The following is a 230,686-nucleotide window of genomic DNA, read 5'->3' as shown; positions in this document are numbered from 1 at the left end:
GTTCGCCGCGCGGGCCCGCTCCGGGCGGACCAGGCCGGACCGGGCGAGCAGGGCCGCCCTGCTGCTCACCGCGGGCACCGCCGCCGGTGGCGGGCTGCTCGCGTTGCTCGCCGCGCCGCTGGGTCGGCTGCTGACCGGGGAGCCGGCCGGTTCGTGGCTGGTGCTCGGCTGGGTGGCCTACCTCGTGGTCTGGTCAGCCGGGCTGCCCTACGTCGCCTTGGCCGTCGCGGCCCGGCTGACCCGTGCGGTGTTCACCGCCAGGGCCGCCGACTCGCTGCTCGGGGTGGCGCTGGCCGCCGCGGCGCTCGCCCTCGGCGCGCCGCTGGCCGCGGTGCCGTGGCTGATGGCGGCCGGTGGGCTGTACTCGGTGTGGCGGCTGCGGGCCCATACGAGCCGGCCGACCGCCCCGCTAGCATCGACACAGCAGTTCCGGCAAGACCCCCGAGAGCCCACTGCCCCGCCAGAACCCTTCCGAAGGAGCCCATCGTGTCCCAGCCACCCGCCGCCGTAGCCGCACCCGCGCCCCGCGTGGTGGTACCGGCGGGCACCACGGCGGGCACGGCGGTGCGGGATGCGGGGCTGTCCGGCAAGGGGCCCGACGCGATCGTCGTGGTTCGCGACGCCGGGGGTGCGCTGCGTGACCTCGCCTGGGCGCCGGAGGCCGACACCGAGGTCGAGCCGGTCGCGGCGAACTCCGAGAACGGCAGGGCCGTCATCCGGCACTCCGCCGCGCACGTCCTCGCCCAGGCCGTGCAGGACCTGTTCCCCGCGGCCAAGCTCGGCATCGGCCCGCCGATCAAGGACGGCTTCTACTACGACTTCGCCGTCGACCGCGCCTTCACCCCGGAGGACCTGCAGGCGCTGGAGAAGCGGATGAAGCAGATCATCAAGGGCGCGCAGCGGTTCTCCCGCAGGGTGGTGGACTCGGTGGAGGCCGCCAGGGAGGAGCTGGCCGGCGAGCCGTTCAAGCTCGAGCTGGTCGACCTCAAGTCCGAGTCGGACACCGTGGACTCGGTGGACACCAGCGAGGTGATGGAGGTCGGCGGGGGCGAGCTGACCATCTACGACAACCTCGACCCGCGCACCGGCGAGCGGGTGTGGGCCGACCTGTGCCGCGGCCCGCACGTGCCGACCACCAAGCACATCCCCGCGTTCAAGCTGACCAGGGTCGCCGCGGCGTACTGGCGGGGCGACGAGAAGAACCCGCAGCTGCAGCGCGTCTACGGCACCGCGTGGGAGTCGCCCGAGGCGCAGGACGCCTACCTGGAGATGCTCGCCGAGGCCGAGCGCCGCGACCACCGGCGGATCGGCGCCGAGCTGGACCTGTTCTCCTTCCCCGAGGAGATCGGCTCGGGGCTGCCGGTGTTCCACCCGAAGGGCGGCATCATCCGGCGCGAGCTGGAGAACTACTCGCGCCGGCGGCACGAGGAGTCCGGCTACGAGTTCGTCTTCACCCCGCACATCACCAAGAGCGGGTTGTTCCTCACCTCAGGGCATCTGCCGTACTACGCGGACACGATGTTCCCGCCGATCCCGTTCGAGGGCGAGGACTACTACCTCAAGGCGATGAACTGCCCGATGCACCACCTGATCTTCCGGTCGCGCGGGCGGTCGTACCGGGAGCTGCCGTTGCGGCTGTTCGAGTTCGGCACGGTGTACCGGTACGAGAAGTCCGGTGTGGTGCACGGCCTGACCCGGGTGCGCGGGCTGACCATGGACGACTCGCACATCTACTGCACGAAGGAGCAGATGCCCGGCGAGCTGCGCTCGCTGCTGCGCTTCGTGCTGGACCTGCTGGCCGACTACGGCCTCTCCGACTTCTACCTGGAGCTGTCCACCCGCGGTGACTCGGACAAGTTCATCGGCTCGGCCGCCGAATGGGCGGAGGCCACCGAGACCCTGCGGCAGGCCGCCGAGGAGTCCGGTCTCGAGCTGGTCCCCGACCCTGGTGGCGCGGCGTACTACGGGCCGAAGATCTCCGTGCAGGCCCGCGACGCGATCGGCCGCACCTGGCAGATGTCCACCATCCAGCTGGACTTCAACCATCCGAAGCGGTTCGAGTTGGAGTACACGGCGCCGGACGGCTCCCGGCAGACCCCGGTGGTGATCCACCGCGCGCTGTTCGGCTCGATCGAGCGGTTCTTCGGTGTGCTCACCGAGCACTACGCCGGCGCGTTCCCCGCGTGGCTGTCGCCGGTGCAGGTGGTCGGCATCCCGATCGCCGACGAGCACGTCGAGCACTTGCGCGGGGTGGAGAAGGCGTTGCGCGCCAAGGGGATCCGGGCCGAGGTGGACACCGGCGACGACCGGATGCAGAAGAAGATCCGCACGCACACCACGGAGAAGGTGCCGTTCCTGCTGCTCGCCGGCGGCAAGGACGTCGAGGCCGGCGCGGTGTCGTTCCGGTTCCGGGACGGCAGCCAGGTCAACGGGGTGCCGGTGGCGACCGCGGTGGAGGCGATCGCCGAGTGGATCGTCCGCAGGGAGAACGCCTCGCCCACCGCCGACGCGGTGGAGGCCCTGGTTGGCCGCTGAGCACGGGCCGGAGCTGGTCGGCCAGGACGGGGTCGGGTTCCCGGACGCGCTGCAGCGGCTGTGGACCCCGCACCGGCTCGCCTACATCCAGGGGGAGAACAAGCCGGAGGGCGACCAGCCGCAGGGCTGCCCGTTCTGCCGGCTGGTCGACATGGACGACGCCGAGGCGCTGATCCTCGCTCGCGGGGGCACGGTGTACGCGGTGCTCAATCTCTACCCGTACAACCCGGGTCACCTGATGGTGGTGCCGTACCGGCACGTCGCCGACTACACCGAGCTGACCCGGGACGAGTTGGTGGAGCTGGCCGAGTTCACCCAGACGGCGATGCGGGTGATTCGATCGGTGTCGGCCGCCCACGGGTTCAACATCGGTATGAACCAGGGTGTGATCGCCGGCGCCGGCATCGCCGCCCACCTGCACCAGCACGTGGTGCCGAGGTGGGGCGGCGACGCCAACTTCATGCCGGTGGTCGGCCACACCAAGGTGCTGCCGCAACTGCTGGGTCAGACCCGCTCGCTGCTCGCGGAGGCCTGGCCGGGGCGGTGACCGGGCGGTCCGGGGTCAGGACCGCAGGGACGCCTCGATGTTCAGCTCGATCCTGATCTTGTCGCTGACCACGGCGGTCGGGATGCTGGCGCCGACGCCGAAGTCCGAGCGGCTGATCTCGGTGCTGGCCGACACGCCGAGCACCTTGCTGCCCTCGGTCATGCCGTCGCCGAAGCCGCCGAGCTCGGTGGTGAGGGTGACCGGCCTGGTCACGCCGCGCACGGTCAGCTCGCCGTCGATCAGGTAGTCCTCGCCGTCAACACGGATGCCGGTGGAGCGGAAGGTCAGCGTCGGGAACCGCTCGACGTCGAGGAAGTCGGCGCTGCGCACGTGCCCGTCACGCTGCTCGTTGTTGGTGTCGATGCCCGCGGCCTGGATGGTGGCGATCACCGTGGAGTCGGTGATGCTCTCGGCGGTGGTGATCTCGCCGGAGAACTCGCCGAAGCTCCCGCGGACCTTCGAGACGCCGAGGTGGCGGACCGTGAAGCTCACGTCCGAGTGCACGGGGTCGATGTCCCACGTACCGGCCAGGTAACCGGGGATCTGGGTGGTTGCTGTGGTCATGTCGTTCTCCTGGGGTCTGGTGTTCCGGTCATCTCGGGGAGCCGTCTGATTGAGCTCTCAATCAGAACGTAGCCGAACATGGTTGAGCGCTCAACCACGGGTAGGATGGACCACATGGCGGGAACGCGATGGCTCTCCGAGCACGAGCAACGGGTGTGGCGCACCTTCAACGCCGCGACCGGCATGCTCCTCGCGCACCTGGAGGGCCAGCTCCAGCGTGACTCCGGGATGCCGCTGACCTACTACGAAGTGCTGGTCGTGCTGTCCGAGGCACCCGACCGAACACTGCGGATGAGCGAGCTGGCCGAGAGGTGCCACTCGTCACGCAGCCGGCTCTCCCACGCCGTCGCCCGGATGGAGGCCAACGGCTGGGTGCGCCGGCGCTCCTGTCCGACGGACAAGCGCGGGTCGTTCGCTGAGCTCACCCCGCAGGGGATGACCGCGCTCGCCGAGGCCGCGCCGGGGCACGTCGAGGCCGTGCGGTCGAGCCTGTTCGACGTGCTGACACCGGAGCAGGTGAGCGCACTCGGCGAGATCAGCGCGGTGATCCGGAACGGGCTGGAGCCGCAGTGCGCGAAGGCGCGCGAGGCCGCCGAGCGCGACGAGGGCGACGCCACCCGGTTCTAACCTGCGCGTCGGCGCCGGGACGGCGGGGCGGGCTCGATAGGCTCTCCTCGCCCATCCGCCCACGTAGCAGGTGCACCGGACGAATCTGATGCTCAACATCTTCGCGCGCCCCTCCGTCTCCCGCGTGACCGATCCGATCGGGACGGCGCTGGTGCGTGCCGGGCTCACCCCGAACGGGATGACGGTGCTCGGCACCGCCGGTGCGATGGCCTGCGCGCTGGTGTTCTTCCCGGCCGGGTGGCTGCTCACCGGCACGTTCACCGTGTGGGGCTTCGCGATGCTGGACCTGCTCGACGGGGCGATGGCCAGGGCCCGCGGTCACGGAACCCGGTTCGGCGCGGTGCTGGACTCGACGTGCGACCGGCTCGCCGACGGCGCGCTGTTCGCCGCCATCGCGTGGTGGGCGTTCGCGGTCGCCGGCAACGGCAGGGCGGCCGCCGCGGCGCTGGTCTGCCTGGTGCTCGCCCAGGTCATCTCCTACATCAAGGCGCGCGCCGAGGCGTCCGGGTTGAGCGCCGACGGCGGTCTGGTGGAGCGGGCCGAACGGCTGATCATCGCGCTGGTCGGCACCGGGCTGCAGGGGTTCGGCGTGCCGCACGCGGTGGAGGTGTCGCTGTGGCTGCTCGCGGTGTTGTCGGCGGTCACGCTGGCGCAGCGGGTGCTGGCGCTGGCCAGGTCGGCAAGGGAGGCCGGGCCGTGAGCGGGATGGGTCAGCGGTTCACCGCGCTCGGCTACGCCGCCGGCTGGCGGCTGGCCCGGATCCTGCCGGCCGGGCTCGCCGACGGCGTGTTCGCACTGGGCGCCGACATGCTGGCGCGGCGGGAGGGCGCCGCTGTGCGGCAACTGCGGCGCAACCTCGCCAGGGTGGTGCCACAGGCCGGCCGGACCGAGCTGGACGAGCTGACCCGCCGCGCGCTGCGGTCCTACGCCCGGTACTGGCAGGAGATGTTCCGGCTGCCGGCGATGGACCGGCAGGCCGTGGTGCGGGGCGTCGACCAGGGCATCACCGGGGTCGAGAACCTCAACGCCGCGCTGGCCGAGGGCAACGGCGCGGTGCTCGCGCTGCCGCACTCCGGGAACTGGGACGCCGCAGGGGTGTGGCTGGTGAACCATCTGGGAACCTTCACCACGGTGGTGGAACGGCTGCGACCGGAGTCGCTCTACCAGCGGTTCGTGGCGTTCCGGGAGTCGCTCGGCTTCGAGATCCTGCCCGCCGACGGCGGCGCCGTCGCGTTCCGCACGCTGATCCGACGGTTGCGCGAGAACAAGGTGGTGTGCCTGGTGAGCGACCGCGATTTGACGGCGTCCGGGCTGCCGGTCACGTTCTTCGGCGAGGAGACCAGGATGCCGGCGGGTCCGGCGCGGCTGGCGGCGAGCACCGGTGCCGCGCTGCTCCCGGTGGGCAGCTGGTTCACCGACGACGGTTGGGGCATTCGGATCCACCCGAGGATCAGGGTGAACGCGAGGGAGGAGGTGCGGGCGGCGACGCAGGCGCTGGCCGACGTCCTCGCCGGTGACATCGCCACGCACCCCGCGGATTGGCACATGGTGCAGAAGTTCTGGCTGTCCGACCTGCCGAGCGAGCAGCGCGCCCTGTTGCGGGGAACGGGGTAGCCGTGCCGGGTGGGGGGATCAGGGTCGGGATCGTCTGCCCGTACTCGTTCGACGTGCCGGGCGGGGTGCAGGGGCACGTGGTCGACCTGGCGAAGGCGCTGCTCGCCCGGGGGCACGAGGTGTCCGTGCTGGCCCCCGCCGACGACGACGTCGCGCTGCCCGCGTTCGTGCACCCGGCGGGGCGTGCGCTGGCGATCCCGTACAACGGATCGGTGGCCCGGCTGCAGTTCGGGCCGGTGTCCTACGCGCGGGTGCGGCGGTGGCTGCGGGACAACGACTTCGACGTGCTCCACCTGCACGAGCCGGTGGCGCCGAGCCTGTCGCTGCTCGCGCTGAAGATCGCCGAGGGGCCGATCGTCGCGACGTTCCACACCTCGACGCCCCGGTCGCGGACGCTGTCGGCGTTCCAACCGGTGTTGCGGCCGCTGCTGGAGAAGGTCACCGCGCGGATCGCGGTGTCCGCGCTGGCCCGGCGGGTGCAGGTGGAGCATCTCGGCGGTGACGCGGTGGAGATCCCGAACGGGGTGGACGTGCCGTTCTTCGCGCGGGCCACCCCGTTGCCCGGGTATCCCCGGGAGGGCGGCACGGTCGGGTTCGTCGGCCGGTTCACCGAGCCGCGCAAGGGGATGGCCGTGCTGCTCGACGCGTTGCGCCGGATGCTGCCCGACTGGCCGGGCCTGCGGCTGCTCGTGGTCGGTCGGGGTGAGGGTGACGCCCTGCTGCGCCAGGCGGGGCCGGAGTTGGCGCGGCGGATCGACCTGCTCGGGCAGGTGGACGACGAGACCAAGGCCAGTGCGTTGCGGAGCGTGGACGTGTACTGCGCGCCGAATACCGGCGGGGAGAGCTTCGGGATGATCCTGACCGAGGCGATGGCCGCGGGGACACCGGTGGTGGCCAGCGGGCTCGACTCGTTCCGTCGGGTGCTCGACGACGGCAGGGCCGGGGTGCTGACGCCGACCGGTGACGCGGCCGCGCTGGCCGGCGCGCTGGCCGACCTGCTGGCCGACGACGCCCGGAGGGCGCGGCTGGCCGAGGCGGGTCGGGAGCGGGTGGCGATCTACGACTGGGCTACCGTGGCCAGCCAGGTGGTGCGGGTGTACGAGGCGGCGATCGCCGCGGATCCGCGGCGGGTGAGCGCGGTGCCCGCCGAGCGGGAGGGCGCCGAGCGGTGAACACGCTGCTGGTGGTGCTGGCGCTGGTCGCGGCGCTCGTGGTGCTCGGTGGCCTGTGGTTGGTGGCGACGGCGAACCGGTTGGACCGGTTGCACGTGCGGACCGATGCCGGGTGGGCGGCGCTGGACGCCGCGCTGGCCCGCAGGGCGGTGGTGGCCAGGACCATCGCGGGCGGGGTGTCCGGGGCGTCGCTCGACGGGGCGCTGGTGGAGCGGCTGCGGGTGGCGGCCGAGCGGGCGGAGGCGGCGCCGAGGGCGGAGCGGGAGCTGGCCGAGAACGAGCTCACCCGGCTGCTCGCCGAGGTGGATCGTTCCGCGTTGCCACCCGTGTTGGCCGCGGAGCTGACGGACGCCGAGCACAGGGTGGTCATCGCCCGGCGGGTGCACAACGACGCCGTGCGCGACACGCTGGAACTGCGTGGCCGGCGGCACGTGCGGTACTTCAAGCTGGCCGGTACGGCGGGACGACCGGAGTACTTCGAGATCGCCGAACCCGAGTTGACCCCGGGCAGCCCGCCGTAGCGCGACTGGCCCCGCTCTCCGTTGCCGTGTCCGCGCGTCATGCGCGCCTGTCCGCGCCGCACGACGCGGGCACGCGTACACGGAGCGCGGACACGCGTACACGGAGCGCGGACACGTGTACACAGGCCGCGGACACGGGGTCAGGTGGCGGCGGTCATCCCCTGGGGCTGGGGGTCGTAGCGGGCGTGCCGGCGGGTGAAGCTGGCCGTGCCGGAGGTCATCGACCGGAGGTCGCTGGCGTAGCGGAGCAGCTCGGCGGCCGGGACCTCGGCGCGGATCACGGTGCAGCCGCCGGCGTCGGCCTCGGTGCCGAGCACCCGGCCGCGGCGGGCGGAGAGGTCGCCGAGGACCGTGCCGAGGTGCTCGTCGGGGAGCCGGACGGTGACCTCGTCGAGCGGTTCCAGCAGGATGATCCGGCCGTTGGCGGCGGCGTCCTTCAGTGCCAGCGAACCGGCGGTCTGGAAGGCCGCGTCGGAGGAGTCGACGCTGTGCGCCTTGCCGTCGACCAACGTCACCCGGACGTCCACCACCGGGTTGCCGTCGAGCAGACCGCGGGTGAGCTGTGCCCGTACCCCCTTCTCCACGCTCGGGATGAACTGGTGCGGGATGGCGCCGCCGACGATCCGGTCGACGAACTCGAAGCCGGCGCCGCGGGGGAGCGGCTCGACCTCGATGTCGCACACGGCGTACTGCCCGTGGCCGCCGGACTGCTTGACGTGCCGGCCGTGCCCGCGGGCCGGTCCGGCGAAGGTCTCCCGGAGCGGGATGCGCACCGGCTCGGTGTCCACCTCGGTGCCGCCGGCGCGGAGCCGGGACAACACGACGTCGGCGTGAGCCTCGCCCATGCACCACAGCACGAGCTGCTTGGTCTCCGGGTTGCGTTCCAGCCGCAGCGTCGGGTCACCGGCGACCAGCCGGGAGAGGTTGCGGGACAGGTTGTCCTCGTCGCTGCGGGTCTTGGCCACGACCGCCACCGGCAGCAGCGGCTCGGGCATGGTCCACGGCTTCATCAGCAGTGGCTCGTCCGGAAGGGACACCGTGTCGCCGGTCTCCGCGGAGCCGACCTTCGTGAGCGCGCAGAGGTCGCCCGCCACGCAGTACGGCACCTCGCGCAGGGTCGCGCCGAGCGGCGAGTACAGGTGGGCGACGCGTTCGTCGGTGTCGTGGTCCTCGTGGCCGCGCTCGGCGAGGCCGTGCCCGGACACGTGCACCGACCGCTCCGGCCGCAGCGTCCCGGAGAACACCCGGACCAGCGAGACCCGCCCGACGTAGGAGTCGACCGCGGTTCGCACGACCTCCGCGGCGAGCGGGCCGTTCGGGTCGGCCCGCAGTGGCTCGTGCGGGGTGCCGTCGGGCGCGGTGACGTCCGGGAGGGGATGTTCGAGCGGGGAGGGGAAGGCGCGGGCGATGCCGTCGAGGATCTCGGCGAGGCCGACGCCGGTGGCGGCGCAGGCGGGGATGACCGGGTGGAACGACCCGCGGGCGACGGCGGTCTCCAGGTCGGTGATGAGCGTCTCCTCGGCGATGTCCTCCCCGGCGAGGTAGCGGTCCATGAGGGTCTCGTCCTCGCTCTCGGCGATGACGCCCTCGATGAGCGCGTTGCGGGCGTCGGTGAGCCGGTCGAGGTCGGTGGGGTCGGGCTCGGTGATCCGCGGCGGGTGGCCGTCCGAGTAGTCGTAGAAGCGTTGGGTGATCAGGCCGATCAGGCCGGTGCGGCCGCCACCGGCGGGCAGGTACAACGGCAGCACGCCGGCGCCGAACGCCTCCTGACACGCCGCGATCTCGGCCTCCGGGTCGGCGCGCTGGTGGTCGAGCCGGGCCACGACCACCGCCCGCGGCATCCCGACCGCCGCGCACTCCTCCCACAACGAGACCGTCGCCGCGTCGACTCCTTCCGCGGAGCAGACGACGAACAGCGCGGCGTCGGCGGCCCGCAACCCGGCCCGCAGCTCACCGACGAAGTCGGCGTACCCGGGGGTGTCGATCAGGTTGATCTTGATGTCGCCGTGCATCAGCGGCGCGACCGAGAGCCCGACGGAGCGCTGCTGGCGCACCGCGGCGGGGTCGTGGTCGCAGACGGTGGTGCCGTCGGTCACCGAGCCGGCCCTGCTCACCGTGCCGCTGGCCGCGAGCAGCGCCTCGGTCAGCGTCGTCTTGCCCGACCCCGAGGGGCCGACCAGGACGACGTTGCGGACTTTCGCCGGGTCGTCCACAGCGACCGCGGCCCCGGCATCACCGTTCTTCCCGTGTTTCTCGGCCATGGTGGATCTCCTCGCGAGGTCGACGTCGTGTGTCCTCGATCACACACCTGATCGCGCCGCACGGCAAGGCCACGGACGGCCGATTACCGGGGCGACCGGTGCGTCCGACCACCGGAAAGTGGACTGCTGAGATACCCGTCTACTGGCCTGGGAGAGCGGTCCACGTCGCACGTATCCTGGGGTGGACAACGTTGGTTTCTCCTGTTGAAAGGCTCCCGCAGTGTCTGACGTCCAGTCTCCGAACCCCGCCGCGTCGCAGACCGGCACCGCGCGCGTCAAGCGCGGGATGGCCGAGATGCTCAAGGGCGGTGTGATCATGGACGTGGTCACCCCCGAGCAGGCCAAGATCGCCGAGGACGCCGGCGCGGTCGCCGTGATGGCGCTCGAGCGCGTGCCCGCCGACATCCGTGCGCAGGGCGGCGTGGCCAGGATGAGCGACCCGGACCTGATCGAGGGCATCATCTCCACGGTGTCCATCCCGGTGATGGCGAAGGCGCGGATCGGGCACTTCGTCGAGGCGCAGGTGCTGCAGTCGCTCGGAGTGGACTACGTCGACGAGTCCGAGGTGCTCACCCCGGCCGACTACGCCAACCACATCGACAAGTGGGCGTTCACCGTGCCGTTCGTGTGCGGTGCGACCAACCTCGGTGAGGCGCTGCGGCGGATCAACGAGGGCGCGGCGATGATCCGGTCGAAGGGTGAGGCCGGCACCGGCGACGTCTCCAACGCGACCACGCACATGCGCAGGATCCGGGCGGAGATCCGCCGGCTGACGTCGCTGCCGGAGGACGAGCTCTACGTCGCGGCGAAGGAGCTGCAGGCGCCGTACGAGCTGGTCAAGGAGGTGGCCGAGCGTGGGAGGCTGCCGGTGGTGCTGTTCACCGCGGGCGGAATCGCCACGCCGGCCGACGCCGCCATGATGATGCAGCTCGGCGCCGAGGGCGTGTTCGTCGGCTCCGGCATCTTCAAGTCGGGCGACCCGGCGAAGCGGGCCGAGGCCATCGTGAAGGCCACCACGTTCTACGACGACCCGGACGTGATCGCGAAGGTGTCCCGCGGCCTCGGGGAGGCCATGGTCGGCATCAACGTCGACGACGTGCCCGAGCCGCACCGCCTCGCCGAGCGCGGCTGGTAGTCCGCAGGCTGGTCCAGGTGATCCGCACGGTCGCCCGGACCAGCCGGGTGGTGATCAGGAAGCGGCGAAGAGCTCGATCTTCGCGTGATGCCCGTTCGAATGGGCCAGCTTGGCGTCAGTGGTGACAAGGGGAGCGTCGAGGCGTTCGGCAAGGGCGACGTAGGCGGCGTCGTAAGCGGTCACCGCATGTCGAAGCGTCCAGATCCGGTCCACCAGGCTTCGGTGAGGGACCCGGGTGATGGGGGCCTGCGGAAGCGAACGGACGATGTGGGTTGCCTGTTCGGCCGTGTTCGGGGCGAGTCGCGTGGTCTTTCGCAGAAAGTGAACGATCTCGAGGTCGATGCGCTCGGGTGCCACCAGGGACGACGTGTGCAGTCGGTGCCGCAACGCAGGTTCGGGGGAACCCAATAGCTCGATGTAGGCGGAGGCGTCAACGACGACTCGTGGCACTGTCACCGATCGACCTCGCGTGGGTTCTCCGCGTCGCGGACCTCTCGGATTGTCGCGACGATCGACTCCCTGGTGATGTCGGGAATGCGGAACTCCTCGATGCTGGCCAGCCACTCGTCCAAGGTCGGCCCGGTCTCGGCGCGCCTGGCTTCCTCGCGTTCCACGTAGGACAGCAGGGAAAACGATCCGGCTCCGTCAGGTGGATCCGGCCGATGCTCGTGGGTGTGTGCGTGCTCGGACATTGCCCCAGGTTAGCGGGAGGGGCCGACGATTCCCGGGATCTCAGGTGTGCTCGGACAGCAGCACCGCGAGGGTGTTCGGCTCCAGTGCCTGGAAGACGTGCGCCACGTCGCCCGGATAGGCGACATAGTCACCGGGGGCCAGCTCCGTCGGCTCGTCGGCCAGCCCGACCAGTGCCCGCCCGGTGCTGAGCACCACGTGCTCCACCACGCCCGGCATGTGCGGCGCCGACTCCCGCGCCGCGCCGGGCTGCACCGAGATCAGGTACAGGTCCCGCCGCGCCTGCGGCGGGCACGCCGACAGCAACGTCGCCACGTAGTCGGCGCGCTCGGAGTGGATGGCCGGTCCCTCGCCGGCCCGGATCACCTGCACCGCGGGTCGCGGCGGGTCCACCAGCCGGGAGAACGGCACGTCCAGCGCCACGCCGAGCGCCCACAACGTCTCCACGCTCGGGTTCCCGACTCCGGCCTCCAGCTGCGACAGCGTCGACTTGGCGACCCCGGCCCGCCGGGCCACCTCCGCCAGTGACAGCCCGGCCCTGCGCCGCTCGCGGCGCAGGGACGCCGCGATCACGTCGAGCGGAGCGCCGTTCCTCCTGCTGTCCTCGCCCGTCATTCGTTCGCTCCACAAGTCGCTTCGTTCGGCTTGACGAACGCCATGGTGGTTGTTCAGTATAGAAGGCGATGCGTTCGATATGGCAGACCCTGGACCGTACCCTCGCCCGTGACATCGGCCTGGTGTGCCTCGCCGACACCATCGTGGGCGTCTCCTTCGGTGCCATCGCGGTGAGCTCCGGCCTCCCGATCTGGCTGCCCATGCTGCTGTCGGTCGTGGTGTTCGCCGGCGCCGCCCAGTTCATGTTCGTCGGCATCATCGCCTCGGGCGGCAACCCGATCGCCGCGGTCCTCGCCGGACTGCTGGTCAACGCCCGCCACGTGCCGTTCGGCTTCGCGGTCGGCGACGTCCTCGGCCGCCGGTGGGCGAGCCGGATCGTCGGCAGCCACCTGATGATCGACGAGACGGTCGCCTTCGCGCTGGCCCAGGAGGAGGTCGCGCGGCGCAGGGCGGCCTACTGGGTGTGCGGCGCCGGGCTCTTCGTGTGCTGGAACGTCGGCGTCGCGATCGGTGGCGTCGGCGGTGCCGCGATCAGCGACCCCGCGGTGTTCGGCCTCGACGCCGCGTTCCCCGCGGTGCTGCTGGCCCTGGTGTTGCCGTCGCTGCGGGACCGGGCCGTCCGGCGGGCCACCCTGGTGGGCGTGGCGATTGCGCTGGCCACCGCCCCGTTCCTGCCCGCCGGCCTGCCGGTGCTGCTCGCGCTGGCCGGCGTGCTGGCCGGCCTCGGCCCCACGAAACCCAGCGAGCCCACCGAGCCCACCGAGCCGACCACGCCGGGCCGCGACGACACCGGTCCCGGCCGGGAACGGGAGGCGGCGTGCTGAGCGCGGACATGACGGTGACCCTGGTCGTCGCGACGCTGGTGCTCGGTGCCGGGACGTTCGCGTTCCGGTTCGCCGGCCCGCTGCTGCGCGCCCGGTTCGCGCTCTCGCCGAAGGCGGAGCGGCTGATGGCCACCTCCGCGGTGGTGTTGTTGGCCGCGCTCGTGGGCACGGCCGCGCTGATGGAGGGCGCCGAGCTCGCCGGGATCGCCCGCCCGGCCGGTGTCGCCGTCGGTGGGGTGCTCGCCTGGCGGAAGGCCCCGTTCGTCGTGGTGGTGCTGGCCGCCGCCGCGACCGCCGCCGGGCTGCGCCTGCTGGGCGTGCCCTGACACCGCTTCAGGCCAGCACGTCGGGTGTGGGCGGCACCTCCTCCTTGCGCACGTGCTCGAACAGCAGGTTCGTGTGCAGTTGCGCGACCTCCGGCCGGCTGGTGAACGCGTCCAGCACCAGTCGCTGCAGGTGCGCGGCGTCGGCCACCGCCACGTGCACCAGGAAGTCCTCCGGCCCGGCCACGTGCGACACCGAGATCGTCTCCGGCAGCCGCAGCACCGCCGCCATGAACGGGCGCACGACGGCCCGGGTGTGCGGCCGCACCCGCACCGCGATCACCGCCTGCAGCGGCCGGCCCAGTTGGCCGAGGTCAACCTCCGCGCGGTAGCCGGTGATCACCCCGCGCTCCCGCAGCGCCCGGTGCCGGACCAGGCACGTCGACGGGGCGACGTTCACCAGCGCGGCGAGGTCCTTGTTCGGCAGCCGAGCGTCCTTCTGCAACGCGGCCACGATGTCCGCGTCCACCGCATCCAGCACCGTACTCTCCTAGTTTGTCGAAGAGAATTCTGTGTACGACCAATTCTCCCGTGGTTCCTGCAGTATCTCCTCGTTCCGTCGAAGCGAGGAGGTCTTCATGTCGGGTGGCATGCCGGGTGGGTTGCGCACGCGGGCGGTGCACGGCGGCCGGCAGGACCTCGGCCGGCTCGGGGTGCACGCCCCACCGATCGACCTGTCCACCACCTACCCCGTCCCCGACCAGGACCTGGGCGGCCGGGCGCTGGGCGAGTGGGCCGACGGCGCCGAGTCGGCGGCCTCCCCGGTGTACGCGCGGCTGCACAACCCGACGGTGGCCAGGTTCGAGCGCGCGCTGGCCGAGCTGGAGGGCACCGACTCGGCCGTCGCCTTCGCCAGCGGGATGGCCGCGGTGACCGCGGTGGTGCAGGCCGCCTGCCTCACCACCGGCCGGCCGCACGTCGTGGCCGTCCGCCCGCTCTACGGCGGCACCGACCACCTGCTCGGCACCGGCCTGCTCGGCACGACGACCAGCTACGTCGCCCCGGACGAGGTCGCCGCGGCGCTGCGCCCGGACACCGGTCTGGTGGTGCTCGAGACGCCGGCCAACCCGAGCCTGGACCTGGTGGACATCGCGGCGGTGGTCGACCAGGCCGGCGACGTGCCGGTGCTGGTGGACAACACGTTCGCCACTCCGGTGCTGCAGAACCCGGCCGCGCACGGCGCCGCCTACGTGCTGCACTCGGGCACGAAGTACCTCGGTGGGCACGGCGACGTGCTCGGCGGCGTGGTCGCCTGCGCCGCCGACCGCGCCGGCCCGCTGCGCCAACTGCGGATCCTCACCGGTGCCGTGCTGCACCCGCTCGGTGGTTACCTGCTGCACCGCGGGCTGGCCACGTTGCCGCTGCGGGTTGAGGCGGCCCAGCGCAGCGCCACCGAGCTGGCCGGGCGGTTGGCCGAGCACTCGGGGGTGCGCCACGTGCGCTACCCGGGGCTGGCCGCCGGTGACGAGGCCGTCCTGGGCCGGCAGCTGCGCGGCCCCGGCGCGATGCTGGCCTTCGAGCCGGCCGGTGACCCGCACGTGGTGGTGGCCAAGCTCGGCCTCGTCACGCCCGCGGTGAGCCTCGGCTCGGTGGACACCCTCATCGAGCATCCCGCCGCGCTCACCCACCGCCTCGTCGGTGACGCCGACCTGGCCGCCTGCGGGGTGCCGCCGCGGCTGCTGCGACTGTCGATCGGCCTCGAGGACGTCGAGGACCTGTGGGACGACCTGGACCAGGCGCTGCGGGTGGCCGCCCACGGCTGACCCGTGCCGCACCGGCCGCGCGCCGGCACCGGCCGCCCGCCGGTACCCTTGACCAGGGGAGATCGGGCGAACGGAAGGAGGCCGAGTGGCGAACGCGCGGCCGGTGATCGGCGTGCTGGCGTTGCAGGGCGACGTCCGCGAGCACGCGGTGATGCTGGAGCGGGCCGGGGCGAGGGCGGTGCCCGTCCGCCGCCCCGCCGAGCTGTCCGCGGTGGATGGTCTGGTGCTGCCGGGTGGGGAGTCCACCACGATGTCCCGGCTGCTCGAGACGTTCGAGCTGCTCGACCCCCTGCGCGCGCGGATCGCCGAGGGCATGCCCGCGTTCGGCTCGTGCGCGGGGATGATCCTGCTCGCCAGGCAGGCCCTGGACGGCCGGCCCGACCAGCGGCAGCTCGACGGGTTGGACATCGTCGTGCGGCGCAACGCCTTCGGCCGCCAGGTCGACTCCTTCGAGGAGGACCTCGACTTCGCCGGTGTCGAGGGCGGCCCGCTGCACGCCGTGTTCATTCGCGCACCATGGGTGGAGAAGGCCGGCGACGGTGTCGAGGTGCTGGCCAGGACACCGGGCACGCCGGAGGCGGGAGCGGTGGGGGCTAGGATCGTCGCGGTCCGGCAGGGCCCGGTGCTTGCCACCGCGTTCCATCCGGAGCTGACCGGCGACGAGCGCGTGCACCGGCTGTTCGTGCGCCTCGTTCGCGAGGCCTAGCACCCGGGGGCACCCGATCGAGATGGAGGAGAGATGAGCGGCCACTCCAAGTGGGCCACCACGAAGCACAAGAAGGCCGCCCTCGACGCCAAGCGTGGCAAGCTGTTCGCGAGACTGATCAAGAACATCGAGGTCGCCGCGCGCACCGGCGGGGGCGACCCGGACGGCAACCCCACGCTCTTCGACGCCATCCAGAAGGCGAAGAAGAACTCGGTGCCCGCCGACAACATCGAGCGCGCGCGCAAGCGCGGCGCCGGTGAGGAGGCCGGTGGCGCGGACTGGCAGACGATCATGTACGAGGGCTACGGCCCGAACGGCGTCGCGGTGCTCATCGAGTGCCTCACCGACAACAGGAACCGCGCCGCCAGCGAGGTGCGCACCGCGCTGACCCGCAACGGTGGCTCGCTGGCCGACCCCGGCTCGGTGGCGTACCTGTTCAACCGTAAGGGCGTCGTGATCATGCCGAGGAACGGCCTGAGCGAGGACGACGTGCTGGCGGCGGTGCTGGACGCCGGCGCGGAGGAGGTCAACGACCTCGGGGAGAGCTTCGGGATCGTCAGCGAGGCCGGTGACCTCGTCGCCGTCCGGTCGGCGTTGCAGGAGGCCGGGTACGACTACGAGTCGGCCGACGCCGGCTTCGTGCCGTCGGTGAGCGTGCCGCTGGACGCCGAGGGCGCCAAGAAGGTGTTCAAGCTGATCGACGCGCTCGAGGACTGCGACGACGTGCAGAACGTCTACGCGAACTTCGACGTTTCCGACGAGGTCCTCACCGAGGTGGGGGCGTAGAGGTTCGCGTGGCGCGGCGGTGTCCGATTCCACGTTTCCGACGAGGTCCTCACCGAGGTCGGGTCACCGCTCGGCGCGGGAGACCGGCGTCCCGGCGAGGATTCCGGCGCGGGAGCCTGGGCGAGCGCGGCCGGGTACGGCACAATGTCCGCCGTGACGATGGACTCCCTGGACACCCTCGATGCCCGAGAAGACGAGCTCCGCGAGTGGATCATCAGCCAGGGTGAGCAACGCGGGAACGCCGTCATCACCGTGCCGCCGGACGAGCACGGCGCCGGCTACAGCTTCACCGCGTGCGCATGGGCACTGCACGAGGTGCCGGAGGCGGTGGTGATCGGGCTGCCCGAGGAGATCGCGCCGGTGCTCCTCGACGCCTACGTCGACCGCGCCGCGGCCGGGGAGCGGTTCGTGTTCGGCCGGCTCTACCACGACTTCTTCGAGGGCGTTCCGGTGACCTTCGAGCGGGTTGCCGAGGGGCACTACCCCGAGTTCTTCGGCAGCGCGTTCCTGGTGTACCCGGACGGCGACTTCCCGGCGGTGCAGATCATCGTGCCCACCCCTGAGGGGCTGTGGCCGTGGGAGGAGCGCGCGCCGGAGGGCTTCGCCACCTGGCAGCCCGTCCTCACCGTGAGCGGCGCCCCGGAGAGCTGGACCCCCGGCGTCGACGGACCCTGACCGTCCACATCGGACTTCAGTGGTGAACGGTTCGGCCGCTGTTCGCCTCCCCGTCGGCCGCTGGTCGGGTCGCGCACACCGGTGCCGGGGACGCTCGGCGCCGAGCACGGCACGGCCCGACCGGGAGGACGCATGGCGGAGGAGAAGGCCGGGATCACCCGGCGCGGGATGCTCGGCGCGGTCGGCGCGGCGGGAATGGCGGGGCTGCTCGGCACCGGCACCGGCACCGCGTCCGCCGGGCACCGGGACGCCCTCATCGGCAGGGCCGGTGGGGACACGCTGCACGTGGTCTCGTTTAACATCCGCTACGACGCCGGCGCCGCACCCGGCACGCCGGACTCCTGGACCGACCGGCGGCCGGTGCTGGCGCGGTTCCTGGAGATCGAGCAGCCGACCGCGCTCGGCGTGCAGGAGGCGCTGTACCACCAGGTCAAGGAGGTGGCCGCCGACCTGCCCCGGTACTACGACTGGATCGGGCTCGGCCGGGAGGGCGGCGGCCGCGGCGAGTTCATGGCGGTCTACTACGACACCCGCCGGCTGGAGCCGCGGGACTTCGACCACTTCTGGCTGTCCGACACCCCGGCGCTGATCGGATCGACGTCGTGGGGCAACACGGTGGTCCGGATGGTCACCTGGGTGCGATTCCGCGACCGCCGCACCTCGCGCGAGTTCGTGCACCTCAACACGCACTTCGACCACCGCTCGGAGAACTCCCGCCAGCGCAGCGCGGAGCTCGTGCTGGACCGCGTCCGCGGGGTCGAGGAGGGCCTGTCCGTGCTGGTCACCGGTGACTTCAACACGCCGGCGGGCGACTCCGAGTCCTACCGCGTCCTGGTCACCGACGGCGGGCTGGTCGACACCTGGACCGCGGCGGCCCGGCGGCTCACCCCCGCGTGGGGCACCTTCCCGAACTACCGCGACCCGGTGCTCGACGGCCCGCGGATCGACTGGGTGCTCGGCGACGACCGGGTGGAGGTGCTGCGGGCGGCGATCAACCCGTTCCGGGTGGACGGGCGCTACCCTTCCGACCACGTGCCGGTCCAGGCGCTGGTCCGGCTCCACTGAGCCGAGTCGACCAGAGTCGACCAGAGTCGACCTGGCCGGCCGCGCCGACCCGCGCGGCGCGTCCTGACCGGAGCCGCCGCCCCGCACCGGTAGTCTGCGACCTCGAACTGATGTTCGGCGGAAGGTGGGCAGGTGCGAGTGCTCGGCGTGGACCCCGGGCTGACCCGGTGCGGCCTCGGCGTGGTCGACGGCGGCACCGGCCGCGCGGTGAGCTGTGTCGCGGTGGACGTGGTCCGGACCCCGGCCGACGCGGACCTCGCCACCCGGCTGCTGCGGGTGGCCGACGCGGTCGAGGACTGGCTGGAGCGCTACCGCCCGCAGGCGGTCGCCGTGGAGCGGGTGTTCAGCCAGCACAACGTGCGCACGGTGATGGGCACCGCACAGGCGGGCGGGGTGGTGGCGCTGAGCGCGGCCCGCCGCGGCCTCCCGGTCGGATTCCACACGCCGAGCGAGGTCAAGGCGGCGGTGACCGGCTCGGGTCGGGCCGACAAGGCCCAGGTCGCCGGCATGGTCACCCGCCTGCTGACGCTGGCCGAGGCGCCGCGGCCGGCCGACGCGGCCGACGCGCTCGCACTGGCCATCTGCCACCTGTGGCGCGAGCCGATGCGGGCGCGGGTGGCCGAGGCGGAGGCCCGCGCCGCCGAGCTGGCCCGCCGGCACCGGGCCCGGCTGGCCGCGGCGGCCCGGGCGGCCGGCCCTGCCGAGCGGGAGGGACAATCGCCGGCGCGAACGGTGCGGTCGGCGCGATCGGCGGGGGTACGGCGATGATCTCCTCGGTACGGGGCGAGGTGCTCTCGGTCGGCCTCGACCACGTCGTGGTCGAGGTCGGCGGCGTGGGGCTGGCGGTGCAGGCCACTCCGGCCACCCTCGCCACCCTGCGCCGCGGCGAGCAGGCCCGGCTGCACACCGCGCTGGTGGTGCGGGAGGACTCACTGACCCTGTTCGGCTTCGCCGACCCCGAGTCTCGGGAGCTGTTCGGCCTGCTGCAGACCGTGTCCGGGATCGGCCCACGGCTGGCGCTGGCCGCGCTCGCCGTGCTCGACCCGGACACGCTGCGCACCGCGCTGGCCGAGGGCAACATCACCGTGCTCACCCAGGTCCCGGGAATCGGCCGTAAGGGCGCCGAGCGGCTCACCCTGGAGCTGCGGGACAAGGTCGTCGCCGCCGCCGGTGACGGCGGCCCGGCACCCGGCGGGGCGCCGGCCGGCTCGGCCGTGCGCGGCGAGGTGGTCGAGGCGCTGACCGGCCTCGGCTTCGCCGCCAAGCAGGCCGAGCAGGCGGTGGACAAGGTGCTCGCCGCGGACGGGGCCGGCGACACCGCGGGCGTGCTGCGCGCCGCGCTGGCCACCCTCGGTCGCAAGCGGTGACCCCCGGCGGGCACCATGCGGGGCGGAAGGACCGTGAACGGACGATCGTGAATGGGCGGACGTTCGTGAATGGGCGGACGTTCGTGAATGGGCACTGTGCCGATGGATGACGGAGACGGGGGCGACACCGTGACCGACCTCGACCCGACCGACGAGGCGCTGTCCGCCCTGCCGCAGGTCGGGGAGCGCGAGGTGGAGACCACGTTGCGCCCGCGCCGGCTGGCGGACTTCGTCGGCCAGCCGCGGGTGCGCGAGCAGTTGGAGCTGGTGCTGGCCAGCGCCCGTAAGCGCGGCGTCCCGCCCGACCACGTGCTGCTGTCCGGCCCGCCCGGGCTCGGCAAGACCAGCCTGGCGATGATCATCGCCGCCGAGCTGGACGCCGCCATCCGGATCACCTCGGGACCCGCCCTGGAACGCGCGGGCGACCTCGCCGCGATGCTGTCCAACCTGGTCGAGGGCGACGTGCTGTTCATCGACGAGATCCACCGCATCGCCCGCCCCGCCGAGGAGCTGCTGTACCTGGCGATGGAGGACTTCCGGGTGGACGTCGTGGTCGGCAAGGGGCCCGGCGCCACCAGCATTCCGCTGGAGATCGCGCCGTTCACCCTGGTCGGCGCCACCACCCGGTCCGGGGCGCTGACCGGGCCGCTGCGTGACCGGTTCGGCTTCACCGGGCACATGGAGTTCTACGCCCCGGACGAGCTCGAACAGGTCGTCCGCCGTTCCGCGGCCATCCTTGGCATCGAGGTGCACCCGGACGGCGCGGCCGAGGTCGCCCGGCGCTCCCGAGGCACCCCCCGGATCGCCAACCGGCTGCTGCGCCGGGTCCGGGACTACGCCGAGGTGCGCGCCGACGGCGTCGTCACCCTGGACGTCACCAGGGCCGCGCTGGAGGTCTACGACGTCGACGAGCTGGGCCTGGACCGGCTGGACCGGGCGGTGCTCGGGGCGCTGGTGCGGTCGTTCAACGGCGGCCCGGTCGGGGTGTCCACGCTGGCCGTCGCGGTGGGGGAGGAGCCGGCCACCGTGGAGGAGGTGTGTGAGCCCTACCTCGTCCGCGCGGGTATGCTCGCCCGCACCCCGCGGGGTCGGGTGGCGACGGTGGCCGCGTGGGAGCATCTCGGGATGCGCCCGCCCGCCGGCTCCGCGGTCGACTTCGGCGTGGTCGAGCTCGGCCGCTTCGACCAGTCGGAGCCGACGCTGTTCGACTGAGGTTGTTCGACCGGGGTTGTTCGACCGGGGTTGCGCGGAATCGGCACCGGTGGGAACCGCGGCGGACCGGGTGCGCGCGACTCCGATCGGCCGGCCCGGCGACCTCCGGTGCGGTGGTGCCGGTGGCACCTGGCACACTCGACAAGAGCACATCCCCACAAACCGGACGTCGCCGAGGCGTGCGGCGCCCGCCGAATGGAGAGTCATGGAAGGCCTTTTCCTGCCGCTGTTGCTGATGCTGATCGTCGCGATCCCGCTCATCATGGGCAGTCGCAAGCAGAAGAGGATGGCGCAGCAGCAGCAGGAGCTGCAGAGCAGCTTGACCGAGGGCGACCGGGTGATGACCACCTCCGGCCTCTACGCCACCGTCGCCGACGCCAGCGACGAGACCACCATCGATCTCGAGATCGCCGACGGCGTGGTCACCACGTGGCTGCGTCAGGCGGTGCGCGAGAAGATCGTGCTGGACGAGGACGGCGGCGACACCGACGGCGCCGAGGCCACTGACGAGGTGGAGACCGCCCCCGCGGACACCACCCCGGACACCGCCGAGAAGGTTGAGGCCGAGGTGGCCCCGCCGTTGGAGCACAAGAAGAAGTGAGTCCAGCCGGCGTGGCGGGCCGGCGTCGGCGCCGGGCCAACACTCGCCACACGCGGCAGTCGGTAGGGTCGCCCGGCGCCGACGCGCGCCATCGCGGGAGCACTCGTGTGGCGGGCGGCCCGCGCACCGGTGGCACCTGACCTACCCCAGCGGCGCGCCGGTGAACCGGCACGGCCCGAGCCGGACCGGTCCGTGTTCCCCCGGTCGCGCTCCGCCGTTAGTAGGGCGGTGGGTAGATTAGTGTCTCGGTGTTGCGGGCGTTCGCGGTGACACCGCAGGCCGGGCTCCCGCGCGGCCGCCCCTACCAGCCGAAGACCAGTTCGAGGAGAACGACCGACCGTGGCACCTCCGGCCGGGCAGATCCGCCCGGGACGCTATCTCGCCTTCTTCGCGCTCATCGTCGCCGTGCTGTACTCGCTGGTGTTCCTCACCGGCGACGGCAAGCCGACCCCGAAGCTGGGCATCGACCTCCAGGGCGGCACCCGGGTCATCCTGACCGCGCGCACCCCCGACGGCGGTGAGCCGTCCCGGGAGGCGCTGGAGCGCGCCCGGCAGATCATCGACACCCGGGTCAACGGCATCGGTGTCAGCGGCGCCGAGGTGGTGCTCGACGGCAACAACGTCGTCATCACCGTGCCCGGCGAGGAGGGCGAGCAGGCCAAGAACCTGGGCCGTACCGCCAAGCTCTACTTCCGCAAGGTGATCAACGCGGTGCCCGCCGGTCCTGCGACCGCCCCGGGCCAGCAGCCCCCCGCGGAGGGCCAGCAGCCGCCCGAGGGGCAGCCCGGCGCGGAGCAGCAGCCCGACGCCGGCCAGCAGCAGGGCGACCAACAACAGCAGGGCGCCGACCAGCGGAGTGAGCAGCCCGCCGGTGGCGGTGGCGCACCGGCCGCGGCGCCGGCGCAGAACCCGCCGGACGGCGGTGACGGTGATGGGGTGGTCGACGACCAGACCGCCCAGGAGATCCAGCAGGCCAAGGAGCTACGGCAGAACCCGGCACTGGTGCCGGAGAACCCGGGCGACCCCGCGCAGGCGGCCGCGGCGCAGCAGGCCCAGCAGCAGGCGCTGGTGGCGCTGGACTGCGGCCAGGAGGACCCGCTGCGCGGCAACGACGACCCGAACCTGCCGCTGGTCACCTGCGCCGAGGACGGCACCGAGAAGTTCGTCCTCGGGCCGAGCTTCCTGCCCGGTGAGCAGATCTCCGACGCGACCGCCACCCCCGCCACCGACCAGCCCGGCTGGTCGGTGAACCTGGAGTTCAAGTCCGAGGGCACCCAGAAGTGGGCGGAGTTCACCTCGGCCAATGTCGGTCAGCGGGCCGCGTTCGTGCTGGACACCCAGGTGGTGTCGGCGCCGACCATCCAGGTCGCGATCCTCGACGGCAAGACCCGGATCACCGGGAACTTCAGCCAGACCGAGGCCAAGCAGCTCGCCGACGTGCTCAAGTACGGCTCGTTGCCGCTGTCGTTCGTGTCCTCCGACGCCAAGACGGTGTCCGCGACGCTGGGGCTGTCCTCGCTGCAGGCGGGCCTGATCGCCGGCGGCATCGGCATCGCGCTGGTGTTCGTGTACTGCCTGTTCTACTACCGGATCCTGGGCGTGCTCACCGTGCTGTCGCTGTTCCTGTCGGCGACGGTGGTCTACGCGGTGCTGGTGCTGCTCGGCCGGTGGATCGGGTTCACCCTCGACCTGGCCGGGGTGGCCGGGTTCATCATCGCCATCGGCGTCACCGCCGACTCGTTCGTGGTGTACTTCGAACGGCTCAAGGACGAGATGCGCGAGGGTCGCACGTTCCGGTCCGCGGTGTCCCGCGGCTGGATCCGCGCCCGGCGCACCATCCTCGCCTCGGACGCGGTGCTCTTCCTCGCGTCGGCCGTGCTGTACACGCTGGCGGTCGGCGAGGTCAAGGGCTTCGCGTTCACCCTCGGCATGTCCACCGTGCTGGATTTGAGCGTGGTGTTCCTGGTGACCCACCCACTGGTGGCGTTGATCGCGAGGTCGAAGAGATTGTCCAGCCCGAAGCTCTCCGGACTGGGCGCGGTGCAGCGGCTGGGGGCCAGCCGCCGAGCCGCCGGCCGGGTCCCCGGCGCGGTTGCGAAGGAGGCATGAGGTGGCCGAGGACCGGCAGGACCCGACGCGGGACGGGGGCGACACGGCGGAGCCGACGCCGGCCGAGCCCGGCACCGGGAAGGTGAAGAAGGACAGCGTCTTCCACCGGCTCTACGTCGGCACCGGCGCGTTCGACATCGTCGGCGCCCGCAAGCGCTGGTACGTGGTGTTCGCGGTGCTGATCGCCGTGTGCATCGGCTCGATCGGGATCAAGGGGTTCAACCTCGGGATCGAGTTCGTCGGCGGCACGCAGATCCAGATGCCCGCGCAGGGCGCCAACGGGGAGATCACCCCGGACGAGGCCAAGGAGGTCTTCCGCGACGCGCTGGGCGAGCCGGCCACGGAGGCGCAGCGGGTCGGCGTCGGCGAGGCGGCGACCGTGCAGATCCGCTCGCAGACGCTGGACGTCGCCGAGGTCGGCCGGGTGAAGCAGGCCCTGTTCGACCAGCTGAAGCCGATCGGCGTCACCGGTGCGCCGTCCATCGACGCGATCAGCGACAGCGCGGTGAGCTCGACGTGGGGCGGTGAGATCTCCGAGAAGGCGTTGATCGCGCTGGCCGTGTTCCTCGTGCTGGTGACGATCTTCCTCGCGCTCTACTTCGAACGGCAGATGGCGATCGCCGCGCTGGTCGCGCTGTTGCACGACATCGTGGTCACCGCCGGTGTGTACTCGCTGGTCGGCTTCGAGGTCACCCCGGCGACCGTGATCGGTCTGCTGACCATCCTCGGGTTCTCGCTCTACGACACCGTGGTGGTGTTCGACAAGGTCAAGGAGAACACCCGCGGCCTGCTCGGACTGACCCGGCGCACCTATGGCGAGGCGGCGAACCTCGCGCTCAACCAGACCCTGATGCGGTCCATCAACACGTCGGTCATCGCGCTGCTGCCGGTGCTCGGCCTGATGGTGGTGGGCTACGTCCTGCTCGGCTCCGGCACGCTGCAGGACCTGGCGCTGGTGCAGCTCACCGGCATGCTCGCCGGCGTGCTGTCGTCGGTGCTGCTGGCCACCCCGCTGCTGGTCGACCTGAAGATGCGGGACCCGCGGTTCCAGCAGCAGGCCGAACGGGTGCGGGCCCGGCGGGAGAACGTGGCGCGCAAGGCCGCCGCCGAGCGCGAGGGCGACGAGCTGGACACCACCGACGACGCGGCGCTGGAGACGGAGCTGCGCAGGGAGAAGGCGTACGCCGCCGCGGCGAGCGTGCCCGCCCGCCACCCGAAGACGGCGCCGTCGAAGGCGGCACAGCGCCGGGGCCGGCCGGCCGGCAAGCGCGGCAAGCGCGGATGACCGGCGGCTCCTCCGCCGGGCTCGGCAGGCTCGACACGGCGCTCGACCTGATCGCCGAGGTGCCGGACTTCCCCGAGCCGGGGGTGCTGTTCCGCGACCTGACCCCGGTGTTCGGCGACGCCGCGGCGTTCGCCGCGGTGGTCGACGCGCTCGCCGGCACGCTCGACCCGACGACGGAGCTGCTCGCCGCGATCGAGGCCAGGGGCTTCCTGCTGGCCGCGGCGGTCGGCTACGCCCGCGGGCTCGGGGTGACCCTGATCCGCAAGCCCGGCAAGCTGCCGTCGGTGGACGGCCGGATCGACTACGCCCTCGAGTACGGCACCGCCACGCTGGAGCTGCCGGCCGGTACGGTGCCGGCCGGCAGCCGGGTCGCGGTGATCGACGACGTGCTGGCCACCGGTGGCACGGCCGCCGCCACCTGCGCGTTGCTGGGCGAGGTCGGCGCCGAGGTCACCGGCGTGTCCGTGGTGCTGGAGCTGGCCGGGTTGGGCGGGCGGGAGCGGCTGCCCGCGGTCCGGGTACACGCGCTGCGGGTGCGCTGACCGCTCGTGCGGCGCCGCGCCGCGCCGCCGGGACGCCCGGGGTTACGCTGGGGTCAACGGAACGCGATCGACGGGCGCGGTCCGTGAGCGCGATCAGCGGGAGGTGCGGGTGAGCCAAGAGCTCCACTCCGGTGTGCCGGCCCAACCCGGCTACCCGGCGCGGGCCGCCCAGCCCGGCGCGGCCACCCGGGCACCGTCGGCGACCCGGCGGGTGCGGGCGCGGCTCGCGCGGCGGATCACCGCGCAGCGGGCCGCCTCGGTCAAGCAGGTGTTGGAGCCGCTGGCCGCGGTGCACCGGGAGCTGCACCCGAACGCCGACCTGGCGCTGCTGCAACGGGCCTACGACGTGGCCGAGGAGCTGCACCGCGACCAGCGGCGCAAGTCCGGCGACCCGTACATCACCCACCCGCTGGCCGTGGCGACCATCCTGGCCGAGCTGGGCATGGACACCATCACCCTGGTGGCCGCCCTGCTGCACGACACCGTCGAGGACACCGGCTACTCGCTGGAGAAGCTCAAGGCCGACTTCGGCGACAAGGTGGGCGAGCTGGTCGACGGGGTCACCAAGCTGGACAAGGTCAAGCTCGGGACCGCCGCCGAGGCGGAGACCATCCGCAAGATGGTGATCGCGATGGCCCGCGACCCGCGGGTCCTGGTGATCAAGCTGGCGGACCGGCTGCACAACATGCGCACCATGCGGTTCCTGCCGCCGGAGAAGCAGGCCCGCAAGGCCAAGGAGACCCTCGAGGTGCTGGCCCCGCTGGCGCACCGGCTCGGCATGGCCACGGTCAAGTGGGAGCTGGAGGATCTGGCGTTCGCGATCCTGCAGCCGAAGAAGTACGACGAGATCGTCCGGTTGGTCGCCGACCGGGCCCCGTCCCGGGACATCTACCTGCGCGGGGTGATCGGCGAGCTGACCAAGCACCTCGGCGCGTCCCGGATCACCGCGAAGGTCGAGGGCCGGCCGAAGCACTACTACTCGATCCACCAGAAGATGATCGTCCGCGGCCGCGACCTCGACGACATCCACGACCTGGTCGGCGTCCGGATCCTGGTGGAGGACGTCCGGGACTGCTACGCGGCGATGGGCGTGGTGCACGCGCTGTGGCAGCCGATGCCGGGCCGGTTCAAGGACTACATCGCCCAACCCCGCTACGGCGTCTATCAGTCGCTGCACACGACGGTGATCGGCCCCGACGGCAAGCCGTTGGAGGTGCAGATCCGCACGCACGAGATGCACCGCACCGCCGAGTACGGCATCGCCGCGCACTGGCGGTACAAGGAAAGCCGAGGCACGCACGGTAACAATCCTGCCAACGCGGTGGACATCGACGAGATGGCGTGGATGCGGCAGCTGCTGGACTGGCAGCGGGAGGCCGCCGACCCCGGCGAGTTCCTCGAGTCGCTGCGCTACGACCTGGCCACCCGGGAGATCTTCGTCTTCACCCCCAAGGGAGACGTGATCACGCTGCCGGTCGGGTCCACTCCCGTGGACTTCGCCTACGCGGTGCACACCGAGGTCGGGCACCGGTGCATCGGCGCGCGGGTGAACGGCCGGCTGGTCGCGCTGGAGCGCAAGCTGGACAATGGCGAGGTCGTCGAGATCTTCACCTCGAAGGCCGAGGGTGCCGGGCCCTCCCGGGACTGGCTGGCCTTCGCCGCCTCGCCCAAGGCGCGGGCCAAGATCCGCCAGTGGTTCGCCAAGGAGCGCCGCGACGAGGCGATCGAGGCCGGCAAGGAGTTGATCACCAAGGAGGTCCGCAAGGTCGGGCTGCCGCTGCAGCGCCTGGTGTCGGCCGACTCGATGGGCGCGGTGGCCGCCGAGCTGCGCTACTCCGACATCAGCTCGCTCTACGCCGCCGTCGGCGAGGGCCACACCAGTGCCAAGCACGTCGTGCAGCGGCTGGTCGCGCTGCTCGGGGGCGTCGAGGAGGCCGAGGAGGAGCTGGCCGAGCGGTCCACCCCGTCCACCGTCACCCGGCGGCGCGGCTCGGGCGACGTCGGCGTGGTGGTCAAGGGCGCCAGCGACGTGTGGGCGAAGCTGGCCCGCTGCTGCACCCCGGTGCCTGGTGACGACATCCTCGGCTTCGTCACCCGCGGTGGCGGGGTGAGCGTGCACCGCACCGACTGCACCAACGCCGACGATCTGCGGGCCCAGCCGGAGCGCCTGGTCGAGGTGGAGTGGGCGCCGTCGGAGTCGTCGGTGTTCCTGGTGGCGATTCAGGTGGAGGCGCTCGACCGGCACCGCCTGCTGTCCGACATCACCAAGGTGCTCGCCGACGAGAAGGTGAACATCCTGTCCGCCTCGGTCACCACGTCGCGCGACCGGGTCGCGGTGAGCCGCTTCTCGTTCGAGATGGGCGACCCGAAGCACCTCGGCCACGTGCTGAAGGTGGTGCGCAACGTCGAGGGCGTCTACGACGTGTACCGCGTCACATCCGCTTCCTGACGCGAACGCCGTAGGGTGGGGGCCCATGACCGAAGGGCTCGAGTTCGTCCGGGACGGCGAGGTGGGCCGGCTGACGCTGTGCCGGCCGGCAAAGATGAACGCCGTCAGCTCCGCGATGTGGTCCGCTATTCCGGACGTCGTCGCCGAGGTCGAGCGGGACCGGGACCTGAAGGTGCTGGTGGTCACCGGCGCGGGGGAGCACTTCTCCGCCGGGGCGGACATCGGCGAGTTCCGCGCGCTGCGCTCGTCCGCCAACGGTGCGGCCGCCTACGACCGCGCCGTGGAGGCCGCCGTGCGGGCGCTCGCCGGCTTGCGCAAGCCGAGCGTCGCCGTGGTGCGCGGCAACTGCATCGGCGGTGGCTGCCAGCTCGCGGTCGCCTGCGACCTCCGGCTCGCCGCCACCGACGCCCGCTTCGGCATCACCCCGGCCAAGCTGGGCATCGTCTACGACTTCGAGTCCACCCGCCGGTTGGTGGCGCTGGTCGGGCCGGCGCACGCCCGGTACCTGCTGCTGTCCGCGCGGCTGCTGGACGCCCGCCGCGCTCGGGAGATCGGTCTGGTCAACGACGTGTTCCCGGTCGAGGACCTGCCCGGCGAGGCCGAGGACCTCGTTCGGACGCTGTGCGCGCGCTCGCAGGCGGCGGTGCGCGGGATGAACCGGATCGTGGAGAAGGTTCTGGCCGGTGCCCGGGCCGCCGACGACGAGGTGGCCGAGATCCGGCTGGCCGCGGTGCACGGCGAGGACTACGCCGAGGGCGTCGCCGCGTTCCTGGAGCGCCGCCCACCCCGCTTCACCCACCGCTGAGCGTCAGATCTCGTCCCAGGGGGTGGTGTCGTAGGCCTCGGTGAGCAGTGTGGTGAGCGCGGGGTCGAGGGTGAGCTCCGCGCCGTCGATCGCGGCGACCGGGACGGCCGGTGAGGCCGAGTTGCACAGGAACGCCGCACGCGGCACGCGGGCCTCGGCCAGCGGGACCGGTCGGGTCACGGTCGGCACCCCCACCCGGGCCAGGCCGCGACGCAGCAGCCGCTGGGTGATGCCGTCCAGCATCGGCGCGTCCGGGAACACCACCGTGCCACCGTCGACGAGTACGACGTTCGAGATCGACGCCTCGGCCACGTGCCCGTCGGCGGTGACGAACAGCGCGTCGTCGAACCCGGCGAGCCGGGCGGCGCGGGCGTGGTGGAACAGCCCGAACGTGCCGACGTGCTTGACCTCCGGCAGCTCGCGGGCGTAGCGCACCGAGCGCAGCCGCACCGGGGTGGTCGCCGGCTCGCTCGGCGGGCGCAGCGTCACCAGCACGTCGGGGGCGAGCGGGGCGGTCAGCCCGGTGCGGGGCAACTCCAGCGAGAAGACGTGCACCCGGGCGGAGACGTCGCCCGCGCCGGCCACCGCGTGTCGGAGGTGGTCCCGCACCCGGCCGGTGTCGAGGGCGTGCCCGAACAGCGTGCGGGTGGCGGCGGCCAGCCGGCGCAGGTGCGCCTCGAGCCCACGGACCCGTTCACCGCGCACCTGCATCGCGGTGAAGTGGCCGTAGTTGACCGTGGCCAGCACCGCCAGCTCCGCCGCGGTGGCCGGCCGGCCGTTGAGCTCGGCGGGGAACCCGGCCACCGCGGCCGACGGCTCAGCCGACGGTGACACCGGTGAACCGCAGGGGCGTCTTCGGCTTGCCGGTGCCATCGGGTCCCATCTGGGCCGGGTCGATGCCGTCCCGGGCCACCCGGTCGAGCACCTCCAGCCCGGGGTCGCCGATGTTGCCGAAGACCGTGTAGTCCGGGGACAGCTGGGCTTCGCCGTAGACCATGAAGAATTGACCGCCACCGCTGTTCGGCGCCTGCTTCTTCGCCATCGCCAGGAGGCCGCGCCCGTAGGTCAGCTCGGGGAAGTTCTCGTCGGGGACCGTGTATCCGGGACCGCCGGAGCCATCGCCCTTCGGGTCGCCGCACTGCAGCATCTGCAACCCCTCGGTGCCGAGCCGGTGGCACTCGCTGTCGGTGTAGTAACCCTGCTCGGCCAGGCTGAGGAAGCTGTGCACGGTGCACGGCGCCAGCGCGCGGTCGAGGGTCAGCGGGATGTCGCCGGCGGTGCTGTGCAGGGTGACGTCCACGGTGCCGATGGAGGGCACCTCGCCGCCCTGTGGCGGGCGCACCTCCTTGGCCGCCGGCTCCTCGGTCGGGTACTCGCAGCTCACCGGGTTGGCCAGCGGCTCGGGTCGCACCGGCATCGGCGCCCGCTCGGTGGGAATGTCGATCGGCGGCGTCTCGCTCGTGGTCGGGTCCTGCGCGGCGGCGTCGTCCCCGCCCCGGGTGGCCAGCACGATGATCAACCCGGCGGCCACCACCACGGCGCCGACGGTGACGCCGACCCCGACGATCCGCCGCCGCCGCGCCCGCTCGGCCCGGCGGGCGAGCTGCCGTTCGAGCTTGCGCTTGGCGGCTTCCCGGCGCTGTTGGTTGGTCGCCACGTGCCCCTCCCGAAATCCACTCGACACTTCGACTCACCCGCTCGGCCCGGGTGGCGGCAGTCTATGGCCCCAGTCTGTGAGAGCCCCGTACAGGGGCCGATAGGGTGGGGAGAAACTTCGGTCCCGCCCCGAAAATCGAGGAGGACGCCGTGCTCGTCGTCGGGTGTCCGACCGGCGCGTTCCTGGCCGACCATCGTCCGCCCAGGCGGTGTGGGACCCGTGCCGGCACGGGCGCCGCGTCCGGCGCTGGTGCGGCATGAGCGAGCACGACAGCGGGCCGGCCGAGCCGGAGCGCCTCCCGCTGCACAACGACGATCCCGTCGCCCGGCGCCGCCGCGGCTGCTCAGGGCTGATCGGCGTGGTGGTCTTCGCCGCCGCCTCGGGCGGCATCGCCGGGCTGCTCGGCGGTCGGGTCGCCGGGCTGGTCGCGGCGGCCGTCGTCGGGCTGCCGCTGCTGTACGTGGTGCTGTTCAACCTGCGCCGGCGGGTGTGGCTGGAGGGCAGGACCGTCGTGGTGCGCACCTGGCGGACCCGCCGGATCGACCTCGTCACCGCCGGCCGGATCGACCTGCTGATCACCGACGTGCGTGGCACCCGCACGGTCGCGCTGCTGCTCGACGCGGGGCAGCGCGGCAGGGCGGTCAAGATCGACCTGGCGATCTACGCCGGCACCGGTGGCCGGGAGCTGGGCATCCTCGCGCTGCGCCGGCTCGCCGACGCGCTGGCGAACAACGTCGAGGCCAACGGGATGGTGTTCGCCGAGCTGCTCATCGCGCAGCTGCGGTCGGAGGCCCGTGGCGACGCCGCCGCCGACCGGCCGTTGTACCGGCTGGCCGCGGCGGCCCCGTCCGGCCGGCTCGCCCAGCGGTTCACCCTGGAGGCGGTCAGCCGGTTCGTGGCGACGCTGGACTGAGCGCGCCGTCGGGTTCCTCGCGGGTGGCAACGAGCGCGGCCAGCAGCGTCGTGATCGGCACGGCGGCGATGATCCCGATGCTCCCGGCGAGCGTCCGCACGATCTCCTGCGCGATGTCCTGCGAGGTCAGCACGGTGGACAGGCCGACGCCGGACAGCGTGGCCAGCAGCAGCACCGGCAGTGCGGCGCCGGCGTAGGCCATGACCAGCGTGTTGACCGCCGAGCCGACGTGGTCGCGGCCGATCCGCAGCGCCGCGCCGTACAGCTCGCGCCACCGCAGCGCCGGGTTGGCCCTGCGCAGCTCCCACACGGCGCTGGCCTGGGTGACGGTGACGTCGTCGAGCACGCCGAGCGCGCCGATGACCACGCCGGCGAGCAGCAGCCCGCGGGAGTCGACGCCGTGGCCGAGGGCGGCGATCAGCGTGGCGGTGTCCTCGTCGAGTCCGGTGAGCGCCGCGGTGGCGGAGAAGAGCGCGGAGATACCGCCGATGAGCGTGAGGCTGACCATGGTGCCGAGGACGGCGACCGAGGTGCGCGCGGACAGCCCGTGCGTCGAGTACAGCGCGACGAACATGATCACGCCGGCGCCCGCGATGGCGACCAGCAGCGGGTTCTCGCCGGCCAGGATCGCCGGGAAGACGAAGAGCACCAGCACCACGAAACTCAGCCCGAGCGCGACGAGCGCCATCAGCCCGCGCCACCGGCCGAGCGCGAGCACCGCCGCCGCGAACAGCACGGCCAGCGCGGCGAGCGGGAGGCCGCGCTGGAAGTCGTTGAGCTGGTAGGAGTCCGGGTTGGCGGGGTCGGCGCCGAAGTAGGACAGGACGACCTCGTCGCCCACGGTGAACCGCGGGGTGCTCGGCTCGACCGGGACGATCTTGCGGAGGGTGGTGCCGGGGGCGGCGCCGTCGGTCAGCCGGACTTCGACGTGCCGGCACGCCTCGTCGGTGCCCGGTGCCGGCTCGCCGACCCGCACCCCGCCAGGGGACAGGCACGGCCCGGCGGTGACGCCGGTGACCACGCCGTGCACCGGGGTGCCCGACGGGGTGGCCGAGGTGGGCTCGGGAGCGCCCCAGGGGTACAGCACGACCACCCCGACGACCATCGCCGCCGCGAACGGCGCCAGCAGGGCGGCGAGCAACCGCCGCACCCGCCGGGACGCGGGCGGAACCGGCCCGTGCCCGTGTCCGGTGGCCGCCTCGGTCGGCCGGGGTGGCTCGGGTGGCTCGGGGGCGCTCGGTGGTTCAGGAGCACTGGGTGGTTCGGCGCGGCGGCGCCGGGTCCCACCACCGGCCGGGGGCGGCACGGCGGGCCGGGCCCGCTCCGCCGGACCCGACCGGTGGGCTGCCCGCTCGGCCGGGTCGGTCACCCGGGGTGGCTGGCCAGAGGGTCGGCGCCGCGGCGCGCGGGGCGGCGGGGTTGGAGGCGAGTCCCGCGGGGGCGCCGGCCGACGCGCCGACTCGGCGGGCACGCGCCGGATCGGGCCGGTGTCGTCGTCGGCGATGTCGCGGGGCACCGCGACATCTTCGCCAGGGCGGGCCCCGGCGACCAGCGCGGGGTGACCAGGCCCTCCCGATGCCGGCCGAGCAGGGCCCGACGGCCATCTCTTTATGGCGTAAGTTATTCTGCTCTTCGTGACTTCTGATGGCGCAAAGAGAGGCGTCCGCACGCCCAAGGTGACCCTGCACGACGGAAGCGTCCTCGAGCTGCACGTGCACGGCCACGGACCCACGCTGCTCCTCCCGGTGAACCCGCATCCGGTGACCGGCACCCAGGCCGAGTCCATGCGGGCGGTCGGCGCCGATCCGGAGCTGGGACCCGCACTGGTCGACGGCCTGCGCGACACCGTCCGGGTGGTCGCGTTCGACTACGAGGGCCATGTCATGGCCGCTCCCAAGCCGGACACCCTGACGCCCGCCGCCGTGGCCGCCGACCTGCTCGCGGTGGCCGACGCGGCGGGCGCGGACCGGTTCACGTACTACGGCTACTCGTGGCTGGCGATGGTCGGCCTGCAGCTGGCCCTGCGCACCGACCGGCTCGACGCGCTGGCGATGGGTGGCTTCCCACCGCTGGACGGGCCGTACGAGGCGATGCTGCGGGTCACCACCGCCACCCACGAGCTCGCGACGTCCGGGGGACGGCCGGCGGGATCGGCCGCGCCGGAACCTGCCCAGCCGGAGCCCGCTGAGTCGACCGGCGCCGGGGGAGCCGAGGGGTTCGACTGGGACGCGGCCGAGGTGACGCTGTCGGCGGCGCAGACCCGGCAGTTCGTCACGCTGTACCGCGCGCTCCAAGGCTTCGACGATCGGTCCGCCCAGGGCCGGATCCGCTGCCCCCGGCTCTGCTTCGTCGGCTCGGTCGACGAGATCCCGTACGGCCCGCGGTGGGGTGAGGTGACGGTGGACATCACCGGTCCCGTCGTGCGCCACCGTGCCGAGCTCGCCGACCTCGGCTGGGACGTGCGGGTGCTCGACGGGCTGGACCACGTCCGGGCCATGCGGGCCGAGCACGTCCTTCCGGTCCTGCGGCCCTGGCTGACCGCGGTGTCGGGCCGCCGCGCCGGCGCCTGACCTGCCCTTCTGCTCACCAGGCGCGGTTGTCCACAGGCCCGTCGGAACGCGGTTGACACCTGTTCGAACGTGTGTTCGACTGGCGGTGTGCGATGGGACAGGCAACGTGTGGAGAGGGCCCGGATGGAGGGCCCCGGTGTCGAGGGCGCCGGGCAGACGGGTGACCCCGTCGAGGGCGAGGGCGAGCAGGCGCCGCTCGCCCTGCCCGGCCTGGTCCGCACCGTGCGGTCGCCCGAGTTCGCCGGGGTGACCTTCCACGAGGTGCGGGCGAAGTCGGTGCTCAACAAGGTGCCCGAGACGGCGCGGGTTCCCTTCCGGTGGACGGTCAACCCGTACCGAGGCTGCTCCCACGCCTGCGCCTACTGCCTGGCCGGGGACACGCCGATCCTCATGGCGGACGGGTCGTACCGCGCGCTGGCCGAGCTCACGGTCGGCGACGAGATCTACGGCACGGTCGGGCGAGGGGTGCAGCGGCGGCTGGTCCGCACCCGGGTGCTCGCCCACTGGGCCACCGTCAAGCCGGCGTACCGGGTGACCCTGGCCGACGGGACCCGGCTGGTGGCCAGCGCCGACCACCGGTTCCTCACCGACCGCGGCTGGAAGCACGTCATCGGCACCCGGTTCGGCGCCTCCCAGCGGCCCCACCTGACCACCCGCAACCGCATGGTCGGCACCGGTGCGTTCGCCGTGCCGCCGCCGGACAACGCCGAGTACCGGGCCGGGTACCTGTGCGCGGTGATCCGGGACGACGCCGGGCTCGGCGCGCACCGGTTCCGGCTCGGCGTCACCGACCCGCACGCCCTCGCCAGGGCCCGGCACTACCTGGCCGCGTTCGGGATCCCGGCGGACGAGTCGGTGTACCCGCCCGGCCTGGACGGCCCGCCGCCGGCCCCCGGCGCCTCGGCGGGCTTCGCGGCCGTCGCCGAGATGTTCGGGCTGCCGGACGAGCCGTCGGCGGACTGGCACCGCGGGTTCCTCGCCGGGGCCTTCGACGCCGACGGCCAGCGGGCGCACGGGTTGCTGCGGCTCGGCGGCGACGAGCCCGGCATGGTCGCGCTGCTGCGGGCCGCGCTGGGCCGGTTCGGCTTCCGGCACAGCGTCAGCGGTGGTGCCAGTGGTGGTACGGGAGCCGGTGCCGACACGGGGTCGTGGACGCTGACCGTGTTCGGCGGCCTCGACGAGCACCTGCGGTTCTTCCACTCGGTCGGCCCGGCCGCCGCCGCGAAGCGGGTGCTCGACGGCGCGCCGGTCAGCCCCGGCCGCGGTCTCGGTGTGACCTCGGTCGAGCCGGTGGGGCTGGAGCTGCCGCTGTTCGACATCACCACCGGCACCGGCGACTTCATCGCCAACGGCGTGGTCAGCCACAACTGCTTCGCCCGCGACACGCACACCTACCTCGACTTCGACGCGGGCCGCGACTTCGACACCCAGGTCGTGGTCAAGGTGAACGCCCCGGAGGTGCTGGCCGCGCAACTGCGTCGACCGAGCTGGCCCCGGGAGCACGTCGCGATGGGCACCAACACCGACCCCTACCAGCGGGCGGAGGGCCGGTACCGGTTGATGCCCGGCATCATCTCCGCGCTGGGCCGCTCGGGCACTCCGTTCTCGATCCTCACCAAGGGGACCGTGCTGGGCCGGGACCTGTCGCTGCTGCGCGCGGTGAGCGCGGACGTGCCGGTCGGGCTCGGGGTGTCGCTGGCCCTGCTGGACCGGGACCTGCAGCGCGGCCTGGAGCCGGGCACGCCGAGCCCGCGGGCGCGGCTGGAGCTGGTGCGCCGGATCCGTGACGCCGGGCTGCCGTGCGGGGTGTTCGTCGCTCCGGTGCTGCCGGAGCTCACCGACTCGACGGAGGCGCTCGACGCGCTGCTCGGCGAGATCGCCGCGGCCGGCGCCACCGGCGTCACCGTGCTGCCGCTGCACCTGCGGCCGGGCGCGCGGGAGTGGTTCGGCCGGTGGCTGGCCCGGCGGCATCCCGAGCTGGTGCCGCGGTACCGGCGGCTGTACGCGCGGGGAAGCTACCTCCCGGCCGAGTACCGTCGACGGCTGGCCGACCGGGTAGCCCCGCTGGTGCGCCGCCACGGGCTCGACCGGCACGCGCCGGGGGAGGCCCGCGACACGGTGTCCGGCCAGGCCCGCGACGGCGCGGGGGAGCGGAGGGAATGGCCGCGCGGTGCCGTCCCCGAGCCGGGCCGGGACCGCGGCGGGGACCAGCTGTCGTTGCTCGGTGACGCCGGGAAACCTGGTGGCGGTGCCCCATGGCCGGTTCGTTAGCCTTGACCGTCGGCATGGCCGCGGCCGGCGGTCGGCCGCGATCGCCCCCTGTGCCCTGCCGTGGCCCCGAGTACCCGAACGAGGAGAGCGACCCCAGTGCTTCGCACCCACGACGCCGGCACGCTGCGTGCCGAGCACGCTGGCCAGACCGTCACCCTCGCCGGATGGGTGGCGCGGCGGCGCGATCACGGCGGGGTCATCTTCATCGATCTTCGGGACGCCAGCGGGGTCGCGCAGGTGGTGTTCCGCGAGGGCGAGATGGCCGAGCGCGCCCACCACCTGCGCGGCGAGTTCTGCGTCCGGGTCACCGGGGAGGTCGCGGTGCGCCCGGGGGGCAACGAGAACCCGGAGCTGCCCACCGGCGCGATCGAGGTGCTCGCCACCGGGCTCGAGGTGCTCGCCGAGTCCGCGGCGTTGCCCTTCCCGATCGACGACCGGGTCGACGTCGGCGAGGAGGTCCGGCTCAAGTACCGCTACCTGGACCTGCGCCGCAGCGGCCCGGCCGCCGCCATGCGGCTGCGCAGCGAGGTCAACCGGGTGGCCCGGCAGGTGCTGCACGAGCAGGGCTTCGTGGAGGTGGAGACGCCGACCATGACCCGCTCCACGCCGGAGGGTGCGCGGGACTTCCTGGTCCCGGCCCGGCTGCGGCCGGGATGCTGGTACGCGCTGCCGCAGTCGCCGCAGCTGTTCAAGCAGCTACTGATGGTCGGCGGGCTGGAGCGGTACTTCCAGATCGCCCGCTGCTACCGGGACGAGGACTTCCGGGCCGACCGGCAGCCGGAGTTCACTCAGCTGGACATCGAGATGAGCTTCGTCGACCAGGACGACGTCATCGCGCTGGGCGAGGACGTGGTGTCCGCGTTGTGGCGGCTGGTCGGCCACGAGATCACCCGGCCGATCCGGCGGATCAGCTACGCCGAGGCGATGGCCCGGTACGGCACCGACAAGCCGGACCTGCGGTTCGACCTGGAGATCACCGAGCTCACCGAGTTCTTCGCCGACACCCCGTTCCGGGTGTTCCAGGCGCCCTACGTCGGCGCGGTCGTGATGGCCGGTGGCGCCGACCAGCCCCGCCGGCAGCTTGACGCGTGGCAGGACTGGGCCAAGCAGCGCGGCGCCAAGGGCCTGGCGTACGTGCTGGTCAACGCCGACGGCAGCCTCGGCGGCCCGGTCGCGAAGAACCTCGCCGAGCACGAGCGGGCCGGCCTCGCCGAGGCGGTGGGCGCGAAGCCGGGCGACTGCGTGTTCTTCGCCGCCGACAAGCCGGCGGCGGCCCGCGCGCTGCTCGGCGCCGCGCGGTTGGAGATCGGCCACCGGCTCGGGCTCATCGACGAGGGCGCCTGGTCGTTCGTCTGGGTGGTGGACTTCCCGATGTTCGAGCCCGCGGACGAGACCGACGACGTCGCGGTGGGCTCTGGCACGTGGACGGCGCTGCACCACGCGTTCACCTCGCCCACCCCGGAGTGGATCGACAAGTTCGAGACCGACCCGGCCAATGCCCTGGCCTACGCCTACGACCTGGTCTGCAACGGCAACGAGATCGGCGGCGGCTCCATCCGTATCCACCGGGCCGACGTGCAGCGGCGGGTGTTCGAGGTGATGGGTCTGTCCGCGGAGGAGGCCCAGGAGAAGTTCGGCTTCCTGCTCGACGCCTTCCAGTTCGGCCCGCCGCCGCACGGCGGCATCGCGTTCGGCTGGGACCGCATCGTCATGTTGCTGGCCGGCGCGGACTCGTTGCGCGACGTGATCGCGTTCCCGAAGACCGGCGGCGGGTACGACCCGCTCACCGGGGCACCCGCACCGATCACGGCCGAGCAGCGCCGGGAGGCCGGCGTCGACGCCAAGCCGGCGCCCCGCGGTTCGTGACCCCGCCCGCCTGATCACCGCCCGCACAGGCGACCGGCTCCTCCGGTCACCCGGACGGCGGCCAACGAGTCTCCCGCATCACACGTCCTTGTTCGCGGATGCCGGATTTCCCGGTATCACGGACATCTCCGAGCAAACGTCACCGAGATCGCGGTGTGCCGCGTGCTCGCCGACTAGTAGGGTCTGTACCGATGTCAGTGGAAACCTCCTCTGCCGACGATTCGACCGTCGGAGCGGGAGCAGAGCTACTCCGGATCGAGGCCGCGCTGGCCGCCGCGGAGGCGGTGCTGGCGCACCGGTTCGGCAGCGCGATCACCCTGGTCGACCCGGAGGACCTCGCCGGCAGCGGGCCGGCCACGGTCGTCCGGGCCAGGGTCGCCTCGTCGCCGTTCGACCTGCCGCGGACGCTGGTGATCAAGCACTACCCGGGCTCGCCGATCTCCGGTGACCGAGACCCGTTCGCCCGGGAGGCGGTCAGCTACCAGCTGTTCACCGCGCTGCCCGCCGAGGAACGGATGTGCCCCGAGTTGCTGGCGCACGGCGGCGACCGCCGGGTACTGGTGATCGATGACCTGGGGCGGGCGCCGACACTGCGCGACAAGCTCTACGCCGGCGACGCCAGGGCGGCCGAGACCGCGCTGCTGTCGTGGTCGCGGTCGCTGGGCAACCTGCACGCCAGCACCGCGGGCCGGGAGGCTGACTTCAACGCCCTGCTCCGCCGGCTCGGCGGCCGGCCCGGCCCGGACAGTGCGCCGTGGCTCGCGGTGAGCACCGAGGTGCCGGCCATGCTGGAGACCACGCTCGGCGTGCCGACGTCCGCCCCGGTCCGGGCCGCCGCGGAACGGGCCGCCGAGCACGCCCGGTCGGCGTGCTACCGGGCGTTCAGCCCGGTGGATCTGTGGCCGGACAACAACCTGGTCACCCCGGACGGGGTCCGGTTCCTCGACTTCGAGCGCGGCCGGGTGCGCAACGCGCTGGTGGACGCCGCGCACCTGCGGGTGCCGTTCGTGTCCAGCCCCGACGCGCTGGCCCTGCCGCCGGGGATGAGCGAGGCGATGATCGCCGCGTGGCGGGCCGAGGTGTCCGGCATCTGGCCGGCGCTGGCCGACGACGAGGCCCTCACCGGGTACCTGCTGGACACCCAGCTGCTGCTGGTCTGGACCGCGACGTGGGACCTGCTGCCCAAGGTGCCCGCCGACGCGGCGGCCGGCCCGACCAGCCGCCCGGCCGCGCTGGTCGACTGGTGGCGCGGCCTGGCCCGGCACGCGGCCCAGTCCGGTGCCGGCGCGCTGGTTGAGCACGCCGAGCGAGTCGCGGCGGCGTTGGACGCCCGGTTCGGCCCTGGCCTGGAGCTCGCGCTCTACCCGGCGTTCCGCTGACGGCCGGTTCGGTCTCGAGTCCGGTACGGGCCCGGCGGAGCTGGCCGCACCGGTCGGTGGAGGGCCGTGCCGCGGAGTCCGCCGTGCCCGGGCCCGGCGATGCTCCGCCATCCTTCGCTGCCGAGCACCGACGCCGGAGCACCAACGCCGGAGCACCAACGCCGGAGCACCGAGGGTTCGCCGAGCCGTCCGCGCTCCGTAACTGGCGGCTCATCGCCGGTGAGTCCGGGTCCGCCAGGGTCGAGCCGTGACCGTGGTACACGACGACGTCACCCCGTTCCTCGACCCCCCGACCGACCCCCCGACCGACCCTCCGACCACGCTCCGCCGGGCCCGCCGGCTGGCGGTGCTCGGCGACTCCACCGCCGTCGGGCTCGGCGACCCGTTGCCCGGTGGCGGCTGGCGCGGCGTGGGCCCCCTGGTGGCCGGCGCCATCGGAGTCCCCCCGGCGGGCTACCTGAACTGCGCCTTCACCGGGGCCCGGATGCGCTGCGTACGTGAGACCCAGCTGCCCGCCGCGCTGGCCCACCGGCCGGACGTGGCGCTGGTGGTCGCCGGGATGAACGACACGCTGCGCTCGGACTTCGACCCCGCCGCCGTCGCCGCCGACCTGGACGAGGTGGTCACCCGGCTGCTCACCGCCGGCGCGGTGGTGGTGCCGGTGCGCTACCACGACCACGGCAGGGTGTTCCGCCTGCCCGGCCCGCTGCACCGGGCGCTGCGCGCGCGGATCGACGCGCTCAACGGTGCCGTCGACGCGGTGGCGGCGCGCCGGGGTGTGCCGTGCCTGGACGTGGTCGCGGTGCCCGGCGCCTACGACCTGGGCGCGTGGAGCGTCGACCGGTTGCACCCGTCCGAGTTGGGGCACCGGCTGCTGGCGCGGGGGTTCACCGGGCTGCTGGCGGAGGCCGGGTTCGCGGTACCGGCGCCGGTCGGGCTGGAGCTGTCCGGCGGGGCGCCCGGCGGTGCGCTCGACCACGTGGCGTGGCTGGTGGCCAAGGGCGTCCCGTGGCTGTGGCGGCGCGGCCGTGACCTGGTGCCCTACGCGGCGGGGATCCTGCTCCGCTCCGCGCTGGACGTGGGGGCCACCCGGCCGCGGCCCCGGCGCGTGCCCTCCGTGGAGAACGCCTCGGGCGCGATGCCGGGCGAGGGCGGATCGCCGACGACGCCGACGACGCCGACGACGCTGACGACGCTGACGACGCTGACGACGCCGACGACGTAGCCCACCGGCTCGACCAGACTCGGGGCTGGGAGGCTCACAGTGGACGCGGTGGCGACGGCGGCTGCGCGCGGCCGGACGGTGGACCGGACGGCTCCATGGGGCGCCCGCGGCGGGCGCCCCGGCGGCGGCAGCACACCGTGGATGCCGGAGCGCGCGCGGCCGCTGAGCAGGTGGACGGCTGGGAGCGGCATCGCCTGTTGGCGGGAGACGGCGCCCGCTGGTGGCGCTGTGTCGGTCCACCGCCCGTGTGTCGCCCAACCAGCCGGTGAGGCCGTCGGGTGCGGCCACGGCCTGTCGAACGCGGGTCCACGTCGCCGTGACCCCTCGTGGGAGAGCCCCCGTGCGGCGCGATCCGCGGTACCAGAACGCTGCGCCAGAGCCGCCGTGCGGCCGCGGCGTTCCATACCCCAGAAGAGGGATCGTGGGCACGAGGCACCCGTTGGCGCGGCGTGGACCCCCGCAGTTGTCCACAGCTTCCCGAAACGCCCTTCCCGTGCGCCGACCAGCGGTAAGATGGATCCGGGGCCCGGCCCCCAAGGGCAAGGGTGGGGGGCGCGCTGGGGCCGCGGCACGAATTCGGCTACGCGGATGAGTCGGGCTCGGGCTGTCGTAGATGGGTCGGGCGAGGTGGTCCGCCCCCTCCGGGTTCCTCGGGAGCGGTACGGGCCCGCGCTCACCGGGTGCGCACGGCTCCCCACGCGCCCCAGTCTTCCGCGACGTGGTCTCGGGCTCCACGGGACTCCGCAGGACGGAGCCGGCCCGCTGTCGCCCGGGTGTCACCGGGTGCGGCTACCGTCGACGGTGTGGCGCAAGACGAGCTGTTCACGGTGAACTCGGACCTGACCCGGCCGCCCGAACCACCGGCGGGGCCCGGTCCCGGTCCCCGGGAACCCTCTCGGGTGGACCCGCACGCGCCGCTGGCCGTGCGGATGCGCCCCCGCTCCCTGGACGAGGTCGTCGGCCAGCGGCACCTGCTCGGCCCCGGCGCGCCGCTGCGCCGGCTGGTCGAGGGCGCCGCGCCGGCGTCGGTGCTGCTCTACGGACCGCCCGGCACCGGCAAGACCACCTTGGCCAACCTGGTCTCCACCGCCACCGGCCGCCGGTTCGTCGCACTGTCCGCGCTGTCGGCCGGGGTGAAGGAGGTGCGCGGCGTCATCGAGGAGGCCCGCCGCCGCCGCGCCTACCAGGCCGAGGACACGGTCCTGTTCATCGACGAGGTGCACCGCTTCTCCAGAACCCAGCAGGACGCCCTGCTCGGCGCGGTGGAGGACCGCACGGTCCTGCTCGTCGCCGCCACCACGGAGAACCCGTCGTTCTCCGTGGTGTCCCCGCTGTTGTCCCGGTCGCTGGTGCTGCAGCTGCACCCGCTCACCGACGACGACGTCCGTGGCCTCGTTCGTCGCGCCGCCGCCGACGAGCGCGGCCTCGCCGGCCGGTTCATTCTGGCCGAGGACGCCGAGGACCACGTGGTGCGGCTGGCCGGCGGCGACGCCCGCCGCGCGCTCACCGCGCTGGAGGCCGCCGCCGACGCCGCCGCGGCGAAGGGCGGCGACACCATCGACCTCACCACCGTAGAGTCCACAGTGGACAAGGCGGCGGTGCGCTACGACCGCGACGGCGACCAGCACTACGACGTCATCAGCGCGTTCATCAAGTCGATCCGCGGCTCCGATGTCGACGCCGCGCTGCACTACCTCGCCAGGATGATCGAGGCGGGGGAGGACCCGCGGTTCCTCGCCCGCCGGCTGGTCGTGCACGCCAGCGAGGACATCGGCATGGCCGACCCCACCGCGCTGCAGGCGGCGGTCACGGCCGCGCACGCCGTGCAGTTCATCGGCATGCCCGAGGGCCGGCTCGCGCTGGCCCAGGCCACCGTCCACCTGGCCACCGCCCCCAAGTCGAACGCGGTCATCGCCGGCATCGACGCGGCGCTGGCCGACGTGCGCGCCGGCCGTATCGGCACCGTGCCACCGCACCTGCGGGACGGCCACTACGCCGGCGCGGCCCGGCTGGGCAACGCACAGGGCTACCGGTACCCGCACGACGTGCCGGAGGGCGTGCTCGCCCAGCAGTACCCGCCGGACGAGCTCGTCGGCCGCGACTACTACCACCCCACGCAGCGGGGCGCCGAGCGCACCCTCGCCGAGCGGGTGCCGCGGCTGCGCCGCACCCTGCGCGACGGGTGACGGTGGGCCGCCCGTCCGTGGCCGGCGGCACGCGGTAGCCTGACCGGCGATTCGACCAACGTCACCGTCGTCGAACTCTCGAGGAGGGCACGTGTCGGCAGGGCAGATCGCCGCGCTGATCGCCGCAGGCGCGTTCGTGCTGCTGGTGCTGTTGCTGGCGATCCCGCTGATCAAGCTCGGCCGGACGCTGGACGAGGCGACCATCGCCATCCGCAGGGCGCACGAGAACACCGACCCGCTGCTGCACGGCGCCAACGACACCATCACGCACGTCAACACCCAGCTGCAGCGGGTGGACGGCATCACCGCCAACGCGCAGGCGGTCACCGGCAACGTCTCCGCGCTCTCCTCGGTGTTCACCGCCACCCTCGGCGGCCCGCTGGTGAAGACCGCGGCCCTGTCCTACGGGATCACCAAGGCCATCCGCGCCCGGCGCAGGGCCAGGACGATCGAGGCCGGCCGGCACGCCCGGCGGAAGGGGGCGCGGCGATGAGGCGCCTGTTCTGGCTCGGCGTCGGTGTCGCCGCCGGGGTCACCCTGTCGCGCAAGGCCGGCCAGGCCGCTCGTCAGGCGACGCCGGCGGGGTTAGCCTCGAACCTGGGCGACGCCGTCCGCGAGCTCGCGGGCGCCGTCGGAGCCTTCGGCGCGGACATCCGCGCCGGGATGTCCGAACGAGAGCGGGAGCTGAACGAGATGGTGGAGCAGCGCGCCGGGCTGCCGGCCCGGCCCGGCGCCGGCAGGCACGCGGCGCCGGCGCCCCGTGCCCGGCGAGCTAGCCGGGCGGAGGGCTGACGCGCGCCGCCACCGCCGGCCGGCTCGCGGGTCCCCTCCGCCGCCGCAGCCACCCCTCGACCCCGGCTCGTCGCCGCGCGCCGAGCCGCAGAGCCGCAAGGACATTGCAGTGGAGACACACGAGATCGCCAGCCGGTTCCTCACGCACTTCGAGCGGAACGGGCACACGAAGGTGCCCAGCGCCTCGCTCATCCTCGAGGACCCGAACCTGCTGTTCGTCAACGCGGGCATGGTGCAGTTCAAGCCCTACTTCCTGGGTGAGGTGCCGCCGCCGTACCCGCGGGCGACCAGCGTGCAGAAGTGCGTTCGCACCGGCGACATCGACGAGGTCGGCAAGACCACCCGGCACAACACGTTCTTCCAGATGGCCGGCAACTTCTCGTTCGGCGACTACTTCAAGGAGGGCGCGATCGAGCTCGCCTGGGAGCTCATCACCTCCTCCCAGGACGAGGGCGGCTACGGCTTCGACCCGGACCGGTTGTGGGCCACCGTCTACGAGGACGACGCCGAGGCGGCGGCGCTGTGGCGGAAGGTCACCGGCATTCCGTCCGAGCGGATCCAGTACCGCGGCGCCGAGGACAACTACTGGGACATGGGCGTGCCCGGCCCCGGAGGGCCGTGCTCGGAGATCTACTACGACCGCGGCCCGGAGTACGGCCGCGAGGGCGGCCCCGCGGTGGACGAGGACCGCTACCTGGAGATCTGGAACCTCGTGTTCATGCAGGACGTGCGGGGCGAGGGCAGTCCCAAGCAGGGCCACCCGGTGCTCGGTGAGCTGCCGAAGAAGAACATCGACACCGGGATGGGCATCGAGCGGGTCGCCTACCTGCTGCAGGGCGTGGAGAACGTCTACGAGACCGATCTCGTCCGCCCGGTGATCGCGAAGGCCGAGGAGTTCTCCGGCCGCCGGTACGGCGCCGACCACGCCGACGACGTCCGCTTCCGGGTCATCGCCGACCACGCTCGGTCCGGCGTCATGTTGATCGGGGACGGCGTCACCCCCGGCAACGAGGCCCGCGGCTACGTGCTCCGTCGCCTGCTCCGCCGCATCGTTCGCTCGGTGCGGCTGCTCGGCGTGCACGAGCCCGTGCTGCCCGAGTTCGCCGCCGTGGTGCGTGACGCGATGGGCCCGTCCTACCCGGAGCTGGTCCGCGACTTCGATCGGATCGCCGAGGTCATGCGGATCGAGGAGGAGGCGTTCCTGGCCACCCTCACCGCGGGCTCGCGGATCTTCGACCTCGCCGCGGCCGAGACCAGGCGCTCCGGCGGCGAGATCCTCGCCGGGGACAAGGCGTTCCAGCTGCACGACACCTACGGGTTCCCGATCGACCTGACCCTGGAGATGGCCGCCGAGCAGGGCCTCGCGGTGGACGAGGAGGGCTTCCGCACCCTCATGGCCGAGCAGCGGCGGCGGGCCAAGGCCGACGCGGCGACTCGCAAGAGCGGCCACGGCGACCTCTCGGTGTACCGCCGGCTGCTCGACGAGCACGGCGAGACCCGCTTCCTCGGCTACACCGACCTGCAGGCCACCGCGAAGGTCGTCGGGATGCTGGTGGACGGCCGGCCGGTGCGCAGCGTCGCCGAGGGCGGCACCGCCGAGGTGATCCTCGACCGGACCCCGTTTTACGCCGAGGGCGGTGGGCAGATCGCCGACACCGGGGTGCTGGTCGGCTCCGGCGTGGAGCTGAAGGTGCTGGACGTGCAGCGGGCCGTGCCCGGGCTGTTCGTGCACCGGGTCGAGGTGGTCGCCGGCGAGCTCGGCCTGGACACCGAGGTGACCGGCGCGGTCGACGGCGAGCGGCGCGCCTCGATCGCCCGCTCGCACTCGGCCACCCACCTCGTGCACGCGGCCGTGCGCGGCGCCTACGGCAACCGCGCGGCGCAGGCCGGCTCGCTGAACTCGCCGGGCCGGATGCGGTTCGACTTCACCGCACCCGGTGGGGTGGGCACGGACGTGCTCACCGAGGTCGAGGAGGAGGTCAACGACTACCTGCGCACCGACGTGCCGGTGCAGGCCTACGTCACCAGCAAGGACAAGGCGCTGGAGCTGGGCGCGGTCGCGCTGTTCGGTGAGAAGTACGGCAACGAGGTGCGGGTGGTCGACATGGGCGACTACTCGCGGGAGCTGTGCGGTGGCACCCACGTCGAGCGGATCGGCCAGCTCGGCCTGGTGAAGCTGGTCAACGACGCCTCCATCGGCTCCGGGGTGCACCGCGTCGAGGCGCTGGTCGGCGACGACGCGCTGCGCCACGTGCGCAAGGAGCACCTGCTGGTGTCCCAGCTGGCCGGCACCCTGAAGGTGCCCGCCGACCAGGTGCCGGCCCGGATCGAGGAGCTGATCACCCGGCTGCGCAACGCGGAGAAGGAGATCGAGCAGCTGCGGGTCCGGCAGGTGCTCGGCTCGGCCGGCACGCTCGCCGGCAAGGCGACCGACGTCGCGGGCGTCGCGCTGGTCGCCGAGCGGGTCGCCGACGGCGTGGACGCCGGCGCGCTGCGGGCGCTGGCCGGCGAGGTGCGCAACCGGCTCGGGTCGCGGCCGGGGGTCGTCGCGTTGTTCACCACCGGCGAGGGCAAGGTCAGCTTCGTCGTCGCCACCACGGCCGCCGCGCGGGACAGGGGCTTCGCCGCGGGCAAGCTGGTGCCCGCCTTCGCCGAGGCCGTCGGCGGCCGTGGCGGCGGCAAGCCGGACATGGCGCAGGGCGGCGGCGGCGAGCCGGCCGGGGTCGACCGGGCGATCACGCTGCTGCGGGACGCGGTGGCGCGCGGGTGAGCTCGCCGCGCCCCGATCGGCCGGGTGTGACGGACCCCGGCCCGGGCCGCCGGCTCGGCGTGGACGTCGGGTCGGTCCGGGTCGGGGTGGCGCTGAGTGATCCCGCACCGTTCCTCGCCAGCCCGCTCGTTACCCTGTCCCGTGATGCGGACACCGACACCGACGTCGACCAGCTCGCCCGTCTCGTCGCCGAGCACGAGGTGGTGGAGGTGATCGTGGGGCTGCCGAGGACACTGGCCGACCGGCACGGCGCGGCCGCCGAGATCGCGGTGGACTACGCCGACCGGCTCGCCAGGCGGATCGCGCCGGTGCCCGTCCGGCTGGCCGACGAGCGGCTCAGCACGGTCAGCGCGGCGCGGATGCTGTCCCAGCGCGGCGTGAAGGGTCGCCGGCAGCGGGCCGTCGTGGACCAGGCCGCGGCGGTGGAGATCCTGCAGGGTTGGCTCGACGCTCGCGGTACGGCGGGGGAGGGCGCATGAACGGCCGGCACGGTGGTCCGCGACACGGTGGTCCCGACGGCTCCGACGGCCCGGGTGGGCGTCGCCGCCGGCCGGGCCCGCCGCAGCGGCCGGTGCCCGCGCCGGAGCAGCCGCCCGGCCCCGCTCCCGCGCGGCCACCGCGGCGACCGATGCCGGGCGCGGGGCCGGGCGGCTACCAGCGTCAGCAGGGCGACCTCCTGGGCGGCCCCGGTCAGCCGCCCGCGCCGCGGCCCATGCCCCGCCGGCCCCGGCCCCCGGTGGGCCCGCCACCGGACGAGCGGCCGACCGAGGTGTTGCACCTCGACCACGACCGGTTCGCCGAGCCGCGGCACCCGGACGCGCCCGACGACTACGTCGACGAGCACGAGGGCGACCTCTTCGACGACGACGAGGACCGTCCCGGCGACCGCGACGAGCTCGACGACCTCGCCGATCTCGACGACGAGGACGTCGCGGAGGAGCGGCCGCGGCGCCGGGGCCGGCGGGTGCTCGGCTGGGTCGCCGCGGTCGGGGTGATCGTGCTGCTGGCCGGCGCGGCGTGGTTCGGCGCGCGGGAGCTGCTGGGCTTCGGTTACGCGGACTACGAGGGCGCGGGCGAGCGCGACGTGTTGGTGCGGGTCGAGGAAGGTGACACCACCAACGCCATCGCGGAGAAGCTGCGCGCGGCCGACGTCGTGGCGAGCGCGAAGGCGTTCGTCGAGGCCAGCGAGGACGACAGCAGGGTGCGGGCCATCCAGCCCGGCTACTACATGCTCAAGACGAGGATGTCCGGCGCGAACGCGGCGGACCGCATGGTGACCCCGGGGTCCCGGGTCGGCCGGCTGGAGATCCGCGGCGGCACCCAGCTCGACGACATCACCCAACCGGACGGCAGCGTCACCCCCGGCGTGCTGAGCCTCATCTCGACCGCGTCGTGCGCCGACCTCAACGGCACCAGCACGTGTGTGCCGCCGGAGGAGCTGCGCGCGGCCGCGGAGAGCGCCGACCTCACCGCGCTCGGCGTACCCGAGTGGGCCGCCCAGCCGGCGGCGGAGGCGGAGGGCGCCCGCGCCATCGAGGGGCTGGTCGTGCCGGGCGTGTACGACGTGCGGCCCGGCTCCACCGCGCCGGAGCTGCTGACCGGTGTGCTGACCGAATCGGCGCAGCGGCTGCGGGCCACCGGGCTGCCGGACCGGGCCGAGGGGACCGGGAAGACGCCCTACGAGATCCTGGTCATCGCGTCGATCATCGAGCGGGAGGCGGTCAAGCAGGACTTCGCCAAGGTGTCCAGGGTGATCCACAACCGGCTCGCCGAGGGCATGCGGCTCGAGATGGACTCCACCATCAACTACGCGCTCGACCGGCCGACCGTGCGGACCAGCGCGGAGGACCGGGCGCGGGCCGGGGCGTACAACACCTACCAGAACACCGGCCTGCCACCGACGCCGATCGCCGCGCCGAGCAAGGAGGCCGTGACCGCGGCGCTGGATCCGGCGGAGGGTGAGTGGCTGTTCTTCGTGAAGTGCGAGAAGAACGGCCTGTCCTGCTTCGCGGTGACCAACGAGGAGCACAACCAGAACCGGCGGGAAGCGCAGGCCCGGGGTGCCTACTGACCCGAGTGGCACGGGGGGCTGCCGGGCCGCCGTGCTCGGCAAGCCGGTCGCGCACTCGCTGTCCCCGGTGCTGCACGAGGCGGCCTACCGGGCGCTGGGGATGTCCGGTTGGACCTACGAGCGAATCGAGGTGGACGAGGCCGGGCTGCCCGAGCTGGTCGCGGGGCTCGGCCCGGAGTGGGTCGGGTTGTCGGTGACCATGCCGGGCAAGCGGGCGGCCCTGGACCTCGCCACCAGTGCCACGGCGCGGGCGGCGGCGGTCGGCGCGGCCAACACCCTGGTCCGCGCGGACGGCGGGTGGCTGGCGGACTGCACCGACGTCGACGGGGTCACCGGGGCGCTGCGCGCGGCCGGGAGCCTCACCGGCGGCGCGGGCACCGGTGTGGTGCTCGGGGCGGGTGGCACGGCCGCGGCCGTGGTGGTGGCCTTCGCCGAGCTGGGCCTGACCGGGGCGCGGCTGGTGGTGCGCGAGCCGGCCAGGGCGGAGCGGACCGCGGCGGCCGCCCGGAGGGCCGGGCTGGCCGTCACCGTGTCCCGCTGGTCCGATGTGGACTTCACCGAGCTGGCCGCGGCACCGGTGGTGGTGAGCACGGTGCCGGCCGGGGCGCTGGGCCCGCACGTCGACCACCTCGCCGGGGCGCGGTGCCTGCTCGACGTGGTGTACCACCCGTGGCCCACCCCACTGGCCGAGGCCGTCGACGCCCGCGGCGGCCGGCTGGCCACCGGGCTGGACATGCTGCTGCACCAGGCGTTCGGCCAGGTGGAGCTGTTCACCGGCCGGCCGGCCCCCCGGGAGGCCATGCGCGACGCGCTCCGTGCCGCCACCGGCGACATCCTCCCGCTCCCCCTGACCTGACACCCGCCCACCGGCGTGTTCGCCACCCACGTTGCCGTGTTCGCTACCCACGTCGCCGTGTTGGCCGCCCACGTCGCCGTGTTGGCCGCCCACGTCGCTGTGTTTGCCGGTCACGGCGTCGACCTGGCGCCGGGCGGCTCCGGCGCCGTTGCCGCCGTCCGGTGATCAGGGTTACGTTGGTCGACTGCCGTCCGGAAGGAGCCGACCGCATGCCCAAGCCGCACCGGGCCGACTACACCGACGCCGACCTCGAGGCCATCTGGGTCGACGGGCCGCCACCGCTGAACTCCACCGTCACCCTTGCCGACTACGACCCGGAGTGGCCCCGGCGGTACGAGCGGGAGGCCGCGCGCCTGCGCCGCGCGCTGGGCGACCGGGTGGTGCTGCTGGAGCACGTCGGCTCCACCTCGGTGCCCGGCCTGTGCGCCAAGCCGATCGTCGACATCCTGCTGGTGGTGCCCGACTCCGCCGACGAGGACGGCTACGTCCCCGCGCTGGAACGGGCCGGGTACCGGTTGGTGATCCGGGAGCCGGACTGGGAGCGGCACCGGGCCTTCAAGGGCCAGGACACCGACGTGAACGTGCACGTGTACTCACCGGACAGCGGGGAGATCGCCCGACTGCTGACCTTCCGCGACCACCTGCGCCGCCACCCGGCCGACCGGGACCTGTACGCCAGGACGAAGCGTGAGCTGGCCGCGGGCACCTGGAAGTACATCCAGCACTACGCCGACGCCAAGACCGGGGTGATCGACGAGATCATGGCTCGCGCCCGCACCGCGCCGAGCCGGGGCGGCTAGCGTGGCGGCATGAAGATCGCCATCCTGGACGACTACCAGAACGTCGCGCTGCGCTTCGCCGACTGGTCGGTGCTCGACGCCGAGATCACGGTGTTCACCGAGCACGTCGCCGACCGCGACGAGCTGGTCCGGCGGCTGGCCGGTCACGAGGTGGTGGTGGCCATGCGGGAGCGCACCCCGTTCCCGGCGGAGCTGCTGGCCCGGTTGCCCGACCTGCGACTGCTGGTGAGCACCGGGCACCGCAACGCGGCGATCGACCTGGCCGCGGCGGCCCGGCACGGCGTCGTCGTGTGCGGCACCGGCTACCTGCCCGAGCCGACCGCCGAGCACACCTGGGCGCTGATCCTGGCGGCCGCCCGCAACCTGACCGTGGAGGAGCGCGCGATGCGCGAGGGCGGTTGGCAGCGCACGGTCGGCATGGGGCTGCACGGCCGCACGCTCGGCCTGCTCGGGTTGGGCCGGCTCGGGTCCAGGGTCGCGACGATCGGGCAGGCCTTCGGCATGAGCACGGTCGCCTGGAGCCAGCACCTCACCGCCGACCGCGCCGCCGAGCACGGCGTCACCGCGGTGTCCAGGGAGGAGCTCTTCGCCCGGTCCGACGTGCTCTCGGTGCACCTGGTCCTCAGCGAGCGCACCCGTGGTCTGGTCGGGGCGGCGGAGCTGGCCGCGATGAAACCCGGCGCGGTACTGGTGAACACCTCCCGCGGGCCGGTCGTGGACGAGCCGGCGCTGGTGGACGCGCTGCGCCGGGGCGCGATCCGCTGCGCGGCGCTCGACGTCTACGACGCCGAGCCGCTGCCGGCCGACCACCCGCTGCGCACCCTGCCGAACACCGTGCTCACCCCGCACGTCGGCTACGTCACCGACACCGAGTACGAGGTGTTCTACCGGGACGCGGTGGCAGACATCGCGGCCTACCGGGCCGGTGCCCCGGTCCGAGTGCTGGTTCAGCCCTGACCGCGCAGCTCGGCGAGCACGGCGTCGGTGAACGGCGGCCACGCCTCGGTCGCCCACGGCCCGAAGTCGCGGTCGGCGAGCACGACGCAGGCCGCGCTCGCGTCGGGGTCCACCCAGAGGAACGTCCCTGACTGTCCGAAGTGTCCGAACGTGCGCGGTGAGCTGGTCGCACCGGTCCAATGTGGACTCTTGTGGTCGCGGATCTCGAAGCCGAGCCCCCAGTCGTTGGGCTTCTGGTGGCCGAAGCCGGGCAGCACGCCGGCGCGGTCGGGGAAGGCGACGGTGGTGGCCTCCGCGACGGTGCGCGGGTCGAGCAGGGTGGGTCGCTGCAGCTCGGCGGCGAACCGGACGAGGTCGTCCACCGTGGAGTGCGCCCCGGCGGCGGGGGAGCCGGTGAGCGCGGTGCCCCGCATGCCGAGCGGCCCGAGCAGCGCCTCGGCCTGGTAGTCGGCGAACGGGATGCCCGAGTGCTTCTCCAACTCGGCGGTGAGCTGCTCGAAGCCGGCGTTCGAGTACAGCCGGCGGGTACCCGGCTCGGCCAGCACCTTCGGCGCGTCGAAGCCGAGCCCCGAGGTGTGCGCGAGCAGGTGCCGGATCGTGGCGCCCTCGGGCCACACGGGTGTGTCGAGCTCGACCACGCCCTCCTCGACGGCGATCAGCGCGGTGTAGGCGGTGAGCAGCTTCGTGACCGACGCCAGCGGGTAGCGGCGCCCGGTGTCGCCGTGCGCCGCGCGCACCGTGCCGTCGGCGGCGATCACCGCCGTCGCCGCGTTGGTCACCGGCCACTGGTCGATCAACCGCACACTGTCCATGCCGCCACCCTAGGCGCTGCGTTGGGGCACGCATGGAGGGGCCGGGTGACCCTGTCGGCTCGCGTCACCAGGACAGGGCCACCCGGCCACCGGGGGAACTACTCGTCGAGGTCGGTGCCGACCAGCTCGGCCACCGTGTCGACGGCCGCCTGCGCGCCGTCACCCTCGGCGCTGATCAGCACCTCGTCGCCGTGGCCCGCGCCCAGCGTCATCAGGTTGAGCACGCTGCCCGCGGCCACCGGCGTCCCGCCGTCCTTGGCGATGTGCACGGTGACCGGCTGGGCGGCGGCCGCCCTGGCGACCAGCGCCGCGGGCCTGGCGTGCAAACCGACCTTGCTGGCCACCGTCACGCGTCGCTCCGGCATGGACTGTCCTTTCGTGTCGTTCATGGGGCTAGGACTTGGTGGAATCGCCGTCGGACACCGAGCCCGCCTCGGTGGCGGTGCCGGCCGCGGAGGACCTGCCGGTCTTCGGGTCGCGAGGGGTCTCCGCGGCGATGATCTCCTCCTCGTCCTCGCGGCCGGGGGTGCGCAGGTTCCACTTGACGATCACCCAGCGGAACACGAAGTAGTAGATCACCGCGTAGACCAGGCCGATCGGGATCAGCAACCACGCCTTGCTGGCGGCCGGTGCTCCCGCGTTGAGCGCGAAGTCGATGGCGCCGGCGGAGAAGGCGAACCCGAGATGGATGTCCAGCGCGTTGACGATCGCCAGGGACAGGCCGGTGAGCACCGCGTGGATGATGTAGAGCGGGAACGCGACGAACATGAACGCGAACTCGATCGGCTCGGTGATGCCGGTGAGGAACGAGGTCAGCGCCGCCGAGACCATGATGCCGCCGACCACCTTCTTCTGGCTGGGCCGGGCGGTCTGCCAGATCGCCAGCGCCGCGGCCGGCAGGGCGAACATGAAGATCGGGAAGAAGCCGGCCATGAAGACCCCGGCGGTCGGGTCCTTCTCGTTGAAGAACTTGTTGATGTCACCGCCGTCGAGGATGAACCACAGCGGCACGTTGAGCAGCTGGTGCAGGCCGACCGGGATGAGCAGGCGGTTGAGCACGCCGTAGATGCCGCCGCCGACCACCGCGGAGCCGGTCACCGCCTCGCCGACGTTCTGCAGGCCGGCGTCGAACACCGGGAAGATCAGACCGAAGAGCACGCCGAGGAAGACCATCACGAACGCGGTGATGATCGGCACGAACCGGCGGCCGCCGAAGAAGGCGAGGTAGGGCGGCAGCTTGACCCGGTGGTAGCGCTGCCAGAGCACCGCGGTGACCAGGCCGACGAGGATGCCGCCGAACACGCTGTACGGCCACATGATCGGCCGGAAGACCCAGCCTTCCTTGAAGCCCTCCATCTCGTCGACCGGGGCGAAGACCTGCACCACCTTGTTGAACACGACCCAGCCGACCACCGCGGCGACACCCGTGGAGCCGTCTCCCTTGCGGGCGAAGCCGACCGCGATGCCGACCGCGAACAGCAGCGGCAGGTAGTCGAACAGGCCACCGCCCGCCGCGCCCACGACCTCGGCGACGCGGTTCCACCCGAGCCCGTCCTTGCCGAGCAGGTCGTCCTGGCCGAGCCGGGCCAGCAGGCCGGCCGCGGGCAGGGTGGCGATGGGCAGCATCAGGCTGCGGCCGAAGCGTTGCAGGCCGGCCAACCCCTTCCGCTGCCCCTTCGCCCCCTGGGCTGTCGTGGCGGTCATCGGGTACCTCCATGTCTGGCGAGATGGCCGAAATCCGGGGAGTTCCGGTCCAACTGCATGGTCACCTGGTAGTGATCACCCCGGTACCAGGACGTCATGTCCTCCACGGGCGCTCCCCGCACCCGGGAGACCCTGCGGAAGACGAGCAGCGGGCCGCCGGTGCGGATGCCGAGCAGCCGTGCGGTCTCACGGTCGGCCGACTCCGCCCAGACGGTCTGCCGGGCGTCGTCGAACCGGATGCCGTACCTGGTGGCGAGCTGGGTGTAGAGCGACGCGGTGAGGTCGAGGTCGAACAGCCCCGGCACGCGGCCGGCGTGGTACCACCCGCGCTCCACGGCGAGCGGCACGCCGTCGGCGCGGCGCAGCCGGCGCAGCCGGTACGCCCGCTCGCCCTCGGCAAGGCCCAGCGCCGTGCGGTTCGGGGTCGGTGGGACCTCGGTGGTCGTGCCCAACACCTCGGTGGTCGGGACCAGTCCGCGGCGGCGCATGTCGTCGGTGAACGACATCAGGTACAGCTGCAGCTCCATCCGCCGGTTGGCGGTGAAGGTGCCCTTGCCGCGCACTCGGGTCAGCAGCCCCTCCTCGACGAGTTTGCCGATCGCCGAGCGCACGGTGAGCCGGGAGACGCCGTAACGTTCGGCCAGCTCGCGTTCGGACGGGATCGCCGCGCCGGGCGGGAGCTCACTCTCGACCGTGCGGCGCAGGATCTCCCGCAGCTGGGCGTGTTTCGGTGTCGGCCCCTCGACCACCCGGTCGGCCGCGCCGGGACTCGTGGTCATGCCCGGCACCTCCGTTCCCGGGCCAGGAGGCCCGCTCGACAGCATGTCCCCGGCATTGGTACGTTCCGGTCTAGACCATTCGCTGATGGGGCAGGATGCTCCGCCGTGCGAGGGCTGTCAACCACCGTTACGGGTTCGTGTTCCGGGGTGGCGGGCATACCGGCGCACGGCGTAGTAATGCGTGCGCCGAAGGCGAGACGAGGACGAGGAGGCCGCGATGGCGGACGACAGGGCGGAACGGATTCTGGCGGCGTTGGGCGGCGCGGACAACGTCATCGAGATCGAGGGCTGCATCACCCGGCTGCGGTGCGAGTTGGAGGACGGCTCGGTCGTCGACGAGGCGGAGCTGAAGAAGGCCGGGGCGCACGGGGTGATGAAGGCGGGATCGGTCGTCCAGGTCGTCGTCGGGCCCGAGGCCGACACCATCGCCAGCGACATCCAGGACCTGCTGTGAGTGGTACGACTCCGGCGAGCGCCGGCGAGGAGGGCTCGTGACGGAACTGGTCGTGCGCAGCCCAGTGACCGGTGAGACCGTGCCGATGGCCGAGGTGCCCGACCCCGTGTTCGCCGAGGCGATGGTGGGGCCCGGCATCGCGGTGCGGCCCACCGGCGGTGCCGCGGACGCGGTCGCCCCGGTGGACGGCACGGTGGCCACCCTGCACCCGCACGCGTTCGTGATCGCCACCGAGGACGGCCGCGCCGTGCTGGTGCACCTCGGCATCGATACGGTGAAGCAGAAGGGCGAGGGCTTCACGCTGCACGTGGTGAAGGGCGAGTCGGTGCGGGCCGGGCAGCCGGTGGTCGGCTGGGACCCGGACGCGGTGGCGGCCGCCGGCTACTCGCCGATGGTGCCGGTGGTCGCACTGGACGCGAGCCCCGACGTCGTCACCGGCGCGCGGACCGGTGCCGAGGTCACGCCGGCGGAGCCGCTGTTCACCTGGAGCTCGTGACGCCCGACTGATGCTTCCGTCCTGGTGGGACGGAAGCATCAGCCGCGCCCTGGATGGCGGCCGGTCAGCCCGCCACCACGTCGCCGTTGTCCACCCTGGCCGCCACGGGCGGCAGCGGCTCGGTGGAGGGTCCCTGACGCACCGCCCCGCCGTGGGCGTCGAACACGGGGCCGTGACACGGGCACCGCAGCGCACTCCTGTCCGGCCGGACCTTGCAGCCCTGCTGCGTGCGGATGGCGCTGAACGCCGCCGCCATGGTCTCGGTCCGCCGCGACACGATGATCTCCTGGTCGTCCAGGGTGGTGATCGCGGCGGTCTCGCCGATCGGGATGTCAGCCAACGCGGTGAGCCGCTGCCCGCGGTGTCGAAGGCCGCGCGCGCCCGGTACACGGAGGCGCTCCGCCACGAGGTCTGGCACCTCGGCGTGGTGGTCTGCCTCGTCGAACCGGGCGCCGTCGCCACCAACGTGCTCGACGCGGCGACCGCCACGGGCGGCGCCATCGCCGACTACGACCGTCCCCGCGAGGCCGCTCGGCGGACCCTGCTCCGCGGCTTTCGCCGCGCAGCCGACCCGGCGGAGATCGCCACGCTCATCGCCGACATCGCCGACATCGCCGACATCGTCGGCACCAGCGGGCAGCGGCACCGGTACGGCGCGGGCCGTGACGGGCGCTGACTGCCCTACCTCGGGACCCTCCTGTCGCAGCGACTGTTCGACCATCTCCCGCGCCGTAGCTTGCGCCTGCCCACGTCCGGGAAGCCGGCCGACCCGCGCTGGTGACGTGAAGCCATGTGTTGTCGCCGGCTGTTCCTCGCCCCGTCATTCGCGCCGGTCGTGTCGCCCCTCTCGCCGGGTGCGGCGACGGCGGGTGACGGCGGCCGCCGTCACCCGTCCGCGTGGTCCTGCCCGCCGGACCGCACCGGCGGCTCCGTTCGCCCCGGCCGTTCCTTGCCGGTTCCCGCGTCCCGCTCCCACTCTGGATCCCGTGAGCTGGCACCTGGACATCGCGTTCGCGGTCCTCGCGTTCGCCGCGGCCGGGCTCGGCGTGGGCCGGGCCGGGCGGTGGGCGCTGCGTCGCTCCCGGGTGCCGATCGTCCTGCCCGTGGGCTGGTGCGAGCTGACCACGGCCGTGCTGTGGTCGGCAGTCGCCCTGCGCTGGCTCACCGGCGGCTGGCCCGCGTGGTGGCTTCCGGTGCCCCTCGCGGTCACCGGACTCGCCGTGCCGCTGGCGCTGGCCGACGCCCGGCACCTGCGGTTACCGGATGTGCTGACCCTGCCGGCGTACCCGGTGCTCGGCGCGGCGGTGGCCGTCGCGGCGCTCGCGGCGCCCGCACCGGGCCTCGCCGGCAGGGCGGCGCTGGCGGCGATCGTGTTCGGCGGGCTGCACGCGCTGGTCCACGTGGTCGTACCGGACGCGCTCGGCGCCGGCGACGTGAAGCTCGCCGGCAGCCTCGGTGCCGCGCTCGGCGCCAGCGGTTGGGCGGCGCTGCTGCTGGCGGCCTGCCTGGCCGCGGTGGTCAGCGTGGTGCTGGTGGCCGCGGCCACGCTGCGGCACGTCGTCGGTCGGCGGGACGGTCCTGGTGGGCGACGTGGCGTGCCCCACGGCGTGGGGCTGCTCGCCGGCGCGGTCCTGGCCGTGGTGTTCCCCGGAACGGAACTGGAGGTGGACATGGGTAGCTGACAGATGGCGGGCGACCACGTGACAGGATCGACGGCGTGTTGCGCTGGATAACCGCTGGTGAGTCGCACGGCCCGGCACTCGCCGCCGTGCTGGAGGGCATGGTGGCCGGGGTCGAGGTCACCACCGCCGACCTGGGCGAGCAGCTCGCCCGCAGGCGGCTCGGGTTCGGCCGCAGCCCGCGGATGGGCTTCGAGACCGACCGGGTGGAGTTCGTCGGCGGTGTGCGGCACGGCCGCACCCAGGGCGGACCCATCGCGGTGCAGATCGAGAACGCCGAGTGGCCCAAGTGGGAGAAGGTCATGGCGGCCGACCCGGTCGACCCCGCCGAGCTGGCCGGCCTCGCCCGCAACGAGCCGCTCACCCGGCCTCGGCCCGGGCACGCCGACCTCCCGGGCATGCAGAAGTACGGCTTCGCCGAGGCGCGTCCAGTGCTGGAGCGGGCCAGCGCGCGGGAGACCGCCGCCCGCACCGCGCTCGGCACGGTGGCGAGGGTGTTCCTGCGGCAGCTGCTGGGCGCCGAGGTGATCAGCCACGTGGTGTCGATCGGTGGCGCGAGGGCACCGGAGGGGCCCCTGCCGGGGCCCGAGGACCTCGCGGCGATCGACGAGAGTCCGGTCCGTGCGTTCGGCGCCGAGGCGACCGAGGCGATGGTCGCCGAGGTGGACACGGTGCGGAAAGCGGGCGACACCGTCGGCGGCGTCATCGAGGTCCTCACCTACGGCCTGCCCCCTGGGCTCGGCTCGCACGTGCACTGGGACCGGCGGTTGGACGCCCGGCTGGCGGGCGCGCTGATGGGTGTCCAGGCGATGAAGGGCGTCGAGGTCGGCGACGGCTTCACCACCGCCCGCCGGTGGGGCAGCCAGGCGCACGACGAGATCGACCCCGGCTCCGGGCCGAAGGGCGTCACCCGGCGGTCCAACCGGGCCGGTGGCCTCGAGGGCGGCATCACCAACGGTGAGCCACTGCGGGTGCGGGTGGCGATGAAGCCGATCTCCACGGTGCCGCGGGCGCTGTCCACGGTGGACGTGGCCACCGGTGAGCCGGCCGTCGCGATCCACCAGCGCTCGGACGTGTGCGCGGTGCCGCGGGCCGGCGTGGTGCTCGAGTCGGTGGTGGCGCTGGTGCTCGCCGACGCCGCGCTGGAGAAGTTCGGCGGCGACTCGCTCACCGAGACCCGCCGCAACGCCGAGGGGTACCTGCGGGAACTCGAGGAGCGGTGGTGAGCCCGCGCGCGGTCGTCGTCGGCCCTCCCGGGTCCGGCAAGTCCACCGTCGGGCGGCTGCTGGCCGAGCGGCTCGGCGTGGGGTTCCGGGACACCGACGACGACGTCGTCGCCCGTGCCGGGCGGTCGATCTCCGACATCTTCACCACGGATGGTGAGCCGGTGTTCCGCCGGCTGGAGGAGGAGGCGGTCGCCGCGGCGCTGGCCGAGCACGACGGCGTGCTGGCCCTCGGCGGCGGCGCGGTGCTGTCCTCGGCGACCAGGGTGCGGCTGCGCGGGCACGCCGTGGTGTTCCTCAACGTCGGGATGGCCGAGGGGATCCGGCGCACCGGGCTGTCCACGGCCCGGCCGCTGCTGGCCGGGGTGAACCCCAGGGCCACCTACAAGGCGCTGCTCGACGCGCGGCTCCCGCTGTACCGCGAGGTCGCCACCATGGAGGTGGACACCGACCAGGCCGGCCCCGATGAGGTCGCGGCGACCGTGGCGCGCCGGTTGCCGGCCGAGTCCGGCACGGACGAGGTCACCCCGGACAGGTCCACGGTGAACGACGCATCGGTGAACGACACATCGGTGAACGACACATCGGTGAACGACTCGGCGCCGAACGACCCGATCACGAAGGAGCCGTTCCCGGAGGGAGGAGCACGATGAGCGATCCGGTACGCATCGCCGTCGCCACCGACCGTCCCTACGACGTGGTCGTCGGCCGCGGTCTGCTGGGCGAGCTCACCGACGCCGTGCGGGACGCCTCCAAGGTCGCGGTGATCCACCCGCCCACGCTCACCACCACCGCGGAGGCCACCCGCGCCGCGCTCGCGGAGGCCGGGCTGGACGCCCACCGCGTGGAGATCCCGGACGCCGAGGACGGCAAGGCGCTGTCCGTCGCCGGGTTCTGCTGGGAGGTGCTGGGCCGGATCGGGCTCGACCGGCGCGGTGTCGTCGTGGCGCTCGGTGGTGGCGCGGTGACCGACCTCGCCGGCTTCGTGGCGGGCACCTGGATGCGCGGCGTGCGCCTGGTCAACGTGCCGACCACGCTGCTGGGCATGGTCGACGCCGCCGTCGGGGGCAAGACCGGCATCAACACCGAGGCGGGCAAGAACCTGGTCGGCGTCTTCCACGAGCCGTCCGCCGTGATCGCCGACCTGGCCACCCTGGAGACCCTCCCACCCAACGAGCTGGTCGCCGGCATGGCCGAGGTGGTGAAGGCCGGGTTCATCGCCGACCCGCGCATCCTGGAGCTGATCGAGCACGACCCGGCGGCCGCGGTGGACACCCAGGGTGACGTGCTCGGCGAGCTCGTTCGGCGCTCGATCCAGGTCAAGGCCGACGTGGTGGCCGCCGACCTGCGCGAGTCGGGGCTGCGGGAGATCCTCAACTACGGGCACACCCTCGGCCACGCCGTGGAGCGCCGCGAACGGTACCGCTGGCGGCACGGCGCCGCGGTGAGCGTCGGCCTGGTGTTCGCCGCCGAGCTGGCCCGGCTCGCCGGCCGGCTCGACGACGCCACGGCCGACCGGCACGCCGCCGTACTGCGTTCGCTGGGCCTGCCCACGACCTACGACGCCGACGCGCTGCCCCAGTTGCTGGAGGGGATGCGCAGCGACAAGAAGAACCGCGCCGGGATGCTGCGGTTCGTGGTGCTCGACGGTCTCGCGAAGCCGGGCCGGTTGGAGGGCCCCGACCCGGCGCTGCTCGCCGCCGCCTACTCGGCCGTCGCCGCCGAGTCGGCGGATGGCGGCGGAGTCCTGCTGTGATGCCGAACGGCCGGTGACCACGGCGACGACACGGAAGGACGGTGCGGTGAGCGCACGCAAGGTGTTGGTCCTGAACGGGCCGAACCTGGGCCGGTTGGGTCGGCGCGAGCCCGACGTGTACGGCTCGACGACGCACGACGACCTGGTCGCGCTGTGCGAGCGCGCCGGCGCCGAGCTGGGGATCAGCGTGGAGGTGCGGCAGACCGACCACGAGGGCGAGCTGGTGGGCTGGCTGCACGAGGCCGCCGACGGTGGGCTTCCGGTGGTGCTCAACGCCGGCGCGTGGACGCACTACTCGATCGCCGTGCGCGACGCGGCGGCCCAGCTCACCACGCCCATGATCGAGTTGCACATCTCGAACGTGCACCGACGCGAGGAGTTCCGGCACCGCAGCGTGCTGTCCGACATCGCCACCGGCCTCATCGTCGGTTTCGGCGTCGACGGCTACCCGCTCGCGCTGCGCTGGCTGGCCCGCAACGCGTGGTGAGCCGCGCGCGATGAGCGACGTCCCCGTCCTGCGCACCCCACGGCTGGTGCTGCGCGGCCTCAGCCCGGCCGACCGCGAGGCGGTGGTGGAGGTGTTCGCCGACCCGGCGACGAGCACCTATCTCGGTGCGGACCTCAGCGACGCCGAGCGGGCGCGGCGCATGGTGGAGCGGCGGATCGCTGCCGACACGCCGCCCGGCACGGGGCACTGGGTGATCGAGTGGGCCGGGGCGGTCGTGGGCCTGGCGCACCTGCGGCCGAGTGCCGAGTTGCCCGGTGGGTTGCCGGAGATCGGTTGGTATCTCGACCGCCGGCACGGCGGCAGTGGCCTGGCCACGGAGGCGGCCGCGGCGCTGCTGGACCATGGACTGCGCACGCTCGGGTTGCCCGCGGTGTGGGCGCTGGTCCACGAGGACAACGCGGCGAGCCTGGCGCTGGCCCGCCGGCTCGGTTTCCTCGACGTGGGCGGCGGCTGGCACTACGGCGGGCCGCACCGGGTGCACGTGGCGGTGGCACTTCCGGCGGCCGGAGCCGGCTCGCCGGAGCCGCCCCGGCCGGCTCGGCTCGAGGCCACGACATGGGCAACGCCGACGCCGCCATCGCTGGCACGGACAGCTGGTGCGGCGGGGTCGGGGTCGCCGGATGTGGTGGACTCGTCCGCCGCGGTGGAGGCGGAGGAGCCGCTGGCTGGGGTGAGCAGGTTGGAGGGGCGTGGGGCCGCGACGTGGGCACCGCGGACGCCGCCGTTGGCGGTATGGGCAGCTGGTGCGAAGGGGCCGGGGTCGCCGGATGCCGTGGACTCGTCTGCCGGGGCGAGGGAGGCGGCGGAGGAGCCCGCCGGGGTGAGCAGGTTGGAGCGGCGTGGGGCCGCGACGTGGGCACCGCGGACGCGGCCATCGTCGGCGCGGGCACCAGGGGCTGTGGAGCCGGGGTCGTCGGCTGGGATGGGTTCGTCCGCCGCGGGTGGGGCGGAGGAGTCGCTGGCCGGGGTGAGCGGGTCGGGGGAGTGTGGGGCCGCGACGCGGCGCCCCCCGACGCCATCGCCGCCGCGGGGGTCGGGGACCGCGGTGCCGAGGTCGCAGGGTACGTCCGGCTCGGTCGTGGCGAGGGAGGCAGCGGAGGAGTCCGCTGGGGTGGATCAGGCGGCGGAGGAGCCCGGCGGGGTGGATCGGCCGGGTGAGCAGAGCGCCGGGGCCGGGGAGGCGCCGGCACCCCTGGCGGGGCACCCGGCGATCGCCGGGCCGCCCGGGCCGGCCGGGGTGCACCACGTCGAGCTGTGGGTGCCGGACCTGGACCGCGCCGTGGCGAGCTTCGGCTGGTTGCTCGGCCGGCTCGGCTGGGTGGAGTACCAGCGGTGGCGGCACGGGGTGAGCTGGCGCGCCGGGACCAGCTACGTGGTGCTGGAGCAGTCGCCGGCGCTGACCGGGCACCGGCACGACCGCACCCTGCCCGGGTTGAATCACCTCGCCGTACACGGCCCGAGCCGCGCCGCCGTGGCCGCCCTCCACGCGGCGGCACCCGACCACGGGTGGCGGCCGCTGTTCGCCGACGCCTTCCCGCACGCCGGCGGGCCCGACCACTACGCCGCGTTCCTCGAGAACGCGGACGGTTTCGAGGTGGAAGTCGTCGCACCGCCATCCGAGTGACACACCCTCGGATCCGGGACGGCACCGGCGGCAGGCGTGCCGGTGGTCACGGCGACCCTCACGCCACCAATCCACCTGATCGGGTGAGCCCTTTCGTAGACTGGAGCGCGGCCCTGGCTGCCCAGGGTGTCCGGGGGAGGCGAACGGAGGTCCTGGGTCAGCATGCGAAGCGGTGGCCGGCTGGGCGCGTCCGCGCTGGCACTGGTGGCGAGCGCCGCGCTCGTCGCCGGGTGCACGGCCAGCACCGCGGAGCCGCACGCGGAGGGCGCCAACCCTGGTGCCATCGGCGGACGGACGGCCGCCCCCGCGCCGGAGCCACCGCCCCCGACATCGCTCGCGGTGGACAACGGCCGCGAGTCCCCCGGCCTGGTCGCCGCCGGCGGCGCCGACGCCGTCTACAACTACGGCCCCGCGCTCATGGTCGAGGGGAGCCGCGTCCGGATGTGGTGGTGCAGCCAGTACGGCAGCGCCCCACCCGCCGGCGACGACATCCTCCACGCCGAGGCGGCCACCCCGGCCGGCCCGTTCACCGGCCCCGGTGGCGCCCCGCCGGTCGCGGTGCTCTCCGGCGCCCCCGGCGAGTTCGACGGCGTCCACACCTGCGACCCGTCCGTGCTGCGCGTCGGCGGCACCTACTACCTGTACTACACCGGCGCCGCCGGCGACCACGCGCACGGCAACGCCATCGGGCTCGCCACCAGCACCGACGGCGTGCACTGGGACCGCGCCGGCGCCATCCTGCACCCGGCGCACGACGTCGCCAGGGACAACGTCTACGGCGCCGGCCAGCCGGCCGCGGTCCACCTCGACGGCTGGTTCTACCTCATGTTCACCGACACCACCGGCGCCGCGGCCGGCTGGAACGGCGCCGGCCAGTTCGTGTTGCGCTCCCCGGACCCGACGTTCCGCACCGGCGTGCAGGCGCTGGGCGCGGATGGCTTCACCCCGGCGCCGAGCACCTCCGCCCCGCGGACGAGCTCCCTCGTCGACGCGTTCAGCGCGGACCTGATGTGGGTGGACGCGCTGGACGCGTTCGCCATCGCCCACGAGACCGACGAGGGCACCACGATCACCTTCTGGGACCGCGACTTCGCCCGCAATCCCTACCACCCGGTGCTGATCCCCGGCCCCTGGCAGGAGGGACCCGGCCTGCTCCGCCAACCCGACGGGCACGCCCCCGTCTCGCCCGCCGACCCGTGCGGCCGGGTGCCGCTGGACGTGGTGCGGGCGACCGTCCTCGGCGCAGCCGGCGCACCCACCGACCTCCGGCACTTCGGTATCGACCTGCACGGCGTCGACGCCTGCGGCGAGCCGGAGCGCGCGCTCGCGGTGCTGGACGGCGTCGCCATGCCCTCACCGGTGCGGACCATGGACCTCGTCACCGGTGGCACGGTGGTGCGGGTGGAGCGCCGCTCCGTGGCCGCCGAGCTCGCCGACGTCGTGCTCGACCGCAGGCTGCCGGTGCTCGACGGGATCCCGGTGACCGCCCGGCTGGCGCCCGCCGCGCCCGCGGTGCGGGCCGACGGCGTGGGCACCGGGCTGCTGCTCGACGACAACCGGCTGTGGCCGGTCGCCTCGGCGCGGGCGGTGGAGCTCAACGGCTCCCCGATCGCGCCGGTCACCCGGCAGCAGTGGATCGGCTACCCGGCCGGCGTCGTCCTGGACGGCCGCTGAGCCGTGCCGTCCGCGTCCCGGTCCCCGTCACCGGCGGACTCGGTGTCCGCGTCGCCGGCGAGCTTGCCGCCGACGGCGAGACCCAGCCCGGCCGGGATCAGGACGAGCAGCGCGGTGAACGCCGCGCCGCCGGTGAGCGCGGGCCCGAGCGCGGCCAACCCGGTCTGGTCGACCAGGACCGCCTTGCCCACCACGGTGAGCAGCCCGGACAGCGGCCCGGCCACCAGCGCGCCGACGAACCACGCCCGCCCGCGGTCGGGGACACCGAGCCAGGCGTCGAGCGCGCTCCACAGCGCGGCGGCGCCCACCAGCACGGCGATCAGGATCACCGTCAGCACGGTGAGGTCGCCGGGCCGGAACGCCTCGATCTTGGCGAGCGCGACCGCGGCCGCGGCGTGCAGCACCGCCATGCCGAGCGCGCGAGTCAACCAGGAGGGCATCGCCCCACTGTAGATCCCCGGTACCCGTCCCGGGACCCCACTCACCCGCGGCCGGCTGGGATACTGCGCCCATGCCCGAGATCCATGCCGGCAGGAGGGCCGCGCTGCGCGCGCTGCTCACCGAGGCCGAACCGCCGTTAGACGCGCTGCTCGTCACCGACCTGGTGAACATCCGCTATCTCACCGGGTTCACCGGCTCGAACGCGGCGCTGCTGGTGCACGCCGGGGGAGAGGCGGACACGGTGTTCTGCACCGACGGCCGCTACCGCACCCAGGCCGCGGCCGAGGTGCCGGACCTGGAGCGGGTGATCACCCGGCCGAGCGCGCTGGAGCTGGCCGGCCGCGCCGCCGGGCGCCGGGAGACGTACCTGCGCACGGGCTTCGAGAGCCAGCACGTCACGGTCGAGGCACACGACCAGCTCGCCGAGCGGGCGGAGGGCGTGGAGCTGGTCCGCGCTCCGGGCCTGGTGGAGCGACTCCGCGCGGTCAAGGACGACACCGAGGTGGCGGCGCTGCGCCGGGCGTGCGCGGCGGCCGACCGGGCACTGGCCGAGCTGGTCGAGCGGGGCGGGCTGCGGCCGGGGCGCACCGAGCGGGAGGTGGCCAGGGACCTGGAGTCCCGCATGCTCGATCACGGCTCTACCGGCCCGTCGTTCGACACCATCGTGGCCGCCGGCGCGCACTCGGCGATCCCGCACCACCGGCCCACCGACGCCGTGCTGGCCAGCGGCGACTTCGTGAAGTTGGACTTCGGCGCCGTCGTCGACGGGTACCACTCCGACATGACCCGGATGGTCGTCCTCGGCGAGCCGGCGGCGTGGCAGCGCGAGCTGTACGACCTCGTGCTGCGGGCGCAGGCGGAGGGCAGCGCCGCCGTCCGGCCCAGCGCCGACGTGACCGCGGTGGACCGCGCCGCGCGCGAGGTGATCGAGCGGGCCGGGCACGGCGAGGAGTTCGGCCACGGCCTCGGGCACGGCGTCGGCCTGCAGGTGCACGAGGCGCCGAGCCTGGCCGCCACCGGCGCCGGTACACTGTCCGCCGGTATGGCGGTCACCGTGGAACCCGGCGTGTACCTCGCCGGTCGCGGTGGCGTCCGCATCGAGGACACGCTCGTCGTGCGGGACGGCAGTCCCGAGGTCCTCACCCTGAGCCCCAAGGAACTCGTGGTCGTCTGAGCCCGGCCGCCAACGACGACGCCGACGACCGCGAGACAACGACGTACAGGAGAGCACTCACCCGTGGCCACCACCAACGACCTGAAGAACGGCATGGTCCTCAACCTCGACGGCCAGCTCTGGTCGGTCGTCAACTTCCAGCACGTCAAGCCGGGCAAGGGTGGCGCGTTCGTGCGCACCACGCTGAAGCACGTGCTGTCCGGCAAGGTCGTGGACAAGACGTTCAACGCGGGCACCAAGGTCGACACCGCGACGGTGGACCGCCGGCAGATGACCTACCTGTACAACGACGGCTCCGACTACGTGTTCATGGACGCCGACACCTACGACCAGATCACCGTGCCGAAGGAGACCGTCGGCGACGCGGCCAAGTACCTGTTGGAGAACACCGAGGTCCAGGTCGCGATGCACGAGGGCAACCCGCTGTACGTCGAGCTGCCGGCGTCGGTCGAGCTGGTCGTCCAGCACACCGACCCCGGGTTGCAGGGCGACCGATCCACCGGCGGCACCAAGCCGGCCACGCTGGAGACCGGGGCGGAGATCCAGGTGCCGCTGTTCCTCAGCAGCGGCGAGAAGGTCAAGGTCGACACCCGCGACGGCCGCTACCTGGGCCGTGTGTCCAGCTGAGCGGCGAGGTGAGACCACAGGTGAGCGCCGAGCGCAGGCCGAGGGCGGGAGGGCGGCACGCCTCCCGCAAGCGGGCCGTGGAGATCCTCTACGAGGCGGCGCAGCGCTCGGCCGACCCGGTGGAGCTGCTCGGTGAGCGGGTCGGCTCGACCGACGTGGAGCCGATCAGCGACTACACGATCTCGCTGGTCGAGGGGGTGTGGGCGCGCCGGGAGCGGATCGACGAGCTGCTCGCCGAGCACGCGCACGGGTGGACGCTGGAGCGGATGCCGCCGGTGGACCTGGCGGTGCTGCGGGTCGGCGTGTACGAGCTGCTGTGGGGCACCGACGTGCCCGATCCGGTGGCGATCGACGAGGCGGTTGGCATCGCCAAGGAGCTGTCCACGGAGGACTCGCCGCGGTTCGTCAACGGCGTGCTCGGCCGCATCGGCAACATCGCCGACCGGCTGCGCGCGGTGCTCTGACCTGGGATTTTCCAGGTCGGGCACCGCCCGCGGCCGGCGGCTCAGTCCTCCTTCGAAGGGCGCGCCTCGGGCGGCAGCACCCCCCAGTCGATCAGCTGCTCGGTGAGCTCACCGGGCGTCATGTCGTAGATGATCGCCAGCGACCGCAGGTCCTCGGTGCGGATGGACAGCACCTTGCCGTTGTAGTCACCACGCTGGCTCTGGATGGTCGCCGCGTAGCGGGCGAGCGGGCCCACCTTCTCCGCGGGCAGCTGCTGCAACCGTTCCAGGTTGATCACGATCTTGGTGGCGGGCTCGGCGCCGGACGGCACCCTGCCCTCGGGCAGCAGCTCGACCACCGGGACACCGTAGAAGTCGGCCAACTCGGCCAGCTTCTGGACGGTGACCGCCCGGTCGCCGCGTTCGTACGAGCCGACGACCACGGCCTTCCAGCGCCCGCCGGACTTCTGCTCGACCCCGTGGAGGGACAGGCCCTGCTGCTGGCGGATCCCGCGGAGCTTGGCCCCGAGCGCCTTGGCGTAATCGCCCATCTGGTGGTTCTCCGTTTCCTCGCCCCGCTCGATCGGGCTGACCGCGGGGACCTCAAATTGAATACTGAGAGTAATGGTTACGCGTTGTCGTCACCAGGTCAAGCCGATGTGGGTGGGACGCGGGTGACACCGAGGGGACACCACCCGATGGGCTTAGCCCCCCGACCTGCTACTGTCTGGGCGATTTGCACATCCACCAGGCAATCGACGTCCTTTAAGGACCCGTCCAGTGAGGCGGGGAAGGAGGTCCTCCCGTGGCGCCACGTCCACGTGGCGCGACGGACCCGGCCGCTGAGCGTGAGCTGCTCTCGGCTGGCGACGTCGCGCGCACCATCGCTCGAATGGCCCATCAGGTCATCGAGAAGACAGCGTTGGGTGCCGGAACCATGGCCCCACCCGTGTTGCTGGGCATACCCACCCGGGGAACGCCGCTCGCGGCCCGGCTGGCCGCCCGAATCATCGAGTTCTCCGGGGTCGAGGTCCCGGCCGGCGCGCTCGACGTGACGCTCTACCGCGACGACCTGCGCCGCAAGCCCACCCGCCCGCTGGAGGAGACCCAGCTGCCCGAGTCCGGCGTCGACGACCGGATCGTGGTCCTGGTGGACGACGTGCTCTACTCCGGGCGGACCATCCGGGCGGCCCTGGACGCGCTGCGCGACCACGGCCGGCCACGGGCCGTGCAGCTGGCCGTCCTGGTCGACCGCGGCCACCGGGAGTTGCCGATCCGCGCCGACTACGTGGGCAAGAACGTGCCCACCTCGCGTGCCGAGGAGGTCGCCGTCCTGCTGTCCGAGGTGGACGGCCGCGACGCGGTCCTGCTCCGCCCCGGAAGGGAGGCGTGATGCGGCACCTGCTCGCCACCGAGGGGCTCGACGCCGAAGCCGCCACCGCCGTGCTGGACACCGCCGACGAGCTCAAGCGCACCCTGCTCGGCCGGGAGGTGCGCAAGCTGCCCACGCTGCGCGGCCGCACCGTGGTGACGATGTTCTACGAGAACTCCACCAGGACCCGCGTCTCGTTCGAGATCGCCGGCAAGTGGATGAGCGCCGATGTGATCAATGTCTCGGCCGGCGGGTCGTCGGTCGGCAAGGGCGAGTCGCTGCGGGACACGGCGCTGACCCTCGCCGCGGCCGGCGCCGACTGCGTGGTCGTGCGGCACCCGGCCTCCGGCGCCGCGCAGCGGCTGGCCGGGTGGCTGGCCGACGCCGGCACGTCGGTGGTCAACGCCGGGGACGGCATGCACGAGCACCCGACGCAGGCGCTGCTGGACGCGGCCACGCTGCGCGAGCGGCTCGGCTCGCTCGCCGGGCGGCGGGTGGCGATCGTCGGCGACGTGCTGCACAGCAGGGTCGCCCGGTCCAACGTGCACCTGCTCATCACCCTCGGCGCGGAGGTGGTGCTGGTCGCGCCGCCGACGCTGCTGCCGCCCGGGGTGGCGGCCCTTCCCGGCGGCGCGTCCGCCGGCGCCAGCGGCAGCCTCACGGTGTCCCACGACCTGGACGCCGAGCTGCCCGCGGTGGACGCGGTGATGATGCTGCGGGTGCAGGCCGAGCGCATGCACGGCGGCTACTTCCCCTCGGCCCGGGAGTACGCGATCGCCTACGGCCTGAACGAGCGGCGGCTGCGGCTGCTGCCCGACCACGCGGTGGTGCTGCACCCGGGGCCGATGCTGCGCGGCATGGAGATCGCCTCGACGGTCGCGGACTCGCCGCGGTCGGCCATCACCGAGCAGGTCCGCAACGGGGTGCACGTCCGCATGGCGGTGCTCTACCACCTGCTGGCGGGAGAAGGGGAGACGGCGTGAGGGAGCTGCTGATCAGGGGTGCCCGGTTGTACGGCGAGGGCGACCCGGTGGACGTGCTGGTCGCCGACGGCGTGATCGTCGAGGTGGGCGCGCCCGGCGAGAACGCCGCCCCGGAGAGCACCGAGGTGCTCGACGCGGCGGGGCAGGTGCTGCTGCCCGGGTTCGTCGACCTGCACACCCACCTGCGCGAGCCCGGCCGGGAGGACACCGAGACCATCGAGTCCGGCTCCGCCGCCGCCGCGCTCGGCGGGTACACCGCGGTGCTCGCGATGGCCAACACCGACCCGGTGGCCGACAACGCCGTGGTGGTCGAGCACGTGTGGCGCCGGGGCCGCGAGGTGGGCCTGGTCGACGTGCACCCGGTGGGCGCGGTCACCGTCGGCCTCGCCGGCGAGCGACTCGCCGAGCTGGGCACGATGGCTGCGTCGGCGGCCGGGGTGCGGGTGTTCTCCGACGACGGCCACTGTGTGGCCGACCCGCTGGTGATGCGCCGCGCGCTGGAGTACTCGACCGCGCTGGACGCGGTGATCGCGCAGCACGCCGAGGAGCCGCGACTCACCGTCGGCGCGCAGGCCCACGAGGGGGAGCGGGCCGCCCGGCTGGGCTACGCCGGATGGCCGGCGTCGGCCGAGGAGTCGATCGTGGCCAGGGACTGCCTGCTGGCCCGGCACGCCGGTGCCCGGCTGCACGTCTGCCACGTCTCCACCGCGGGCACGGTCGACGTGCTGCGCTGGGCCAAGGAGCGCGGCGTGCGGGTCTCCGCCGAGGTCACCCCGCACCACCTGCTGCTCACCGACGAGCGACTGGCCACCTATGACCCGGTGAACAAGGTCAACCCGCCGCTGCGCACCGAGGCCGACGCGGAGACGCTGCGCGCGGCGCTGGCCGGGGGCGTGCTCGACTGCGTGGCCACCGACCACGCCCCGCACGCCGACCAGGACAAGGACTGCGAGTGGGCGGCGGCCCGGCCGGGCATGCTCGGCCTGCAGACCGCGTTGTCCGTAGTGGTGGAGACCATGGTGCGGCCGGGGCTGCTGGACTGGCGGGGCGTGGCCAGGGTGATGAGCGAGCGCCCGGCGGAGATCGCCGGGCTGGCCGACCAGGGCCGCCCTCTGGTGCCGGGCGAGCCGGCGAACCTGGTGCTGGTCGACCCGGACGCCGAGTGGACGGTGCGCGGTGCGGAGCTGGCCAGCATCGCCGACAACACCCCGTACGAGGGCATGCGGCTGCCGGGCGTGGTGGCCGCGACGGTGCTGCGCGGGCGGGTCACCGCGCGCGAGGGGAAGATCCGGTGATGGACAGGCTCGCGTTGACGGCGCTCGTCGTGGCGGTCTTCGGGCTGTGCCTGTGGGGGATGTGGCGCGGCTGGCGGCGCCAGTCCCGCGCGCAGAGCGTGCGGTTCCCGCCGTTCCCACCGGTGCCGGCCGAGCCCGGCCCGGTGGAGTTGGAGCTGGCCGGCGTGTACGCCAGCAGCACGGTCGCCGGGCACTGGCAGGAGCGGATCGTCACCCGCGGCGCCGGCGTGCGCAGCGCGGCGACGCTGCGCTGTCACCGGGACGGGATCGCGGTCGCCCGGATCGGGGCACCGAGCTTCTGGATTCCGCGCGAGTCCCTCGTGGACGTCCGCACGGCGAAGGGAATCGCCGGCAAGGTGCTCGGCACCGCCGGGCTGCTGGTGCTCACCTGGCGACCGGGTGGGCCGGATCCGGGTGAGGTCGTGGTGGACACCGGGTTCCGCGGTGACGACGTCGATGAGTATCCACAGTGGATCGACAAGTTGAAGGGAGGTGCCCGGGCATGACGGGCGAGACGGGTACCCGGGCGCCGGCGGCGCTGGTACTGGAGGACGGAAGGGTGTTCCGCGGCGCGGCCTACGGCGCGCGCGGGCGGACGCTCGGCGAGGTGGTGTTCTGCACCGGCATGACCGGCTACCAGGAGACTCTGACCGACCCGTCGTACCACCGGCAGATCGTGGTGCAGACGGCGCCGCAGATCGGCAACACCGGGTGGAACGACGAGGACGACGAGTCGGCGCGGATCTGGGTGTCCGGGTACGTGGTGCGCGACCCGGCGCGGGTGCCGTCCAACTGGCGGGCGAAGCGGTCGCTGGACGAGGCGCTCGCCGAGCAGGGCGTGGTGGGCATCGCCGAGGTGGACACCCGCACGCTCACCCGGCACATCCGCGAGCACGGCGCGATGCGCGCCGGGGTGTTCTCCGGTGACGCGGTCGGCAGCGCGGACGACATGCTGCGCCAGGTGCTGGCCAGTCCGCCGATGAAGGGCGCGGACCTGGCCGGGGAGGTGACCACCCCCGAGCCGTACGTGGTGTCGGCCCAGGGGCGGCGGCGGTTCCGGGTCGCGGCGCTGGACCTCGGGATCAAGTCGAACACCCCGCGGGAGATGAGCCGGCGCGGGATCGAGGTGCACGTGCTGCCCGCCGGCAGCGGTCTCGACGACGTGCTCGCCGTCGAACCGGACGGCGTGTTCCTGTCCAACGGGCCGGGTGACCCGGAGACCCAGGAGCACGCGATCGCGCTGACCCGCGAGGTGTTGGGCCGCGAGCTGCCGCTGTTCGGCATCTGCTTCGGCAACCAGATCCTCGGCAGGGCGCTGGGCCTGGGCACCTACAAGATGCGCTACGGCCACCGGGGCATCAACATCCCGGTGCTCGACGTGGCGACCGGCCGGGTGGCCATCACCGCGCAGAACCACGGCTTCGCGCTGGAGGGTGAGCCCGGCCAGGAGTTCGACTCGCCGTTCGGCAGGGCGCGGATCAGCCACTACTGCCCGAACGACGACACGGTCGAGGGGTTGCGCTGCGCGGACGTCCCGGCGTTCTCGGTGCAGTACCACCCCGAGGCGGCGGCCGGCCCGCACGACGCGGCCTCCCTGTTCGACGAGTTCGTGACACTGATGGAGACCAGGTATGCCGAAGCGCGCTGACATCGAGCACGTGCTCGTCATCGGCTCCGGCCCGATCGTGATCGGGCAGGCCGCCGAGTTCGACTACTCGGGCACCCAGGCGTGCCGGGTGCTGCGGTCCGAGGGGCTGCGGGTGAGCCTGGTCAACTCCAACCCGGCGACGATCATGACCGACCCGGAGTTCGCCGACTCGACCTACGTCGAGCCGGTCACCCCGGACTTCGTGGAGAAGGTGCTGGCCACCGAGAAGGCGCTGGGCCGGCCGGTCGACTCGCTCCTGGCCACCCTGGGCGGGCAGACGGCGCTCAACGCGGCCGTCGCCCTGCACGAGCGCGGGGTGCTGGAGAAGTACGGCGTGGAGCTGATCGGCGCCGACATCGACGCGATCCAGCGCGGCGAGGACCGGCAGAAGTTCAAGGACATCGTCCGCTCGATCGGCGCCGAGGTGCCGCGCAGCGCCGTCTGCCACTCGATGGACGAGGTGCGCGCGACGGTGGCCGAGCTCGGGCTCCCGGTGGTGATCCGCCCGTCGTTCACCATGGGCGGGCTGGGCTCCGGCATGGCGCACACCCCCGAGGAGCTCGAGCGGATGGCCGCGTTCGGGTTGGAGGAGAGCCCGGTCACCGAAGTGCTCATCGAGGAGAGCGTGCTCGGCTGGAAGGAGTACGAACTCGAGCTGATGCGCGACCGGCACGACAACGTCGTGGTGGTCTGCTCCATCGAGAACCTCGACCCGATGGGCGTGCACACCGGCGACTCGGTCACCATGGCACCGGCGATGACCCTGACCGACCGCGAGTACCAGCACATGCGCGACGTCGGCATCGCCGTGCTGCGCGAGGTCGGCGTGGACACCGGCGGCTGCAACATCCAGTTCGCGATCAACCCACGGGACGGCCGGATGGTCGTGATCGAGATGAACCCGCGGGTGTCCCGCTCGTCGGCGCTGGCGTCGAAGGCCACCGGCTTCCCGATCGCCAAGATCGCCGCGAAGCTCGCCATCGGCTACACGCTCGACGAGATCAGCAACGACATCACCGGGGAGACGCCGGCGTCGTTCGAGCCGACGCTGGACTACGTCGTGGTCAAGGTGCCGCGGTTCGCCTTCGAGAAGTTCCCCGGCGCCGACCCTGAGCTGACCACCACAATGAAGAGCGTTGGCGAGGCCATGGCGCTCGGCCGCAGCTTCCCCGAGGCGCTGGGCAAGGCGCTGCGCTCGATCGAGACCAAGGCGGTCGGCTTCTGGACCCGCCCCGACCCGGAGGGCGCCACCCTGGAGTCGACGCTGGGGGAGCTGCGCACCCCGACCGAGGGCCGGATCTACGCCGTGGAGCGGGCGCTGCGGCTGGGCGCGAGCGTGGCCCAGGTGCACGAGGCCAGCGGCATCGACCCGTGGTTCCTCGACCAGATCGCGCTGATCGGCGAGGTCGGCGCCGAGGTGCGGGACGCCCCGGTGCTGGACGAGCCGCTGCTGCGCAGGGCCAAGCGCACCGGGCTGTCCGACCGGCAGATCGCCGCGCTGCGGCCCGAGCTGGCCGGCGAGGACGGCGTGCGGGCGCTGCGGCACCGGCTCGGGGTGCGGCCGGTGTTCAAGACCGTCGACACCTGCGCCGCCGAGTTCGCCGCGCGCACCCCGTACCACTACTCGGCCTACGAGACCGACCCGGCCGCCGAGTCGGAGGTCGTGCCGCAGCGGGACCGGCCGAAGGTGCTCATCCTCGGTTCGGGGCCGAACCGGATCGGGCAGGGCATCGAGTTCGACTACTCGTGTGTGCACGCGGCGCTGGCGCTGCGCGAGGCCGGGTTCGAGGCGGTCATGGTCAATTGCAACCCGGAGACCGTCTCCACCGACTACGACACCTCCGACCGGCTGTACTTCGAGCCGCTCACCTTCGAGGACGTGCTCGAGGTGGTGCACGCCGAGCAGGCGTCCGGCACCGTCGCCGGGGTGATCGTGCAGCTCGGCGGGCAGACCCCACTGGGGCTGGCGCAGCGGCTCGCCGACGCCGGCGTACCGATCGTCGGCACCGCCCCGGAGGCCATCCACCTGGCCGAGGACCGCGGCGCGTTCGGCGAGGTGCTGGTCGGGGCCGGGCTGCCGGCACCGCGCTACGGCATGGCGACCTCGTTCGAGGGCGCCAAGCGGATCGCCGACGAGATCGGCTACCCGGTGCTGGTGCGGCCCTCGTACGTGCTCGGCGGGCGCGGCATGGAGATCGTCTACGACGAGGACCACCTCGCCGGTTACATCCAGCGGGCCACCGAGGTCACCCCCGAGCACCCGGTCCTGGTGGACCGGTTCCTCGACGACGCCATCGAGATCGACGTCGACGCGCTCTACGACGGCGAGGAGCTCTACCTCGGCGGGGTCATGGAGCACATCGAGGAGGCCGGCATCCACTCCGGCGACTCCTCGTGCGCGCTGCCGCCGATCACCCTGGGCCGCACCGACCTGGAGGCCGTGCGCCGGTCCACCGAGGCGATCGCCCGCGGGGTGGGCGTGCGCGGGCTGCTCAACGTGCAGTACGCGCTCAAGGACGACGTGCTGTACGTGCTGGAGGCCAACCCCAGGGCCTCGCGCACGGTGCCGTTCGTCTCCAAGGCCACGGCGGTGCCGCTGGCCAAGGCCGCCGCGCTGGTCATGACCGGTTCGTCGATCGAGGACCTGCGGGCCTCCGGCGTGCTGCCCGCCGAGGGCGACGGCGGCGACCTGCCGGCCGACGCCCCGGTGGCGGTCAAGGAGGCCGTGCTGCCGTTCCACCGGTTCCGCACCCCGGAGGGGCACGGGGTGGACTCGCTGCTCGGGCCGGAGATGAAGTCCACCGGCGAGGTGATGGGCGTGGACGTCTCGTTCGGCAAGGCGTTCGCCAAGTCGCAGGCAGGCGCCTACGGGTCGCTGCCCACCACGGGGCGGGTGTTCGTCTCGGTGGCCAACCGGGACAAGCGCGCGCTGGTGTTCCCGGTGAAGCGGCTGGCCGACCTCGGGTTCGAGGTGCTGGCCACCTCCGGCACGGCGGAGGTGCTGCGCCGCAACGGCATCCCGTGCACGGTGGTGCGCAAGCACAGCGAGCCGGCCAGCGAGGGCACCGTGGGTGCGTCCGGGCCGAACATCGTCGAGGTGATCCTCGCCGGCGAGGTGGACATGGTGATCAACACGCCGTACGGCAACAGCGGGCCGCGGGTGGACGGCTACGAGATCCGCACGGCGGCGGTGTCCCGGGACATCCCGTGCATCACCACGGTGCAGGGCGCGGCCGCCGCGGTGCACGGCATCGAGGCGCTCATCCGCGGCGACATCGGGGTCCGCTCGCTGCAGGAGCTCCAGGCCGCGCTGCGGGCCTCGCCGTGACCGGCGGGGCCCCGGACGGGCCCGGCACGCCGGTGGCCGGGGCCGGTGCGCCGGGCCGGGGCGGGTCGTTCGGCCGGCGGCTGGCCGCGGCGGTGGCCGCGCGCGGGCCGCTGTGCGCCGGGATCGACCCGCATCCCGCGCTGCTGGAGGCGTGGGGGCTGCCGGTGGACGCTGGCGGCCTGGAGCGCTTCGCGCTCGCCGCGACCGAGGTGCTGGCCGCCGAGGCCGCGGTGGTCAAGCCGCAGTCGGCGTTCTTCGAGGCGCACGGCGCGGCCGGGATCGCCGTGCTCGAGCGGGTGCTGGCGCACGCCCGGCAGGCCGGCGCGCTCGTGCTGCTCGACGTCAAGCGGGGCGACATCGGTTCCACGATGGCCGCCTACACCGCCGCCTACCTCGCCGACGGCGCACCGCTGGCGGCCGACGCGGTCACCCTCTCGCCCTACCTCGGCGTCGAGGCGCTGGCCCCGGCGCTGGACGCGGCCGAGCGGGAAGGGCGCGGGGTGTTCCTGCTGGCCAGGACGTCGAACCCGGAGGCGGACCGGGTGCAGCGCGCGCGGCTGCCCGACGGCCGGACGCTGGCCAGGTCGGTGGTCGACGCGGCGGCCCGCCGCAACGCCGGCGCCACCCCGCTGGGCGGCGTGGGCGTGGTCGTCGGAGCGACGATCGCCGCGGCGGAGGTCGCCGGGCCGGATGGTCTGGACCTCGGGGCGCTCAACGGCCCGGTGCTGGCGCCCGGCTTCGGCGCGCAGGGAGCCACGGTGAGCGACCTTCGTCGGGTGTTCGGCCCGGTGCTGCCGGCCGTGCTGCCCGCCTCCTCGCGGGACATCCTGCGGCACGGCCCGGACCCCGCCGCGCTGGCCGCCGCGGTCCGGCGGACCCGGGACGCGCTGGCGGAGCTGGTCACCGGCTGACGCCGGTGAGGCCCGCTCCGCCACGAAGGCCCTTCGCTCGCGTTGAGTGCCATCAGACCCCACGGTTGCGTCCAGTGCTACCAAGGGGGCCATGGAGGCGTGGATCCGGGGTGTCCAGCCGCGTCGGGGGTCGCTGAGCGCACCGAATGCTTTTACCACGTTGCCGTTCACCGATTTCTTGTGGTCGCCGCGCACACCGGGGATGCCGATCTGAGCTAACGTATGCCGCGTCCCCTATCGCGGTCGTGGGGCCAGGCGACCAGCGAGCGTCGCCGCGTTCGGCGCCAGCGGAAGTCGCCCGGTGCGGCCACCCCCGCATTGTGGGCGGTGGTCGCGGGTCGGTACGGTCGCGACACCCACCAGAATTTGAGTTATTAACCGGAGGAAAACGTGGCACTTCCCCAGCTCACCGAGGAACAGCGTGCTGCGGCGCTGGAGAAGGCCGCTGCCGCCCGCCGCGCCCGCGCGGAGCTCAAGGAGCGGCTCAAGCGGGGCGGCACCACCTTGGCCGATGTGCTGAAGCAGGCCGACGAGGACGAGGTTCTCGGCAAGATGAAGGTGTCTGCCCTGCTCGAGGCGCTGCCTGGGGTCGGCAAGGTGCGGGCGCAGCAGACCATGGAACGGCTGGAGATCGCCGCCAGCCGGCGGCTGCGGGGTCTGGGCGACCGGCAGCGCAAGGCGCTGCTGGCCGAGTTCAGCGGTCAGTGAGCAACGGGGTACCCGACGCCCCATCCCGAGCCGGCGGGGCAGCCGGCCGCACGTCCGATGGTGAGCCGGTGCCGGGAGTGCCTTCCCGGCACCGGCTCACCGTCGTGTCGGGCCCCTCCGGGGTGGGCAAGTCGAGCGTGGTGAGCGAGCTGCGTCGACTGGACCCGAACATCTACTTCAGCGTGTCGGTGACCACCCGCCCGCCGCGGCCCGGCGAGGTGGACGGCGTGCACTACCGCTTCGTGGACCGGGAGACCTTCGACCGCATGGTGGACCGCGGCGAGCTGCTCGAGCACGCCGAGTTCGCCGGCAACTGCTACGGCACCCCCCGCGCGCCGGTGGAGGAGGCGCTGCGGTCCGGCCGGCCGGCGGTGCTGGAGATCGAGCTGCAGGGCGCCCGGCAGGTGCGCGCGGCGATGCCCGACGCGCGGCTGGTGATGCTGCTGCCGCCGTCCTGGGAGGAGCTGGTGGGCCGGCTGACCGGGCGGGGCACCGAGGCGAGCGAGGCGGTGCGGGCGCGGCTGGCCGAGGCGGAGCGCGAGCTGGCCGCGGCCGGCGAGTTCGACGCCACCGTAGTCAACGCCGACGTGCGGGCCGCCGCGCGCGAGTTGCTAACCTTGATGGCGACCTGACGAAACGTCTCACCACCGCCGACCCCCGTGGTCGGCGAGAACGCATCGGAGCACGAGTGACCGCGATTACGCTGAGCGCACACGGCGAGAAGCTGGAAGGCATCACCAACCCGCCGATCGACGACCTGCTCGAGAAGGTCAGCTCGAAGTACGCCCTGGTGATCTACGCGGCCAAGCGTGCCCGGCAGATCAACGACTACTACGCGCAGCTCGGTGAGGGCCTGCTGGAGTACGTGGGACCGCTGGTCGAGCCGGGCCCGCGGGAGAAGCCGCTGTCGATCGCGTTGCGGGAGATCCACGCCGGCCTGCTCGAGCACACCGAGGGCGAGTGATCGGGGCCGAGTCCCGCGAGCGGCCGCGCGTCGTCCTCGGCGTCGGGGGCGGCATCGCCGCCTACAAGGCGTGTGAGGTGTTGCGCGGCCTGACCGAGTCCGGTCACGACGTCCGCGTCGTGCCCACCGAGGCCGCGCTGAACTTCGTCGGCGCCGCCACCTTCGAGGCGCTGTCCGGCCATCCCGTGCACACCGGGGTGTTCACCGAGGTTCCGCGCGTGCAGCACGTCCGGGTCGGCCAGGAGGCCGACCTGGTGCTGGTCGTGCCGGCCACCGCGGACCTGCTGGCCAAGGCCGCGCACGGGCTGGCCGACGACCTGCTCACCAACACCCTGCTCACCGCCCGGTGCCCGGTCGCGTTCTTCCCGGCGATGCACACCGAGATGTGGGAGCACCCGGCCACCCGGGACAACGTGGCGCTGCTGCGCTCCCGCGGGATCGTGGTGACCGAGCCGGACTCCGGCCGGTTGACCGGCGTCGACACCGGCAGGGGGCGGCTGGCCGATCCCAGGGAGATCGTCGACCTCGCCCGGCTGCTGCTGGCCGACCCGACCGCGCTGCGCCGTGACCTGGAGGGCGTGCGGGTGGTGGTGTCGGCCGGCGGGACCCGCGAGCCGCTGGACCCGGTGCGCTATCTCGGCAACCGGTCGTCCGGCAAGCAGGGGTACGCGCTGGCCAGGGTGGCCGCGCAGCGCGGCGCGGAGGTCACCCTGGTGGCCGCGCACACGGTGGCGCTGCCCGCGCCGGCGGGGGCCGAGGTGGTGTCCGTGTCCACCGCCGAGCAGCTGCGCACCGCCGTGCACGCCGCCGCCGAGCGGGCTGACGTGGTGGTGATGGCCGCGGCGGTGGCCGACTTCCGGCCCGCCAGCAGGGCCGAACACAAGATCAAGAAGCGGGACGGGGAGCCGGACCCCACCATCGTGCTGGCCCGCAACCCGGACGTCCTCGCCGAGCTGGTCGAGCGGCGGCGTGGCGCACAGCTGGTCGTCGGATTCGCCGCGGAGACCGGCGACGACCGCGGCGACGTGCTCGACCACGCCAGGGCCAAGCTGAAGCGCAAGGGCTGCGACCTGCTCGTGGTCAACGCCGTCGGCGAGGGGCGGGCGTTCGAGGTCGAGGACAACGCGGGCTGGCTGCTGTCGGCCACCGGGGCGGAGCGGCCCATCCCGCTGGGCTCGAAGGCGCAGCTGGCGTCCGCCATGTGGGATTCGGTTGCCGACCTGCTGGCCGGCCGCTGAGCCTGCTCGGCGGGGAGTTGGCCGCGACTGGACCGTGCCTCCAGCCTGGGCCAGTACGCTGTCCGGTAGAGCTTTCAGCGGAAGGACTGCAGGATCACCGCGGCCGTGCCCGGCCGCGGTCGACAGAGGGATGTGACGAGCGTTGACCGCGTCGAATCGCAGGCTGTTCACGTCGGAGTCGGTGACCGAGGGGCACCCGGACAAGATCTGCGACGCGATCAGTGACTCGATCCTGGACGCGCTGCTGGCCAAGGACCCGCGCAGCCGGGTGGCGGTGGAGACGTTGATCACCACCGGCCAGGTGCACGTGGCCGGCGAGGTGACCACGGAGGCCTACGCCGACATCCCGACCATCGTCCGGGACGTGATCCTGCGGATCGGCTACGACTCGTCGGCCAAGGGCTTCGACGGCAACTCGTGCGGGGTGAACGTCGCGATCGGGTCGCAGTCGCCGGACATCGCCCAGGGCGTGGACACCGCGTACGAGTCGCGGCTCGAGAACGCTCTCGACGAGATCGACCGGCAGGGCGCCGGCGACCAGGGGTTGATGTTCGGCTACGCGTGCTCGGACACCCCGGAGCTGATGCCGCTGCCGATCGCGCTGGCGCACCGGCTGTCCCAGCGGCTCACCGCGGTGCGCAAGGAGGGCGTGCTGCCCTACCTGCGGCCGGACGGCAAGACGCAGGTGACCATCGAGTACGCCGGTGAGCAGGCGGTGCGGCTGGACACGGTGGTGGTGTCCACCCAGCACGCCGACGGCATCGACCTGGACAGCATGCTCGGCGTCGACGTGCGCGAGCACGTGGTGGCGCCGGTGCTGGGCGACATCGAGCTGGACGACTCGGACGTGCGGCTGCTGGTGAACCCCACCGGCCGGTTCGTCATCGGCGGCCCGATGGGCGACGCCGGGCTGACCGGCCGCAAGATCATCGTCGACACCTACGGCGGCATGGCCCGGCACGGCGGCGGTGCGTTCTCCGGGAAGGACCCGTCGAAGGTGGACCGCTCGGCGGCCTACGCGATGCGCTGGGTGGCGAAGAACGTCGTCGCCGCGGGGCTGGCGACCCGGGTCGAGGTGCAGGTGGCCTACGCCATCGGCAAGGCGTCGCCGGTCGGGCTGTTCGTGGAGACCTTCGGCACCGAGACGGTGGACCCGGTGAAGATCCAGGCCGCCATCACCGAGGTGTTCGACCTGCGGCCCGCGGCGATCATCCGCGACCTGGACCTGCTCCGCCCGATCTACGGGCAGACCGCCGCCTACGGCCACTTCGGCCGGCCCGAGCTGGACCTGCCGTGGGAGCGCACCGACCGGGTGGACGCGCTGCGCGCCGCGGTCGGCGCCTGAGTCGCTCGGGAGAGCGCCCGGCGTGTCCCGTCCCGAACCGACCCCGCTGTGGGAGCTGCCGGCCGACCGGTCCGGCACGGTACGGCGCTCGGGTGGTGCGAAGGCCGACGGCGGGCCGGCCAGGCCGGAGAAGCCGGCGCGGTCCGGGGCGCGCCGGTCGCGTGCCGCCGACCGGCGGGGGCAGCGGCGACCGGCGGAGGTGGACCCGGTCGCCCGCGTGGTGGTGGACGTGCCGCTGGCGCACCTGGACCGCACCTTCGACTACCAGGTGCCGGTCGAGCTGGCGGACGCGGCCGTGCCCGGCTGCCGGGTGCGGGTGCGCTTCGCCGGCCAGCTCGTCGACGGGTTCCTGCTGGAGCGGGCGGCGACCACCGAGCACGAGGGCCGGCTGGCGTTCCTGGAGCGGGTGACGTCGAGCGAGCCCGTGCTCGGCCCGACGCTGGCTCGGCTGGCCCGCGCGGTCGCCGACCGCTATGGCGGCACGCTCATCGACGTGCTGCGGCTGGCGATCCCGCCGCGGCACGCGAAGGTGGAGGGCGAGCCGACCCGGGAGCCGGCCCCGCCGCCGGCCGCGCCCGATCGGGCCGGCTGGGCGCGCTACCCGCGCGGGCCGGCGTTGCTCGACGCGCTCGCCGCCGGCCGGGCCGCGCACGCCGTGTGGCAGGCGCTGCCGGGGGAGGACTGGCCGGCCCGGCTGGCCGACCTGGCCACGACGGTCGCCGCCGCCGGCCGCGGGGCCGTGCTCGTGGTGCCCGATCGCCGCGACCTCGCCCGGTTGCACGCGGCGTGTGCCGAGCGGGTCGGCGCCGAGGGTGTGGTGGCGCTGGCCGCGGAGCTCGGGCCAGCCGAGCGGTACCGGCGGTGGCTGGCGGTGCGCCGCGGCGCGGTGCGGGTCGTGGTGGGCACGCGGGCGGCGATGTTCGCCCCGGTGGCCGACCCCGCGCTGTACGTGGTGTGGGACGACGGCGACGACCTGCACGTCGATCCGCACATGCCCTACCCGCAGGTGCGGGACGTCCTGGCGCTGCGCGCGCACACCGACCGCGCGGCGCTGGTGGTGGCCGGGTTCGCCAGGACCGCCGAGGGGCAGTCGCTGCTGGACTCGGGGTGGGCGCACCCGGTGGTCGCGGCGCGGGCCGAGGTGCGGGCCGCCGCGCCGAGGGTGACGCCGTTCGGCGAGGACTTCGACGTGGCCAGGGACGAGGCCGCGCGGGCGGCGCGGTTGCCGGCGGTGGCCTTCGAGGCGGCCCGCGGAGCGCTGTCCGGCGGTGCCCCGGTGCTGGTGCAGGTGCCGCGGCGCGGGTACGTGCCCGGGTTGGCCTGTGGGCGGTGCCGGGCACCGGCCCGCTGCCGGCACTGCGCGGGCCCGCTGGCGTTGCCCGGCACCGGGTCGGACGGCGCGACCCGGCCGCCGAGCTGCCGGTGGTGCGGGGTGCCGGACGCGACGGTCCGCTGCGCGGCCTGCGGGTCCGGCCGGTTGCGCGCGGTGGTGGTCGGGGCTCGGCGGACGGCCGAGGAGCTGGGCCGGGCGTTCCCCGGGGTGCCGGTGCGCACCTCGGGTGCGCGGGAGGTGCTGGCCGCGGTGTCCGGGGAGCCGGCGCTGGTGGTGTGCACGCCGGGCGCCGAGCCGGTGGCCGAGGGCGGGTACGGCGCGGCGTTGCTGCTCGACGGGTGGGCGTTGCTCGGCCGGCAGGACCTGCGGGCGGCGGAGGAGACGCTGCGCCGGTGGATGGCGGCCGCGGCGCTGGTCCGGCCCGCCGCGGCCGGTGGCAGGGTCGTGGTCGGCGCGGACGCGGCGCTGGCCCCCGTACAGGCGTTGATCCGGTGGGATCCGGCGTGGCACGCGGAGCTGGAGTTGGCGGAGCGGGCGGAGTTGGGGTTCCCGCCGGCGGTGCGGATGGCCAGCGTGGAGGGCGCTCCGGAGGCGGTGGCCGCGGTGCTGGCCGAGGTGGTGTTGCCGGAGTCGGCGGAGGTGCTCGGGCCGGTGCCGGTGGGGGAGGTGGACGCCGAGGGCGACGCCGAGCGGGAGCGGGTGTTGGTGCGGGTGCCGCGCGGCGACGGCAGGGCGCTGGCGGCGGCGCTGCACGCGGTGAGCGCGCTGCGCAGCGCCCGGAAGGACCCCGACCCGGTGCGCATCCAGCTCGACCCACTCGAGCTGGTCTGACCCCGGCCGCTCCTCCCCGCCGACCGGTGTCAGCTGGGCCGAGGTGAGTCGCGGGTGAGAATCTCGCGGGTGACGGCGGAGCCCACCCGCCCCGGGGGCCGGTCCTGGTCGCAGCGTATCGGGTGAGGCGGCCCGCGACGGGTGTCGCGGAAATCTGTGGATGCCGTTCGGGTGATGTGGACAACCGGCCGAGGCGGTCGGCGTAGCGGCGACACCCGACTGAGGACGCTCCGCCGGTGCGGCCGCGTGGCCGGCCGAGGGGCCCCTGGCAGCGCGGCCCTGCCGATGCCAGGGCCCGGCAGCGCGGCTTTGGCGACGCCGCTGGCTGGAGCTTCCGATGCCCCTGCCGATGCCCCCTGTGCCGATGCCCTCTGCCGATCCCCTACCGATGCGGCCCTCGCGGACGCGGCCCCTCCACCGCTCCCGCCCAACCCAGCCGCCCAACCCAGCCGACGAACCCAGCCGACGAACATGGCCGACGAACATGGCCGACGAACATGGCCGGCCGCCGCGGCCCTCGTGACGCGGGCGTGGCGACACGGCCAGCCCACTCGGCCAGCCCACTCGGCCGGCCGGCTCGCCGGCGAGCGTCGCCGGCGAGGCGTGGCTGGCCGTCTCGGCCGTGCGAGTGTGTCGGCCGGCGTGGTCCATGCCGGCGTGGTCCCTGCCGGCGTGGCTTCGGCGGCGCGGCTTCGGCCGTGCGGATGGGCGGTGCTACGACGCCCGTGCCGGTGTTCGCTGCCGATGGCGCTGCCGATGCGACCCTCGCGAGGCGGTCGTGGCGACACGGTCGGCCACCGCGGCCGGGCACCGTGGCCAGCATCCCCGGCCACCATCCCCGGCGAACGTGGCCGGCTGGCGCGGCCGTGCGAGTGTGGCCGGCGGCGCGCCTCTGCGAACGTGGCCGGCCGGCGCGGCCCGTGCCGACGTGCCTTCGGCATCGCGGCCCTGGCGAGACGACCTCGCCACCGCGACCTCGCCACCGCGGGCCCGCGGTGGCGAACCCGGTGCCGTCGGCCGCCACGGTGGCTCGCCCGACGGGCTTGTTGCCCGGGGCGGCACCGGTCAGACTTCTCGGCATGTCCCCGCTGCCTCCCCTCCCGCGTTCCCGCCGCCCGCGCCTGCCGCGCCGCGCCGTGCTGGCGCTGCTCGCCGCGGTCCTGCTCGTCCCGGCCACGGCGACCCCGGCCACGGCGACCCCGGCCACGGCGCCGACCAAGCCGAAGTCCCCGGTCGCCACCGGCTACCTCGGCGCGGTCGCCAGCGTCGACGCCGACGCCTCCGCCATCGGGCTCGCCGTGCTGCGCCAGGGCGGCAACGCCGTGGACGCGGCGGTCGCCACCGCCGCGGCGCTGGGCGTCACCGACCCGTTCTCCGCCGGCATCGGCGGGGGCGGGTTCCTCGTGTTCCACGAGGCGGCCACCGGCCGGGTGCACACCCTGGACGGCAGGGAGACCGCGCCGGCGTCGGCCGACGCGAACCTGTTCGTCGAGGACGGGGCACCGATCCCGTTCGCCGAGGCGGTCACCAGCGGCCTGTCCGTCGGGGTTCCGGGCACCTCGGCGACCTGGCGGGACGCGTTGCGCCGGTGGGGCACCCGGTCGCTGCCGGCGCTGCTGCGACCGGCGGAGCACCTCGCCCGCCGCGGCTTCGCGGTGGACTCCACCTTCCACGAGCAGGTGGCCCGCAACGCCGACCGGTTCCGCGACTTCCCGGCCACCCGCGAGTTGTTCCTCCCCGGCGGCGCCCCGCCGGCCGTCGGGTCGCGGTTCCGCAACCCCGACCTCGCTGACACCTACGCCACGCTGGCCACGACCGGCACCGCCGCGCTGTACCACGGCGAGCTGGCCGCCGACATCGCCCACACCGTGCGGCGGCCGCCGGTGGACCCCAACGCCACCCGTACCGTCCGGCCCGGCGGGATGACCGAGGCCGACCTCGCCGGATACCGGACGGTCGAGCGGGAGCCCACGCACACCCGGTACCGGGGGCTGGACGTGTACGGCATGCCGGCGCCCTCGTCCGGCGGGATCACCGTGGGAGAGGCGCTGAACATCCTGGAGACGGTCGACCTGGGCCGCCTTGACCGCACCGACTACCTGCACTACTTCCTCGAGTCCACCCGGTTGGCCTTCGCCGACCGCAACCGGTGGATCGGCGACCCCGCGTTCGTGGACGTGCCGGCCCGCGAGCTGCTCAACCAGGAGTTCGCCGACACCCGGGCGTGTCTGATCGACCCCGCCCGCGCGCTGGAGAGCCCGGTGCCGCCGGCCGATCCGCGCGACCCGAAGCCGTGCGCCCAGGCCGCGACCGCGGCGCCGACCCCGTACGAGGGCGAGCACACCACGCACCTGACCACCGCCGACCGGTGGGGCAACGTCGTGGCCTACACGCTCACCATCGAGCAGGAGGGCGGCAGCGGCATGGTGGTGCCGGGCCGGGGCTTCCTGCTCAACAACGAGCTGACCGACTTCTCGTTCACCCCGGTGACCCCGGGGGTGCCCGACCCGAACCTGCCGGCCGCCGGCAAGCGGCCGCGCTCGTCGATGGCGCCGACCATCGTGCTGCGCCACGGCCGACCGCTGCTCGCGCTCGGGTCCCCGGGCGGCGCGTCGATCATCACCACCGTGACGCAGGTGCTCACCGGCCGGCTCGACCGCGACCTCCCGCTGGCCGACGCGATCGCCGCCCCGCGGGCCTCGCAGCGCAACAGCGCCAGGACGCAGGTCGAGGAGGCGTTCCTGGCCCAGCCGGAGACGGCGCGGCTGGTCGCCAGGGGGCACCGGTTCGCCGAGCGGCCGAGCGAGATCGGTGCGGTCACCGGCGTCGAACGGCTCCCCGACGGCCGCTGGCTGGCCGCGACGGAACCCGAGCGCCGCGGCGGCGGGTCCGCCAGGGTCGTGCTCCCGGTACGCCTGCCCTGGGACCGGTGACGGCGCCGGAACCGCCGCGCGGGCAGGCGGGAGCGGACACGATGTGGGCAGGGAAGGAGGCGAGATCATGGCGGTGCCCGCGCTCGAACGCCCGTTTGACCCACTCGTGGACCTCGACGGGCTGTGGACGCTCGACCTGGCCCGGCGTTACCTGCCGATCGACGGCATGCCTCCCGCACGGTACGAGGCCGAGGACGGGAGACTGATCATGAGCCCTCGGGAAGGCAGCGCGAACAGTTGGGCTGCGGCCATGCTGCCGCACCAGCTCATGCCCGCCGCACGCGCCGCGGGGCACGCCGCGTACACCGCCCTGAACGTGCGCACTGGCATCATCGCTCCGGGTGGCCCGCCGGCGCCGCTACCGTTGGGTGGATGACGACACCGGAGATCGCCGTTCTCGCCGTTCCCTACGACTCGGGTCACTCCGGGGAGCGGATGGGCGCGGGGCCGGGCCACCTGCTCGACCACGGCCTGCTCGACCGTGCCGGGCCCGGCGCCCGCGCCGAGACCGTGCGCCCGGCGGACGGGTTCGCCGGCGAGATCGCGTCCGCGTTCCGCGTGCAGGCCGCCCTGGCCGAACGGGTCCGGGCGGTTCGCGCGGGCGGGCGCGCCCCACTGGTGCTCGCCGGCAACTGCAACACCACGGTGGGTGTGGTGGCGGGGCTGCGTGACCCGGACGTGGACCACCTCGGTGTGGTGTGGTTCGACGCGCACGGCGACTTCAACACCCCGGAGACCAGCACCAGCGGCTTCCTCGACGGCATGGGCCTGGCCGTGCTCACCGGCGACTGTTGGCGTCCGATGGCCGCGTCCGTGCCCGGCTTCCGGCCGCTGCCCGAACGGCACGTCGTGCTCGCCGGCATCCGCGACGTCGACGCGGCCGAGCGGGACCGCATCGAGCGCAGCGCGCTGCACGTCCTGCCGCCCGACCGGGTGAACCGGGCCGGAATGGCCGCCGCGCTGACCGGGCTGCCCGCCACGGTCCGCCGGATCCACCTGCACCTCGACCTCGACGTGCACGACCGGGACACGGTCGGCCGGGCCAACCCGTTCGCCGTGCCGGGCGGCCCGGACGCCGCCGGGGTGCGCGACGCGGTGGCCGCGGTCGCGGCCGCCCACCCGGTCGTCAGCGCCACGATCTCCGCCTACGACCCGGCCGCGGATCCGGCGGACCGGCTACGGTCCGTCGCGCTCGATCTGGCCGAGCAGGTCGCCGCGCTGCTCCACCCGCCGGCCCCCGCGTAGCCGGCCCGGTGGGCAGGGGCGTGCGGACCTTGGCGGCGATGGGACACCACCCGGGGAAGGCACGCCAGGGCCGGACGCCCCGCCGATCCGGTGCCACCGTGGGTGTGCGTGACGGCGCAGGCGGGAAAGGTCCGCCGGCTAGACTGGCCGGCGATGTCCACTTCTCCGAGCTCCACCCGCCGCGGGGTGCGGTGATGCGGCTGGTGTTCGCCGGCACCCCCGAGCCGGCCCTTCCCTCCCTGCGCGCCCTGCTGGCGTCGGACCGGCACGAGGTGGTCGCGGTGGTGACCCGCCCGGACGCGCCCGCCGGCCGCGGTCGTCGACTGGTCCGCTCCCCGGTCGGCGCGCTCGCCGACGAGCACGGCATCGAGGTGCTGACCCCACCGCGCGCGGGCGACCCCGCGTTCCTCGACCGGCTGCGCGCGCTGGCCCCGGACGCCTGCCCGGTGGTGGCCTACGGCGCGCTGCTGCCGCGGTCCGCGCTGGACATCCCCCGGCACGGCTGGGTCAACCTGCACTTCTCGCTGCTGCCGGCGTGGCGCGGCGCCGCCCCGGTGCAGGCCGCGATCCGCGCCGGCGACGAGCTCACCGGCGCCTCCACCTTCCGCATCGTCCACGAGCTGGACGCCGGGCCGGTGTACGGCGTGGTCACCGAGAAGATCACCGGTAATGACACCGCCGGCGTCCTGCTGGACCGGCTGGCCCACTCCGGCGCCGCGCTGCTGGTGTCCACGATGGACGGTATCGAGGACGGCACGCTGCGCGCCGTTCCGCAGCCGGCCGAGGGGGTGAGCTACGCGCCGAAGGTGACCGTGGACGACGCCCGGGTCCGGTTCGACGTGCCCGCGGTCGCCGTGGACCGGCACGTGCGGGCGATGACCCAGGACCCCGGTGCGTGGGCGGAGTTCCGCGGCAGCCGGCTCAAGCTGGGCCCGGTGTTCCTGGTCGACCCCGCGGACGCACCGTCGCTGGCCCCGGGGGAGCTGCTGGTCGAGCGCCGGCGGGTGCTGGCCGGCACGGCGAGCACCCCGGTGGGCCTCGGCGAGGTGCAGGCGCAGGGCAAGAAGCGGATGGCCGCGACCGACTGGGCCCGCGGCATTCGGATCGAGCAGGGGGAGCGGCTGGCATGAACCGGGAACGACGCGACCGGCCACGGAACCGGCCGGCTCCCCGGCGCGAGTACGCCGGGCGCCGGGAGCACGCCCCGCGCCGCCCCGTGCCCACCGACCCCGCGCGCCGCGCCGCGCTGGACGTGCTGCACGCCATTCGCGAGCGGGACGCCTACGCCAACCTCGTGCTGCCCGAACTGCTGCGGGAGCGGCGGATCACCGGCCGGGACGCGGCACTGGCCACCGAGCTCACCTACGGCGCCGCCCGCGCCCAGGGTCTGCTCGACGCGATCATCGCCGCCTGCCTGGACCGGCCACTGGACAAAGTGGACGGCGCGGTGCTGGACGGTCTCCGGTTGGGCGCGTACCAGCTGCTGCGCACCCGGATCCCCGAGCACGCCGCGGTCACCTCGACGGTCGACCTGGTCCGCGCGGACGCCGGCTCGCACGTCGCTGGCTTCGTCAACGCCGTGCTGCGCTCGGTCTCGGCCAAGGACGAGGAGACCTGGCTGGCCGAGCTCGCCCCCGACCCGACCGAGGACCCGATCGGCAGCCTCGCGCTACGCACCGCCCACCCGCGGTGGATCGCCCGCGCGTTCGCCGAGGCGCTGGGCGACACCGGCGCGGAGCTGGCGGCCGCGTTGCGGGCCGACGACGAGCGCCCCGCGGTGCACCTGGTCGCCCGACCCGGTGAGATCAGCGCGGAGGAGCTGGCCGCGATCACCGGCGGTGAGGTCGCGCCCTATTCGCCCTACGGCGTGCACCTGCCGCCCAGTGGCGGCGACCTCGCCGACTCCGAGCCGATCAGGGAACGGCTCGCGGCGGTGCAGGACGAGGGCAGCCAGCTCTGTGCCCTCGCCGCGCTGGCCGCCCCGGCCGAGGGGCCCGACCACCGCTGGCTGGACCTGTGCGCCGGCCCCGGTGGCAAGGCGGCGTTGTGGGGTGCGCTGGCCGCGTCGACCGGCGCCACCGTCGACGCCGTGGAGAAGGCACCGCACCGGGCGCGGCTGGTCGAGCGGGCCATCGAGGGGCTGCCGGTCACCGTGCACGTCGCCGACGGCCGCGAGTCCGGACTGCCCGGCGGGTACGACCGGGTGCTGGTGGACGCGCCGTGCACCGGGCTCGGTGCGTTGCGTCGGCGGCCGGAGGCACGGTGGCGGCGCCGCCCCTCCGACGTCGCCGAGCTGACCCGGCTGCAGAGCGAGCTGCTCGCCGCGGCGTTCGCGCTGCTGCGCCCGGGCGGCGTGCTGGCCTACGTCGTGTGCTCGCCGCACCTGGCCGAGACCGAGGGGGTCGTCGCCGCCGCGGCCCGCCGGGCGCGGGCGGCCACGCTCGACGCCCGCGAGCTCTTCCCCGGCGTCCCCCAGCTGGGCGACGGACCGTACGTGCAACTGTGGCCGCACCGGCACGGCACCGACGCGATGTTCTGCGCGGTGCTGCGCGCGCCGGAGTAGCGGGCGCCGATGACCCGGCTGCTGGGACTGGTCGCCAGCTCGTGCGGTGGCGTCGAGACGCGCTTGTGCGCCGAGCTGGCCGGGCCCGCCGCCCGGCGCGGCTGGCGGCTCGCCGTCACGCTCACCCCCACGGCGGCGCGGTGGCTGGCCGCCACCGGCGAGCTGGACCGACTGCGCGGGCTGACCGACCTCGAGGTCCGCAGCACGTCCCGGCTGCCCGGCCAGCCCCGGCCGCATCCGGATCCCGACGTGTTCCTGTTCGCCCCGGCCACCGCCGGCTCGGTGGCGAAGCTCGCCCTCGGCCTCGCCGACAACCAGGCGCTCACGGTGCTGGGCGACGCGCTCGGTGAGCCGGGGGTGCGCATGGTGGTCGGGTACCAGGTGCGGGACGCTCGCGACCGCCACCCGGCCTGGTCGAACCACCTCGCCGTGCTGGCCGGCGCGGGGGTGCGCACCCACCGGCTGGCGCTGGATCGGCCCTGGACCGAGGTGCTCGACCTGCTGCCCGGTCCGGGCGCGTGAACGCGGCGGCCGGCCGCGGGCAACACCGGACGTGAGGATCAGCACCGAAGAAGTGCCGGCCGGCGACTCCGGATCCGACGCCGACGGCCGGCCCGACCTGACGGGGCCGCATCCCGGCGGGGTGTTCGGCCGGCTGTTCGGCCGGCACGCCCGGCCGCTGCACCGGTACCTGGCTCGGCGAATCGGCGACGTGGCCGACGACCTGGTGACCGAGACGTTCCTGGTGGCGTTGCAGACCCGGGAGCGGTACGACCCGGCCCGCGGCACCGCCCGGTCCTGGCTGTACGGGATCGCGACCAACCTGCTCCGCCGTCACGTGCGGCAGGAGGTGCGCGGCCTGCGCGCCGCGACCCGCGCCGCCGGCGGGACCGAGACCGGGACGACCACGGCAGCCGGGTCGCCGACCGGGTCGACGCGCAGGCCAGAGCCCGCCGGCTGGCCGGCGCGCTCGCCGACCTCGACGCCGGGGACCGCGACGCCCTGCTGCTGACCAGCTGGGCCGGCCTGGACTCGACCGAGGTGGCCGAGGCGCTCGGCATCCCGGTCGGCACCGTCCGCTCCCGGCTGCACCGTGTCCGGCGCCGGCTGCGTGGCCACGCCGTCGAGCAGCCGGCGGCCTCCGATGTCCCAGCGCAGGAGGACCAGTCATGACCGACCACACCATCCGTCGGATCTGGAGCGAGGCCGAGCTCGACGAGGCTCTGGCCGAGCTGGGCGCCGGCGCGCGCACCGACGAGGACGCGCTGGCCAGGGCCCGCGCCACCCTGCTGGCCGCCGCCGAGCGCACCGGCGCCGCACCGGCCCGCACCGCGCCCGACGAGGAACAGGGGATCACCATGACCGAACCAGCCGGCACCGAGGAGCCCGCCGCGGCCGAGCCGGCCGGTCGGCGGGACGCGGCTCGGCGCCGCTGGCGCTGGGTGGGTGCCGCCGCGGCCGTAGCGGTGGTGGCCGCCGGAGTCCTGGTCGCCCAGACCGTCTCGTTCGGCGGGCGCCCACCGGCGTCCGCGGAGGCGGCCGAGGCCCTGGACCGGGCGGCGGTCAGCACGATCGGCGCGGTGGACGATCCGGTCGGCCCCGGCCAGTACCGCTACGTCGGCACCCGGGCGTGGTGGAGCGCCATGACGGAGAAGGACGGGCGGACGTTCGTCCGGCTCACGGAGAACCTGCTGGAGACCTGGGCCCCGGCGAAGGAGACCGACGAGTGGCTGCTGCGCCGGGACGTGACCGGCGAGCGGCGGTGGGTGGTCGGCACCGAGCAGGAGGCCGTGGCCGCCGGGGTGGACACCACGGGTGGCTGGCCCGAGGGCGAGTGGCGCGCGCCGTGCGGTGGCTTCTTCGCCGAGCAGGGCGAGGATCCGTGCGCCCGGCCGGGCGGGTGGCAGAACCCCACCGCCGAGTGGCAGGCGAGCCTGCCGAAGGACCCGCAGGCGCTGTACGAGCGGCTGGCCGCGGACGCCCCGGACAACGACCGGGGGGACGTCGAGCTGCTGGTCTACGCCGCCGACGCGCTGCGCAGCGGGCTGCTCACCAAGGACGTCCGGGCCGCGCTGTACCAGGCGCTGGCAAAGGTTCCGGGCCTGGAGGTGACCGACCGGCAGGCCAACCTGGACGGCCGGATCGGCACGGCACTCGGCATGGACGACGGCACCTCGCGGGAGGAGATCATCATCGACCCGGAGACCGGTCGGTTCATCGGGGAGCGCGAGGTCCTGGTCGAGGACAGCGGCGCGATCCCGGCCGGCACCACGATGAGCTTCACCGCGGTGACCACGGCGGTGGTCGACGAGAGGGGAGTCAGGCCCGCGAGCTGACGGCCACGCCGACGAGGGGTCCGCACGCGTCGGGGCGTGCGGACCCCTCGTACACTCGCCCGCGTGTCCTCCCGACCGATGATCGCCCCGAGCATCCTGTCCGCCGACTTCGCCCGACTCGGCGCGGAGATCGAGGCTGTCGCCGGCAACGACCTCGACCCTCGCGCCCGCGCCGACTGGGTGCACGTCGACGTCATGGACGCACACTTCGTGCCGAACCTGACGATCGGCCTCCCGGTGGTGCGGTCCCTGCTGGAGGTCACCGACGTGCCGCTGGACTGCCACCTCATGATCGAGGACCCGGAGCGCTGGGCCCCCGGCTACGCCGAGGCCGGCGCGTACAACGTCACCGTGCACGCCGAGGCCGCGAAGGACCCGGTGCGGATCGCCAAGGACCTGCACGCCGCCGGGGCGAGGGCCGGGCTGTCGATCAAGCCCGGCACCCCGCTCGACGACGTGGTGGACGTGCTGCGGCACTACGACACGCTGCTGGTGATGTCGGTCGAGCCCGGCTTCGGCGGCCAGGAGTTCGTCCCCGAGGCGCTGGACAAGGTGCGCACCGCGCGCCGACTGGTGGACACCGGGCACCTGGACGTGCTGGTGGAGATCGACGGCGGGATCAACGACGAGACCATCGAGCGGGCCGCCGAGGCCGGGGTGGACTGCTTCGTCGCCGGATCGGCCGTCTACGGCGCCGACGACCCGGCGCGGGCGGTGGCGGCGTTGCGGGCGCGGGCCGCGCGGGCGGGCGCGGCACACTGACGATCATGGAGGACGGGTCGCGCGACGAGCGGGCGATGCGCGCCGCGATCGAGCTGAGTACCGCGGTGCGCGGCACCACCAGCCCGAACCCGCCGGTGGGCGCCGTGGTGCTCGACCCGGCCGGGCGGCTCGTCGGGCAGGGCGCGACCCAGCCGCCGGGCGGCCCACACGCCGAGGTCGTCGCGCTCCGGCAGGCGGGGGAGCGGGCCCGCGGCGGCACCGTGTACGTCACCCTCGAGCCGTGCGACCACCACGGCCGCACCCCACCCTGCACGCGGGCGCTGCGCGACGCGGGCGTCGCGGCCGTGCGCTACGCCGTCGCCGACCCCAACCCGGCGGCCGCCGGTGGCGCCGCCACGCTGCGCGCCGCCGGGGTCGACGTCCGGGCCGGCCTGCTCGCCGGCGAGGTGGCGGCCGGGCCGCTGCGCGCGTGGCTGCACTTCGCCCGCACCGGCCGGCCGCACGTCACCTGGAAGTACGCCGCGACCCTCGACGGCAGGAGCGCCGCCGCCGACGGCACCAGCCGGTGGCTCTCCGGCGCCGAGTCCCGCGCCGAGGTGCACCGGCTGCGTGGCATGGTCGACGCCGTGGTCGCCGGCATCGGCACCGTGCTGGCCGACGACCCGCGGCTGACCGCGCGCACCCCGGACGGTGCGCTCGCCGCGCGCCAACCGTTACGCGTGGTGGTGGGTTTCGGAGAAGTCCCGGCCGGCGCGCGGGTGTTGGATGGAGCGGCGGAGACCCTGCGGGTACGGTCCCACGATCCGCACGCCGTGCTCACCACGCTGGCCGAGCGGGGCGTGGTGGACGTGCTGCTGGAGGGCGGTCCGCGGGTGGCGGGCGCGTTCGCCGCGGCGGGCCGGATCGACCGGATCCTCGCCTACGTGGCGCCGCTGCTCCTCGGCGCGGGTCCGGCGGCGCTGGGCGAGGCGGGCGTGTCGACCGTCACCGAGGCACACCGCTGGACGGTGGAAGGGGTCACCATGAGGGGAGGCGACGTGCGGATCTCGGCCGTACCGGCGCCGCGACCGGGAGGCGAGTGAGGGTGTTCACCGGCATTGTCGAGGAGATCGGTGAGATCACCGCGGTCGAGCAGGTGCCCAACGCGGCCAGGATGACCATCCGCGGTCCGGTGGTGACCACCGACGCCCGGCACGGCGACTCGATCTGCGTGAGCGGCGTGTGCCTGACCGTGGTCGACGTCTCCGGCAGCGACTTCAGCGTCGACGTGGTGCACGAGACGATGACCCGGTCCAGCCTGGCGAAGCTGCGCGTCGGCGACCTGGTGAACCTGGAGCGGGCCACTCCGGTCGGCGGCCGGTTCGGCGGGCACGTCGTGCAGGGGCACGTCGACGGCACCGGGGTGTTCCTCTCCCGCGACCCGCAGGGCCTGACCCGGTTCGCGCTGCCGCCCGCGCTGGCCCGCTACGTGGTCGAGAAGGGTTCCATCGCGGTCGACGGGGTGTCGCTCACCGTGGCGGGGGTGACGGAGGAGGAGTTCGCCGTCGCGCTCATCCCGACCACGATGGAGCTGACCACGCTGGGCCGCCGCGATCCGGGTGACCTGGTGAACCTCGAGGTGGACGTGCTGGCGAAGTACGTCGAGAAGCTGGCCGCGCCGCACCTGGGGGCGGCCGCGGGGGACAATGGAGCCGGCAAGGAGGTCGGGCGTGAATGAGGTGCGGGAGGCCGGCGTGGCCGTGGTGAAGGACGTGGCCGCGGAGATCGACCGGGCCGTGGCGGACATCAGGGCCGGGCGCCCGGTGATCGTGGTGGACGACGAGGACCGGGAGAACGAGGGCGACCTGATCTTCGCGGCGGAGAAGGCCACCCCGGAGCTGCTGGCGTTCATGGTCCGCTACACGTCCGGCTACGTGTGCGTGCCGTTGACCGAGCAGGACTGCCAGCGGCTGGACCTGCCGCCGATGTACCACACCAACCAGGACGCCCGGGGTACCGCGTACACGGTGACCGTGGACGCGGCCGAGGGCGTCAGCACCGGTATCTCCGCCGCCGACCGGGCGCACACCATCCGGCTGCTGGCCGACCCGGGCTCGCGGCCGCACGACTTCCGCCGGCCGGGGCACGTCGTCCCGCTGCGCGCCAAGGAGGGCGGCGTGCTGCGCCGGCCCGGCCACACCGAGGCCGCGGTGGACCTGGCCCGGCTCGCCGGCCTGCGCCCGGCCGGGGTGCTCTGCGAGATCGTGTCGCAGAAGGACGAGGGCGACATGGCCCGCCGTGACGAGCTGGAGGTGTTCGCCGCCGAGCACGACCTGGCGCTGATCACCATCGCCGACCTGATCGCCTACCGGCGGCGCACGGAAAAGCAGGTCGAGCGGGTCGCCGAGGCGCGGATCCCGCTGGCCGCCGGCACGTTTCGCGCGATCGGCTACGACAGCCTGCTCGACGGGATCGAGCACATCGCGTTCGTCTACGGCGAGATCGGTGACGGCGAGGACATCCTCGTGCGGGTGCACTCGGAGTGCCTCACCGGCGACGTGTTCGGCTCGCTGCGCTGCGACTGTGGACCGCAGCTGGACGCCGCGCTGCGTGCCGCGGTCGCCGAGGGGCGCGGCATCGTGCTCTACGTCCGCGGCCACGAGGGGCGCGGCATCGGGCTGCTGCACAAGCTGCAGGCGTACCAGCTGCAGGACGCCGGCGCGGACACGGTGGACGCGAACCTGGCGCTCGGGGTGCCGGCCGACGCGCGCGACTACGGCACGGGCGCGCAGATCCTGTCCGATCTGGGGGTGCGCTCGATGCGGCTGCTCACCAACAACCCGGCCAAGCGGGTCGGCCTGGAGGGCTACGGCCTGCGGGTCACCGGCCGGGTGCCGCTGTCGATCTCGCCGAACCCGGAGAACCTGCGGTACCTGCGCACCAAGCGGGACCGGATGGGCCACGAGCTGTCCCAGCTCGAACACTTCGACGAGGTCGGCGCCGGCGCGTTCTTCACCGCTGAGCCGGGTACGGACCCGGTGCTCACCCCGGAGGCGACGCCGGCGGCAGAGCGGGATGGCGAGGAGACGGCATGAGCGGTGAGGGGCGGCCGGAGATCGAGGTCGACCTGTCCGAGTGCGCGGGCCTGCGGCTGGCCGTGGTGGCCACCCGCTGGCACCCGCGGATCAGCGGCAGTCTGCTGGAGAGCGCGCTGCGGGCGGCGCGCGAGGCGAAGCTCGCCGAGCGGCCGACGGTGGTGCGGGTGGCCGGCGCGATCGAGCTGCCGGTGGTGGCGCAGTCGCTGGCCCGCACGCACGATGCGGTGGTGGCGCTGGGCGTGGTGATCCGCGGCGGCACCCCGCATTTCGAGTACGTCTGCGACGCGGTGACGGCGGGGCTGACCCGGGTGGCGCTGGACGAGGGCACGCCGGTGGGCAACGGGGTGCTCACCTGCGACTCCGAGGAGCAGGCGCTGGACCGTGCCGGTCTGCCGGACTCGCGGGAGGACAAGGGCTACGAGGCCGCGGTGGCCGCGCTGGACACCGCGCACGTGCTGCGCGGCCTGCGGCAGCCGTGGACCGAGCGGGGCTTCGTGTGACGGTGGCCCCCGACGAGCAGGTGGTGCTGCGCCCGCGGCGGGTGGTGTGGCTGGCGTCGGTGTTGGCGGTGGTGCTGGTGACGGTGTTCGTCGTGGTGGCGCTGCTGTTGCGGCACTCGGACACCGGGGTGATCTTCCAGGTCAGCGACCAGGTGGCGATGATCGGCATCGGGGTGCTGATGGGCGCGGCGTCGATGCTGCTGGCGATGCCGCGGGCCCGGGCCGACGCCGACGGGATCGAGGTGCGCAACGTCCTGACCACGCGCCGGTTCCGCTGGTCGGAGGTGCTCGCGGTGACCTTCCCGGACGGGGCCGCGTTCGCCCGACTGGAGCTGCCCGACGACGAGTACCACCCGGTGCTGGCCGTGCAGGCGGTGGACCGGGAGCGGGCGGTGGCGGCGGTGCGCGCCCTGCGCCGGCTGCACCGCCGCGCGCACGGCGGCTGAGCGCGTTCCCGCTACCCGTGCAGGTCGACGACCACCGGGGCGTGGTCGGACGGCGCCTTGCCCTTGCGGGCCTCGCGGTCGACGTAGGCGTCCCGTACGGCGTCGGTGAACCTCTGGTTGGCGTAGACGAGGTCGATCCGCATGCCGTTGTTCTTCGGGAAGGCGAGCTGCCGGTAGTCCCAGTAGGTGAAGGGGCGGTCGTACTTGAGCGGCCGGGGCACGACGTCGGTGAGCCCGGCGTCGCGCAGCACGGCGAGGGCCTTGCGCTCGGCGTCGGTGACGTGGGTGGAGTTGGTGAACAGCGAGATGTCCCAGACGTCGTCGTCGGTAGGAGCGATGTTGAAGTCCCCGAGCAGCGCGAACGGCCGGTTGGGGTCGGCCTCGGCGAGCACGGTGGCGTGCAGTGCTTCCAGCCAGCGCAGCTTGTACGCGTAGTGCGGGTGGCCGGGCTCCCGCCCGTTGGGGACGTACACCGACCACACCCGGACACCGGCGCAGGTCGCCCCGACCGCCCGTGGCTCCACGACGCCCTCGTAGGCCGGCTGGTCGACGAGGCCGCGGGTCACGTCGTCGAGGCCGACCCGGGACAGCACGGCGACCCCGCTCCACCGGCCGCTGCCGTGGCAGGCGACGGCGTAGCCCAGCTCGCCGACCTGGTCACGGGGGAAGGCGTCGTCGGCGCACTTGAGCTCCTGCAGGCACAGCACGTCCGGTTGGGCGGAGGAGAGCCAGGCGAGCAGCCGGGGCAGGCGGGCGCTGATGGAGTTGACGTTCCAGGTCGCGATCCGCATACCCCGACAATCCCACACACCACCACGTATAACGATCTATACGCCACCGCTGTGTTCGCCGCCCATGTCGCCGTGTTCGCCGTTCCCGTCGCCGTGTTCGCCGCCCGCGTCGCGACGTTGGCTGTGGAGGTCGGGGCGTTGGCGGTTCGCGTCGCCGCGTTGGCCGTCGGTGTTCCAGGTCGAGCCGGGCTGGGTCGTTCAGCGTCGCCGCGGGGTGTCGCCCAGCTCGCGGGTCTTCGTCAGCAGGAGGTCCCAACCGGCGGGGACGGCGACGACGTGGGGTTCGCTGTCGCGGTCGGCGGTGACGTGGACCAGCCAGCGGCCGGTGTCGAGGTCGACGAAGGTCAGCGGGTGCGTGGTGGTGCGGCGGTGGTCGAGGCCGCCGCGGCGGCCGGCGCTCACCTGGCCGGCGGCGTGGCGGGGCCGGGCCAGCAGGTCGAGGACGCGTCCCGCGTCGCCGCGGGGCAGCGGGCCGTCGGGGTCGGCGTCCCGGATGTCGCGCAGCGGCGCGGACAGGGACGTGCCGCGTGCCTGGGGCCAGTCGGGCAGCTCGGCGAGCAGGGTCTCGGCCAGTGCGTCGGGGCGGGTGGGGTGGAGCAGGACGTTGCCCGAGGCCGGTACCAGGCAGGCGAGCACGGCGTCCCGGTGGTCGGCGGCGACGTGCAGCCGGTAGCGCAGGTCCGGCTGGTCGACGTAGGCGAAGAGTTCGGTGGCCGCGGCGCAGAGCAGCCGCACGGTGCCGGTGAAGTCCTCGCTGGGGTGGTCGCCGTCCCGGAGGCCGTGCTGGTCCAGGGCGTCGAGGACGTGCCGCCAGCGGGCGGCGGCGGTGCCGTCGTCGCGCCAGGTCGGGGTGGGCGCGAGGGTGGGTGGCAGGGCCAGCTCGAGGCGTTCCGCCGTCGCGGCGAGGCAGTCCCGCGGGAGGAGGACGTCCTTTCGCAGGAGTGTGCCGCTATCTCTCACTTATCTCTCACTGTCGGGGCGGTGCTCGCCGATCACCGGTGGAGTGGTGCGGTCGGCCGGGCCGAAGAGCGCGTCGGGGTCGGGTTCCTGGAGGTAGTCCGGCCGCTGGTGCTCGGTGTCCTCGCCGCCACGGCCACGCCCGGCGGCGCCGGCCATGGGGGCCATGCCGGCGCCGGGCCGGCCGGTCGCCGGGGCGGCGGCCGCCGCCGGGCCGCCGCGGGCGACACCGCCCTGGCCGGGCGGCGCGGATCCCACTCCCTTGCCCTGCCCGAGGTTCGGCCCGCCGCCGGGGTTGTTGCCCGGGGCGCCGCCGGTGGTCCCGCCCGCCACGCGGGGGCCGGCCGTGCCGGGGTTCCAGCCGGCCCTGCCGCCGCCGCTGCCCGGGACGCCGGGCGCCGGCCCGCCGGAACGACCCGGCAGCAGGCCGGGGGTGCCGAGGTCGCCGGCACCGTGCCGGGTGCGGGGCAGGTCGGTGGTGGGTGTGTGGCCGGTGCCGGTTCGGGTGTCGCCCGGGGTGCGGGACGGGGTGGTGCCGGTCGAGGCGGTGTGGGTCGAGGCGGCGGGCGCGAGGCCCGGCGGTACGGGCTGGGATCCAGGTCCGGGTTGTGGTGCCGGTCCCGGTTGGCCGACGGTGGGGCTCGGCGCCGCCGTGTGCACGGGGCCGCCGGTGTGGCCGGCGACGCGGGTGCTGTCGCCGACGCCACCGCCGACGGCCGGGGGTGCGGTGGTGTGGACGCCGCCGCCGGTGCCGGGGGTGCGGACGTCGATGTCGCCGCCGCCAGGCGGTAGCCCGAGTTGGCCGTAGTCGGTGGGCCACCGGGCGGAGTTGTGGGTGCTCTGCCCGTGGTAGAGGTGGTAGTTGTCGACGACCTGCTGCGCCCTGGCGTTCCAGGCCTCGATCTCCTCGTCCCGGCTGGTGAGGAACGGCAGGTTGTCGCTGAGGAAGGTCTCGCCCGGCGGCGGCCCGGGGCCGTCGCCGATCTTGTTCTTCAGGTCGGTGAACGAGCTGCCCTGGCCGGTGAGGAGGTTCTGGGCCTCGGCGAGGTGCCCCGCGGAGACGTCGGAGGCCTGGACCAGCGGTCCGGCGCCGGCGTGGGCCTGCCCGGCCGCGGGGCCCTCCCAGTGGCTCTCCATGGCGGCCCGCAGGCGCTGGACCTTCTGGGCGACCCTCTCGTGCTCGCCGGCCATCTCCCGCGCGAGGTCGGCGGTGCCGTACAGGCTCTCCGGCCCGGCCCCCGACTTCACCCGTCTGACGATCTCCAGCGCGTCCATCTCACCCATCACGCGCCCCCCTCCATCGTCGTGATCGCCATCTCGGCTGCCTTCTTCACCACCGGGCAAGGGTCACCGTAGTGCGGGGAGTCCCGTTCGAACCCGGAGAACACCTTGAGCAGCACGTCATCCCGGACCCCCACGCTCAGTCCACACGCGCCGTACGAGCGCCGGTCAACCTGATCGGCGAACACACCCGGATAGCCGTTGACGTCCACCGGTTCGAAGTACGGCATCGGAAGCTCGGCATGTGACTGGTACGTGCCGGAGAGCCCGCCGCCGCCGACTGTGATGAAGCTGATCGTGAACAATCCTCCGCCGGGTTGGTCCCACTCACACCGGGGACCAATCTTGTCGGCGGTGTCGGCCTCTGGCGAGCTCAGTCCTGCCAGATCGCTGGCCTGTTGCGGCGTGAGCATCGCACACGGGTCCGCGAGAAATTTCGTGACGTCGACCGGGTCGTTGACCTTCGGCGCACCATGAGACGGAAGCTGCGTACCACGCTCGGAGCTCGGGACCGCGGAGGAATCAGGAGTGGGCACTGCCGACCCCGATTCCGAGCATCCTGCCGTCAGAGCGGCAGCGACCAATGCTGCCGCTAGCGTGGCTCGTGCGCGCATCATGTGTCCGGTCCGTGTCGCCCGACCGCGTCTGCCGCGGCGCTGTCCTGGCCTTCGACCTTGGTGATGGCCTTCTTGAGGGCCTCGACGTATGCGGTGGCGTACTGGTACTGCTGGTTCACGCTCTCCGTGTACAGCCGTGCATGTCGGCGAACGGCCTGGATTTGCAGGTTACTGGCGTCCTCGTCTGCCGGCGGTCGGGCTTCCGCAAGACGTGCGGAGTTGCCAACGAGTCGTTGGAGATCGTCGCGGGCTTCCTCCCACTGGGGGAGGAGGGCGCGCATCTCGTCGGTGCTCATCCGGAAGCCGCCGCTGGCGGCGCTGGTGCGGGCGGCCATGTCGGCCATGTCCTGGGCCAGGAAGGGTAGCCCCGCGGGCCCGAACACGCCGGACCTGGCGACCTTCTCGAAGGCACTCTCCGGAGCGGTGTAGCCGGGGGGCGGGTCGGCCGGTGGCTGGCCCTGACTGGTTCGCACGTCGCCGGTGGTGGGCAACGGCAGTGGTGGCGATCCGGGTGGCGGGGCGCTCGGCGGCGCCGTGACCTCGTCCGGTGTCAGTCCGTATTGCTCGGACACGACGTATTACCCCCTGTAGCGAGCTGGTTGCGCACCTTGCAAGCTATCAGACGACCACGGAAGTGGGAGCGGTTCCTGGTCCACTCGGGGGAACATTTCGACCGACAACGATCGGGTCGGTGGGCCGCCGGAAGAATACGGCCCACCGACCCTCCCGAGACACCGCTACGGCACGCGGATCTCGTACAGCCCGCGGCCGAACGTCGCGGCCACCATCCGGTGGTTGCGGCCGTCGTACTCGATGTCGTCCACCGGCACCATCGGCATGCCGCGGCCGAGCCGGTGCCACCGGCCCGGCACCACCGCGTGCCCGACGAACACCCCCTGGTCCGTCGCCACGTAGAGGATGCCGCCCAGCCCGAGCACCACATCGTTCACCGGCGCGTTCGGCAGATTGCCGGACAGGTCCCGCCACGTCCCGCCACCGTCCCGGGTGCGCAGCACGTGCGGCAGCTTCGACCCCGACCGGTATCCGGACAGCGTCACGTACGCCGTGCCCGGGTCGTGCTCGGCCACGGCGATCCGAGTCACCCACGGCTGGTTCTCCAGCACCTTCCGCCAGGTTTGCCCGAGGTCGCGGGTCACCCACACCCGCCCGTCGTCGGTGCCGACCCAGATCGTCTTCGGGTCCGCCTTCGCCGCGGCCACCGTGGTGATCGTGCCGTACGGGTAGGCGTCCTGGCCGGGCCCACCGGTGAGGTCGGGGCTGATCGGCGTCCACGTCACGCCGCCGTCGGTGGAGCGGTTCAGCCGGTTGCCGCCGTAGTAGAGCACCGACGGGTCGTTCGGGTCGAACTGCACCGGCGTGAACCAGTTCCTCCGGTCGGCGGTCGTCGCCGGCGTGAAGAACGTCATCGTGTCGCCACCGTCGGTCGACCGGAAACAGTTCCCGTACTGGTAGCAGGCGAACACGTTGTCCTTGTTCCGCGGATTGATCAGGTTCTCCTCGCCGTCACCGCCGAGGTATTCGTTGAACCGCGGCCCGCCCCACGACCGCAACGACCCGTTGTCCTGCGTTCCACCGGAGATCCGCGACGGGTCCTGCGGTGTGATCGCCGCGCTGTAGAACTGGGTGTACGGCTCGTGCTCCGCCTTCACCCAACCGCCGTGCCCGTCGGCGTCGGAGCGGTACACGCCGCCGTCGTTGCCCAGGTACACCCGCGCCGGGTGACGCGGGTCCCACACCATCGCGTGCTGGTCCACGTGGATGCTGGTGGAGTCCGCGGTCCAGGTCTGCCCGCCGTCCTTCGACGTCATCAGCGGCACCCCGGCCACGTGCACCTGCCGGGAGTCGTCCGGGTCGACCCAGATCTTGCCGAACCACCACCCGAACGACGACTGCGAGCTCACCAGCTCCGGCGGCGCGGGCAGCCGGGTCCAGCTGTCGCCGGCGTCGCCGGAGGTGTAGAAGCCGGCGAACGGGCCGGCCGTGGAGTTCACGATCGCGTAGAGCCGCCCCGGCTCGGAGGCCGAGACGCCGATGCCGATCCGCCCGACGTCGGGCCCGGCCTCGGGCAGCCCGCCGCCCAGCCGCTGCCAGGTGACACCACCGTCGGTGGACCGGAACACGCCCGACCCGACGCCGCCGTAGGTCCGCTTCTCCGGCGTGCGCCGGTGATCCCACAGCACGGCGTACACCCGCCGCGGGTCGGCCGGGTCGAACCGCACGTCCGCGGCACCGGTGAACTCGGTGGCCACGTCCAACGTGCGCTGCCACGTCGCGCCGCCGTCGGTCGACCGGTACACGCCGCGGTCGCCGCCGGGGGAGTACAGCGAGCCGGTCGCGGCCACCAGCAGGTGCCGGTCGTTCCGCGGGTCCACCTCGACGGCACCGATGGCGCCGGAGTCGCGCAGCCCCAGGTTGGTCCAGGTGCGCCCGCGGTCGGTGGACCGGTACACCCCGGTGCCCTCGTAGGTGATGCTGCCGCCGCCCGGGTTGGCCTCGCCGGTGCCGACGTAGATCGTGCCGTCCGGGGCGGTGGTCACCGCGCCCATGGCCTGCGTGCCGTCCTCCGGCCACGCCGGCGCGAAGGTCCTGGCCGCGTCGGTGGACACCCACAGCCCGCCGCTGGCCGCGGCCGCGTAGACGGTGTCCGGCCGGGTCGGGTCGAGCGCGAGGTCGACGATCCGGCCGCCGATGTTGGTCGGCCCGGCGAGCGTCCACCGGCCACCGACGCTGGGGATCCGCTTCGCCTCCTCGGCCGCCTGGGCGTGGGCGTGCCGGGGCAACGTCTGCCCTGGCAGGGTCTTCTGCAGGAAGCGGTGCTCGGCCGGGGCCGAGGGGCCGCGGACCGGTCGGTACTCGCCCGGCTGGCCGGTTCCGGGTGGGTCGGCCAGCGCGGTACCCGAGGTGGCGAGCAGCCCGGTCGCGATGCCCAGGATGAGGGCGGCGGACAGGCGGCGGCGTCGGCGCATGGGAACTCCCAGGGGTGAGGTCGGAGAGCCTGGCGCGGACGCTATTGCCAACCGGCCACGCCCGGTACCCGCCTTTCGGAGCAGTTCGTCCGATAAAGCCCCGCGCCGGGCTGTCGGAGCCGGGCCATAGGCTGGATGCGTGGCTGACCCGTCGACCTACCGCCCGTCACCCGGCAGCATCCCGGACGCCCCCGGGGTGTACAAGTTCCGCGATGCCACCGGCCGGGTCGTCTACGTCGGCAAGGCCAAGAGCCTGCGCGGCCGGCTGAACTCCTACTTCGCCGACCTCGCCGGCCTGCACCCGCGCACCCGGCAGATGGTCACCACGGCGGCGAGCGTCGAGTGGACGGTGGTGAACACCGAGGTCGAGGCGCTGCAGCTGGAGTACAACTGGATCAAGGAGTTCGACCCGCGGTTCAACGTCCGCTACCGCGACGACAAGTCCTACCCGGTCCTCGCGGTGACCCTGCCGGAGGAGTTCCCGCGGCTGCACGTCTACCGCGGGCCGCGCAAGCGGGGGGTGCGGTACTTCGGCCCGTACGCGCACGCCTGGGCCATCCGGGAGACGCTGGACCTGCTGCTCCGGGTCTTCCCGGCGCGCACCTGCTCCAACGGGGTGTTCCGCCGACACGGCCAGATCGGCCGGCCGTGCCTGCTCGGCTACATCGACAAGTGCTCGGCGCCGTGCGTCGGCCGGGTCAGCGCCGAGGAGCACCGGGCGATCGTGGAGGACTTCTGTGACTTCCTCGCCGGCCGCACCGACCTGATGATGCGCCGGCTGGAGAGGGAGATGGCCGAGGCCGCGGAAGCCCTGGAGTTCGAGCGGGCGGCCCGGCTACGCGACGACCTTGGCGCGCTGCGCAGGGCGATGGAGAAGCAGGCGGTGGTGCTCGGTGATGGCACCGACGCCGACGTGGTCGCCTTCGCGCACGACGAGCTGGAGGCCGCGGTGCAGGTGTTCCACGTCCGCGGCGGCCGGGTGCGCGGGCAGCGCGGCTGGGTGGTGGACAAGGCCGAGGAGATGGGCGTCGCCGACCTGGTGGGGCAGTTCCTCGCCCAGTTCTACGGCGAGCAGGCCGACCTCGCCGAGGCGGGCGCGGACAGCGGCCCGGCCGTGCCGCGCGAGGTACTGGTGCCGGAGCTGCCGCCGGACGCGGACGCGGTCACCGAGTGGCTGTCCGGCCTGCGCGGCGGCAAGGTGCGGCTGCGGGTGCCGCAGCGCGGCGACAAGCGGGCGCTGGCCGAGACGGTGGAGCGCAACGCCAGGGAGGCGTTCGCCCAGCACAAGCTGCGCAGGGCCAGCGACCTGACCGCCCGCTCCGCGGCGCTGGCCGAGCTGCAGGACTACCTTGGCCTAGACTCGGCGCCACTGCGGATCGAGTGCGTGGACATCAGCCACATCGCCGGCACCGACGTGGTGGCGTCGCTGGTGGTGTTCGAGGACGGGGTGCCGCGCAAGTCGGAGTACCGCCGATTCGCGTTGCGGGAGGCCGCGGAGGAGGGCGACGTCGCCGCGATCGCCGAGGTCGTGCGCCGCCGCTTCCACCGCTACCTCAAGGAGACCGCCGGCACGGAGCCGACCAACGGCGACAGCCCCGGCAACGGGAATGGCGGCGACAACGGCGGTGACGTGGACGGGGGTTCGCGCCCCGGCATCGACCCGGCCACCGGGCGCCCGCGCAAGTTCGCCTACCCGCCGAACCTGCTGGTGGTCGACGGCGCCGGCCCGCAGGCCACCGCCGCCGCGGACGTGCTCGCCGAGCTGGGCGTCACCGACGTGGCCGTGGTGGGTCTGGCGAAGCGGCTGGAGGAGGTGTGGCTGCCGGCCGACCCCGACCCGGTCATCCTGCCGCGCACCTCGGACGCGCTGTACCTTCTGCAGCGGGTGCGCGACGAGGCGCACCGCTTCGCCGTCCGGTACCACCGGGAGAAGCGGTCCAAGCGGCTACAGGTGTCCGCTTTGGACGGCGTCCCCGGTCTCGGCCAGTCCCGCCGGACGGCGTTGATCAAGCATTTCGGATCGGTGCGGAAGCTCAGGCAGGCCAGTGTGGACGAGATCTCCGCGGTGCCGGGGGTGGGTCGACGCACCGCGGAGGCCGTGTACACGGCGCTGGCCGGGCGGTCCGGTGAGGAAGGGGAGTCGGGCGCGTGAGTGAGAGCGCGACGGGTGAGCAGGACGCCGGGCGGGGCACCGGGATGGAGGTGGCCGTCGTCACCGGGCTGTCCGGTGCCGGGCGGAGCACCGCCGCGAAGTGCCTGGAGGACCTCGGCTGGTTCGTGGTGGACAACCTGCCGCCCGAGCTGATCGCGACGATGGTGGAGCTCGGGGCGCAGGCCCGCGGGGCGATCACCAAGGTCGCCGTGGTGATGGACGTGCGGTCCCGGGCGTTCACCGACGACCTCGCGTCGGTGATCAAGGACCTCGACGCGCGCGGCTACAAGCCGAGGGTGCTGTTCCTGGAGGCCACCGACGCGGTGCTGGTGCGCCGGTTCGAGCAGGTCCGCCGCGGCCACCCAATGCAGGGTGACGGCCGACTGCACGACGGCATCACCGCCGAGCGCAAGCTGCTGACCCCGCTGCGCGAGGAGGCCGACATGGTGCTGGACACCTCCGCGCTGTCGGTGCACCAGTTGCGCGCCAAGATCGAGGACGCCTTCGGCACCGAGGCCAGCACCCAGACCAGGGTCACCGTGCTGTCGTTCGGCTACAAGTACGGCCTGCCGATGGACGCCGACCTGGTGATGGACGTGCGGTTTCTGCCGAACCCGTTCTGGATCCCGGAGCTGCGCGACCACACCGGGCTGGACGGCGACGTGCGCAACTACGTGCTCACCCAGGAGGGCGCGGAGGAGTTCCTCGAGCGCTACCACGAGCTGCTGCGCCTGGTCGGCGCCGGCTACCGGCGGGAGGGCAAGCGGTACCTGACGCTGGCGGTGGGCTGCACCGGCGGCAAGCACCGCAGCGTCGCGCTGTCCGAGGAGCTCGCCCGCCGACTGTCCAATGAGGACGGCATGGCCGTCAAGGTGGTGCACCGGGACCTGGGTCGGGAGTGACGGGACGGGTGCGAGCCGTCGCGCTGGGCGGCGGCCACGGATTGCACGCGACGCTCACCGCGTTGCGCCGGATCACCCCGGACGTGACCGCGGTGGTCACGGTCGCCGACGACGGCGGCTCGTCCGGCCGGTTGCGCCGCGAGCTGGGGCTGCTGCCGCCGGGTGACCTGCGGCAGGCGCTGGCCGCGCTGGCCGCCGCCGAGGACGGCGGCACGCTGTGGTCGGAGGTGTTCCAGCACCGGTTCGGCGGCACCGGCGCGCTCGCCGGGCACGCGGTGGGCAACCTGCTGCTGGCCGGGCTGTTCGAGGTGCTCGGCGACCCGGTGGCCGCGCTGGACGAGGCCCGCCGGCTGGTCGGGGTGTCCGGGCGGGTGCTGCCGATGTGCCCCGAGCCGCTGGAGATCGAGGCCGAGGTCACCGGGCTGGAGCAGGGCGCGGTGAGCCACATCCGCGGGCAGGTCGCGGTGGCCAGCACGCCGGGCCAGGTGCAGCGGATCACCCTGCACAACCCGCTGCGGCCGGGCGTGCCGCCGGTGGCGTGCCGGGAGGCGGTGGAGGCCGTGCTCTCGGCCGACGTGGTGTTCCTCGGTCCGGGGTCGTGGTTCACCAGCGTGCTGCCGCACCTGCTGGTGCCCGAGCTGCAGGACGCACTGGTCCGTACGAGGGCCACCCGGGTGGTGATCCTGAACCTGATCCCCCAGCCAGGTGAGACGGCGGGCTTCTCACCCGAACGGCATCTGGACGTACTCTTCGAGCACGCTCCCCGGCTCCGGGTCGACGCGGTGATCGCCGATCGGAACTCCGTTCCGACCCCGGCGCGGCTGCATCACGCGGCCGAGGAGCTCGGGGGTCGTGCGCATCTGGGGGACGTCTGCGCGGCGGGGGCCGTGGGGCGGCATGATCCGGATGCGCTGGCGAGCTGCGTGCGAGAGGCTCTCGGTCTGCACCGAGAGCGGTAGGGAGGGGTTAGCCATGGCGATGACGGCCGCCGTGAAGGACGAACTGAGCCGGCTGGAGATCACCAAGCTCGGACCGCGCCGCTCGGAGGTGGCGGCCATGCTCCGGTTCGCGGGGGGCCTGCACATCGTGGGCGGACGGGTCGTCGTGGAGGCCGAGCTGGACACCGGGTCGGTGGCCCGCCGGCTGCGCAAGGAGATCCACGAGCTCTACGGGCACCACTCGGACGTGCACGTGATCACGTCCAGCAGCGGATTCCGGAAGGGCACGCGGTATGTCGTGCGGGTGGTCAAGGACGGCGAGGGGTTGGCGCGGCAGACCGGGCTGATCGACCAGCGTGGGCGACCGGTGCGGGGGTTGCCGGCGGCGGTGGTGTCCGGCGGGATCGCCGACGCCGAGGCGGCGTGGCGCGGAGCCTTCCTGGCGCACGGGTCACTGACCGAGCCCGGCCGGTCGTCGTCGCTGGAGGTGACCTGCCCGGGGCCGGAGGCGGCGCTGGCGCTGGTCGGCGCGGCCCGCCGGTTGGGCATCCAGGCGAAGTCGCGGGAGGTGCGCGGCGCGGACAGGGTGGTGGTCCGCGACGGCGACGCGATCGGCGCGCTGCTCACCCGGCTGGGGGCGCACACGAGCGTGTTGCAGTGGGAGGAGCGCCGGATGCGCCGCGAGGTGCGTGCGACGGCGAACCGGCTGGCGAACTTCGACGACGCGAACCTGCGTCGCTCGGCGCGGGCGGCGGTGGCGGCGGCCGCGCGGGTGGAGCGGGCGATGCAGATCCTCGGCGACACGGCGCCGGACCACCTGCTGGCCGCGGGAAAGCTGCGGCTGTCCAACCGGCAGGCGTCGCTGGAGGAGCTGGGCCAGCTCGCCGACCCGCCGATGACCAAGGACGCGGTGGCCGGCCGGATCCGCCGGCTGCTCGCCATGGCCGACAAGCGGGCCCGCGACCTGGGCGTCCCGGACACCGAGTCGGCCGTCACCGCCGAGATGCTCGAGGAGACCGTCTAGCCCGGATTCGTGCTCGAACGCTCACCCGTGGTGCGGATGCGGTGGTCGGGCATCGGAAACGTCGGTGCCCGCTACCGCTGTGTCGTGCCTTCGGGTTTCCCTCGCCGAGTCGCTAGGGGTTCCGCCTGTAACGCAGCACCGTGTGGGTGGAGAAGTCCTCGTCCTCCTCGTCCTCCTCGGCACGGGAGGTCGCACCGCTGGTGCCCTCCTTCTCGGCCGGCGGTGCGTCGGTGTCCCTCCGGCACCCGGACTCGAGGACGTCCTGGTAACCCAGGTTCACCACGGCGTCCTTCGGGGTGATCCGACCGGCGGCGAGCTCGGCGGCCAGCTCGCGCCGGTCCTTGTCCCCCGAGTCGAGTGCGGTCTCGATGGCCTCCTCGAGGAACGTCCGTGCCCGCTGGCGCAGCTGCTCGACCCCGCTCGCGTCGGCGTTCCCGTGCTCGCTCATGTCATCACCTACTTCGCGTGCACCGGGTGCACGTACCGCTTGAGGCTCTCCATGTCACACGGCGGTTCGTCGCCGAGATGCGCGGTGGTGCGCTCCTTGGTCAGTTCCTGGAACGCCGACATCCGGTCAGTGATCATGTCCCAGGTGTCCCTGATCAGTTTCACCACCTCGGCGGCCTTCCCCGACGCGACCAGGTTCGCGAGCTTGGCCACCCCGATCCCGACGACGGTGTCGAGCAGCGCGTTGACCAGGCTGTTCACCGTGTCGTAGGTCTCGACCAACGCCCGGGTGACGTCGCGGTAGAACGGCACCAGGTAGTTGTCGTAGTACTCGTCGCCCTCCGCGTGGGTGGCCTCCTCGACGCGGGCGAAGTAGCCCTGCGCGGTGTCCGCCGCCACACCGTGCCAGTACCACTCCATCCGCCGGCGCAGCCCGACGTTGGAGCCCATCGTCCGGGTCGCCGCGCCGGTGGCCTCCCAGACGCACGTCGCCTCGTACCAGGCGTGCCAGTCCCCGCCGAGGTAGCGGACGATGACGGCGAGCGGATCGACGCCGCAGATCTCCTCCAGGAGCTCGCGGACCCATACGGTCAGGCCAAGGTGGTCCATGAGCCAGCGGGCGTCGCCCACGAGTTGGTCCTGGCGCAGGTCGTAGTACTCCTCCACGCTGGGGGCCGTGCGTTCGTACTTGCGGACCACGTCGGCGGGGTCCCGGTTGTCCTCGAACTTCCGGTACACCTCGAGCGGCTTGTCCTTCCTGATCTCGCCCCCGCCGCCGGTCGGGTAGTCGCGCTCGTGATCGCCGGCGAGGTGCCGATCGAACTCCGCCGCCACCTCCTCGTCCGTCGTCTCGTAGTACGTGGCGGCGCGGTCCAGGTTCTCGGCGCTGTCCTCGGCCACCTGGACCATCGTGCCGAGGCGCTCGTTCGCCCGCATCAGGTGCATGAGGTGGACCTTGGCCAGCTCCCGGTACACCACGTAGACGTCGAAGGTGCCGCGCGGCACGAACGCGACACCGACCTCCGGCCCGCCGTTCGTGATGTACTTCTTCAGGTCCGTCGCGTGACCCGCGTAACGCTTCAGCAGCTGCGCGTACGCGCGCAGGGCGTGCTCGTCGACGTCGAAACCGCTCATCTCTCCTCCGCGATCGTGCCGTCGGAGTGCCGATGCTCGTCGCTTCCCCGCCGGGTCACCAGGTCTTTCGAGCAGCGTCGAACGACGCGCGCCCGCCGGTGGACCGCACCGGGTCGCGGAAAGCTCAGTCGACGATGGCGGCGTAGGCGAGGACCTTGGTGATCCGTGCCCGCACCAGGTATTCGCCGGGCACGGCGTTGCGCCGGCCGTACTCCTCGGCGCGCTCGGCGCCCATGTAGCGCCCGGCGATCGCGGTGGCCCAGCGGAGCATCTCGTCGAGGTCCTCGGACAGCCGCGCCTCCGCGGTGAGCTGCACGAAGGAGTACGGCGGCCGCGGGTCGTCCACGCACAGCGACAGCCGGGGGGCGCGGCGCAGCGCCCTCCCCTTGACCGAGTCCCGGCCGGTGTTGAACACCAAATCGTCACCATCGAGCAGGAACCACACCGGCGTCACGTGCGGTGTCCCGTCGACGCGGGTCACCCCGAGCTTCCCGGTCCGCGTCCCCGCCGAGACGAACTCGCGCCACTCCTCCCCGGTCATCGATCGCACAGGGCCGACCGTACCCGGGCGCCCCGCGGCCGCAACGGCTACCGTTGCTCGCTGTGCACGACGACGACCAGACGCCCGTCCCCGTGGACCGGGTCCCGATCGATGACGGCCTCACCCGCCGGCTGAAGGCGCTCGCCTGCACCGCGCCGCTGCACGAGCTCGACGCCCGCAAGGGCAAGCTGGACTGGGCCGACGCCACCGTCTACCAGATGGCCGAGATCGCCCTGCACACGATCGACCAGGTCACCATCGCGATGGACTTCGACACCGGCGCCGACCACCAGCAGGTGATCAACCGGCTGCTGCCGTTCGTCGCCGCGCAGGCTCCGCACCGCGGCGCCGCCGAGCACACCCGCGTCGCCCGCTGGGTGCTGGACAACCTGATCAACGTCGGCACCACCGACCGCGGCTTCCGCCGGGTGTACGGCAGCGTCGACGACTCCGGCGCCTACCGCCGCCGCGCGTTCGACTTCAAGCTGCTGGTCGAGCTGGCCGCCCCGGACGGCGGGGTGTACCTGCGGGCCACCGACGAGGCGATCAACGTCCTGGTCGGCGCGCTGGACACCGACGTGGAGTCGGCGCAGGTCGCCGCCGAGGTGAAGCTGGAGAACCTGATCAACAGGGGCCGGCTGGCCGACGCCAAGCTCGCCGCCGAGCAGGCCCGCTACCGCACCGTGCAGTACGGCGAGACGTTGCGCGCCAAGCTCGACGCCACCCGCCGGGACGTGCGCACCGTGGACTGGGAGCGGGAGGTGCCGGAGCTGATCGACGCCGCGCTGGCGCACATCGAGTCCCGGTTCCGCGCGGAGACGGCCATCCTGCGCAACATCACCGCCGCCCGCGACGAGGCCGAGGACCCCGACCGCAAGCGCCGCGCCGCCGAGCTGGTCGACATCGTCGCCGACTGCGTGCGCCGGCACACCCAGCTGCAGGCCCGGTTGCAGCGCGCCGGCGCGGTGTTCCGCGCCGAGCAGGACCGGCAGCAGTTCTCCGGCCCGCCGCAGCGTGCCGCGATCGACCTGTTCGGCCAGCTGCTCAACCCGACGCTGGGGTTGCCGGTGGCCGACGCGGTCCGCCCGGTGGAGTCGTACTTCCGGGCCGCCGCCGGGTTGTCGGTGTCGCCGGTGCCGCTGCTGCCGGCGCTGGTGTCGGTGCTGCTCCGGCCGGCGCCGGAGCGGGAGCACCTGGTCGGCGAGGTCCCCGAGCCGGAGCTGGTGCCGGCCGAGGACACCGACCGCTACACCGACGAGCAGTGGCGCCGCGCCGACGAGCTGCTCGACCTGCCCGAGGTGCCGCGCCGGCTGTCCGGCCTGCTCGCCGAGGCCCGCGCGCTCGATCCGGGGCTGCCCCGCCTGGTCGCGCTGCGGGCGCTGCACGCCTACGGTGCCGAGGTCGGTGCGGCGGTGCGCCAGGGTGACCGACAGGTGCTGCTGGCCGTCGACGACGGCACACGGCTGACCGACCCGGAGTTCGGCGGCGCCGACCTGCTGCTGACCTCGGCGCGGATCACCAGGGACGACTCGGCGGACGACAGGGAAGGGGCCGCATGAACACCCTGGACGTGGAGTCGGCGGCGCGGCTGGTGTCGTTCGGGATGCGGCCGAAGCTGCTGCCGTCGCGCGACGTGGTGTACGCCGAGCTGGTCCGCCGCTACCAGGAGGACAGCGCGTTCAAGCAGCTCACCCACGCGGTCGCCGCCGGGTTGGGCCTCATGGTGCTCGACGTTGGGCCCGCCGCCGGCGCGGTGCTCGCCGCGACCGACGAGTCGGTGTTCGAGATCCGGATGGACGGCTACGCCCGGCAGGCCAAGATCCGCGAGCGCCGGGAGACGGAGAAGGTGCTGCACGGCGTGATCCATCTGGCCACGGCCGCGCTGGCGTACCCGCGGCCGGACGACCTGGCCAACGACACCTACGTCGGCAGGGTCAGCGTGGAGCAGGTGGACGGCATGGTCCGGGAGGCGTGCCGGGTGCTGGACGAGCGCGCGGCCGCGGCCGAGGCGAACAACGACCCGCTGGCCTCCTCGCCGGAGCTGGAGCAGGCGTGGCGGGTGTATGCCCGCCGCCCGGCGGCCGCGGCCACCAAGGACGGGCGGCTGGCCGCCGACACCACCCGCGGCATGGTCGCCCGCGCCCTGCGGTTCCTCACCGACCAGGGCTTCCTGGTGGCGGTCAGCGACGAGCAGGGTGGCGTCTACCGGACCACGCCGCGCTACCAGGTGCAGGTGCGGGAGTTGGCCGCCGACGCGGCGTTCGACGACCTGCTCGCGCTCGGCGTGGTGTCGGTGGCCGACGGCACCGGGAGCCTGCGCGACGCCCGGCCGGAGACGCTGTAACGGGGGGAGAGGGGCGAGGATGTACGAGCTTTCGCGGGTGCGCCTGCACAGCGTCGGCCCGGCCGGCGCGCGGTACCAGGACGTGCTACTGGACTTCAGCGGCGTGGGCGAGGTGGTCGCCGCGCCGCGGCAGGACGCGCTGTTCGCCGCGGGGGTGCACGCCGCGCAGGGCCTGCCCCGCCGGCCGTCGCCGGCCAGCGTGCTGTTCCTGGAGAACGGCGGCGGCAAGTCGGTGCTGATCAAGCTGATCTTCTCGGTGATGTTGCCCGGTCGCCGGCAGGTGGTCGGCACCACCAACACCCGGGTGCTGGAGAAGTTCGTCGGTGCCAAGGACATCGCGCACGTGGTGCTCGAGTGGCAGCACACCCGCACGGGGGAGCGGGTGGTCACCGGCAAGGTGTCCGAGTGGCGCGGCCACGTCGTCTCCCCCGACCCGCAGAACCTCGTCGACTCCTGGTACTGTTTCCGGCCCAGCGCCGCGCTGCACCTGGAGTCGTTGCCGCTGACCGAGGACGGCCGGCTGCTGACCATGTCGGCATTCCACGAGCGGCTAGACGCCGCGCACGCCGCGGAGCCGGAGCTGGAGCTGTTCCGCACCCGCCGGCACCACGAGTGGACCGAGCGGCTGGACCTGCTCGGCCTGGACACCGAGCTGTTCCGCTACCAGCGGGCGATGAACGCCGGCGAGGGCGAGGCGGCCGACGCGTTCTCGTTCACCACCGACGGCGCGTTCGTCGAGTTCCTGCTCCGCGCGGTGCTGTCCGAGGACGAGCCGAAGGAGCTCGCCGAGGTCGTCGCCACCTACGCCGACAACCTGGCCCGGCGCGGCGACCTGGTGTGCGAGCGGGACTTCGTCGCCGGCGCGCTGGACCTGCTGCGGCCGCTGGCCCAGGAGGAGTCGCTGGCCGCGGCGTCCCGCAAGCTGGCCGCCACCGCCCGCGGCGACCTGGAGGTCTTCGCCGGCGAGGTGGCGGCTCGTGACGCGCTGGAGCACGAGCGGCTGGACGGGCTGGCAGCCCACCTCGGCGAGGTCGAGGAGGCGGAGAAGCTCGCCGAGGGCGATCACCGGCGGCGCGCGGCCGTGCTGGCCGAGCTGCGCCGGCTCGCCGCCGGGATGCGGCTGGAGGAGGCGACCGCGAACCGGGAGCGGGTCGACGCCGAGCTGGCCGCGGCCCGCCGCGAGGCGCGGGCGTGGCGGGAGACCGGCACCGTGCTGGCCCAGCTCAACGCCCGCCGGCACGCCGAGGACCTGCGCGAGCTGGTCGGCGGCCGGGAGCAGAAGGCGAAGCCGGCGCTGGCCGCCCGCAACGCCGCCGCGGCGGCGCTCGCCCGCGGCCTGCTGGCGCTGGCGGAGCAGGCACGGGAGCGGGCGGACGCGGCCGAGCGGCGGGTGGCCGAGCTGGGGGAGCGGGCGCTGCTGGCGCAGCGGGAGCGGGACGAGGCGACCTCGGAGGCGGCGAATCGGCGGGCCGAGGCGCACGGGCTGCGCGAGCGGATCGGCGAGGTCCGCGCCGAGGTGGCCACCGCGGTGCGCGCGGGGCTGCTCGCCGAGGGTGGTGACGTCGCGGACGTCGCCGAGGCGGCGCACCGGGCTCGGGCGGAGGCGGAGTCCGCGGCCGCCGAGCTCGACCGCCGCGAGGCCGACCTGGAGCGACTCGGCGAGGAGGCCTCCGCCGCGCGGGCCGAGCTGGGGCAGGCCGAGTCGGCCGCCGCGGCGGCTCGGGATCGGCAGGAGCGGGCCGAGGAGGAGCTGGCCACTGCGCGCCGCCGCACCGACGCGCTCGCCGCCGAGCCGCGGCTGCAGGAGCTGATGGGCGGAGCCGACGTCGCGCCGGAGACCGACGCGCCCGTGCTGCTGGACCGGCTGCGCGAGGCCAGGGCGGTGGCCGAGCGCGAGCAGACCGCGTTGCGGATGGCCGCCGCCGTCGACGAGCGGGCACTCACCGCGCTGGGTTCCGGTGGGCTGCTGCCGCCGCCGGAGGAGGTGCAGGAGGCGCTGGACGCCCTGGAGGAGGCCGGGATCACCGCGTGGTCGGGGTGGCGGTTCCTGTCCACGCTGCCCGCGGCACGCCGGGAACGCCTGCTGGACCGGGTGCCGCACCTGGTGTCCGGGGTGCTGCTCAACGACCCGGCGCACGCGGGCCGGGCCCGCGAGGTGCTCGCCGAGCGCCGCCTGCTGCCGCGGGCGATCGTGCCGGTGGGCGACACGGACGTGGTCGACCGGCTTGACGACCTGCCGGGCGCGGCGGGGGTGGCGTTCCTCGTTCCGCCCAACCCGGCGATGTACGACGAGGAGGCGGCCGACGCCGAGCGCGGGGAGATCGGCTGGCGGCAGGAGGAGCGGCAGCGCCGGTTGAGCCGGCTCGCCGAGGCGATCGCCGCGGACGGGGCGCTGTCCTGGAAGATCGAGGCGTGGCGGGCCGACCACCCGCCGGGCAGCGTCGCCGTGCTGGCGGAGCGGGCGCAGGCGGCGCGGTCCGAGCGGGAGCGGGCCGACGAGGCTTACGAGGCCGCGCGGCGGGAGGCCGAGCGGGCGGCCGAGGCCCGCGCGGCGCTGCGGGACCGGCTCCGGGAGCTGCGCTCGGCGGCGCGCGCCGGCGGGGAGACGGCCCGCGGGCTCGACGCGCTCGCCGCCTCCGCCAGCAAGGTTCCGCAGTGGACGGACACTGTGGAGCGTTCGGAGGAGGCCGCGGCGCGGGCCGAGGAGCGCGCCGAGGAGGCCGGGGCGCGGGCGGCCCGGCTGCGCGGGCAGGCGGCCGAGGAGCAGCGCACCGCCGACGGGCACCGGCGCACCGCGGCCTCGGCGCGGTCCGACCTCGCCGACGTGCCCGGCGCGAGCGAGGTGTCGCCTGCCGATCCGGTGCCGGCCGAGCCGATCGACGCGTTGCGGGCCGCTTACACCTCCGCCGCCGAGGCCTACGCCAAGGTCGCGGTCGGCGGGGACCTGCGGGCCGAGCTGGCGCAGGCGGAGCGGGCCGAGTCGGCCGCGCTGGCCGAGGTGCAGCAGCTGGACGAGGAGGTGCGGCGGCGGGCCACGGAGCTGCTGGACACCCCGGACGGCTCGGATGCCTCCGCCCGCGCCGACGCCCTCGCCAGGGCGGGGCGGCTGGTGGCCGCGCTGGAGCGGGAGCAGGCCGAGGCGATCGGCGCGGTGGCCACTCGGAAGGCGGAGCTGGAGCAGCTGCCCCGGCCGGCGGGCCCGCTGGACCGGGTCGATCGGCCGCGCGATCTGGCGCACGCCGAGGAGCTGATCGAGGCGGCGGCTGAGGAGACGTCGGTGGCGGCGCGGCAGTGGGAGGAGCTGCAGCGGCGGCGGGCCGAGGCGCGGCACACGCTGGACGCGGCCGGCGCCGCGGCCGAGGGGTTCGGGTTGCTGGCCGGGACGCTGGCGCCGTTCGTGCCGCGCGAGCACGAGCGGGTGTTCGACGGCGACCTGGACGCCGCGCGCGCCCGGTACGAGACGCTGCGGTCGGCGCTGGACACGGCGGACGCGGCGGTCGGCGCGGCCGAGCAGCGGGTGCGGGCCGCCGCGGACGCGCTGGCCCAGTACGCCACGGATTCCCGGTTCGAGCGGTTGAGCACGCCGGTGCGGCAGCAGATCGTCGGTGTGCGCCGGGACGCGCTGCCCACGCACGCGGCGGAGTGGGCCGACGCGCTGCGGCCGCGGCTGCGGACGCTCACCGACGACCTGGAGCAGATCGACCGGCACCGGTCGGGGATCGTCACCCGGTTGCACGGCATGGTGGAGGGGGCGCTGCGCACGGTGAAGTCGGCGCAGCGGGTGTCCCGGCTGCCGGAGGGGTTGGGGGACTGGTCGGGGCAGGAGTTCCTGCGGATCCGGTTCGCCGAGCCCGAGGAGTCGGTGCTGGTCGAGCGGCTCGGCGAGGTGGTGGACGAGGCGGCGGTGGGCCGGACCGCCGACGGCCGCGAGGTGAAGCGGGACGGCATGTCGTTGCTGCTGCGCGGAGTGCAGGTCGCGGTGCCGAAGGGGTTCCGGGTGGACATGCTGAAGCCGGACTCGGTGCTGCGCACCGAGCGGCAGCGGGTGTCGGAGATCCGGGACGTGTTCTCCGGCGGGCAGCAGCTCACCGCGGCGATCATCCTGTACTGCACGATGGCGGCGCTGCGGGCGAACAACCGGGGGCGGCTGCGGGACCGGCACTCCGGGGTGCTGTTCTTGGACAACCCGATCGGCCGGGCGTCGGCGGGGTATCTGCTGGAGCTGCAGCGCGCGGTGGCTCGCGCGCTGGGCGTACAGCTGATCTACACGACGGGCCTGTTCGACGCCGGGGCACTGTCGGAGTTCCCGCTGATCATCCGCCTCCGCAACGACGCCGACCTGCGCGCCGGCCGCAAGTACCTGTCCGTCGACGCCACGATCCGCAACGCCGTCGGCGACCTCGGCGATCCTGACGGGGTGGCCCGGCTGTCCGCGACCCGCCTCTTCGCCCGCCCGGAGACCACAGAGGACGGTGACGAGGGCTCCGGCGAGAACACCGCCGCGAGCTGAGCCCGGGCGCGGGAGCAACCGCTGGGCACGTTCCGCCGTCCCCCTGCTGGGACCGAGCGGAAGGACTGGCATGGGACGTGTGCGGGACCGGATCGCGGTGCCCGGTGGTACGCCGTGCTGGTCGTGGCGGCGGCGCTGGCCGCGTTGGGCGGCGCGCGAGCGGCGCGGGCTGCGGCGGTGTCGAGATCGAGGGTGGCGCCGAGCCCGCACCGTGTCCCGACGGGATTGGCTACGCGGTGCCGGCGCTGGTCGGCGGGGAGGTGGCGGCGATCGCCGTGGTCGCCGCCGGGTTGGCCGTCCTGGTGCGCCGGGGCGGTCCCGGCCTCGCCGGCCGGGTCGCCGGACACCTGCTGCTGGCGACCTTCGCCGGCACCGTCCTCGTCGCCGCGGCCGCGCTGGCGCTGGCACCGCCGCTCACCGTGGCCGACGCGGTGAGCCTGGTGCTGCTCGGCGCCGCCGGCACCCCGCTGCTCGCCCGTCGCCTGCGTCCGCGTGCGGTGCCGCTCGTGCTGACCGGGCTCGTCGTCGCGGCGACGGTCACCATCGTCGTGGGCTGGTCGGACCTGCTGCTGCCGTCCCGCTCCTGGTCGCGTTGCTGGCCGGATGGGTGCTCGCGCTGTGCCTGACCTGCCGTGCCCGGCGCGTCACGCCGCCATAGCGTCAGCCCTCGGGGGACGCGGCGTCGCCGGTGAGGTAGGCGTGCAGCTCGCCGGCCGCGGCGAGCATGGCGGCGCTGCGTCGGGTGATCTCGTTCCGCCGCCGGTCGAGCGCGGCGCGCAGCGCGTCGGTGCTGCCGGCTCGGCGGAGGTCGGCCAGCACGGGTTCGATCTGCGCCAGGTGGTACCGCGCCTGTCGGAGCAGCTGGACGACCCGCGCGTCCCGCACGTCCTCCGGCCGGTAGCGGCGGTACCCGGTGCCGTGCTCCCGCGGCGGGGCCAGTAGCCCGGCGGCCTCCCACAGCCGCAGCGCGGACGGCCGCATCCCGAGCAGCGCCGCGGCCTCACCCACCCGCAGCCCCGTCCCCGGCGCCTCCGCCGTGCCTGTCGGGGACCTCGGCGGATCCGGGTCGTCCGCTCGTGCCTTCAAGTTCGGCGGCGTTGCGGCCTGCGCGGTCACGGCCGCGAGGGCCTCGGCGGTGGCGGCGAGCGCCCGCCGCTGCTCGTGCAGCGCGGCGTGCGCGGCGTCGACCAGCCCCAGTGCCTCGGCCCGGTCCCCGGCGTGCACCGCCCGCATGATCTCCCGCGCCGTGGTCCACCCGTAGCTTCGGGCGAGCGCGCGGTAGGTCAGCAGCGCGCGCCGGTGCCGTTCGGTGAACCGCCGGTACCCGGCCGCGGTCCGCTCCGCCGACGGCAGCACCCCGGCGTCGAGGTCGTTGCGCACCTGCTGGGTGGAGATCCCCGCCGCACGGGCCAAATCCACCGGCCGAAGGCTCACCCGTCCCACCCTGGGTTACGCCGCGGTTTGAGGCTTTCGAGACAGAAATTCCAGGAAAACACCGCTGCCCTCCACGAAAGTCTCAACTTGGCAGTTCAACGATACAGTTGAAGGTATGGAACTTGGCAACAACCTGGTCATCGAGACCCGTGGGCTGCGGATGCGGTACGGCTCGACCGAGGTGCTGCGCGGGGTCGACCTGCGCCTGCAGCGCGGCGAGGTGCTGGCCCTGCTCGGCCCGAACGGGGCGGGCAAGACCACCACCGTGGAGATCCTGGAGGGCTTCCGCACCCGCTCGGCGGGTGGCGTGCGTGTCCTGGGCGTCGACCCGGAGCGCGGCGACGACGCGTGGCGGGCCCGGCTCGGGATCGTGCTGCAGTCCTGGCGCGACCACGGCGGCTGGCGGGTCCGCGAGCTGCTCGGCCATCTCGGCCGCTTCTACACGCCCTATGTGGACAGTCCCTACCGGGCGGACGAGCTGCTCACCCTCGTCGGCCTGGCCGAGCACGCGAACGCCCGGATCGCGACCCTCTCCGGAGGGCAGCGGCGCCGGCTGGACGTCGCGATCGCCCTCGTCGGCCGACCCGAGCTGCTGTTCCTGGACGAGCCGACGGTCGGCTTCGACCCGCACGCCCGCCAGGAGTTCCACGAGCTGGTCCACCAACTGTCCGATGTAGAGGAGACAACGATCCTGCTCACCACCCACGACCTCGACGAGGCGGAGAAGCTCGCCGACCGCATCGTGATCCTCGCCGGCGGCACGGTGGTGGCCGACGGCACCCCGGCCGACCTCGCTCGCCGGGTCGCCGCCGAGGCGGAGGTCCGGTTCACTCGCGACGGCGAGCGGCGCGTGCACACCTGCGCCGACCCCACCGGCTTCGTCCGCCAGCTGTTCGCCCGCCGGGACGACGGGGTCACCGACCTGGAGATCCGCCGGCCGAGTCTGCCGGAGGTGTACCTGGCCCTGGTCCGCGAGTTCGAGTCCGGCCGACCGGCCGAGGCTCCGCGCGAGCTGCTGGAGGTGTCCGGATGACAACCACGAGCAACCCGGTGAACGCCGCCGTCCGCGCCGGTCTGCAGCGCGGCTGGATCGAGTTCCGCACCATCGCGACCAGCGCGGCCGACCTGCTCGGCTGGCTGTGGATGCCGATCGTCGCGCTGGTGGTGATGTACACGCTGCGCGGCACGACGGTGCCGGGCACGACGTTCTCCCTCGGGGCGCAGGCCGTCCCCGGCATCCTCGCCATGACCGTCGTGTTCACCGGGATGATGGGCCTGGCGATGGCGCTGACCAGCGAGCGGGAGGACGGCACGCTGTTGCGCGCGAAGGCGACACCGCACGGCGTGCTCGGCTACCTCACCGGCAAGGTGGTCGGCCAGGCCACGCTGACCGTCGCCGCGCTGCTCGTCGTGCTGGTCCCGTCGGCGTTCCTGTTCGACGGCCTCCGGCTGGGCGCGGTGGGGGCGTGGCTGACCCTGGTGTGGGTGCTGGCGCTCGGGTTGGTGGCGACCCTGCCGATCGGCGCGGTGCTCGGGTCGCTGGCGCCCCGCCCGCAGAGCCTCGGCTTCGTGATGCTGCTGATCACCGGCCTGGTGATGGCCTCCGGGGTGTTCTACCCGGTCACCGCGTTCCCCGCGTGGTTGCAGTGGATCGCGCAGGTCTTCCCGCTCTACTGGCTCGGCCTCGGGATGCGTTCGGCGTTGCTGCCCGACGCGCTGGCCGTCGCGGAGATCGGCGAGTCCTGGCGGCACCTGGAGACCGCCGCCGTGCTCGGCGCGTGGGCCGTGCTGGGGTTCGTGGTGGCGCCGATGGTGCTGGGCCGGATGGCGCGGCGCGCCACCGGATCGACCGTGCGGGAGCCCGCCACATGACCTCGGTGTGACGCGGGCGCGGCGCTCAGTCCTTGCGGCCGTTGACGGCGAGCCCGGTGCCGAGGCCGATCATGGTGAGTCCGCCCGCGCCGCCGATGAGCTCCAGCCGGCGGGGAGAGCGGGCGAACCAGGCCCGCGCGGTGCCGGCGGCGTAGGCCCAGGCGCTGTCCAGCAGCAGCGCGGTGATCGGCAACAGCGTGCCCAGCAGCAGGATCTGCGCCGGCACCGCGCCCGCGGCGGAGTTGACGAACTGGGGGAGCACGGCGGCGAGGAACACGATCGACTTCGGGTTGGCGAATCCCACCACGACGCCGTCGCGGACCAGCCGAAGCGGACCGCCATGCGCCGGGCCCACCCTGACCGCCAGCGCGTCGCTCAGCGCGCGGCGGTGCCGGATCGCCTGCACACCCAGGTACACCAGGTACGCGGCGCCGGCGAGCTTCACCACGGTGAACACCGTCGCCGAGGTCTGCACCAGCGTGCCGAGCCCGAACGCGACCGCCACCACCTGCAGGTACACCCCGACCGCGTTGCCGACGACGGTCAGCAACGCGCCGCGCCGGCCCACGGTGAGCGCGCGGCTGATGGTGAACAGCACGCTGGGGCCGGGGATCACCACCATGACGACCGTCAGCACGGCGAACGCGATGAGCTGCTCCGGAGCGACCATGGGCCGACCCTAGCCCCGGGTACCGACACCGAGCAGCCGGTTTTTCGGCCCGCGCCGCCGCACCGAGTGGGGCCGTCAGCCGGAGCGACCGCTCCGGACCCGGTGGGCGCGGCGGCGGGCCGCCGCCCCGCCGACCACGGCGGCCCCGGTGAGTGGGCAGTCACCGCAGGGCCGGCCGTTCGGAACTCGGTAGTACAGGCAACAGCTGCGCCGGGTCACCGGACCGTCCCAGCGGCCGTCGAGGGTGCCGCGCAGCGGGGGCGCGGCGAGTAGGGCGGTGACCAGCGTGCCCACCCGTGGGTCGGGCCGCGACCGGGTCACCGCCCTGGCCGCCAGCACGAGCCCGGCCGCCGCGTTGCCCCACAGCAGCCCGGTGGCCACCCGGGTCACCGCGCGCAGGGCGTCGTGCAGCGGGCGGAGCTGCTCGTCGACGACGGTGTGGGTGAGCAACGCGGCCAGCTCGGTCGGATCGGCGACGTCCCATCCGCCAGGGGAGGGCAGGGCCAGCGTGACAGCCGTGCTGGTGAACCCGCACCGCAGCGGGCCGAGGTCCGCCGCCAGCTCCCCGGTTGCCCAGGTGCCGAGCGCCAGCGACCACAGCCTCTCGGCGAGCTCGTAGTGCAGCTGCGCGGCCGCGACGCGGGGTTCGTCGACCCGTAACGCCGCGGCGGCCCCGTCGACCACCGCGCGGAGGCCGCTGTGGTCCCCGCGCAGGTCGCGCAAGCTGGTGCCCTCGCCCGGCTCGGTGGTCGCCACGAAGTAGTCGCCGAAGGTCGCCGCCGCGGTGACCGCCGCGCGGACCCGGTCCGGGTCGGCGCGGCGGGCCGAGGGGGCCGGGTCCGCCGTTCGGCTTGGCCGCGGGGGAGGGGGACAGGGTGAACCCACGGTGCGGGCTCCTCTCTCGGGGAAATCCGCCCCGGTCGGAGGACGCGATGGGGGGAATGTCCTGACTCCCGGATCGTCGCTCGTCCCGGCCTTCCCAGCGCGCTCGCCGGTGGCCGTCGTGGGATCCGCTCCCCGGTCACAGTGGCGGGACCGTGCCGGACTCGCACCGGCTTCCTCCCCGTCATCGCCTGGTCACGGCGGAGTATGGCGCAGCCGGGCCCGCACGGCCAGCAGCCCCACCGCGAGGAACGTCGCCCAGAACACGTGGTGGGCCAGGTAGATGCCGGTCACCCCGAGGTGCAGCACACGGCAGAGCAGCCAACCCAGCGGCAGGAAGACGACGTATTCGCCGATCAGGCTGGCCCGCAGGGGAGTTCGCGTGTCCCGGTGCGCGCGCAGCACCGCGTTGGTGGTCGCGGTCCCCGCCATCCAGAGGACCTGGGCCCAGAACAGCCACACCACGCGCTCGGCCTCCGCGGCCACCCGGGCATCGTCGACGGCCAGCCGCAGGGCGGCCGGGGTCACCAGGGGCAGCAACGCGGCGCAGGTGACCGCCACGGTGCCCACGCTGCCCGCCGTGACGAGCACGACCCGCCGAGTGCCGTGGGGGTCGCCGGCGCCGATACGCTCGCCCAGCAGTGTGGTGCCGGCCGCGGCCAGGCCGGAGATCAGCATCCAGACCGCCAGCTCGGCCACGTCGAGGGCGCGCACCGTGGCGAGCGCGACCGCGCCGCTGGGCGCCAGCAGGACCGTCACCACGACGATCGAGCCGGTGCCGGTCGCCCCGAGCAGGGCTTCCGGCCAGCCCAGCGACCACGCCTCCCGGTGCCTGCGCGCGGGGCGGCGGAGGACTCCCCGCAGGGTCGGCACCGGGACGCCGGTGCGGCCGATCCGCCGCGACCACACCAGGAACACCACGGCGGGCACGACCGACCCGAGCAGGGTGCCCGCCGCGACGCCCAGCGGACCGGCGCCGAGCCGCAGGAACAGGATCGACGCGGCCACGTCGACAGCGGCGGAGGCGGTGGTGCTCACCAACACCACCGCCGACCGCGAGATCCCGGTGGCGAAGCCGCGCAGGACGACCCCCACCGCGAGGGCGGGCAGCCCCGACACCACGATCCGCAGGTACGCCGCCGACAGCGGGACGTCGACGGCCGGGCCGGCGATCGCGGTGATCAGTGGTTCGGCACCGAGGGCCAGCGCGCCGGCGAGCGGGACACCCACCCAGAGCGCGATCGCGACCGTGCGCTCCGCACCGTGGGCCGCTCCGGCGGGGTCGGCCGCCCCCTGGCGCCGCGCGGCGATCACCTGCGCGGGGATGCCGAAGCCGGACAGCAGCGCGACGGCGACGGTGTGCACGCCGACGGCGACGGCGCCGATGGCGACCGCGTCCGCGCCGAGGCGGCCCAGCAGCACGGTGTCGTTGCCGGCGATGGCGACGGTGACCATGCCGCTCAGGGCCAATGGCCACGCGAGCCGGAGCAACGCGGGCACCAGCCGCGCGGTGCCCGTCGCCGCGTCGCCGCTCGCGTCGCTCTCCGTCGTGGCCACGCCGGTTACCGCCCTTCCCGCGCGCGGTGGTCGGCGGCCTGGGCGCGCAGTGCCCGCCGGGTCTCGTCCGCGCCCTCCCGCACGATGTGCCGGCCGGCCGGGGGCAGGTCGCCGGCGAGCAACCGGCCCGCGGCGGCGAGGATCGCCGCGGTGGGCCGGCACGCCGGGTACAGCGCCGTGGTCAACGTCAACAGCTCCTCCTCCGGACGGTGCTCGGCCCACAACCGTGCGACCGCGTCCACCCACGTGTGCTCCGCGTACTCGGCCAGGACCGCGTACTGCCCGGGCCGCCAGAACCCGGTCAGGATGGCGTCCCGGACGGCCAGGGACAGTTCCGTCCCGTCGGCGACACCCTCCACCGCGGCGGCGAACGCCGCGGCCTTCACCGCCGGGTCGGGAAGGCTCGCCCAGGCCAGCCACGCCTTGCGCCGCCCGAGGTCGCCGGGATCGCGGCGGCGTTGCGCGGCGATGGCGACCTGGTCGACGGCGCCGAGCGTGGCGAGCCGGATCACGAGGTGCCATCGCAGGTCGGGGTCGACGGCTAGGCCGTCCACGGTGATCGTGCCGGTGAACAGCCCGTGGGCGAACGCCGGGTCGTCCTCGACGGCGACCAGGTAGCGGACCCAGCCGCGTTGCTCGGTGCCGCCCGGATCGGCGCGGTCGAGCGCCGTGCGGGCCGCCGCGGCCAGGGCAACTCGCAGCTCCGCCTCCCGGTCGGGGGCGCTGTACTGCTCGATTGCGTGCCGGGCATGGTCGAGCAGTTCGCGGCGGAGACCGATGTCGGGCTCCGGCACCGCGTGCCGGGCCACCAGGCGTACCCAGTCGCCGGTGGCCAGCTCCGCGTCGCGGGTCAGCTCCCACAGTGCCGTCCAGCAGAGCGTGCGGGCCAGCGCGGACGGGAGCTCGCCCAGCCGCTCGGTCAGCATCGTCAGGGAGTAGGCGTCGAAGGCCAGCCGGGCGTAGCCGAGGTCGTCGTCGTTGGGCAGCAGCAGGCCGGCGGGACGACCGACCAGCTCGGGCACGGGGGTGCGCGGTCCCCGCAGGTCGACCTCCCGCCGCCAGGTGCGGTTCAGCGCGCCGGCGGTCGCGGTGTAGTGACCGAGGGCGATCCGCTGCCGGCGGGGCCGGGCGCCGGGGTGGGCCGGGAGCTGGTGCACGACGACCTCGGTGTAGCGCCCGTCGGGCCCGATCGTGGCGTCGGTGCGCAGGGTCGGCGCTCCGGTGGTGTCCAGCCACTCGTCGGCCCACTGGTCCAGGTCGCGGCCGGAGGCGTCGGCCAGCGCCCGGAGGAAGTCGGCGCGGTCGACCGTGCCGAAGGCGTGCTCGCGGAGCAGTCGGCGAACGCCGTCGGCGAAGGCGGTGGGGCCGACCCAGTGCGCGAGCTGCTTGAGCAGCGCGGCGCCCTTGGCGTAGGTGATGTCGTCGAACCGGGTCAGCAGGCCAGCGGTGCTCCCGACCCGGGCGAGGACGGGGTGGGCGGTCCGGCCCTGGTCCTCGGCGTAGGCCCGGGCCTTGTAGCGGTGGGCGAAGTCCACCCACGCGCGCTCCCCGAACTCGGGGTGCGCGGCCAGGCCCAGGGTGGCGGCGTGTGTCGCGACGGCCTCGTTCAGCCAGAGGTCGTCCCACCAGCGCATCGTGGTGAGATTGCCGAACCACATGTGCGCCATCTCGTGGAGCAGCACCGCGGCCCGGTCGATCCGCTGCGGTTCGGTGGGGGTCGACCGGAACAGGTACCGCTCGCCGAGCAGGACGCAGCCGACGTTCTCCATGCCGCCCATCGGGAACTCGGGCACGAAGACCTGGTGGTAGGTGGGGAAGGGGTAGGGCCGACCGAACAGCTCGCGGTAGAAGTCCAACCCCCACCGGGTGAGCCGGAAGACCTCGCCGGCGTCCAGGAGACCGGCGATCGAGCGCCGGCAGGACAGGCCGAGCGGGACGTCGCCGTGCCGCTCGTGGACCTGATGGAGGGGACCGGCCACGACGGCGCTGGTGTAGGTCGGGATCGGGGGTGTCGGCGCGAGCCGCCACCCGGTGCCGAACCGGTGGGCGGGCCCGTTGCCGACGACCACCCAGTCCGGTGGCGCGAGCACGGTGACCGCGATCCGGGCCTTGAGGTCGGGCTGGTCGAAGCACGGGTAGATGCGGTGCGCGGCGAACGGCTGGCATTGCGAGAACACGTAGGTGGCACCGTCGGCCGGGTCGCGAAACCGGGACAGGCCCAGCCCGGTCCGGGAATAGGAGCACCGCGCCCGCACCACGAGCTCGTTGCGGGAGCGCAGGTCGGGCAGGGGAAGGCGGTGCCGTCCGGTCGTGGGCAGCGGACGGCCGTTGAGGGTGGCCTTCTCGACGGCCGCCGCGGTGAGGTCGAGGAAGGTGCTCGCGCCGGACCGGGCGGCGAACCGGATCGTGGTGTGGCTGGTGAAGGTGGCCGCGTCGGCGCGCAGGTCCAGCTCGACGTGGTAGCTGGGGTCGCGAACGACGGTGGCGCGCTCCGCGGCCTCGGCCCGCGTCAGTGCCGCGCGGTCGGTCGGGCCACCGCTCACCGAGGGGTTCCCGAGTGACCGGGCGGGGTGGTGAGCGCCCTCGTCGGACGCCCACCACCCCTGTGAGCGGGGAGCCGCGTTCCGCTCACGACCATCGGGCACACCGGCGTTCCGCCTGGCCGCTCACAGCGCCGCCTGTGCCGCCTCGATGAGCTCGACATCGCGGGTGAGCAGCACCAGGACGTCCACTCTGGACTCCTTCCAGGCGACGAGGCGGTCGATGATGCGGTCGAGCGGGCCGAGCAGCGCGTACTGGTCGACGAGCTCGTCGGGTACCTCGGCGGCCGCTTCCTTCCTTCTGCCTTCGGTGAACAGCGCGCGGACCCGGTGTGCCGCCGCCTCCCAACCCATCTCACAGGCCTGTTCGAAGTGCACGTTGCGGACGCCGACCCCACGCGGGCCGAGGTAGGAGGCGAGCACGGCGCGGACCTCCGCGCGCGCGGCGTCCAGGTCGTCGTCCCGGATCACGTCGATGACTTTGGCGATGGTGACGTCCGACCGTCGCCGTCCGGCCCGGGCGATGCCCTCCTCCAGTGGCGCGAGGCAGACCTTCTCGTGCTCCGGGATGTACAGGCCGCCGACCAGCCAGCCGTCCGCGATCTCCCCGGTGAGCGCGACGTTACGCGGACCGGTGGTACCCAGGTAGATCGGGATCTCGGTGCGGGGCGGCGGGTAGAGGGCCTTGAGTGGGCGGGACACGCCGCGGGCGTGCGGCCCCCGGTAGGGGATCTGGTAGTAGCGCCCTTCGAACTCCAGCGGCCCTTCCCGGGCGATCGCCTTGCGCAGCACGGTGACGTACTCGCGCAGAACATCCGTGGGGTGGTGGAACGGCAGCCCGTGCCATCCCTCGATCAGCCACGGTTGGGACAGCCCCAGTCCGAGCAGCGTGCGTTGACCGGACAGCGCGTCCAAAGTGGTCGCCGTCATCGAGGTGAGGGCGGGGGTGCGCGGGGCGACCTGCAGCACACCGGTGCCGAGTTTGATCCGCTCGGTCTTCGCGGCGAGGTAGCCGAGGATCGTGACCCCGTCGGGGCCGAACTCCTCCAGGCTCCACACCGAGTCGTACCCGACCCGGTCCGCCGCCTGCACCGCGGGCAGCACCTCCGACATCGGCTCACCGCTGTATCCCAGCGCCAAACCCAAGCGCATTCCGGCTCCATTCTTCCCTTCGGTGTCCGCCCGGTTCAGGCGAACGGCAGCGGATGACGGACCAGGTCGTCCTCGGTCAGTGGTCCGGGCACCCAGCCGTGGGTGACCGGTTCGGTGTACAGGCGCGTGCCCCCGAGCAGGGGGAACGCGGCCGGCGCGAGCTGGTACAGGCCGCCGACGACGACCCTGACCACGCGGAGCCCCGCTGCCGCCACGTCGGGGGTGGTGAGGTTGACCGATACGGCGGGCAACCCCGTGGCGGCGAGGGCCCGCAGGTAGGCGTCCCGAGGGTCGCCGTCCACCGGGGCGAGGTCGACCTCGCCGACCGGGTTCCGCAGTCGGCGCAGCGGCGCGTCCCGCATTCGCGGGTCCAGGTACAGCTGGACGTTGGGGTCGAGGTGGGTGAGATCCCGCCAGTCCGACCGGTAGTCGTCGCGGTAGTGTCGGTCGGCCCGCCACGGTCGGTACGGCCTGGCGCGGAGGCGGCCCGCGCTGACCGCGGCCCAGAACTCGCTGTCCGGGGCGGCCAGCTCGCGGCTGACCGTGTAGGTGACCAGCGCCTCGCAGAGTGCCTTCTCCGCGGCGGCCACGGGGGTGGGCCGGCAGGCGGTTCCGAAGGCGACCACGCCGCGTTCGTGGTCCTCCAGGAACACCCCGATCACGGGCACATCGAACGGGCAGGGGATGGCCAGGAAGGTCGGGTCCAGTCCAGCCGCGACGGTGTCGGCGCGCAGCAGCGCGAGCCGCGGGTCGTGGTCCGCTCGTAGCGCGCGTGCCGGCGCCCCGCTGTACCACCAGAGTGTCACGGCGTCGCGTTCGAGCAACTCCTCCAGTGCGGCGCGTTCGGCGGCGGCGACCGAGGGGCCCGCGGCGATCCCGGCGAAAGCCTGGGTGGAGATGGCGGGGTGCTCGCCGGGCCGGGTGCCCGGTCCGTTGAGGTAGGTCAGTGCCGCCGGCACCAGGATGGGGCCGCCGCCGTGCAGGTCGCGCCCGGTGGCCCAGGCCGTCTCGAGCTCCCGGCCGAACGGGACGAAGGGGAAACCGGGCGTCGCGTACTGGGTGGCCGAGTACAACGCGAGCCCGGTGGGATCGAGGACGTCCCGCCCGGTGGCGGCCAGGTCGGCCGCGGAGCCGATGACCAGGTCGGCTGGGACGGCGTTGCCGCAGTAGCGTTCGACCGCCTCACCGAGGGCGGCCGCGCGGGCGCGTTCGGGGTCGCCCCAGGCGGCGCCGCCGGTGACCGCGTCCGCGGTCCACGGGGCGAACTCGCGGGTGTTCGCGAGCTCGGCGGTGTAGCTGACGAAGGCGGCCGGTACGTCGGCCGGCTGTTCCCGGCGCAGCCGGGTGACCACCCCGAACCGCGGGTCGACCAGGCTCGACACCGGGACGGGAGAGCCGGGACGCCCGGTATCGACAGGCAGCGGCAACACCGGATGGCGGACCACCTCGCCCGGACCGACGGTCAGTTCACGGCCCGCGCCCGGGACGGGGTTTCCGGCGAGGTGGGCGAGCACGTCGGCGACGAGCAGGCCGGCGGCCACGGCGACCTGGCCGGGACCCGGCCAGGGTGGCGCCGGGAGGTTCGTGCCGGTGTCCAGGTGTGCCCACAGCTCACGCAGTTCCTCGGGCACCGGGCTGGCGGCCAGCCGGCGGGCGCGCACGTCGCGGTAGCGGACCCCGTCCCCGGGTACCACCATCGGCCCCACCCGGAGCCGGCCGCCGTCGAGATGGCAGCGGTGCCAGGCGATCCCGGCGGTGGCGCAGTGCTCGTCCACGTCCTGCCAGTGCCGGTCGGGCAGCCAGCCCGCGCAGGAGATCATGACGTCGACGCCCTCGGAGAGGTCGAGCGGGGCGCCGGGAGGCGTCGCTCGTCGCACGAGCTCGACGTGGGGTTCGAGGAGGGTTCGCACCAGGTCCGCGACCGGATTGTCCGGGCGGTCGCCCGCGGCGGGCACCGATTCGACGCACACCGTGTAGCGAGTCAGGTCGGCGGTGGCGGCAATGGTGGGGGCGGTGGGGGCGGTGGCAACGGTTGTGGTGGTGGCGGGGTCTGGCTCGCCCCGTGCTCCGCGTTCGACGAGCCCGGCCAGAAACCGCCGTACCTCGCCCGGAGTCGGCGGCTCGCCCGCAGCCGCCGGCTGGTGCGGAACCATCAGCGGCTCACCCCGAGCGGAAGTGGCGCCACCCAGCACGGCCTGCGCGTGGCGCAGCACGTGATCGCTAGCCCGCAGGTGGAGGAAACGGCCGTCCGGAAGGAGACAGCGCCACTGTCCGTCCGAACCGCGGTAGAGGAGGTAACCCGATACCGGGTACGCGGCTGGACCGACGTCCCGGCCGGTCTGGTCGGCTGTCCCTGCCTTCACCATGGTCCCCCGTGGTTCGCGAAGAGGCGGTCCGTGAGGAGCGATCCGCAACGCCGTGACTCGTCGCGGCGCCCGTTGCGCGGGTCGTTCTCCTTGCGCTGGCCGCTGCCGTCGGGCCTGCCGGGTGGTCGGCCGGGCCCACGGTGGACCCGGCCGACCACCCGGGTGGGTGTTACTCGGCCTGCTCGTCGGCCTCGGTGTCCGGGGTGTCGAGCCAGCCGAAGGAGTCCTCCACGGCGGGGGTGTGTGCCCGGAGCCGTCGCGGAGCGGTCTCGTCGATTTCCTCGTATTCGTAGCCGTGATGTGCCATGACTTCCTATCCCCTTCGGATTGGCGAATAGTGGCTGCGGCTCCAACTCCACCGTATTCCCGTGCTCGTGTCCGGGTCAAGGCGTCGGGGGAATTTTCTTCACCACCCGTGTTATTGGCGCGCGAATGCCCTCGGATCGCCATCGGTTGTTGAGCCGGCCGCACTCGGGTGTTGTCCGCGCTGGGATCCGGCCAGCTCGTTCGCGCTGGCGACCACGTTCCTGGTGTTCGCCCCATCTGCTTTTCCGGCCGCGTTTGCTCTGCGGCTCGTGTCTTCCGGACGTCGTTGTTAACGTTCCGAACGAGGCGAACAGTTCTGTCCGTTTTGTGTGCGAAGGGTTCGCTGGAGGGTCCGAACAGCGGGCGGCTATGGATTCACCCCGGGTTCCTGTCCGGCGCCGAAGGCCCAACCCTCGACCGAGCCTGGGGCGGGGTCGTAGTTCCCCGCGCCGAGTTGACTGTAGGACCACGACCCGCCCGGCTGGGCGTGCCAGTACGACCAGTAGGCGGTCACTGGCGCGCCGTTGCAGGGATCGGGAAGCTCGTCGATCCGGCAAATGAAACCGGGATACCCCGGGACGAAGTCGTACGTGAACCCGGCTCCGGTCAACGCCTCGAGCCCACTGGCCGGATCGCCCGGCGCGCAGCGGGTCTCGATACCTCCACCCAGCTCGGCGAAGTCGACGACGACGGTGACCCCACTGGTCCCGGTGCAGGCACCGGCGGTGGTCGTGGCCGCGGCCGCGGGGCCGGTGATCACGGCCGTCGTGACGGCGGCGGCGGTGGCGGCGACGGCGGCGAACCGGCGCGCAGCGGACATGGTCCCTCCTTGGTGGAACGATGGACGTGGAACGGGTGCCGGCGCCTCAGCTCCCCATCGCGCCGGCATTCGGTGTGACGCCAGTTCGGCACAGCGTGGCCGCCAGTGCCGGTCCCGCCTGGTACGAGGCGTAGGGGTTGTCGGTCGGGAACTCGTCGGTGTGGCGGAAGGCGCCGGACGGGTTCTGGAACGCGAGCAGCCTGGTTACCACGTGGTTGCCGTTCTGCGCCCAGGCCGCGAGATCCTGGCCGAGGACGCGGAGCGCGACGACGACGAGTGCGGTCGAGTTCGTGTCGCTGGCCGTGCCGTATTCCGTGGAGAAGGTGAAGCCGCCGTCCCCGGCCGCCTGCTGGGTGCGCAGGTAGGCCAGGGCACGCCGCACCGTGTCCGGGTGCGCCCCGCCGACGGCCCTGAGCGCGACCAGGGCCACCGCCGTGGTGTTGGTGTCGCTGTTCCGCGCCGGGACGTAGTGGCTCCACCCGCCGTCGGCCCGCTGCCGGGCGCGCAGCGCGTCGGCCGCGGCCGACGGCACCGGTCGGCCGGCGGCGCGCAACGCGATCATGGCGTAGGAATGGGCGGTGAGGTTGACGCCGAACAGGCCGGTTGCCGGCTCGTAGCCGGATTCGACGGCACGGACGAAGTCGATGCCGTTCGGCGCCGTCGTCGAGTGGCCCGAGACGATCAGCGCCAGCAGGAACCTCGCCGCGACGCCGGTGTCGAGATCGTCGGTCCGCGAGTAGATGTAGTCGATGGGTGAGTTGCCGTTGGTGGTCACCGTCGACGGGTCGACGCCGGCGGCGGCGAGGCTGTACACCGCGTCCGCGGTCGAGCCCGGGCCGATGCCGGGGAACGAGCCGTCGGGCGCCTGTTGGGTGCGGATGTAGTCGGCCAGCCGGTCGAGCGCGGACCGCGGCGTGCACGGTCCGCCCGACGAAGCGGTGTGCGTTCCGTGGGTAGTCGACGGTGGCACGGCCGTCGCGGCCGGTGCCCCGATCAGCATGGTGAGGAGTCCCAGCGCAAGAATCCCCAGAGCTCGGCCGAAGCCGTGCCGTGCACGGGTGCGAGTCATGGCCCATCCCCCAGTGTCGGGCTCAGAATGCTGTCCCGGAGCGAGGCCGGTGCCGGCGTCCGCTCACGGGCTCGGTTTCGACGCTAGCAGCGTGGCGGGAAATCGGGAGAGTTGAGCGGGAAGAGCACCCGAATGGTCTACGACGCAACGACTTGTCCACAATCGTCCTATATGGACACGGCGCCTCTCCCGTGCGAATCGGTACCGATTGCCTAGCCGGCTTCGGCCGATCGCGGGTGCGCGGCGCGCCCGAACGGGGGGTGGCTGTCCGGTACGAATGTCAGACCCGGGTGGTACCAAGGCGTCATGACCCGCCAGATCCGCCGCGTTCCCGTCGCCGAGCGCAGGGCCCGGCTCGCCCGTCGCCACCGGCTCGTGCCCGGTGCCCGTGCCGAGCGGCCCGAGGACGTGGCCGAGAGCCTCGTGGCGCTGCACGCCACCGACCCGGCCACCGTCCACCTCTCCGCGGCGGCCCGCCTGCGCGACCCCGCCGTCGCCGCCGTCGAGCGCGCCCTCTACACCGACCGCACGCTCGTGCGCATGATCGGCATGCGCCGCACCATGTTCGTGGTCCCCACACCGGTCGCTCCGGTCGTCCAGGCCGCCTGCGCCGGCGACATCGCCAGGGCGCAGCGCCGCCAGCTCGCCCGCGACCTCACCGCCCAGGGCCATCCGGAGCCCGTCCCCGACGCCGACCGCTGGTTGGCCGAGGTCCTCGACGAGACCGCCGCGGCACTGGAGCGGCGCGGCTCGGCCATGCCGAAGGACCTCACCGAGGACGTGCCCCGGCTGCGCCAGCAGCTGCACATGGCCAGGGGCAAGCCCTACGCCGCCATCGGCTACGTCACCACCCGCGTGCTCAACGTGCTCTCCATGGAGGGCCGCATCGTGCGCGGCCGCCCGCGCGGCACCTGGCTGTCCAGCCAGTACGAGTGGCACGCGACCGGCGCGTGGCTGCGCGGGGGCCTGCCCGCGCTCGACCCGCACGCCGCGCGGGTCGAGTTGGCCCGTCGCTGGCTGGCGGCGTTCGGCCCCGCCCCGGTCGAGGACCTCCGCTGGTGGACCGGCTGGACCGTGGCGACGACGAAGAAGGCGCTCGCCGACCTCGGCCCCGTCGAGGTCGACCTCGACGGCATCCCCGGTCTCGTCCTCGCCGACGACCTCGACCCGGTGCCCGAGCCGGACCCGTGGGTCGCGCTGCTGCCGTCCCTCGACCCGACGCCGATGGGCTGGGCCGGGCGCGACTGGTTCCTCGGCCCGCACCGGGCCGCGTTGTTCGACCGCAACGGCAACGTCGGCCCCACAGTGTGGTGCGACGGCCGGATCGTCGGCGGCTGGGCGCAGCGCCCGGACGGCGAGATCGCGGTCCGGTTACTGGAGGACGTCGGCGCCGAGGCGGAGGCCGCGGTGGCCGCCGAGGCGGACCGGTGGCGCCGGTGGTTCGGCGACGTCCGGGTGGTGCCGCGGTTCCCCTCACCGCTGCAGCGCGAGCTGGTTTCTTAATCGATTCCCCTGGCCAGGCGGGTGGTCGACGTCTCGCCTCGGGTCACTCCGGAAGCAGCAGGTGAGCACGCTAGGGTTTGCGGTGAACACGGCCGCGCGACGACCGCCGGAGCATCGACCGAGCGCCAGCGAGGGAGGAGCGGAGGCGGGAGGAGGGTGGCCAGGAAGGAACGGCCGCGCGACGACCGCCGAGCATCGACCGAGCGCAGGCGGGAGGAGCGCGGCCACGAGGTAGTCAGCCCGACGAAGTGGTGCCCGGCGCCGCCGGGTCGAGCCCGAATGAGGAGAGCAGAGCAGTGACGGTTCGCGTAGGCGTCAACGGCTTCGGCCGCATCGGTCGCAACTTCTTCCGTGCCGTGCAGGCGGCGGGCCACGACATCGAGGTGGTGGCCTTCAACGACCTGGGCGATGTCGCGACGATGGCGCAGCTGCTCAAGTACGACAGCGTCCTGGGCCGCTACCCCGACGAGATCAGCGTCAGCGACGAGGGCATCGTCGTCGGCGGCACGACCATCAAGGCGCTCGCCGAGCGTGACCCGGCCAACCTGCCGTGGGGCGACCTCGGCGTGGACGTGGTCGTCGAGTCCACCGGCTTCTTCACCAACGCCGACGCCGCCAAGGCGCACATCGCCGGCGGCGCCAAGAAGGTCATCATCTCCGCCCCCGCCAAGGGCGAGGACCTGACCGTGGTGCTGGGCGTCAACGACAAGCTCTACGACGGCTCGCAGACGATCATCTCCAATGCCTCCTGCACCACCAACTGTCTGGCCCCGCTGGCCAAGGTGCTGCACGACGAGTTCGGCATCGAGAAGGGCCTGATGACCACCGTCCACGCCTACACGCAGGACCAGAACCTGCAGGACGGCCCGCACAAGGACCCGCGCCGCGCCCGCGCCGCCGCGCTGAACGTGGTGCCCACCTCCACCGGCGCGGCGAAGGCCATCGGCCTGGTGCTGCCGGAGCTCAACGGCAAGCTCGACGGCTACTCGCTGCGCGTCCCGGTCCCCACCGGCTCGATCACCGACCTCACCGTCAACCTGGCCAAGAAGGCGACCGTCGAGGAGATCAACGCCGCCTACCAGGCCGCGGCGGAGGGCCCGCTCAAGGGCATCCTGCGCTACAGCGACGCCCCGATCGTCTCCAGCGACATCGTCAACGACCCGGCCTCCTGCATCTACGACGCGCCGCTGACGAAGGTCATCGACGACCAGGTCAAGGTGTTCGGTTGGTACGACAACGAGTGGGGCTACTCCAACCGCCTCGCCGACCTGGTCACGCTCGTCGGCTCGAAGCTGTCCTGAGGTCGCGCCGGTGAAGACACTCGACGACCTGCTCGTCGAGGGCGTGGAAGGTCGGTGCGTGCTGGTGCGCGCCGACCTCAACGTTCCCCTCGACGACGACACCATCACCGACGACGGCCGGGTCCGTGCCGCCGTCCCGACCCTGCGGCGCCTGGTCGAGGCCGGCGCCAGGGTGCTCGTGGCCGCGCACCTCGGCCGGCCGAAGGGCACGCCGGACCCGAAGTACTCGCTGGCCCCGGTGGCCGGCCGGCTCGGTGAGCTGCTCGAGACCCGGGTCACCCTCGCCGGGGACGTCACCGGCCCCTCCGCCCGGCAGTCCGCGGACGCGCTCACCGACGGGGCGGTGGTGCTGCTGGAGAACGTCCGGTTCGACCCGCGGGAGACCAGCAAGGACGCCGGCGAGCGGGCCGCGCTGGCCGCGGAGCTGGCGGGTCTGGTCGGCGGTGCGGGTGCCGCTGGCGCCGGCGGGCGCGGTGGCGGCGCCTTCGTCTCCGACGGCTTCGGGGTGGTGCACCGCAAGCAGGCCTCGGTCTACGACGTGGCCAGGGTGCTGCCCGCCTACGCCGGTGGCCTGGTGCTGGCCGAGGTCGAGGTCCTCAACCGGCTCACCGGCGACCCGCGCCGCCCCTATGCCGTGGTGCTCGGCGGCTCGAAGGTCTCCGACAAGCTGGCGGTGATCGAGGCGCTGCTGCCGAAGGTGGACCGGCTGCTGGTCGGCGGTGGGATGTGCTTCACGTTCCTCGCCGCCCAGGGCCACTCGGTGGGGAAGTCGCTGCTGGAGTCGGACATGGTCGACACCTGCAAGCGGCTGCTGGCCGAGGCCGGCGACAAGATCCAGCTGCCCACCGACGTGGTGGTGGCCGATGCCTTCGCCGCCGACGCCGCCACCCGCACGGTGCCCGTCGACGCGATTCCGGACGGCTGGATGGGCCTGGACGTCGGCCCCGACACGGTGCGCGCGTTCGCCGACACCCTCGCCGGCGCGGCCACCACGTTCTGGAACGGCCCGATGGGCGTGTTCGAGCTGGCCCCGTTCGCCGCGGGCACCCGCGGGGTGGCCAGGGCGATCGCCGACTCGGACGCGTTCAGCGTGGTCGGTGGCGGCGACTCGGCCGCGGCGGTGCGGCTGCTCGGCCTGCCGGAGGAGGGCTTCTCGCACATCTCCACCGGTGGCGGCGCGTCGCTGGAGTACCTGGAGGGCAAGGAGCTGCCCGGAGTGGCCGTGCTGGACGAGGGGAGCGAGTAGATGGCGCGCAAGCCGCTGATCGCCGGCAACTGGAAGATGAACCTCAACCACCTCGAGGCCATCGCCCTGGTGCAGAAGATCGCGTTCGCCCTGCCGGAGAAGTACTTCGCGAAGGTTGATGTCGCCGTACTCCCACCGTTTACGGACATCCGTAGCGTGCAGACCCTGGTCGACGGCGACAAGCTGCTGCTCACCTACGGCGCGCAGGACCTCTCGCCGCACGACTCGGGCGCCTACACCGGCGATGTCTCCGGCGCGATGCTGGCCAAGCTGGGCTGCACGTACGTCACCGTGGGGCACTCCGAGCGGCGGCAGTACCACGGCGAGGCCGACGAGCTGGTGAACAAGAAGGTGCGTGCGGCGCTCAAGCACGGGCTGCGGCCGATCCTCTGCGTGGGGGAGCCGCTGGAGGTCCGGGAGGCCGGTGGACACCTGGAGCACACCACGGCGCAGCTCGTCGCCGGGCTCAAGGGGTTGAAGGCGGAGCAGGTGCGCGACGTGGTGGTGGCGTACGAGCCGGTGTGGGCCATCGGCACCGGGCGGGTGGCCACCCCGGCCGACGCGGAGGAGGTGTGCGCCGCGCTGCGGAAGACCCTGGCCGACAAGTACGGGGGCGAGGTCGCGGAAGGCGCCCTCGTGCTCTACGGCGGGTCGGTGAAATCCGGTAACATCGCCGACCTGGTGGCGTGCGACAACGTTGACGGTGCCCTCGTCGGTGGGGCCAGCCTGGACGCCGACGAGTTCACCAAGCTGTGCGCGCTCGCCGCCGGCGGGCCGCTGCCCTGATCGAGGGAGCTACCCGGTAGTCTGAGACCTCAGGCCGCCGCACTGACGAGGGTGAGATGAAGCTGTTCCTGCAGATCCTGTTGATCGCCTCCAGCGTGCTGCTGATCGGCGCGGTGCTGCTGCACCGTGGCCGGGGCGGTGGCCTGTCGTCCCTGTTCGGTGGCGGCATGCAGTCGAGCCTCGCGGGCTCGAGTGTCGCCGAGAAGAACCTCGACCGGATCACGCTGTTGCTCGGCGCGATCTGGTTGATCAGCATCGTGGGCCTCGGCCTGCTGCTGAAGGTTTGACAGAACAGGCGTGCCTGCTTGGGGGGTGCGCCACCGATTCCTGATGTGAGGATTCATGGTTGGCGGAAACGCGATTCGGGGCACCAGGATCGGTGCCGGTCCCTCCGGCGAGTCCGAGCGCGGGGAGACCGCGCCGCGCCGCCGGGTGTCGTACTGGTGCGCCAACGGGCACGAGTCTCGCCCGTCCTTCGCCATGGAGGCCGAGGTACCGGAGGAGTGGGACTGCCCGCGGTGTGGGTTGCCGGCCGGGCAGGACCAAGACAACCCGCCGGCGGCGCCACGCACCGAGCCGTACAAGACGCACCTGGCGTACGTGAAGGAGCGGCGCAGCGACGCCGACGGGGAGGCCATCCTCCGCGACGCGCTGGAGCGGCTGCGCCAGCGCCGGCAGCAGGTCTGAGCCAGCCACACATGCCATGAAGGCCACCTTCATTGCGCTCAACGCCATGAAGGTGGCCTTCATGGTGTTAGCCCTGGGGTGCGGGGAGGTCGCGGCAGGTGGTGAGGAACGCGTGCCAGGCCCGCGGGGTGAGGCGCAGGTGGCCGGCGGCCGGGTTCTTGGAGTCGCGCACACCCACCTCGCTGGCGAAGGCCACCTCGACGCAGTCTTCATCAGGTGAGCTGTAGGTGCTTTTCCGCCAAGTTTCTCCGGGCGTGCGCATGCTCCTCCTTAGTCGGGCTGGTCGTACTCGCTTGCCAGGCGGGCAAGGAACTCCCGTGATTGTCGCTCATCCAGAGCATCCTGCGCCAGCCGTCCAAGAAGAGCCCTGCTGGTGGCGATGTCCTCCCGGTTCTCTACGAACAGCCCAGCCACGAGCGTGTCTGTGTAAAGCAGTGAGCCGTGCGCGGCGAAGCTCATCAGGGTGAGCTGGCTGACGCACAAGGCGCCTGAACTGGCGGTGGATGGGACCACCCGGATAGTTATGTTTGCCCGCTCCGCGACGAAGCCCAGATGGAGCAGTTGCTCGTTCATCACGCGGTTGCTGCCCATCTTCGAGCGCAGGGCCCCCTCGCAGAGGTAGAACGTGAACTTTGGTGGGTTCCACCGGTAGAGGAGGCTTTGCCGCTCCAGTCGAACCTGCACCCGGGCAGCTATTTGGGCTTCGTCGCGATTGCCCAGCACCTGCATGCTCGTCCGGGCGTAGTCCTCCGTTTGGAGTAGTCCGGGGACGAGGACCGGTGAGGCGGTGGTGATGGTGCGGGCGGTGTTCTCGTGCAGGACCAGGGTCCGTAGCGAGTCCCGGCGCACCAGGTAGCCCTTCTCGGTCTCCCGACCCAGGTACAGCACCTCGGCGATCTCGTTGCTCGACTGACGGCAGTGGGCGAGGTGGATGGTGATGTCCACCTCGGAGTAGGTCGCCAGCCCGGACTCCATACGGGAGATCTTGGTGACGGAGAAGCCGGTGCGGTCGGACAGTTGCGCCAGGGTCAGGTCCGCGACGACCCGGCGCTTGCGAAGTTGATCGCCCACCTCGCGGCGGCGGGCATCGGAGATCCTGTCTGCCATGCTGGAGAACGTAGCGGCACCTAGCCGAAAATCCAGACAGGAACGCACCCCTTACACCCCAAAGAAGCATGACCTGCGCGCCCGGAAAGTTACCCGCAGGTCGTCATTCCGAGTGAGTAGAACTACGCATTGATTACGTGCGTAATCCTCTTCACCCTCCTGGGTAAGGCCGCCGGAACAATGCCGATTCCGTTGAATCCGTTGCCCCCGTGGCATAGCGTCAGCACGAGACCACACGTTCGGGGGAGAGGGTGACGATGAGGTGGCACGCCTGGGCCGGAGGGGTGGCAGCGGTGGCTGGGGAACCGCGGACGGCAAAGCGCTGAAGTGGATCGGCCTGGTCTTCTCAGCCGTGCTGCTGGCCGGGGTGACGGTGGTCAGCATCGGCGTGCGCCGTGGGCGTGGCGATGCCGAGTGCACGCTGCGACGGCGGCGGGGATGCGCCCGCGTTCCGTGACGACGCCGTCGCCGCGGCGGTGGTGATCATCATCCTGGTCGCCGGCCTGACCGAGATTCTCGTGACGCTCGTCGGTGGCGGGATCGCCGTGCGGAAAGGGCGCACCCTCTCGGGTTGGGTGCTCGTCCCCTGGCTGCTCGCGTTCTTCATGGTCGTCGTCGCGCTCGCCGCGACGTCGACCTGATGTCGGTGCTGATCGTGGTGGCGCCGCGCTCGCGGCCGCGTCGGCACGGCACTGCTCAGAGATTGGTTGGCCGACCTGCCTGACGCACACGGCCGCCCGGACGCCGTCGACTCGCTGCCCGGCGCGGTGGCATTGTCCGGCGAGTAAGGGTGGCACGGTGAGCGAAACATTCGTCCCGCAACAGCGGCACCTGTCGCACCGGGAAGGCCACCGTGATCGCGCTCGACGCGGTCGCGGTGGCCTTCGAGGCAGGCGCAGGGAGTCAGCTCCGCACGGGGTAGCGGGCGCGGACCTGGAAGCCGCCGTCGGGGGTGGGGTTCGTCTCGAAGGTGCCGCCGAGCAGGCGGGCCCGCTCGGCCAGCCCGGTCAGCCCGTGCCCGCCGGAGGGCAACCGCGCCTCCGGCACCGTCGCCGTCGGGTCGGCGGGCGCGTTGCGCACCTCCACCCGCAGCCCGTCGCCGTCCCCGCGGACGTACACCTCCGCCTGCGCGCCTGGCGCGTGCTTGTGCACGTTCGTCAGGCACTCCTGCACCGTCCGGTACGCCGCCGCCGACACCTTCGGGCACAGCTCCTCCGGCACGCCCTCCACGATGAGCCGCACCGGCACCTCGAGGTTGCGCACCAACTCGGGCAGCTTCTCGATCCCCGGTCGCGGCCCGTCGTCCACCGCGCCCGAGCGCAGCACGCCCACCAGCGCCCGCAACTCCTCCAGCGTGTGCTTGCTCAGCTCGCGGATGGTCTGCGCGGTCCGCTGCGCCTCGCCCGCGGTGTTCGTCACCGACAACGCCCCCGCCTGCATCGCAATCAGCGTGATCTGGTGCGACACCACGTCATGCATCTCCCGCGCCAGCCGAGCCCGCTCCTCGGCCCGCACCGCCTGCTCGTGCAGTTGCCGCTCCCGGTCCCGGCTCGCCGCCAGCTCCGCCAGCCGCTTCGACAGCTCCGTCCGCGCCCCGATGAGCAGCCCGATCGCCACCGGCATTCCCGCGACGATCACCCCGTAGATCCCGCGGAACACGTGCTCCCGCCAGGTCAGCGCGAAGAACTCCGCCGGGGGCCACGGGACGAACCTGCCCACCCACACCAACCCGGCGCCGACCCACACCTGCCAGTGATGCTGCTTGCGTGTCGCCAGGAACCCCAGCGCGATCATCGCGGCCAGCTGGGACCACCCCACGAGGAACCCGGGCACGGTGGCCAGCAGCACGGCGAACGGGAACCACCGGCGTGCCACCAGGGCCAGGCAGGCGATCGCGGACAGCACGAACGAGTACGGCTCGGCCTGCTCGGGGATCACGAGCCAGAAGTCGAGCAGCGCGAGGGTGATCGCGGCGACGTCGACGGCGAGTGAGCGCAGCGCGGGCCGGCGTGTCCAGGCGAACCGATCGGCGACGCGGACGGGTGGCCGTGCCCGGTCGGCGGCTCCCGCGCCGGAGCCGCCGACCGAAAACCCGGGGAAGGACAACCCCTCAGTGGTCATGGCTTGGACCTCTCGTCTTGTGGACTTGGTGAAGAGAGGTGCGTGGGACCGGATCGGGACGCGCAGCAACGAACAAATGTGCGTCCGTTAAGAATGCGATTATTCCCCGACCGGCGAGGATTTAGTTGCAATTTCTACGACCCGCCAGCCCGGCAGGAGCCGTACCACGAGTCCGCGCCGGTATACCGGCACATCGGTACAACGAGGCAACACCGCGACGGGGTACGCACACCGGACATCGACCGGCCGCGACATGACGGCCGATCGAAAAAGTCGGGGTCAGGCCAGTGGCGGCTGGTACACCCGCTGGAGCTTGCCGGCGGCGGCCCGGTCCAGCAGCCACAGCGTACGCCGCTGACCGCGCGCACCGGCCACCGGAAGCTGAACCTCACCCGCGCCGGCGAGGGCGAGCGCCACCGCATCAGCCTTGCCCTCGCCGGACGCCGCCAGCCACACCTCCGCGGCCTGGCGGATCGCCGGCAGGGTCAGCGAGATCCGGGTGGGCGGCGGCTTGGGGGAGTGCCGCACCGCCACCACGGAGCGCTCCGTCTCGTACACGGACGGCGACTCCGGGAAGATCGACGCGGTGTGCCCTTCGCCACCCAGCCCGAGCAGCAAGATGTCGAACGTGGGCACGTCGCCGTGGTCCTCCGGCCGCGCGTGGGCCGCGAGCACCGCCGCGTAGGCCGCCGCCGCGGCATCCGGGTCGGCACCGAACTCGCCGTCCGACGGCGCCATCGCGTGCACCCGGTCCGGGTCCACCGGCACGTGGTCCAGCAGCGCCTCCCGCGCCTGCTTCTCGTTGCGCTCCGGGTCACCGCCCGGAACGAACCGCTCGTCGCCCCAGTAGACGTCCAGCCGCCGCCAGTCGATCGCGTCCCGGGCCGGCGAGTCGCGCAGCTGCTCCAGCATCGCGATCCCGGTGCCGCCGCCGGTGAGCACCAGCGACGCCGACCCCTTGGCCGCCTGGAGATCGACCAGCCGGGTCACCAGCCGGGCCGCGGCGGCCGCGGCGAGCAGCCGCGGGGTGGCGTAGACGACGACCTCGGTGCGACTCATCCCCGGTCCTTCCCCGCCGACGCCGTGGCGCCCTTCCGACCTTCCCGGGCCCGGCCGGCCTGGCCACTCCCGGACCGGCCCCCGGAGCGGCTCCGCCCGGCGAGCTTGCCGAGCCCGCACAACGCCGCCTCGTACACCTCGTCCGGGTCGAGCCGGCGCAGCTCCTCGATGAGGCAGTCCTTGGTGTCCCGGCGCTGCAGCGCGATCCGCCGGGTTGGCTGCCCGGGCTGGGTGAGCCGGCCGATCCGCCCGTCCGGCCGAGTCAGCTCGATCGGTCCGGACCGCCGCTCCAGCGTCACCGACAGGATGCCCTGCGCGCTGGTGGTCTTGACCCGTTTCACCGGCACCGACAGGTACGCGGCCAGCCAGCCGGCCAGCAACTCGGTGGACGGCGAGTCGGCCTCACCGACCACCGACGCCGCCGTCACCTTCTCGTACGGCGGCAGGTCCAGCGCCGACACCAGTTGCGCCCGCCAGTTCGTCAATCGCGTCCACGCCAGGTCGCTGTCGCCGGGGGAGTAGTTCTTCCCGCGGGTGGTCAGTGCCCGGATGGGGTTGCGCTCGGCGGCCGAGTCGGTGATCCGGCGCTGCGCCAGGTGGCCGAGCGGGTCGTCCGCCGGCGCCTTCGGCCCGGCGGCCGGCCACCACGTCACGATCGGCGCGTCCGGCAGCAGCAGCGGCACCACGGCGCTCTGCCCCTGCGCGGCCAGCGGCCCGTACAGCCGCAGCACGATGACCTCGCTCGCGCCGGCGTCCCCGCCGACCCGGATCTGTCCGTCGATCCGCGGCGCGGCGGTGCGCACCCCCCTGGCCACCACGATCACTCGCGACGGGTGCTCCCGGCTGGCCTCGTTGGCCGCCTCGACGGCGTTCTCGAGGTGCTCGTCGTCGTCGGCCACGATCACCAGGGTGAGCACGCGGCCCAGCGCGACGGCGCCGCCGCGCTCGCGCAGCTCGACCAGCTTCTGGTTGACCTGCGACGCGGTGGTGGATGGCAGGTCGATGATCACCGGGTCCTCCAGGGTGCGTGCGGGGTCACGGCCGCCTCCAGTGCCGGCCGGTGCGGGCCACCAGCCGCTCCGCCGACGGCGGCCCCCACGAGCCCGGCTCGTACGGCTCGGGCGGGGCGCCGTTGGCCGCCCAGTGCGCCAGCACCGGGTCGAGGATCCGCCAGGACAGCTCCACCTCGTCGTTGCCGGGGAACAGCGACGGCTCGCCGAGCAGCACGTCCAGGATCAGCCGCTCGTACGCCTCGGGTGAGGACTCGGTGAACGCGTGGCCGTAGCCGAAGTCCATGGTGACGTCGCGGACCTCCATCGTCGTGCCCGGCACCTTCGACCCGAACCGCAGCGTCACGCCCTCGTCCGGCTGCACCCGGATGACCAGCGCGTTCTGCCCCAGCTCCTCGGTCGCGGTGGAGTCGAACGGCAGGTGCGGTGCCCGCTTGAACACCACCGCCACCTCGGTGACCCGCCGGCCCAGCCGCTTGCCGGTGCGCACGTAGAACGGCACCCCGGCCCACCGCCGGTTCTGCACCTCCAGCGTCACCGCCGCGTAGGTCTCCGTGGTGGAGTCCTTCGGGAACCCCGGCTCCTGCAGCAGCCCGGGCACCTTCGTGCCGCCCTGCCAGCCGCCGGTGTACTGCCCGCGCGCGGTGGTCTCGTCGAACGGCCCGATCGCCCTGGTGGCGGCGAGCACCTTGACCTTCTCCGCGCGCAGCGCGTTCGGCTCGAACGACAGCGGCTCCTCCATCGCGGTCAGCGCGAGCAGCTGCAACAGGTGGTTCTGGATCACGTCACGCGCCGCGCCGATGCCCTCGTAGTAGCCGGCCCTGCCACCGAGGCCGATGTCCTCGGCCATGGTGATCTGCACGTGGTCGACGATGTTGGCGTTCCAGATCGGCTCGAACAGCTGGTTGGCGAACCGCAACGCCAGGATGTTCTGCACCGTCTCCTTGCCGAGGTAGTGGTCGATGCGGAACACCGACTCCTCGGGGAAGACGTCGTTGACCACCGCGTTGAGTTCCTTGGCGCTGGCCAGGTCGTGCCCGAACGGCTTCTCGATCACCACTCGGCGCCAGGTGTCGCCGTCGGACTCGGCCAGCCCGCACCGGGCGAGCTGCTTGGTCACCACGGGGAACGCCCACGGCGGGATGGACAGATAGAACGCGGTGTTGCCGCCGGTGCCACGCTCGGTGTCCAGGTCCCGCACGGTCTGGGCGAGCCGGTCGAACGCGTCGTCGTCGTCGAACGTGCCCTGCACGAACCGGATCCCCTCGGCGAGCCGGTTCCACACCGACTCCCGGAACGGGGTGCGGGCGTGCTTGGCGACGGCGTCGTGCACCACCTCGCCGAAGTCCTGGTCGGCCCAGTCCCGCCGGGCGAACCCGACCAGGGAGAAGCCGGCCGGCAGCAGCCCGCGGTGGGCCAGGTCGTAGATCGCCGGCATCAGCTTCTTGCGCGACAGGTCACCGGTGACTCCGAAGATCACCAGGCTGGACGGCCCGGCGATTCTCGGCAGCCGCTTGTCCCGGGGATCTCGCAGGGGATTGGTCCACGCACGGCTCATACCCGCAGATCCTGCACCGCGCGGATGATCTCGGCCAACCCGGCGGCCCGGTCGGTCAGGTGCAGCCGCAGCACCGGCCGGCCGTGCTCGCGCAGCACGTCGCCGTCGCCGAGCGCCTGGGCCAGCTGCAGCGTGCCGAGCGTGTACGGGCGGCCCGGCACCTCGAGGTCGCGCTCGTGCGCGCCGGTGACCTGCAGGAAGATCCCGTTCTGGTGGCCGCCCTTGTGGTACTGGCCCGTGGAGTGCAGGAACCGCGGGCCCCAGCCGAACGTGGTCTGCACGCCGGTGACCCTGGCCAGCTCGCTGCGCAGCAGCGCCGCCGAGGCGTCGTCGAGCCGGTCCAGGTAGGCCTGCACCGCGACGTACCCGCGCTCGGGCACGGTGTCCAGGAAGTCGCGCAGGACCTCGGTCAGCCCGCCGTCACCGGTCGCGCCCGCGCTGGCGTGGATCTCCACCGGACCGTCCACAGTGGACGGCGGGCTGCCGGAGCCGAGCTGGTCGGGGTCGTCCAGCAGCGAGCGGGCCGCCCGCTTGGCGGCCTCGACGTCCGGCTGGTCGAACGGGTTGATCCCGAGCAGCCGGCCGACCACCGCGGTCGCGTACTCCCACAGCAGGAACTGGCCGCCGAGCGGGCCGCCGGTGGCCACCGTGGCCCCGCCCGCCAGCGGGCCGATCGCCACCGGGGTGGCGCCCGACCCGGCGTCGGCGAAGCCGGGCGCGTCGGGCTTCTCCACCACCACCGGCAGCAGTCCGGTGCCCTGCTTGCCGGTGGACTCGGCGATGAGCTGCTCGGCCCAGTCGCCGAACCCGGTGAGCGTCCCCGGCACGCCGGCGTCGGTGTTGGTCAGCACCACCTTCTCCGCGCCGGCGGCGTGCGCCGCGCCGAGCGCCGCGGCCAGGGTCAGCGCCGGGTTGTCGGCGTCGTCGGCGGACAGCACGTCCGCCGCGGCGGCGGCCTGGTCGAGCAGCCGCGCGACGTCGGCCCCGGCGAGGCCGGCCGGCACCAGCCCGAACGCGGTGAGCGCCGAGTAGCGCCCGCCGACGTGCGGGTCGGCGAGGAACACCTTCCGGTAACCCTCCGCCTCGGCCAGCTCGGCCAGCGGGGAGCCGGGGTCGGTCACCACGACGATCCGCCGCGCCGCGTCGATCCCGGCGTCGGCGAACGCCTTCGCGAAGATCCGCCGGTGGCTGTCGGTCTCCACCGTCCCGCCGGACTTCGACGACACCACCAGCACGGTGCGCCGCAGGTCACCGGCCAGCGCGTCGGCGACCTGCCCGGGGTCGGTGGTGTCCAGCACGGTGAGCGGCACGCCCTCGGTCGCCGCGATCACCTCGGGCGCCAGCGACGACCCGCCCATCCCGGCGAGCACCACCCGGTCGACGCCCTCGGCGCGCAGCTCCGCCCGCAGGTTCTCGATCTGCCCGATCAGCGGCCGCGACGTGGTGTACAGGGTGGTCCAGGACAGTCGGATCGACGCCTCGGCCTCGGCGTCCGGGCCCCACAGCGTCGCGTCCTGCGCGGCGAGCCGGCTGGCGACCTTCTCGTTGACCAGCTCGTCCAGCAGCGCGGCCGCGCCCGAGCCGAGCTCGGCGTCCCCGATCACGACGCGTATGGCCCTGCCGTCCCCCATGTCGTCCGCCATGCGTCAGCTCCCGGCCTGCGCGAGCTGGCCGGACACGGTGTCCAGCAGCTCCGTCCACGACTTGTCGAACTTCTCCACGCCCTCGTTCTCCAGCGTCACGAACACGTCGGGGATGTCCACGCCGACCGCGGCCAGCCGGTCGAACACCGCCTGCGCCCGGTCGGCCGTGCCGGTGACCGTGTCGCCACCGATCTCGGCGTGGTCGGCCGCGGCGTGCAGCGTCTTCTCCGGCATGGTGTTCACCGTGCCGGCGACCACGAGCTGGTCGACGTAGCGGGTGTCGGAGTACTCGGGGTTCTTCACCCCGGTGGACGCCCACAGCGGACGCTGTGGGTGCGCGCCGTCGTCGGCGAGCGCCCGCCACCGATCGGTGTCGAACAGCTCCTGGTAGGCGGCGTAGGCGAGCCGGGCGTTGGCGATGGCCGCCTCGCCGCGCAGCGCCAGCGCCTCGTCGGTGCCGATCGCCTCGAGCCGCTTGTCCACCTCGCTGTCCACCCTGGACACGAAGAACGACGCCACCGACTGGATGGTGCGGAGATCGTGGCCGTTGGCCCTGGCCCGCTCCAGGCCGGCGAAGAACGCGTCGATCACCGCGCGGTAGCGCTCGACGGAGAAGATGAGCGTCACGTTCACGCTGATGCCCTCGGCGAGCGTCCTGGTGATCGCTGGCAGCCCTTCCTCGGTGGCCGGGATCTTCACGAAGATGTTCGGCCGGTCCACCGCCTTCCACAGGTCCTGCGCCTCGGCCACCGTGCGCTCGGTGTCCTTGGCCAGGCCGGGGTCGACCTCGATGGACACCCGCCCGTCGACGCCGTTGGTCCGCGCGTAGACGTCCCGGAACACGTCGGCGGCGTTGCGCACGTCGGCGGTGGTCAGCTCGCGCACCGCGGCGTGCACGTCGGCGCCGCGCGCGGCGAGCTCGCGAACCTGCTCGTCGTAGGCGTGCCCCGCGGACACCGCGGAGGCGAAGATCGTCGGATTCGTGGTGACGCCGACGACGTACCGGTCGCGGATGAGCTCGGCGAGGTTGCCGGAGTTCAGCCGCTCCCGGGACAGGTCGTCGAGCCAGATCGAGACGCCGGCCTCGGACAGTCGGGCCAGCCGGTTGGTGGTGCTCATCCCATCATCCCTTTCAGGTCGTCAGGCCGCGCCGGAGCCGACCGTGTGGAGCGACCGGCGCGCGGCGTCGGTCACGGTCTCGGCGGTGAACCCGAACTCGCGGAACAGCGTCTGGTAGTCGGCCGAGGCGCCGAAGTGCTCGATCGACACGATCTCGCCGGCGTCGCCGACGAACCGGTGCCAGGACTGTGCGACGCCGGCCTCCACGGCCACCCGCGCCTTCACGCCCGAGGGGAGGACCGACTCGCGGTACGCCTCGCTCTGGGCGTCGAACCACTCGACACACGGCATGGAGACCACACGGGCGGCAACACCCTCGGCGGCCAGCGTGTTCCGGGCGGCCACGGCCAGTTGCACCTCCGATCCGGTGGCGATGATCACCACGTCCGGGGTGCCGCTCTCGGCGTCGGCGAGCACGTAGCCGCCGCGGGCCACGCCCTCGGCCGCCTTCTCCCGGGTGCCCTCCAGCACCGGCACGTTCTGCCGGGTCAGCGCCAGCCCGGACGGGGCGGAGACGTCCTCCAGCACCGCCTTCCAGGCCGCGGCGGTCTCGTTGGCGTCCGCGGGCCGGACCACGTTGAGCCCGGGGATGGCGCGCAGTGCCGACAGCTGCTCGATCGGCTGGTGCGTCGGCCCGTCCTCGCCGAGGCCGATCGAGTCGTGCGTCCAGACGTAGATCACCGGCGCCTTCATCAGCGCGGCCAGCCGCACCGCGGGGCGCATGTAGTCGCTGAAGATCAGGAACGTGGCGCCGTAGGGGCGGGTGCCGCCGTGCAGCGCGATGCCGTTGAGGACGGCGCCCATCGCGTGCTCGCGGACTCCGAAGTGGAGGTTGCGGCCGTAGGGGTGCGCCGTGAACATCCCGGTGGAGGCGGACTCCGGGCCGAACGAGTCGGAGTTCTTGATGATCGTGTTGTTGCTCTCCGCCAGGTCGGCCGAGCCGCCCCACAGCTCGGGCAGCGCGTCGCCGATGGTGTTGAGCACCTCGCCGGAGGCCTTGCGGGTGGCCACGCCCTTCTCGTCCGGCGCCCAGCTCGGCAGGGTGCCCGCCCAGCCCTCGGGCAGGGTGCGGGTGCGCAGCCGGTCGGCCAGCTCCTTGCGCTCCGGGTTGGCCGCGGCCCACTGGTCGTACTGCTCCTGCCACGCGGCGCGGGCCCGCTTGCCGCGGTCGATCGCCTGCCGGGTGTGCGCGAGCACCTCGTCGTCGATGTGGAAGGACGTGTCCGGGTCGAAGCCGAGGATCTCCTTCACCGCGGCGACCTCGTCGGCACCCAGCGCGGCGCCGTGCGCCTTGCCGGTGTTCATCTTGTTCGGCGCGGGATAGCCGATGATCGTGCGCAGCCGGATGAACGACGGACGGGCGGTCTCCGCCCTGGCCGCGGCGATCGCCTCCTCGAACGCCACGACGTCCTCGCCACCCTCGACGGTCTGCACGTGCCAGCCGTAGGCCTCGTACCGCTTGGCGGTGTCCTCGGACAGCGCGATGTCGGTGTTGTCCTCGATGGAGATGTTGTTGTCGTCGTAGATCACCACGAGGTTGCCGAGCTGTTGCCGGCCGGCCAGCGAGGACGCCTCGGCGGTGACGCCCTCCTCGATGTCACCGTCGGAGGCGATCACGAAGACGTGGTGGTCGAACGGGCTCTCCCCGAGCGCGGCGTCCGGGTCGAGCAGGCCGCGCTCCCGCCGGGCGGCCATCGCCATGCCCACCGCGTTGGCCAGCCCCTGGCCGAGCGGGCCGGTGGTGGTCTCCACGCCGGGGGTGTGCCGGTACTCCGGGTGGCCGGGGGTGCGCGAGTTCCACTTCCGCAGCTGCTTCAGGTCCTCCATCTCCAGCCCGTAGCCGGCGAGGAAGAGCTGGATGTAGAGGGTGAGGCTGCTGTGCCCCGCGGACAGCACGAAGCGGTCGCGGGCGGGCCACTCGGGGTCGGCGGGGTCGTGCCGCATGATCCGCTGGAACAGCGAGTAGGCCACCGGCGCGAGGCTCATCGCGGTGCCGGGGTGTCCGCTGCCACAGTGCTCGACCGCGTCGGCGGCCAGCACGCGCACGGTGTCCACCGCCCTGGTGTCCAGCTCGGTCCAGTCGGCGGGCACGTTCCGCCGCAGTAGCGGGTTGTTCTCGCTGGTAGAGACGGTGTCGGACACTGAACTCGCACTCCCGGTCTGCTCGGTCGTTGGTGTCGTTCCGGCCGGAGTCCACCGGGTACCCGCACACGCGGGCCCGCTAGACATGACCAGAATCTACTTAATCGATCCCGATTCCGCCCGTCTCCCGCGCGGAGCGGGCCGTTCGCGCACGTCGGGACCCATTGGCGCCAGCCTAGTAGGTCCGGTGGTTTTCGGCCGGGAGGGCGCGGGCGGGAGCGGTCACACCGTCGCGGGGACCCGTGGGCGGGCGGCCGGTCCCGACGACTACGATCAGCGACAGCGCGGCCTTCCAGTGCCGAGCGGACCCCACCACCGGCGCCCGCGCGACCCGAACCTGACGCAGGGAGCGAGATGTCGTTGGTGCACGCCGGCCCCGGCCGCGCCGGTTCCGCCGGGCCCGTGCACCCCGCGGGCGGCCGCGGCGTGCGCCGCACCATCGCCGCCTACGCCGCGCTCGCCAAGCCGCGGGTCATCGAACTGCTGCTGGTGACCACCATCCCGGCGATGTTCCTGGCCGGGCGGGAGATCCCGTCGCCGTGGCTGGTGCTGGCGACGCTGGTCGGCGGGACCATGGCCGCGGGCAGCGCCAACGCGTTGAACTGCGTGATCGACGCCGACATCGACAAGGTGATGAACCGCACCAAGCGGCGGCCGCTGGTGCGCGACTCGGTGCCGAGGGCCGGCGCGCTGGTCTTCGGCCTCGCGCTGGGCGTGGCCTCGTTCGCCGTGCTGGCGCTGACCGTGAACCTGTTGTCCGCGGCGCTAGCCGTGGCGACGATCCTGTTCTACATCTTCGTCTACACGCTGGTGCTCAAGCGGCGGACGCCGCAGAACGTGGTGTGGGGCGGCGCCGCCGGGTGCATGCCGGTGGTGATCGGCTGGGCCGCCGTGTCCGGCACGGTCGAGTGGCCAGCGCTGGTGATGTTCGGGGTGATCTTCTTCTGGACCCCGCCGCACACCTGGGCGCTGGCGATGAAGTACCGCGACGACTACGAGCGCGCCGGCGTGCCGATGCTGCCGGTGGTGGCCACCCCGCGGCACGTGGCCAAGCAGATCGTCGTCTACTCGTGGGTGATGGTGGGCTGGACCCTGCTGCTGGCCCCGGCCACGAGCTGGCTGTACACGGCGTTCGCTCTGGTAGCCGGCGGGTGGTTCCTGTTCTACGCGCACCGGCTGCGCGCGGCGGTCGAGCGCGGCGAGCGCACCCGGCCGATGGCGCTGTTCCACCGGTCGAACACGTACCTGATGGTGGTGTTCTGCGCGCTGGCGGTCGACTCGGCCATCGGCCTCCCGGTGCTCGGCCTGCCGTTCGGCTGATCGCCCCCCGGTTGAGCCCGTCCGGGAACAAACGCCGGGGTGCGGGTCGTTGGGGATCTCGCGGTTCGTCGCGACCACCCCCCGAGCTGGAGGAAGATCGCCCTTGTCCCTGTCCCGGAACTCCAGGGAACCCGACACCACCACCGAGATCGTCCACGAGCAGTCCTACCTCGACCTGCTGTACCGCAAGCTCGACACCGAGCGCGAGGTCACCGCCCGGCGGCGCGACGAGGCGCTGCGCGGCCAGGCCGAGACCCCGCAGGCCGCCGCCGAGCGGGACGCCTCCGCCACGATGTACGGCGAGCGGCTGGCCCAGCTCAACTCCGTGGAACAGGGCCTGTGCTTCGGCCGGCTGGACACCCAGGACGGGCAGACCCACTACATCGGCCGGCTCGGGCTGTTCGACGAGGACGCCGACTACGACCCGTTGCTGCTCGACTGGCGGGCGCCGGCCGCGCGACCGTTCTACCTGGCCACCGCGGCGTCCCCGGACGGGGTGCGCCGGCGCCGGCACCTGCGCACGCTCAGCCGCACGGTGGTCGGCCTCGACGACGAGATCCTCGACCTGACCGCCCCCGACCAGGGCCACGACCTCGGCCTGGCGGGGGAGGCGGCGCTGCTCGCCGCGCTCGAGCGGCGGCGCACCGGGGAGATGTCCGACATCGTCGCCACCATCCAGGCCGAGCAGGACCGCGTCATCCGCGCCGACCTCGGCGGCGTGCTCGTGGTGCAGGGCGGGCCGGGCACCGGCAAGACCGCGGTGGCGCTGCACCGCGCCGCCTACCTGCTCTACACCCACCGCCGGCAGCTCAGCAGCCGTGGCGTGCTCGTGGTGGGGCCGACCAGAACGTTCCTCCGCTACATCGGCCAGGTGCTGCCGTCGCTCGGCGAGACCGGCGTGCTGCTGGCGACCATGGGCACGCTGTTCCCCGGCGTGACCGCCGACGGCACCGACAGCCCCGAGGCCGCGGAGGTCAAGGGTCGTGCGGTGATGGTCGACGTCCTGGCCGCGGCCGTGCGCGACCGCCAGGTGATGCCGGACGCCGGCGCCCCGCTGGAGATCGGCGTCGAGGGGGAGACCCTGCGGCTGGACCGGGACACCTGCGCGCGGGCCCGCGAGCGGGCGCGGCGCACCCTGCGGCCACACAACCTGGCCCGGCGGGTGTTCGTCGACCAGGTGCTCGACGCGCTCACCGCGCAGTCGGTGGCGCGGACCGAGAGCGACGTGTTCGACGGGCTCCCGGAGATCCCGCTCAGCGCGAACGAGTCGCCGGACGGCGAGGTGCTCGACGCGCGCGACCACGCGGCGATCCGGGCGGAGCTCGCCGCCGACCCGGCCGTGCGGGCCGCGCTGGACGAGCTGTGGCCGGTGCTGACACCGCGGCGGGTGCTGGCGGATCTGTTCGGCTCCGGCGAGCGGCTGGCCAGTGCGGCCGGTGACCTGCTCACCGAGTCCGAGCGGGCCGCGCTGCTGCGCTCGGCCGGCGGCGCGTGGACTCCGGCCGACGTGCCGCTGCTGGACGAGCTGGCCGAGCTGCTCGGTGAGGACGACACCGAGGCGAGGGCGGAGCAGGCCCGCAGGCAGCGGGAGGAGCGTGCCTACGCCGAGGGCGTGCTGCACATCCTGGAGCAGGACGACGAGATCATCGACGAGGAGGTCGTGCGGGTGCGCGACATCCTCGACGCCGAGCTGCTGGCCGAGCGGCAGCAGCTGCGCGGCGACCTCACCGCGGCGCAGCGGGCCGCACGGGACCGGACGTGGACGTTCGGGCACGTGATCGTCGACGAGGCGCAGGAGCTGTCGGCGATGGACTGGCGGCTGCTGATGCGACGCTGCCCCAGCCGGTCGATGACCGTGGTGGGGGACGTGGCGCAGACCGGCGCGGTCGCCGGGACGTCGGCGTGGGGAGACGTGCTCGGGCCGTACGTGGGGGACCGGTGGCGGCTGCGCGAGCTGACCGTGAACTACCGCACCCCGGCGGAGATCATGGAGCTGGCCGGGCGGGTGCTCGCCGAGGCGAACCCGGAGCTGCGGGCGCCGACGTCGGTGCGGGAGACCGGGACGCCGCCGTGGCGGCGCGGCGTCGACCCCGCCGAGCTGCCCGACCGCATCGGATCCATCGTGGACGACGAGTTGGCCGCGGCGGACGGCGGGACGGTGGCCGTGCTGTGCCCGGCGGCGCTGCGGCCGGCGTTGTCGTCGGCCGTGCACACCACGGCCACGACGTCGGGTTCGCCGGACCGGGTGTCGGTGCTCACCGTAAACCAGGCCAAGGGGCTGGAGTTCGACGCGGTAGTGGTGGTCGCGCCGGAGGAGATCGTGGCCGCCTCGCCGCGCGGGTACAACGACCTGTACGTGGCGCTCACCCGCGCCACCCAGCGGCTGGGGCTCGTGCACACCGGCCCGCCCCTGCCGGCACTGTCGGGGGCGGCCGAACTGCCGGGGGAGCCCGTCCGGTGAGCCGCGGTGGCCCCGCGGTCCCCGGGTGTGCCCGGGTCGCACGGAGATGCCCGGATAAGGTGTCGCCATGCGCAAAGGCTTGATCACCCTCGTCGCGGCGGCCGCCCTCGTGGGCACGGCGTGCTCGCCCAGCCTCGAGGAGCCGTCCGACCTGCCCCCGGGCGTCGACCCCACGCCCACCTCGATGTCCGCACCGGCGCAGGCCCACCCACCGGAGGGCCGGGTGACCACACCGCCAGGCGACCAGGGCCCGGAGTGCACGGCCGACGACATCCAGGTCACCGGCGAGTTCGGGCAGAAGCCGGAGATCACCATCCCGGAGAACTGCGCGCCGCCGAAAACCCTGCTCACCCGCGACCTCGTCGAGGGCACCGGTCCCGCGGCTGAGCCCGGGGACACGCTGCGGATGAACTACGCGCTGGTCACCTGGTCGAACGGCCAGATGCTGGAGAACTCCTTCGACCGGAACCAGCCGTACCCGGTGGTGCTTGGCCAGGGCGACGTCATCGCCGGCTGGGACGAGGGCCTGGTGGGCATCAAGCAGAGCGGCCGCCGCCTGCTCGTGGTGCCGCCGGACAAGGGTTACGGCCACCAGCAGGGACACGAGCTGCAGCACGAGACGTTGGTCTTCGTCGTCGACGCCGTCCAGGTCACCCCCGCCAGCTGAGCACGCCCGTCGCCCGGGGCAGCACGCCCCGGGCGACGCGCGTGTTTGCGGTTCGCGTCGTCGTGTTTGCCGCTCGCGTCGCCGGGATGGTCCTCCGCGACCGGCATCGGCAGGCGGCGGGCGTGGGGGCGTCCGGGAGCGGGTGCCGGGCCGGCCTCAGGGCTTGAGCAGGAGCTTGCCGGTGCTGCGCCGGCCCTCCAGGTCCTCGTGGGCCCGGCGGACGTCGGCCAGCGGGTAGGTGCCGCCGATCCGCACCCGCAGCCGGCCGGAGGTCACCGCGTCGAACAGCTCGCCCGCCCGCCAGTCGATCTCCTCCCGGGTCCGAGTGTGGTCGCCGAGCTTGGGCCGGGTCAGGAACACCGAGCCGGCCGCGTTGAGCCGCTGCGGGTCGATCGGCGGCACCGGGCCGCTGGCGGCCCCGAACAGCGCCAGCATGCCCCGCACCCGCAGGCTCGCCAGACTTCCGTCTACAGTGGACCTGCCGACGCCGTCGTAGGCCACCGCGACCCCCTCGCCGCCGGTCAGCCGGCGCACCTCCTCGGCGAAGTCCACCTCGTCGTACCGGATCACCTCGTCCACGCCGGCCTCCCGCGCCAGCTCCGCCTTCTCGGCGGTCGACACCGTGCCGAGCACCCGCGCGCCACGCGCCTTGGCGAGCTGGGTGAGCAGCAGGCCCACGCCGCCGGCCGCCGCGTGCACCAGGACCGCGTCGCCCTCGCGCACCGGGTGGGTGGACGCCACCAGGTAGTGCGCGGTCATCCCCTGCAGCAGCAGCGCGGCGGCGGTGTCGTCGTCGACGCCGTCCGGGACCCGCACGGCCACGTCGGCCGGCACCAGCGCCCGCCGCGCGTAGCCACCCAGCACGCCCTGCCACGCCACCCGGTCACCGGGCCGGAACCCGGTGACCTCGGCGCCCACGGCCGCGACCGTGCCCGCGCCCTCCTGGCCCAGCACGAACGGCAGGTCCACCGGGTAGATCCCGCCGCGCTGGTAGGTGTCGATGTAGTTCACCCCGGCGGCGGCCACGTCCACCAGGAGCTGCCGGGGGCCCGGCGGCCCGACCTCGACCTCGCCGACCTCGAGCACCTCGGGCCCGCCGGTGCGCCGCACCTGTACCGCCGTGGGCATGCCGTCCTCCTCGCCTCGCAGGGGTGATCTTTTCCGCCTGTGCCAACTATGGCCACCGCCACGATGTTCCGCGCCGCGGGCCCTGGGCCTCTAGACTTCGTGCTCGTGGCTGAGCAGACCGAGAAGGCGACCCCGGAGCCAACCGAGGCCCAACTGGACGCGGCGCGCGGCTTCGTCGAGCGGCACGGCAAGCCGGCGCGGGGCGTGGTGGAGTACATCGGCCGGGTCGGCGCGCGGGTGGTGCTGGTCGGCGCCGACGGCGCGCTGGGTGACGTGATCGTGCCCGACGTGGCGACCGGCGAGGCGCTCGTCGCGGCCGTGCCCGACCTGGAGCCCGCCGAGTGGGACGCCGAGACGGTGAACTCCACCGCGATCGGGCCCGAGCACCGGCGGCGGATGGCCGGCTCGCCACTGCACCGATGAGCCCAGCGCCGATGAGCCCAGTGCCGGTGAGCGAGGTCGTGCTGGCCAGCTGCGCCAAGCTGCCCGAGGGTGACGGCGACGAGCGGGCGCTGCCGGACGCGCTGGCCGAGGTGGGCGTGTCCGCGCGGTGGGCGCCCTGGGACGACCCCGGCGTCGACTTCGCCGCCGCCGATCTGGTGATCGTGCGCTCCACCTGGGACTACACCGACCGGCGGGACGAGTTCCTCGCGTGGTGCGACCGGGCGCCGGGGCTGCGCAATCCGGCGCGGGTGGTCCGGTGGAACACCGACAAGGCGTACCTGCCCGAGCTGGCCGCGGCCGGGGTGCCGGCCGTGCCGACCGAGCTGGTGGCGCCGGGTGTCACGCCGGCGTGGCCGGACGTCGAGTTCGTGCTGAAGCCGGCGGTGGGGGTCGGCTCGATCGGGGCGGCCCGGTTCGTGCCGGGGGCGCGGGACGAGGCCGAGCGGCACCTGGCCACCCTGCACGGTGCCGGGCACACCGTGCTGGTGCAGCCCTACCAGTCGCATGTGGATGCCGAAGGCGAGACGGCGCTGGTGTTCTTCGGCGGGATCTACTCGCACGCGTTCACCAAGGGCGCGATGCTCACCGGGTCCGATCTGGACGGATCGGGGCTGTACGTGTCGGAGCGGCTCGGGGTGGCCGAGCCGGAGCCGGCGTTCCGCAGGGTGGCGGAGGACGTGCTGGACGCGGCGGCGGGCGTGCTGGGCGTGCCGCGCGGCGAGCTGCTGTACGCGCGGGTGGACCTGCTCCGCGGCGTGGACGGCGCGCCGCTGCTGCTGGAGCTAGAGCTCACCGAGCCCTCACTCGGCTTTCGCTACGCCGACCCCGCCGCCCCGCTCCGGTTCGCCTCGGCCGTCCGCCGCCAGCTCGCCGGATAGCCGCCGAACGGTCCGTCACACTCTCCGATGGGTAGGACGGGTTCGCGCGTGTAGCGGTGGACGACGCGCGGCCGCTGTGGTGTGGTGGGTTGCCGTCAGGGAACGGAGTCCGGCTAGCGCCGGGCGAACCGGCCCGGGGGAGCCGCGGCGCGGCGGAGCCGGTCGGCCTGCCGCCGGAGCCGCTCGGCCAGCTCCGGCGGGTCCTCCAGCACGAAGTCGACCTCCAGCCCGCCGAGCAGGAACACCAACGCGTGCGGGGAGTCCGCGCCGAGCCGCAGCCGGCAGTGGTCGGCGTCCACCGGCTCGATCCGCCCGTAGGTCGCCGCGGCCCGCGCGACCTCCGACTCCGCGGGCACCGCCAGCACCACCGTCGCCGTGTGCGGCCACGCCCTGGCCACGCTCGCGGTGACGAACGCCGCCGGGTTCCCGCCCGGCACCGGGCGCGGCGGGAACCGCGGCCCGGTCGGCGTCCGGCAGCGCATCCGGTCCACCCGGAACGTCCGCCAGCCCTCCCGCCCGCGGTCCCACGCCACCAGGTACCATCGCCCGCCCCAGGCGACCAGCTCGTGCGGCTCGGCCTCCCGCCGCTGCTCCCGACCGGCGCGGTCCCGGTAGTCGAACCGCAGGCACTCGCGGTCGCGGCAGGCGGCGGCCACCGCGGCCAACTCGGCGGCGTCCACCACCGGCCGTCCCGGGACGTCCACGGTGGACACCTGGAGGGCGCCGATCCGGCGGCGCAGCCGGTCCGGCAGCATCCGCTCCAGCTTCGCCAGCGCCCGCGGCGCCGTCTCCCCGACGCCGCCGACCCCGCTGCCGGCGGCGGTGCGCAGGCCCACCGCGACGGCCACGGCCTCCTCGTCGTCCAGCAGCAGCGGCGGTAGCGTCGCACCGGCCCCGAGCCGGTACCCGCCGGCCGGTCCCAGTGCCACCTCGACCGGATAGTCGAGTGCCCGCAGCGTGTCGACGTCCCGCCGCACGGTCCGGGTACTCACCCCGAGCCGCTCGGCCAACTCGGACCCCGGCCACTCGCGGCGACTCTGCAGCAGGCCGAGCAACGTCAGCAGCCGCGCGGAGGTCGTCTTCACGCTACTCAGTGTGGCAGCGATGGCGGACAGTTTCCGTCCTCGACAGGCCCTACCGGGCACGCACCAGCCAGGCCCGGACGGGTCCCTACGCGGGGCGCTTGACGAGCTTGGCGGCGAGGCGCTCCGGGCGGGGCCAGCGGACGTCGTGGGCCCAGCCGAGCTTCTCGAAGATCCAGATCAGCCGCGCGGAGATGTCCACCTGCCCGCGCAGCACGCCGTGCCGGGCGCAGGTCGGGTCCGCGTGGTGCGAGTTGTGCCACGACTCGCCCATCGACAGGATCGCCAGCGGCCAGAAGTTCGCCGCCTTGTCCCGACTGGTGAACGGCCGCGACCCGACCATGTGGCACACCGAGTTCACCGACCACGTCACGTGGTGCAGGAAGGCGATCCGCACCAGTCCGGCCCAGAAGAACGCGGTCACCGCACCCCACCACGACCAGGTGAGCAGGCCGCCCAGTGCCGCCGGCAGCGCGAGGCTCAACGTGATCCACAGCCAGAACAGCCGGTTCACCACCCGCAGATCGGGGTCGCCCACCAGGTCTGGTGCGAACCGCTCGTAGTTGGTCACCTCACGCTGGAACATCCAGCCCATGTGCGCGTGCCAGAACCCCCGCAGCAGCGCCGTCGGCGAGGTGCCGAACAGCCACGGCGAGTGCGGGTCACCCTCCCGGTCGGCGAAGGCGTGGTGCCGCCGGTGGCTGGCCACCCAGAAGATCACCGACCCCTGCACCGCCATGCTGCCGGCGATGGCCAGCGCGATCCGCAGCGGGCGGTTCGTCTTGAACGCGCCGTGGGTGAAGTACCGGTGATAGCCGACGGTGACGCCGAGCGTGGCCAGCGTGTAGAAGGCCACGGCCAGTCCGACGTCCACCCAGTTGAGCCCCCACCCCCAGGCGAACGGCACGGCCGCGACCAGCGCCAGGAACGGGATGAGCAGGAACGCCTTGAGGACGACCATCTCGACGGTGCTGCGCTGGCCGGAGACGATCGGTTTGGAAGCCGCCCGCTCGGCGGACGGGGCTGGTGCGCTGCTCATGACGTGGTGCGACCTCGATTTCGTAGGGGAGGGGCTCGTTAGTGGACAGCGGGGACGAACCGGATGAATCGCGGCTCGACCCCGGCCAGCCTAGCGGCGCACCGTGACCGGCGGACCGCCCGGAGGTGACGCCGAGGAAACAGCGAGCGGACTCCGCCACACCACGTCGGGGCTGGGGGTGACGAGGAAATCCGCGGTGTCCGGCTCACCGGGTGATCGCCAGCGCGGGCTCCGTGGCGGGGGAGTGGCCGACCGCGGGGCCACGGTCGCGGGCGGCGCACCAGAGCGTGGCGGTCGTGACGATCACCGCCATCGCGCCGAGCACGTGCAGCGACACCAGCTCCTCCGGCACTCCGAGCGCGTGCTGCAGCGACCCGAGGCCACCCTGCGCCAGCGCGACCGCCCAGGTCACCCCGTAGCGCCGCCACAGCCGGCGGTCGGCGCCCACCCTGAGCAGCTGCAGCCCGAACACCGCCAGCACCACCAGGTACGTCACCAGCATCGCGGCGTGCACCTGCACCAGTGTCTCGATCGGAGCCTGCAACCGCGGCACGTCCGAGTCGCCGCCGTGCGGCCCGGCACCGGTCACCGTGGTGCCGGCCACCAGCGTCCCGGCCAGCGCGACCACCAGCGCCACCAGCAGGCCCCGCCCCACCGGCGGCACCCGCCAACGCGGCGGCGTGTCGCCCTCGCCGAACGCGTGCAGCAGCACCGTCGCCAACCACACCAGCACCGTGGAGGCCAGGAAGTGGATCGCGACGGTCCACCAGAGCAGCCCGGTGAGCACGGTCAGCCCGCCGATCACGGCCTGCGCGACCACCCCGGCCGGCATCGTCCACGCCAGCGCGAGCAGCCGCTTCCGCTCCGGGTGGTCCAGCCACACCCGCCACGCCACCACCACACACAACGCCGCCACCAGCACGACGACCCCGGTGAGCATCCGGTTGCCGAACTCGATCCAGGTGTTCAGCGCCGCGTACTCGGGATGCTGGACGGGGAACATGCTGCCCTCGAAGCACTGCGGCCAGGTGGGGCAGGCCAGCCCGGAGCCGGTGACCCGGACGATCGACCCGGTGACACCGATGCCGCCCTGGGCGATGATCGCGGCGATCGCCGCGCCCCGCTGGAGCGTCGCGGACGGGTAGGGCAGGCGCGCGATCAGCCGGGATATCTGCACGAATCGATGGTAATGAGCGGCTAGGCCAGCCGTGTCGTCCGGGTGGCCAGCGCACCGGCCGCGACCGCCCAGGCCAGCAGCACCAGCACCGGCGCCGGGGTGAACGCCCCGTCGGTCAGCGCGGCCCGCAGGCCCTCGGCCAGCGCGCCGGACGGCAGCAGCCGCACGAGGTCGCCGACCACCCCGGGCAGCGCCGCCGGGGCGAGCAGGATGCCGCCGGCGAGCAGCAGCACGAACCAGACGATGTTCGCCAGCGCCAGCACCGCCTCGGCCCGCAGCGCCCCGCCGAGCAGCACACCCAGCGCGCCGAACGCCAGCGTCCCGACCACCAGCAGCACCGCGCCGGCGAGCAACCCCGACGCCGACGGCGACCAGCCGAGCAGCGCGGCCACCCCGCCGAGCACGGCCACCTGCAGCACGACCACCACCAGCGCGGCCAGCAGCCGACCGGCGACCAGCAGCCAGCGCGGCAGCGCGGTGGCCGCCAGCCGCTTGAGCACGCCGTAGCGCCGGTCGAAGCCCAGCGCGATGGCCTGCCCGGTGAACGCCGACGACATCACCGCGAGGGCCAGGATGCGCGGCGCCACCCAGTCCACCCGCGCCGCGCCGTCCGGCGCGCCGAGCGGCAGGACGTCCAGCAGGGTGAGCCCGACCAGCAGTGCCAGCGGGATCAGCAGGGTGAGCAGCACCTGCTCGCCGTGCCGCAGGGTCAACGCCGTCTCCACCCGCGCGTGGGTGAGCAGCATGTGCCCCAGCCGACCGCGGCCGGGCGCGGGGGTGAAGGTGCCCGACGCGAACCGGGACCCGGTCTCGGCGGTCACGGGCGCGGCTCCCGTCCGGTCAGCTCCAGGAAGACCTCCTCCAGGTCTCGCCGGCCGACGTGCAGCTCCTCGGCCAGCACCCCGTGCTGGGCGCACCACGCGGTGACCGTCGACACGACCTGCGGGTCCACCAGCCCCTCGACCCGGTAGGCGCCGGGGGAGGACTCGCGGACCAGGTAGCCCTCGGGCAGCGCGGCGGAGAGCAGCTCGATGTCCAGCCCGGGCCGGGCGCGGAAGCGGAGCTGCGCGGCCTCGGCCCGCTCGGCGGTCAGGGCGTGCGGCGAGCCCTGCGCGACGACCCGGCCGTGGTCGACGATCACCACGGTGTCGGCCAGCGCCTCGGCCTCCTCCATCCGGTGGGTGGTGAGCAGCACGCTCACCCCGTCCGCGCGCAGCGCCCCGAGCAGCTCCCAGACCAGCCGGCGGGCCTGCGGGTCCATGCCGGCGGTGGGCTCGTCGAGGAACACCAGCTCGGGCCGGCCGACCAGCGCGCAGGCCAGGGACAGTCGCTGCTGCTGGCCGCCGGAGAGCCGTTTGAACGGGGTGCGTCGTACCGGGCCGAGGCCGAGCACGTCGAGCAGCCACGCCGGGTCCAGCGGCCGGGCGGCGCAGGCGGCCACCAGCCCGAGCATCTCGTCGGCGCGCACCCCGGGGTAGGCCCCGCCGCCCTGCGGCATCACCCCGATCCGCGGGCGCAGCGCGGCGCCGTCCCGCGCCGGGTCGAGCCCGAGGACGCGCACGGTGCCGGTGTCCGGCCGCAGGAATCCCTCGCACACCTCGACGGTGGTGGTCTTGCCCGCGCCGTTGGGGCCGAGGAGGGCCAGCAGCGTGCCACGGGGCAGGTCGAGGTCGAGGCCGTCGACCGCCGTGGTGCCGCCGAAACGCTTCACCAGCCCGGTGATCTGGACGGCGGGTGCACTCACAACCGGTAAGGGTACGGCGTCACGCGGCGCGCCCGCCTCCGGCGTCGGGTAGCCGAGGCGACGGAACTCGGGAGGTGCGCGCGCACGTCAGGGCGTGGGCCGGCTCGAGCGGTGCTACCCGCCGATCGGGGCTCGCCGCTCCCGCCGGAACACCATCGGCGCGACCCGGTGGACCACCAGCACCGCCAGCACCACCACCACGGCGGCGGCCAGGTGCGCCTGCGCCACCACGTAGGACCGGCCCTCGAAAGTGCCGCCGGTGGGGGAGATGAGCAGCGCGAGCACGGCGCTGACCGCGGTCGCCACCACCCGGAACCGGGACGTGCCGGCCGCCGCGGCGAGCGGGATCACCGCCCACAGCAGCCACCACGGCTGCATCGAGACGTGCAGCATCATGAACGCGCCCAGCGACACGCCGAGCCCGATCATCGGCCGGTAGCGCCAGCGGAAGCTGTCCCACAGGAACTTCACGGTGATGGCGGCGGCCACCCCGTAGCCGAGCAGGCCGAGGATCGCGATCAGCGACGCGGTGTGGTTGCCGAGGCCCAGCGCGATGCCGAGGACCCCGCCGAGCTGCGCGAGCTCGCTGACCGGGGAGAGCAGGCTCCACACCGCGCCGGGGGTGCCGAGCGCGCCGATCCAACCGAAGCCGAGCCCGGTGCCGACACAGACGGCGACGGTCACCACCACGAACACCGCCGCCATCAGCGCGCCCGCGCGGAGCAGGTCGACCAGCCGGCCGTGCCAGCGGCGAGCGATCATCACGCCGAAGAAGCCGAGCGCCACGATCGCGTGGATCTTGACCATCGCGCCCAGGGTGATCACCGTGGCGCCGAGCACGATGAACGGGATCTCTCCCCGGGCCAGCGGGGGTGGGCTGTCGCCCTTGACCCGCACCGGTAGCCGGCGGATCCCCAACTCGAGGCCGGCCATCATCAGCCCGATGCCGAGCGCCTCGTTGTGCGCGCCGGCGACCAGGTGGAACAGCACCAGCGGGTTCGCCGCGCCCAGCCACAGCGCGGTGGTCGGCTGCACCCCGAACCGGGCGGCCAGCCGGGGCAGTGCCCACACGATGAGCACCAACCCGACCAGCGCCACCGCGCGCTGCAGCAGCACCCCGCCGGTGATGTTGGTGCCGGTCACCGCGGAGATCCAGCTGCCGACGGTGAGGAAGAGCGGACCGTACGGCGCCGGTGTCTCCTTCCAGATGTTGGACACGCCGCTGGTGAGCGGGTCGGCGATGCCGAGTGCCTCGGCCGGGCCGAGCGCGTACGGGTCCATCCCGCGGTGCACGATCTCGCTCTGCGCGAGGTAGCTGTAGACGTCACGGGAGAACAGCGGGGGGATCACCGCCAGTGGCGCCGCCCACACCACGAGCGTGCGGTAGAGGTCGCCGCGGCCGGCCATCCGTTCGCGGCCGGGCCGGGCGAACCGGCCCAGCAGCAGCCAGCCGATGACCATCATCGCCATCCCGGTCAGCGCGACGGCCAGCGAGACGGTCGGGATGCGGGCGAACAGCCGCAGCACCGGTAGCTCGAGCACCGGGTTGCGGACCGGCGCCGCGCCCGCGCCGAGCGAGCCGAACGCGAGGAAGAGCGCGCCGACCGTGCCGAACAGTCGCACCACGGTGAAGGCGTGCCGCTCCTGTCCGGTCAGCGGCGCCGCGGGGCGTGGCCGCACCGGGGACCTGTCGGCCATGAGAACGGTGTCGCCGGTCGCGCCCGGCTGCCGCTCCGCCTCGCTGTTGCCCGCTGCCACGCCCGAGAGCGTATCGATTCGCCGGTCGACGTGAGTCCGGTCACCACGATCCCGGCGATCTTTGCCCCTCCCGGCGAAATACGACACAATTGTGTTGTGAAAAACCAGGGCACCTCCCGGCACCAGCGGAGCGGCGCGTCCGGCGCGGCTCCGGCGGGCACCGGCGTGCCCGGGGTCGGGGCTCCCGCCGCTCCCGCTGTGTCCTCGATCGAGGGGCGCACCCGGCACGAGGTCGCCCGGCTGCTGCTCGAGCAGGGGCCGATCACCGCGGCGGCCGTCGCCGACGAGCTGGGCATCAGCCCCACCGCCGTGCGCCGGCACCTGGACACGCTGCTGGCCGACGGCGAGGCGGAGACCAGGGACGCGCCCCGGCGCGGCCCGCGCGGCCGGGGTCGCCCGGCCAAGCTCTTCCTGCTCACCGAGCCGGGCCGGGCCCGGTTCGGGCACGCCTACGACGACCTCGCCGTCGCCGCGATCCGCTTCCTCGCCGAGCACGTCGGGGAGGACGCGGTACGGGCGTTCGCCGAGCGCAGGGTCGCCGCGCTGGTCGGCCCGCACCGGGAGGCGATCGCCAACGCCGGCGACGCCGCGGCCAGGGCGGAGGCCCTCGCCACCGCCCTGACCAGGGAGGGCTACGCTGCGTCGACCCGTGCGGTCGGCGCACCGGGCGTGGCGGCGGGCGCGCAACTGTGCCAGCACCACTGCCCGGTCGCGCACGTGGCGGCCGAGTTCCCGCAGCTGTGCGAGGCCGAGACCGAGGCCTTCGCGGAGCTGCTCGGGACGCACGTGCAGCGGCTGGCGACCATCGCGCGCGGCGACGCCGCGTGCACCACGCACGTACCCGTCTCCTCGGCGGGTAGCCCGGGAGCCCCGCTGCCGGGCAGCACACCGCCTTACCGGGCGGCACACGGGCAGCCGCCCGGGCCGGCCGAGGGGCGAACCGCAGGAACTGCGAATGGAGGCAACACCGCATGACTGCCGCTGCCGAGCAGCGCACTCCCACCACGGCGCCCCTGTCCCAGGAAGAGACCATCGACTCGCTGGGCAAGTACGCCTACGGCTGGGCCGACTCGGACGTCGCGGGCTCCAGCGCCCGCCGGGGGCTGAACGAGGATGTCGTTCGCGACATCTCCGCGAAGAAGTCCGAGCCGGAGTGGATGCGCGAGGCGCGCCTGAAGGCGCTGAAGCTGTTTGAGCGCAAGCCGATGCCGAACTGGGGTGCCGATCTCTCGGGGATCGACTTCGACAAGATCAAGTACTTCGTGCGCTCGACCGAGAAGCAGGCGACCAGCTGGGACGAGCTGCCCGAGGACATCAAGCGCACCTACGACAAGCTGGGCATCCCGGAGGCGGAGAAGCAGCGCCTGATCGCCGGTGTCGCCGCCCAGTACGAGTCCGAGGTCGTCTACCACAAGATCCGCGAGGATCTGGAGTCCCAGGGCGTGCTCTTCCTGGACACCGACACCGGGCTCAGGGAGCACCCCGAGCTGTTCAAGGAGTACTTCGGCTCGGTGATCCCGGCCGGTGACAACAAGTTCTCCGCGCTGAACACCGCGGTGTGGTCCGGCGGGTCGTTCATCTACGTGCCGCCGGGCGTGCACGTCGACATCCCGCTGCAGGCCTACTTCCGGATCAACACGGAGAACATGGGCCAGTTCGAGCGGACGCTGATCATCGTCGACGAGGGCGCCTACGTGCACTACGTCGAGGGCTGCACCGCGCCGATCTACCAGTCCGACTCGCTGCACTCGGCGGTCGTGGAGATCATCGTGAAGAAGGGTGCCCGCTGCCGCTACACGACGATCCAGAACTGGTCGAACAACGTCTACAACCTGGTCACCAAGCGCGCCAAGGCCGAGGAAGGCGCGACCATGGAGTGGATCGACGGCAACATCGGCTCCAAGGTGACGATGAAGTACCCGTCGGTGTTCCTGATGGGCGAGCACGCCAAGGGCGAGGTGCTCTCCGTCGCGTTCGCCGGCGAGGGCCAGCACCAGGACGCCGGCGCGAAGATGGAGCACCTGGCGCCGTACACCTCCTCGACGATCATGTCGAAGTCGGTGGCCCGCGGCGGCGGTCGCACCTCCTACCGCGGCCTCGTGCGGGTGGCGAAGCGGGCGCACCACGCCAAGTCCAGCGTGGTCTGCGACGCGTTGCTGGTCGACACCATCTCGCGGTCGGACACCTACCCCTACGTCGACATCCGCAACGACGAGGTGTCGATGGGGCACGAGGCGACCGTGTCGAAGGTCAGCGAGGACCAACTGTTCTACCTGATGTCGCGCGGGCTCTCCGAGGAGGAGGCCATGGCGATGGTGGTGCGCGGGTTCGTCGAGCCCATCGCCAGGGAGCTGCCGATGGAGTACGCGCTGGAGTTGAACCGACTGATCGAGCTGCAGATGGAAGGGGCCGTCGGCTGACATGACGGTGACGGAGCACAACACCGGCGCTGGCGCGGCGAACGCGGCCGCCGCCGCGGAGGCCGTCGTTCCGGCGACCTCCCGCGGCGAGCGCTTCACGTCCTACGACGTCGAGGCGTTCGAGGTGCCGAGCGGCCGCGAGGAGAACTGGCGGTTCACGCCGATGAAGCGGCTGCGGGGCCTGCACGACGGCTCCGCGACCGCCACCGGCGAGATCAAGGTCGACGCCGACGCCGCGCCCGAGGTGCGGGTGGAGACCGTGTCCCGCGACGACGAGCGGCTCGGCGCCGCGGGGGTGCCCAGTGACCGGATCGCCGCGCAGGCCCACTCCGCCTTCACCACGGCCACCGTCGTCACGGTGCCGAAGGAGGCCAGGGCGAGCCGGCCCAGCGTGATCCGGGTGACCGGGCCGGGCGAGGGGAGGACCGCCTACGGCCACCTGCAGGTGCGGGCCGAGCCCTTCGCCGAGGCCGTGATCGTGCTCGACCACGTCGGCTCGGGCACCTACGCCGACAACGTCGAGTTCGTCATCGGCGATTCGGCGAAGCTCACCGTGCTCAGCGTGCAGGACTGGGCCGACGACGCGGTGCACGTGTCGGAGCAGCACCTGAAGCTGGGCCGGGACGCCGCGCTCAAGCACACCGTGGTGACCCTCGGTGGTGACCTGGTGCGCGTGTCGCCCACCGCGAGGTTCGCCGACCGCGGTGGCGAGGTGGACATGCTCGGCCTGTACTTCGCCGACGCCGGCCAGCACCAGGAGCACCGGCTGTTCGTCGACCACGCGGTGCCGAACTGCCGCTCCAACGTGCTCTACAAGGGCGCCCTGCAGGGCGACGACGCGCACGGCGTGTGGATCGGCGACGTGCTGATCCGCGCCGCCGCCGAGGGCACCGAGACCTTCGAGCTGAACCGGAACCTGGTGCTGACCCCGGGTGCGCGTGCCGACTCGGTGCCGAACCTGGAGATCGAGACCGGCGAGATCGCCGGCGCCGGGCACGCCAGCGCGACGGGAAGGTTCGACGACGAGCAGTTGTTCTACCTGCAGTCGCGGGGAGTCCCGGAGGAGCAGGCCCGGCGCCTCGTGGTGCGCGGGTTCTTCCAGGAGATCCTGATGAAGATCGACGTTCCCGAGGTGCGCGAGCGCCTGGAAGCGGCGATCGAAGCCGAGTTGCGGGCCGTCGGAGCCTGACCCCCAGTTTTCCGCCACACAGGAGAAGACAAGAAGCAATGGCCACACTGGAAATCAAGGACCTGCACGCCGCCGTCACCACCGACGAGGGCGCCAAGGAGATCCTCAAGGGCGTCGACCTGACGATCCGCTCGGGCGAGACGCACGCGATCATGGGCCCGAACGGCTCCGGCAAGTCCACGCTGTCCTACGCCATCGCCGGCCACCCGAAGTACGAGGTGACCTCCGGCGAGGTGCTGCTGGACGGCGAGAACGTGCTGGAGATGAGTGTCGACGAGCGTGCCCGCGCGGGCCTGTTCCTCGCCATGCAGTACCCGGTCGAGGTGCCCGGCGTGTCGATGTCGAACTTCCTGCGTACCGCCGCCACCGCCGTCCGCGGCGAGGCGCCGAAGCTGCGGCACTGGGTGAAGGAGGTCAAGGACGAGATGGCCAAGCTGGACATCTCGGCCGAGTTCGCCGAGCGCAGCGTCAACGAGGGCTTCTCTGGCGGTGAGAAGAAGCGCCACGAGATCCTGCAGCTCGCGCTGCTGCGCCCGAAGTTCGCGATCCTGGACGAGACCGACTCCGGCCTCGACGTCGACGCGCTGCGCGTGGTGTCCGACGCGGTCAACGACTACAAGGCGAGCAACGACGTGGGCGTCATGCTGATCACCCACTACACCCGGATCCTCAAGCACATCAGGCCGGACTTCGTGCACGTCTTCGCCGGCGGCCGGATCGTCGAGTCCGGCGGCGTCGAGCTGGCCGACCAGCTGGAGGAGACGGGCTACGTGAAGTACATCGGCAAGCAGGAGCCGGCCAGCGTCTGAGCACCGGCGCACCGTTCCCGGATTCCCACCCACCACACGGAAGGAGTTGGCGCGAGATGACCGCCGTTCGGTCCGACACAGCGCCCCTGGACGTCGCCGCGCTGCGTGCCGACTTTCCCATCCTGTCGCGCACCGTGCGCGACGGGAAACCGCTGGTGTACCTGGACTCCGGGGCGACGTCGCAGCGGCCACGGCAGGTGCTCGACGCCGAGCGGCGGTTCCTGGAGACGTCCAACGCCGCGGTGCACCGCGGTGCGCACCAGTTGGCCGAGGAGGCCACCGACGCCTACGAGAACGCGCGCGCCGCGATCGCGGAGTTCGTCGGCGCCATCCCCGGTGAGCTGGTGTTCACCAAGAACGCGACCGAGGGGATCAACCTGGTCGCGTACGCGCTGAGCAACTCGGCCACCGCGGGCCCGGAGATGGCCCGGTTCACCCTCTCGGCCGGCGACGAGGTCGTGGTGACCGAGATGGAGCACCACGCGAACCTGGTGCCGTGGCAGCAACTGTGCCAGCGCACGGGCGCGACCCTGCGCTGGTTCGGGGTGACCGACGAGGGCCGGCTGGATCTGTCCAACCTGGACGAGCTGGTCACCGAGCGCACCAAGGTGGTGGCCTTCACCCACCAGTCCAACGTGCTCGGCACGGTGAACCCGGTGCGGACGCTCGTCGAGCGGGCGAACCGGGTGGGCGCGCTGACCGTGCTGGACGCCTGCCAGTCGGTGCCGCACGCGCCGGTGAACCTTCCCGCGCTCGGCGTGGACTTCGCCGTGTTCTCCGGGCACAAGATGCTCGGGCCCTCCGGGGTCGGCGTTCTCTACGGCCGGCGCGAGCTGCTCGAGGCGATGCCGCCGTTCCTCACCGGCGGCTCGATGATCGAGCTGGTCCGGATGGAGGGCTCCACGTTCGCGCCGCCGCCGCAGCGGTTCGAGGCCGGCGTGCCGATGACCTCCCAGGCGGTCGGCCTCGGCGCGGCGGTGGACTACCTGACCGCGGTCGGGATGGACCGGATCGCCGCGCACGAGCACACGCTGACCGAGGCGGCACTGGCCGGGCTCGGCGCGATCCCAGGGGTGCGCGTCATCGGGCCGACCGACCTGGCCGATCGCGGTGGGGCGGTGTCGTTCGTCGTCGACGGCGTGCACCCGCACGACGTGGGTCAGGTGCTGGACGGCCTCGGCGTCGCGGTCCGGGTCGGGCATCACTGTGCCTGGCCGCTGCACCGCAGGCTCGGCGTGCCGGCCAGCGTGCGCGCCTCGTTCTACCTCTACAACGATCTGTCCGACGTGGACGTGCTGGTGAGCGGGGTGCGGGAGGCGCAACGGTTCTTCGGGGTGGCGTCGTGAACCTGGACAGCATGTACCAGGAGATCATCCTGGACCACTACAAGAACCCGCACGGCCGCGGGCTGCGCGAGCCGTACGACGGCGAGTCGTTCCAGGTCAACCCGACCTGTGGGGACGAGGTCACGTTGCGGGTGCGGCTGGCCGGCGAGACGATCGAAGACGTGTCCTACGAGGGCCAGGGGTGCTCGATCAGCCAGGCGGCCACGTCGGTGCTGACCGACCTGGTGGTCGGGCGTACCGTCGGTGAGGCGACGCGGACGATGGACGCGTTCGTGGAGCTCATGCAGGGCCGGGGCGCGGTGGAGCCGGACGAGGACGTGCTCGAGGACGGCGTGGCCTTCGCCGGGGTGGCGAAGTACCCGGCGCGGGTGAAGTGCGCGCTGCTCGGCTGGATGGCCTTCAAGGACGCGGTGAACCGGGCCGGGATTTCGTTGCCCGGCAACGGGGCGAGCGGAAGCGAACGGCAAGGAGTGCAGTCATGAGTGACGAGACCGCGACCTCGACGCGCGAGGACAGCGGCACCGAGGTGCCGGAGCACCGAGCGGGCCGCACCGCGGCCGACCTGCCGGAGCAGCAGGCGCCGGCGGAGGTGGCCTCGGTGGAGGACGTCGAGGAGGCCATGCGCGACGTGGTCGACCCCGAGTTGGGCATCAACGTCGTCGACCTGGGCCTCGTCTACGACGTCCGGGTCGAGCCGGACAACACGGCGACCATCGACATGACGCTCACCTCGGCGGCCTGCCCGTTGACCGACGTGATCGAGGACCAGACCGCGTCGGTGCTGGTGGGCGGTGCCGGGTTGGTGAAGGACTTCCGGATCAACTGGGTCTGGATGCCGCCGTGGGGCCCGGAGAAGATCACCGAGGAGGGCCGCGAGCAGTTGCGCGCCCTCGGCTTCACCGTCTGACCCCACGGCGGCGTGTTCGCCGCTCCCGTCACCGTGGCCCTCCACGTCGTCGTGTTGGCCGTCCGCGTCAGCGCGTTGGCCATTCGCGTCGGCCATCGGTTCTTGGTGACGTCGTGGATCAGCCCATGCTCTTCGCACCGTCGAGGGACTCACGGATGATGTCGGCGTGGCCGGCGTGCTGGGCCGTCTCGGCGATGATGTGCATCAGCACCCGCCGGGCCGACCAACGCGCGTTCGGCTCGAACCACGGGGCCTTCGGCAGCGGTTGGGTGGCGTCCAGGTCCGGCAGGGTGGCGACCAGCTCGTCGGTGCGGCGGGCCACCTCGGCGTAGTCGGCGAGCAACCCGGCCAGCGTCTCACCCGGCAACATCCGGAACTGGTCGGCCCACTCGGTCATCTCCGCCTCGGTCATGGCGTCGAAGTCCCCCATGGCCGAGGGGCCCTCCAGGATGAAGTCCGCCCACTTCCGCTCGGTCGTGGTGACATGCTTGATCAGACCACCGAGGCACAGCTCGCTGACGGTGGTCCGCCGCGCGGCCTGCTCGTCGGTCAGCTCCCTCGTGGTGAAGCGCAGGAAGCACCGGTGCTTGGCCAACATCGCCAGCACGTCGGCGCGCTCGCCGGTTACGGCCTGGTCCTGGTCGGCCGCCTCGGTAGAGGTGAGGGTCTCGCTCATCGGAGTCTCCGCCTTTCGTCGTCTCGTCTCGGGCTCGTGAGCCACGGTATGGGCCGAAGCGGTCACTTTCTGACCTGAATTGCGCGAGAATCACGGCGATGGCGAATACCAGCACCCGGACGCTGCGGCTGCTGTCGTTGCTCCAGACGCATCGCTACTGGCCGGGCACCGAGCTGGCCGAGCGGCTGGGAGTCTCGGCCAGAACGCTGCGCCGAGACATCGACCGGCTGCGCGAGCTCGGCTACCCGGTGGAGGCGCGGCGCGGCGTCGACGGCGGCTACCAGCTCGCCCCCGGCGCGGCGCTGCCGCCGCTGATGGTCGACGACGAGGAGGCGGTGGCCCTGGTCGTCGGGCTGCAGACCGCCACGCAGACCGCGGGGCCGGGGATTGCCGATGCCTCGGTGCGTGCGCTGGCCAAGGTGGTGCAGGTGATGCCGGCGCGGCTGCGGCGCCGGGTGGAGGCGATCCGGGTGATGACCGTGCCCGCCGGCTGGGGCGGCCCGGCCGCGCCGGGCGCCGATCCCGGGGTGCTCACCGCGGTGACGCTGGCCTGCCGGGACAGCGAGCGGCTGCGCTTCTCCTACACGGCCGCCAAGGGCGAGCGCACGAGCCGGCACGTCGAACCACACCGACTGGTCTCCCTCAGCCGCCGCTGGTACCTGGTGGCCTACGACCTCACCCGGCACGACTGGCGCAGCTTCCGGCTCGACCGGATCACCGAACCGCACCGGACCGGTGCCCGGTTCGGGCCTCGGCCGCTGCCCGCCGCCGACGCCGCCGAGTTCGTCCGGGCCGGTCTGGACAACCTGCCCCGCCCCTTCCGGGTCGCCGCGCTGGTCGACGCCCCTGCCGCGTCGGTCCGCGAACGGATCGGCCGGTGGGCCGGGGTCGAGGACGTTGACGGCGAACGCTGCCGGGTGCTGATGACCGTCGAGTCACTGGAGTGGGCGATCATCGCCCTGGGCGTGATCGAGGCCGACTTCCACGTCCTCGACCCGCCCGAGCTGCTCGACCGGGTCCGTGACTGGGGCGTCCGGTTCGCCAGGGCCCGACCGCTCGACGGGATCCGGCCGCCACGCCGCGACTAGCGCAGGCGCGGGGTCACGCGTCCACCGACGCTGCCGCACCTTCCGGGGTGTCCTGGGGCGAGCCCTGCTCGGTGATGTGCCGGCGGTACCAGTGGCCCCACTCCTCGAGCTGGGTGGCGAGCGGGCGCAGGCTCGCGCCGGCCTCGGTGAGCGAGTACTCGACCCTGGGCGGCACCTCCGGGTAGATCGTGCGCAGGAGGAGGCCGTCGGCTTCGAGCTCGCGGAGTTGGCGGGTCAGCATCCGCGGCGTGATCGTCGGCATCGCCCTGCTCAGCTCCCCGAAGCGCAGCGTGCCACCGAGCAGGTGGTTCAGGATTGCCATCTTCCACTTGCCGCCGATGACCTCCATGGCGGCCTCGATCACGCAGTAGTCGGGCTTGCTCGCCACATCGTCCCGCACGCGTCCTCCTGACCTCGACGGTATACCTGAGGGAACTACTGCACAGAAAAGACCGTACTTGCACCTCCCGTAGGTACTACGGATGCTATCGCCAGGCCGGCCGGCCCGATCCCTGTTCACCCGACATCGAGGAGAGACGCGTGGCGACGCATCCTGCCCTGACACCGGTCCGGCTTGGCCGGCTCGACCTGCCCAACCGCGCCGTGGTCGCGCCCATGTCGCGGGTCAGTACCCGCGGTGACGGCGTGCCGACGCCAGCGATGGCCCGGTACTACGCGCGATACGCCGCGGGTGGGTTCGGCCTGGTCGTCACCGAGGGCACCTACCCGGACGACCGGTACAGCCAGTCCTACCCGAACCAGCCCGGCATCGTGACCCCCGCGCAGGTCGCCGCCTGGCGGGCGGTGGTGGATGCCGTGCACGCGGCCGGTGGCCGGATCGCGCTCCAGCTGATGCACGCCGGGGCGCTGGTCCAGCACGACCGCTTCCGCCCGATCGCGCCGTCGGCCATCCCGCCGAAGGGCGCTCGGATGCCCGCCTACGGCGGTGGCGACGGCCCGTTTCCGCTGCCCAGGGCCGCGTCGAGGGACGACATCCTGGCCGCGGTGGAGGGGTTCGCTGCCGCGGCCGCGCGGGCGCGGGACGCCGGGTTCGACGCCGTGGAGATTCACGGTGCCAACGGCTACCTCATCGACCAGTTCCTGACCACGTACACGAACCTGCGCGACGACGAGTACGGCGGCGACGTCGCGGGCAGGGCCCGGCTGGCCGTCGGGGTGGTCCGAGCGGTGCGCGCGGCCGTCGGCCCCGACTTCCCGGTCGGCATCCGGCTGTCCCAGACCAAGGTCAACGACGTGGACTACCGCTGGCCGGGCGGCACGGCCGAGGCGGAGACGATCGTCCGCATGGTCGCCGGCGCCGGGGTCGACGTCCTGCACCTGGCCAGCGAGGGTCGGGACTGGGTGGACGGCGCGACCCTGGACACCGGGGTGACGGTCACCCGGCTGGCGCGGGCGGTCACCGGGCTGCCGGTCATCGCCAACGGGGGCCTGCACGACGTGTGGCTGTCCCGCTCGGTGCTCGCCGATGGGCACGCCGACCTGGTGGCGCTGGGCCGCGGGGCACTCGTCAACCCCGACTGGCCGCGCCGGGTGGCCGAGGGCGCGGAGCTGGCCGCGTTCGACGCCGCCCTGCTCCGACCCGACGCCACGCTCACCAGCCAGGCGGCCTGGGAACGCGCCAGGGCGGCCCCCGCCGCGTGACCACCCGCCGGCCAGGCCGCCGTATAACGGCCTATACGGCGGAGCTGGTTGTGGTGGAATCCAACTCGGCTCGTGGGCGACGGTGCGGTAACCGGCTCAGGACGCGGCGCGGGTCCGGTCCACGGCGTGCAGGAGGCGCTCGACGCTCGGATCGTCGAGCGCCTCCTTGATGCACTGCCAGAGCTCCAGGTTCGCCATGGCCCAGCGGGAGTAGCTGGCCGCCGCCTCCGGGTTGTAGAAGTAGTAGCCCTCGTCGTGCACCCCGCACTGCTCGCCGACGATCTTGTTGGCCAGCTCGCGCAGGCTGATGCCGTTCTCGGCGAGGTAGCGGTGGGCGAGCACCACCGGGGTGACCGGCAGCGCCTTGAACAGGGTGTCGGCGTCGCTGAGGGCCTGGGCCTCCAGGCTGATGTCGCGGTGCCGGTTGGCCATCTCGGCCTCGTCGATGATCTCGTCGATCCACCGGGCCACATGCTCCGCCACCCCGGAGGCGGCCAGGATGCCGAGCCGGAGCTCGCTGCCCGCCGCGGCCGGTGAGTTGCGGAGGACGAGGTAGTTGACGTCGTGCACCAGCGCGGCGGCCTCCACCACGGCCGCGTCGGCACCGTTGTGCCGGGCGAACTCCACCGCCTTCGTGCGGACGAAGTCGACGTGGTGCCAGCCGTGGAAGGGCAGCCGCTCGGCGTAGCGGTGGCACAGGTCGCGCACCCGGCGTTCGACGGTGGCGAGCGCGGCGGGCGCTACGGTGGCGCACGGCGCGAGGAGTGTGATGGGCGAGGAGCTGTTGTGCGCGCGCATGAGATCCCTCCAATCCCACAGGACGTGGGTGGAGCGATCGTAAACTTACGCGCGGGCGTTTGCGTTCGGAATTGCTACATTCGTTCGACCAACTCCCCCAATCGGGCTTCGACGGGAACGTGCCGTTGACTACTGGCCGTGATCGGATCGTAGGAAAGGCTCCAGCCCCGCACCGGCCGGGACTTCACCAGGAACGTCATCGTGTTGTCCGCGGCGCGGGGGATCCGGTGGAACTCGTGGGCGAGCAGCGCGCCGGACGCGCCCCGACGGCAGACGATGCTGTGGCGCAGCACCGCGGAGTCGACCAGGTGGCCGTCCGGGTCGAGGGCGACGTCGTAGCGTTCGTGCTCGTAGCCACCGCTGAGGATGGTGGTGCAGAAGTGGTAACGGTGGTTGTGCACGGAGTCGGCGTAGCCGTGCCGCCAGTCCCGCTGCGGCTTGTACTCGTGCAGCCAGAACGAGAATTCGTCCTCCGGCCGGTCGAGGAGGCACCACGCGTAGTGGGTGGTGGTCTCGCGGGATCGGTCGGCCACGGCGGCGGCCGCCTGGGGCGGCAGGGTGCGCAGGTAGTGGCGCAGCTCGTCGCGCAGCCCGGGGCAGCGGACGCGGCGGTCGAACCAGTTGCCGACCCGGCGCCAGTGCTCGGTCAGCGGGAACGGCGCGCGGCGGAGCTCCTGGGCCATGCCGGTGAGGAGGGGCAGTCGGGTGAGGACCATGGTCAGCTCCCGAGTTCGGCGGCGTGGGTGAACTTCTGGCGGAAATGGTGGAAGCGGCGTTCGAAGTCGCGGAACCGCTCCTCGTCGATCGCGGTTCCGGTGATCTTGTGGAAGAGCGCGAGGAATTCCTCGCGGGTGGTGTTCGGGGTGATCTCGAAGTGCCGCTCCGTGCGGGAGGCGCACACCCGGAGGAAGTCGGCCCGCTCCATGCCGTAGACGAACGAGCGCTCGGAGAAGCGCAGCGTGCGCGGGTAGAGCGTCGAGGCGTCGCGGGCGTTGCTGTAGAGGGTGAGCCACACGCTGTCGTCGAACATCTCCAGCCGGTCGATGCGGGGATCGGTGACGGCCGTGATGTCCACCCGCACGCAGCGGGTGCGGGCGAGGAACAGGCCGACCAGGCCGATCCAGGCGTCGTCGCGCAGCTTGTGCCGCACGGACTCGTGGTCGGCCTCGGCGCCCTCGTGCCGCAGCAGGTAGCGGGTGCGGCCGGTCATGGTGACGCCGTCGCGGGGGTCGGCGATGATGACCCGCAGCTCCCGGTCCGCGTGGTCGAGCAGCAACCGGGCGGCGGCATGCCGGCCGGAGAACCCGCGGAAGAAGTACTGGCGGGTGCTGTGCAGGTCGCGCATCATCTGCTTGTTGAAGGCGGGGTCCGGCTCGCTGCTCGCCTCGAACACGTGGGTGGGGAAGAACTCGCTGTTCAGCGCCCGGTACTCGGCGCTGAGCTCGCGCAGGGCCCGCTTGCTCTCCTCGACCAGCGGCTCCACCAGCGCGCGCTGGGACGCGCTGGCGGTGATCAGGGTCTGCCCGAACCCGACGACCGCGGTGACGAGGGTCCCCGTGCCGATCGCGTACACGAAGTCCCGCCAGAGGCCCGTGGACATCGCGCTGGCGAGCCACATCGTGGACCCGGATACGACGACGAGGATCAGGAGCAGCAGTCCGGTCCTGGTCCAGAAGATCTCCTCGAGCAGGTTGCTGCGGAGCCGCTTGGCATCCGCGGACACGGTCACCTCCTTGGCGGGCACCCGGACGGACGAATGCGCTCCGTGCTCGATCGAGTGCAGGCAGCTACTCTACGCGCCCTTCGTCGGAGGCGAAATAAGAGAAACGGGCGAATCAGTGGGCGGAGATCGTTACCCGATCGTATCGAAACCGTGCCGACGGCTGCCCCGGCGGGGTGGCGGGAGACGTGGGACAGGAGGCGCGGCGAAGGAAGGGAAGGCGGGGACGGGAGGGACGGCAGAACCGCGGTCACCGGACGCACACGGCTGTGGGACCCGCGTACACCCGCCGACGGGAGCGGCCAACACGGTGACGTGGCCGGCGAACACGGTGACGGGAGTGGCGAACACGCCGGGGGGTCGCGATCAGGGGTGGCCGGCACGCTTCTGCGAGGATGCGGGAGTGCTGCTGCGGCGGATCCTCCGGCCGGTGGTGGATCGGTCCACCTATCGCCGGTGGACCTACCTCATCCTCGGGGGCGCGCTGCTGGTGCCGTACCTGCTGTTCGCGGCGATCGCGGCGCCGTCGGTGCTGCCGCTGGTGACCGGGCCGGGTGCGGCGTTCGTGATCGGTGGCCTGCTCACCGTCGGTGTCGCGTTCGCCAGCTCGTTCCTGCCGGTGGTGCGGGTGCTGGAGGGCGCGGCGGTCCGCGAGCTGCTCGACGACCCGGTGCCGGGCGTACCGTTCGGGCCGGCGCGGAGCTGGGCGGTGCGGCTGCGCTCCGGCGTCCTGTTCCTGCTGCACGTGCTGATCGGCGGCGTGGTGAGCCTTGTCAGCCTGGTGCTGCCGGTGCTCACCGTGCTCGGGATCGCCGCGCCGGCCACCGGCAACCTGCTGCCGGGTGTCGACGACCGGTTCCGGGTCCCCACCGGCTGGACGGGCCTCTGGGTCCCTGCGGTGCTCGTGCTGGCCCTGCTGGCACTGGTCTACCTGGTGGCGGCGTGCGGCGCGGTGCTGTGCCGGGCGGCGGCCCGCCTGCTCCGCCTGCCGGCCGCCGACCGGATCGCCGAGCTGGAGCGGCAGGCCGGGCGCCTGGTCGAGCGCAACCGGCTGGCCCGCGAGCTGCACGACTCCGTGGGCCACGCGCTGAGCGTCGTCACCCTGCAGGCCGGCGCGGCCCGGCGCCTGCTCGACCGCGACCGGACCGCCGCCGACCGGGCGCTGCGCGCGGTGGAGGACGCCGCGCGGGGCGCGCTCGACGACCTCGACCACGTGCTCGGGCTGCTCCGCGAGGAACGGGACAGGGCGCCGACCACGCCGCCGGCCGGGCTGGCCGAGTTGCCCGCCCTGCTGGACGCGACCACGCGGGCCGGCCTCGCGATCGACGCCGAGGTCCGCGCGCCGGACGGCGTGCCGCCGGTGGTGTCCCGCGAGGCGTACCGCATCGTGCAGGAGTGCCTGACCAACGCGCTGCGGCACGCCGGTGACGCGCCGGTCTCGGTGCGGGTCGGCGAGGTCGGCGAATGGCTGGAGCTGGTGGTCCGCAACCCGCTGCCGGACGGTGCCGGCCGCCGGCGCGGGCAGGGCGGGCGCGGCCTGCGTGGCGTCGCCGAGCGGGTGGAGCTGCTGGGCGGCCGGCTGAGTGCCGGGCCGGTGAACGGGGAGTGGGAGGTGGCCGTGCGCCTGCCGGCCGGGGAGTGGGGGAGCGGAGCGTGACCGAGAAGCCGATCCGGGTGCTGGTGGTGGACGACGAGGAGCTGGTCCGCACCGGCCTGCGGGCCATCCTCGACACCGAGCCCGGGATGGCGGTGGTCGGCGAGGCCGGCGACGGCGCCGAGGTGCCCGGTCTGGTCCGCCGGCTACGGCCGCACGTGGTGTTGATGGACGTGCGGATGCCCGCGGTGGACGGGCTCCGCGCCACCGAGCACCTGCTGTCCACGATGGACGAGCCGCCGAAGGTCGTGGTGGTGACCACTTTCGGGACCGACGACTACGTGTACGACGCGCTGCGCGCCGGCGCCAGCGGTTTTGTGCTGAAGCGGGCGCGGCCGGAGGAGATCGTGGCCGCCGTGCGGACCGTGGTCGAGGGGGAGTCACTGCTGTTCCCGGCGGCGATCCGCCAGCTCGCGTCCGCGCGGGCGAGGGCGTCCGCGCGGGACGTGCGGGCCGAGACCGGGCTCACCGAGCGGGAGGCCGAGGTGCTGCGGCTGATGGCCGCCGGACTGTCCAACGGCTTCGTCCGTGTCCGCGACCTGTGAGCACGTGTCCGCGCCGCACGGCGCGAACACGCGTACACAGGACGCGGACACGCGTACACAGGACGCGGACACGGCTGGTCAGCTGGCGGAGCGGTGTGGGGCGGCGAGGGCGTGCCGGCCGAGGCCGCGCAGCACCTCGACCCGATCCGAGCCGGGGCGACCCAGCACCCAGCTCGACCCGGGCACCTCCTTGGCCCTCCGCTTGAGCGGGGCCAGCAGCCGGGAGATCTCCCGGTAGGAGCGCACCGAGCCGCTGGCGCACAGCAGGGTGGCCAGTGACACGGTGACCGGGCGGCCCTCCGCCTGCCACGGCGTGTCCAGCAATCGCCCGGCCACCGTGGCGATCTCGTCGATGTCGCAGGCGATCAGGAAGTCGTCGCCGCCGACGTGGCTCACCGTGACCGTCCGCAGCGACCCGGCCAGCTGGGTCAACGTGCGGCCCAGCGCGCGGATGAGGTCGTCTCCGGCGGCGAAGCCCACCGTGTCGTTGACCGCCTTGAACGCGTCGACGTCGAGCCACGCGACGACCAGCGACTCACCCGCGGCGAGCCGCCGGGTGACGTCCCGCGCCACGGTGTCGCTGCCGGGCAATCGGGTGAGCGGGTTGAGCGCCGCCGCCTCCTCGACCTTGACCTCCGCCATGCCGCGGACCACCTCGGTGACCAGCACGACCCCCAGACAGCGCCCGCCGTCGTCGACCACCACGATGTCGTCGCCGGTGCGGCTCCAGTCGGCGTCGTTGACCAGCTCCAGCAGCTCGAGCGCGCCGGCGCCGGCGTGGATCACGTGCGGGCTGTCGGCCAACCGGGCCGCCGGCCGGCGGGCGTGCAGGGCGTGCCCGTACGGGCCGGTCACCGAGAGCAGGAACCGGGTCCGGTCGATCGACCACTGCGGGCGGTTGTCGGGATCCAGCCCGACGATGCCGGTGGGGGCGTCGTTCGCGGCGAGCACGTTGCGGACGTCCTCGCAGGTCGCGTCGGCGGGCAGGGTGGTGGCGGGCCGGAGGAAGTCCGCCACCCGCGGGGCGGCCGGCGTGGCGGCGGGCCGGTCCGGCTCGGGGGTGGCGGGCGTGATCGCGCCGGTCCACGCGGCCGCCTGGCTGGCCGGCGCGAACAGGTTGCCCTGCGCGATCCGGACCCCGGCCCGCCGTGCGGCGTCGAGCTGCTCCTCGGTCTCGACGCCGGTGGCCACCAGGCGCAGCTCGGTGCGCGTGGCGAACTCGGTGAGCATGGCCACCGCGGCCGCCGCGGCGGCGTCGGCGGGCAGCCCGCGCAGCAGGGTCCGGTCGAGCTTGACCAGGTCGATCGGCGCGGAGACCAGCAGGTCCAGCGGCAGGTCGCCGGCGCCGAGGCCGTCGAAGGCGAGTCGGAACCCGAGTTCGGCCAGCCGGCGCATCCCGGAGAGCAGGGCGCCCGCCGGCGCGACGTGGAACGGCGGGCCGATCTCCAGCACGACCTCCCGCGGCCGGCGGCCGGCCCGGCCGAGTGCCTGGAGCAGCGGCTCGATCGTGGCGGGCGCGGGCGCGGCCGCGGTGCGGGCGGTGAGGTTGACGTGCAGCGGGAGCAGCGTCTCGTGCCGGGTCTCCGCCTCGACCGCCCTCGCGGCCAGCCCGACGTCGATCTCGACGAGCCGGCCCTGCCGCAGCGCGGCGTCGAGGAGCTGCCGGACCTCGCCGGAGGGCGGCCGGGCGAGCGCCTCGAGCGCCACGACGCCGCCGGTGCGGAGGCTGTACAGCGGTTGGAAGGCGAACCTGACCGAACTCAGCGATGCAGCCACACGAGGATAGTGGCTGGTCCGCCGCCGGTTCGGGGAAAACGTCGACACATGTTCATCCGCCGGTCACGGAGATTATTCCGTGGGCGTCGCGTCCCGGGCCGGCCGTGTCACAAGGACCTTGGTGGCGCCCGCCCGTCTCCCCCAACCACCACGCGGTGCGTCACTGGGTTTGCTCGAGGTTCCACTACTGCGCGGGCTACTACTGCGCGGGCTTCGCCACTGCCGCGCAGCGGGGTCCAACCGGAGGCCTTGGTGGCGGGCAAGGGCGGGCTCAGGGGCGGAGCGGCAGGGTGAGGGCGGCGCGCAGCCGCCACGGCACGGGTCGGAACAGCGCCGCCATCGCCGCCGCGACCAGGCGCGGGTTGGTGCGCTCGGAGGTGAACGCGCGTTGCCGTTCCACCGGCAGCGCGAAGAACGCGTCGAAGAACGCCGGCACCAGCTCCGGCGGCAGCGCGCGCAGCGCCCGCAGGCCGTGCCGGCGCAGTGCGTGCACGGCGAGCGCCCCCGGCGGCCAGAGCTCGTGCCACGCCGCCCGCGCGGCGGCGCGCGGCCCCCTGCCGAGGCCGCCGGCGACGGCGGCGGCCACCAGTGGCGCGAGTCGCAGCGAGGTCGCGACGCTGTAGCCGGTCGCCGGGTGCACCAGGCCGGCGGCGACGCCGAACGGGACGGTCCGGTCGGGCCGGGGCAGCGGCAGGTCCAGCGGGATGCGCACCCGCTCCTCGGTGCCCCTCGCGGTGATCCCGGCGGCGGCGAGCCGGGATCGCAGCCGCGTGGCCAGCACGTCCAGGCCGAGGCCCGGGCGGCGGGCCAGCGAGGTCTCCTCGACCAGCACCCGGTCCCGGCCGAGCGGGATGACGTAGCAGAACCCCGGGTCGGCCGCCGGCGCGGGCGCTCGCCAGTCCATGAACAGCGCGGTGCCGGCGGGGTCGGGCAGCAGGGCCGCGGCGTCGGCGGCGGGCAGCACGACCCCGAACGCCGTCTGCTCGGTGCACGGGCCGCGCGGCGGGCCGCCGGTGAGCACCCGGCGGGCGCCGGTGGCGTCGACGACGACGCCGGTGGCCAGCCGCCGCCCGTCGGCGAGGACGACCGTGGCGCCGCGCGGGCCGTGGTGTGCCGCGCGGACCGCGCCGGTCACCACGTCGACCCGGTCGTCGGTGAGCCAGGCCCGCAGCCCCGCGTTGTCGACGATCAGGTAGTCGCGGGCCACCGGCGCGAGGGTGGTGCCGGCGGCGAGGACCCGCCGGGGCGCGGCGGCGACCGCGGTGGCCGGCAACTCGGGCAGCTCGTCCCGCCACAGCGCGTAGGTCGCCGGCCAGTGCCGGTCCGGCGCCGGGTCGACCAGCACGGTGTGCAGGCCCTCGCGGGCGCACGCCGCCGCCACGGCCCAGCCGGCCGGTCCGGATCCGGCCACCACGACGTCGCTCACGGTCCGATTCCAGCACGGACCCGGCCCCCGCGCCCGCCGGCGCTGGAGGCAGGCGACCGTGCCCGCCGGCGCTGGAGGCAGGCGACCGCGCCCGCCGGCGCTGGAGGCAGGAGACCGTGCCCGCCGGCGTCGAAGGCGGGAGACCGCCGCGTGAGATCGACGTCGCCGTTACCGTGATGGCCATGACCCAGCAAGCGGCCACCAGCGGCGGAGCCGGCCCGCGTGCCCGGCGGCGGGACGGCGTGGTCGGAGTGGCCACCGAGCACGCCGACCTGGCCGCCAGCCCGTTCCGGGTCGACCGCGACCGGATCTCCGGGTCGCCGTTCTTCGCTCGGCTGGGCGGGGTGACCCAGGTGGTGAGCGCGGCCGGGTCCGGGCTGCTGCACAACCGGCTGACGCACAGCCTGAAGGTGGCGCAGGTGGCGCGGGCGATCGCCGAGCGGCTCGGCGCGGAACCGGGGCCGCGGGCGCTGGCGGAGAAGCTGGGCGGCTGTGACGCCGACGTGGTGGAGGCGGCCGCGCTGGCCCACGACCTCGGCCACCCGCCGTTCGGGCATCTGGGGGAGCGGGTGCTCGACCGGATCGCCCGGCACCGGTACGGGCTGGCCGACGGGTTCGAGGGCAACGCGCAGACGTTCCGGATCCTGACCACGACCGACGTGCGGGGACCGTCGGCGATCGGTTTGGACCTCACCGCGGCCGTGCGGGCGGCGGTGCTGAAGTACCCGTGGTTGCGGCTGCACCACCCGGCGCCGCACCCGAGCCGGCTGCCGGTGCCGCCGCGGGGCGCGGCCGAGCCGGACGACGCCCCCGGGACCGGGTCGAGCAAGTTCTCCGCGTACTGCACTGAGTTGGACGACCTGGAGCAGGCCCGGGGGCCGTTCGCGGGGCGGGTGGAGCGGTGGCAGCAGACGGTGGAGGCGTCGGTGATGGACACCGCCGACGACATCGCCTACGCCATCCACGACCTGCAGGACTTCCACCGGATCGGGGTACTGCAGCACGCGTCGGTGGCCGCGGAGTTCGGCCGTTGGGCGGCGGACATGGCGGAACTGTCCGCGATGGACACCGACAAGTTGGCCGAGGGCCGGCGCCGGCCGGGGTACTCGCTGGAGCGGTTGCGCCGTCGGTTGCGGGCGAAGGACTCCTGGATCGTCGACGACGAGGCGTTCATCCAGGCGGTGCACCGGGTGCGCGCCGAGTTGGTGGACGAGTTGCTGGCGTGGCCGTTCGACGGGTCGATCGAGGCCGAGCAGGCGCTGGCGAGCTTCTCGGCGCGGTGGACGGCGCGGCTGGTCGGCGGGGTGCTGCTGACGGCGTCGCCGACCACCCGGTCCGGGCACGTGACGTTGCGGTCCGCGCAGTGGCACGAGGTGCAGGTGCTGAAGTTCGTGCACCGGCGGTTCGTGTTGCTGCGCCCGGATCTGGCGTTGCACCAGCGCGGGCAGGCGAGCCTGCTGGGGCGGCTGGTGGACGCGCTCGACGCGTGGCTGGTGGATCGCGACGAGGCGTCCCGGCTGCCGCGGCGGTTGCACGATCTGGTGGAGCTGGCGCACGACGAGTACGCCGCGCTGGCGGCGACGGCGCCGGAGCTGCTGGTCGGGGCGACCGGGGAGCCGGTGGAGGGCGCGGACGCGGTGCACGCGCTCGCCCGCGGCCGCGCGGTGGTCGATTTCGTCGCCTCGCTGACCGACAAGCAGGCGGTCAGCCTGCTCGACGCTCTCTCCGGCCGGGCGGCCCAGCCGTGGTCGGAGTCGTTCGTCCTCTAACCGAGGTTCCGGTCCCGGAGTGACGCGGGGTGTCCGACCGTCTCGGTCATCACGGTTCTCCTCCAGTGCCCTCGAGCTCGTCCACCAGCTCGACGCGCTCGGCCCGTGGGCGCTCGTAGCCCCTTGATCCCGAGGCGCGACGGACCGCAGCGTCCGGGCGAGGCCAACCCGGCGGTCGCGGGATGGGCGGGACCACGGCACAGTGGGCGGGGTGGGCAGGACGCGGCAGGCGCCGGGCGGTGGGCGCGTGGTGGAGGTGGAGCCGGACCGGCTGGAGCGCTGGTTCACCCGCTTCACCGAGCGCAACGACGGCGTGCTGGACACCCGGCTCGGCGCCGAGGAGGTGGTCGTGCGCGCCGGCGACGGCACGGTGGCCACCGTCGCGGTCCCGTTCCCGCCGCTGGCCTCTACCGGCACCCGTTCCGGCCTCGACGTCGCGCCGCTGGTCGCGCACGCCACCGCGCCGCGCCGGCTCGGCCTGCTGCTGGTGCGGCTCGGCGGGCACAGCGTCGGCATCACCGAGCGGGGTCGCGTGCTCCGCTCCCGCACGGACCGTCACCTCGTGCACGGCCGCAGCGCCGCCGGCGGCTGGTCCCAGCAACGGTTCGCCCGCCGCCGCGCCGGGCAGGCCCGCCAGGCGCTGCGGGCCGCGGCCGCCGATGCGCTCGAGGTGCTCGGCCCCGCACTGTCCGAACTGGACGCCGTGGTGCTTGGCGGCGACCGCAGGGCCCTCGACGAGCTGCGGGAGGATCCGAAGCTGGCGCCGGTCTTCGCGCTGGCCCGCCCCGGTGTGCTCGATGTCGGCGAGCCGCGCCGCGCGGTGCTCGACGAGGCGGCCGCGCGTGCTGTCGCCGTGGAGATCGTGCTGCGCGATCCGTGATCACGGTCACCGGGAGGAAAACCGCTGGACGCCCGCCCGTACACTCGAGGTGTGGTGGTCCAGCTGGAATGACGCACGCGCCCGCGCCGAGCGGGCTCTTCGTGCTGCCCTTCCGACCACCTCGTCTCCTGGAGTACCACTGTGATCACGGCCACCGGCCTGGAGCTGCGCGCCGGCTCCCGCGTCCTGCTCGCCGACACCGACCTGCGCGTCCAACCGGGCGACCGGATCGGCCTGGTCGGCCGCAACGGCGCCGGCAAGACCACCACGCTCAAGGTGCTCGCCGGCGAGGGCGAGCCCTACGGCGGCGAGGTGCGCCGCGGCAGCGAGCTGGGCTACCTGCCGCAGGATCCCCGCGAGGGTGACCTCTCGGTCGCCGCCAAGGACCGTGTCCTGTCCGCCCGCGGGCTGGACTCCCTGCTGCGCGAGATGGAGAAGGCGCAGACCGCCATGTCCGAGTTGGTCGACGACGCCGAGCGGGACCGCGCGGTCCGCCGCTACGGCCGGCTGGAGGAGCGCTTCGCCGCCCTCGGCGGGTACGCCGCGGAGAGCGAGGCCGCCCGCATCTGCGCCAACCTCGGCCTGCCCGACCGCGTGCTGACGCAGCCGCTGCGCACCCTCTCCGGCGGCCAGCGGCGCCGGGTCGAGCTGGCGCGGATCCTGTTCGCCGCCTCCGAGGCCGGTGTCGGCGGCAAGTCCAGCACCACGCTGCTGCTCGACGAGCCCACCAACCACCTCGACGCGGACTCGATCACCTGGCTGCGCGGCTTCCTCAAGGCGCACGACGGCGGTCTCGTGGTGATCAGCCACGACGTGGACCTGCTCGCCGAGGTGGTCAACAAGGTGTGGTTCCTCGACGCCACCCGCGGCGAGCTGGATCACTACAACATGGGCTGGCAGCGCTACCTCGACGCGCGCGCGACCGACGAGAAGCGGCGCCGCCGGGAGCGGGCCAACGCCGAGAAGAAGGCTTCGGCGCTGCAGCAGCAGGCGGCCAAGCTCGGCGCGAAGGCCACCAAGGCGGTCGCGGCGAAGAACATGGCCCGCCGGGCCGAGCAGATGCTCGCCAAGCTGGACGAGACCCGCAAGGCCGACAAGGTCGCCAAGATCGCCTTCCCGGCGCCGGCGCCCTGCGGGAAGACCCCGCTCACCGCCGAGGGGCTGTCCAAGTCCTACGGCTCGCTGGAGATCTTCACCGGTGTCGACCTCGCCGTGGACCGCGGCTCGAAGGTCGTCGTGCTCGGCCTGAACGGTGCCGGCAAGACGACGCTGCTGCGGCTGCTCTGCGGGATGGAGCAGCCGGACACCGGCAGGGTGGTCGCCGGGCACGGTCTGCGGTTGGGCTACTACGCGCAGGAGCACGAGACACTGGACCACGACGCCACGGTGTGGGAGAACATCCGTCACCTGTCCCCGGACACCGGCGCGCAGGAGCTGCGCAATCTGCTCGGCTCCTTCCTGTTCAGCGGCGAGCAGCTCGACCAGCCGGCCGGCACGCTCTCCGGCGGCGAGAAGACCCGGCTGGCGCTGGCCGGCCTGGTGTCCAGCGCGGCCAACGTGCTGCTGCTCGACGAGCCGACGAACAACCTGGACCCGGCCAGCCGCGCGCAGGTGCTCGACGCGCTGCACAGCTACGCCGGCGCCGTGGTGCTCGTGACCCACGACCCCGGCGCGGTGGAGGCGCTGGCGCCGGAGCGGGTGATCCTCCTGCCGGACGGCACCGAGGACCACTGGTCGGACGATTACCTCGATCTGGTGCAACTCGCCTGAGCCCGAGCGGTCACCGGCGGCACCGATGATCTCGTTAGTTGATGTTGGGCAAGCACTGGAATGGACCAATTTCGGTGCGTCAAGACGAGTTTTTCGGCTCTTGTCTGGCATTCCGGCGCCCAGTGTTCGATCATTGCGGCGACAGGGGTCGACTGTGGCCCGGAACACTATCGGGGCGGAAGGTGGATCGACGTGGCTGACCTGAAGAAGGGCGCGCGCATCACCGGAAACACGCGGGACAAGCTGGCCGCCGACCTGAAGAAGAAATACGAGAAGGGCGCCAGCATTCGCGCCCTCGCGGAGTCGACTGGTCGCTCGTACGGTTTCGTGCACCGCGTGCTGTCAGAGTCCGGCGTCCAGTTGCGCGGCCGCGGCGGCGCGACGCGGGTCAAGAAGAAGTAAGCCTGTCCTCCGTTCGGCGCTCCGCGGCCCGGAACACGAGCATCGCGCCGAGTAGCACGAACGGGTACACCAGGTAGCCGAACCGGGTCGCCGTGGTCAGCAGGATGAACGCGGTGAGCCCGACGGCGATGCGCAGTAGCGCGGCGGAACCGGTGCGCGGCGGGTCGCGGAGCAACCATACCGCGATCACCACTCCCGCACCGGCCAGCAGCGCGAACGCGATGGCCTGACCGACAGGTCCGGTGCTCGCGATCAGGTGACCGGGGAACGGGCTCGCGGCGGGTGAGGCCACCGCGCCCAGCCCGGCAGGGAAGCGCAGCACGTGCTCCACGAACGCGCCCGAGTCGACGAGCAGCACGGGCAGGGTCAGCACGGCGGTTCCGGCGAGGAGCACCGTCCCGAAGGCCGCCAGCGCCCGGCGTCCCAGCCGGGCGAGTATCAGGACGGCGAGCACCGGCGCGGCCAGCAGCGCGATCAGCTTCGCGCTGCCGACCACCGCCAGCACCGCACCGGCGGCGGCGGGGCGGTCGCGGGCGGCCAGCGCGCACGCCACCAGCAACAGGCCGAGGATCGCGAGGTCGGGCGCGGCGGTGGCGAAGGTCAGCGCGGTCACCGGGACGATCGCCGCGAGCTGCGCGGCCCGCACCGGCACCGGTGGCCGGCCGAGCAGCCGGAGGGTGAGCCACACGGTGAGCGCGGCGACCGCGACGAACACCAGCCGCGCGTCGGTGAGCGCGTCGGTCAGCGGGCTGCCCCCGAACAGCGCCCTCGGCAGCCCGAACACCGGCATGACCGGCCCGTACGGCGTGTAGTCGTCGACGACGGGCGGCCGGTCGAGCGCGGCGATGTCGGTGTAGGGCGTGCCCCGCTCGAGCAGCAGGCTCGCGGAGCGCTCGATCACCCACACCTCGGGCTGCGCGCTCCACGCCCCGGGGTCCTGCTGCCAGTCGCCGCCGCCCAGCCGGCGGATCACGAGGAACCCGAGCGGCAGGACCATGCCGACCGCGCCGACGGCGCCGACCCCCACCCAGCGGGAGGCCAGCCAGCCACGTACCGGAGCCCACAGCAGCAGCGCGGCGTGCGCGGCGGCGAGCCCGTAGCCGACCGTCGCGAAGGTGCCCCACGTGCGGTAGCCGTAGTAGGAGTTGGTGAGCGCCATCCCGACCGCGTAGCCGAAGCAGACGAGGTAGAAGGCCAGGTCCAGCCCGAGCGGCCGGTCGGTCCAGCCCTGTCGCAGCCACGAACCCAGCCGCGGAACCACCTGCGTCACCCCGCGCACCCCTCCGCGTCGCCTGCCTTGGTGAGCGCAGGCTACCGAGCGGGTCGGCGGCGGTCCGCGGCACCACTGCCGAGGAGTTGTCGAGAACTTCTGTCGGACCGGGAAGATAGAGTTGGAAGCCGGTGTTACCCAGGAGAAATGCGAACTGTATCTCGATGTAGGTCGAGGTATCTGGGGAAGGGTTGGCGGGATGGACAACGCCTGGTCACTGATGAGCGGCGCGATGCGCGCGGCGGACGCGCCGAAGGGGCTGCGCCGCGGGACGGTGCGCAGGGTCGCCGAGTTCGCCCGGCCGCACTGGCGCCGAATCGTGGTGTTCCTGGTCCTGACGGTGATCTCGGCGGTGCTGGCGGTCAGCAGCCCGCTGCTCGCCGGCCAGGTGGTCAACGCGATCGTCGACGGCGACGACGCCAGCGTGGTCGTGCTGCTGGCGCTGGTGATCGCGGGTCTGGCGATCGCCGACGCTGGGCTGGGTCTGGTGGAGCGCTGGCAGTCGGCGCGCATCGGCGAGGGGCTGATCTACGACCTGCGCCGCACGGTGTTCCGGCACGTGCAGCGGATGCCGATCGCGTTCTTCACCCGCACCCGCACCGGCGCGCTGGTCAGCCGGCTCAACAACGACGTGATCGGCGCCCAGCGCACCTTCACCGCGACGCTGTCCGGCCTGGTCACCAACGTCATCCAGCTCGCGCTGTCGCTGGCCGTGATGGTCACCCTGTCCTGGAAGGTCACCCTGCTGGCGCTGGTGCTGCTGCCGGTGTTCGTGCTCCCGGCGCGCAGGGTGGGCCGGCGGATGGCCGGCCTGCAGCGGGAGTCGGCCGAGCTGAACGCCGCGATGACCACGCAGATGACCGAGCGGTTCTCCGCGCCGGGTGCCACGCTCGTCAAGCTGTTCGGTCGGCCGGACGTCGAGGCGGCGGAGTTCGGCGCCAGGGCCGACCGGGTGCGCGACATCGGGGTGCGCACGGCGATGCTCACCCGGTGGTTCATGACCAGCCTGACGCTGGTGTCCGCGCTGGCGACGGCGCTGGTGTACGGCCTCGGCGGGTGGCTGGCGCTCGACGGCCAGCTCGCCGCCGGCACGGTGGTGGCGCTGGCGCTGCTGCTCACCCGGCTCTACACGCCGCTGACCGCGCTGGCGAACGTGCGGGTGGACGTGATGACCGCGCTGGTGTCCTTCGAGCGGATCTTCGAGGTGCTCGACCTCGATCCGATGATCAAGGAGAAGCCGGACGCGCGGGACCTGCCCGCGGGCGGGGTCTCGGTGGAGTTCACCGACGTGCGGTTCGGCTACCCCGCGGCCGACCGGTACTCGCTGGCCTCGCTGGAGGAGGTGGCCACAGTGGACAACCGCGGTGGCGAGGAGGTGCTGCACGGCGTGAGCTTCCGCGCCGAGCCGGGCCAGATGGTCGCGCTGGTCGGCTCGTCGGGTGCCGGCAAGTCCACCATCGCCTCGCTGGTACCCCGGCTCTACGACGTCGACTCGGGTGCCGTTCGGTTGTCCGGTGTGGACGTTCGCGACCTGAGGTTCGACGCCGTCCGCCACGCGGTGGGTGTGGTGACCCAGGACGGTCACCTGTTCCACGACACCATCCGGGCCAACCTCGCCTACGCCCGGCCGGGCGTCACCGACGCCGAGATCTGGGACGCGCTGGAGCGGGCGCGGTTGTCCGCGCTGGTCCGCTCGCTGCCGGACGGGCTGGACACGGTGATCGGGGAGCGCGGCTACCGGCTCTCCGGCGGGGAGCGACAGCGGCTGACCATCGCCCGGTTGCTGCTGGCCCGGCCCCGGGTCGTGGTGCTGGACGAGGCGACCGCGCACCTGGACTCCGAGTCGGAGGCGGCGGTGGGCGAGGCACTGGCCGATGCCCTGGACGGGCGCACCTCGCTGGTGATCGCGCACCGGCTGTCCACGGTCCGCGCGGCCGATCTCATCCTCGTCGTGGAGGCGGGGGAGATCGTCGAGCGCGGCACGCACGAGCGGCTGCTCGCCGCCGGCGGGCGGTACGCCGAGCTCTACCACACCCAGTTCGCCGAGCAACCCGCCGCCGCATGATCCCCGCGCCCGTGTCCGCGCTCCATGCGCGTGTGTCCGCGGTCTGTGCGCGTGTGTCCGCGGTCTGTGAGCATGTGTCGGTGCTCCAGGGACGGCGTGACGTACGCGAACCGCGAACACGCGGACGGGAAGCGCGGACACGCGGACGGGGAGCGCGGACACGGTGGGGGTGGGTGTGACGGAGCGGATGCCGGGGCTGCGGGTGTGGCCGGCGGAGGGGGCGGTGCGCGGCGTGGTGCTCGTGCTGCACGGCGGCGCGGAGCGCGGCCACGCGGCGGTGTCGCCGTGGCGGCTGGCGTACCTGCGGATGGTGCCGTTCGCGCGGCTCGTCGAGCGGCTGGGCCGGCGGCACGGGGTGCGCGTGGCGTTGCTGCGCAACCGGGTGTACGGGTGGAACGCGCCCGACCACGACCCGGTGTGCGACGCGCGCTGGGCGTTGGCCCGGCTCACCGCCGCCCACCCGGGGCTGCCGGTGGCGCTGCTCGGTCATTCCATGGGTGGACGCGTCGCGCTGCGAGTGGCCGACGACCCCGCGGTCGTCGCGGTGTGCGCCCTCGCGCCGTGGACCCCAGCCGGCGAGCCCGTGGCGCCGGTGACCGGGCGGGACGTGCTCATCGCGCACGGGGTGGCCGACCGGGTCACCAGCCCGGCCGAGTCGCTCGGCTACGCCCGCCGCGCCGAGCCGCACGCCAAGAGCGTCGTGCGGTTCGAGGTCGCCGCCGAGGGCCACGGCATGCTGCGCCGGGCCGCGGTGTGGAACGCCCTCGTCCGGGCCTTCGCCGCCGAGGCGTTCGACCTGCCGGGCGGCGCCGGAACGTTGGCCGCCGCTCGAGGCCGCCCCGCCGACGAGCGGCTGCGACTGCGCCTGTGAGCCGCCTGTGAGCCGCCTGTGAGCCCCGGTGCGCCGCCGGTGACGGGTGTGTGACGTCCGGCGCTCCGCGCACAACCCTGCCGGCGTGTCACACGTCTGGGCGGGGGAGAGGTGCGGTGGGTGGACATGGCGCCGGGGATGCCGCGGCCTCGGGGACGACGATGGGATGATGGGCCAATGACCTATGGCGGAGATCACCGCGGCTACCAGCCCCCTTCGGGACCTCGGCAACCGCCGCGGGGTCCCCGCCGGCACCAGGCGGCGCAGATGATGCCGCTGCCGGGCCGGGAGGCGGCGCCGCGGCGGCCGGTGCGCTCCGGTCCACCACCCCGGCAGGCACCCCCGCGCCAGGCACCGCCGCGCCAGGCACCGCCCCGGCCGGCCGGCCCGCCTCCCCGCCAGACTCTGTCCCGGCGGCGCCGGCGGTGGAACCCCGGCAAGGTCCTGCTGTCGCTGCTGATGGTGTTCGTGCTGTTCGTCGCCGGTGTGTGGGTCTACCTCGAGTTCTCCATCAACCGGATCGACGCGCTGCCGGAGTACGAGGGCCGGCCGGCGGCCGCCGAGGGCACGAACTGGCTCATCGTCGGCTCGGACTCGCGGGCCGGGTTGGATCCGGAGGACGAGGCACGACTGTCCACCGGGGACACCGGCGGTCAGCGGACCGACACGATCATGCTGGCGCACCTGCCGGACAACGACACCCCGCCGATCCTGCTCAGCCTGCCCCGCGACTCGCGGGTGCCGATCCCCGGCCACGGCACCAACAAGATCAACGCCGCGTTCTCCTTCGGTGGCGCGGCGCTGCTGGTGCGGACCGTGGAGCAGGCCACCGGCCTGCGGATCGACCACTACGCCGAGATCGGCTTCGGCGGGTTCGCCGCCATCGTGGACGCCATCGGCGGGGTCGAGATGGACATTCCCGAGGAGATGCACGACAGCATGACCGGCGTGACCATCCCGGCCGGTCGGCAGGAGCTGGACGGTGCCCAGGCGCTCGGGTTCGTCCGGATGCGGTACAGCTCGGCGACCCCACGGTCCGATCTGGACCGGGTGGCCAACCAGCGGAAGTTCATCGGCGCGCTGGTCAGCGAGATGTCCGGCCCCGGCACGCTGCTCAACCCGTTCCACCTGTTCCCACTGCTGTCCACGGCGCCGGACGCGCTGACCATGGACACCGGCGACCACCTGCACAACCTGGTCGGCCTCGCGTGGGCGATGCGCGGCATCTCCTCCGGCGGCGTGGTGACCGGGACGGTGCCGGTGACGTCCGGCTCGGCCGAGCGCTGGGACAAGGCCAAGGCCCAGCAGCTGTTCAAGGCGCTGCGCACCGACCAGCCGGTGCCCGACAGCCTGATCGTCAACTAGGACCCGGGGCGTAGGGAGGGCCGCCGGGGACGCGCCCGGGCGGGCCTCGTCCTCGGCACCGTTTGGGCGGCCGACGCGTCGCGCTTCCCGTGCACCCGGGTAGGCCGCGGGCGGTCGACGCGCCGTCGCGAAGGGCCGACGCGGCGGCGTGAGCGGCAAACACAGCGACGTGGCGGGCGAACTCGCGGTCGACTACTCCTCGATGGCACCGCCGACGGCGCGCAGGTGCTCGCGGAAGGTCAGCTCCGGCCGCCGCCGGCGCTCGGCGAGGTAGGCGTCGAACCGCACCTGCGTGCGCAGTGGCTCGCCGGCGCGGATCCGGTCGGCCTGCTGGCGCTCGGTGTCCCGGATTCGCTCGGCCGTGGTGAGGACGTCGTCGGCCCGGTCGGCCGGCACGGCGAGCACACCGTCGTCGTCGGCGAAGACCAGGTCGGCGCGGGTCACCGTGACGTCGGCGACGCCGGCGGACTCCAGCGCGTCCGCCGGCCGCGGGTCGAGGCGCAGCGGGCCGGTCGGCAGGGCACCCAGGCTGAACACCGGCAGCCCGATCGCGCGGATGTCGGCGGTGTCGCGGTGCAGGCCCCAGATCACCACGCCGGACAGGCCCGCCGCGCGCGCCTCGAGCACGGCGAGGTCGCCCACGCAGGCCTCGTCGCGGCGGCCGCCGTTGTCGACCACCAGCACGTCGCCCGGCTCGGCCCCGCCGAACGCCTCGAGGAAGACGTCGACGCTGCCGACGTGGCGGGCGGGCAGGGCGCGCCCGGCCAGGCGCCCACCCGGCACCACGGACCGCAGCGCGGCGCAGCGCACCGGGACCCCGGTCCGGAGGCAGCCGTCGGCCAGGTGGGCCGTGGTGAGTGTCGCGAACCGCTGACGGAGCGCGTGCTGATCCATGCCGGGTACCTCCCGCTCGAGTGATGGGTCGGTCGGAGGGCCGCGGCGGCGAGTGGCCGGGCCGGCCGTGGGACGAGGCTGTCGTGCGGCGCGGGCCGGCGCGGTGCGGGCCGCAGTGGTGGAACCGGCGCGCCGGCACGGCCTTCGTTCGCCGACCCTAGCCAGCGGGCGGCGGTGGCGGAAGGCTCCGTCGCCGCCGTGCGGGCCCGGACACCGCGCCCGAAAGCCGAACTCGCCGTACCGAACGGAGAACTCGCGGTCCCCAACGACGATGTCGCGGTCTCGAACGTAGCTCTCGCGATCAGGAGCGGGTGCGGCCGCGGAGCACCTCGAGGGCGCGGTCGGCGTGCGCGCTCATCCGCAACTCGCTCTTGATCACCTCGAGCACCGTGCGGTCGGTGTCGATGACGAAGGTGTGCCGGCGGGTGAGCAGCGGGCCGAAGCGACGCCGCACGCCGAACTGGCTCGCCACCGCGCCGTCGGGGTCGGACAGCAGCGGGAAGTCGAAGCCGTGCGTGCTGGCGAAGGCACGCTGCTTGTCCACCGGGTCCGGGCTGATCCCGACCCGCTGCGCGCCGACCTCGCCGAACTCGGCCGCCAGGTCGCGGAAGTGGCAGCTCTCGGCCGTGCACCCCGGCGTCATCGCCGCCGGGTAGAAGAACAGCACCACCGGGCCGGCCTCCAGCAGGGCGGACAGCGAGCGTGGTTGCCCGCTCTCGTCGGGCAGCGTGAAGTCCGGCGCGCGGTCACCCTGCTTCATCGGCGTCCCTTCCCGACCGGTCCGGTCGCGGTTGGCGTGTCCTGCGTCCATGGGTGATCCTGCCGGTCGTCACGGAGTGCCGACCTTCCGGGGTCCCAGCTCACCGGGCGTGCTGGGCGATCAGCTCGTCGATGGCGTCGCCGGTCGCGGCCTCGGTGACGAACGGACCACGGGCGGCGAGCACGCCGAGCCGGTGCAGCCGCGCCGCGTGCTCGCGGTTGCGGACGCCCTCGGCGCCGATCCGCAGGCCCAGCTCCCGGCCACGCTCGATCAGGTGTCGCAGGTGCCGGCTGGCCACCTCGTCGTCGTGCTCGGCGAGCGCGTCGACCACCGCGCCGCTGAGGATGACGTGCCGCACCGGTAGCTGGTGCGACGGGATCAGCTCCAGGTCGGCGGTGCCGGACACGGTCAGCACCATGGTGGCGCCCAGCTCGGCGAGCACCGCCAGCGAGTCCATCACCTCGCCGCGCGGGTCCAGCACCGACGGCCCGTCCGTGCACAGCCGCAGCGCCTGTCCCGGCAGGTTGTGGCGGTCGAGCTGCTCCTTGACCAGCAGCACCAGGTCCGGGTCGATGGCGAGCCGGTTCGGCAGCCGCACGCAGACCTCCGGCGCCCGATCGCCGAACCGCTCCCGCCAGCGGGCCGTCGCCGCGAGCGCCTCGGCGAGCAGCCACCGGCCGAGCGGCACGGTCATCCCGGTGGTCTCGGCGAGCGGGTAGAACTCCTCGGAGTCGAGCTCGCCGAACTCCGGATGGTTCCACCGCAGCCCGGCGTTCACCGCGGCCAGCTCGCTCGGATCGGCCAGCTTCACGGTCGGCTGGTAGAGCAGCTCGAACTCGCCGTTCTCCAGCGCGCCGGCGAGCACCGCGCCGATCCGATACCGGGTCCGGCTGCGGGCGTCGAGCTCCGGGTCGTGCAGCACCCACTGCGCCTTGCCGGCCTCCTTGGCGCGATGCAACGTGATCTCCGCGGCCCGGAGGACCTCGCGGTGGGTGTCGGCGGCAGGGCGGACGACGATGCCGGCGCTCGCGCTCACCCCGACGCCGTGCCCGTCCACGTACATCGGCTCCGCGAGCTCGTCGAACGCGTGCTGGACCAGGTTCACCACCTCGGTGGCGGTGAACCGGCCGTGCAGCAGCACCGCGAACCCGTCACCGGTGAGCCGGGCGACGAACGCGTCGTGCTCGTGGAACACCGAGGTGAGCTTGTGCGCCACGCCGCGGAGTACCTGGTTGCCGACCTCGTACCCGAGCCCGTCGTTGACGACCTTGAAGCCGTCGATGTCGAGGTAGACCAGCGCGACCTGGTCCTCGCCGGCGGACACCGCGGCCTCCAGCTTCGCGCTGAACTGCGAGGCGTTCGGCAGCCCGGTGAGCGGGTCGTGCAGGTTCTGGTGCCGCAGCGTCTCCTGCAGCAGGTGCAGCTCGTTGATGTCCTCGACCATCAGCACCGGGTAGACCCGGCCCTCGTGGTCGCCGGGCAGCGGCGCGAGCGTCGCGTGTACCCACAGTGGACCGTCGACGTGCTCGAGGCGCATCCGCTCCCGGTAGTGCGGCAGGGTGTGCTCGACCAGCTCCCGCACGCCGAGCCGCAGCGAGTTGATGTCCCGGTCCGCGGAGCCGAGGCTGGGGATCGGGATGCCGCGCAGACTCTCGGCGGAGCGGCCGAGGATGCGGCCCAGCGCGGCGTTGGCCTCGACGATCACGCCACCCGGATCGGCCAGTGCGATGCCGATGGGCGAGGCCGAGTACAGCGCGGTGAACCGGCGCACCGCGGCCTCCCGAGCGCGTTCGGCCTGCGCCCGGGACTCCCGCGCCACGTCCAAGAGGACGTCCTCGAGCACGTCCGGGTGAAGGGATACTCCTTTCGTGTCCGCCAACGTGCTCGCCCAGCGCCGGGCGATGTCCACCAACCCTGGTTCCGCACCAGGTTCAGGCACGCTCCACCCCTTCATGAAGGAACAAAGGCCAGGTCGGACGGGGTACCGGAGAGTAGGCACCGGTGCCCCGCCCTGGTAGGCCGAGAGTCATGCCACGGCATCATGCCAATGGCAGGGTGTCTACCGGCTGAAAGGGTGATGATCAGTACCTAGTTGATCACGCTCGGTCGACGGGGTGGGCCGAACCTCTCAGCGTGGGTTGAGCCGAACCGGCAGTCCGTCGACCGGCACCGGCAGGGAAACGTAGTCCCAGCGCACCGTGTACTCCTCCGGCAGGCTCCACCGGTGGGCCCGGAGCATCTCGTGCAGGATTGCCTTGACCTCGAACATGCCGAAGTGCAGCCCGATGCACTTGTGTGCGCCCCCACCGAACGGGATCCAGGCGTACCGGTGCGAACGGTCCTCCCGGCGACCCTCGGCGAACCGCTCCGGGTCGAACCGGTGCGGGTCGGTCCAGCACTCCGGGGCGAAGTGGTTGATCGCCGGGACCACGCCGACCAGGGTGTCCGCGGGGATGTGGTGGCCGAGCACCTCGGTGTCGCGAACCGTCCTGCGGGCCAACGTCGGTACCGGGGCGACCAGCCGCAACGACTCCCGGATCACCAGGTCGAGGGTGCGCAGCTCGTCCAGCGCGGTGATGTCCGGCGGCGCGTCACCGAGCCGCAACGACTCCTCCCGGGCCCGCTCCTGCCACTCGGGATGCTTGGCCAGGTAGTAGGCGGCCGCGGTGCTGGTGATCGTGGACGTGTCGTGGGCGGCCATCATCAGGAAGATCATGTGGTTGACCACGTCGGCGTCGGTGAACCGTGCGCCGTCCTCCGTGCTGGCGTGGCAGAGGGCGGAGAAGAGATCCGCGCCGTCGGTCCGCCGCTTGGCCGGGAGGTTCTCGGCGAAGTATCGCTCCAGCCGGCGCCGCCCGGCCAGGCCCCCCGCCCAGCGGCCACCGGGAACGGGGTGGCGCACGAGCGCGGTACCGGCGCGGACCGCGTTCACGAACGCGCGGTTCACCTCCCGCGCCTCGACGCCGCTGGGCATGCCCATGAACACCCGGGTGGCCACGTCGAGCGTGAGACGCTTGAGCAGCCAGTACAACCGTGGCCGGGACTGGCCCGACCAGCCGGTGACCCCGGCCCGCAGGGTCGGCCCCATCTGGTCGACGTAGCCGGCGAGCCGGTCGCGGGTGAACGCCTCCTGCATGATCCGGCGGTGTGCCCGGTGCTCGGCGAAGTCGAGCAGCATCAGGCCGCGGTCGAAGAACCGCTCGATGAAGAACTTCCAGCCCGCCTGGGAGAACGCCTTGTCCTTGTTCACCAGCGCGACCTGGGTGGCATCCGGCCCGGTCAGGAAGACGATCCGCTGGCCGAAGGCACCCATCCAGGACACCGGGCCGAACAGCTCGTAGCGGCGCAGGGCGTAGTCGACGCCGAACCGCATGGACTCCAGTGCGTGCCCGACCAGCGGTGGGCCGGCGTCGCCGAGCACGGGCGCGAGCCCGCTGCCGGAGGGCGGTGGCGCCAGCTCCCGCACCGGCCAGCGGAGGTCGAGCCAGCGCTGGTCGACCGCCTGCGGCAGGGGCAGCGCGGTGAGCGGGGGGACGTGCTCGCGGAGGGAGTCGGCCACCTTGTCGACGGCGCCGGGGAGGGAGAGCGCGGGAACGCGCTCGCGGAGCGAGCTCGCCACCTTGCCGACCGTGCGTGCCATGCTCGCCGCCTCTCCGCGTCGAGAGTGTCCCGTCGTCCTCCACGGTGCCGCACTGTTGGCAATGTGACAAGAGGGTGGGATGGGTTCAGCCGACCGTGGGACGCAGCGCACGGGCGGCCGCGACGAGGTTGCGCAGCGCGGGCTCGACCTCGGCGTAGCCGCGGGTCTTCAGCCCGCAGTCCGGGTTGACCCACAGCCGGTCGGCCGACACCACCTCCAGCGCGGTGCGCAGCAGTTCGGTGATCTCCTCGACGTCGGGCACCCGTGGGGAGTGGATGTCGTGGACCCCGGGGCCGACGGCGCGGGAGAAGCCGGACTCGGCCAGGTCGCCGAGCACCTCCATCCGGGAGCGGGCCGCCTCGACACTGATGACGTCCACGTCGATCGACTCGACCGCCGGCAGGATGTCGCCGAACTCCGCGTAGCACATGTGCGTGTGGACCTGCGTGCCGTCGGCAACGCCGGCGGTCGTCAACCGGAACGCCGCCACCGCCCAACCGAGGTACTCGGCGTGCCGTTCCCGGCGCAGCGGCAGCCCCTCCCGTAGCGCCGGCTCGTCGACCTGGATGACCCGAATGCCGGCGGCCTCCAGATCGTGCACCTCGTCGCGCACGGCCAGCGCCACCTGCCGCGCGGTGTCGGCGAGCGGCTGGTCGTCCCGGACGAACGACCAAGCGAGCATGGTGACCGGGCCGGTGAGCATGCCCTTCACCGGCCGGTCGGTGAGCGACTGCGCGAACGTCGCCCACTCCACGGTCATCGGCGCGGGGCGGGACACGTCGCCGTACAGGATCGGCGGGCGCACGCAGCGCGTCCCGTACGACTGCACCCACCCGTGCTCCGTGGTGGCGAAGCCGGTGAGCTGCTCGGCGAAGTACTGCACCATGTCGTTGCGTTCCGGCTCTCCGTGCACCAGCACGTCGAGGCCGAGGTCCTCCTGCAGCCGGATCACCCGCTCGATCTCGGCCCGCATGGCCGCGCGGTACTCGGTCGCGTCGACCCGGCTGGCCCGGTGCGCCGCACGCAGCCGCCGCACCTCGGCGGTCTGCGGGAAGGAGCCGATCGTCGTCGTCGGCAGGAGCGGCAGGTCCAGGGACGCGCGCTGGGCGGCGACCCGCCGCGCGTGGTCGGTCCGGGTGGCGTCCTCGGGGCGGAGCGCGGCCAGCCGGTCGCGGACCCGGGGGTCGCGGAGCTGCCCGGCGCTCGCCCGGTCGCGGGTGGCCGCGCGGGCGGTGGCCAGCTCGCCGGCGACCGCGCCGGCGCCAGCCCGCAGCGCACGGCCGAGGAGCACCACCTCGGCGACCTTCTGCTCGGCGAAGGAGAGCCAGCCGCGCAGTCGCTCGTCGAGCCCGGTCTCCGCGGAGACGTCGTAGGGCACGTGCAGCAGGGAGCAGGACGTGCCCACGCCCACTGAGATCTCTGGGGCGGCGGTGTCCCGCAGCCGGGCGAGGGTCGCCAGCGCGGCGTCGACGTCGGTGCGCCACACGTTGCGCCCGTCGACGACGCCGGCGACCACTTCCTTGCCCTTCAGCGCGTTGTCCTTCGCCGCCGCGGTGCCGGCGACCTGGTCGACCGCCGCCGGGTCGGACACGAGGTCCAGCGCCAGCGCCTCGACCGGGGAGCGGGCGAGCACGCCCAGCGCGTCGCCGAGCGCGCCGAGGTAGCCGGCGACCAGCAACCGCGGCCGGTCCCGCCGGCCGCCGAGGGTCGCGTAGGCGCGCTCGAGCTCGGCGAGCTCGGCGGGGGTGCGGTCGGCGGCGAACGCGGGCTCGTCGAGCTGGACCCAGTCGGCGCCGGCCTCGGCGAGGGCGCCCAGCAGCTCGGCGTAGACCGGCAGGACGGCGTCGAGCAGGTCCAGCGGCCGGAAGCCGGCCGACGCGCCGGGGGCCGGCTTGGCCAGCAGCAGGTAGGTGACCGGGCCGAGCAGCACCGGGCGGGTCTCGACGCCGGCCGCCTTCGCCTCCCGGTACTCGTCGAGCGGCTTGCGCTCGGCGAGGGTGAACGTGGTGTCCGGGCCCAGCTCCGGCACCAGGTAGTGGTAGTTGGTGTCGAACCACTTCGTCATCTCCAGCGCGGGGGCGTGTGGGACGCCCCGCGCCGCGGCGAAGTAGGTGTCCAGTGTGGACAGGTCGAGGTCGGTGAACCGCGCGGGCAGTGCGCCGAGCAGCGCGGTGGTGTCGAGCACGTGGTCGTAGTAGGAGAAGGTGTTGCTCGGGACGCTGTCGAGCCCGGCGGCGGCCAGCCCCCGCCACGTGTCCAGCCGTAGCCGCCGGGCGACCCTGGACAGCTCCCCCTCGTCGACCCTGCCGGCCCAGTAGCCCTCCACGGCGCGCTTGAGCTCCCGGTTCGGGCCGATCCGTGGGTAGCCGAGGACGGTGCTGCCGACGCGCTGCTCGCTCATACGCCTCCCCAGGTGCTCGATCACCGCGTGGCACCGGGAAGCGGCCCGGCCACGCCGAAGGACCTCCGACACGGTCGAGCCTAGTGATCAACTTCTCCGTGCGGGCACTCTCTCACCCACTGAGACCCGCGAGATCTACGTTCAGGATGGCGAGAGCTACGTTCGGGGTGCCGAAGTCCCCGGTCAGGCCGGGGCGCGTGCGGGAGCCACCCGTGGGGGTCTGTGGTCCCCGCCCCGGAGCTCGATCGTGTCGACCGCGAGGCGGCTCCGGATCGGGGTGGGGAGGGGGAGTGGCTGCGCCACAAGGGATCCCGACAGCGAACTCCTGCTCGGGCCCCCCCGGCTCTCGCTGTCCCGGCCCGTAGGTCTCGCTGTTCTGAACGTAGATCTCGCGGTTGGGCGACCCTCGCTGGTCCCCACTGTCGTGCCCAGCGCTCGCCAAGGTGACGGAGCCGCACCGTGGGGTCTGCGGGGGTCGCCCCCGCAACACTCCAGCACCGTGGGGCCTGCGGGGGTCGCCCCCGCGACACCTCAGTCCCAGTCGAGGGTGCCGCCGGTCTGGTACTCGATGACCCTGGTCTCGAAGAAGTTCTTCTCCTTCTTCAGGTCCATGGCCTCCGACATCCAGGGGAACGGGTTGGTCTCCTCACCGAAGATCGGCGCCAGGCCGAGCTGCTGCGCGCGCCGATCGGTGATGAAGTGCATGTACTGCTCGCACAGCGGCGCCGACAGGCCGAACATCCCGCGCGGCATGGTGTCCCGCGCGTAGGCCACCTCCAGCTCGCACGCCTCGGTGAGCATCCGCCGCACCTCCTGCTGGAACTCGGGGGTCCACAGGTGCGGGTTCTCGAGCTTGATCTGATTGATGCAGTCGATGCCGAAGTTCAGGTGGATCGACTCGTCGCGCAGGATGTACTGGTACTGCTCGGCGATGCCGACCATCTTGTTCCGCCGACCCAGCGACAGGATCTGCGCGAACCCGGTGTAGAACCACATGCCCTCGAACACCACGTAGAACGCCACGAGGTCGCGCAGGAAGTCCTGGTCGGCCTCGGCGGTCCCGGTGGCGAAGTCCGGGTTCTCCAGGTTCCGGGTGTACCGCAGCGCCCACGCGTCCTTGTCGGCGATCGACGGCACCTCCCGGTACATGTTGAACAGCTCGCCCTCGTCGAGGCCGAGGCTCTCGCAGATGTACTGGAAGGTGTGCGTGTGCACCGCCTCCTCGAACGCCTGGCGCAGCAGGTACTGCCGGCACTCCGGATTGGTGATGTGCCGGTACACCGCCAGCACGATGTTGTTCGCCACCAGCGACTCGGCCGTCGCGAAGAAGCCCAGGTTGCGCTTCAGCATCAGCCGCTCGTCCTCGGTGAGCCCGTCCGGTGACTTCCACAGCGCGATGTCGGCCTGCATCCCGACCTCGGTCGGCATCCAGTGGTTGCTGCACCCGGCCAGGTACTTCTCCCACGCCCAGCGGTACTTCAGCGGCAGCAGCTGGTTCACGTCGGCCCTGGCGTTGATCATCGCCTTGTCGTCGACGCTGACCCTCGCCCCGCCGCGGTCGATCTCGCCGAGGCCGGTGGTGTCGGTGGTGTCGGTGGTGTCGGTGGCCGCGGTGGTCACGGTGGTCTCGATGTTCGTCATGTCGGGGCTCCTCACTGGCAGGCTTCGCAGTCGGGGTCGTCGATCCGGCAGGCCGCCGGCTCGGCGGCGGGCGCGGGGGAGGGCGCCACCGCCGGCACGGCCGCCGCGGGCACGGAACCGGTGCCGGCGGGCACTGTGTTGGTGCCTCGGGTGCCGGCGGGCACTGTGTTGGTGCCTCGGGTGCCGGCGGGCACGGCGTTGAGCCGGCCGTCGGTGCCGCGCAGGGTGCTCTTCTCCACGTGCGTGGCCGACTGCGCCCGCAGGTAGTAGGTGGTCTTCAGACCCTTGTGCCAGGCGTAGCGGTACAGCTCGTCGAGCTTGCGGCCGCTCGGCGCGGCGATGTACAGGTTCAGCGACTGCGCCTGGTCGATCCACTTCTGCCGGCGCGACGCCGCGTCGACCAAGCAGCGGCTGTCCACCTCGAACGCCGTCGCGAACAGCTCCTTGAGGTCATCGGGCACCCGGTCGATCTCACCGAGGCTGCCGTCGAAGTACTTCAGGTCGGCGACCATCACCTCGTCCCACAGCCCGCGCTCCTTCAGCCGGCGCACCAGGTACGGGTTCACCACGGTGAAGTCACCGGACATGTTGGACTTGACGAACAGGTTCCGGAACTGCGGCTCGATCGACTGCCCGACCCCGCAGATGTTGGAGATCGTCGCGGTCGGCGCGATCGCCATGACGTTGGAGTTGCGCATCCCCACCGTGCGCACCCGCTCGCGCAGCCCGTCCCAGTCCAGCGTGGACGAGGTGTCGACGTCGAGGACGTCGCCCTCCCTGGCCTTCGCCAGCAGCTCGATCGAGTCGATCGGCAGGATTCCCTTGCTCCACAACGATCCCTCGAACGTGGCGTACCGGCCCCGCTCGGCCGCGAGGTCCACCGACGCGGAGATGGCGTGGTAGCTCAGGTGCTCCATGCTGCGGTCGGCGAACTCCACGGCCGCGTCCGAGGCCAGCGGCACGCCGAGCTCGAACAGCGCGTCCTGGAAGCCCATCAGGCCCAGCCCGACCGGCCGATGCCGCAGATTGGACCGGCGAGCCTCCGGGATCGTGTAGAAGTTGATGTCGACCACGTTGTCGAGCATCCGCACCGCGGTGTGCACGGTCCGGGCCAGCCGCTCGGTGTCCAGCCCGTCCGGCCCGACGTGCGCCACCAGGTTCACCGAGCCCAGGTTGCACACCGCGACCTCGTCCGTGCTGGTGTTCAGGGTGATCTCGGTACACAGGTTCGACGAGTGCACCACGCCCACGTGCTGCTGTGGCGAGCGCAGGTTGCACGGGTCCTTGAAGGTGATCCACGGGTGCCCGGTCTCGAACAGCATGGTCAGCATCCGCCGCCACAGCTCCACCGCACGGACCCGGCGGAACACCGTGATCTCCCCGCGGTCGGCCATGGCCTCGTACTCCCGGTACCGCTCGGCGAACGCCGTGCCGTAGAGGTCGTGCAGGTCCGGCACCTCGTCCGGGGAGAACAGCGTCCACTCGCCGTCCGCCTCGACCCGGCGGAGGAACTCGTCGGGCACCCAGTTCGCGGTGTTCATGTCGTGGGTGCGCCGGCGCTCGTCACCGGTGTTCTTGCGCAGGTCGAGGAACTCCTCGATGTCGACGTGCCACGTCTCCAGGTACGCGCACGCCGCGCCCTTGCGCTTGCCGCCCTGGTTCACCGCCACCGCCGTGTCGTTGGCGATCTTCAAGAACGGCACCACGCCCTGCGACCGGCCGTTGGTGCCCTTGATGTGCGCACCGAGACCGCGCACCGGCGTCCAGTCGTTGCCCAGCCCGCCCGAGTACTTCGCCAGCAACGCGTTGTTCTTGTACGCCTGGAAGATCGAGTCGAGGTCGTCGTCGACCGTGGTCAGGAAGCACGACGACAGCTGTGGCCGGGTGGTACCCGAGTTGAACAGCGTCGGCGTCGAGGCCATGAACGCGAACGTCGACAGCAACTCGTAGAACTCGACCGCACGCCGCTCCCGGTCGTCCTCGCGCAGCGCCAGTCCCATCGCCACCCGCATGAAGAACGCCTGCGGCAGCTCGAACCGAGTCCCGTTCTCGTGCAGGAAATACCGGTCGTACAGCGTCTGCAGACCGAGGAAGCCGAAGTTCAGGTCCCGCTCGGGCCGCAGCGCGGCGGTGATCCGGTCGAGGTCGAACCGGGTGAGCTCCGGGTCGAGCAGCTCCAGCTCCACCGCGCGGTGCACGTAGTCGCGGAAGTAGTCGCCGTAGCCGGCGGCCATCTCGTCCTGGTTGGCCTGCCGCGCCGCGCCGGCCAGGTGGCTCAGCGCTTCGGCGCGCAGCTTGTCCAGCAGCAGCCGGGCACTGACGAAGGAGTAGTTCGGCTCCTGCTCCACCAGCGTGCGGGCGGCCATGATCTGCGCCAGCGCCAGCTCGTCGGCGCCGATGCCGTCGTAGAGGTTGCGCCGGGTCTCGGCGAGCACCGGCTCGGCCGCGACGTCGGCCAGCCCGGCGACCGCCTCGCCCACCACGTGCGCCACCCGGTCCCAGTCCAGCGGAGCGAGGGTGCCGTCCGCCGCCCGGACCCGCAGCTCGGGCCGCGCCGGCGCCTCGGCCGGCCGGCTGGCCGCGCGCGCCCTGGCCCGCTCCTCCCGGTAGAGCACGTAGGCACGGGCGACCTTGTGGTGGCCGCCGCGCATGAGCGCCAGCTCCACCTGGTCCTGGATCTGCTCGATGTGCAGCGCGGGCTCCGGGCCGGCGTGCCGCAGCAGCGCGTCGGTGACCTGGCCGGTCAGCTCCTCGACCACGTGGTGGACGCGGGAGGACGTGGCCGCGTCGTCGCCCTCGACGGCGAGGAACGCCTTCGTCATCGCGACCGAGATCTTGGTCGGGTCGAACGACGACACGCTGCCGTCGCGCCGAATCACCCGCACCGGTGCGGTGCTGGCGTCCGCCGCGGACGGCGGCGAGGTGGTCTCCAGGGACATGCGAACTCCAAAGGGCGCGTTGGATCGGCACACCGGCGGACGCCGGCGTGCTGGGCGACACGACTGCAGGGTCGACGCGGGCGCGCGAGACCCTCCCGCGGCGGGCGGAACCCCCAGGAACCGCCCCAGGACACCGCCGGGCGCCGGCCCGTTCGGCCGGTACCGCCGCGCCACGCACCACCGCGGGAGGTGCTCGCCACGCCGTGCCCGCGGGGATCTCGACGGTCATCGTCGACCCGCAGGCTGTCGATGATCAGAGACTACATGTTGGGGTGTGCGACGCGCGAAGACCCAACATGCGGCGTGTCGGCGTGTTCCACAGCACAGTGATCACCACTCGATCACGACGGAGCGAAAGGTGGGACCTTCTCGTTAGAGTGAGCCGGCCTGGTCTACGGCGTCGACGGACACTCGGGAGTGACGATGGTGCAACCACGGAGCGCGCTGCGCCGGCTCGCCGACGTCGTGGGGCGGTGGTTCGCCCTGCTGGTGATCCTCGGCGGCGTGGTGGGGCTGGTGCTGCCCGGCCAGGTCGCCGTGCTCACCGGCGCCATCCCGGTGCTGCTCGGGGTGATCATGTTCGGGATGGGGCTCACCCTGCGGGCCGTCGACTTCACCCGGGTGCTGCGCCGGCCGTGGGCGGTGCTGGTGGGCCTCGCCGCGCAGTTCGTGATCATGCCGCTCACCGCGTGGGGCGTAGCCTCGGCGCTGGGGCTGACCGGGTTGCTGCTCGTCGGGATGGTGCTGGTCGGCTCCGCGCCCGGCGGCACCGCATCGAACGTGATCGTGTACCTCGCCAGGGGCGACGTGGCGCTGTCGGTGACGTTGACCTCGGTGGCCACCGTGCTCGCCCCGGTGCTGACCCCGCTGTTGGTGCTGTGGCTGGCCGGCTCGGCGCTGCCGGTGAGCTTCTGGGCGCTGTTCGAGTCGATCGTGCAGATCGTGCTGGTGCCGGTGGTCGCCGGCGTGGTGGTCAGGGCGTTCGCCGGGCGGCTGGTCGAGCGGGTGCTGCCCTACCTGCCGCTGGTCTCGGTCACCGGGATCGTCGTGGTCGTCGCCGCGGTGGTGGGGGCGAACAGCGCCGTGATGGCCAGCAGCGGCGCCCTGCTGGTGCTGGCCGTGGTGCTGCACAACGGCGTCGGCCTCGCGCTCGGCTACGGCGTGGCCCGGCTGGTGCGGCTGGACGAGACCGCACGGCGGGCGGTGTCGATCGAGGTGGGCATGCAGAACTCCGGGTTGGCGGCGAGCCTGGCCACCGCGCACTTCGCCCCGTTGGCCGCGTTGCCGGGCGCGTTGTTCTCCGTGTGGCACAACGTGTCCGGCTCGGCACTGGCCACCTACTGGGCGCGCCGCCCGGCCCGCACCGCCCCGGCCGTCCCGGCGCCGGAGCGATGAGTACGCGTTACACCGCGTCGAGCTTCGGCGACCGTTCCGGGACAACGTCCACATCGGACGTCGACCCGCTCGCGGCGCCGATCCGGTAGTCGGTGACGTCGAACCGGCGGGTGCGCCGCCGGTACTCCCCGGTGCGGCCGGGCCAGTTCGCCACCACCCGGCCGTGCTCGTTGCGGTACCAGCTGCGGCACCGCGTCCACACCGACCGCGCCAGCCGGCGCTGCACCTCGTCGTCCCAGCGCCGCTCCACCTCGGTCCGCACGTCGAGGTAGTGGCCGGGGTGCGCGACCAGCCGCCGCACCGCCTGCCGGATGTAGCGGGCCTGGCTCTCCAGCACGTGGATGATCGAGCCGCCGCCGAGGTTGGTGTTCGGGCCGTACATCAGGAACATGTTCGGGAACCCGGGCACCGTGATGCCGAGGTGGGCGCGGGCGCCGGCGTGCCACGCCGCCGACAGTCGCCTGCCGCCGAGCCCGGTGATCTCGACCGGCCCGAGCAGGTCGAGCGTGGCGAACCCCGTGCCGTAGATGATGACGTCCGCCGGGTGCTCGGTGCCGCCGGCGGTGCGCACCCCGGTCGGGGCGATCTCGGTGATCGGCTCGGTGACCAACTCGACGCCTGCTCGGGTGAGCGCGGGCAGGTAGTCGTTGCTGAACAGCACCCGCTTGCAGCCGATCTCGTAGTCCGGGGTGAGCCGCGCGCGCAGCGCCGGGTCGGGCACCGCGGCGCGCAGGTGCCGTGTCGTCTGCCATCTGAACAGCGGTACGAAGCCCTGCCACTTCGCCAGGCACTGCTGGGCGAACTCCGCGTACAGCCAGAAGCCCAGCCGGTCCAGCGCCTGCAACGGCGGCAGGACCTGGAAGGCCCGGTGCGGCCAGGACGCGTAGTCGTGGTCGCGCTTGGGCAGGATGTAGGGCGCCGAGCGCTGGAACACGGTGAGCCGACCGACCCTCGGCTGGATCTCCGGCACGAACTGGATGGCACTGGCCCCGGTGCCGATCACCGCCACCCGCCGGCCGGTGAGGTCGACGTCGTGGTCCCAGCGGGCCGAGTGGAACGCGGCCCCGCGGAAGGAGTCGATTCCCGGGATCGCCGGGTAGGCCGGCCGGGACAGTTGGCCGACCGCCGGGATCAGCACCGCCGCCGAGAGCTCCTCGCCGGTGGCCGTGCGGACCCGCCACCGCGCGGTCGACTCGTCGAACGTCGCGGCCACCACCTCGCGCTGGAAGCGGACGTGGTCGACCACGCCGTGCTTGCGCGCGACGCGGTCCAGGTAGGCGTGGATGTCCCGCTGCTGGGCGTAGCGGCGGGGCCAGCGCTGGTGGCGTTCGAAGGAGAACGAGTACAGCGGCGACGGCACGTCGCAACCGGCACCGGGGTAGGTGTTGTCCCGCCACACCCCGCCGAGGTCGGGTGCCCGCTCCAGGATCACGAAGTCGTGCACGCCGGCGCGGCGCAGCTCGATGCCCATGGCGACGCCGCCGAAGCCCGCACCGATGATCACCGCGGTGGTGCGCTCGGGTCCGGGCCCGGATCGCGCGGTCATCGTCACCTCCACTCGGGTCAGCCGCCGAAGCGCATCCGGAAGTCCCGCAGGCGCGCGCTCAGCAGGGGAGCGCGCCCGGCCAGGTAACCCAGCGGTCCGGCGGGGTTGACGCTCCAGCTCGCCGCGGCCCAGTGCGGCCGGGCGCGGGCGCGCACCCGGCTCGACCGCGGCTCGCCGTCCATCACCTGGGCGACCCGGAACCGGCTCGGCAGGGTGACCGGCGGCCCGGGCCGGGACGTGAAGGCCGCGGTGGCGATCCAGTCCCGCGACGTGGTGGCCGACGCGGTGAACGTGCGGCCGTGCCGCAGGTCGAAGGCGGCCAGCTCCTTCGGGATGCCCCACAGCTCCCGCCCTCCGGCCAGCGACACCGCGCTGTCCACCCAGATCTCGGTGATCGTGGCAGTGGGTCCGCTGGGTCCGCTGGGCCCGTGCCCGTCCCGCACGGCGACCGTGGCCAGCAGCTCGGCGTAGCTCAGCTGCCCGGGTGGTTGGTAGTCGATCCACGCGGTGACCACGACCGCGCGGCCGGCCACGACCACCGGGCGCAGCTCCCGCGGCACGCGGGGCAGGTCGGCCACCGGCACCAGCCAGGTGGACAGGTACGCCTGGCCGGCCAGGTGCCAGGGCTCGGGCGGGTAGCGGTCAGGGGGAGTGGCGGTCATCCTCGTCACCCTCGTCGGCCTTCGCGGCGTCGTCCGTCCCGGTGGCGCTGGAACCGTCCAGCCAGGGCAGGAAGTCGGGCAGGTCCTCGGGCACCCGTAGTGTCCAGCGCGGCGGCCGCTTCTGCAGGAACGACAGCACGCCCTCCACCGCGTCCGGGTTACCGGTCAGCCCGCCGATCAGCTTCGAGTCCAGCGCGTGCACCGGCAGCGGCGAGTCCGACCCGGACATCCGGTACAGCAGCTGCCGGGTGACCGCGACCGACACCGGCGCCGCGGTGGCGATGATCTCCCGAGCCAGCTCGTGGGCCCGGTCGAGCAGCTCGTCCGCGGGGTGGCGGCGGTGCACCAGGCCGGCGGCCTCGGCCTCCTCGGCGGAGAACACCCGACCACTGATCATCCAGTCCAGCGCCGTGCCCATGCCCACCAGGCGCGGCAGGAACCAGGCGGAGGCGCCCTCCGGATAGATCCCGCGGCGGACGAACACGAAGCCGAACCGGGCGTCGGTGGCGGCGAGCCGGTAGTCGGCCGGCAGGATGATGGTGCTGCCGGCGCCGATGGCCGCGCCGTGGATCGCGGCGATCACCGGCTTGTTCATCGCGAAGATCCGCCGGGCGCACCGGCCGGCCGGCTCCTGCCAGTGCGGTTCGGGGCCGTGCTCGGCGTCGAAGTCGAACCCGCCCTGGCTGAGGTCGGCGCCCACGCAGAAGTCCTCGCCGGCGCCGGTGAGCACGACCGCCCGCACGTCGTGGTCGGCGTCGGCCGCGGCGAAGGCGGCGGCCAGCTCGTCGGCCATCGTGACGGTGTAGCCGTTGCGGGCCTCGGGGCGGTTCAACGTGATCGTCGCGACGCCGCCGGCGACCGTGTAGGTGATCTGGGCGTACTCCGCCACGCGGCCTCCTTCGCTGGGCGTTTCGCCTGCGAACGGTAAGCCAGCACCGCCTTGCTGGCAAGTCGCCAACAAGGCTATTCCGCCGGTTCGCCGCGCAGGAACCGGCCGGCGAGCCGCACCGCGGTCCCGGCCTCCGGCAGGTAGCCGGCGAAGATCGGGAACACGTGGATCTGGCCGGGCCACACCTGCAGCTCGGCCGTGCCGCCCGCGGCGCGCACCTTGGCGGCCAGCCGCTCCGCGTCGCCGAGCAGGCACTCGGTGTCGCCCACCTGGACCAGCACGGGTGGCCAGCCGGTCTTGTCCGTGCCCAGCACGTCCAGCCGGGGGTGGGCGTGGTCGGGGCCGCCGAGGTAGGCCGCGCGGCACTTCTCCACGTAGGACGGGGGAACGAAGGGGTCCCGCCGTTCCCGGTCGCGGCGCCGCAGTTCCGTCAGATCGAAGTCGAGCCACGGCGACAGCAGCAGCGCCCGAGCGGGCCGCGGCAGGCGGAGCCGGACGAGGTCGTCGAGCAGCCCGGCGGTCAGCTGCCCGCCGGCGGAGTCCCCGGCCACGCTGATCCGGTCCGCGGGGAAGCCCCTGGCCAACAGGAGCCGGTAGGCGGCGAGCGCGTCGTCGGCCGCCGCCGGGAAGCGGTGCTCGGGCGCGCGCCGGTAGTCCAGCAGGAACACCGGCACCCCGATCCGCCGGGCCAGCCGGAACGCCAGCGTGCGGTGGGAGCGTGGTGAGCCGAACACGAAACCGCCACCGTGCAGGTACAGCAGCGCGCCCCGCGCGGGGTCGGCCCCCGGCGGCTGCAGCCACACCCCGCGGACCGAGCCGTAGCGGGCGGGCCACGCCCGGGTGCCCCGGGGTAGTCGGGTGAGGCCGGCGCTGTCGGCCGTGCTGCGTAGCGCGCGCAGCTGGTAGCCGCGCGGCGAGCTGCGCTCGGCGAGCGGACGCACCCGGGTGGCGAACCACCTGCGCAGCCGCACGCTCTGCGGGCTCGGCAGGTCAACGGGAACGGCGACCGAGGACGACATGGGACCTCCCGATGCAGGTAGCAGCTCCACGGTAGCGCGGGCGGGAGCAAAAACAAGCGTGCATGCTTGATTTTTACTGAGCCGGGTGCGACGCTCGGGGCACGACAGCGAGGGAGGTGGCGGCGTGGCGGACCTCGGGGCCGTCCTGCGCGACCTGGACGCGCAGAGCCGGGAGGTCGACGACCTGGTGGCGGGCCTGCCGGACGGCGAGTGGCGCCGCCCCACCCCGGCGGAGGGCTGGACCATCGCCCACCAGATCGGGCACCTGGCGTGGACCGACCAGCAGTCACTCGTCGCCGCGACCCGGCCGGACGAGTTCGCCTCCCTGGTCGAGTGGGCGATGAGCGCCGGCACCCGGTTCGTCGACGACGGCGCGGAGGAGCAGGCCGCCCGGCCCCGGGCCGAGCTGATGGCCGACTGGCGGCGCGGCCGCACCGAACTCACCGCCGCGCTGGCCGAGGTGCCGCCCGGCACGAAGCTACCGTGGTTCGGCCCGCCGATGAGCGCGGCGTCGATGGCCACCGCGCGAATGATGGAGACCTGGGCCCACGGCCAGGACATCGCCGACGCGCTCGGCGTGGTGCGCACCCCGACCGCGCGGCTGTGGCACATCGCCCGGTTCGGCGTCCGCACCCGCGACTTCGCCTTCCAGCTGCACGCGCTCGCCCCACCGACCGAGGAGTTCCGGGTCGAGCTGACCGCACCCGACGGCGAGACCTGGGAGTTCGGCCCGCCCGGCGCCGCCCAGCGGATCACCGGCAGCGCGCTCGACTTCTGCCTGGTCGTCACCCAGCGCCGGCATCCCACCGACACCGACCTGCGCGCGGAGGGCGCCGACGCGCGCGAGTGGCTCGGCATCGCCCAGGCCTTCGCCGGTCCGCCCGGTCCCGGTCGGAAGGCGGGGCAGTTCCGATGACGAGCACCGGACAACCGCTGCGGATCGGCAACGCCTCCGGCTTCTACGGCGACCGTTTCGCCGCCGTGCGCGAGATGCTCACCGGCGGCCCGCTGGACGTGCTCACCGGCGACTACCTCGCCGAGCTGACCATGCTCATCCTCGGCAGGGACCGGATGAAGGACCCGAACCGCGGCTACGCCAAGACCTTCCTCCGGCAGATGGAGGAGGGCCTCGGGCTGGCCAGGGACCGCGGCGTGCGGATCGTGGTCAACGCCGGCGGACTCAACCCCGCCGGGCTGGCCGATTCGTTGCGCGAGCTGGCCAGTCGGCTCGGGGTCGACGTCGCGATCGCCCACGTCGAGGGCGACGACCTGCTGCCCCGCGCGGGCGAGCTCGGCCTCACCGCGCCTGGCGGGCGGGGCGCGCCGCTGACCGCGAACGCCTACCTGGGCGCGTGGGGCATCGCCGAGTGCCTGCGGGCCGGGGCTGAGGTGGTGGTGACCGGCCGGGTCACCGACGCCTCGTTGGTCGTCGGCCCGGCCGCCGCGCACTTCGGCTGGCGCCGGGACGACTACGACGCGCTCGCCGGCACGGTCGCCGCCGGCCACGTCCTGGAGTGCGGGGCGCAGGCCACCGGCGGCAACTACGCCTTCTTCACCGAGCACGAGATCGGCCACCCCGGGTTCCCGCTCGCCGAGGTGTACCCGGACGGGTCGAGCGTGATCACCAAGCACCCCGGCACCGGCGGCGTGGTCACCACCGGAACGGTCACCGCCCAGCTGCTGTACGAGATCGCCGGCGCGCGCTACGCCGGGCCCGACGTCACCGCCCGGTTCGACGCACTGGAGCTGAGCGAGGACGGCCCCGACCGGGTGCGAATCTCCGGCGCCCGCGGCGAGCCACCGCCACCGGAGCTGAAGGTGTGTCTGAACACCCTCGGCGGCTTCCGCAACGAGGTCACCTTCGTGCTCACCGGGCTGGACATCGAGCGCAAGGCGGCGCTGGTGCGCGAGCAGCTCGACGCCGCGCTGGCCGCCCGGCCGCCCGCCGAGGTGCGCTGGACGCTGGCCCGCACCGACCACGAGGACGCCGACACCGAGCAGCGGGCCAGCGCGCTGCTGCACTGCGCGGTGAAGGACGCCGACCCGAAGGTGGTGGGCCGGGCGTTCAGCGGTGCGGCGATCGAGCTGGCCCTGGCCAGCTACCCGGGCTTCCACGTCACCGCGCCGCCGGCCGACGCCGCGCCCTACGGGGTGTACACACCGGCGTTCGTGCCGGCCGAGTCGGTGCCGCACGTCGCGGTGCTGCCCGACGGGCGCCGGGTGGACGTCCCGCCCGCCGCGCCCACCCGAGCGTTGTCCGATGTGGATGAACCAGGGCTGCCGGAGCCGCTGCCCGCAGGCCCGATGCGACGTGTTGCGCTGGGCACGGTCGCCGGCGCGCGCAGCGGCGACAAGGGCGGCAGTGCCAACGTCGGCGTGTGGGTGCGCACCGCCGAGGCATGGCGGTGGCTCGCGCACACGCTCACCGTGGCCGAGCTGCGCCGGCTGCTGCCGGAGACCGCCGACCTGCCGGTGCGCCGGTACCTGCTGCCCAACCTGCGCGCGGTGAACTTCGTGGTCGACGGGCTGCTCGGCGAGGGCGTCTCCGCGCAGGCCCGGTTCGACCCGCAGGCCAAGGCACTCGGCGAGTGGCTGCGCGCGCGGCACGTGGACATCCCGGAGGTACTGCTGTGACGGCACAGACACGGCCGGCGGGCCACACCGACCCGTTCGCCACACCGGAACGGGCCGCGTTGCGGGAGACCGTCCGCCGGTTCGTGCGCACCGAGGTGCTGCCGAACCTGGACGCGTGGGAGCGGGCCGGCGAGCTGCCCCGGGAACTGCACCGCACCGCCGGGCGGCTGGGCCTGCTCGGGGTCGCCTTCCCCGAGGAGGTCGGCGGTGGTGGCGGGGACTTCCTCGACGCGCTGACGGTGACCGAGGAGATCCACTACGCCGGCGGCTCCGGCGGCCTGGTCGCGTCGCTGTTCACCTGCGGCATCGCCGTGCCGCACATCGCCGCGGCGGGTGACCCGGCGCAGGTCGACCGCTGGGTGCGGCCCACCCTCGCCGGGGAGACGATCGGCTCGCTCGCGGTCACCGAGCCCGACGGCGGCTCCGACGTCGCCGGGATCCGCACCACCGCCCGCCGGGACGGAGACGACTACGTCGTCGACGGCGCCAAGACGTTCATCACCTCCGGGTGCCGGGCCGACTTCGTCACGACGGTGGTGCGCACCGGCGAGCCCGGCGCGCACGGGCTGTCGCTGCTGGTGATCGAGCGCGGCACGCCGGGGCTCACGGTGAGCAGGGGGCTGGCCAAGATGGGCTGGCACTGCTCGGACACCGCCGAGCTGTCGTTCGCCGGCTGCCGGGTGCCGGTGGCCAACCTGGTGGGGCCGGAGAACAGCGGCTTCGCGCAGGTGGCCACCCAGTTCGTCACCGAGCGGCTGTCCCTGGCCGCGCAGGCCTACGCCACCGCGCAGCGCGCGCTGGACCTCACCGTGGAATGGTGCCGGCTGCGCGAGACGTTCGGCCGGCCGCTCATCTCCCGCCAGCTCGTGCAGCACAAGCTCACCGAGATGGCCCGCAAGGTCGACGTGGCCCGCACCTACACCCGCCAGGTCGCGCTGCGGCACGTCGCCGGTGAGGAGGTCATCGCCGAGGCGTGCTTCGCGAAGAACACCGCGGTCGCCACCGGCGAGGAGGTGGTCGACGAGGCGGTGCAGCTGCACGGCGGGCTCGGCTACCTGCGCGAGTCCGAGGTGGAGCGGCACTACCGGGACGTGCGCATCCTCGGCATCGGCGGCGGCACCACCGAGATCCTCACCGGCCTCGCCGCCAAGCGAATGGGATTCACCGCATGACCACACTCAGGTCCACACTGGACACCAAGGGCGACTCCTTCGCCGAGAACCGGGACGCGATGCTGGCCAAGCTCGCCGAGATCGAGGCCGAGCACGCCAAGGCGATCGCCGGCGGCGGCCAGAAGTACGTCGAGCGGCACCGTAAGCGGGGCAAGCTGCTCGCCCGGGAACGGATCGAGCTCCTGCTCGACGAGGACGCGCCGTTCCTCGAGCTGTCGCCGCTGGCGGCGTGGGGCACCGACTACCACGTGGGCGGCAGCATGGTCACCGGGATCGGCGTGGTCGAGGGCGTCGAGTGCATGATCATCGCCAGCGACCCCACGGTGAAGGGCGGGGCGATGAACCCGTCCAGTCTGAAGAAGGGCTTCCGGGCCGCCGACATCGCCGCGCAGAACCGGCTGCCGACCATCAACCTGGTCGAGTCCGGCGGCGCGGACCTGCCGGCGCAGAAGGAGATCTTCATCCCCGGCGGGCGCACCTTCCGCGACCTGACCCGCTCCTCGGCCGCCAGGGTTCCCACGGTGGCACTGGTGTTCGGCAACTCCACCGCCGGTGGCGCCTACCTGCCCGGCATGTCGGACTACGTGGTGATGGTCAAGGAGCGGGCCAAGGTGTTCCTCGGCGGACCGCCGCTGGTGAAGATGGCCACCGGGGAGGAGTCCGACGACGAGTCGCTCGGCGGCGCGGAGATGCACGCGCGGGTGTCCGGGCTCGCCGACTTCCTCGCCGCGGACGAGCGGGACGCGATCCGGCTGGGCCGGGGGATCATCCGCCGGCTCAACTGGCACAAGCAGGGCCCGGCGCCGAAGCCGGACTACGCCGGGCCGCGCTACGCCGCCGAGGACCTGCTCGGCATCGTGCCGACCGACCTCAAGGTGCCGTTCGATCCGCGCGAGGTGGTCGCCCGCGTGGTGGACGACTCCGACTTCGACGAGTTCAAGCCGCTGTACGGCACCAGCCTGGTCACCGGATGGGCCACCGTGCACGGCTACCCGGTGGGCATCCTCGCCAACGCCCGCGGCGTGCTGTTCAGCGAGGAGTCACAGAAGGCCACCCAGTTCATCCAGCTGGCCAACCAGAGCGACACGCCGCTGATCTTCCTGCACAACACCACCGGCTACATGGTCGGCAAGGAGTACGAGCAGGGCGGGATCATCAAGCACGGGGCGATGATGATCAACGCGGTGTCCAACTCCACGGTGCCGCACATCTCGGTGCTGATGGGCGCCTCCTACGGCGCCGGCCACTACGGCATGTGCGGCCGGGCCTACGACCCCCGCTTCCTGTTCGCCTGGCCCAGCGCCAAGTCCGCGGTGATGGGACCGCAGCAGCTCGCCGGGGTGCTCTCGATCGTGGCGAGGCAGGCCGCCGCCAGCCGGGGCCAGGAGTACGACGAGGAGCAGGACGTCGCCATGCGGGCGATGGTGGAGGGCAGGATCGAGGCCGAGTCGCTGCCGATGTTCCTGTCCGGGATGCTCTACGACGACGGCATCATCGACCCGCGAGACACCAGGACGGTGCTGGGGTTGAGCCTGTCGGCGATCCACAACGGACCGGTGAGGGGCGCCGAGCGGTTCGGCGTCTTCCGGATGTGAGGGCAGTGATGGCACCGTTGATCCAGAACCTGCTCGTCGCCAACCGTGGGGAGATCGCCCTGCGGGTGTTCCGCAGCTGCCGGGACGCCGGGATCGGCACGGTCGCCGTCTACTCCGACGCCGACGCCGGCTCCCCGCACGTCGCCGCCGCGGACGCCGCGGTGCGGCTGCCCGGCGACGCGCCCGGCGACACCTATCTGCGGGCCGACCTGGTGATCGACGCCGCGCTCGCGGCCGGCGCCGACGCGGTCCATCCCGGCTACGGCTTCCTGTCGGAGAACGCCGCGTTCGCCCGCGCGGTCGGTGACGCCGGCCTCACCTGGGTGGGGCCACCGCCGGACGCCATCGCCGCGATGGGCTCGAAGGTCGAGGCGAAGCGGATGATGGCCGACGCCGGCGTGCCGGTGCTGCCCGAGCTCGACCCCGAGAAGGTCACCGAGGCCGACCTCCCGGTGCTGGTCAAGGCCTCCGCCGGGGGTGGCGGGCGCGGCATGCGGGTGGTGCGCGCGCTGGCCGACCTGCCGGCCGCGGTCGCCGGCGCCGAGGCCGAGGCCCGCTCGGCGTTCGGCGACGGCACCGTGTTCTGCGAGCGCTACCTGGAGACCGGCCGGCACATCGAGGTGCAGGTGCTGGCCGACGCGCACGGCACGGTGTGGGCGGTGGGGGAGCGGGAGTGCTCCATCCAGCGCCGGCACCAGAAGGTCGTCGAGGAGGCCCCGGCACCGCGGGTGGATACCGCCATGCGGGACCGGTTGTTCGCCGCGGCCGTCGCCGCGGCCAAGGCGATCGGCTACGTCGGTGCCGGCACCGTGGAGTTCCTCGCCACCGACGACGGCGAGTTCTTCTTCCTGGAGATGAACACCCGCCTGCAGGTGGAGCACCCGGTCACCGAGTGCGTCACCGGGCTGGACCTGGTGGACCTGCAGCTGCGGGTGGCCGAGGGCGAGCGGCTGCCCGGCGAGCCTCCACAGTGGACAGGACACGCCATCGAGGTGCGGCTCTACGCCGAGACGGTGGTGACCGAAGGCGACACCGCGAGCTGGCAACCGCAGAGCGGGACGCTGCACCGATTCGCCGTTCCGGGGGTGTCCGCGGAGTTTTCCGTGCCCGCCGGCACTGGAGGCACCAACACCGTGCCCGCCGGCACTGGAGGCACCAACACCGTGCCCGCCGGCACTGGAGGCACCAACACCGTGCCCGCCGGCACTGGAGGCACCAACACCGTGCCCGCCGGCACTGGAGGCACCAACACCGTGCCCGCCGGCACTGGAGGCACCAACACCGTGCCCGCCGGGTACGGGGTGCGGCTGGACAGCGGGGTGGCCGACGGCTCGGTGATCGGGGTGCACTACGACCCGATGCTGGCCAAGGTGATCGCGTGGGGGCCGAACCGCGCCGCGGCGGCCCGCACGCTCGCCGGGGCGCTGGCCGGCGCCCGCATCCACGGCGTGGCGACCAACCGGGACCTGCTGGTGAACGTGCTGCGGCACCCGGCGTTCCTGGCCGGCGAGACCGATACCGCGTTCCTCGACCGGCACGGCCTGGCCACCCTGGCCCGCCCGCTGGCCGGCGAGCGCGCGGTGCGGTTGTCCGCGCTGGCCGCGGCGCTGGCCGACGCGGCGGCGAACCGGCGGGCGGCCCGGGTGCTCGGCCGGCTGCCCAGCGGGTGGCGCAACGTTCCGTCGGCACCGCAGCGCAGGACGTACGCCGTGGGCGGCACGGAGCACGAGGTGGCCTACCGGTTCACCCGGGACGGCCTGGTCGCCAGCGTGGATGGAGACCACCCCGGTGTCGTGCTGCGGCACGCCGACCCGGAGCGGGTGGTGCTCGACGTCGACGGGGTGCGCCGCACCTTCACCGTCGGCCGCTACCCGGGGCTGGTCGCGGTCGACTCGCCGCTCGGCCCGGTGAGCCTCACCCCGGTGCCGCGGTTCGCCGATCCCGAGGCCGCGCTGGCCGCGGGATCGCTGGTGGCGCCCATGCCCGGAACCGTGCTGCGGATCGCGGTCGAGCGGGGCGAGCGGGTCGCCGCCGGTGCGCCGCTGCTGTGGCTGGAGGCGATGAAGATGGAGCACCAGATCAGCGCGCCGGTCGACGGCGTGGTCGCCGAGCTGCCGGTCACCGTGGGCCAGCAGGTGGAGCTCGGGGCGGTACTGGCCGTGGTGCGGGACGCGCAAGAGTAGGGAGCGGCAGTGAACTTCGTGGAGTCGGAAGAGCGTCAGGCACTGCGCAAGGCCGTGGCGGATCTGGGCCGTAGCTACGGTCCGGAGTACTACCGGGACAAGGCCCGCGCCGGCGGTCACACCACCGAGCTGTGGGACGAGGCCGGCCGGCTGGGTTACCTCGGGGTGGCGGTGCCGGAGGAGTACGGCGGTGGCGGCGCCGGCATCGGCGACCTCGCCGCGGTGTGCGAGGAGTTCTGCGCCGCCGGCACGCCGATGCTGCTCATGGTGGTGTCGCCGGCCATCTGCGCGATGGTGATCGCCCGGTACGGCACGGACGAGCAGCGCCGGCGCTGGCTGCCCGGCTTCGCCGACGGGTCGGTGCGGATGGCGTTCGCGATCACCGAGCCGGACGCGGGGTCGAACTCGCACCGGATCACCACCACGGCGTGGCGGGAGGGCGGCGGGTGGCGGCTGCGTGGCCGCAAGGTGTTCATCTCCGGTGTCGACGAGGCCGACGCGGTGCTGGTGGTGGGCCGCACGAGAGACGAACACAGCCGCACGGGCAGGCTCAAGCCGGCGCTGTTCATCGTGCCCACCGACGCGCCGGGGTTCGAGTACTCGAAGATCGAGATGGACCTGGTGGCCGCCGACCACCAGTTCGGGCTGTTCCTCGACGACGTCATCCTCCCGGCCGACGCGCTGGTCGGCTCCGAGGACGCGGCGATCGCGCAGCTGTTCGCCGGGCTCAACCCGGAGCGGATCATGGGCGCGTCGTTCTCCCTCGGCGTGGCCCGCTACGCGCTGGACAAGGGCGTCGCCTATGCCAAGGAGCGCAGCGTGTGGGACGTGCCGATCGGCGCGCACCAGGGCCTGGCGCACCCGCTGGCGCAGGTGAAGATCGAGCTGGAGCTGGCCAAGCTGATGACCCAGAAGGCCGCCGCGCTCTACGACTCCGGCGACGACTTCGGCGCGGGGGAGGCGGCCAACATGGCCAAGTACGCCGCCGCGGAGGTCGCGATCCGGGCGGTCGACCAGGCGGTGCAGGTGCACGGCGGCAACGGGTTGGCCTCGGAGTACGGTCTCGGCACGCTGCTGGGGGCGGTGCGGGTGGGCCGGATCGCGCCGGTGAGCAGGGAGATGGTGCTCAACTTCGTCGCGCAGCATAGTCTGGGCCTTCCCAAGTCCTACTGATCGGTAACCTAGGAGATCGCGTGAGCACGTTGGCGGGGAGGACCCTGATCATGTCCGGCGGCAGCCGGGGCATCGGCGAGGCGATCGCGGTGCGGGCGGCCCGGGACGGGGCGAACGTGGCGCTGCTGGCCAAGACCGCCGAGCCGCATCCGAAGCTGCCGGGCACGATCCACACCGCGGCCAGGGCCATCGAGGAGGCGGGCGGGCAGGCACTGCCGATCGTCGGCGACATCCGCGACGACGCGACCGTCGAGGCGGCCGTGGCGAGGACGGTCGAGCAGTTCGGTGGACTGGACATCGTGGTGAACAACGCCAGCGCCATCGACCTGACGCCGTCGGAGTCGATCAGCATGAAGCGCTACGACCTGATGCAGGACATCAACGCCCGCGGGTCGTTCCTGCTCTCCCGCACCGCGATCCCGCACCTGCGCCGCGCGGACAACCCGCACATCCTCACCCTGTCCCCGCCGATCCGGCTGGAGGAGAAGTGGTTCACCGCCGGCCACCTCGCCTACAGCATCGCCAAGTACTCGATGAGCCTGGTGACCGTCGGGCTGGCCGCGGAGCTGCGGAAGGACGGCATCGCGGCCAACTCCCTGTGGCCGCGGACCACGATCGACACCGCCGCGATCCGCAACGTGGTGGGCGCCGAGCTGGTCGACCGGTCGCGCACGCCGGAGATCATGGCCGACGCCGCGCACGCCGTCCTCACCAGGCCGAGCCGGGAGGTCACCGGGAACTTCTTCATCGACGACGAGGTGCTCGCCGCCGAGGGGGTCACCGACTTCGCGAAGTACCGGCAGGCCGAGCGCGAGGAGGACCTGCACCTCGACTTCTGGGTCGACCCCGCCTGATCATGGCCGAGCCACGCCAGGAGCGGAGCAGGACCACCCGACGGCGGCTGATGAACGCCGCCGTGGAGTGCCTGGCGGAGCTGGGCTGGAACGGCACGACCGTCGCGGTGATCGCCCAGCGCGCCGGGGTGTCCCGCGGCGCCGCTCAGCACCACTTCCGCACGCGGGAGGAGCTGGTGGCCGCGACCGTGGAGTACGTCGGCAACGAGCAGCTGGTCGAGCTGCGGGAGCGGGCCGCCGCGCTGCCCCGCGGCCCGGCCAGGGCCGAGCCGATCGCGCGGATGCTGCTGAACCTCTACACGGGACCGATGTTCCGCGCCGCGCTGCACCTGTGGGTGGCCGCCTCGACCGACGAGGCGCTGCGCGCGGTGCTGGTGCCGCTGGAGGCGCGGGTCGGACGGGAGGTGCACCGGGTGGCGCTGGAGCTGCTCGGTGCCGACGAGTCGCGGCCGGGGGTGCGGGAGACCGTGCAGGCGACGCTCGACCTCGCCCGCGGCCTCGGCCTGGCCAACCTGCTCACCGACGACAGCCGCCGGCGGGAGCAGATCATCCGGCAGTGGGCCCAGGTCCTCGAGCCGACCATCGGGGTGCCCGCCCCGACGTAGCGGCGGTCACGGCCCCCGCGCGTGCTTGCGTCCCGCGCGGTCCAGGCCCCAGGATGCGCCCGTGGTCGACGATGCTTCCGGCGTGCCGGGTTGGGCACTCGTGGTGATCCTCGCCGTCCAGGTCGCGCTGGGGGTGGCGCTGTTCCTGACGGCACGGCTGGGCGCGTCCGGCCGGCTCCGGCGCAACCCCTACTTCGGCCTGCGCACCCCCCGTTCCCTGGCCGACGACGCCGCGTGGGACCACGTCCACCGGAAGGCCGCGCCGGTGGTCCGGGTCGCGTTCGCGGTCGTGGTGGTGGGTACCGCGGTGCTGGTGGTCACGACCGGGGACATGGCGCTGTTCATCACCACACTCCTCACCACCGACGTGCTCGCCGTCGTGGTGCTCCTCGTCGCCGTCTGGATCGGCCACCGGGACCTGCCCCGCGGGTGAGTGTCGCTCCACCCGGAACCCAGCGGACCGGCCTACCGTCGAACCAGGTCGTTCAGACCACTGGGGGAAGGACGGGACAACGATGTCTGCACCGACGACACCCACACCGACCGCACCGGAGACCGCGCTCACCCATCGGGCCGGGGCCATGCTGCGGGCGGTGGCCGCGCGGCGCGCGCTCATCTCCGGTGGCAGTGAGCCCGATCTGTACGTCGACGGGGTGCCGTGCTGTGACCAGCTCACCGCGCACGGCCTGGCCCGCGGAGGGCTGATCCGCCCGGCCGGCGTCGCCCCGGTCCGGCTGGGCGCGCTGGTGCCCGCCGAGCTGACCGACGCCGGCCGGCGGGCGCTGGCCGCCTGGACCCGGTGGCGAGCCGAGCCCGGCGACCTCGGGTAGCCCCGGTCCCACCGGCTGGCAGTGCTCGCCGGCCCGCGGCCTCCGCACCTGCCATCGGGCCGTACGTCCGGCTCGTGCACCGTGGCGGTCGTCCCGTGGACCCCCCGGAGGTCGGGGCACCGGTGCCAGCACTCTGGCTCACGGTCGAGATGGGGAGCGGTCAGTCCGGCACGCCGATGTCCTCGTGCCACAGTCCCGGATGCTCGGCGACGAACGCGCGCATCAGCCGGACGCACTCGGGGTCGTCGAGCACCGTGACCGCCACGCCGTGCTCGGCCAGCCAGGCGTGCCCGCCGGAGAAGGTGCGGGCCTCGCCGACCACCAGCGCCGGGATGCCGAACTGGCGCACCAGACCGCTGCAGTACCAGCACGGCGAGAGCGTGGTGACCATGATCGTGTCCTGGTAGTGCGGGCGGCGGCCGGCCGCGCGGAAGGCCGCGGTCTCGGCGTGCATCGTCGGGTCGTCGTCCTGCACGCGCCGGTTGTGCCCGCGGCCGAGCAGGGTGCCGTCGGCGGTGAACAGGGCCGCGCCGATCGGCACTCCGCCCTCCGTGCGGCCGAGCAATGCCTCGTCGCGGGCGACGGCGAGCAGGGCGGCCGGGTCGGGGGCGGTCATGGGGTCACTCTGGCCCGGCGGCGCGGTCGCGGCAACCACCCGGCGGTGTGACCCGCTCGGGTCGTGACAGTCGCTGACCGACCGCTTAGTATGTTGCCGCGAGAGATCATCGGCGAGACGGGAGGTGCGCGATGGAGGCCCGGACGCGCTCAGCCCGCGGTGGGTTCCGCGCCGAGCATCCGCAGCACCAGCTCGCCGTACGCCCGACCCAGCTCGGTGGGCGAGGTGCGGCTGCGGTCGGTGTACCAGCGGGCGACGTCGACGCCGAGGGAGAGCACCGCGCGCGCCGCGGTGCGCACGTCGCGCACCGCGAAGTGGCCACTGTCGACCCCGGCGGCGATCACGTCGCGCACCGTTCGCTCGATGCGCCGGCGCAGGTCGGCCACGATCTCGTACTCCCGCTCCGGCAGCGCGGCCAGCTCGTACTGCACCACTCGCGCGACCGTGTGCCGGCGGGCGTGCCAGGCCACGAACTCCTCCACGACCCTGCGCACCGCCCGCGGCGGGTGCTTCTCGGTCGCCGCCACGTCCGCTACCAGCGCCAGCGACTGCTCGTGGCCGCTCCGGCTGATCGCGAACAGCAGCGCGGCCTTCGAGGGGAAGTGCACGTACAGTGCCGCCGGGCTCATCCCGGCCGCGCTCGCGATGTCCCGGGTGGTGGTGGCGTGGTAACCCCGTCGGGCGAACGACTCCACCGCCGCGAGCATCAGCCGGCGGGCCGCGTCGGGGTGGACGTCCGGCCACAGTTCGGCGGCGGGCGAGAGCGACATGCGAGGATTCTAAGCGAGCGCTTACCGCGCTCGCCCGGACGGACAGGAAGGCGGGAACAGTGGACTCGGTGAAGGACCGCGTCGCCATCGTCACGGGCGCCAGCCGGGGCATCGGTTTCGGCATCGCCAGGGAACTGGTCGCCAGGGGTGCCAAGGTGTGCCTCACCGCGCGCAAGCCGGAACCGCTGGCCGAGGCGGTCGCCGAGCTGGGTGGCCCGGACGTCGCCATCGCGGTGCCCGGCAAGGCCGACGACCCCGCGCACCAGGAGGAGGCGGTCTCCCGCGCGGTGGAGCGGTTCGGCAGCCTCGACCTGCTGGTGAACAACACCGGGATCAACCCGGTGTACGGCTCCGTGCTCGACGTGGACGACCAGGCCGCCGCCAAGATCCTCGGGGTGAACGTGCTGGCCCCGCTGGCCTGGGTGCGCCGCGCCCGCGACGCCTGGATGGGCGAGCACGGCGGCGCGGTGGTCAACGTCGCCTCGATCGCCGGGATCCGCACCTCGCCGGGCATCGGGATGTACGGGGTGAGCAAGGCCGCGCTGATCCGGCTCACCATGGAGCTCGCCGGTGAGCTCGGCCCGGGCATCCGGGTCAACGCCGTGGCCCCGGCCGTGGTCAAGACGAAGTTCGCCACCGCGCTGTACGAGGGCAGGGAGGACGAGGTGGCCGAGCCCTATCCGTTGAAGCGGTTGGGGGTGCCGGCCGACGTCGCCGGCGCGGTCGTCTTCCTGCTCTCCGACCAGGCCGCCTGGATCACCGGGCAGACGATCGTCGTCGACGGCGGGATCACCATCGGCGGGGGCCTGTGAGCGAGCGTGCGAGCGAACCACTCGACACAGCGGCCTCGGCGAACGCCGCCGACGAGCGCCCACGAGGAGGGGGCGTGAGTCGGGCCGTGGACGCCGTCGCGGGTGCCGGGGTGGTGGTCACCGGCGGCGCCGGGGGCATCGGTGCCGCCCTGGCCCGCCGGTTCGCCGCCGAGGGCGCCCGCGTGCTGGTGGCCGACCTGGACGGCGACGCCGCGCGGGCGGTGGCCGACGAGGTCGGCGGCACCGCGGTCGCCACCGACGCCGCCACCGAGGACGGGGTGGCCCGGCTGGTCGCCGCCGCCCGCGACGCGCTCGGCGCGATCGACGTCTTCTGCGCCAACGCCGGCGTCGCCCCAACCGGGGGACCCGACGCGGCCGAGGCGGACTGGGCGCTGGCCTGGGAGGTCAACGTCATGGCCCACGTGCGCGCGGCCAGGGCACTGCTGCCCGACTGGCTGGCCCGCGGCCGCGGCCACTTCGTCGCCACCGTCTCCGCCGCGGGTCTGCTCACCAGCCTCGGCTCGGCGCCGTACTCGGTGACCAAGCACGGCGCGCTCGCCTTCGCCGAATGGCTGTCGGCGACGTACCGGCACCGGGGCATCACCGTGCAGGCGGTGTGCCCGCAGGGGGTGCGCACCCGGATGCTGGCCGAGACCGGCCCGGCGGGGCAGCTCATCCTCGGCCCTTCGGCGATCGCCCCCGAGCAGGTCGTCGACAGCCTCTTCGCGGCGATGGCCGACGGCCGGTTCCTCGTGCTGCCGCACCAGGAGGTCGCCGGCTACTACGCGACCAGGGCCACCGAGCCCGACCGCTGGATCGCCGGGATGAACAAGCTGCAGCGCAAGATCGAGCAGGCCGGCGGTTGACCGGCGGTGTGCCCGGCCCCCGACCCCGGGCACACCGCGAGACGACCGCCGGGCACGGCCCGGGTGCCGGCGCGAAGGGAGCGTGGCCCCTCGCGCCGCGTGGCTGCTCATCGCGTTCCGGGTGTCGCCCTTCCGGCCGGTGTGCCGCTCATCTCGGTCAGGTAGCGCTCGATCCGCTCGGCGTAGGCGGTGGAGGCGGCCCGCAGCAGGGCCACCCCGGCGGTCAGGTCGCGCTCGAGCCGGGAGGCGCCCGCGGGCAGCGCCGGCGCGGCGGCCGGCACGGCTCGGCCGAGCAGCACCAGCTCAGCGCACACGACCAGCACGAGCAGTGTCGACGCGATCATCCCGATCATCGGGCACCTCCGAACAGTCCAATTGTGATGCCACGGTTCCCCAGTGGCCCGCTCGTGACCTATGCTGCTCCGGGGATTGGACAGGTGGTAGAGCCAATGACAGTAGAAGTGGATCGTTTTCGGCGGGAGTGCTACCGGCGCGGCGCCGAGCTGGCGGGCCTGCTCGGGGACTGGACCGCCGGGCCGGGGCCGCTGTACCGCAAGCTGGCCGACGCGCTCGCCAGGGCGGCCGAGGAGGGCGCGCTGCGGGCCGGGGAGCGGCTGCCCGCCGAACGGGAGCTGGCCACGGCACTGGCGGTCAGCAGGGCGACCGTCGTCGGCGCCTACGACGAGCTGCGCGCGCGCGACGTGGTGGAACGGCGGCAGGGCAGCGGCACCAGGGTTCGGCGTGGCCGCCGCCCGCCGCGCAGTGACGGCCGGGTCCGCGGCGGGCAGGCGGGCCGCATCTTCCAGCGGCTCATCGACGGGCCCGGTCCACTCATCTCATTGGCCTGTGCCGCCGAGGGCGGCGCCGGCGAGGTGGCCGACGCGCTCGACGAGGTCGCGGCGCACGACATCGGCGCCCTGCTCGGCACGCACGGCTACTACCCGCGCGGACTGCCGGCGCTGCGCGAGGCGATCGCCGAGTACCACAGCGCGCGGGGCCTGCCGACCCATCCGGACGAGGTGCTGGTGACCACCGGGGCGCATCAGGCACTGGTCCTGGTGGCGGAGGTCTACCTGCGCCGGTCCGCCACCGTGGTGGTGGAGTCACCGAGCTGGCCCGCGTGCCTGGACGTGTTCCGGGCGCAGGGCGCCGAGCTGGTCCCGGTGCCGCTGGACGGCGAGGGGATCGACCCTCGGCCGCTGGCCGCCGCGCTCGCCGAGCACGAGCCCGCGCTGCTCTACGTGATGCCGACCTACCACAACCCGACCGGGCTGATGACATCCGAGGCTCGCCGGCGGCGGGTGGTGGAGCTGGCCGCCAAGTGGGACGTCCCGGTGCTGGAGGACAACGCCTACGCCGGGCGGGCGCTGGCCCCCGACGCCGTCGACCTGCCGCCGCTGGCCGCCTACGCGCCGCCCGAGGCGGAGGTGGTGACCGTCGAATCGCTCGGCAAGGCGGTGTGGGGCGGCCTGCGGGTCGGCTGGGTCCGCGCACCGGTGGAGCTCATCGAGCGCTGCGCGCGGCGCAAGGCACTGGCCGACCTGGGCACCCCGGTGATCGACCAGGCGGTGGCAGCCCGGCTGGTGCCGCGGATGGGGGAGATCTCCCGCCGGCGCGCGGTCGACCAGCGGGAGCGGTTCGCGTTGCTCGAGCGGTTGCTGCGGGAGCGGCTGCCGGAGTGGACCTGGCGGCGGCCCGACGGCGGCTCGTCGCTGTGGGTGGCGCTGCCGGGGGAGAGCGCGGACGTGTTCGCCCAGCTCGCGCTGCGGCACGGGGTGGAGGTGATCCCCGGGTCGGCCATGGACCCCACCGGGGCGCACGACAACCACCTGCGGATCCCGTTCACCCACCCGCCGGAGGTGCTGGCGGAGGTGGTGGACCGGCTGGCCAGGGCGTGGACCGAGCTGCGCCGGCACGGTCCGCGAGACGTCCCCCGGCTGCACCCGATCGTCTGAGCCGGGCGCGGTGTCGTGACCGGTCGGCCACCATGCCCGCCGGTATCCTTCGCTGGATGCGGGGCGGCGGGGGGCTCGTGGTGGATTCGCGGTGGAGAGGAGGGGCGTGAACGAGCAGGGGAGCGGCCCGGTGAGCGCCGGCCAGGAGGAGACGGTGCCGAGACGGCTGCTGGCGGTGGCGACGCGGCTGTTCGCGGAGCGGGGCTTCGACCGCACCTCGGTGCAGGAGATCGTCGCGGCCGCCGGCGTCACCAAGGGCGCCATGTACCACTACTTCGACTCGAAGGACGACCTGCTCTACGAGATCTACGGCCGGATCCTGCGCGAGCAGACCGAGCGGCTGGAGAAGTTCGCCGCCACCGAGGCACCGGTGCGCGAGCGGTTGGTCGCGGCGGCCTCCGACGTGGTGGTGAGCAGCATCGCCAACCTGGACGACACGAAGATCTTCCTGCAGTCCATGCACCAGCTCAACCCGGACAAGCAGCGGGCGGTGCGGGCCGAGCGGCGGCGCTACCACGAGCGGTTCCGCGCCCTGATCGAGGAGGGCCAGCGGACCGGCGAGTTCCGCACCGACCAGCCCGCGGACCTGGTGGTGGACTACTTCTTCGGCGCGGTGCACCACCTCGGCTTCTGGTACCACAGCGACGGAGCGCTCTCCGCCCGGCAGATCGGCGACCACTTCGCCGACCTGCTGCTCGGCTCCCTACGCCCATCCGCCGCCTGAACGCCTTCCAGCGCCCCTACTGCCGCCAAGGCCCCATGGTCGCGTTGAGCGCCATCGAGGGGCGTTGAGCCCCGCCGCGGACGATGGCGTGGCCCGCGCGGTAGGGGAGCGTCGAGCGAGCACAGTGACGCGCGGCGTCTTCGTTTGGGCTGGTGGGGGGGCGGGCGTCCGCCACCAAGGGAGCCTTGATGGCGGACACTCGATCAGGCGGGGAGGTCGACGAGGGTGGCCAGGGTGGCGCGGTGCCGCCCCGGGGTGCCGAACGCGAGCTGGTTCGCCTTGGCGCGCTTGAGGTAGAGGTGGGCGGGGTGCTCCCAGGTCATCCCGATCCCGCCGTGCAGCTGGACGCACTCCTCGGCGGCGTGCACCGCGACGCTGGCGCAGTACGACTGGGCCACGGCCACGGCGATCGGTGCCTCGTCAGCGGTCGGCTCGCCGACGGCCAGCGCGTCGGCGGCGTGCCGGGCGGCTGCCCGCGCCCCGACCAGCTCCAGGTACACCTCGGCCAGCCGGTGCTTCACCGCCTGGAACGATCCCACCGGCCGGCCGAACTGGTAGCGCTGCCCCACGTAGCGCACGGTCTCGTCCAGGCACCACTGCGCCACGCCGAGCTGCTCCGAGGCCAGCAGCCCGGCGCCCGTGCGCAGCGCGGACTCCACCGCCGCGGGAGCCTGCTCCGGCCCGGCGACCCGGCGCGCCGGCGCCTCGGTCAGCGTCACGTCGGCCACCCGGCGGGTGAGGTCGAGCGTCACCCGCTCGGTCACGGTCACCCCCGGCGCCGCCGCCTCGACCACGTACAGCCCGGGCCCGTCCTGGTCGACGGCGGGCACCACGAGCAACTCGGCGACTGAAGCGTCGGCGACGCTGCCGACCCGGCCGGTGAGCACCCCGCCGGCGGCCCGCACCGGCAGTGGGGGTCCCCCCGCCAATGGGGGTCCCCCCGCCGGTGGGGGTCCCCCCGCCAGTGGGGGCGTAGCCGGCGGGGGAGGGGGCGTAGCCGGCGGGGGAGGGAACGCGGCGCCGGGTGCCGTGGTGAGCGGAACGGCCAGCGCACCCACCAGTTCACCGGCGGCCAGCCGCGGCAGCACCTCGCCGGCCGGCCCACCGCCGGCACCCGCGGCGAGCAGGGCGGACGTCGCCAGCACCGTGCTGCCGAGGAACGGCACCGGCGCCACCGCGCGACCCAGCTCCTCCAGCACCACGGCGGTCTCCCGCACCGAGGCGCCGTGCCCGCCGAACTCCTCGGGCACCGCCAGCCCGGCGGCGCCGACGTCGGCGGCCAGCGTGCGCCACAGGTCCAGGTCGTAGGGCTCGGCCGACTCGACCCTGGCCAGCAGCGCCTCCGGGGCGCACCGGTCGGCCAACAGCTCGCGGACGCTGGCCCGCAGGTCGGTCTCCACGTCCGAGTACAGCAGGTCGGTCATTTCGGCAGGTCCTTCCAGGCCACGTCCTTGTCCACCCGGGGCTCGGCGGGCAGGCCGAGCACGCGCTCGGCGATGATGGTGCGCAGGATCTCGGATGTCCCGCCCTCGATCGAGTTGCCCTTCGCCCGCAGGTAGCGGTAGCCGGCGTCGCGGCCGGTGAAGTCGACGATCTCCGGCCGGCGCAGCGACCAGTCGTCGTAGTGCAGCCCGTCGGCGCCGAGGAGCTCGACCTCCAGCCCGGACAGCTCCTGGCTCAACCGTGCGAAGGCGAGCTTCATCGCCGAGCCCTCCGGCCCGGGGCTGCCGGCGGCGAGCTGCTGGCGCAGCCGGATCCCGGCGAGCCGGAACGCCTCGGCCTCCACCCACAGCCGCAGCAGCCGGTCGTGCAGCTCGGGGGTGCGCTGCTCGGGCCGCTCCCGCCAGGTCCGCGCGACCACCCCGACCATGCCGCCCTCGCGGGGGACCGGCCGGCCGCCGATGGCCACCCGCTCGTTCATCAGCGTCGCCTGCGCGACCCGCCAGCCCTCACCGACCGCGCCGAGCCGGTGCGCGTCCGGGATCCGCACCCCGGTCAGGAAGACCTCGTTGAACTCGGCCTCCCCGGTGATCTGCCGCAGCGGCCGCACCTCGACGCCGGGGTCGGTCATGTCGCAGACGAAGTAGGTCAGCCCCTGGTGCTTGGGCACGTCCGGGTCGGTGCGGGCGAGCAGGATCGCCCACCGCGCGGTGTGCGCGGTGGAGGTCCACACCTTCTGCCCGTCGACCACCCAGTCACCCCCTCCCCCGCCGTTACGTGTGGCGCGGGTGCCCACCGCGGCGAGGTCGGATCCCGCGCCCGGCTCGCTGAACAGCTGGCACCACACCTCCTCGCCGGTCCAGAGTGGACGGAGGAACCGGGTGCGCTGCTCGGGGGTGCCGAACCGCAGGATCGTGGGCGCCGCCATGCCGAGCCCGATGCCGATCCGCCGCGGGTCGTTGTCCGGCGCGCCGGCCGCCGCCAGCTCGGCGTCCACGACGGACTGCAGCTCGCGCGGCGCGTCGAGGCCGCCGAGTCCGACCGGGAAGTGCACCCAGGCCAGCCCCGCGTCGAACCGGGCGCGGAGGAACTCCAACCGGTCGGTGGTCGCCGGGTCGTGCCGCTCCAGCAGCTCCCGGACCCGGTCCCGCAGGCTCGCCGCGTCGATCGTGATGCCCTCGCGTTCCGTCACGAGCTGGCCTCCTCCGCGTACGGTGCCAGCTCCCGCCGGGCCAGCGACCTCTTGTGCACCTCGTCCGGCCCGTCGGCGAGCCGGAGCATTCGCGCGGCGGCCCAGAGCTGGGCGAGCGGGAAGTCCTGGCTGACCCCGGCGGCGCCGTGCAGCTGGATGGCCTTGTCCAGGATCCACTCCACCGACGCCGGTGTGGCGATCTTGATGGCCTGGATCTCGGTGTGCGCGCCCTGGTTGCCCACGGTGTCCATCAGCCACGCGGTCTTGAGCACCAGCAGCCGCATCTGCTCGACCCGCACCCTGGCCTCGGCGATCCAGTCCCGCACGACGCCCTGCGCGGCCAGCGGCCGGCCGAACGCGACCCGGCTCACCGACCGCCGGCACATCAGCTCGATCGCCCGCTCGGCCATCCCGATCAGCCGCATGCAGTGGTGGATCCGCCCAGGGCCGAGCCGCGCCTGGGCGATGGCGAACCCGCCGCCCTCCTCGCCGATCAGGTTCTCCGCCGGCACCCGCACGTCGTCGAACACGATCTCGGCGTGCCCACCGTGGTCGCCGTCGTCGTAGCCGAACACGGTCATGCCCCGCCGGATCGTCACGCCCGGGGTGTCCCGCGGGACGAGGATCATGCTCTGCTGCCGGTGCGGCGGGGCGTCCGGATCGGTCTTGCCCATCACGATGAGGATCCGGCAGTTCGGGTTCATGGCGCCGGAGATGAACCACTTGCGGCCGGTGATGACGTAGGAATCTCCACTGCGGACGATGCGGGTGGCGATGTTGCGCGCGTCGGAGGAGGCGACGTCGGGTTCGGTCATCGCGAACGCCGAGCGGATCTCGCCGTCCAGCAGTGGCCGCAGCCACTGCTCGCGCTGCCGCTCGGTGCCGAACAGCGCGAGCACCTCCATGTTCCCGGTGTCCGGGGCGGCGCAGTTGAGCGCGGTCGGGGCCAGCTGCGGGCTGCGCCCGGTGATCTCGGCCAGCGGCGCGTACTGCAGGTTCGTGAGCCCCGCACCCAGCCCACCGACCGTGGAGGCAGAGTGCCGCTCGCCGGGGAGGAAGAAGTTCCACAGCCCGCGCCGCCGGGCCTCGGCCTTGAGCTCCTCGACGACCGGCACGCTCGTCCACGGGTCGGCGCGCGCGGCGAGCTGCTCGGCGAACACCGGCTCGGCCGGGTAGACGTGCTCGGTCATGAAGTCGAGCAACTCGGCCCGCAGCTCCTCGGTCCGGCTGTCGTAGGTGAAGTCCATGCGCTGCTCCTTGCGGTGGCGGGCGGCCGGCTAACGGCCCTGCTGGCGGTGGGTGCCGTCGAGGACGGCATTGCCGTGGTCGATCAGCGGCCACACGCCGCGGCCGATGTCGGCGAAGCCCTCGCCGACGGTCTTGCCCTGGCTGAACCGGAAGTGGATGCCCTCGAGGATCACGGCGAGCTTGAAGAACGCGAAGCCGAGGTACCAGTCGAGCGCGCGGAGGTCGCGGCCGGAGCGCTCGGCGTAGCGGGCCACCACCTCGGCGGCGTCGGGGTAGCCGGGGGCGGTGGCGGCGCTGGAGACGATGTCCAGGTCCACCGCGCCCCGCTCGGCGTAGGCGAGCAGCAGCGCGACGTCGGTCAGCGGGTCGCCGAGGGTCGACATCTCCCAGTCGAGCACCGCGGTGATCCGGTCCCGCCCGTCGACGAGGACGTTGTCCAGCCGGTAGTCGCCGTGCACGATCGCCGCGGGTCCCGACTCGGGGACGGCGGCGGCCAGCCGGTCGTGCAGGGTGTCGATGCCGGGTAGCTCGCGGCTGCGCGAGGCGTCCAGCTGCTTCTTCCACCGGCGCAGCTGCCGCTGCAGGTATCCCTCCGGCCGGCCGAAGTCGGCCAGCCCGACCGCCGCCGGGTCCACGGCGTGCAGCTCGGCCAGCGTGTCCACCAGCGCCAACCCGATGGCGTGGGTGCGCTCGGGGCCGAGCGCCGCCAGCTCGTCGGCCGACCGGTACGGCGTGCCGGTGACGTACTCCATGACGTAGAACGGGGCGCCGATGACGTCCTCGTCGGGGCAGAACAGCAGCGTGCGGGGAACCGGCACCGACGTCGCGTGGAGGGCGGAGATGACCCGGTGCTCGCGGGACATGTCGTGCGCCGTGGGCAGCACGTGGCCGAGCGGGGGCCGGCGGACCACCCAGCGGTCGTTGTCGTCGGTCACCAGGTAGGTCAGGTTGGACCGGCCGCCGGCGATCACCTCGCCGCGCAGCGGGCCGGAGACCAGGCCGGGTAGCTCGGCGTCCAGCCGGTCCCGCAGGTGGGCCAGGTCCAGGCCGGGCGGGTTCTGCGCTGCCATCCGCTCTCCTCGTTCGCGTCTCGGGTACCGACTGGCCGTTGTACCGGCTCACTGTTGTACCGACTGGTCGGTATGTTACCGCCGGTCACCCGTCCGCCGGGGTGACCTGACTCTCGCTCAGCCGATCAGCCGGGCCACCGTCTCGGCCACGCAGGCCGGCTTGTCCTCCCCGTCGATCTCGATCGTCCAGCGCACCATCGC

212 protein-coding genes, 2 pseudogenes and 1 riboswitch (2 of these 215 only partly in view) are annotated in these 230,686 nt (G+C 73.5%); of the genes and pseudogenes, 136 read left to right on the top strand and 78 right to left on the bottom strand.

Features of this window, described 5'->3' with window-relative positions:
* The 3 genes in view from BM051_RS22190 to BM051_RS22180 are tightly spaced (each overlapping or abutting the next) and all read left to right on the top strand, a layout consistent with a single transcriptional unit that may run on beyond the window.
* Positions 1–511: the 3' portion of an MATE family efflux transporter gene (locus tag BM051_RS22190; protein WP_177216985.1), read on the top strand. Its footprint begins 833 nt before the window's first position; the window shows 511 of its 1,344 coding nt (coding positions 834–1,344); its start codon lies off the left edge, out of view; the stop codon is at positions 509–511.
* A complete protein-coding gene (gene thrS, locus BM051_RS22185) occupies positions 487–2,535 on the top strand; it encodes a threonine--tRNA ligase (RefSeq protein WP_092533723.1) in 2,049 nt (682 codons plus the stop codon). The genes BM051_RS22190 and thrS overlap by 25 nt, the downstream gene beginning before the upstream one ends.
* Positions 2,525–3,082, top strand: a complete 558-nt coding sequence (locus BM051_RS22180; protein ID WP_092533720.1) for an HIT family protein — start codon at positions 2,525–2,527, stop codon at positions 3,080–3,082. Before thrS ends, BM051_RS22180 begins: the two co-directional genes overlap by 11 nt.
* Before the next feature lie 15 nt (positions 3,083–3,097).
* Here BM051_RS22180 and BM051_RS22175 read toward each other — a convergent pair whose 3' ends face one another.
* Positions 3,098–3,646, bottom strand: a complete 549-nt coding sequence (locus BM051_RS22175) for a YceI family protein (protein WP_092533717.1) — start codon at positions 3,644–3,646, stop codon at positions 3,098–3,100.
* Positions 3,647–3,760: 114 nt separating this feature from the next.
* Between BM051_RS22175 and BM051_RS22170 the strand changes: the two genes are divergently transcribed.
* From BM051_RS22170 to BM051_RS22150, 5 genes are all read left to right on the top strand, one after another.
* Positions 3,761–4,273: a MarR family winged helix-turn-helix transcriptional regulator gene (locus BM051_RS22170; protein ID WP_092533887.1), complete on the top strand. Its 513-nt coding sequence runs from the start codon at positions 3,761–3,763 to the stop codon at positions 4,271–4,273.
* Between the two features lie 88 nt (positions 4,274–4,361).
* A complete protein-coding gene (gene pgsA / locus BM051_RS22165; RefSeq protein WP_092533715.1) occupies positions 4,362–4,973 on the top strand; it encodes a phosphatidylinositol phosphate synthase in 612 nt (203 codons plus the stop codon).
* Positions 4,970–5,887 (top strand): phosphatidylinositol mannoside acyltransferase, encoded by a 918-nt coding sequence (locus tag BM051_RS22160; RefSeq protein ID WP_092533713.1) that lies wholly within the window; start codon positions 4,970–4,972, stop codon positions 5,885–5,887. The genes pgsA and BM051_RS22160 overlap by 4 nt, the downstream gene beginning before the upstream one ends.
* Positions 5,888–5,904: 17 nt before the next feature.
* The gene (locus BM051_RS22155) at positions 5,905–7,059 is read left to right on the top strand and encodes a glycosyltransferase family 4 protein (protein ID WP_092533884.1); all 1,155 of its coding nucleotides are present in this window, start codon (positions 5,905–5,907) and stop codon (positions 7,057–7,059) included.
* Complete coding sequence (locus BM051_RS22150; protein ID WP_092533711.1) at positions 7,056–7,580, top strand: LemA family protein; 525 nt, start codon at positions 7,056–7,058, stop codon at positions 7,578–7,580. Before BM051_RS22155 ends, BM051_RS22150 begins: the two co-directional genes overlap by 4 nt.
* 140 nt (positions 7,581–7,720) lie before the next feature.
* Here the strand turns inward: BM051_RS22150 and BM051_RS22145 are convergent, their stop codons facing one another.
* The gene (locus BM051_RS22145; RefSeq protein ID WP_092533708.1) at positions 7,721–9,841 is read right to left on the bottom strand and encodes an elongation factor G-like protein EF-G2; all 2,121 of its coding nucleotides are present in this window, start codon (positions 9,839–9,841) and stop codon (positions 7,721–7,723) included.
* A 220-nt stretch (positions 9,842–10,061) separates the two neighbouring features.
* Between BM051_RS22145 and pdxS the strand changes: the two genes are divergently transcribed.
* Positions 10,062–10,976, top strand: coding sequence for a pyridoxal 5'-phosphate synthase lyase subunit PdxS (gene pdxS / locus BM051_RS22140; protein WP_092533705.1), 915 nt, complete (start codon positions 10,062–10,064; stop codon positions 10,974–10,976).
* A gap of 54 nt (positions 10,977–11,030) precedes the next feature.
* Here the strand turns inward: pdxS and BM051_RS22135 are convergent, their stop codons facing one another.
* The 3 genes from BM051_RS22135 to BM051_RS22130 are packed head-to-tail and all read right to left on the bottom strand — an operon-like array spanning position 11,031 to position 12,281.
* Complete coding sequence (locus tag BM051_RS22135; RefSeq protein WP_208325992.1) at positions 11,031–11,432, bottom strand: type II toxin-antitoxin system VapC family toxin; 402 nt, start codon at positions 11,430–11,432, stop codon at positions 11,031–11,033.
* Positions 11,429–11,668, bottom strand: coding sequence for a hypothetical protein (locus BM051_RS28650; protein ID WP_134046296.1), 240 nt, complete (start codon positions 11,666–11,668; stop codon positions 11,429–11,431). Before BM051_RS28650 ends, BM051_RS22135 begins: the two co-directional genes overlap by 4 nt.
* Before the next feature lie 40 nt (positions 11,669–11,708).
* Positions 11,709–12,281, bottom strand: coding sequence for a helix-turn-helix domain-containing protein (locus BM051_RS22130; protein WP_092533699.1), 573 nt, complete (start codon positions 12,279–12,281; stop codon positions 11,709–11,711).
* Between the two features lie 68 nt (positions 12,282–12,349).
* Here BM051_RS22130 and BM051_RS22125 point away from each other — a divergent pair, with 68 nt between their 5' ends.
* The gene (locus BM051_RS22125) at positions 12,350–13,105 is read left to right on the top strand and encodes an AzlC family ABC transporter permease (RefSeq protein WP_092533696.1); all 756 of its coding nucleotides are present in this window, start codon (positions 12,350–12,352) and stop codon (positions 13,103–13,105) included.
* An 8-nt stretch (positions 13,106–13,113) separates the two neighbouring features.
* Entirely contained in the window at positions 13,114–13,431 is a 318-nt protein-coding gene (locus BM051_RS22120) for an AzlD domain-containing protein (RefSeq protein WP_092533881.1), read from the top strand.
* A gap of 7 nt (positions 13,432–13,438) precedes the next feature.
* Here the strand turns inward: BM051_RS22120 and BM051_RS22115 are convergent, their stop codons facing one another.
* Complete coding sequence (locus BM051_RS22115) at positions 13,439–13,909, bottom strand: Lrp/AsnC family transcriptional regulator (protein WP_092533693.1); 471 nt, start codon at positions 13,907–13,909, stop codon at positions 13,439–13,441.
* A 109-nt stretch (positions 13,910–14,018) separates the two neighbouring features.
* On the opposite strand from BM051_RS22115, the gene BM051_RS22110 reads away from it, so the two are divergent.
* From BM051_RS22110 to BM051_RS22045, 14 genes are all read left to right on the top strand, one after another.
* Positions 14,019–15,191, top strand: coding sequence for a trans-sulfuration enzyme family protein (locus BM051_RS22110; protein ID WP_092533878.1), 1,173 nt, complete (start codon positions 14,019–14,021; stop codon positions 15,189–15,191).
* A gap of 85 nt (positions 15,192–15,276) precedes the next feature.
* Complete coding sequence (gene pdxT, locus BM051_RS22105; RefSeq protein WP_092533690.1) at positions 15,277–15,897, top strand: pyridoxal 5'-phosphate synthase glutaminase subunit PdxT; 621 nt, start codon at positions 15,277–15,279, stop codon at positions 15,895–15,897.
* 33 nt (positions 15,898–15,930) lie between these two features.
* Positions 15,931–16,683: a YebC/PmpR family DNA-binding transcriptional regulator gene (locus BM051_RS22100; protein ID WP_092533687.1), complete on the top strand. Its 753-nt coding sequence runs from the start codon at positions 15,931–15,933 to the stop codon at positions 16,681–16,683.
* A 144-nt stretch (positions 16,684–16,827) separates the two neighbouring features.
* Positions 16,828–17,358 (top strand): DUF4262 domain-containing protein, encoded by a 531-nt coding sequence (locus tag BM051_RS22095; RefSeq protein WP_092533684.1) that lies wholly within the window; start codon positions 16,828–16,830, stop codon positions 17,356–17,358.
* 132 nt (positions 17,359–17,490) lie between these two features.
* Positions 17,491–18,423 (top strand): endonuclease/exonuclease/phosphatase family protein, encoded by a 933-nt coding sequence (locus tag BM051_RS22090; protein WP_243859699.1) that lies wholly within the window; start codon positions 17,491–17,493, stop codon positions 18,421–18,423.
* A gap of 132 nt (positions 18,424–18,555) precedes the next feature.
* A complete protein-coding gene (gene ruvC, locus BM051_RS22085; protein WP_092533681.1) occupies positions 18,556–19,191 on the top strand; it encodes a crossover junction endodeoxyribonuclease RuvC in 636 nt (211 codons plus the stop codon).
* Entirely contained in the window at positions 19,188–19,790 is a 603-nt protein-coding gene (gene ruvA, locus BM051_RS22080; RefSeq protein ID WP_092533678.1) for a Holliday junction branch migration protein RuvA, read from the top strand. The genes ruvC and ruvA overlap by 4 nt, the downstream gene beginning before the upstream one ends.
* A gap of 102 nt (positions 19,791–19,892) precedes the next feature.
* Complete coding sequence (gene ruvB, locus BM051_RS22075; protein WP_092533872.1) at positions 19,893–21,002, top strand: Holliday junction branch migration DNA helicase RuvB; 1,110 nt, start codon at positions 19,893–19,895, stop codon at positions 21,000–21,002.
* Between the two features lie 205 nt (positions 21,003–21,207).
* Positions 21,208–21,603: a preprotein translocase subunit YajC gene (yajC, locus tag BM051_RS22070; RefSeq protein ID WP_092533675.1), complete on the top strand. Its 396-nt coding sequence runs from the start codon at positions 21,208–21,210 to the stop codon at positions 21,601–21,603.
* A gap of 339 nt (positions 21,604–21,942) precedes the next feature.
* Positions 21,943–23,712: a protein translocase subunit SecD gene (gene secD, locus BM051_RS22065; protein WP_092533672.1), complete on the top strand. Its 1,770-nt coding sequence runs from the start codon at positions 21,943–21,945 to the stop codon at positions 23,710–23,712.
* A gap of 82 nt (positions 23,713–23,794) precedes the next feature.
* Positions 23,795–24,997 (top strand): protein translocase subunit SecF, encoded by a 1,203-nt coding sequence (gene secF / locus BM051_RS22060; protein WP_243859710.1) that lies wholly within the window; start codon positions 23,795–23,797, stop codon positions 24,995–24,997.
* Entirely contained in the window at positions 24,994–25,539 is a 546-nt protein-coding gene (locus BM051_RS22055) for an adenine phosphoribosyltransferase (protein ID WP_092533666.1), read from the top strand. Before secF ends, BM051_RS22055 begins: the two co-directional genes overlap by 4 nt.
* A 109-nt stretch (positions 25,540–25,648) precedes the next feature.
* A complete protein-coding gene (locus BM051_RS22050) occupies positions 25,649–27,988 on the top strand; it encodes a RelA/SpoT family protein (RefSeq protein ID WP_092533869.1) in 2,340 nt (779 codons plus the stop codon).
* Positions 27,989–28,013: 25 nt separating this feature from the next.
* The gene (locus BM051_RS22045; protein ID WP_092533663.1) at positions 28,014–28,793 is read left to right on the top strand and encodes an enoyl-CoA hydratase/isomerase family protein; all 780 of its coding nucleotides are present in this window, start codon (positions 28,014–28,016) and stop codon (positions 28,791–28,793) included.
* A 3-nt stretch (positions 28,794–28,796) separates the two neighbouring features.
* Here the strand turns inward: BM051_RS22045 and BM051_RS22040 are convergent, their stop codons facing one another.
* Both BM051_RS22040 and BM051_RS22035 read right to left on the bottom strand, forming a co-directional pair.
* Positions 28,797–29,627 carry an aminotransferase class IV gene (locus BM051_RS22040; protein WP_243859697.1) on the bottom strand — a complete coding sequence of 277 codons (831 nt, stop codon included), beginning with the start codon at positions 29,625–29,627 and terminating at the stop codon, positions 28,797–28,799.
* Positions 29,611–30,450 (bottom strand): peptidylprolyl isomerase, encoded by an 840-nt coding sequence (locus tag BM051_RS22035; protein ID WP_092533657.1) that lies wholly within the window; start codon positions 30,448–30,450, stop codon positions 29,611–29,613. Before BM051_RS22035 ends, BM051_RS22040 begins: the two co-directional genes overlap by 17 nt.
* A gap of 256 nt (positions 30,451–30,706) precedes the next feature.
* On the opposite strand from BM051_RS22035, the gene BM051_RS22030 reads away from it, so the two are divergent.
* Entirely contained in the window at positions 30,707–31,363 is a 657-nt protein-coding gene (locus tag BM051_RS22030) for a hypothetical protein (RefSeq protein WP_092533654.1), read from the top strand.
* On the opposite strand, the gene BM051_RS22025 is transcribed toward BM051_RS22030, so the two are convergent.
* Positions 31,335–32,879 carry a YibE/F family protein gene (locus BM051_RS22025; protein ID WP_092533652.1) on the bottom strand — a complete coding sequence of 515 codons (1,545 nt, stop codon included), beginning with the start codon at positions 32,877–32,879 and terminating at the stop codon, positions 31,335–31,337. The genes BM051_RS22030 and BM051_RS22025 overlap by 29 nt on opposite strands.
* A 118-nt stretch (positions 32,880–32,997) precedes the next feature.
* Here BM051_RS22025 and BM051_RS22020 point away from each other — a divergent pair, with 118 nt between their 5' ends.
* The 14 genes from BM051_RS22020 to BM051_RS21955 all read left to right on the top strand — a co-directional run bounded on the left by BM051_RS22020 (position 32,998) and on the right by BM051_RS21955 (position 51,106).
* A complete protein-coding gene (locus tag BM051_RS22020; RefSeq protein ID WP_243859696.1) occupies positions 32,998–33,933 on the top strand; it encodes an alpha/beta hydrolase in 936 nt (311 codons plus the stop codon).
* A gap of 123 nt (positions 33,934–34,056) precedes the next feature.
* Positions 34,057–36,204 (top strand): intein-containing Rv2578c family radical SAM protein, encoded by a 2,148-nt coding sequence (locus BM051_RS22015; RefSeq protein WP_092533645.1) that lies wholly within the window; start codon positions 34,057–34,059, stop codon positions 36,202–36,204.
* Between the two features lie 96 nt (positions 36,205–36,300).
* Entirely contained in the window at positions 36,301–38,070 is a 1,770-nt protein-coding gene (gene aspS, locus BM051_RS22010; RefSeq protein ID WP_092533642.1) for an aspartate--tRNA ligase, read from the top strand.
* Positions 38,071–38,261: 191 nt separating this feature from the next.
* Positions 38,262–39,449, top strand: a complete 1,188-nt coding sequence (locus BM051_RS22005; RefSeq protein WP_092533639.1) for a phosphotransferase — start codon at positions 38,262–38,264, stop codon at positions 39,447–39,449.
* Positions 39,450–39,696: 247 nt separating this feature from the next.
* Positions 39,697–40,674 (top strand): SGNH/GDSL hydrolase family protein, encoded by a 978-nt coding sequence (locus BM051_RS22000; protein WP_092533636.1) that lies wholly within the window; start codon positions 39,697–39,699, stop codon positions 40,672–40,674.
* Positions 40,675–41,477: 803 nt separating this feature from the next.
* Positions 41,478–42,860, top strand: a complete 1,383-nt coding sequence (locus BM051_RS21995; protein WP_092533633.1) for a replication-associated recombination protein A — start codon at positions 41,478–41,480, stop codon at positions 42,858–42,860.
* 91 nt (positions 42,861–42,951) lie between these two features.
* Positions 42,952–43,353, top strand: coding sequence for a DUF948 domain-containing protein (locus BM051_RS21990; RefSeq protein WP_092533630.1), 402 nt, complete (start codon positions 42,952–42,954; stop codon positions 43,351–43,353).
* A complete protein-coding gene (locus BM051_RS21985) occupies positions 43,350–43,652 on the top strand; it encodes a hypothetical protein (protein ID WP_092533627.1) in 303 nt (100 codons plus the stop codon). Before BM051_RS21990 ends, BM051_RS21985 begins: the two co-directional genes overlap by 4 nt.
* Before the next feature lie 109 nt (positions 43,653–43,761).
* Entirely contained in the window at positions 43,762–46,422 is a 2,661-nt protein-coding gene (alaS, locus tag BM051_RS21980; RefSeq protein ID WP_092533624.1) for an alanine--tRNA ligase, read from the top strand.
* Entirely contained in the window at positions 46,419–46,901 is a 483-nt protein-coding gene (ruvX, locus tag BM051_RS21975; protein WP_092533621.1) for a Holliday junction resolvase RuvX, read from the top strand. Before alaS ends, ruvX begins: the two co-directional genes overlap by 4 nt.
* Positions 46,898–48,493, top strand: a complete 1,596-nt coding sequence (mltG, locus tag BM051_RS21970; RefSeq protein ID WP_092533618.1) for an endolytic transglycosylase MltG — start codon at positions 46,898–46,900, stop codon at positions 48,491–48,493. Before ruvX ends, mltG begins: the two co-directional genes overlap by 4 nt.
* 31 nt (positions 48,494–48,524) lie before the next feature.
* Complete coding sequence (locus tag BM051_RS21965; RefSeq protein WP_092533615.1) at positions 48,525–49,349, top strand: shikimate dehydrogenase; 825 nt, start codon at positions 48,525–48,527, stop codon at positions 49,347–49,349.
* A gap of 209 nt (positions 49,350–49,558) precedes the next feature.
* Complete coding sequence (locus tag BM051_RS21960; protein WP_092533612.1) at positions 49,559–50,149, top strand: GrpB family protein; 591 nt, start codon at positions 49,559–49,561, stop codon at positions 50,147–50,149.
* A gap of 9 nt (positions 50,150–50,158) precedes the next feature.
* Complete coding sequence (locus BM051_RS21955; protein ID WP_092533609.1) at positions 50,159–51,106, top strand: D-2-hydroxyacid dehydrogenase family protein; 948 nt, start codon at positions 50,159–50,161, stop codon at positions 51,104–51,106.
* Here BM051_RS21955 and BM051_RS21950 read toward each other — a convergent pair.
* The 4 genes from BM051_RS21950 to BM051_RS21935 form a co-directional block, all read right to left on the bottom strand.
* A complete protein-coding gene (locus BM051_RS21950) occupies positions 51,097–51,918 on the bottom strand; it encodes a serine hydrolase domain-containing protein (protein ID WP_092533606.1) in 822 nt (273 codons plus the stop codon). The genes BM051_RS21955 and BM051_RS21950 overlap by 10 nt on opposite strands.
* A gap of 98 nt (positions 51,919–52,016) precedes the next feature.
* The gene (locus BM051_RS21945; RefSeq protein WP_092533603.1) at positions 52,017–52,283 is read right to left on the bottom strand and encodes an HPr family phosphocarrier protein; all 267 of its coding nucleotides are present in this window, start codon (positions 52,281–52,283) and stop codon (positions 52,017–52,019) included.
* A gap of 28 nt (positions 52,284–52,311) precedes the next feature.
* Entirely contained in the window at positions 52,312–53,622 is a 1,311-nt protein-coding gene (locus BM051_RS21940) for a PTS transporter subunit EIIC (protein ID WP_092533601.1), read from the bottom strand.
* A complete protein-coding gene (locus BM051_RS21935; RefSeq protein WP_092533598.1) occupies positions 53,619–54,401 on the bottom strand; it encodes a GntR family transcriptional regulator in 783 nt (260 codons plus the stop codon). The genes BM051_RS21940 and BM051_RS21935 overlap by 4 nt, the downstream gene beginning before the upstream one ends.
* Before the next feature lie 217 nt (positions 54,402–54,618).
* Between BM051_RS21935 and BM051_RS21930 the strand changes: the two genes are divergently transcribed.
* Positions 54,619–54,855: a PTS sugar transporter subunit IIB gene (locus tag BM051_RS21930; protein WP_092533595.1), complete on the top strand. Its 237-nt coding sequence runs from the start codon at positions 54,619–54,621 to the stop codon at positions 54,853–54,855.
* Between the two features lie 37 nt (positions 54,856–54,892).
* Positions 54,893–55,351 (top strand): PTS sugar transporter subunit IIA, encoded by a 459-nt coding sequence (locus tag BM051_RS21925; RefSeq protein WP_424923303.1) that lies wholly within the window; start codon positions 54,893–54,895, stop codon positions 55,349–55,351.
* A gap of 64 nt (positions 55,352–55,415) precedes the next feature.
* Here BM051_RS21925 and BM051_RS28645 read toward each other — a convergent pair whose 3' ends face one another.
* Positions 55,416–55,691 carry a QcrA and Rieske domain-containing protein gene (locus BM051_RS28645; protein ID WP_166677805.1) on the bottom strand — a complete coding sequence of 92 codons (276 nt, stop codon included), beginning with the start codon at positions 55,689–55,691 and terminating at the stop codon, positions 55,416–55,418.
* A 21-nt stretch (positions 55,692–55,712) separates the two neighbouring features.
* Between BM051_RS28645 and BM051_RS30025 the strand changes: the two genes are divergently transcribed.
* From BM051_RS30025 to BM051_RS21880, 8 genes and pseudogenes are all read left to right on the top strand, one after another.
* The gene (locus tag BM051_RS30025; RefSeq protein WP_166677804.1) at positions 55,713–56,027 is read left to right on the top strand and encodes a Rossmann-fold NAD(P)-binding domain-containing protein; all 315 of its coding nucleotides are present in this window, start codon (positions 55,713–55,715) and stop codon (positions 56,025–56,027) included.
* Between the two features lie 310 nt (positions 56,028–56,337).
* Positions 56,338–57,033 (top strand): prepilin peptidase, encoded by a 696-nt coding sequence (locus BM051_RS30020; RefSeq protein WP_243859694.1) that lies wholly within the window; start codon positions 56,338–56,340, stop codon positions 57,031–57,033.
* A 35-nt stretch (positions 57,034–57,068) separates the two neighbouring features.
* Positions 57,069–58,256, top strand: coding sequence for a chorismate synthase (aroC, locus tag BM051_RS21910; protein WP_092533589.1), 1,188 nt, complete (start codon positions 57,069–57,071; stop codon positions 58,254–58,256).
* Positions 58,253–58,759: pseudogene (locus BM051_RS21905) on the top strand (shikimate kinase); the annotation flags it as partial. The gene aroC and the pseudogene BM051_RS21905, both read left to right, overlap by 4 nt.
* Positions 58,760–58,902: 143 nt before the next feature.
* Positions 58,903–60,009 (top strand): 3-dehydroquinate synthase, encoded by a 1,107-nt coding sequence (gene aroB, locus BM051_RS21900; RefSeq protein WP_092533583.1) that lies wholly within the window; start codon positions 58,903–58,905, stop codon positions 60,007–60,009.
* A 46-nt stretch (positions 60,010–60,055) separates the two neighbouring features.
* Positions 60,056–60,496, top strand: coding sequence for a type II 3-dehydroquinate dehydratase (gene aroQ, locus BM051_RS21895; RefSeq protein ID WP_243859692.1), 441 nt, complete (start codon positions 60,056–60,058; stop codon positions 60,494–60,496).
* Between the two features lie 10 nt (positions 60,497–60,506).
* Entirely contained in the window at positions 60,507–62,141 is a 1,635-nt protein-coding gene (locus BM051_RS30015; protein WP_243859691.1) for a GNAT family N-acetyltransferase, read from the top strand.
* A 162-nt stretch (positions 62,142–62,303) separates the two neighbouring features.
* Positions 62,304–63,815 (top strand): glycoside hydrolase family protein, encoded by a 1,512-nt coding sequence (locus BM051_RS21880; RefSeq protein ID WP_092533576.1) that lies wholly within the window; start codon positions 62,304–62,306, stop codon positions 63,813–63,815.
* On the opposite strand, the gene BM051_RS21875 is transcribed toward BM051_RS21880, so the two are convergent.
* Positions 63,782–64,255: a B-4DMT family transporter gene (locus BM051_RS21875; RefSeq protein ID WP_166677802.1), complete on the bottom strand. Its 474-nt coding sequence runs from the start codon at positions 64,253–64,255 to the stop codon at positions 63,782–63,784. The two genes, BM051_RS21880 and BM051_RS21875, sit on opposite strands and share 34 nt — an antisense overlap.
* 71 nt (positions 64,256–64,326) lie before the next feature.
* Here BM051_RS21875 and BM051_RS21870 point away from each other — a divergent pair, with 71 nt between their 5' ends.
* The 3 genes from BM051_RS21870 (at position 64,327) to nusB (ending at position 66,521) form a co-directional block, all read left to right on the top strand.
* Positions 64,327–65,430 (top strand): M24 family metallopeptidase, encoded by a 1,104-nt coding sequence (locus BM051_RS21870; protein WP_092533570.1) that lies wholly within the window; start codon positions 64,327–64,329, stop codon positions 65,428–65,430.
* A gap of 63 nt (positions 65,431–65,493) precedes the next feature.
* Complete coding sequence (gene efp, locus BM051_RS21865; RefSeq protein ID WP_092533568.1) at positions 65,494–66,057, top strand: elongation factor P; 564 nt, start codon at positions 65,494–65,496, stop codon at positions 66,055–66,057.
* A 20-nt stretch (positions 66,058–66,077) separates the two neighbouring features.
* Entirely contained in the window at positions 66,078–66,521 is a 444-nt protein-coding gene (gene nusB, locus BM051_RS21860) for a transcription antitermination factor NusB (RefSeq protein WP_243859690.1), read from the top strand.
* Positions 66,522–66,562: 41 nt separating this feature from the next.
* Here nusB and bldD read toward each other — a convergent pair whose 3' ends face one another.
* On the bottom strand, positions 66,563–67,051 hold the full coding sequence (gene bldD / locus BM051_RS21855; RefSeq protein WP_003096372.1) for a transcriptional regulator BldD: 489 nt from the start codon (positions 67,049–67,051) through the stop codon (positions 66,563–66,565).
* Between the two features lie 254 nt (positions 67,052–67,305).
* On the opposite strand from bldD, the gene pyrR reads away from it, so the two are divergent.
* The 28 genes from pyrR (at position 67,306) to BM051_RS21720 (ending at position 96,279) form a co-directional block, all read left to right on the top strand.
* Positions 67,306–67,893, top strand: a complete 588-nt coding sequence (gene pyrR / locus BM051_RS21850) for a bifunctional pyr operon transcriptional regulator/uracil phosphoribosyltransferase PyrR (RefSeq protein ID WP_092533562.1) — start codon at positions 67,306–67,308, stop codon at positions 67,891–67,893.
* On the top strand, positions 67,893–68,855 hold the full coding sequence (locus tag BM051_RS21845; protein ID WP_092533558.1) for an aspartate carbamoyltransferase catalytic subunit: 963 nt from the start codon (positions 67,893–67,895) through the stop codon (positions 68,853–68,855). The genes pyrR and BM051_RS21845 overlap by 1 nt, the downstream gene beginning before the upstream one ends.
* Positions 68,852–70,150, top strand: coding sequence for a dihydroorotase (locus BM051_RS21840; RefSeq protein ID WP_092533555.1), 1,299 nt, complete (start codon positions 68,852–68,854; stop codon positions 70,148–70,150). The genes BM051_RS21845 and BM051_RS21840 overlap by 4 nt, the downstream gene beginning before the upstream one ends.
* Positions 70,150–70,656: a PH-like domain-containing protein gene (locus tag BM051_RS21835; protein ID WP_092533552.1), complete on the top strand. Its 507-nt coding sequence runs from the start codon at positions 70,150–70,152 to the stop codon at positions 70,654–70,656. Before BM051_RS21840 ends, BM051_RS21835 begins: the two co-directional genes overlap by 1 nt.
* Positions 70,653–71,798 carry a glutamine-hydrolyzing carbamoyl-phosphate synthase small subunit gene (carA, locus tag BM051_RS21830; RefSeq protein ID WP_092533549.1) on the top strand — a complete coding sequence of 382 codons (1,146 nt, stop codon included), beginning with the start codon at positions 70,653–70,655 and terminating at the stop codon, positions 71,796–71,798. The genes BM051_RS21835 and carA overlap by 4 nt, the downstream gene beginning before the upstream one ends.
* Positions 71,782–75,126 (top strand): carbamoyl-phosphate synthase large subunit, encoded by a 3,345-nt coding sequence (carB, locus tag BM051_RS21825; protein WP_092533546.1) that lies wholly within the window; start codon positions 71,782–71,784, stop codon positions 75,124–75,126. The genes carA and carB overlap by 17 nt, the downstream gene beginning before the upstream one ends.
* 32 nt (positions 75,127–75,158) lie before the next feature.
* Positions 75,159–76,037, top strand: a complete 879-nt coding sequence (gene pyrF / locus BM051_RS21820; protein WP_092533857.1) for an orotidine-5'-phosphate decarboxylase — start codon at positions 75,159–75,161, stop codon at positions 76,035–76,037.
* Positions 76,038–76,427: 390 nt separating this feature from the next.
* Complete coding sequence (gene mihF, locus BM051_RS21815) at positions 76,428–76,745, top strand: integration host factor, actinobacterial type (protein ID WP_092533543.1); 318 nt, start codon at positions 76,428–76,430, stop codon at positions 76,743–76,745.
* Between the two features lie 68 nt (positions 76,746–76,813).
* Positions 76,814–77,377, top strand: coding sequence for a guanylate kinase (gene gmk / locus BM051_RS21810; protein WP_177216984.1), 564 nt, complete (start codon positions 76,814–76,816; stop codon positions 77,375–77,377).
* A 56-nt stretch (positions 77,378–77,433) separates the two neighbouring features.
* Positions 77,434–77,709 carry a DNA-directed RNA polymerase subunit omega gene (gene rpoZ / locus BM051_RS21805; protein WP_092533537.1) on the top strand — a complete coding sequence of 92 codons (276 nt, stop codon included), beginning with the start codon at positions 77,434–77,436 and terminating at the stop codon, positions 77,707–77,709.
* Positions 77,706–78,947, top strand: coding sequence for a bifunctional phosphopantothenoylcysteine decarboxylase/phosphopantothenate--cysteine ligase CoaBC (gene coaBC, locus BM051_RS21800; protein WP_243859688.1), 1,242 nt, complete (start codon positions 77,706–77,708; stop codon positions 78,945–78,947). Before rpoZ ends, coaBC begins: the two co-directional genes overlap by 4 nt.
* A 142-nt stretch (positions 78,948–79,089) precedes the next feature.
* Positions 79,090–80,292 carry a methionine adenosyltransferase gene (gene metK, locus BM051_RS21795; RefSeq protein WP_166677801.1) on the top strand — a complete coding sequence of 401 codons (1,203 nt, stop codon included), beginning with the start codon at positions 79,090–79,092 and terminating at the stop codon, positions 80,290–80,292.
* 22 nt (positions 80,293–80,314) lie between these two features.
* Positions 80,315–82,456: a primosomal protein N' gene (locus tag BM051_RS21790; protein ID WP_243859687.1), complete on the top strand. Its 2,142-nt coding sequence runs from the start codon at positions 80,315–80,317 to the stop codon at positions 82,454–82,456.
* A 1,079-nt stretch (positions 82,457–83,535) separates the two neighbouring features.
* Complete coding sequence (ggt, locus tag BM051_RS21785; RefSeq protein ID WP_092533533.1) at positions 83,536–85,389, top strand: gamma-glutamyltransferase; 1,854 nt, start codon at positions 83,536–83,538, stop codon at positions 85,387–85,389.
* A gap of 67 nt (positions 85,390–85,456) precedes the next feature.
* A complete protein-coding gene (locus BM051_RS21780) occupies positions 85,457–85,765 on the top strand; it encodes a hypothetical protein (protein ID WP_092533530.1) in 309 nt (102 codons plus the stop codon).
* On the top strand, positions 85,762–86,634 hold the full coding sequence (locus tag BM051_RS21775; protein WP_092533527.1) for an arginase family protein: 873 nt from the start codon (positions 85,762–85,764) through the stop codon (positions 86,632–86,634). Before BM051_RS21780 ends, BM051_RS21775 begins: the two co-directional genes overlap by 4 nt.
* Before the next feature lie 194 nt (positions 86,635–86,828).
* The gene (gene fmt / locus BM051_RS21770) at positions 86,829–87,764 is read left to right on the top strand and encodes a methionyl-tRNA formyltransferase (protein WP_092533524.1); all 936 of its coding nucleotides are present in this window, start codon (positions 86,829–86,831) and stop codon (positions 87,762–87,764) included.
* Entirely contained in the window at positions 87,761–89,197 is a 1,437-nt protein-coding gene (locus BM051_RS21765) for an RsmB/NOP family class I SAM-dependent RNA methyltransferase (protein ID WP_092533521.1), read from the top strand. The genes fmt and BM051_RS21765 overlap by 4 nt, the downstream gene beginning before the upstream one ends.
* 9 nt (positions 89,198–89,206) lie before the next feature.
* Positions 89,207–89,719 (top strand): flavoprotein, encoded by a 513-nt coding sequence (locus BM051_RS21760; protein ID WP_092533518.1) that lies wholly within the window; start codon positions 89,207–89,209, stop codon positions 89,717–89,719.
* Positions 89,720–89,750: 31 nt separating this feature from the next.
* Positions 89,751–90,209, top strand: a complete 459-nt coding sequence (locus BM051_RS21755; RefSeq protein ID WP_424923302.1) for an RNA polymerase sigma factor — start codon at positions 89,751–89,753, stop codon at positions 90,207–90,209.
* Positions 90,155–90,370: a sigma factor-like helix-turn-helix DNA-binding protein gene (locus tag BM051_RS30705; RefSeq protein WP_424923304.1), complete on the top strand. Its 216-nt coding sequence runs from the start codon at positions 90,155–90,157 to the stop codon at positions 90,368–90,370. Before BM051_RS21755 ends, BM051_RS30705 begins: the two co-directional genes overlap by 55 nt.
* Positions 90,367–91,533 (top strand): CU044_5270 family protein, encoded by a 1,167-nt coding sequence (locus BM051_RS21750; protein WP_092533515.1) that lies wholly within the window; start codon positions 90,367–90,369, stop codon positions 91,531–91,533. Before BM051_RS30705 ends, BM051_RS21750 begins: the two co-directional genes overlap by 4 nt.
* 78 nt (positions 91,534–91,611) lie before the next feature.
* On the top strand, positions 91,612–92,295 hold the full coding sequence (gene rpe, locus BM051_RS21745; RefSeq protein ID WP_092533512.1) for a ribulose-phosphate 3-epimerase: 684 nt from the start codon (positions 91,612–91,614) through the stop codon (positions 92,293–92,295).
* A gap of 5 nt (positions 92,296–92,300) precedes the next feature.
* Positions 92,301–93,338 carry a bifunctional diaminohydroxyphosphoribosylaminopyrimidine deaminase/5-amino-6-(5-phosphoribosylamino)uracil reductase RibD gene (ribD, locus tag BM051_RS21740; RefSeq protein WP_092533509.1) on the top strand — a complete coding sequence of 346 codons (1,038 nt, stop codon included), beginning with the start codon at positions 92,301–92,303 and terminating at the stop codon, positions 93,336–93,338.
* Positions 93,339–93,340: 2 nt separating this feature from the next.
* On the top strand, positions 93,341–93,973 hold the full coding sequence (locus tag BM051_RS21735) for a riboflavin synthase (protein ID WP_092533506.1): 633 nt from the start codon (positions 93,341–93,343) through the stop codon (positions 93,971–93,973).
* Between the two features lie 22 nt (positions 93,974–93,995).
* A complete protein-coding gene (locus BM051_RS21730) occupies positions 93,996–95,330 on the top strand; it encodes a bifunctional 3,4-dihydroxy-2-butanone-4-phosphate synthase/GTP cyclohydrolase II (RefSeq protein ID WP_092533845.1) in 1,335 nt (444 codons plus the stop codon).
* Positions 95,327–95,833, top strand: coding sequence for a 6,7-dimethyl-8-ribityllumazine synthase (ribH, locus tag BM051_RS21725; RefSeq protein WP_092533503.1), 507 nt, complete (start codon positions 95,327–95,329; stop codon positions 95,831–95,833). The genes BM051_RS21730 and ribH overlap by 4 nt, the downstream gene beginning before the upstream one ends.
* The gene (locus BM051_RS21720; protein ID WP_243859686.1) at positions 95,830–96,279 is read left to right on the top strand and encodes a PH domain-containing protein; all 450 of its coding nucleotides are present in this window, start codon (positions 95,830–95,832) and stop codon (positions 96,277–96,279) included. The genes ribH and BM051_RS21720 overlap by 4 nt, the downstream gene beginning before the upstream one ends.
* Positions 96,280–96,290: 11 nt before the next feature.
* On the opposite strand, the gene BM051_RS21715 is transcribed toward BM051_RS21720, so the two are convergent.
* The 6 genes from BM051_RS21715 to BM051_RS21690 form a co-directional block, all read right to left on the bottom strand.
* Positions 96,291–97,070: an exodeoxyribonuclease III gene (locus tag BM051_RS21715; protein WP_092533500.1), complete on the bottom strand. Its 780-nt coding sequence runs from the start codon at positions 97,068–97,070 to the stop codon at positions 96,291–96,293.
* 198 nt (positions 97,071–97,268) lie between these two features.
* Positions 97,269–98,030 (bottom strand): ESX secretion-associated protein EspG, encoded by a 762-nt coding sequence (locus BM051_RS21710; protein ID WP_092533497.1) that lies wholly within the window; start codon positions 98,028–98,030, stop codon positions 97,269–97,271.
* Positions 98,031–99,311, bottom strand: a complete 1,281-nt coding sequence (locus BM051_RS21705) for a PPE domain-containing protein (protein WP_092533494.1) — start codon at positions 99,309–99,311, stop codon at positions 98,031–98,033.
* Positions 99,311–99,922: a DUF3558 domain-containing protein gene (locus BM051_RS21700; RefSeq protein WP_243859709.1), complete on the bottom strand. Its 612-nt coding sequence runs from the start codon at positions 99,920–99,922 to the stop codon at positions 99,311–99,313. The genes BM051_RS21705 and BM051_RS21700 overlap by 1 nt, the downstream gene beginning before the upstream one ends.
* Positions 99,922–100,497, bottom strand: a complete 576-nt coding sequence (locus tag BM051_RS21695) for a hypothetical protein (RefSeq protein ID WP_134046287.1) — start codon at positions 100,495–100,497, stop codon at positions 99,922–99,924. Before BM051_RS21695 ends, BM051_RS21700 begins: the two co-directional genes overlap by 1 nt.
* 165 nt (positions 100,498–100,662) lie before the next feature.
* The gene (locus tag BM051_RS21690; RefSeq protein ID WP_092533485.1) at positions 100,663–102,912 is read right to left on the bottom strand and encodes a WD40/YVTN/BNR-like repeat-containing protein; all 2,250 of its coding nucleotides are present in this window, start codon (positions 102,910–102,912) and stop codon (positions 100,663–100,665) included.
* 139 nt (positions 102,913–103,051) lie between these two features.
* Between BM051_RS21690 and uvrC the strand changes: the two genes are divergently transcribed.
* The 4 genes from uvrC to whiA are packed head-to-tail and all read left to right on the top strand — an operon-like array spanning position 103,052 to position 107,928.
* Positions 103,052–105,064: an excinuclease ABC subunit UvrC gene (gene uvrC / locus BM051_RS21685; RefSeq protein ID WP_092533482.1), complete on the top strand. Its 2,013-nt coding sequence runs from the start codon at positions 103,052–103,054 to the stop codon at positions 105,062–105,064.
* Between the two features lie 44 nt (positions 105,065–105,108).
* Entirely contained in the window at positions 105,109–105,966 is an 858-nt protein-coding gene (rapZ, locus tag BM051_RS21680) for an RNase adapter RapZ (protein ID WP_092533839.1), read from the top strand.
* 8 nt (positions 105,967–105,974) lie between these two features.
* Positions 105,975–106,925 (top strand): gluconeogenesis factor YvcK family protein, encoded by a 951-nt coding sequence (locus BM051_RS21675; RefSeq protein ID WP_092533836.1) that lies wholly within the window; start codon positions 105,975–105,977, stop codon positions 106,923–106,925.
* Positions 106,926–106,938: 13 nt separating this feature from the next.
* On the top strand, positions 106,939–107,928 hold the full coding sequence (gene whiA, locus BM051_RS21670; RefSeq protein ID WP_092533479.1) for a DNA-binding protein WhiA: 990 nt from the start codon (positions 106,939–106,941) through the stop codon (positions 107,926–107,928).
* Between the two features lie 112 nt (positions 107,929–108,040).
* Here the strand turns inward: whiA and BM051_RS21665 are convergent, their stop codons facing one another.
* The 3 genes from BM051_RS21665 to BM051_RS21655 all read right to left on the bottom strand — a co-directional run bounded on the left by BM051_RS21665 (position 108,041) and on the right by BM051_RS21655 (position 110,050).
* The gene (locus BM051_RS21665; protein ID WP_092533477.1) at positions 108,041–108,376 is read right to left on the bottom strand and encodes a hypothetical protein; all 336 of its coding nucleotides are present in this window, start codon (positions 108,374–108,376) and stop codon (positions 108,041–108,043) included.
* A gap of 8 nt (positions 108,377–108,384) precedes the next feature.
* The gene (locus BM051_RS21660; protein ID WP_092533475.1) at positions 108,385–109,509 is read right to left on the bottom strand and encodes a hypothetical protein; all 1,125 of its coding nucleotides are present in this window, start codon (positions 109,507–109,509) and stop codon (positions 108,385–108,387) included.
* 124 nt (positions 109,510–109,633) lie between these two features.
* Positions 109,634–110,050 (bottom strand): PPOX class F420-dependent oxidoreductase, encoded by a 417-nt coding sequence (locus tag BM051_RS21655; RefSeq protein ID WP_092533473.1) that lies wholly within the window; start codon positions 110,048–110,050, stop codon positions 109,634–109,636.
* A gap of 62 nt (positions 110,051–110,112) precedes the next feature.
* On the opposite strand from BM051_RS21655, the gene BM051_RS21650 reads away from it, so the two are divergent.
* The 4 genes from BM051_RS21650 to BM051_RS21635 all read left to right on the top strand — a co-directional run bounded on the left by BM051_RS21650 (position 110,113) and on the right by BM051_RS21635 (position 117,530).
* The gene (locus BM051_RS21650; protein ID WP_243859685.1) at positions 110,113–111,609 is read left to right on the top strand and encodes a hypothetical protein; all 1,497 of its coding nucleotides are present in this window, start codon (positions 110,113–110,115) and stop codon (positions 111,607–111,609) included.
* Complete coding sequence (locus tag BM051_RS21645) at positions 111,606–112,394, top strand: hypothetical protein (RefSeq protein WP_092533471.1); 789 nt, start codon at positions 111,606–111,608, stop codon at positions 112,392–112,394. The genes BM051_RS21650 and BM051_RS21645 overlap by 4 nt, the downstream gene beginning before the upstream one ends.
* 19 nt (positions 112,395–112,413) lie before the next feature.
* Positions 112,414–116,904: a hypothetical protein gene (locus BM051_RS21640; protein WP_092533469.1), complete on the top strand. Its 4,491-nt coding sequence runs from the start codon at positions 112,414–112,416 to the stop codon at positions 116,902–116,904.
* Positions 116,905–117,140: 236 nt separating this feature from the next.
* On the top strand, positions 117,141–117,530 hold the full coding sequence (locus BM051_RS21635; protein ID WP_092533466.1) for a hypothetical protein: 390 nt from the start codon (positions 117,141–117,143) through the stop codon (positions 117,528–117,530).
* Positions 117,531–117,564: 34 nt separating this feature from the next.
* On the opposite strand, the gene BM051_RS21630 is transcribed toward BM051_RS21635, so the two are convergent.
* The gene (locus BM051_RS21630) at positions 117,565–118,323 is read right to left on the bottom strand and encodes a MerR family transcriptional regulator (RefSeq protein ID WP_208325991.1); all 759 of its coding nucleotides are present in this window, start codon (positions 118,321–118,323) and stop codon (positions 117,565–117,567) included.
* Between the two features lie 130 nt (positions 118,324–118,453).
* On the opposite strand from BM051_RS21630, the gene BM051_RS21625 reads away from it, so the two are divergent.
* Together BM051_RS21625 and BM051_RS21620 are read left to right on the top strand one after the other, a co-directional pair.
* Complete coding sequence (locus tag BM051_RS21625; RefSeq protein WP_243859684.1) at positions 118,454–119,371, top strand: ABC transporter ATP-binding protein; 918 nt, start codon at positions 118,454–118,456, stop codon at positions 119,369–119,371.
* On the top strand, positions 119,368–120,210 hold the full coding sequence (locus BM051_RS21620) for an ABC transporter permease (RefSeq protein WP_092533460.1): 843 nt from the start codon (positions 119,368–119,370) through the stop codon (positions 120,208–120,210). Before BM051_RS21625 ends, BM051_RS21620 begins: the two co-directional genes overlap by 4 nt.
* A 25-nt stretch (positions 120,211–120,235) precedes the next feature.
* On the opposite strand, the gene BM051_RS21615 is transcribed toward BM051_RS21620, so the two are convergent.
* The 9 genes from BM051_RS21615 to BM051_RS21580 all read right to left on the bottom strand — a co-directional run bounded on the left by BM051_RS21615 (position 120,236) and on the right by BM051_RS21580 (position 131,572).
* A complete protein-coding gene (locus BM051_RS21615) occupies positions 120,236–120,880 on the bottom strand; it encodes a LysE family translocator (protein WP_092533457.1) in 645 nt (214 codons plus the stop codon).
* 75 nt (positions 120,881–120,955) lie between these two features.
* A complete protein-coding gene (locus BM051_RS21610) occupies positions 120,956–121,765 on the bottom strand; it encodes a (2Fe-2S)-binding protein (RefSeq protein WP_092533454.1) in 810 nt (269 codons plus the stop codon).
* A gap of 54 nt (positions 121,766–121,819) precedes the next feature.
* Positions 121,820–121,942, bottom strand: a riboswitch (cobalamin riboswitch).
* 15 nt (positions 121,943–121,957) lie between these two features.
* A complete protein-coding gene (locus BM051_RS21605) occupies positions 121,958–123,319 on the bottom strand; it encodes an MATE family efflux transporter (protein ID WP_092533451.1) in 1,362 nt (453 codons plus the stop codon).
* 5 nt (positions 123,320–123,324) lie between these two features.
* Positions 123,325–125,862, bottom strand: coding sequence for an aminopeptidase N (gene pepN / locus BM051_RS21600; protein ID WP_166677799.1), 2,538 nt, complete (start codon positions 125,860–125,862; stop codon positions 123,325–123,327).
* Positions 125,863–125,985: 123 nt separating this feature from the next.
* Complete coding sequence (locus BM051_RS21595; RefSeq protein WP_092533445.1) at positions 125,986–127,011, bottom strand: LLM class flavin-dependent oxidoreductase; 1,026 nt, start codon at positions 127,009–127,011, stop codon at positions 125,986–125,988.
* A gap of 35 nt (positions 127,012–127,046) precedes the next feature.
* Positions 127,047–128,888 (bottom strand): YcaO-like family protein, encoded by a 1,842-nt coding sequence (locus tag BM051_RS21590; RefSeq protein WP_208325990.1) that lies wholly within the window; start codon positions 128,886–128,888, stop codon positions 127,047–127,049.
* Positions 128,889–129,546: 658 nt separating this feature from the next.
* A complete protein-coding gene (locus BM051_RS29190; RefSeq protein ID WP_166677798.1) occupies positions 129,547–129,684 on the bottom strand; it encodes a hypothetical protein in 138 nt (45 codons plus the stop codon).
* A 366-nt stretch (positions 129,685–130,050) separates the two neighbouring features.
* Positions 130,051–130,503: a hypothetical protein gene (locus BM051_RS21585; RefSeq protein WP_092533442.1), complete on the bottom strand. Its 453-nt coding sequence runs from the start codon at positions 130,501–130,503 to the stop codon at positions 130,051–130,053.
* Positions 130,504–130,549: 46 nt separating this feature from the next.
* Complete coding sequence (locus BM051_RS21580; protein WP_134046284.1) at positions 130,550–131,572, bottom strand: prenyltransferase/squalene oxidase repeat-containing protein; 1,023 nt, start codon at positions 131,570–131,572, stop codon at positions 130,550–130,552.
* A gap of 306 nt (positions 131,573–131,878) precedes the next feature.
* Between BM051_RS21580 and BM051_RS21575 the strand changes: the two genes are divergently transcribed.
* The 6 genes from BM051_RS21575 (at position 131,879) to BM051_RS21550 (ending at position 137,095) form a co-directional block, all read left to right on the top strand.
* Complete coding sequence (locus BM051_RS21575; RefSeq protein ID WP_092533438.1) at positions 131,879–133,075, top strand: winged helix DNA-binding domain-containing protein; 1,197 nt, start codon at positions 131,879–131,881, stop codon at positions 133,073–133,075.
* 296 nt (positions 133,076–133,371) lie between these two features.
* Positions 133,372–134,376, top strand: coding sequence for a type I glyceraldehyde-3-phosphate dehydrogenase (gap, locus tag BM051_RS21570; protein ID WP_092533436.1), 1,005 nt, complete (start codon positions 133,372–133,374; stop codon positions 134,374–134,376).
* 10 nt (positions 134,377–134,386) lie between these two features.
* Positions 134,387–135,622: a phosphoglycerate kinase gene (locus BM051_RS21565; protein WP_092533434.1), complete on the top strand. Its 1,236-nt coding sequence runs from the start codon at positions 134,387–134,389 to the stop codon at positions 135,620–135,622.
* On the top strand, positions 135,623–136,408 hold the full coding sequence (gene tpiA / locus BM051_RS21560; protein WP_092533432.1) for a triose-phosphate isomerase: 786 nt from the start codon (positions 135,623–135,625) through the stop codon (positions 136,406–136,408).
* Between the two features lie 56 nt (positions 136,409–136,464).
* On the top strand, positions 136,465–136,695 hold the full coding sequence (gene secG / locus BM051_RS21555) for a preprotein translocase subunit SecG (RefSeq protein ID WP_092533430.1): 231 nt from the start codon (positions 136,465–136,467) through the stop codon (positions 136,693–136,695).
* A 55-nt stretch (positions 136,696–136,750) separates the two neighbouring features.
* On the top strand, positions 136,751–137,095 hold the full coding sequence (locus BM051_RS21550) for an RNA polymerase-binding protein RbpA (RefSeq protein WP_092533428.1): 345 nt from the start codon (positions 136,751–136,753) through the stop codon (positions 137,093–137,095).
* Between the two features lie 67 nt (positions 137,096–137,162).
* On the opposite strand, the gene BM051_RS21545 is transcribed toward BM051_RS21550, so the two are convergent.
* Both BM051_RS21545 and BM051_RS21540 read right to left on the bottom strand, forming a co-directional pair.
* Complete coding sequence (locus tag BM051_RS21545; protein ID WP_092533426.1) at positions 137,163–137,357, bottom strand: DUF397 domain-containing protein; 195 nt, start codon at positions 137,355–137,357, stop codon at positions 137,163–137,165.
* Between the two features lie 8 nt (positions 137,358–137,365).
* The gene (locus BM051_RS21540; protein WP_092533424.1) at positions 137,366–138,202 is read right to left on the bottom strand and encodes a helix-turn-helix domain-containing protein; all 837 of its coding nucleotides are present in this window, start codon (positions 138,200–138,202) and stop codon (positions 137,366–137,368) included.
* 395 nt (positions 138,203–138,597) lie between these two features.
* On the opposite strand from BM051_RS21540, the gene BM051_RS21535 reads away from it, so the two are divergent.
* Positions 138,598–138,843 carry a hypothetical protein gene (locus BM051_RS21535; protein WP_092533421.1) on the top strand — a complete coding sequence of 82 codons (246 nt, stop codon included), beginning with the start codon at positions 138,598–138,600 and terminating at the stop codon, positions 138,841–138,843.
* Between the two features lie 262 nt (positions 138,844–139,105).
* On the opposite strand, the gene BM051_RS21530 is transcribed toward BM051_RS21535, so the two are convergent.
* From BM051_RS21530 to tkt, 7 genes are all read right to left on the bottom strand, one after another.
* Positions 139,106–140,323 carry a sensor histidine kinase gene (locus BM051_RS21530; RefSeq protein ID WP_092533418.1) on the bottom strand — a complete coding sequence of 406 codons (1,218 nt, stop codon included), beginning with the start codon at positions 140,321–140,323 and terminating at the stop codon, positions 139,106–139,108.
* A 279-nt stretch (positions 140,324–140,602) separates the two neighbouring features.
* Positions 140,603–141,382, bottom strand: a complete 780-nt coding sequence (gene pgl / locus BM051_RS21525) for a 6-phosphogluconolactonase (RefSeq protein WP_092533415.1) — start codon at positions 141,380–141,382, stop codon at positions 140,603–140,605.
* The gene (opcA, locus tag BM051_RS21520) at positions 141,379–142,392 is read right to left on the bottom strand and encodes a glucose-6-phosphate dehydrogenase assembly protein OpcA (RefSeq protein WP_092533412.1); all 1,014 of its coding nucleotides are present in this window, start codon (positions 142,390–142,392) and stop codon (positions 141,379–141,381) included. Before opcA ends, pgl begins: the two co-directional genes overlap by 4 nt.
* 25 nt (positions 142,393–142,417) lie before the next feature.
* Complete coding sequence (gene zwf / locus BM051_RS21515; protein WP_092533409.1) at positions 142,418–143,950, bottom strand: glucose-6-phosphate dehydrogenase; 1,533 nt, start codon at positions 143,948–143,950, stop codon at positions 142,418–142,420.
* Entirely contained in the window at positions 143,947–145,593 is a 1,647-nt protein-coding gene (locus tag BM051_RS21510; protein WP_424923301.1) for a glucose-6-phosphate isomerase, read from the bottom strand. Before BM051_RS21510 ends, zwf begins: the two co-directional genes overlap by 4 nt.
* 3 nt (positions 145,594–145,596) lie before the next feature.
* Positions 145,597–146,712 (bottom strand): transaldolase, encoded by a 1,116-nt coding sequence (gene tal / locus BM051_RS21505; protein ID WP_092533406.1) that lies wholly within the window; start codon positions 146,710–146,712, stop codon positions 145,597–145,599.
* Between the two features lie 21 nt (positions 146,713–146,733).
* A complete protein-coding gene (tkt, locus tag BM051_RS21500; protein WP_092533403.1) occupies positions 146,734–148,854 on the bottom strand; it encodes a transketolase in 2,121 nt (706 codons plus the stop codon).
* 354 nt (positions 148,855–149,208) lie between these two features.
* Between tkt and BM051_RS21495 the strand changes: the two genes are divergently transcribed.
* From BM051_RS21495 to BM051_RS21485, 3 genes are all read left to right on the top strand, one after another.
* Positions 149,209–150,174, top strand: coding sequence for a heme o synthase (locus BM051_RS21495; RefSeq protein ID WP_092533400.1), 966 nt, complete (start codon positions 149,209–149,211; stop codon positions 150,172–150,174).
* A 103-nt stretch (positions 150,175–150,277) separates the two neighbouring features.
* Entirely contained in the window at positions 150,278–152,635 is a 2,358-nt protein-coding gene (locus BM051_RS21490) for an ATP-binding domain-containing protein (RefSeq protein WP_092533397.1), read from the top strand.
* A gap of 67 nt (positions 152,636–152,702) precedes the next feature.
* On the top strand, positions 152,703–153,302 hold the full coding sequence (locus BM051_RS21485; RefSeq protein WP_092533394.1) for an FKBP-type peptidyl-prolyl cis-trans isomerase: 600 nt from the start codon (positions 152,703–152,705) through the stop codon (positions 153,300–153,302).
* A 156-nt stretch (positions 153,303–153,458) separates the two neighbouring features.
* Here BM051_RS21485 and BM051_RS21480 read toward each other — a convergent pair whose 3' ends face one another.
* Positions 153,459–154,430 carry a quinone oxidoreductase family protein gene (locus BM051_RS21480; RefSeq protein ID WP_092533391.1) on the bottom strand — a complete coding sequence of 324 codons (972 nt, stop codon included), beginning with the start codon at positions 154,428–154,430 and terminating at the stop codon, positions 153,459–153,461.
* Positions 154,431–154,535: 105 nt separating this feature from the next.
* Between BM051_RS21480 and BM051_RS21475 the strand changes: the two genes are divergently transcribed.
* Together BM051_RS21475 and BM051_RS21470 are read left to right on the top strand one after the other, a co-directional pair.
* The gene (locus tag BM051_RS21475) at positions 154,536–154,853 is read left to right on the top strand and encodes a hypothetical protein (protein ID WP_092533821.1); all 318 of its coding nucleotides are present in this window, start codon (positions 154,536–154,538) and stop codon (positions 154,851–154,853) included.
* Between the two features lie 11 nt (positions 154,854–154,864).
* Positions 154,865–155,752 (top strand): ATP-grasp domain-containing protein, encoded by an 888-nt coding sequence (locus tag BM051_RS21470; RefSeq protein ID WP_092533388.1) that lies wholly within the window; start codon positions 154,865–154,867, stop codon positions 155,750–155,752.
* A 113-nt stretch (positions 155,753–155,865) separates the two neighbouring features.
* Here BM051_RS21470 and BM051_RS21465 read toward each other — a convergent pair whose 3' ends face one another.
* From BM051_RS21465 to mptB, 6 genes are all read right to left on the bottom strand, one after another.
* Entirely contained in the window at positions 155,866–156,837 is a 972-nt protein-coding gene (locus BM051_RS21465) for a helix-turn-helix transcriptional regulator (protein WP_092533385.1), read from the bottom strand.
* An 85-nt stretch (positions 156,838–156,922) separates the two neighbouring features.
* Positions 156,923–157,873, bottom strand: coding sequence for an acyl-CoA desaturase (locus BM051_RS21460; RefSeq protein ID WP_092533382.1), 951 nt, complete (start codon positions 157,871–157,873; stop codon positions 156,923–156,925).
* 205 nt (positions 157,874–158,078) lie between these two features.
* On the bottom strand, positions 158,079–159,050 hold the full coding sequence (locus tag BM051_RS21455) for a COX15/CtaA family protein (protein WP_092533379.1): 972 nt from the start codon (positions 159,048–159,050) through the stop codon (positions 158,079–158,081).
* A gap of 20 nt (positions 159,051–159,070) precedes the next feature.
* Positions 159,071–159,796, bottom strand: a complete 726-nt coding sequence (locus BM051_RS21450; protein WP_092533818.1) for an ABC transporter permease — start codon at positions 159,794–159,796, stop codon at positions 159,071–159,073.
* Between the two features lie 71 nt (positions 159,797–159,867).
* A complete protein-coding gene (locus BM051_RS21445; RefSeq protein ID WP_092533376.1) occupies positions 159,868–160,794 on the bottom strand; it encodes an ABC transporter ATP-binding protein in 927 nt (308 codons plus the stop codon).
* 114 nt (positions 160,795–160,908) lie between these two features.
* The gene (gene mptB / locus BM051_RS21440) at positions 160,909–162,492 is read right to left on the bottom strand and encodes a polyprenol phosphomannose-dependent alpha 1,6 mannosyltransferase MptB (protein WP_092533815.1); all 1,584 of its coding nucleotides are present in this window, start codon (positions 162,490–162,492) and stop codon (positions 160,909–160,911) included.
* A 156-nt stretch (positions 162,493–162,648) separates the two neighbouring features.
* On the opposite strand from mptB, the gene BM051_RS21435 reads away from it, so the two are divergent.
* From BM051_RS21435 to BM051_RS21405, 7 genes are read left to right on the top strand one after another with little or no spacing between them, the layout of a single operon-like run.
* On the top strand, positions 162,649–163,527 hold the full coding sequence (locus BM051_RS21435) for a helix-turn-helix transcriptional regulator (protein WP_092533373.1): 879 nt from the start codon (positions 162,649–162,651) through the stop codon (positions 163,525–163,527).
* Complete coding sequence (gene sufB, locus BM051_RS21430) at positions 163,524–164,972, top strand: Fe-S cluster assembly protein SufB (protein WP_092533370.1); 1,449 nt, start codon at positions 163,524–163,526, stop codon at positions 164,970–164,972. The genes BM051_RS21435 and sufB overlap by 4 nt, the downstream gene beginning before the upstream one ends.
* Position 164,973: 1 nt before the next feature.
* Positions 164,974–166,161 (top strand): Fe-S cluster assembly protein SufD, encoded by a 1,188-nt coding sequence (gene sufD / locus BM051_RS21425; protein ID WP_092533367.1) that lies wholly within the window; start codon positions 164,974–164,976, stop codon positions 166,159–166,161.
* Positions 166,162–166,199: 38 nt separating this feature from the next.
* Complete coding sequence (gene sufC / locus BM051_RS21420) at positions 166,200–166,970, top strand: Fe-S cluster assembly ATPase SufC (RefSeq protein ID WP_092533364.1); 771 nt, start codon at positions 166,200–166,202, stop codon at positions 166,968–166,970.
* A 56-nt stretch (positions 166,971–167,026) separates the two neighbouring features.
* On the top strand, positions 167,027–168,316 hold the full coding sequence (locus BM051_RS21415; RefSeq protein WP_092533361.1) for a cysteine desulfurase: 1,290 nt from the start codon (positions 167,027–167,029) through the stop codon (positions 168,314–168,316).
* Positions 168,313–168,798 carry a Fe-S cluster assembly sulfur transfer protein SufU gene (gene sufU / locus BM051_RS21410; RefSeq protein ID WP_092533358.1) on the top strand — a complete coding sequence of 162 codons (486 nt, stop codon included), beginning with the start codon at positions 168,313–168,315 and terminating at the stop codon, positions 168,796–168,798. The genes BM051_RS21415 and sufU overlap by 4 nt, the downstream gene beginning before the upstream one ends.
* Positions 168,795–169,223 carry a metal-sulfur cluster assembly factor gene (locus BM051_RS21405; RefSeq protein ID WP_092533354.1) on the top strand — a complete coding sequence of 143 codons (429 nt, stop codon included), beginning with the start codon at positions 168,795–168,797 and terminating at the stop codon, positions 169,221–169,223. Before sufU ends, BM051_RS21405 begins: the two co-directional genes overlap by 4 nt.
* Before the next feature lie 118 nt (positions 169,224–169,341).
* Here BM051_RS21405 and BM051_RS21400 read toward each other — a convergent pair whose 3' ends face one another.
* Entirely contained in the window at positions 169,342–169,899 is a 558-nt protein-coding gene (locus BM051_RS21400; RefSeq protein ID WP_092533351.1) for a DinB family protein, read from the bottom strand.
* A gap of 98 nt (positions 169,900–169,997) precedes the next feature.
* Between BM051_RS21400 and BM051_RS21395 the strand changes: the two genes are divergently transcribed.
* A complete protein-coding gene (locus BM051_RS21395) occupies positions 169,998–170,987 on the top strand; it encodes a helix-turn-helix transcriptional regulator (RefSeq protein ID WP_092533348.1) in 990 nt (329 codons plus the stop codon).
* A gap of 13 nt (positions 170,988–171,000) precedes the next feature.
* On the opposite strand, the gene BM051_RS21390 is transcribed toward BM051_RS21395, so the two are convergent.
* A complete protein-coding gene (locus tag BM051_RS21390; RefSeq protein WP_092533812.1) occupies positions 171,001–171,336 on the bottom strand; it encodes a winged helix-turn-helix transcriptional regulator in 336 nt (111 codons plus the stop codon).
* A 191-nt stretch (positions 171,337–171,527) separates the two neighbouring features.
* Between BM051_RS21390 and BM051_RS21385 the strand changes: the two genes are divergently transcribed.
* Positions 171,528–172,649 carry an oxidoreductase gene (locus tag BM051_RS21385; protein WP_166677797.1) on the top strand — a complete coding sequence of 374 codons (1,122 nt, stop codon included), beginning with the start codon at positions 171,528–171,530 and terminating at the stop codon, positions 172,647–172,649.
* A gap of 96 nt (positions 172,650–172,745) precedes the next feature.
* Here BM051_RS21385 and BM051_RS21380 read toward each other — a convergent pair whose 3' ends face one another.
* The 3 genes from BM051_RS21380 to BM051_RS21370 form a co-directional block, all read right to left on the bottom strand.
* Entirely contained in the window at positions 172,746–173,447 is a 702-nt protein-coding gene (locus tag BM051_RS21380; protein WP_243859683.1) for an HD family phosphohydrolase, read from the bottom strand.
* A gap of 74 nt (positions 173,448–173,521) precedes the next feature.
* Positions 173,522–174,163: a hypothetical protein gene (locus BM051_RS21375; protein ID WP_092533341.1), complete on the bottom strand. Its 642-nt coding sequence runs from the start codon at positions 174,161–174,163 to the stop codon at positions 173,522–173,524.
* A 2-nt stretch (positions 174,164–174,165) separates the two neighbouring features.
* On the bottom strand, positions 174,166–175,170 hold the full coding sequence (locus BM051_RS21370) for a hypothetical protein (RefSeq protein WP_166677796.1): 1,005 nt from the start codon (positions 175,168–175,170) through the stop codon (positions 174,166–174,168).
* Between the two features lie 400 nt (positions 175,171–175,570).
* On the opposite strand from BM051_RS21370, the gene BM051_RS21365 reads away from it, so the two are divergent.
* Together BM051_RS21365 and BM051_RS21360 are read left to right on the top strand one after the other, a co-directional pair.
* Positions 175,571–176,824 (top strand): sensor histidine kinase, encoded by a 1,254-nt coding sequence (locus BM051_RS21365; RefSeq protein WP_092533336.1) that lies wholly within the window; start codon positions 175,571–175,573, stop codon positions 176,822–176,824.
* Positions 176,821–177,339 (top strand): annotated as a pseudogene (locus BM051_RS21360) (response regulator); the annotation flags it as partial. The gene BM051_RS21365 and the pseudogene BM051_RS21360, both read left to right, overlap by 4 nt.
* A 105-nt stretch (positions 177,340–177,444) precedes the next feature.
* Here BM051_RS21360 and BM051_RS21355 read toward each other — a convergent pair.
* Both BM051_RS21355 and BM051_RS21350 read right to left on the bottom strand, forming a co-directional pair.
* Complete coding sequence (locus tag BM051_RS21355) at positions 177,445–179,142, bottom strand: GGDEF domain-containing protein (protein WP_243859682.1); 1,698 nt, start codon at positions 179,140–179,142, stop codon at positions 177,445–177,447.
* A gap of 271 nt (positions 179,143–179,413) precedes the next feature.
* On the bottom strand, positions 179,414–180,568 hold the full coding sequence (locus BM051_RS21350) for a lycopene cyclase family protein (RefSeq protein WP_092533333.1): 1,155 nt from the start codon (positions 180,566–180,568) through the stop codon (positions 179,414–179,416).
* 182 nt (positions 180,569–180,750) lie between these two features.
* Between BM051_RS21350 and BM051_RS21345 the strand changes: the two genes are divergently transcribed.
* The 4 genes from BM051_RS21345 to BM051_RS21330 all read left to right on the top strand — a co-directional run bounded on the left by BM051_RS21345 (position 180,751) and on the right by BM051_RS21330 (position 185,389).
* On the top strand, positions 180,751–182,337 hold the full coding sequence (locus tag BM051_RS21345) for a deoxyguanosinetriphosphate triphosphohydrolase family protein (RefSeq protein WP_092533799.1): 1,587 nt from the start codon (positions 180,751–180,753) through the stop codon (positions 182,335–182,337).
* Between the two features lie 211 nt (positions 182,338–182,548).
* Positions 182,549–183,217, top strand: coding sequence for an acVLRF1 family peptidyl-tRNA hydrolase (locus tag BM051_RS21340; protein ID WP_092533796.1), 669 nt, complete (start codon positions 182,549–182,551; stop codon positions 183,215–183,217).
* A 141-nt stretch (positions 183,218–183,358) separates the two neighbouring features.
* Positions 183,359–184,987 carry an ABC-F family ATP-binding cassette domain-containing protein gene (locus BM051_RS21335; protein WP_092533330.1) on the top strand — a complete coding sequence of 543 codons (1,629 nt, stop codon included), beginning with the start codon at positions 183,359–183,361 and terminating at the stop codon, positions 184,985–184,987.
* A gap of 192 nt (positions 184,988–185,179) precedes the next feature.
* Positions 185,180–185,389, top strand: coding sequence for a helix-turn-helix domain-containing protein (locus BM051_RS21330; RefSeq protein ID WP_005437638.1), 210 nt, complete (start codon positions 185,180–185,182; stop codon positions 185,387–185,389).
* On the opposite strand, the gene BM051_RS21325 is transcribed toward BM051_RS21330, so the two are convergent.
* Positions 185,376–186,650 carry a glycosyltransferase 87 family protein gene (locus BM051_RS21325; RefSeq protein WP_243859706.1) on the bottom strand — a complete coding sequence of 425 codons (1,275 nt, stop codon included), beginning with the start codon at positions 186,648–186,650 and terminating at the stop codon, positions 185,376–185,378. The genes BM051_RS21330 and BM051_RS21325 overlap by 14 nt on opposite strands.
* 208 nt (positions 186,651–186,858) lie before the next feature.
* Here BM051_RS21325 and BM051_RS21320 point away from each other — a divergent pair, with 208 nt between their 5' ends.
* The 3 genes from BM051_RS21320 (at position 186,859) to BM051_RS21310 (ending at position 190,960) form a co-directional block, all read left to right on the top strand.
* A complete protein-coding gene (locus BM051_RS21320; protein ID WP_092533327.1) occupies positions 186,859–188,724 on the top strand; it encodes an ABC transporter ATP-binding protein in 1,866 nt (621 codons plus the stop codon).
* Between the two features lie 175 nt (positions 188,725–188,899).
* Entirely contained in the window at positions 188,900–189,595 is a 696-nt protein-coding gene (locus tag BM051_RS21315; protein ID WP_092533324.1) for an alpha/beta hydrolase, read from the top strand.
* Between the two features lie 177 nt (positions 189,596–189,772).
* The gene (locus BM051_RS21310; protein ID WP_092533320.1) at positions 189,773–190,960 is read left to right on the top strand and encodes an LCP family protein; all 1,188 of its coding nucleotides are present in this window, start codon (positions 189,773–189,775) and stop codon (positions 190,958–190,960) included.
* 192 nt (positions 190,961–191,152) lie between these two features.
* On the opposite strand, the gene BM051_RS21305 is transcribed toward BM051_RS21310, so the two are convergent.
* The 7 genes from BM051_RS21305 to BM051_RS21275 form a co-directional block, all read right to left on the bottom strand.
* The gene (locus BM051_RS21305; RefSeq protein WP_092533318.1) at positions 191,153–191,854 is read right to left on the bottom strand and encodes an RraA family protein; all 702 of its coding nucleotides are present in this window, start codon (positions 191,852–191,854) and stop codon (positions 191,153–191,155) included.
* A 301-nt stretch (positions 191,855–192,155) separates the two neighbouring features.
* On the bottom strand, positions 192,156–192,614 hold the full coding sequence (locus tag BM051_RS21300) for a peroxiredoxin (protein ID WP_092533790.1): 459 nt from the start codon (positions 192,612–192,614) through the stop codon (positions 192,156–192,158).
* Positions 192,615–192,714: 100 nt separating this feature from the next.
* Positions 192,715–194,517, bottom strand: coding sequence for a diguanylate cyclase domain-containing protein (locus BM051_RS21295; protein WP_092533787.1), 1,803 nt, complete (start codon positions 194,515–194,517; stop codon positions 192,715–192,717).
* A 225-nt stretch (positions 194,518–194,742) separates the two neighbouring features.
* On the bottom strand, positions 194,743–196,254 hold the full coding sequence (locus BM051_RS21290) for a cytochrome P450 (RefSeq protein WP_092533315.1): 1,512 nt from the start codon (positions 196,252–196,254) through the stop codon (positions 194,743–194,745).
* An 85-nt stretch (positions 196,255–196,339) separates the two neighbouring features.
* Complete coding sequence (metE, locus tag BM051_RS21285; RefSeq protein ID WP_092533312.1) at positions 196,340–198,655, bottom strand: 5-methyltetrahydropteroyltriglutamate--homocysteine S-methyltransferase; 2,316 nt, start codon at positions 198,653–198,655, stop codon at positions 196,340–196,342.
* Positions 198,656–199,186: 531 nt separating this feature from the next.
* Complete coding sequence (locus tag BM051_RS21280; RefSeq protein ID WP_092533309.1) at positions 199,187–200,296, bottom strand: ribonucleotide-diphosphate reductase subunit beta; 1,110 nt, start codon at positions 200,294–200,296, stop codon at positions 199,187–199,189.
* 11 nt (positions 200,297–200,307) lie between these two features.
* A complete protein-coding gene (locus BM051_RS21275; RefSeq protein ID WP_092533306.1) occupies positions 200,308–203,235 on the bottom strand; it encodes a ribonucleoside-diphosphate reductase subunit alpha in 2,928 nt (975 codons plus the stop codon).
* A gap of 423 nt (positions 203,236–203,658) precedes the next feature.
* On the opposite strand from BM051_RS21275, the gene BM051_RS21270 reads away from it, so the two are divergent.
* Positions 203,659–204,630 carry a bile acid:sodium symporter family protein gene (locus BM051_RS21270; protein ID WP_092533784.1) on the top strand — a complete coding sequence of 324 codons (972 nt, stop codon included), beginning with the start codon at positions 203,659–203,661 and terminating at the stop codon, positions 204,628–204,630.
* A 7-nt stretch (positions 204,631–204,637) separates the two neighbouring features.
* Here BM051_RS21270 and BM051_RS21265 read toward each other — a convergent pair whose 3' ends face one another.
* From BM051_RS21265 to BM051_RS21250, 4 genes are all read right to left on the bottom strand, one after another.
* Positions 204,638–206,176 (bottom strand): flavin-containing monooxygenase, encoded by a 1,539-nt coding sequence (locus tag BM051_RS21265; RefSeq protein WP_092533781.1) that lies wholly within the window; start codon positions 206,174–206,176, stop codon positions 204,638–204,640.
* A 17-nt stretch (positions 206,177–206,193) separates the two neighbouring features.
* Positions 206,194–206,838 carry an acetoacetate decarboxylase family protein gene (locus BM051_RS21260; protein WP_092533303.1) on the bottom strand — a complete coding sequence of 215 codons (645 nt, stop codon included), beginning with the start codon at positions 206,836–206,838 and terminating at the stop codon, positions 206,194–206,196.
* A complete protein-coding gene (locus BM051_RS21255) occupies positions 206,819–207,727 on the bottom strand; it encodes an enoyl-CoA hydratase-related protein (RefSeq protein ID WP_092533300.1) in 909 nt (302 codons plus the stop codon). The genes BM051_RS21260 and BM051_RS21255 overlap by 20 nt, the downstream gene beginning before the upstream one ends.
* A 74-nt stretch (positions 207,728–207,801) precedes the next feature.
* Positions 207,802–208,746 carry an alpha/beta hydrolase gene (locus BM051_RS21250; RefSeq protein WP_092533297.1) on the bottom strand — a complete coding sequence of 315 codons (945 nt, stop codon included), beginning with the start codon at positions 208,744–208,746 and terminating at the stop codon, positions 207,802–207,804.
* Between the two features lie 124 nt (positions 208,747–208,870).
* Between BM051_RS21250 and BM051_RS21245 the strand changes: the two genes are divergently transcribed.
* From BM051_RS21245 to BM051_RS21200, 10 genes are all read left to right on the top strand, one after another.
* Entirely contained in the window at positions 208,871–209,662 is a 792-nt protein-coding gene (locus tag BM051_RS21245; RefSeq protein ID WP_092533294.1) for a TIGR03084 family metal-binding protein, read from the top strand.
* Positions 209,659–211,380, top strand: coding sequence for an acyclic terpene utilization AtuA family protein (locus BM051_RS21240; protein WP_092533289.1), 1,722 nt, complete (start codon positions 209,659–209,661; stop codon positions 211,378–211,380). The genes BM051_RS21245 and BM051_RS21240 overlap by 4 nt, the downstream gene beginning before the upstream one ends.
* Positions 211,377–212,552, top strand: a complete 1,176-nt coding sequence (locus BM051_RS21235) for an acyl-CoA dehydrogenase family protein (RefSeq protein WP_092533286.1) — start codon at positions 211,377–211,379, stop codon at positions 212,550–212,552. Before BM051_RS21240 ends, BM051_RS21235 begins: the two co-directional genes overlap by 4 nt.
* Positions 212,549–214,147: an acyl-CoA carboxylase subunit beta gene (locus tag BM051_RS21230; protein WP_166677795.1), complete on the top strand. Its 1,599-nt coding sequence runs from the start codon at positions 212,549–212,551 to the stop codon at positions 214,145–214,147. Before BM051_RS21235 ends, BM051_RS21230 begins: the two co-directional genes overlap by 4 nt.
* Before the next feature lie 17 nt (positions 214,148–214,164).
* Entirely contained in the window at positions 214,165–216,330 is a 2,166-nt protein-coding gene (locus tag BM051_RS21225; RefSeq protein ID WP_092533775.1) for an acetyl/propionyl/methylcrotonyl-CoA carboxylase subunit alpha, read from the top strand.
* A 9-nt stretch (positions 216,331–216,339) separates the two neighbouring features.
* Positions 216,340–217,503 carry an acyl-CoA dehydrogenase family protein gene (locus BM051_RS21220; protein WP_092533282.1) on the top strand — a complete coding sequence of 388 codons (1,164 nt, stop codon included), beginning with the start codon at positions 216,340–216,342 and terminating at the stop codon, positions 217,501–217,503.
* A 20-nt stretch (positions 217,504–217,523) separates the two neighbouring features.
* Positions 217,524–218,357, top strand: a complete 834-nt coding sequence (locus BM051_RS21215) for an SDR family oxidoreductase (RefSeq protein WP_092533279.1) — start codon at positions 217,524–217,526, stop codon at positions 218,355–218,357.
* On the top strand, positions 218,357–218,962 hold the full coding sequence (locus BM051_RS21210; RefSeq protein ID WP_092533772.1) for a TetR/AcrR family transcriptional regulator: 606 nt from the start codon (positions 218,357–218,359) through the stop codon (positions 218,960–218,962). Before BM051_RS21215 ends, BM051_RS21210 begins: the two co-directional genes overlap by 1 nt.
* Positions 218,963–219,023: 61 nt before the next feature.
* Positions 219,024–219,395 (top strand): SdpI family protein, encoded by a 372-nt coding sequence (locus tag BM051_RS21205; protein WP_166677793.1) that lies wholly within the window; start codon positions 219,024–219,026, stop codon positions 219,393–219,395.
* 82 nt (positions 219,396–219,477) lie between these two features.
* Complete coding sequence (locus BM051_RS21200; RefSeq protein WP_092533273.1) at positions 219,478–219,792, top strand: hypothetical protein; 315 nt, start codon at positions 219,478–219,480, stop codon at positions 219,790–219,792.
* Positions 219,793–219,952: 160 nt separating this feature from the next.
* Here the strand turns inward: BM051_RS21200 and BM051_RS21195 are convergent, their stop codons facing one another.
* Positions 219,953–220,408, bottom strand: a complete 456-nt coding sequence (locus tag BM051_RS21195; RefSeq protein WP_092533270.1) for a nucleoside deaminase — start codon at positions 220,406–220,408, stop codon at positions 219,953–219,955.
* 149 nt (positions 220,409–220,557) lie between these two features.
* A complete protein-coding gene (locus BM051_RS21190) occupies positions 220,558–221,178 on the bottom strand; it encodes a TetR/AcrR family transcriptional regulator (protein WP_092533267.1) in 621 nt (206 codons plus the stop codon).
* Between the two features lie 59 nt (positions 221,179–221,237).
* Here BM051_RS21190 and BM051_RS21185 point away from each other — a divergent pair, with 59 nt between their 5' ends.
* Complete coding sequence (locus BM051_RS21185; protein WP_092533264.1) at positions 221,238–221,990, top strand: SDR family oxidoreductase; 753 nt, start codon at positions 221,238–221,240, stop codon at positions 221,988–221,990.
* Between the two features lie 74 nt (positions 221,991–222,064).
* Positions 222,065–222,856 (top strand): SDR family oxidoreductase, encoded by a 792-nt coding sequence (locus tag BM051_RS21180; protein ID WP_092533261.1) that lies wholly within the window; start codon positions 222,065–222,067, stop codon positions 222,854–222,856.
* A gap of 107 nt (positions 222,857–222,963) precedes the next feature.
* Here BM051_RS21180 and BM051_RS21175 read toward each other — a convergent pair whose 3' ends face one another.
* Entirely contained in the window at positions 222,964–223,209 is a 246-nt protein-coding gene (locus tag BM051_RS21175; protein WP_092533258.1) for a hypothetical protein, read from the bottom strand.
* 96 nt (positions 223,210–223,305) lie between these two features.
* On the opposite strand from BM051_RS21175, the gene BM051_RS21170 reads away from it, so the two are divergent.
* Both BM051_RS21170 and BM051_RS21165 read left to right on the top strand, forming a co-directional pair.
* Positions 223,306–224,811: an aminotransferase-like domain-containing protein gene (locus tag BM051_RS21170; RefSeq protein WP_092533255.1), complete on the top strand. Its 1,506-nt coding sequence runs from the start codon at positions 223,306–223,308 to the stop codon at positions 224,809–224,811.
* Positions 224,812–224,917: 106 nt separating this feature from the next.
* Positions 224,918–225,535: a TetR/AcrR family transcriptional regulator gene (locus BM051_RS21165; protein ID WP_092533252.1), complete on the top strand. Its 618-nt coding sequence runs from the start codon at positions 224,918–224,920 to the stop codon at positions 225,533–225,535.
* A 203-nt stretch (positions 225,536–225,738) separates the two neighbouring features.
* Here the strand turns inward: BM051_RS21165 and BM051_RS21160 are convergent, their stop codons facing one another.
* The 5 genes from BM051_RS21160 to BM051_RS21140 all read right to left on the bottom strand — a co-directional run.
* Positions 225,739–226,959, bottom strand: coding sequence for an acyl-CoA dehydrogenase family protein (locus BM051_RS21160; protein ID WP_092533249.1), 1,221 nt, complete (start codon positions 226,957–226,959; stop codon positions 225,739–225,741).
* On the bottom strand, positions 226,956–228,149 hold the full coding sequence (locus BM051_RS21155) for an acyl-CoA dehydrogenase family protein (protein WP_208325995.1): 1,194 nt from the start codon (positions 228,147–228,149) through the stop codon (positions 226,956–226,958). The genes BM051_RS21160 and BM051_RS21155 overlap by 4 nt, the downstream gene beginning before the upstream one ends.
* Positions 228,150–228,163: 14 nt before the next feature.
* A complete protein-coding gene (locus tag BM051_RS21150) occupies positions 228,164–229,414 on the bottom strand; it encodes an acyl-CoA dehydrogenase family protein (protein WP_092533246.1) in 1,251 nt (416 codons plus the stop codon).
* A 30-nt stretch (positions 229,415–229,444) separates the two neighbouring features.
* Positions 229,445–230,485, bottom strand: a complete 1,041-nt coding sequence (locus tag BM051_RS21145) for a phosphotransferase family protein (protein WP_092533243.1) — start codon at positions 230,483–230,485, stop codon at positions 229,445–229,447.
* 117 nt (positions 230,486–230,602) lie between these two features.
* Positions 230,603–230,686, bottom strand: the end of a protein-coding gene (locus tag BM051_RS21140; RefSeq protein ID WP_092533240.1) for a MaoC family dehydratase. The gene runs 369 nt beyond the window's last position; the window shows 84 of its 453 coding nt (coding positions 370–453); its start codon lies beyond the right edge, outside the window; the stop codon is at positions 230,603–230,605.

The organism is Amycolatopsis arida (assembly GCF_900115565.1).
Classification (GTDB): Bacteria; Actinomycetota; Actinomycetes; order Mycobacteriales; family Pseudonocardiaceae; genus Yuhushiella; species Yuhushiella arida.
This window is presented reverse-complemented; position numbering and strand designations above follow the sequence as displayed.

Coding starts and splice junctions, on each gene's coding strand:
- BM051_RS22125 (WP_092533696.1), top strand. CDS start 12,350: ATGCGTTCGATATGGCAGACCCTGGACCGTACCCTCGCCCGTGACATC.
- BM051_RS21750 (WP_092533515.1), top strand. CDS start 90,367: ATGACCGACCACACCATCCGTCGGATCTGGAGCGAGGCCGAGCTCGAC.
- BM051_RS21150 (WP_092533246.1), bottom strand. CDS start 229,414: ATGGACTTCACCTACGACAGCCGGACCGAGGAGCTGCGGGCCGAGTTG.
- BM051_RS21760 (WP_092533518.1), top strand. CDS start 89,207: ATGACCCGGCTGCTGGGACTGGTCGCCAGCTCGTGCGGTGGCGTCGAG.
- ruvA (WP_092533678.1), top strand. CDS start 19,188: ATGATCTCCTCGGTACGGGGCGAGGTGCTCTCGGTCGGCCTCGACCAC.
- BM051_RS21200 (WP_092533273.1), top strand. CDS start 219,478: ATGTCTGCACCGACGACACCCACACCGACCGCACCGGAGACCGCGCTC.
- sufD (WP_092533367.1), top strand. CDS start 164,974: ATGACGGTGACGGAGCACAACACCGGCGCTGGCGCGGCGAACGCGGCC.
- fmt (WP_092533524.1), top strand. CDS start 86,829: ATGCGGCTGGTGTTCGCCGGCACCCCCGAGCCGGCCCTTCCCTCCCTG.
- BM051_RS21775 (WP_092533527.1), top strand. CDS start 85,762: ATGACGACACCGGAGATCGCCGTTCTCGCCGTTCCCTACGACTCGGGT.
- BM051_RS21715 (WP_092533500.1), bottom strand. CDS start 97,070: ATGCGGATCGCGACCTGGAACGTCAACTCCATCAGCGCCCGCCTGCCC.
- BM051_RS21545 (WP_092533426.1), bottom strand. CDS start 137,357: ATGCGCACGCCCGGAGAAACTTGGCGGAAAAGCACCTACAGCTCACCT.
- BM051_RS21310 (WP_092533320.1), top strand. CDS start 189,773: ATGACCTATGGCGGAGATCACCGCGGCTACCAGCCCCCTTCGGGACCT.
- BM051_RS22130 (WP_092533699.1), bottom strand. CDS start 12,281: ATGACGGGCGAGGACAGCAGGAGGAACGGCGCTCCGCTCGACGTGATC.
- aroB (WP_092533583.1), top strand. CDS start 58,903: ATGAGCGATCCGGTACGCATCGCCGTCGCCACCGACCGTCCCTACGAC.
- BM051_RS28650 (WP_134046296.1), bottom strand. CDS start 11,668: ATGTCCGAGCACGCACACACCCACGAGCATCGGCCGGATCCACCTGAC.
- carB (WP_092533546.1), top strand. CDS start 71,782: ATGCCGAAGCGCGCTGACATCGAGCACGTGCTCGTCATCGGCTCCGGC.
- BM051_RS21290 (WP_092533315.1), bottom strand. CDS start 196,254: ATGGCACGCACGGTCGGCAAGGTGGCGAGCTCGCTCCGCGAGCGCGTT.
- pgsA (WP_092533715.1), top strand. CDS start 4,362: ATGCTCAACATCTTCGCGCGCCCCTCCGTCTCCCGCGTGACCGATCCG.
- BM051_RS21665 (WP_092533477.1), bottom strand. CDS start 108,376: ATGAGCGAGCACGGGAACGCCGACGCGAGCGGGGTCGAGCAGCTGCGC.
- BM051_RS21320 (WP_092533327.1), top strand. CDS start 186,859: ATGGACAACGCCTGGTCACTGATGAGCGGCGCGATGCGCGCGGCGGAC.
- BM051_RS21620 (WP_092533460.1), top strand. CDS start 119,368: ATGACAACCACGAGCAACCCGGTGAACGCCGCCGTCCGCGCCGGTCTG.
- BM051_RS22145 (WP_092533708.1), bottom strand. CDS start 9,841: ATGGCCGAGAAACACGGGAAGAACGGTGATGCCGGGGCCGCGGTCGCT.
- BM051_RS21390 (WP_092533812.1), bottom strand. CDS start 171,336: ATGGAGGTCATCGGCGGCAAGTGGAAGATGGCAATCCTGAACCACCTG.
- BM051_RS21690 (WP_092533485.1), bottom strand. CDS start 102,912: ATGCGCCGACGCCGCCGCCTGTCCGCCGCCCTCATCCTGGGCATCGCG.
- BM051_RS30015 (WP_243859691.1), top strand. CDS start 60,507: ATGAGCGACGTCCCCGTCCTGCGCACCCCACGGCTGGTGCTGCGCGGC.
- BM051_RS21580 (WP_134046284.1), bottom strand. CDS start 131,572: ATGACTCGCACCCGTGCACGGCACGGCTTCGGCCGAGCTCTGGGGATT.
- BM051_RS21985 (WP_092533627.1), top strand. CDS start 43,350: ATGAGGCGCCTGTTCTGGCTCGGCGTCGGTGTCGCCGCCGGGGTCACC.
- BM051_RS21595 (WP_092533445.1), bottom strand. CDS start 127,011: ATGCGCTTGGGTTTGGCGCTGGGATACAGCGGTGAGCCGATGTCGGAG.
- BM051_RS21400 (WP_092533351.1), bottom strand. CDS start 169,899: ATGAGCGAGACCCTCACCTCTACCGAGGCGGCCGACCAGGACCAGGCC.
- BM051_RS21300 (WP_092533790.1), bottom strand. CDS start 192,614: ATGAAGCAGGGTGACCGCGCGCCGGACTTCACGCTGCCCGACGAGAGC.
- BM051_RS21780 (WP_092533530.1), top strand. CDS start 85,457: ATGGCGGTGCCCGCGCTCGAACGCCCGTTTGACCCACTCGTGGACCTC.
- BM051_RS21530 (WP_092533418.1), bottom strand. CDS start 140,323: ATGACCACTGAGGGGTTGTCCTTCCCCGGGTTTTCGGTCGGCGGCTCC.
- BM051_RS21415 (WP_092533361.1), top strand. CDS start 167,027: ATGACCGCCGTTCGGTCCGACACAGCGCCCCTGGACGTCGCCGCGCTG.
- BM051_RS21575 (WP_092533438.1), top strand. CDS start 131,879: ATGACCCGCCAGATCCGCCGCGTTCCCGTCGCCGAGCGCAGGGCCCGG.
- BM051_RS21540 (WP_092533424.1), bottom strand. CDS start 138,202: ATGGCAGACAGGATCTCCGATGCCCGCCGCCGCGAGGTGGGCGATCAA.
- BM051_RS21405 (WP_092533354.1), top strand. CDS start 168,795: ATGAGTGACGAGACCGCGACCTCGACGCGCGAGGACAGCGGCACCGAG.
- BM051_RS21660 (WP_092533475.1), bottom strand. CDS start 109,509: ATGAGCGGTTTCGACGTCGACGAGCACGCCCTGCGCGCGTACGCGCAG.
- BM051_RS21240 (WP_092533289.1), top strand. CDS start 209,659: ATGACGAGCACCGGACAACCGCTGCGGATCGGCAACGCCTCCGGCTTC.
- BM051_RS21190 (WP_092533267.1), bottom strand. CDS start 221,178: ATGTCGCTCTCGCCCGCCGCCGAACTGTGGCCGGACGTCCACCCCGAC.
- BM051_RS21395 (WP_092533348.1), top strand. CDS start 169,998: ATGGCGAATACCAGCACCCGGACGCTGCGGCTGCTGTCGTTGCTCCAG.
- BM051_RS21655 (WP_092533473.1), bottom strand. CDS start 110,050: ATGACCGGGGAGGAGTGGCGCGAGTTCGTCTCGGCGGGGACGCGGACC.
- bldD (WP_003096372.1), bottom strand. CDS start 67,051: ATGGGCGATTACGCCAAGGCGCTCGGGGCCAAGCTCCGCGGGATCCGC.
- BM051_RS21845 (WP_092533558.1), top strand. CDS start 67,893: ATGCGGCACCTGCTCGCCACCGAGGGGCTCGACGCCGAAGCCGCCACC.
- BM051_RS21275 (WP_092533306.1), bottom strand. CDS start 203,235: ATGTCCCTGGAGACCACCTCGCCGCCGTCCGCGGCGGACGCCAGCACC.
- tpiA (WP_092533432.1), top strand. CDS start 135,623: ATGGCGCGCAAGCCGCTGATCGCCGGCAACTGGAAGATGAACCTCAAC.
- BM051_RS21260 (WP_092533303.1), bottom strand. CDS start 206,838: ATGACCGCCACTCCCCCTGACCGCTACCCGCCCGAGCCCTGGCACCTG.
- BM051_RS21550 (WP_092533428.1), top strand. CDS start 136,751: ATGGTTGGCGGAAACGCGATTCGGGGCACCAGGATCGGTGCCGGTCCC.
- zwf (WP_092533409.1), bottom strand. CDS start 143,950: ATGAGCCGTGCGTGGACCAATCCCCTGCGAGATCCCCGGGACAAGCGG.
- BM051_RS21880 (WP_092533576.1), top strand. CDS start 62,304: ATGCGAAGCGGTGGCCGGCTGGGCGCGTCCGCGCTGGCACTGGTGGCG.
- BM051_RS21195 (WP_092533270.1), bottom strand. CDS start 220,408: ATGACCGCCCCCGACCCGGCCGCCCTGCTCGCCGTCGCCCGCGACGAG.
- BM051_RS21950 (WP_092533606.1), bottom strand. CDS start 51,918: ATGGACAGTGTGCGGTTGATCGACCAGTGGCCGGTGACCAACGCGGCG.
- BM051_RS22005 (WP_092533639.1), top strand. CDS start 38,262: ATGTCAGTGGAAACCTCCTCTGCCGACGATTCGACCGTCGGAGCGGGA.
- BM051_RS21930 (WP_092533595.1), top strand. CDS start 54,619: ATGGCGGACGACAGGGCGGAACGGATTCTGGCGGCGTTGGGCGGCGCG.
- rapZ (WP_092533839.1), top strand. CDS start 105,109: ATGGAGGTGGCCGTCGTCACCGGGCTGTCCGGTGCCGGGCGGAGCACC.
- ribD (WP_092533509.1), top strand. CDS start 92,301: ATGGAGGACGGGTCGCGCGACGAGCGGGCGATGCGCGCCGCGATCGAG.
- BM051_RS22030 (WP_092533654.1), top strand. CDS start 30,707: ATGAGCGAGCACGACAGCGGGCCGGCCGAGCCGGAGCGCCTCCCGCTG.
- whiA (WP_092533479.1), top strand. CDS start 106,939: ATGGCGATGACGGCCGCCGTGAAGGACGAACTGAGCCGGCTGGAGATC.
- BM051_RS21375 (WP_092533341.1), bottom strand. CDS start 174,163: ATGGTCCTCACCCGACTGCCCCTCCTCACCGGCATGGCCCAGGAGCTC.
- sufC (WP_092533364.1), top strand. CDS start 166,200: ATGGCCACACTGGAAATCAAGGACCTGCACGCCGCCGTCACCACCGAC.
- carA (WP_092533549.1), top strand. CDS start 70,653: ATGACGGGCGAGACGGGTACCCGGGCGCCGGCGGCGCTGGTACTGGAG.
- yajC (WP_092533675.1), top strand. CDS start 21,208: ATGGAAGGCCTTTTCCTGCCGCTGTTGCTGATGCTGATCGTCGCGATC.
- BM051_RS21870 (WP_092533570.1), top strand. CDS start 64,327: ATGCCCGAGATCCATGCCGGCAGGAGGGCCGCGCTGCGCGCGCTGCTC.
- ruvB (WP_092533872.1), top strand. CDS start 19,893: ATGGATGACGGAGACGGGGGCGACACCGTGACCGACCTCGACCCGACC.
- BM051_RS21345 (WP_092533799.1), top strand. CDS start 180,751: ATGACCCAGCAAGCGGCCACCAGCGGCGGAGCCGGCCCGCGTGCCCGG.
- BM051_RS21175 (WP_092533258.1), bottom strand. CDS start 223,209: ATGATCGGGATGATCGCGTCGACACTGCTCGTGCTGGTCGTGTGCGCT.
- pgl (WP_092533415.1), bottom strand. CDS start 141,382: ATGAGTCGCACCGAGGTCGTCGTCTACGCCACCCCGCGGCTGCTCGCC.
- BM051_RS22100 (WP_092533687.1), top strand. CDS start 15,931: ATGAGCGGCCACTCCAAGTGGGCCACCACGAAGCACAAGAAGGCCGCC.
- BM051_RS21480 (WP_092533391.1), bottom strand. CDS start 154,430: ATGCCCACGGCGGTACAGGTGCGGCGCACCGGCGGGCCCGAGGTGCTC.
- BM051_RS21380 (WP_243859683.1), bottom strand. CDS start 173,447: ATGCGCGCGCACAACAGCTCCTCGCCCATCACACTCCTCGCGCCGTGC.
- secG (WP_092533430.1), top strand. CDS start 136,465: ATGAAGCTGTTCCTGCAGATCCTGTTGATCGCCTCCAGCGTGCTGCTG.
- BM051_RS21765 (WP_092533521.1), top strand. CDS start 87,761: ATGAACCGGGAACGACGCGACCGGCCACGGAACCGGCCGGCTCCCCGG.
- BM051_RS21265 (WP_092533781.1), bottom strand. CDS start 206,176: ATGACCGCGCGATCCGGGCCCGGACCCGAGCGCACCACCGCGGTGATC.
- BM051_RS22120 (WP_092533881.1), top strand. CDS start 13,114: ATGACGGTGACCCTGGTCGTCGCGACGCTGGTGCTCGGTGCCGGGACG.
- BM051_RS21305 (WP_092533318.1), bottom strand. CDS start 191,854: ATGGATCAGCACGCGCTCCGTCAGCGGTTCGCGACACTCACCACGGCC.
- mltG (WP_092533618.1), top strand. CDS start 46,898: ATGAACGGCCGGCACGGTGGTCCGCGACACGGTGGTCCCGACGGCTCC.
- BM051_RS21585 (WP_092533442.1), bottom strand. CDS start 130,503: ATGTCCGCTGCGCGCCGGTTCGCCGCCGTCGCCGCCACCGCCGCCGCC.
- BM051_RS21485 (WP_092533394.1), top strand. CDS start 152,703: ATGCGCAAAGGCTTGATCACCCTCGTCGCGGCGGCCGCCCTCGTGGGC.
- BM051_RS22175 (WP_092533717.1), bottom strand. CDS start 3,646: ATGACCACAGCAACCACCCAGATCCCCGGTTACCTGGCCGGTACGTGG.
- BM051_RS21935 (WP_092533598.1), bottom strand. CDS start 54,401: ATGACCACGAGTCCCGGCGCGGCCGACCGGGTGGTCGAGGGGCCGACA.
- BM051_RS21645 (WP_092533471.1), top strand. CDS start 111,606: ATGAACACCCTGGACGTGGAGTCGGCGGCGCGGCTGGTGTCGTTCGGG.
- rpe (WP_092533512.1), top strand. CDS start 91,612: ATGATCGCCCCGAGCATCCTGTCCGCCGACTTCGCCCGACTCGGCGCG.
- ribH (WP_092533503.1), top strand. CDS start 95,327: ATGAGCGGTGAGGGGCGGCCGGAGATCGAGGTCGACCTGTCCGAGTGC.
- BM051_RS21510 (WP_424923301.1), bottom strand. CDS start 145,593: ATGGCGGACGACATGGGGGACGGCAGGGCCATACGCGTCGTGATCGGG.
- metE (WP_092533312.1), bottom strand. CDS start 198,655: ATGAGCGAGCAGCGCGTCGGCAGCACCGTCCTCGGCTACCCACGGATC.
- mptB (WP_092533815.1), bottom strand. CDS start 162,492: ATGGCCGACAGGTCCCCGGTGCGGCCACGCCCCGCGGCGCCGCTGACC.
- BM051_RS21615 (WP_092533457.1), bottom strand. CDS start 120,880: ATGGTCGCTCCGGAGCAGCTCATCGCGTTCGCCGTGCTGACGGTCGTC.
- BM051_RS21460 (WP_092533382.1), bottom strand. CDS start 157,873: ATGAGCAGCGCACCAGCCCCGTCCGCCGAGCGGGCGGCTTCCAAACCG.
- BM051_RS21940 (WP_092533601.1), bottom strand. CDS start 53,622: ATGACCGCCACGACAGCCCAGGGGGCGAAGGGGCAGCGGAAGGGGTTG.
- BM051_RS21875 (WP_166677802.1), bottom strand. CDS start 64,255: ATGCCCTCCTGGTTGACTCGCGCGCTCGGCATGGCGGTGCTGCACGCC.
- BM051_RS22015 (WP_092533645.1), top strand. CDS start 34,057: ATGGAGGGCCCCGGTGTCGAGGGCGCCGGGCAGACGGGTGACCCCGTC.
- BM051_RS21700 (WP_243859709.1), bottom strand. CDS start 99,922: ATGCGCGCACGAGCCACGCTAGCGGCAGCATTGGTCGCTGCCGCTCTG.
- BM051_RS29190 (WP_166677798.1), bottom strand. CDS start 129,684: ATGGCACATCACGGCTACGAATACGAGGAAATCGACGAGACCGCTCCG.
- BM051_RS21495 (WP_092533400.1), top strand. CDS start 149,209: ATGTCGTTGGTGCACGCCGGCCCCGGCCGCGCCGGTTCCGCCGGGCCC.
- BM051_RS21270 (WP_092533784.1), top strand. CDS start 203,659: ATGGTGCAACCACGGAGCGCGCTGCGCCGGCTCGCCGACGTCGTGGGG.
- BM051_RS21835 (WP_092533552.1), top strand. CDS start 70,150: ATGGACAGGCTCGCGTTGACGGCGCTCGTCGTGGCGGTCTTCGGGCTG.
- BM051_RS22095 (WP_092533684.1), top strand. CDS start 16,828: ATGTCCGCCGTGACGATGGACTCCCTGGACACCCTCGATGCCCGAGAA.
- BM051_RS21640 (WP_092533469.1), top strand. CDS start 112,414: ATGTACGAGCTTTCGCGGGTGCGCCTGCACAGCGTCGGCCCGGCCGGC.
- BM051_RS21625 (WP_243859684.1), top strand. CDS start 118,454: ATGGAACTTGGCAACAACCTGGTCATCGAGACCCGTGGGCTGCGGATG.
- ggt (WP_092533533.1), top strand. CDS start 83,536: ATGTCCCCGCTGCCTCCCCTCCCGCGTTCCCGCCGCCCGCGCCTGCCG.
- BM051_RS21470 (WP_092533388.1), top strand. CDS start 154,865: ATGAGCCCAGTGCCGGTGAGCGAGGTCGTGCTGGCCAGCTGCGCCAAG.
- BM051_RS21230 (WP_166677795.1), top strand. CDS start 212,549: ATGACCACACTCAGGTCCACACTGGACACCAAGGGCGACTCCTTCGCC.
- BM051_RS21280 (WP_092533309.1), bottom strand. CDS start 200,296: ATGACGAACATCGAGACCACCGTGACCACCGCGGCCACCGACACCACC.
- BM051_RS22055 (WP_092533666.1), top strand. CDS start 24,994: ATGACCGGCGGCTCCTCCGCCGGGCTCGGCAGGCTCGACACGGCGCTC.
- BM051_RS21170 (WP_092533255.1), top strand. CDS start 223,306: ATGACAGTAGAAGTGGATCGTTTTCGGCGGGAGTGCTACCGGCGCGGC.
- sufB (WP_092533370.1), top strand. CDS start 163,524: ATGACTGCCGCTGCCGAGCAGCGCACTCCCACCACGGCGCCCCTGTCC.
- BM051_RS21250 (WP_092533297.1), bottom strand. CDS start 208,746: ATGTCGTCCTCGGTCGCCGTTCCCGTTGACCTGCCGAGCCCGCAGAGC.
- BM051_RS22170 (WP_092533887.1), top strand. CDS start 3,761: ATGGCGGGAACGCGATGGCTCTCCGAGCACGAGCAACGGGTGTGGCGC.
- BM051_RS22110 (WP_092533878.1), top strand. CDS start 14,019: ATGCCGGGTGGGTTGCGCACGCGGGCGGTGCACGGCGGCCGGCAGGAC.
- BM051_RS22045 (WP_092533663.1), top strand. CDS start 28,014: ATGACCGAAGGGCTCGAGTTCGTCCGGGACGGCGAGGTGGGCCGGCTG.
- tal (WP_092533406.1), bottom strand. CDS start 146,712: ATGAGCACCACCAACCGGCTGGCCCGACTGTCCGAGGCCGGCGTCTCG.
- BM051_RS21160 (WP_092533249.1), bottom strand. CDS start 226,959: ATGACCGACCTGCTGTACTCGGACGTGGAGACCGACCTGCGGGCCAGC.
- BM051_RS21705 (WP_092533494.1), bottom strand. CDS start 99,311: ATGGGTGAGATGGACGCGCTGGAGATCGTCAGACGGGTGAAGTCGGGG.
- BM051_RS21450 (WP_092533818.1), bottom strand. CDS start 159,796: ATGCTGCTCACCCACGCGCGGGTGGAGACGGCGTTGACCCTGCGGCAC.
- BM051_RS22090 (WP_243859699.1), top strand. CDS start 17,491: ATGGCGGAGGAGAAGGCCGGGATCACCCGGCGCGGGATGCTCGGCGCG.
- BM051_RS21145 (WP_092533243.1), bottom strand. CDS start 230,485: ATGGCAGCGCAGAACCCGCCCGGCCTGGACCTGGCCCACCTGCGGGAC.
- BM051_RS21960 (WP_092533612.1), top strand. CDS start 49,559: ATGCCCAAGCCGCACCGGGCCGACTACACCGACGCCGACCTCGAGGCC.
- BM051_RS21945 (WP_092533603.1), bottom strand. CDS start 52,283: ATGCCGGAGCGACGCGTGACGGTGGCCAGCAAGGTCGGTTTGCACGCC.
- BM051_RS21955 (WP_092533609.1), top strand. CDS start 50,159: ATGAAGATCGCCATCCTGGACGACTACCAGAACGTCGCGCTGCGCTTC.